At 62.3% G+C, this 222257-nt stretch carries 193 protein-coding genes and 5 pseudogenes; 88 read left to right on the top strand and 110 right to left on the bottom strand.

The window, feature by feature from the left end:
• Positions 1–98, top strand: a pseudogene (locus tag SAZ10_RS24425) (IS110 family transposase); the annotation flags it as partial.
• A gap of 264 nt (positions 99–362) precedes the next feature.
• On the opposite strand, the gene folP reads toward SAZ10_RS24425, so the two are convergent.
• The 5 genes from folP to SAZ10_RS24400 form a co-directional block, all read right to left on the bottom strand.
• Positions 363–1202 (bottom strand): dihydropteroate synthase, encoded by an 840-nt coding sequence (gene folP / locus SAZ10_RS24420; protein ID WP_318611993.1) that lies wholly within the window; start codon positions 1200–1202, stop codon positions 363–365.
• 117 nt (positions 1203–1319) lie between these two features.
• Entirely contained in the window at positions 1320–1967 is a 648-nt protein-coding gene (locus tag SAZ10_RS24415) for a glutathione S-transferase (protein WP_318611992.1), read from the bottom strand.
• 358 nt (positions 1968–2325) lie between these two features.
• Positions 2326–4092, bottom strand: a complete 1767-nt coding sequence (locus tag SAZ10_RS24410) for a 2Fe-2S iron-sulfur cluster-binding protein (RefSeq protein WP_318611991.1) — start codon at positions 4090–4092, stop codon at positions 2326–2328.
• A gap of 31 nt (positions 4093–4123) precedes the next feature.
• Positions 4124–5023 carry an aromatic ring-hydroxylating dioxygenase subunit alpha gene (locus SAZ10_RS24405; protein WP_318611990.1) on the bottom strand — a complete coding sequence of 300 codons (900 nt, stop codon included), beginning with the start codon at positions 5021–5023 and terminating at the stop codon, positions 4124–4126.
• 17 nt (positions 5024–5040) lie between these two features.
• The gene (locus SAZ10_RS24400) at positions 5041–5913 is read right to left on the bottom strand and encodes an aromatic ring-hydroxylating dioxygenase subunit alpha (protein ID WP_318611989.1); all 873 of its coding nucleotides are present in this window, start codon (positions 5911–5913) and stop codon (positions 5041–5043) included.
• 213 nt (positions 5914–6126) lie between these two features.
• On the opposite strand from SAZ10_RS24400, the gene SAZ10_RS24395 reads away from it, so the two are divergent.
• The 6 genes from SAZ10_RS24395 to SAZ10_RS24370 all read left to right on the top strand — a co-directional run bounded on the left by SAZ10_RS24395 (position 6127) and on the right by SAZ10_RS24370 (position 13523).
• Complete coding sequence (locus SAZ10_RS24395) at positions 6127–6936, top strand: GntR family transcriptional regulator (protein WP_318611988.1); 810 nt, start codon at positions 6127–6129, stop codon at positions 6934–6936.
• A gap of 26 nt (positions 6937–6962) precedes the next feature.
• The gene (locus SAZ10_RS24390; protein ID WP_318611987.1) at positions 6963–8057 is read left to right on the top strand and encodes a BMP family ABC transporter substrate-binding protein; all 1095 of its coding nucleotides are present in this window, start codon (positions 6963–6965) and stop codon (positions 8055–8057) included.
• A 102-nt stretch (positions 8058–8159) separates the two neighbouring features.
• A complete protein-coding gene (locus tag SAZ10_RS24385; protein WP_318611986.1) occupies positions 8160–9695 on the top strand; it encodes an ABC transporter ATP-binding protein in 1536 nt (511 codons plus the stop codon).
• Positions 9696–9720: 25 nt separating this feature from the next.
• Entirely contained in the window at positions 9721–10746 is a 1026-nt protein-coding gene (locus SAZ10_RS24380) for an ABC transporter permease (RefSeq protein WP_318612004.1), read from the top strand.
• Positions 10746–11666: an ABC transporter permease gene (locus SAZ10_RS24375; RefSeq protein WP_318611985.1), complete on the top strand. Its 921-nt coding sequence runs from the start codon at positions 10746–10748 to the stop codon at positions 11664–11666. The genes SAZ10_RS24380 and SAZ10_RS24375 overlap by 1 nt, the downstream gene beginning before the upstream one ends.
• Before the next feature lie 234 nt (positions 11667–11900).
• Positions 11901–13523 (top strand): ABC-F family ATP-binding cassette domain-containing protein, encoded by a 1623-nt coding sequence (locus SAZ10_RS24370; protein ID WP_318611984.1) that lies wholly within the window; start codon positions 11901–11903, stop codon positions 13521–13523.
• Between the two features lie 6 nt (positions 13524–13529).
• On the opposite strand, the gene SAZ10_RS24365 is transcribed toward SAZ10_RS24370, so the two are convergent.
• Positions 13530–15350: a DEAD/DEAH box helicase gene (locus SAZ10_RS24365; protein WP_318611983.1), complete on the bottom strand. Its 1821-nt coding sequence runs from the start codon at positions 15348–15350 to the stop codon at positions 13530–13532.
• A gap of 70 nt (positions 15351–15420) precedes the next feature.
• Positions 15421–16194: a helix-turn-helix transcriptional regulator gene (locus SAZ10_RS24360; protein ID WP_318612003.1), complete on the bottom strand. Its 774-nt coding sequence runs from the start codon at positions 16192–16194 to the stop codon at positions 15421–15423.
• Between the two features lie 113 nt (positions 16195–16307).
• Between SAZ10_RS24360 and SAZ10_RS24355 the strand changes: the two genes are divergently transcribed.
• The 5 genes from SAZ10_RS24355 (at position 16308) to SAZ10_RS24335 (ending at position 23152) form a co-directional block, all read left to right on the top strand.
• On the top strand, positions 16308–18437 hold the full coding sequence (locus SAZ10_RS24355; protein ID WP_318611982.1) for a hydantoinase/oxoprolinase family protein: 2130 nt from the start codon (positions 16308–16310) through the stop codon (positions 18435–18437).
• Positions 18438–18450: 13 nt separating this feature from the next.
• Entirely contained in the window at positions 18451–20655 is a 2205-nt protein-coding gene (locus tag SAZ10_RS24350) for a hydantoinase B/oxoprolinase family protein (protein ID WP_318611981.1), read from the top strand.
• Entirely contained in the window at positions 20652–21161 is a 510-nt protein-coding gene (locus SAZ10_RS24345; protein WP_318611980.1) for an acetone carboxylase subunit gamma, read from the top strand. Before SAZ10_RS24350 ends, SAZ10_RS24345 begins: the two co-directional genes overlap by 4 nt.
• 176 nt (positions 21162–21337) lie before the next feature.
• Complete coding sequence (locus tag SAZ10_RS24340; RefSeq protein ID WP_318611979.1) at positions 21338–22165, top strand: SDR family NAD(P)-dependent oxidoreductase; 828 nt, start codon at positions 21338–21340, stop codon at positions 22163–22165.
• Between the two features lie 48 nt (positions 22166–22213).
• Positions 22214–23152, top strand: coding sequence for a choline ABC transporter substrate-binding protein (locus SAZ10_RS24335; protein WP_318611978.1), 939 nt, complete (start codon positions 22214–22216; stop codon positions 23150–23152).
• 99 nt (positions 23153–23251) lie between these two features.
• On the opposite strand, the gene SAZ10_RS24330 is transcribed toward SAZ10_RS24335, so the two are convergent.
• Positions 23252–23449 carry a hypothetical protein gene (locus SAZ10_RS24330; RefSeq protein ID WP_318611977.1) on the bottom strand — a complete coding sequence of 66 codons (198 nt, stop codon included), beginning with the start codon at positions 23447–23449 and terminating at the stop codon, positions 23252–23254.
• A 136-nt stretch (positions 23450–23585) separates the two neighbouring features.
• Here SAZ10_RS24330 and SAZ10_RS24325 point away from each other — a divergent pair, with 136 nt between their 5' ends.
• On the top strand, positions 23586–24038 hold the full coding sequence (locus SAZ10_RS24325) for a hypothetical protein (RefSeq protein WP_318611976.1): 453 nt from the start codon (positions 23586–23588) through the stop codon (positions 24036–24038).
• 168 nt (positions 24039–24206) lie between these two features.
• Here the strand turns inward: SAZ10_RS24325 and SAZ10_RS24320 are convergent, their stop codons facing one another.
• Together SAZ10_RS24320 and SAZ10_RS24315 are read right to left on the bottom strand one after the other, a co-directional pair.
• Positions 24207–25643: a hypothetical protein gene (locus SAZ10_RS24320; RefSeq protein WP_318612002.1), complete on the bottom strand. Its 1437-nt coding sequence runs from the start codon at positions 25641–25643 to the stop codon at positions 24207–24209.
• Between the two features lie 528 nt (positions 25644–26171).
• The gene (locus SAZ10_RS24315) at positions 26172–28886 is read right to left on the bottom strand and encodes an ABC transporter transmembrane domain-containing protein (protein ID WP_318611975.1); all 2715 of its coding nucleotides are present in this window, start codon (positions 28884–28886) and stop codon (positions 26172–26174) included.
• 413 nt (positions 28887–29299) lie between these two features.
• Here SAZ10_RS24315 and SAZ10_RS24310 point away from each other — a divergent pair, with 413 nt between their 5' ends.
• Positions 29300–30655, top strand: a complete 1356-nt coding sequence (locus tag SAZ10_RS24310) for a PQQ-dependent sugar dehydrogenase (RefSeq protein ID WP_318611974.1) — start codon at positions 29300–29302, stop codon at positions 30653–30655.
• A 44-nt stretch (positions 30656–30699) separates the two neighbouring features.
• Positions 30700–31176, top strand: a complete 477-nt coding sequence (gene trxC / locus SAZ10_RS24305) for a thioredoxin TrxC (protein ID WP_318611973.1) — start codon at positions 30700–30702, stop codon at positions 31174–31176.
• Between the two features lie 79 nt (positions 31177–31255).
• Here the strand turns inward: trxC (SAZ10_RS24305) and SAZ10_RS24300 are convergent, their stop codons facing one another.
• Positions 31256–31699 carry a hypothetical protein gene (locus SAZ10_RS24300; protein ID WP_318611972.1) on the bottom strand — a complete coding sequence of 148 codons (444 nt, stop codon included), beginning with the start codon at positions 31697–31699 and terminating at the stop codon, positions 31256–31258.
• Between the two features lie 370 nt (positions 31700–32069).
• Positions 32070–33839, bottom strand: coding sequence for an MFS transporter (locus SAZ10_RS24295; protein ID WP_318611971.1), 1770 nt, complete (start codon positions 33837–33839; stop codon positions 32070–32072).
• Between the two features lie 412 nt (positions 33840–34251).
• Between SAZ10_RS24295 and SAZ10_RS24290 the strand changes: the two genes are divergently transcribed.
• From SAZ10_RS24290 to SAZ10_RS24270, 5 genes are all read left to right on the top strand, one after another.
• On the top strand, positions 34252–35304 hold the full coding sequence (locus SAZ10_RS24290) for a sugar ABC transporter substrate-binding protein (RefSeq protein ID WP_318611970.1): 1053 nt from the start codon (positions 34252–34254) through the stop codon (positions 35302–35304).
• 89 nt (positions 35305–35393) lie between these two features.
• The gene (locus SAZ10_RS24285; protein ID WP_318611969.1) at positions 35394–36398 is read left to right on the top strand and encodes an ABC transporter permease; all 1005 of its coding nucleotides are present in this window, start codon (positions 35394–35396) and stop codon (positions 36396–36398) included.
• On the top strand, positions 36395–37351 hold the full coding sequence (locus tag SAZ10_RS24280) for an ABC transporter permease (protein WP_318611968.1): 957 nt from the start codon (positions 36395–36397) through the stop codon (positions 37349–37351). Before SAZ10_RS24285 ends, SAZ10_RS24280 begins: the two co-directional genes overlap by 4 nt.
• A gap of 2 nt (positions 37352–37353) precedes the next feature.
• Positions 37354–38880, top strand: coding sequence for a sugar ABC transporter ATP-binding protein (locus SAZ10_RS24275; RefSeq protein WP_318611967.1), 1527 nt, complete (start codon positions 37354–37356; stop codon positions 38878–38880).
• Positions 38881–38914: 34 nt separating this feature from the next.
• Complete coding sequence (locus SAZ10_RS24270) at positions 38915–39934, top strand: GntR family transcriptional regulator (protein WP_318611966.1); 1020 nt, start codon at positions 38915–38917, stop codon at positions 39932–39934.
• A gap of 75 nt (positions 39935–40009) precedes the next feature.
• Here SAZ10_RS24270 and SAZ10_RS24265 read toward each other — a convergent pair whose 3' ends face one another.
• On the bottom strand, positions 40010–40153 hold the full coding sequence (locus tag SAZ10_RS24265) for a hypothetical protein (RefSeq protein WP_318611965.1): 144 nt from the start codon (positions 40151–40153) through the stop codon (positions 40010–40012).
• 720 nt (positions 40154–40873) lie between these two features.
• Here SAZ10_RS24265 and SAZ10_RS24260 point away from each other — a divergent pair.
• From SAZ10_RS24260 to SAZ10_RS24250, 3 genes are read left to right on the top strand one after another with little or no spacing between them, the layout of a single operon-like run.
• Entirely contained in the window at positions 40874–42070 is a 1197-nt protein-coding gene (locus SAZ10_RS24260; RefSeq protein ID WP_318611964.1) for an ABC-three component system protein, read from the top strand.
• Positions 42067–42555 (top strand): three component ABC system middle component, encoded by a 489-nt coding sequence (locus tag SAZ10_RS24255; protein WP_318611963.1) that lies wholly within the window; start codon positions 42067–42069, stop codon positions 42553–42555. Before SAZ10_RS24260 ends, SAZ10_RS24255 begins: the two co-directional genes overlap by 4 nt.
• The gene (locus SAZ10_RS24250; RefSeq protein WP_318611962.1) at positions 42552–44498 is read left to right on the top strand and encodes a DUF3732 domain-containing protein; all 1947 of its coding nucleotides are present in this window, start codon (positions 42552–42554) and stop codon (positions 44496–44498) included. The genes SAZ10_RS24255 and SAZ10_RS24250 overlap by 4 nt, the downstream gene beginning before the upstream one ends.
• Positions 44499–44634: 136 nt before the next feature.
• Here the strand turns inward: SAZ10_RS24250 and SAZ10_RS24245 are convergent, their stop codons facing one another.
• From SAZ10_RS24245 to SAZ10_RS24210, 8 genes are all read right to left on the bottom strand, one after another.
• Positions 44635–46590: a hypothetical protein gene (locus tag SAZ10_RS24245; RefSeq protein WP_318611961.1), complete on the bottom strand. Its 1956-nt coding sequence runs from the start codon at positions 46588–46590 to the stop codon at positions 44635–44637.
• A 240-nt stretch (positions 46591–46830) separates the two neighbouring features.
• Positions 46831–47760: a hypothetical protein gene (locus SAZ10_RS24240; RefSeq protein WP_318611960.1), complete on the bottom strand. Its 930-nt coding sequence runs from the start codon at positions 47758–47760 to the stop codon at positions 46831–46833.
• Positions 47757–48620 carry an ion channel gene (locus SAZ10_RS24235; protein WP_318611959.1) on the bottom strand — a complete coding sequence of 288 codons (864 nt, stop codon included), beginning with the start codon at positions 48618–48620 and terminating at the stop codon, positions 47757–47759. Before SAZ10_RS24235 ends, SAZ10_RS24240 begins: the two co-directional genes overlap by 4 nt.
• A gap of 418 nt (positions 48621–49038) precedes the next feature.
• Entirely contained in the window at positions 49039–50706 is a 1668-nt protein-coding gene (locus SAZ10_RS24230) for an ABC transporter ATP-binding protein (RefSeq protein WP_318611958.1), read from the bottom strand.
• 8 nt (positions 50707–50714) lie between these two features.
• The gene (locus SAZ10_RS24225) at positions 50715–51857 is read right to left on the bottom strand and encodes an ABC transporter permease (protein ID WP_412535290.1); all 1143 of its coding nucleotides are present in this window, start codon (positions 51855–51857) and stop codon (positions 50715–50717) included.
• Positions 51854–52864 (bottom strand): ABC transporter permease, encoded by a 1011-nt coding sequence (locus SAZ10_RS24220; RefSeq protein WP_318611957.1) that lies wholly within the window; start codon positions 52862–52864, stop codon positions 51854–51856. The genes SAZ10_RS24225 and SAZ10_RS24220 overlap by 4 nt, the downstream gene beginning before the upstream one ends.
• 376 nt (positions 52865–53240) lie before the next feature.
• Entirely contained in the window at positions 53241–55331 is a 2091-nt protein-coding gene (locus SAZ10_RS24215; RefSeq protein ID WP_318611956.1) for an ABC transporter substrate-binding protein, read from the bottom strand.
• Between the two features lie 111 nt (positions 55332–55442).
• Positions 55443–56912 (bottom strand): alpha-glucosidase/alpha-galactosidase, encoded by a 1470-nt coding sequence (locus SAZ10_RS24210; RefSeq protein WP_318611955.1) that lies wholly within the window; start codon positions 56910–56912, stop codon positions 55443–55445.
• Between the two features lie 236 nt (positions 56913–57148).
• Here SAZ10_RS24210 and SAZ10_RS24205 point away from each other — a divergent pair, with 236 nt between their 5' ends.
• A complete protein-coding gene (locus SAZ10_RS24205) occupies positions 57149–58009 on the top strand; it encodes an AraC family transcriptional regulator (RefSeq protein WP_318611954.1) in 861 nt (286 codons plus the stop codon).
• A 297-nt stretch (positions 58010–58306) separates the two neighbouring features.
• Here SAZ10_RS24205 and lpdA read toward each other — a convergent pair whose 3' ends face one another.
• From lpdA to SAZ10_RS24175, 6 genes are all read right to left on the bottom strand, one after another.
• Complete coding sequence (lpdA, locus tag SAZ10_RS24200) at positions 58307–59704, bottom strand: dihydrolipoyl dehydrogenase (RefSeq protein ID WP_318611953.1); 1398 nt, start codon at positions 59702–59704, stop codon at positions 58307–58309.
• A 4-nt stretch (positions 59705–59708) separates the two neighbouring features.
• Positions 59709–61019 (bottom strand): dihydrolipoamide acetyltransferase family protein, encoded by a 1311-nt coding sequence (locus tag SAZ10_RS24195; protein WP_318611952.1) that lies wholly within the window; start codon positions 61017–61019, stop codon positions 59709–59711.
• A gap of 1 nt (position 61020) precedes the next feature.
• Positions 61021–62034: an alpha-ketoacid dehydrogenase subunit beta gene (locus SAZ10_RS24190; protein ID WP_318611951.1), complete on the bottom strand. Its 1014-nt coding sequence runs from the start codon at positions 62032–62034 to the stop codon at positions 61021–61023.
• Between the two features lie 3 nt (positions 62035–62037).
• A complete protein-coding gene (locus SAZ10_RS24185; protein ID WP_318611950.1) occupies positions 62038–63270 on the bottom strand; it encodes a 3-methyl-2-oxobutanoate dehydrogenase (2-methylpropanoyl-transferring) subunit alpha in 1233 nt (410 codons plus the stop codon).
• Positions 63271–63732: 462 nt separating this feature from the next.
• Positions 63733–65934, bottom strand: coding sequence for a glycoside hydrolase family 3 N-terminal domain-containing protein (locus tag SAZ10_RS24180; protein ID WP_318611949.1), 2202 nt, complete (start codon positions 65932–65934; stop codon positions 63733–63735).
• 47 nt (positions 65935–65981) lie between these two features.
• Positions 65982–66560: a TetR/AcrR family transcriptional regulator gene (locus SAZ10_RS24175; protein WP_318611948.1), complete on the bottom strand. Its 579-nt coding sequence runs from the start codon at positions 66558–66560 to the stop codon at positions 65982–65984.
• Between the two features lie 201 nt (positions 66561–66761).
• On the opposite strand from SAZ10_RS24175, the gene SAZ10_RS24170 reads away from it, so the two are divergent.
• From SAZ10_RS24170 to SAZ10_RS24160, 3 genes are read left to right on the top strand one after another with little or no spacing between them, the layout of a single operon-like run.
• Entirely contained in the window at positions 66762–67259 is a 498-nt protein-coding gene (locus SAZ10_RS24170; protein WP_318611947.1) for a (2Fe-2S)-binding protein, read from the top strand.
• The gene (locus SAZ10_RS24165; RefSeq protein ID WP_318611946.1) at positions 67256–68326 is read left to right on the top strand and encodes a xanthine dehydrogenase family protein subunit M; all 1071 of its coding nucleotides are present in this window, start codon (positions 67256–67258) and stop codon (positions 68324–68326) included. Before SAZ10_RS24170 ends, SAZ10_RS24165 begins: the two co-directional genes overlap by 4 nt.
• Positions 68316–70592, top strand: coding sequence for a xanthine dehydrogenase family protein molybdopterin-binding subunit (locus SAZ10_RS24160; RefSeq protein WP_318611945.1), 2277 nt, complete (start codon positions 68316–68318; stop codon positions 70590–70592). The genes SAZ10_RS24165 and SAZ10_RS24160 overlap by 11 nt, the downstream gene beginning before the upstream one ends.
• Before the next feature lie 361 nt (positions 70593–70953).
• Here SAZ10_RS24160 and SAZ10_RS24155 read toward each other — a convergent pair whose 3' ends face one another.
• A complete protein-coding gene (locus SAZ10_RS24155) occupies positions 70954–72522 on the bottom strand; it encodes an NAD(P)/FAD-dependent oxidoreductase (protein WP_318611944.1) in 1569 nt (522 codons plus the stop codon).
• 507 nt (positions 72523–73029) lie between these two features.
• Here SAZ10_RS24155 and SAZ10_RS24150 point away from each other — a divergent pair.
• Positions 73030–73257 (top strand): hypothetical protein, encoded by a 228-nt coding sequence (locus SAZ10_RS24150; RefSeq protein ID WP_318611943.1) that lies wholly within the window; start codon positions 73030–73032, stop codon positions 73255–73257.
• Complete coding sequence (locus SAZ10_RS24145; protein ID WP_318611942.1) at positions 73254–73445, top strand: hypothetical protein; 192 nt, start codon at positions 73254–73256, stop codon at positions 73443–73445. The genes SAZ10_RS24150 and SAZ10_RS24145 overlap by 4 nt, the downstream gene beginning before the upstream one ends.
• Positions 73446–73866: 421 nt before the next feature.
• Here SAZ10_RS24145 and SAZ10_RS24140 read toward each other — a convergent pair whose 3' ends face one another.
• Both SAZ10_RS24140 and SAZ10_RS24135 read right to left on the bottom strand, forming a co-directional pair.
• Entirely contained in the window at positions 73867–74739 is an 873-nt protein-coding gene (locus SAZ10_RS24140; RefSeq protein WP_318612000.1) for a murein L,D-transpeptidase catalytic domain family protein, read from the bottom strand.
• Between the two features lie 567 nt (positions 74740–75306).
• Positions 75307–76272, bottom strand: coding sequence for a hypothetical protein (locus SAZ10_RS24135; protein WP_318611941.1), 966 nt, complete (start codon positions 76270–76272; stop codon positions 75307–75309).
• Between the two features lie 1160 nt (positions 76273–77432).
• Between SAZ10_RS24135 and SAZ10_RS24130 the strand changes: the two genes are divergently transcribed.
• Positions 77433–78617 carry a hypothetical protein gene (locus tag SAZ10_RS24130; protein WP_318611940.1) on the top strand — a complete coding sequence of 395 codons (1185 nt, stop codon included), beginning with the start codon at positions 77433–77435 and terminating at the stop codon, positions 78615–78617.
• Positions 78618–78849: 232 nt separating this feature from the next.
• Here SAZ10_RS24130 and SAZ10_RS24125 read toward each other — a convergent pair.
• A pseudogene (locus SAZ10_RS24125) lies at positions 78850–79185 on the bottom strand (FAD-dependent oxidoreductase); the annotation flags it as partial.
• Between the two features lie 500 nt (positions 79186–79685).
• Here SAZ10_RS24125 and SAZ10_RS24120 point away from each other — a divergent pair.
• Positions 79686–80513, top strand: a complete 828-nt coding sequence (locus SAZ10_RS24120; RefSeq protein ID WP_318611939.1) for an IclR family transcriptional regulator — start codon at positions 79686–79688, stop codon at positions 80511–80513.
• A 12-nt stretch (positions 80514–80525) separates the two neighbouring features.
• On the opposite strand, the gene SAZ10_RS24115 is transcribed toward SAZ10_RS24120, so the two are convergent.
• The 6 genes from SAZ10_RS24115 to SAZ10_RS24090 form a co-directional block, all read right to left on the bottom strand.
• A complete protein-coding gene (locus SAZ10_RS24115) occupies positions 80526–81485 on the bottom strand; it encodes an ABC transporter permease (RefSeq protein WP_318611938.1) in 960 nt (319 codons plus the stop codon).
• Entirely contained in the window at positions 81485–82459 is a 975-nt protein-coding gene (locus SAZ10_RS24110; protein WP_318611937.1) for an ABC transporter permease, read from the bottom strand. Before SAZ10_RS24110 ends, SAZ10_RS24115 begins: the two co-directional genes overlap by 1 nt.
• 8 nt (positions 82460–82467) lie before the next feature.
• Positions 82468–83214: an ATP-binding cassette domain-containing protein gene (locus SAZ10_RS24105; protein ID WP_318611936.1), complete on the bottom strand. Its 747-nt coding sequence runs from the start codon at positions 83212–83214 to the stop codon at positions 82468–82470.
• Positions 83207–83944 carry an ATP-binding cassette domain-containing protein gene (locus tag SAZ10_RS24100; RefSeq protein WP_318611935.1) on the bottom strand — a complete coding sequence of 246 codons (738 nt, stop codon included), beginning with the start codon at positions 83942–83944 and terminating at the stop codon, positions 83207–83209. Before SAZ10_RS24100 ends, SAZ10_RS24105 begins: the two co-directional genes overlap by 8 nt.
• 127 nt (positions 83945–84071) lie before the next feature.
• On the bottom strand, positions 84072–85280 hold the full coding sequence (locus tag SAZ10_RS24095; protein WP_318611934.1) for a substrate-binding domain-containing protein: 1209 nt from the start codon (positions 85278–85280) through the stop codon (positions 84072–84074).
• A 369-nt stretch (positions 85281–85649) separates the two neighbouring features.
• Complete coding sequence (locus SAZ10_RS24090; RefSeq protein WP_318611933.1) at positions 85650–87632, bottom strand: FAD-dependent oxidoreductase; 1983 nt, start codon at positions 87630–87632, stop codon at positions 85650–85652.
• 110 nt (positions 87633–87742) lie between these two features.
• Here SAZ10_RS24090 and SAZ10_RS24085 point away from each other — a divergent pair, with 110 nt between their 5' ends.
• The 5 genes from SAZ10_RS24085 (at position 87743) to SAZ10_RS24065 (ending at position 94576) form a co-directional block, all read left to right on the top strand.
• Positions 87743–88165, top strand: coding sequence for a GFA family protein (locus tag SAZ10_RS24085; protein ID WP_318611932.1), 423 nt, complete (start codon positions 87743–87745; stop codon positions 88163–88165).
• A 12-nt stretch (positions 88166–88177) separates the two neighbouring features.
• A complete protein-coding gene (locus SAZ10_RS24080) occupies positions 88178–89074 on the top strand; it encodes a LysR substrate-binding domain-containing protein (protein WP_318611931.1) in 897 nt (298 codons plus the stop codon).
• Between the two features lie 88 nt (positions 89075–89162).
• On the top strand, positions 89163–90713 hold the full coding sequence (locus SAZ10_RS24075) for a trimethylamine methyltransferase family protein (RefSeq protein ID WP_318611930.1): 1551 nt from the start codon (positions 89163–89165) through the stop codon (positions 90711–90713).
• A gap of 95 nt (positions 90714–90808) precedes the next feature.
• Positions 90809–92863, top strand: a complete 2055-nt coding sequence (locus tag SAZ10_RS24070) for an NADH:flavin oxidoreductase (protein ID WP_318611929.1) — start codon at positions 90809–90811, stop codon at positions 92861–92863.
• Between the two features lie 63 nt (positions 92864–92926).
• Entirely contained in the window at positions 92927–94576 is a 1650-nt protein-coding gene (locus tag SAZ10_RS24065) for an ABC transporter substrate-binding protein (RefSeq protein ID WP_318611928.1), read from the top strand.
• Between the two features lie 226 nt (positions 94577–94802).
• On the opposite strand, the gene SAZ10_RS24060 is transcribed toward SAZ10_RS24065, so the two are convergent.
• The 9 genes from SAZ10_RS24060 to SAZ10_RS24020 all read right to left on the bottom strand — a co-directional run bounded on the left by SAZ10_RS24060 (position 94803) and on the right by SAZ10_RS24020 (position 104768).
• Complete coding sequence (locus SAZ10_RS24060; RefSeq protein ID WP_318611927.1) at positions 94803–96611, bottom strand: ABC transporter ATP-binding protein; 1809 nt, start codon at positions 96609–96611, stop codon at positions 94803–94805.
• A 258-nt stretch (positions 96612–96869) separates the two neighbouring features.
• A complete protein-coding gene (locus tag SAZ10_RS24055; protein ID WP_318611926.1) occupies positions 96870–97814 on the bottom strand; it encodes an acetamidase/formamidase family protein in 945 nt (314 codons plus the stop codon).
• Positions 97804–99399, bottom strand: a complete 1596-nt coding sequence (locus SAZ10_RS24050) for an ABC transporter substrate-binding protein (RefSeq protein WP_318611999.1) — start codon at positions 99397–99399, stop codon at positions 97804–97806. Before SAZ10_RS24050 ends, SAZ10_RS24055 begins: the two co-directional genes overlap by 11 nt.
• Before the next feature lie 87 nt (positions 99400–99486).
• Positions 99487–100407 carry an ABC transporter permease gene (locus tag SAZ10_RS24045; RefSeq protein WP_318611925.1) on the bottom strand — a complete coding sequence of 307 codons (921 nt, stop codon included), beginning with the start codon at positions 100405–100407 and terminating at the stop codon, positions 99487–99489.
• Positions 100404–101312: an ABC transporter permease gene (locus SAZ10_RS24040; RefSeq protein WP_318611924.1), complete on the bottom strand. Its 909-nt coding sequence runs from the start codon at positions 101310–101312 to the stop codon at positions 100404–100406. The genes SAZ10_RS24045 and SAZ10_RS24040 overlap by 4 nt, the downstream gene beginning before the upstream one ends.
• On the bottom strand, positions 101290–101889 hold the full coding sequence (locus tag SAZ10_RS24035; protein WP_318611923.1) for an ANTAR domain-containing response regulator: 600 nt from the start codon (positions 101887–101889) through the stop codon (positions 101290–101292). The genes SAZ10_RS24040 and SAZ10_RS24035 overlap by 23 nt, the downstream gene beginning before the upstream one ends.
• Positions 101886–103019 carry a transporter substrate-binding protein gene (locus tag SAZ10_RS24030; RefSeq protein ID WP_318611922.1) on the bottom strand — a complete coding sequence of 378 codons (1134 nt, stop codon included), beginning with the start codon at positions 103017–103019 and terminating at the stop codon, positions 101886–101888. The genes SAZ10_RS24035 and SAZ10_RS24030 overlap by 4 nt, the downstream gene beginning before the upstream one ends.
• A gap of 676 nt (positions 103020–103695) precedes the next feature.
• Complete coding sequence (locus SAZ10_RS24025; protein WP_412535289.1) at positions 103696–103908, bottom strand: hypothetical protein; 213 nt, start codon at positions 103906–103908, stop codon at positions 103696–103698.
• A gap of 92 nt (positions 103909–104000) precedes the next feature.
• Complete coding sequence (locus tag SAZ10_RS24020; RefSeq protein ID WP_318611921.1) at positions 104001–104768, bottom strand: thioredoxin family protein; 768 nt, start codon at positions 104766–104768, stop codon at positions 104001–104003.
• Positions 104769–104865: 97 nt separating this feature from the next.
• Between SAZ10_RS24020 and SAZ10_RS24015 the strand changes: the two genes are divergently transcribed.
• Positions 104866–106086: a helix-turn-helix domain-containing protein gene (locus tag SAZ10_RS24015; RefSeq protein ID WP_318611920.1), complete on the top strand. Its 1221-nt coding sequence runs from the start codon at positions 104866–104868 to the stop codon at positions 106084–106086.
• Between the two features lie 105 nt (positions 106087–106191).
• Entirely contained in the window at positions 106192–106824 is a 633-nt protein-coding gene (locus SAZ10_RS24010) for a DUF5074 domain-containing protein (RefSeq protein ID WP_318611919.1), read from the top strand.
• A 16-nt stretch (positions 106825–106840) separates the two neighbouring features.
• Here the strand turns inward: SAZ10_RS24010 and SAZ10_RS24005 are convergent, their stop codons facing one another.
• The 3 genes from SAZ10_RS24005 to SAZ10_RS23995 all read right to left on the bottom strand — a co-directional run bounded on the left by SAZ10_RS24005 (position 106841) and on the right by SAZ10_RS23995 (position 111332).
• Positions 106841–107665, bottom strand: a complete 825-nt coding sequence (locus SAZ10_RS24005; RefSeq protein WP_318611918.1) for a universal stress protein — start codon at positions 107663–107665, stop codon at positions 106841–106843.
• Positions 107666–107751: 86 nt separating this feature from the next.
• Positions 107752–108921: an acetate/propionate family kinase gene (locus SAZ10_RS24000; protein ID WP_318611917.1), complete on the bottom strand. Its 1170-nt coding sequence runs from the start codon at positions 108919–108921 to the stop codon at positions 107752–107754.
• Entirely contained in the window at positions 108921–111332 is a 2412-nt protein-coding gene (locus SAZ10_RS23995) for a phosphoketolase family protein (protein ID WP_318611916.1), read from the bottom strand. The genes SAZ10_RS24000 and SAZ10_RS23995 overlap by 1 nt, the downstream gene beginning before the upstream one ends.
• A 347-nt stretch (positions 111333–111679) precedes the next feature.
• On the opposite strand from SAZ10_RS23995, the gene hemN reads away from it, so the two are divergent.
• Complete coding sequence (gene hemN, locus SAZ10_RS23990) at positions 111680–113032, top strand: oxygen-independent coproporphyrinogen III oxidase (RefSeq protein WP_318611915.1); 1353 nt, start codon at positions 111680–111682, stop codon at positions 113030–113032.
• Here hemN and ccoS read toward each other — a convergent pair.
• The 8 genes from ccoS to ccoN all read right to left on the bottom strand — a co-directional run bounded on the left by ccoS (position 113029) and on the right by ccoN (position 121137).
• Complete coding sequence (gene ccoS / locus SAZ10_RS23985; RefSeq protein WP_318611914.1) at positions 113029–113232, bottom strand: cbb3-type cytochrome oxidase assembly protein CcoS; 204 nt, start codon at positions 113230–113232, stop codon at positions 113029–113031. The two genes, hemN and ccoS, sit on opposite strands and share 4 nt — an antisense overlap.
• Positions 113229–115499 (bottom strand): cation-translocating P-type ATPase, encoded by a 2271-nt coding sequence (locus SAZ10_RS23980; protein WP_318611913.1) that lies wholly within the window; start codon positions 115497–115499, stop codon positions 113229–113231. Before SAZ10_RS23980 ends, ccoS begins: the two co-directional genes overlap by 4 nt.
• The gene (locus SAZ10_RS23975; RefSeq protein WP_318611912.1) at positions 115496–115993 is read right to left on the bottom strand and encodes a FixH family protein; all 498 of its coding nucleotides are present in this window, start codon (positions 115991–115993) and stop codon (positions 115496–115498) included. Before SAZ10_RS23975 ends, SAZ10_RS23980 begins: the two co-directional genes overlap by 4 nt.
• Positions 115990–117567, bottom strand: coding sequence for a cytochrome c oxidase accessory protein CcoG (ccoG, locus tag SAZ10_RS23970; protein WP_318611911.1), 1578 nt, complete (start codon positions 117565–117567; stop codon positions 115990–115992). The genes SAZ10_RS23975 and ccoG overlap by 4 nt, the downstream gene beginning before the upstream one ends.
• Positions 117568–117752: 185 nt before the next feature.
• Positions 117753–118616: a cytochrome-c oxidase, cbb3-type subunit III gene (gene ccoP / locus SAZ10_RS23965; protein WP_318611910.1), complete on the bottom strand. Its 864-nt coding sequence runs from the start codon at positions 118614–118616 to the stop codon at positions 117753–117755.
• A 1-nt stretch (position 118617) separates the two neighbouring features.
• Positions 118618–118770: a cbb3-type cytochrome c oxidase subunit 3 gene (locus SAZ10_RS23960; RefSeq protein WP_318611909.1), complete on the bottom strand. Its 153-nt coding sequence runs from the start codon at positions 118768–118770 to the stop codon at positions 118618–118620.
• Between the two features lie 9 nt (positions 118771–118779).
• Positions 118780–119511: a cytochrome-c oxidase, cbb3-type subunit II gene (ccoO, locus tag SAZ10_RS23955; RefSeq protein ID WP_318611908.1), complete on the bottom strand. Its 732-nt coding sequence runs from the start codon at positions 119509–119511 to the stop codon at positions 118780–118782.
• Positions 119512–119520: 9 nt separating this feature from the next.
• Entirely contained in the window at positions 119521–121137 is a 1617-nt protein-coding gene (gene ccoN, locus SAZ10_RS23950) for a cytochrome-c oxidase, cbb3-type subunit I (RefSeq protein ID WP_318611907.1), read from the bottom strand.
• Positions 121138–121370: 233 nt separating this feature from the next.
• Here ccoN and SAZ10_RS23945 point away from each other — a divergent pair, with 233 nt between their 5' ends.
• On the top strand, positions 121371–121802 hold the full coding sequence (locus tag SAZ10_RS23945) for a hemerythrin domain-containing protein (RefSeq protein WP_318611906.1): 432 nt from the start codon (positions 121371–121373) through the stop codon (positions 121800–121802).
• A 20-nt stretch (positions 121803–121822) separates the two neighbouring features.
• Here SAZ10_RS23945 and SAZ10_RS23940 read toward each other — a convergent pair whose 3' ends face one another.
• On the bottom strand, positions 121823–122551 hold the full coding sequence (locus SAZ10_RS23940) for a Crp/Fnr family transcriptional regulator (RefSeq protein WP_318611905.1): 729 nt from the start codon (positions 122549–122551) through the stop codon (positions 121823–121825).
• 145 nt (positions 122552–122696) lie between these two features.
• Here SAZ10_RS23940 and mgtA point away from each other — a divergent pair, with 145 nt between their 5' ends.
• Together mgtA and SAZ10_RS23930 are read left to right on the top strand one after the other, a co-directional pair.
• Positions 122697–125405, top strand: coding sequence for a magnesium-translocating P-type ATPase (gene mgtA, locus SAZ10_RS23935; protein ID WP_318611904.1), 2709 nt, complete (start codon positions 122697–122699; stop codon positions 125403–125405).
• Positions 125402–126418 (top strand): ABC transporter ATP-binding protein, encoded by a 1017-nt coding sequence (locus SAZ10_RS23930; RefSeq protein WP_318611903.1) that lies wholly within the window; start codon positions 125402–125404, stop codon positions 126416–126418. The genes mgtA and SAZ10_RS23930 overlap by 4 nt, the downstream gene beginning before the upstream one ends.
• A gap of 56 nt (positions 126419–126474) precedes the next feature.
• On the opposite strand, the gene SAZ10_RS23925 is transcribed toward SAZ10_RS23930, so the two are convergent.
• The 4 genes from SAZ10_RS23925 to SAZ10_RS23910 form a co-directional block, all read right to left on the bottom strand.
• Positions 126475–127128 carry a helix-turn-helix domain-containing protein gene (locus tag SAZ10_RS23925; RefSeq protein ID WP_318611902.1) on the bottom strand — a complete coding sequence of 218 codons (654 nt, stop codon included), beginning with the start codon at positions 127126–127128 and terminating at the stop codon, positions 126475–126477.
• Positions 127129–127210: 82 nt separating this feature from the next.
• Positions 127211–127576 (bottom strand): hypothetical protein, encoded by a 366-nt coding sequence (locus SAZ10_RS23920; RefSeq protein ID WP_318611901.1) that lies wholly within the window; start codon positions 127574–127576, stop codon positions 127211–127213.
• 113 nt (positions 127577–127689) lie between these two features.
• A complete protein-coding gene (fixJ, locus tag SAZ10_RS23915) occupies positions 127690–128307 on the bottom strand; it encodes a response regulator FixJ (RefSeq protein WP_412535288.1) in 618 nt (205 codons plus the stop codon).
• Entirely contained in the window at positions 128294–129799 is a 1506-nt protein-coding gene (locus tag SAZ10_RS23910; protein WP_318611900.1) for a PAS domain S-box protein, read from the bottom strand. The genes fixJ and SAZ10_RS23910 overlap by 14 nt, the downstream gene beginning before the upstream one ends.
• 244 nt (positions 129800–130043) lie before the next feature.
• Between SAZ10_RS23910 and SAZ10_RS23905 the strand changes: the two genes are divergently transcribed.
• Positions 130044–131027 carry a zinc-dependent alcohol dehydrogenase family protein gene (locus tag SAZ10_RS23905; protein WP_318611899.1) on the top strand — a complete coding sequence of 328 codons (984 nt, stop codon included), beginning with the start codon at positions 130044–130046 and terminating at the stop codon, positions 131025–131027.
• 102 nt (positions 131028–131129) lie between these two features.
• Here SAZ10_RS23905 and SAZ10_RS23900 read toward each other — a convergent pair whose 3' ends face one another.
• Genes SAZ10_RS23900 through SAZ10_RS23890 form a run of 3 tightly spaced genes read right to left on the bottom strand, consistent with a single transcriptional unit; the run spans position 131130 to position 132432 of the window.
• The gene (locus SAZ10_RS23900; protein ID WP_318611898.1) at positions 131130–131720 is read right to left on the bottom strand and encodes an NAD(P)H-dependent oxidoreductase; all 591 of its coding nucleotides are present in this window, start codon (positions 131718–131720) and stop codon (positions 131130–131132) included.
• A 34-nt stretch (positions 131721–131754) separates the two neighbouring features.
• The gene (locus SAZ10_RS23895) at positions 131755–131994 is read right to left on the bottom strand and encodes a hypothetical protein (RefSeq protein ID WP_318611897.1); all 240 of its coding nucleotides are present in this window, start codon (positions 131992–131994) and stop codon (positions 131755–131757) included.
• Between the two features lie 51 nt (positions 131995–132045).
• Positions 132046–132432, bottom strand: coding sequence for a hypothetical protein (locus SAZ10_RS23890; RefSeq protein ID WP_318611896.1), 387 nt, complete (start codon positions 132430–132432; stop codon positions 132046–132048).
• 327 nt (positions 132433–132759) lie between these two features.
• Here SAZ10_RS23890 and SAZ10_RS23885 point away from each other — a divergent pair, with 327 nt between their 5' ends.
• On the top strand, positions 132760–133242 hold the full coding sequence (locus SAZ10_RS23885; RefSeq protein WP_318611895.1) for a hypothetical protein: 483 nt from the start codon (positions 132760–132762) through the stop codon (positions 133240–133242).
• Between the two features lie 118 nt (positions 133243–133360).
• Here the strand turns inward: SAZ10_RS23885 and SAZ10_RS23880 are convergent, their stop codons facing one another.
• Genes SAZ10_RS23880 through SAZ10_RS23870 form a run of 3 tightly spaced genes read right to left on the bottom strand, consistent with a single transcriptional unit; the run spans position 133361 to position 135505 of the window.
• Positions 133361–134614, bottom strand: coding sequence for an MgtC/SapB family protein (locus SAZ10_RS23880; RefSeq protein WP_318611894.1), 1254 nt, complete (start codon positions 134612–134614; stop codon positions 133361–133363).
• 14 nt (positions 134615–134628) lie between these two features.
• Complete coding sequence (gene trxC, locus SAZ10_RS23875) at positions 134629–135075, bottom strand: thioredoxin TrxC (protein ID WP_318611893.1); 447 nt, start codon at positions 135073–135075, stop codon at positions 134629–134631.
• 43 nt (positions 135076–135118) lie between these two features.
• Positions 135119–135505, bottom strand: coding sequence for a DUF302 domain-containing protein (locus SAZ10_RS23870; RefSeq protein ID WP_318611997.1), 387 nt, complete (start codon positions 135503–135505; stop codon positions 135119–135121).
• Between the two features lie 421 nt (positions 135506–135926).
• Between SAZ10_RS23870 and SAZ10_RS23865 the strand changes: the two genes are divergently transcribed.
• A complete protein-coding gene (locus SAZ10_RS23865) occupies positions 135927–138608 on the top strand; it encodes a bifunctional acetate--CoA ligase family protein/GNAT family N-acetyltransferase (protein WP_318611892.1) in 2682 nt (893 codons plus the stop codon).
• Positions 138609–138737: 129 nt separating this feature from the next.
• Here the strand turns inward: SAZ10_RS23865 and SAZ10_RS23860 are convergent, their stop codons facing one another.
• Positions 138738–139190 (bottom strand): pyridoxamine 5'-phosphate oxidase family protein, encoded by a 453-nt coding sequence (locus tag SAZ10_RS23860; RefSeq protein ID WP_318611891.1) that lies wholly within the window; start codon positions 139188–139190, stop codon positions 138738–138740.
• Between the two features lie 351 nt (positions 139191–139541).
• Between SAZ10_RS23860 and SAZ10_RS23855 the strand changes: the two genes are divergently transcribed.
• Positions 139542–139709: a hypothetical protein gene (locus SAZ10_RS23855; protein ID WP_318611890.1), complete on the top strand. Its 168-nt coding sequence runs from the start codon at positions 139542–139544 to the stop codon at positions 139707–139709.
• A gap of 51 nt (positions 139710–139760) precedes the next feature.
• Here the strand turns inward: SAZ10_RS23855 and SAZ10_RS23850 are convergent, their stop codons facing one another.
• The 3 genes from SAZ10_RS23850 to SAZ10_RS23840 all read right to left on the bottom strand — a co-directional run bounded on the left by SAZ10_RS23850 (position 139761) and on the right by SAZ10_RS23840 (position 141546).
• Positions 139761–140450, bottom strand: a complete 690-nt coding sequence (locus SAZ10_RS23850) for a phosphoribosyltransferase (protein ID WP_318611889.1) — start codon at positions 140448–140450, stop codon at positions 139761–139763.
• A 3-nt stretch (positions 140451–140453) separates the two neighbouring features.
• The gene (locus SAZ10_RS23845; RefSeq protein ID WP_318611888.1) at positions 140454–140882 is read right to left on the bottom strand and encodes a DUF2267 domain-containing protein; all 429 of its coding nucleotides are present in this window, start codon (positions 140880–140882) and stop codon (positions 140454–140456) included.
• Positions 140883–141021: 139 nt separating this feature from the next.
• Positions 141022–141546 (bottom strand): Hsp20/alpha crystallin family protein, encoded by a 525-nt coding sequence (locus SAZ10_RS23840; protein ID WP_318611887.1) that lies wholly within the window; start codon positions 141544–141546, stop codon positions 141022–141024.
• A 385-nt stretch (positions 141547–141931) separates the two neighbouring features.
• Here SAZ10_RS23840 and SAZ10_RS23835 point away from each other — a divergent pair, with 385 nt between their 5' ends.
• The 3 genes from SAZ10_RS23835 to SAZ10_RS23825 all read left to right on the top strand — a co-directional run bounded on the left by SAZ10_RS23835 (position 141932) and on the right by SAZ10_RS23825 (position 143583).
• Complete coding sequence (locus SAZ10_RS23835; protein ID WP_318611996.1) at positions 141932–142204, top strand: cytochrome c; 273 nt, start codon at positions 141932–141934, stop codon at positions 142202–142204.
• Complete coding sequence (locus SAZ10_RS23830; protein ID WP_318611886.1) at positions 142201–143034, top strand: universal stress protein; 834 nt, start codon at positions 142201–142203, stop codon at positions 143032–143034. Before SAZ10_RS23835 ends, SAZ10_RS23830 begins: the two co-directional genes overlap by 4 nt.
• Before the next feature lie 306 nt (positions 143035–143340).
• On the top strand, positions 143341–143583 hold the full coding sequence (locus SAZ10_RS23825; protein ID WP_318611885.1) for a hypothetical protein: 243 nt from the start codon (positions 143341–143343) through the stop codon (positions 143581–143583).
• Between the two features lie 361 nt (positions 143584–143944).
• On the opposite strand, the gene SAZ10_RS23820 is transcribed toward SAZ10_RS23825, so the two are convergent.
• Complete coding sequence (locus SAZ10_RS23820) at positions 143945–144508, bottom strand: cytochrome b/b6 domain-containing protein (protein WP_318611884.1); 564 nt, start codon at positions 144506–144508, stop codon at positions 143945–143947.
• A complete protein-coding gene (locus tag SAZ10_RS23815; protein ID WP_318611883.1) occupies positions 144505–144789 on the bottom strand; it encodes a PepSY domain-containing protein in 285 nt (94 codons plus the stop codon). The genes SAZ10_RS23820 and SAZ10_RS23815 overlap by 4 nt, the downstream gene beginning before the upstream one ends.
• Positions 144790–144922: 133 nt before the next feature.
• Here SAZ10_RS23815 and SAZ10_RS23810 point away from each other — a divergent pair, with 133 nt between their 5' ends.
• From SAZ10_RS23810 to SAZ10_RS23800, 3 genes are read left to right on the top strand one after another with little or no spacing between them, the layout of a single operon-like run.
• Complete coding sequence (locus SAZ10_RS23810) at positions 144923–145255, top strand: PepSY domain-containing protein (RefSeq protein ID WP_318611882.1); 333 nt, start codon at positions 144923–144925, stop codon at positions 145253–145255.
• 2 nt (positions 145256–145257) lie between these two features.
• Positions 145258–145917 (top strand): response regulator transcription factor, encoded by a 660-nt coding sequence (locus SAZ10_RS23805; protein WP_318611881.1) that lies wholly within the window; start codon positions 145258–145260, stop codon positions 145915–145917.
• On the top strand, positions 145914–147320 hold the full coding sequence (locus tag SAZ10_RS23800; RefSeq protein ID WP_318611880.1) for a HAMP domain-containing sensor histidine kinase: 1407 nt from the start codon (positions 145914–145916) through the stop codon (positions 147318–147320). The genes SAZ10_RS23805 and SAZ10_RS23800 overlap by 4 nt, the downstream gene beginning before the upstream one ends.
• A gap of 71 nt (positions 147321–147391) precedes the next feature.
• Here SAZ10_RS23800 and SAZ10_RS23795 read toward each other — a convergent pair whose 3' ends face one another.
• The 4 genes from SAZ10_RS23795 to SAZ10_RS23780 all read right to left on the bottom strand — a co-directional run bounded on the left by SAZ10_RS23795 (position 147392) and on the right by SAZ10_RS23780 (position 151582).
• Positions 147392–147808 carry an EF-hand domain-containing protein gene (locus tag SAZ10_RS23795; protein ID WP_318611879.1) on the bottom strand — a complete coding sequence of 139 codons (417 nt, stop codon included), beginning with the start codon at positions 147806–147808 and terminating at the stop codon, positions 147392–147394.
• 153 nt (positions 147809–147961) lie between these two features.
• Entirely contained in the window at positions 147962–148369 is a 408-nt protein-coding gene (locus SAZ10_RS23790) for a translational machinery protein (RefSeq protein ID WP_318611878.1), read from the bottom strand.
• 2 nt (positions 148370–148371) lie between these two features.
• A complete protein-coding gene (locus SAZ10_RS23785; protein ID WP_318611877.1) occupies positions 148372–148884 on the bottom strand; it encodes a pyridoxamine 5'-phosphate oxidase family protein in 513 nt (170 codons plus the stop codon).
• 214 nt (positions 148885–149098) lie between these two features.
• On the bottom strand, positions 149099–151582 hold the full coding sequence (locus tag SAZ10_RS23780; RefSeq protein WP_318611876.1) for a DEAD/DEAH box helicase: 2484 nt from the start codon (positions 151580–151582) through the stop codon (positions 149099–149101).
• A 222-nt stretch (positions 151583–151804) separates the two neighbouring features.
• Between SAZ10_RS23780 and SAZ10_RS23775 the strand changes: the two genes are divergently transcribed.
• The 7 genes from SAZ10_RS23775 (at position 151805) to SAZ10_RS23745 (ending at position 160306) form a co-directional block, all read left to right on the top strand.
• Positions 151805–152506, top strand: a complete 702-nt coding sequence (locus SAZ10_RS23775; RefSeq protein ID WP_318611875.1) for a hypothetical protein — start codon at positions 151805–151807, stop codon at positions 152504–152506.
• An 84-nt stretch (positions 152507–152590) separates the two neighbouring features.
• Positions 152591–154384: a DNA helicase RecQ gene (gene recQ, locus SAZ10_RS23770; RefSeq protein ID WP_318611874.1), complete on the top strand. Its 1794-nt coding sequence runs from the start codon at positions 152591–152593 to the stop codon at positions 154382–154384.
• 70 nt (positions 154385–154454) lie between these two features.
• Positions 154455–155546 carry a LacI family DNA-binding transcriptional regulator gene (locus SAZ10_RS23765; protein ID WP_318611873.1) on the top strand — a complete coding sequence of 364 codons (1092 nt, stop codon included), beginning with the start codon at positions 154455–154457 and terminating at the stop codon, positions 155544–155546.
• 51 nt (positions 155547–155597) lie between these two features.
• Entirely contained in the window at positions 155598–156473 is an 876-nt protein-coding gene (locus tag SAZ10_RS23760) for a sugar ABC transporter permease (protein WP_318611872.1), read from the top strand.
• The gene (locus SAZ10_RS23755) at positions 156463–157308 is read left to right on the top strand and encodes a carbohydrate ABC transporter permease (protein ID WP_318611871.1); all 846 of its coding nucleotides are present in this window, start codon (positions 156463–156465) and stop codon (positions 157306–157308) included. Before SAZ10_RS23760 ends, SAZ10_RS23755 begins: the two co-directional genes overlap by 11 nt.
• A 29-nt stretch (positions 157309–157337) precedes the next feature.
• Entirely contained in the window at positions 157338–158633 is a 1296-nt protein-coding gene (locus SAZ10_RS23750; protein WP_318611870.1) for an ABC transporter substrate-binding protein, read from the top strand.
• Positions 158634–158863: 230 nt separating this feature from the next.
• Positions 158864–160306, top strand: coding sequence for an FAD-dependent oxidoreductase (locus SAZ10_RS23745; protein ID WP_318611869.1), 1443 nt, complete (start codon positions 158864–158866; stop codon positions 160304–160306).
• Positions 160307–160631: 325 nt separating this feature from the next.
• Here SAZ10_RS23745 and SAZ10_RS23740 read toward each other — a convergent pair whose 3' ends face one another.
• Positions 160632–160946, bottom strand: coding sequence for a hypothetical protein (locus SAZ10_RS23740; RefSeq protein WP_318611868.1), 315 nt, complete (start codon positions 160944–160946; stop codon positions 160632–160634).
• 387 nt (positions 160947–161333) lie between these two features.
• Here SAZ10_RS23740 and SAZ10_RS23735 point away from each other — a divergent pair, with 387 nt between their 5' ends.
• Complete coding sequence (locus tag SAZ10_RS23735; protein WP_318611867.1) at positions 161334–161900, top strand: hypothetical protein; 567 nt, start codon at positions 161334–161336, stop codon at positions 161898–161900.
• A 59-nt stretch (positions 161901–161959) separates the two neighbouring features.
• Here SAZ10_RS23735 and panC read toward each other — a convergent pair whose 3' ends face one another.
• The 7 genes from panC to SAZ10_RS23700 all read right to left on the bottom strand — a co-directional run bounded on the left by panC (position 161960) and on the right by SAZ10_RS23700 (position 168760).
• A complete protein-coding gene (gene panC / locus SAZ10_RS23730; protein WP_318611866.1) occupies positions 161960–162811 on the bottom strand; it encodes a pantoate--beta-alanine ligase in 852 nt (283 codons plus the stop codon).
• Entirely contained in the window at positions 162808–163668 is an 861-nt protein-coding gene (gene panB / locus SAZ10_RS23725) for a 3-methyl-2-oxobutanoate hydroxymethyltransferase (RefSeq protein WP_318611865.1), read from the bottom strand. Before panB ends, panC begins: the two co-directional genes overlap by 4 nt.
• A gap of 114 nt (positions 163669–163782) precedes the next feature.
• Positions 163783–165375 (bottom strand): DHA2 family efflux MFS transporter permease subunit, encoded by a 1593-nt coding sequence (locus tag SAZ10_RS23720; RefSeq protein WP_318611864.1) that lies wholly within the window; start codon positions 165373–165375, stop codon positions 163783–163785.
• Positions 165372–166580: an HlyD family secretion protein gene (locus SAZ10_RS23715; protein WP_318611863.1), complete on the bottom strand. Its 1209-nt coding sequence runs from the start codon at positions 166578–166580 to the stop codon at positions 165372–165374. Before SAZ10_RS23715 ends, SAZ10_RS23720 begins: the two co-directional genes overlap by 4 nt.
• Before the next feature lie 131 nt (positions 166581–166711).
• Positions 166712–167230, bottom strand: a complete 519-nt coding sequence (locus SAZ10_RS23710; RefSeq protein ID WP_318611862.1) for an L-lactate permease — start codon at positions 167228–167230, stop codon at positions 166712–166714.
• Positions 167231–167392: 162 nt separating this feature from the next.
• Complete coding sequence (locus tag SAZ10_RS23705) at positions 167393–167917, bottom strand: hypothetical protein (protein WP_318611861.1); 525 nt, start codon at positions 167915–167917, stop codon at positions 167393–167395.
• A gap of 12 nt (positions 167918–167929) precedes the next feature.
• Positions 167930–168760 carry a class I SAM-dependent methyltransferase gene (locus tag SAZ10_RS23700; RefSeq protein WP_318611860.1) on the bottom strand — a complete coding sequence of 277 codons (831 nt, stop codon included), beginning with the start codon at positions 168758–168760 and terminating at the stop codon, positions 167930–167932.
• A 97-nt stretch (positions 168761–168857) separates the two neighbouring features.
• On the opposite strand from SAZ10_RS23700, the gene SAZ10_RS23695 reads away from it, so the two are divergent.
• The 4 genes from SAZ10_RS23695 to SAZ10_RS23680 all read left to right on the top strand — a co-directional run bounded on the left by SAZ10_RS23695 (position 168858) and on the right by SAZ10_RS23680 (position 171646).
• On the top strand, positions 168858–169769 hold the full coding sequence (locus tag SAZ10_RS23695) for a LysR family transcriptional regulator (protein ID WP_318611859.1): 912 nt from the start codon (positions 168858–168860) through the stop codon (positions 169767–169769).
• A 105-nt stretch (positions 169770–169874) separates the two neighbouring features.
• Positions 169875–170213: an antibiotic biosynthesis monooxygenase family protein gene (locus SAZ10_RS23690; RefSeq protein ID WP_318611858.1), complete on the top strand. Its 339-nt coding sequence runs from the start codon at positions 169875–169877 to the stop codon at positions 170211–170213.
• 8 nt (positions 170214–170221) lie between these two features.
• Positions 170222–171091: a sigma-70 family RNA polymerase sigma factor gene (locus SAZ10_RS23685; protein WP_318611857.1), complete on the top strand. Its 870-nt coding sequence runs from the start codon at positions 170222–170224 to the stop codon at positions 171089–171091.
• Between the two features lie 93 nt (positions 171092–171184).
• Complete coding sequence (locus tag SAZ10_RS23680; RefSeq protein ID WP_318611995.1) at positions 171185–171646, top strand: carboxymuconolactone decarboxylase family protein; 462 nt, start codon at positions 171185–171187, stop codon at positions 171644–171646.
• A 51-nt stretch (positions 171647–171697) separates the two neighbouring features.
• Here the strand turns inward: SAZ10_RS23680 and SAZ10_RS23675 are convergent.
• The 3 genes and pseudogenes from SAZ10_RS23675 to SAZ10_RS23665 form a co-directional block, all read right to left on the bottom strand.
• Positions 171698–171856, bottom strand: a pseudogene (locus SAZ10_RS23675) (aldo/keto reductase); the annotation flags it as partial.
• A gap of 7 nt (positions 171857–171863) precedes the next feature.
• On the bottom strand, positions 171864–173000 hold the full coding sequence (locus SAZ10_RS23670) for a hypothetical protein (RefSeq protein ID WP_318611856.1): 1137 nt from the start codon (positions 172998–173000) through the stop codon (positions 171864–171866).
• Positions 173001–173140: 140 nt separating this feature from the next.
• Positions 173141–174151 (bottom strand): TetR/AcrR family transcriptional regulator, encoded by a 1011-nt coding sequence (locus tag SAZ10_RS23665; RefSeq protein WP_318611855.1) that lies wholly within the window; start codon positions 174149–174151, stop codon positions 173141–173143.
• Between the two features lie 178 nt (positions 174152–174329).
• On the opposite strand from SAZ10_RS23665, the gene SAZ10_RS23660 reads away from it, so the two are divergent.
• The 10 genes from SAZ10_RS23660 to SAZ10_RS23615 all read left to right on the top strand — a co-directional run bounded on the left by SAZ10_RS23660 (position 174330) and on the right by SAZ10_RS23615 (position 183909).
• A complete protein-coding gene (locus SAZ10_RS23660; RefSeq protein WP_318611854.1) occupies positions 174330–175562 on the top strand; it encodes an ABC transporter substrate-binding protein in 1233 nt (410 codons plus the stop codon).
• A 73-nt stretch (positions 175563–175635) separates the two neighbouring features.
• On the top strand, positions 175636–176580 hold the full coding sequence (locus SAZ10_RS23655) for a branched-chain amino acid ABC transporter permease (RefSeq protein WP_318611853.1): 945 nt from the start codon (positions 175636–175638) through the stop codon (positions 176578–176580).
• Entirely contained in the window at positions 176577–177503 is a 927-nt protein-coding gene (locus SAZ10_RS23650; protein ID WP_318611852.1) for a branched-chain amino acid ABC transporter permease, read from the top strand. The genes SAZ10_RS23655 and SAZ10_RS23650 overlap by 4 nt, the downstream gene beginning before the upstream one ends.
• On the top strand, positions 177500–178297 hold the full coding sequence (locus SAZ10_RS23645) for an ABC transporter ATP-binding protein (RefSeq protein ID WP_318611851.1): 798 nt from the start codon (positions 177500–177502) through the stop codon (positions 178295–178297). Before SAZ10_RS23650 ends, SAZ10_RS23645 begins: the two co-directional genes overlap by 4 nt.
• Positions 178294–179019, top strand: a complete 726-nt coding sequence (locus tag SAZ10_RS23640; RefSeq protein ID WP_318611850.1) for an ABC transporter ATP-binding protein — start codon at positions 178294–178296, stop codon at positions 179017–179019. Before SAZ10_RS23645 ends, SAZ10_RS23640 begins: the two co-directional genes overlap by 4 nt.
• Positions 179012–179431, top strand: coding sequence for a PaaI family thioesterase (locus tag SAZ10_RS23635; RefSeq protein ID WP_318611849.1), 420 nt, complete (start codon positions 179012–179014; stop codon positions 179429–179431). The genes SAZ10_RS23640 and SAZ10_RS23635 overlap by 8 nt, the downstream gene beginning before the upstream one ends.
• A 15-nt stretch (positions 179432–179446) precedes the next feature.
• Positions 179447–180067 carry a VOC family protein gene (locus tag SAZ10_RS23630; protein ID WP_318611848.1) on the top strand — a complete coding sequence of 207 codons (621 nt, stop codon included), beginning with the start codon at positions 179447–179449 and terminating at the stop codon, positions 180065–180067.
• 40 nt (positions 180068–180107) lie between these two features.
• A complete protein-coding gene (locus SAZ10_RS23625; protein ID WP_318611847.1) occupies positions 180108–181676 on the top strand; it encodes a class I adenylate-forming enzyme family protein in 1569 nt (522 codons plus the stop codon).
• A 25-nt stretch (positions 181677–181701) separates the two neighbouring features.
• Positions 181702–182715, top strand: a complete 1014-nt coding sequence (locus SAZ10_RS23620; protein ID WP_318611846.1) for an SDR family NAD(P)-dependent oxidoreductase — start codon at positions 181702–181704, stop codon at positions 182713–182715.
• A gap of 99 nt (positions 182716–182814) precedes the next feature.
• A complete protein-coding gene (locus tag SAZ10_RS23615; protein WP_318611845.1) occupies positions 182815–183909 on the top strand; it encodes a GSU2403 family nucleotidyltransferase fold protein in 1095 nt (364 codons plus the stop codon).
• Between the two features lie 317 nt (positions 183910–184226).
• Here SAZ10_RS23615 and SAZ10_RS23610 read toward each other — a convergent pair whose 3' ends face one another.
• Positions 184227–185228, bottom strand: coding sequence for a GlxA family transcriptional regulator (locus SAZ10_RS23610; protein ID WP_318611844.1), 1002 nt, complete (start codon positions 185226–185228; stop codon positions 184227–184229).
• 69 nt (positions 185229–185297) lie between these two features.
• Here SAZ10_RS23610 and SAZ10_RS23605 point away from each other — a divergent pair, with 69 nt between their 5' ends.
• Together SAZ10_RS23605 and SAZ10_RS23600 are read left to right on the top strand one after the other, a co-directional pair.
• Entirely contained in the window at positions 185298–186449 is a 1152-nt protein-coding gene (locus SAZ10_RS23605) for a DJ-1/PfpI family protein (RefSeq protein WP_318611843.1), read from the top strand.
• Positions 186450–186620: 171 nt separating this feature from the next.
• Positions 186621–187076 carry a VOC family protein gene (locus tag SAZ10_RS23600; protein WP_318611842.1) on the top strand — a complete coding sequence of 152 codons (456 nt, stop codon included), beginning with the start codon at positions 186621–186623 and terminating at the stop codon, positions 187074–187076.
• 265 nt (positions 187077–187341) lie between these two features.
• On the opposite strand, the gene SAZ10_RS23595 is transcribed toward SAZ10_RS23600, so the two are convergent.
• Together SAZ10_RS23595 and SAZ10_RS23590 are read right to left on the bottom strand one after the other, a co-directional pair.
• A complete protein-coding gene (locus SAZ10_RS23595; RefSeq protein ID WP_318611841.1) occupies positions 187342–188652 on the bottom strand; it encodes an ATP-binding protein in 1311 nt (436 codons plus the stop codon).
• The gene (locus tag SAZ10_RS23590) at positions 188649–189311 is read right to left on the bottom strand and encodes a response regulator transcription factor (RefSeq protein WP_318611840.1); all 663 of its coding nucleotides are present in this window, start codon (positions 189309–189311) and stop codon (positions 188649–188651) included. The genes SAZ10_RS23595 and SAZ10_RS23590 overlap by 4 nt, the downstream gene beginning before the upstream one ends.
• A gap of 115 nt (positions 189312–189426) precedes the next feature.
• On the opposite strand from SAZ10_RS23590, the gene dsbD reads away from it, so the two are divergent.
• From dsbD to SAZ10_RS23575, 3 genes are read left to right on the top strand one after another with little or no spacing between them, the layout of a single operon-like run.
• On the top strand, positions 189427–191217 hold the full coding sequence (gene dsbD / locus SAZ10_RS23585; RefSeq protein ID WP_318611839.1) for a protein-disulfide reductase DsbD: 1791 nt from the start codon (positions 189427–189429) through the stop codon (positions 191215–191217).
• 23 nt (positions 191218–191240) lie between these two features.
• Positions 191241–191879 carry a DsbA family protein gene (locus SAZ10_RS23580; RefSeq protein ID WP_412535287.1) on the top strand — a complete coding sequence of 213 codons (639 nt, stop codon included), beginning with the start codon at positions 191241–191243 and terminating at the stop codon, positions 191877–191879.
• Complete coding sequence (locus SAZ10_RS23575; protein WP_318611838.1) at positions 191876–192583, top strand: L,D-transpeptidase; 708 nt, start codon at positions 191876–191878, stop codon at positions 192581–192583. Before SAZ10_RS23580 ends, SAZ10_RS23575 begins: the two co-directional genes overlap by 4 nt.
• A 206-nt stretch (positions 192584–192789) precedes the next feature.
• Here SAZ10_RS23575 and aldA read toward each other — a convergent pair whose 3' ends face one another.
• From aldA to SAZ10_RS23545, 6 genes are all read right to left on the bottom strand, one after another.
• The gene (gene aldA / locus SAZ10_RS23570; RefSeq protein WP_318611837.1) at positions 192790–194226 is read right to left on the bottom strand and encodes an aldehyde dehydrogenase; all 1437 of its coding nucleotides are present in this window, start codon (positions 194224–194226) and stop codon (positions 192790–192792) included.
• A gap of 42 nt (positions 194227–194268) precedes the next feature.
• Positions 194269–195054, bottom strand: a complete 786-nt coding sequence (locus SAZ10_RS23565; protein WP_318611836.1) for an ABC transporter permease — start codon at positions 195052–195054, stop codon at positions 194269–194271.
• Positions 195051–195872, bottom strand: a complete 822-nt coding sequence (locus tag SAZ10_RS23560; RefSeq protein WP_318611835.1) for an ABC transporter permease — start codon at positions 195870–195872, stop codon at positions 195051–195053. The genes SAZ10_RS23565 and SAZ10_RS23560 overlap by 4 nt, the downstream gene beginning before the upstream one ends.
• A 10-nt stretch (positions 195873–195882) precedes the next feature.
• The gene (locus SAZ10_RS23555; RefSeq protein ID WP_318611834.1) at positions 195883–196992 is read right to left on the bottom strand and encodes an extracellular solute-binding protein; all 1110 of its coding nucleotides are present in this window, start codon (positions 196990–196992) and stop codon (positions 195883–195885) included.
• 30 nt (positions 196993–197022) lie between these two features.
• Positions 197023–198174, bottom strand: coding sequence for an ABC transporter ATP-binding protein (locus SAZ10_RS23550; protein WP_318611833.1), 1152 nt, complete (start codon positions 198172–198174; stop codon positions 197023–197025).
• A gap of 67 nt (positions 198175–198241) precedes the next feature.
• Complete coding sequence (locus tag SAZ10_RS23545; RefSeq protein WP_318611832.1) at positions 198242–200200, bottom strand: FAD-dependent oxidoreductase; 1959 nt, start codon at positions 200198–200200, stop codon at positions 198242–198244.
• A 134-nt stretch (positions 200201–200334) separates the two neighbouring features.
• Between SAZ10_RS23545 and SAZ10_RS23540 the strand changes: the two genes are divergently transcribed.
• From SAZ10_RS23540 to SAZ10_RS23525, 4 genes are all read left to right on the top strand, one after another.
• Positions 200335–201513 (top strand): NAD(P)/FAD-dependent oxidoreductase, encoded by a 1179-nt coding sequence (locus SAZ10_RS23540; RefSeq protein ID WP_318611831.1) that lies wholly within the window; start codon positions 200335–200337, stop codon positions 201511–201513.
• A gap of 8 nt (positions 201514–201521) precedes the next feature.
• A complete protein-coding gene (locus SAZ10_RS23535; protein ID WP_318611830.1) occupies positions 201522–202205 on the top strand; it encodes a GntR family transcriptional regulator in 684 nt (227 codons plus the stop codon).
• An 86-nt stretch (positions 202206–202291) separates the two neighbouring features.
• A complete protein-coding gene (locus SAZ10_RS23530) occupies positions 202292–203899 on the top strand; it encodes a 5-guanidino-2-oxopentanoate decarboxylase (protein ID WP_318611829.1) in 1608 nt (535 codons plus the stop codon).
• A gap of 149 nt (positions 203900–204048) precedes the next feature.
• A complete protein-coding gene (locus SAZ10_RS23525; RefSeq protein WP_412535291.1) occupies positions 204049–204231 on the top strand; it encodes an SDR family oxidoreductase in 183 nt (60 codons plus the stop codon).
• Here the strand turns inward: SAZ10_RS23525 and SAZ10_RS23520 are convergent.
• The gene (locus tag SAZ10_RS23520) at positions 204228–204473 is read right to left on the bottom strand and encodes a hypothetical protein (protein WP_318612005.1); all 246 of its coding nucleotides are present in this window, start codon (positions 204471–204473) and stop codon (positions 204228–204230) included. The two genes, SAZ10_RS23525 and SAZ10_RS23520, sit on opposite strands and share 4 nt — an antisense overlap.
• On the opposite strand from SAZ10_RS23520, the pseudogene SAZ10_RS23515 reads away from it, so the two are divergent.
• Positions 204442–204576 (top strand): annotated as a pseudogene (locus SAZ10_RS23515) (DUF308 domain-containing protein); the annotation flags it as partial. The gene SAZ10_RS23520 and the pseudogene SAZ10_RS23515 overlap by 32 nt on opposite strands.
• A gap of 96 nt (positions 204577–204672) precedes the next feature.
• Here SAZ10_RS23515 and SAZ10_RS23510 read toward each other — a convergent pair.
• The 3 genes from SAZ10_RS23510 to SAZ10_RS23500 all read right to left on the bottom strand — a co-directional run bounded on the left by SAZ10_RS23510 (position 204673) and on the right by SAZ10_RS23500 (position 209646).
• Complete coding sequence (locus tag SAZ10_RS23510) at positions 204673–205056, bottom strand: hypothetical protein (protein WP_318611827.1); 384 nt, start codon at positions 205054–205056, stop codon at positions 204673–204675.
• Between the two features lie 33 nt (positions 205057–205089).
• Positions 205090–205464: a hypothetical protein gene (locus SAZ10_RS23505; RefSeq protein ID WP_318611826.1), complete on the bottom strand. Its 375-nt coding sequence runs from the start codon at positions 205462–205464 to the stop codon at positions 205090–205092.
• Between the two features lie 123 nt (positions 205465–205587).
• The gene (locus SAZ10_RS23500) at positions 205588–209646 is read right to left on the bottom strand and encodes an autotransporter domain-containing protein (RefSeq protein WP_318611825.1); all 4059 of its coding nucleotides are present in this window, start codon (positions 209644–209646) and stop codon (positions 205588–205590) included.
• Between the two features lie 642 nt (positions 209647–210288).
• Here SAZ10_RS23500 and SAZ10_RS23495 point away from each other — a divergent pair.
• Positions 210289–210538 (top strand): annotated as a pseudogene (locus SAZ10_RS23495) (hypothetical protein); the annotation flags it as partial.
• On the opposite strand, the gene SAZ10_RS23490 reads toward SAZ10_RS23495, so the two are convergent.
• From SAZ10_RS23490 to SAZ10_RS23460, 7 genes are all read right to left on the bottom strand, one after another.
• The gene (locus SAZ10_RS23490; protein WP_318611824.1) at positions 210492–211466 is read right to left on the bottom strand and encodes a helix-turn-helix transcriptional regulator; all 975 of its coding nucleotides are present in this window, start codon (positions 211464–211466) and stop codon (positions 210492–210494) included. The pseudogene SAZ10_RS23495 and the gene SAZ10_RS23490 sit on opposite strands and share 47 nt — an antisense overlap.
• Positions 211467–212111: 645 nt before the next feature.
• The gene (guaA, locus tag SAZ10_RS23485; RefSeq protein ID WP_318611823.1) at positions 212112–213674 is read right to left on the bottom strand and encodes a glutamine-hydrolyzing GMP synthase; all 1563 of its coding nucleotides are present in this window, start codon (positions 213672–213674) and stop codon (positions 212112–212114) included.
• Between the two features lie 120 nt (positions 213675–213794).
• The gene (locus SAZ10_RS23480; RefSeq protein WP_318611822.1) at positions 213795–214253 is read right to left on the bottom strand and encodes a PaaI family thioesterase; all 459 of its coding nucleotides are present in this window, start codon (positions 214251–214253) and stop codon (positions 213795–213797) included.
• An 81-nt stretch (positions 214254–214334) separates the two neighbouring features.
• Positions 214335–215033: a cyclic nucleotide-binding domain-containing protein gene (locus SAZ10_RS23475; protein WP_318611821.1), complete on the bottom strand. Its 699-nt coding sequence runs from the start codon at positions 215031–215033 to the stop codon at positions 214335–214337.
• Between the two features lie 17 nt (positions 215034–215050).
• A complete protein-coding gene (locus SAZ10_RS23470) occupies positions 215051–216340 on the bottom strand; it encodes an RsmB/NOP family class I SAM-dependent RNA methyltransferase (RefSeq protein ID WP_318611820.1) in 1290 nt (429 codons plus the stop codon).
• A 97-nt stretch (positions 216341–216437) separates the two neighbouring features.
• Positions 216438–216722 (bottom strand): type II toxin-antitoxin system Phd/YefM family antitoxin, encoded by a 285-nt coding sequence (locus SAZ10_RS23465; protein WP_318611819.1) that lies wholly within the window; start codon positions 216720–216722, stop codon positions 216438–216440.
• A 47-nt stretch (positions 216723–216769) separates the two neighbouring features.
• Positions 216770–217282: a GNAT family protein gene (locus SAZ10_RS23460; RefSeq protein WP_318611818.1), complete on the bottom strand. Its 513-nt coding sequence runs from the start codon at positions 217280–217282 to the stop codon at positions 216770–216772.
• 185 nt (positions 217283–217467) lie between these two features.
• On the opposite strand from SAZ10_RS23460, the gene SAZ10_RS23455 reads away from it, so the two are divergent.
• Positions 217468–218145, top strand: a complete 678-nt coding sequence (locus SAZ10_RS23455; protein WP_318611817.1) for an MIP family channel protein — start codon at positions 217468–217470, stop codon at positions 218143–218145.
• Between the two features lie 72 nt (positions 218146–218217).
• Here the strand turns inward: SAZ10_RS23455 and katG are convergent, their stop codons facing one another.
• Entirely contained in the window at positions 218218–220410 is a 2193-nt protein-coding gene (gene katG / locus SAZ10_RS23450) for a catalase/peroxidase HPI (RefSeq protein WP_318611816.1), read from the bottom strand.
• A gap of 268 nt (positions 220411–220678) precedes the next feature.
• On the opposite strand from katG, the gene SAZ10_RS23445 reads away from it, so the two are divergent.
• Positions 220679–221614 carry a hydrogen peroxide-inducible genes activator gene (locus SAZ10_RS23445; protein ID WP_318611815.1) on the top strand — a complete coding sequence of 312 codons (936 nt, stop codon included), beginning with the start codon at positions 220679–220681 and terminating at the stop codon, positions 221612–221614.
• Positions 221615–221670: 56 nt separating this feature from the next.
• Positions 221671–221976: a hypothetical protein gene (locus tag SAZ10_RS23440; protein ID WP_318611814.1), complete on the top strand. Its 306-nt coding sequence runs from the start codon at positions 221671–221673 to the stop codon at positions 221974–221976.
• Positions 221977–222257 lie beyond the last annotated feature (281 nt).

The raw sequence follows: 222257 nt of genomic DNA, 5'->3' as shown, positions 1-222257 counted from the left end.
AGAAGATGGTCATCCGCATCGCGCTCGCCCGCAAGCTGCTCGTCATCCTCAATGCAAAAGCACGCGATGCGCGCATCGAGTTCGCTAATGCAACTTGACAGCCCAGATAGTCGCTCATCGCCCTGCCGGGCACTTCTCCCCGTAAACGGGGAGAAGGACGCCGGCCGTTTTAGACGGCGCTTATTCTGCAGCCGGCGACTGGCGAAACCAAAACGGCAGTCGTGCTTCTCCCCGTTTACGGGGAGAAGGTGCCGGCAGGCGGATGAGGGGCAGCGCCAACGATCGAGATCCTGAAATCGTTGGCAATCCTAGCCCCGTGTATGTCCAACTTTTTGCTGTTGGCCTTCGGCTGGGATCACACCCTAACCGCTTGCCCCTTTCTCCCGCTCAAGAATCGCGTCGGCAAAGGCCAGCGCATCCCTGTTCATCGCGACATTGTGCACGCGGAAGATGGCGGCGCCCTTCATTCGGAGAATAACGCTGGTGGCTGATGTGCCGACGTCACGCGCGTGGCGGTCCTCACCGGCAATATGTTTGATGAGCCGCTTGCGCGACGTGCCGACGAGCCACGGAAAACCGAGCCTACGCAATTCGTCGAACCTTGCGATGAGCTGAAGATTCTCCTCGCTGTCCTTGGCAAATCCAAAGCCCGGATCGAGCACGATGCGATCATTCGCGATGCCGGCCTGCCGCGCGATCTCGAGCGATCTTTCCAGAAAGAGAAACTGGTCGGCGATCACGTCAGGCAATTTTTCGCGGTCGCGGCCGGTGTGCATGATGACGAGACCGGCGCCGGTGTCAGCCGCCACCTTTGCGATGTCGGGTTCACGCTGGAGTCCGTGGACGTCATTGACGATGTGCGCGCCAGCCGCCACCGCCAGCCGCGCCGTCTCCGCATGGTAAGTGTCGACTGAAATAATGGCATCGCTTTCAGCCGAAAGCGCTTCGATGAGCGGGAGAACTCGCGACTGTTCCTCCTGCGGCGCAAGCTGCGTGGCGCCCGGCCTCGTGGATTCGCCGCCGACGTCAATGATGGCCGCACCTTCCGCCGACATCTGGCGGGCATGCGCGAGCGCCACGTCGAACTGGCTGAACTCGCCGCCATCCGAAAAGCTGTCCGGCGTGACGTTGAGAATGCCCATCAGCAACGCCCGGCCGCCGAGGTCGATATACCGTCCATGGGCAAGTTGCCAGCGAGTCATATCGAGGGGCTCCGGCTACGGTTATTGCATCAGCCTATCGCTGAAAATCCGTCGGGGCCAATCCCAGAATGGCCCCTGCATCCCAATTCGTTGACGCTGGTGCCGCAGCTGAAGGCTCTACGCGGCGCGTGCCGGACCGGCGGGGAACACGCCCGACATGACGATGAACCGCTTCACGCGCTTGACGCGATCGCACCAGCGCCGGATGGCGGGGTAGTCCTGCCGCGAGATGCCGCCTTCTTCCGAGAGCATGATGTAGGGAAAGCAGGCGATGTCGGCGATCGTTGGATGGGCGGCCGAGCAGATCCAGTCGCGGCCGACCTGCTCGCCGAACCAGAGATGCTCGTCGAGGATGCGGAACAGCCGGTGCGCCCCGGCGCGGGCCGCGTCGATGTCGAAATCGTAGAACATGCCGTCGTGGAGCCGCGCCGCGGAAGCGGTCGCGGTGATGCCGTCGGCGAAGGCGAGCCATTGGCTGATCTCGCCGAGCAGCGCCGGGTTGTCGCGCGGATACCATTTGCCGGACGGGTCGTATTTCGAGGCGAGATAGACCAGGATCGCCTGGGCATCGCGCAGCACCAGTCCGTCATCCTCGATGACAGGCAGTTGCCCGAGCGGGTTGATGCGCAGGAACCACTCCGATTTGTGCTCTCGTCCCGGATAGAAGTCGACCGGCACGGTCTTGTAGTCGAGGCCGAGGATGCTCATCAGCAATCTCAGCTTGTAGCAATTGCCAGACAGTTCGTAGTCGTAGAGCGTGATCATGCCGCGCCTCCTCTGGGGCGCCGCGACGGTGCTGGTTCAGGCGACGTCGGGCTCCACGGCGCACCCCTCATCCGTCTCGGCGCTTCGCGCCGAGCCACCTTCTCCCACAGGGGGAGAAGGGGGAGCGCTGCATATGCGCCTCTGCCAACCTTCCTCCGCCCGCCGAAGCGCGCCTGAGACAAGCGCATGGCGTGGGAGCATCGGGCTTCGCGAAGGCGGGTCTCCGGCATATGAGAATTGCTGCGAGCGAAAATGCCAGGCTCCCCCTTCTCCCCCTGTGGGAGAAGGTGTCGCCGAAGGCGACGGATGAGGGGTGTGCGACGGAGTGCCGCGATGCCGAAAGACATGATCCCCTCCCCTAGATATCGAGAACCAGACGGGCCGATTTGGCACGCGATACGCAGGTCATGATCTTCGTCCCGGCCCTCTTCTCGGCGTCATTCAAATAAACGTCCTGGTGGTCGGGCTCGCCTTCGATCACCGTCGCGAGACAGGTGCCGCAGGCGCCCTGCTCGCATGAGGAGGGCATGTCGATGCCGTTTTCGCGCATCACTTCGAGTATGGTCTTGCCGGCCGGCACCTGCAGCGTGACGCAGGAGCGCGCCAAAGCGATCTCGAAAGTCGAGCTGTCGTCGATCTTGTTGGTGTTCTTGAAATATTCGTAGTGGATCGCTGTTTCCGGCCAGCCTGCCTCGGCGGCGATCCTGCGCGCCGCCTCCAGCATTGGCCCTGGCCCGCAGATATAGACATGCATGTCGGGCTGGCAGTCGGACAGGATTTCGCGCAGCCTGGCGGCTGTGGCGCTCGGGTCGAGACCGAGATGCGGCGTCAGCCTGTCCTCCAGTGCGCTCAGCCGGTCGGCAAAGGCCAGGTGCGCCTTGCTCTGCGCGAAATAGTGCAACTCGTAGTCGAGGCCCGAATGGTGCAGCGCCTGCGCCATGGCCAGCAGCGGCGTGATGCCGATGCCGCCTGCGATGAACAGCGTCTTGATGGCGTCGCGGCGCAGCGGAAAATTGTTGCGGGGCTCCGAAATCGCCAGCACGTCGCCTTCGCGTACGGTTTCGTGCAGGCATTGCGAGCCGCCCTTGGAATCCGGTTCGAGCTTCACGCCGATGGTGAAGCTGTCCGTCTCGCCGGGCCCGTTGGTGATCGAATATTGGCGGATTTCCCCGTTCGGCAGGTGCACGTCGATATGGGCGCCGGGCTGGAAGGTCGGCAGCAGGCCTTTGACCGGCCTGAGCTGGAAGCCTGCAATGCCGTCCGCGGCCTGCCATTTTCTCGCGACTTCGACCCTCAGCGCCGCCTTGCGGCCATGCGTCACGAGCTCCGGCATCTCGGCGAGCTCCGGCGTAACACGCTCGAAGATCGGCTCGATCGGCGCCGGCGCCGGCTCGCTTGCCGCCTCGCGCTCGGCGGCATCGCGCAACGCCGAGAGCCGCTCATTGTGATGACGCAATATAGCGATGCGCTCGGCGCCCTCCCCTTGCCGGTCGAGCACGCCGCGGATCACCGAGCGGCCTGCATCGACGGGCTGCACGAAGAAGACGCAAAGCGTCTGCGCATCGCCGTGATGTGAACGGAGCGCGATCGAAAAATCGCTGGCCGCCTCGAGCACGACGTCCGCTCCGGTCTCGCCGATCCTCCCGTTCGGCTGGAAACGGTAGGTCTTCAGCTTTTCGAGAACGCGATCGGCCGCAGCGTTGACCGGAACGCCGCGCACCACGAGCAGGTCACCTTCAGCAAGCCCGCCAATCTCCGGCACCTCGCCGCGCGGTTCCTCGGCCGACCAGACGAGGCCATAGCGTTCGACTGCAGGAAAGGTGCGGTTGGTGATCGTGCGTGCCGGCGCGTCGGCGGGATGGGCGGGAATATAGGTGCAGCCGGCTGTGCGGTTCGCATACCGCCAGCCGTGATACTGGCATTTCAGCTCGCGGCCGTCATTGATGCCGATCGATAGCCTGACGCCACGATGCAGGCAGCGATTCTCCCAGATGTTCACATAGCCGTCGTCGGCGCGCCAGACGGCGAATTCGCGACCGAGCAGCTGCGCATGGAACACGTGGCGAAAGGGCAGGTCGTAAGCTGCAGCAATGGGGTGCCATCTGTCCTTGGCCTGGTCCAGCATTATTTCCTCTCCTGGTCAGATCGCGCCGCTGTTAAATCGCAGCTGGGATGACCCCGTAGGTCACGCCCTTCTGGCTGAGCCAGCGCCGGTAGGCGATGGCCGATTTGTCGGCGCGGATCGGGGTCTCGGCGCGCGGGTCGAGCGGCAGGCGCTTGGGAAACTGGTTCTCCAGGATCGGCTTGTCCTGGCCGAAGATCGTCTGCTGGAAGCGCTTGATGATCTTGTCCTCGTTCTCCTCGTCGAGGACGCACAGCATCATATGCGCGCGGATATGCTCCTGGTCGACCGGCTGCAGGAAGATCGCGATCACATCCAGCCGCTTCTCGTCGACCGGGCTCGATTTATAGAGCACCGAGCAATAGGGATGCGGGACGCGGTAGATATATTCGACATCGGCGCCGCCGCGCGAAGCGGTGGACGCCATGGGCTGGAAGAACCGGCAGCGTGTCGCGACGATCTCGTCGCGATCGGCAGAGATCTCGACATCGTATTCCTTCACCTCGGTGTGCGGCTCCGCCCCGAGGATGTCGGTGTGAACATAGGGGAAGTGTCCCATGTCGAGGAAATTCTCGATCGCGCGCGGCGCCGAGACGTTCACGCCCAGCGTCGCGGCGTTGAGCCTGCGGCGGTCGTTCTCGCTATATTCGGGGATCGGGAAGATGTCGGCCGGCGGGTTGCCCAGTGAACCCCAGACATAACCGTAAGCGACCTTCGACGGCAGCCTCTCCCGGATCTTCTCCAACTCGACCTTGTGCCCCGCCGGAAGTTCGGGACGTGACCGCCAAACCGTCGCGTCGCCCTTGGAATTCACCGCCAGGCTCAGCCGCTCCTCCAGCAGGACCGTCTCGACGACGGTATCGACCGGCGATTCCGATATGGCAGCAAGCGGGTGCCAGAGATTGAGGATCACGGGATCAGAGCATTTCGTCATGGTGTTGTCCCTTGGGATCAGGCGCGCGCGGGGATGGCGCCATATGTCACGTCCCGGCTGCGCAACCAGCGCCGGTAGTAGACCGAGCTCGCATCCGCGCGGATCGGCGTCTCCGCGGCCGGGTCGAGCGGCAGGCGTTTCGGCAGTTGGTTTTCCAGGATCGGCTTGTCCTGCGCGAAGATCAGCTGCATGAACCAGCGCACCGTCGCCGCGTCGATATTGTCCTTGAGATAACAGAGGAACGGGTGGGCGACGCAGTTTTCCTCGTCCACCGGCTGCACGAAGAGCACGATGACGTCAAGCCGGTGTTTCTGCACGGGGTTGCTCTTATAGAGCGCAACCGTATAGGGCCGGATCACCTTGTAGATGTAGTCGACGATGAAGCCTTGCTTTGCAGTCGGCGATGCCAGCGGCTGGTAGAATTTGCATTCCGTCGCCAGGACTTCGTCCGCTTCCGTGATCTCGACCTTGTAGGGCGCCACCTCCGTGTGCGGCTCCTCGCCCAGCAGGCCGGTATGGACAAACGGGAAATGTCCCATGTCGAGGAAGTTCTCGACGGCCCTGAGCCCCGAAACCTTCACCGCGATCGAGCCGCCTGTCACCAGATGGCGGTCACTTTCCCAAGCCTCGGGAATGTCGATGATGTCGCGCTCGGGCTCACCGAGGCAGGCCCAGACGAAGCCGTATTTCTCGGCGCTCGCGACCGGCGCGCCGGTATCGGTTCGCATCACCTTTACAGGAGCGCCAGATGCCTTCCCGACTGAAATATGCACACCAAAAAGGCAGGTACTAAGCGCCGCCTGCGAATTAAGCATTGCCTCATCGGCGACCACATGCCAATCATTGAGGAGCATGCGGTCGCTGCATTCATGCGCCTTCGCAACTGCCATCGGCTGTCTCGGGTTGCCCGCTCGTTTGTTGCCAAGATTGGATATCAATCCGGGGTTTTTGTCCAGCAATTTTCGATTTTGTTGTTGACAGGATAAAATGATTGCCATCCAGTTTGGGCACTGGAATCCGTTCCGGAGGCGGCTTGTAGGTCCCTTCGGCGCCGATGGAACGGCTCCCCTCGTGCTTTCCTTTGCGGAGTGACGGGTTCGCGCATGAGCAGCCGCTCGCAGGCCATCGCCGATGTGCTCACCCGGGCAATTATCGAGCATCGTCTGGTGCCGGGCTGCAAACTTGGCGAGCGCGAGCTTTCAGAGATCTTCGGCGTCAGCCGCATCGTCGTGCGGCAGGCGCTGATAAGGCTCGCCAATGACGGCCTCGCGCAGATCGAACGCAATCGCGGAGCCTTCGTCGCCAAGCCGAGCCTGCAGGAGGCGCTGGAAATCTACGATGCCTTGACGCTGGTCGAGCAGGGCGTGGCTGCACAACTCAGCGACCGCCTCGGTCCGGCCGGCTGGGCGGAATTGCGCCAGCATGTCGAGCGCCAGCGCCAGGCGGTCGCCGCCGGGAATGATGGGCTAGCCGATCTGCTCGGCCAGGAATTCCACACCCTGCTCGTGCGGCTCAGCCGCAACAAGGTGATGCAGGAAATCCATGCGCAGCTCATCCGCCGCACGACACTGCTGCGCTCCCTGATCACCGCCGACTTCGATTATTGCAACCTGCTCGACGATCATTCCCGTATCATCGACCTCCTGGAAAAAGGGCGGCTGAAGCAGGCGACAGAATTGATCGATACGCATCACCGCGCCGTGGTGCGGGGCTACATCATGGACCGCGCCGTCTTTCCCGAGCTTAGTCCGCGCGAGGCGCTTGCGCCCTATCTCGACATGCAGCCGGAAGCCGATGGCGCCAATGGAAGCGGGAGGAAGAAGGAAGAACTGGCCGATGATGAGAGCCGTGCGACAGAACACGGCCACGGCCATCCACATGAAAGCTCCGGCATTGTGCCGGAGAGGGGCTGAACCAGAAGACCACAGAGGTGAACGACATGCTGAAGACGACAAGACGCGATTTTCTGAAAAACGGTAGCGCACTGGGTGCCGCGCTCGGGACCGGGGGCCTGGCCCGCATCGCCAATGCGCAGGAGGTGCTGAAGGTAGGCGTGGTGTATGTTTCGCCGGTCGCCGAGATCGGCTGGACCAAGCAGCACAGCCTGGGCGCTGCGGCGATCAAGGAAGCGCTCGGCGACAAGGTCGAGCTCACGATCATCGACAACATCTTCATGCCTCAGGATGCCGAGCGCGTTTTCCGCGAGCTTGCCTCCTCCGGCAACAAGCTCATTTTCGGCACCAGCTTCTCGCATGGCACGCCGCTGCAGAAGGTCGCGCCGCGCTTCCCCAATGTCGCCTTCGAGCATTGCTCGGGCATCGTGCATCTACCCAACCTCGGCACGTTCGAAGCGAAATATTACGAGGGCACATTCGTTGCCGGCGCGGCTGGCGGGTATATGTCGAAATCGGGCAAGATCGGTTTCATCGGCGGCTTCCCTATCCCCGATATCGTCGGCCCGGCCAATGCGCTGCTGCTCGGCGCGCAGAGCGTCAATCCGGCGGCGACATGCAACGCCATCTTCCTCAATTCATGGTTCGACCCGGGCAAGGAAAAGGAAGCTGCCAACACGCTGGCCAGCCAGGGCTGTGACGTGATCTGCTCGATGACGGACACTGCGACCGGCGTTCAGGTTGCGGGCGAGAACGGTGCATGGTCGATCGGCTATGCCAGCGACATGTCGAAGTTCGCCTCGGGCAAGCAGCTCACGGCTTTCACGCTCGACTGGACCAGCGACTACGTCAACCCGGCCAAGGCGGTCGCCGCCGGCAACTGGAAACCTGAGGTGCGCTGGGATGGCCTGGCCGCGGGTGTGGTCAAGATGGCCCCTTACAACGACCAGATCCCGGCCGACGTGAAGGTCAAGCTCAAGCAGCTCGAAGCCGATATCGGCAGCGGCAAGGTCCATCCCTATGGCGGCGAGCTGAAGGACCAGGACGGCAACGTCAAAGTGCCTGCAGGCTCGGTGCTTTCGGACGCCGATATCCGTGGCATGAACTGGTTCGTGAAGGGGATGATCGGCAAGCTCGCCTGACCGCAGCTAGGATGGCCGGCAGCCCTCGGCTGAGCGACGATCGCTCACGACGGCTGCCGGCTGCGTTCCATCCCCCTCGCCCAGGCTACGGCAGGACCTTGAATGACCCCACGCCTCGAACTGCACAATATCTCGAAGCGCTATCCCGGCGTCGTCGCCAATGACGACATCTCGCTGTCGATCATGCCCGGCGAGATCCATGCGGTTCTTGGCGAGAACGGCGCCGGCAAGTCGACGCTGATGAAGATCATCTACGGCGCCGCGCAGGCCGATTCCGGCGAGATCTACTGCGACGGCAAGCTGATCGAGGACCACAACCCAGCCGTCTCGCGCGCGCTCGGGATCGAGATGGTCTACCAGCATTTCGCGCTGTTCGAATCCGTCTCCGTGGTGGAGAACATCGCGCTTTCGGTGAGCGGCTTCGACCTTGCGGGATTGGCCCGGCGGATCACGGAGCTCTCACTACGCTACGGCATGCCGATCGACCCGCACCGCAGCGTGCACGACCTCTCGGTCGGAGAGCGCCAGCGGGTCGAGATCGTGCGCTGCCTCCTGCAGGCGCCGAAGCTGCTGATCCTCGACGAGCCTACCTCGGTGCTGACGCCCCAGGCGGTATTGAAGCTTTTCGAGACGCTGCGGCAGCTGGCAAGCGAGGGGTGCAGCATCCTCTATATCAGCCACAAGCTCGAGGAAGTGCAGCAGCTCTGCGACAGCGCGACGGTGCTGCGCAACGGCAGAGTGACGGGTACCGCCGGGCCGAAGGAGACGACGGCGCTGGAACTGGCGCGCATGATGGTCGGCGCGAAGCTTCCCGAGATGCATGTCGATCCGTCGGTCCGAAGCGCCCAACCGGTGCTGCAGGTGCGCGGACTGTCGGCGCCCGCCGCCGACCAATATGGGACCGATCTCCAGGAGATCTCCTTCGACGTCCATGGCGGCGAGATCGTCGGCCTTGCCGGCGTTTCCGGAAACGGCCAAGCCGAGCTCGTCTCCCTGTTGAGCGGCGAACGGCTTCATCACAAAGCAGAAGCGATCCGGATCGACGGACAGCCGGTCGGGCGACTGGATCCGGCATGGCGGCGCCGGCTCGGCATGGCCTTCGTTCCGGAGGAACGGCTTGGCCGCGGCGCGGTGCCGCCGCAGTCGCTCTGGGAAAACACCGTCCTGACGACACATCGTCGTGGACTAGTGCGCAAAGGGCTTGTTGATCGTGCCAAGGCCATGGCGTCAGCGAGCGGCATCATCGACAGGTTCAAGGTCAAGGCCAACGGCCCCCAATCCAGTGCGCAGAGCCTGTCGGGCGGCAACCTCCAGAAATACATAGTCGGGCGCGAGATCGCGCTGGAGCCGAAGCTGCTTCTCGTCTCGCAGCCGACCTGGGGTGTCGACGTGGGTGCGGCTGCCTTCATCAGGCAGACACTGGTTGATCTCAGCCGCGCCGGCGCGGCGGTTCTGATCGTCTCGGAAGAGCTCGACGAGCTGTTCGAAATCTGCGACCGGCTGCTGGTGATCTGCCGCGGCCGGGTTTCCGGACCGCTCGTCAGAAGAGAGACGGATCGCGAAGAGGTGGGGCTCCTCATGACGAGGGCGGGGAACGGCGCAGCGAATGGGCAGGATGAAACTAAGCTTCAGGGTTGAGCAAAGGCCCGAGCCATCCGCGCTGATGCGGATCGCTGCGCCTGTCATCGCAACGGTCCTGACGCTTGTCGTCGGATCGGTACTCTTTGCCGTGCTTGGCTACAATCCGCTGACGACGCTTGCGGCCTTCTTCGTCGCGCCGCTCGATTCCGTGAACGGCTTGTCGGAATGGCTGCTCAAAGCCTCGCCGCTGGTCCTCATCGCCTGCGGGCTGGCCGTCGGCTTCCGCGCCAATGTCTGGAACATCGGCGCCGAGGGGCAGTTCACGATGGGCGCGATCGCCGCTTGCGGCGTCGGCCTCTTCTATCCCAATCCCGACAGCCTCTTGCTGCTGCCGTTGATGTTCCTGGCCGGCGCCGGGGCGGGCATGGCATGGGCGGCGATCCCGGCCTTCCTCAGGGCGCGGATGAACACCAACGAGATCCTCGTCACGCTGATGCTCACCTATGTCGCGACGCTGTTCCTGTCTTGGCTGGTGCACGGGCCGTGGCGCGACCCGCAAGGCTTCAACTATCCGCAGACGGCGCTGCTGCCGCCGACCGCAATGTTCGAGCCGTTCGACTATTCCTATCGCCTCAATCCGTCGATCTTCATCACCGTCATCGCCGTTCTCGGGATGTGGATTTTCACCGACCGCAGCTTTCTCGGCTACAAGATGTCGGTCAGCGGCGCGGCGCCGCTCGCCGCGCGCTATGCCGGCTTTAGGCAATCGGCCGCAGTCTGGACCGGGCTGCTGGCAGGGGGCGCGGCAGCCGGCATCGCGGGCATGGCCGAGCTGGCCGGTCCGCTCGGCCAGCTCTCGCCGCAAGTCTCGCCGGGCTACGGCTTTGCCGCGATCATCGTCGCCTTCATCGGCCGGCTCAACGCGTTCGGCATCGTGCTCGGCGGCTTGCTGATGTCCCTGCTGTTTCTCGGCGGCGAGGCCGTGCAGATGAATCTGGGCCTTCCCGCGGCGCTGACGCGCATCTTCCAAGGCATATTGCTCTTCTTCCTGCTTGCCGCCGATTTCTTCATCTTCTACCGGCTTCGCCGGCTGCCGGAGCATGGCTGATGGAGCTGTTCGTTGCGATCTTTACCGGCACGATCGTCGCGGCGACGCCGCTGATCTTGGCGGCACTGGGCGAGCTCGTTGTCGAGAAAGCCGGTGTGCTCAATCTCGGCATCGAGGGCATGATGCTGATCGGCGCAGCCTTCGCCTTCTGGGCCGTCTTCTCCGGCCTGCCGATGCCGGTTGCGATCCTCATCGGGGCGCTTGCCGGTGCGGCCGCTTCGCTGCTGTTCGGCGTGCTCGCGCTCAGCTTCCTCACCAACCAATACGCTGCGGGCCTGGCGCTGGCGATCTTCGGCTCCGGCGTCTCCGCCTTCATCGGCCGCGGTTTCGGCAGCACGCCGATCGAGGCGCTGAGGCGCGTCCATATCCCGGTGCTCTCGGATGTCCCGGTGCTCGGACCGCTCTTTTTCCGCTATGACCCGCTCGTCTATCTCGCGCTGCTGATGTTCGTGCTGATCACCTTGTTCCTCTATAGGACCAAGGGCGGCCTGATCCTGCGCACTATCGGGGAGTCGCCGGAAACCTCGCATGCGATCGGCTATCCCGTGGTGCGGATCAGATATCTGGCGGTGCTGTTCGGCGGCCTCATGGCAGGCCTTGCCGGCGCCTACCTCTCGGTCGCCTATACGCCGCTCTGGGTCGAGAACATGACCGCGGGCAAGGGCTGGATCTCGCTTGCGCTCGTCGTCTTCGCGACCTGGCGGCCACTGCGTGTGCTCATCGGCGCCTGGCTGTTCGGCGGCATGACGATCCTGCAGCTCCAGGGCCAGGCCCTCGGGCTGGCAGTGCCATCCGAGCTGCTGTCCGCCCTGCCCTATCTCGCGACCATCGTCGTTCTCGTCATCATCTCGCAGAACAGGCAGATGCTCGCGCTGCACTTTCCGGCCTCTCTGGCCAAGCCGTTCCGGCCGCCGAGCTAGCACCCGTGCAGAAATGACGGGAGATGGCCCGCAGCGGACATGAAGGGCCGCTGTGACTTGAAGACCGCAACAGCGCGCAACCTGATGCTCGCATGTGTCGGAACTATCGCCGATGTCTGCTTGACGCTGAACCCGCTTGCGACATAGACCGCCCTTGCTTTGGCGCGTCGGCGATGGTTTAGCGGCGGCAGGTTTCGTTTACGTCGGCGGAACCTCGCAACTCATCGGAAAATCATGATCCGCCTCGAAAATATCAGCAAGCAAAACGGCAAGCAGATCGTCTTCATCGAAGCCTCGGCAGCGCTCCAGCGCGGCGAGAAGGTTGGGCTCGTGGGACCGAACGGTGCGGGCAAGACCACGCTCTTCCGCATGATCACCGGCCAAGAACTGCCGGACGAGGGACAGGTGTCCGTCGATCGCGGCGTCACTATCGGGTATTTCAGCCAGGACGTCGGCGACATGTCCGGCAGGAGCGCCGTGCACGAAGTGATCGACGGCGTCGGACCGGTAAGCGCGCTCGCCGCCGAGATGGCCGAGCTGGAAGCAGCCATGGGCGACCCCGACCGCGGCGACGAAATGGACGATCTGATCGCGCGCTATGGCGACGTGCAGGGCCGTTTCGACGAGCTCGACGGCTACGCGATCGACGGCCGCGCGCGGGAGGTGCTCGCCGGCCTGGGGTTCAGCCAGGAAATGATGGACTACGACGTCGAAAAGCTTTCCGGCGGGTGGAAGATGCGCGTTGCGCTGGCCAGAATCCTGCTGATGCGACCTGATGTCTTGCTGCTCGACGAGCCGAGCAACCATCTCGATATCGAGAGCCTGATCTGGCTCGAGAATTTCCTCGAGGGGTTCGACGGCGCGCTCCTGATGACGTCGCACGATCGTGAGTTCATGAACCGCATCGTCAGCAAGATCGTCGAGATCGATGGCGGGTCGCTAACATCCTATTCCGGCGACTACGAATTCTACCGCCAGCAACGCGCCGTTGCGGAGGCGCATCAGCAGGCGCAGTTCGAGCGCCAACAGGCCATGCTCGCCAAGGAGATTGCATTCATCGAGCGCTTCAAGGCACGTGCATCGCATGCGGCACAGGTCCAGAGCCGGGTCAAGAAACTGGAAAAGATCGACAAGGTCGAGCCACCGAAGCGCCAGCAGACGGTCCGCTTCGAGTTTCAGCCTGCGCCGCGGTCGGGCGAGGACGTGGCAACGTTGAAGAACATCCACAAGAGCTACGGCACTCGAAAGATCTATGAAGGCCTCGACTTCCAGATACGCAGGCGCGAGCGCTGGTGCGTGATGGGTGTGAACGGTGCCGGCAAGTCGACGCTGCTGAAGCTCGTTGCGGGCGAGTCGGAGCCGGACCAGGGATCCGTTGCACGCGGCCCGAGCGTGCGGATGGGCTATTTCGCGCAGCATGCGATGGAACTGCTCGATGGCGATCGCACGGTGCTGCAATCCCTGGAGGATTCATTCCCGCAGGCAGGTCAGGCACCGCTGCGCGCATTGGCCGGATGTTTCGGTTTCTCAGGTGACGAGATCGAGAAGAAGTGCCGCGTGTTGTCAGGTGGGGAGAAGGCGCGGCTGGTGATGGCCAAGATGCTCTTCGATCCACCGAACTTCCTCGTTCTCGACGAGCCCACCAACCATCTGGATATTGCTACGAAGCAGATGTTAATCGAGGCTCTGTCGCGCTTCGAGGGCGCGATGCTTTTTGTCAGCCATGATCGACACTTCCTTGCCGCCCTATCCAACCGCGTGCTGGAACTGACACCGGACGGCCTGCAAACGTATGGCGGCGGCTACACGGAATATGTCGAGAGCACGGGTCGGGAGGCGCCGGGCCTGCGGAGCTGACCGGCGTCAGGCGCGGCCCTTCGGCTTTCTGACCTTGGGCTTGCCTGTTGGGCGCCGCTCCGCCGTTGCGGCCTTGCCTCCGTGCGCCGGCTTGTGAAACGGCTTGCCGTCCCGCTTGAATTTCGGCTTCGCCTGCCGAGGTTTTTCGCGCATCTCGCCAGCCGGCGCGATGACGATCCCCCTTTCCACGCCGCCAGGGCGCTTGATCTGTTGCGCAAAATCCGCAGCACTTTCGGCGGAGATCTCGAAGCGGGTCTCGGTGTCATCGATCCTGATCGAGCCGACGTCGCGCTTCGTCACACCGCCCGCCTTGCAGATCATCGGCAGCAGCCACTTCGGATCGGCGCGCTGCTTGCGGCCGAGCGAAATGGTGAACCAGACGCCGCCTTCCATATCCGGACCACGCGGCTCGCGAGCCGGCGACGGGCCGCGTTCTTCCTCAAACCGCCTCTCGCGCTTCGGCTTCCTGGCTGACATGTCGCCGACCGGCAGCGGAGAAAGGTCCTCCGGCACGGGCCGGGCGGCGAGCTGCTGGCGCAGGAAGGCGGCCGCGATCCGCTCCGGAGCGACCTGGGCAAGCAGTTCGTTGACGAAGGCCGCCTCTGCCTCATCGGGCTCTCCAGCGGAAACCGCGGTGTCCAGGATCTGCCTGCGGTAGCGTGCCTCGATCTCGGCAATCGCCGGCGCCGCACGCACGGTGGCCGTCAGCTTGGCCAGCGCGAGCACACGTTGCGCAGCGCCGCGCCTGTTCTCGGGCACGATGAGCACGCAGATGCCCTTGCGGCCGGCGCGGCCCGTCCGGCCGGAGCGATGAAGCAGCGTCGCGGGGTTGCTCGGCACGTCGGCATGGATCACCAGATCGAGGTTCGGCAGGTCGATGCCGCGCGCGGCGACGTCGGTAGCCACACAGACATGCGACCGGCCGTCGCGCATCGACTGCAGCGCGTTCGACCGCTCGGACTGCGCCATCTCGCCTGAGAGCGAGACGACCGAAAAACCCCGGTTGGCGAGGCGCGCTGTGAGGTGACGAACCGCCTCGCGCGTATGACAGAACACCAATGCGCTGGTGGCGTCAGAATCGAGCAGCGTGTTGATCACGGCGTGCTCGCGCTCGTCGCGCCGCACCAGCATCAGCTGGTACTCGATGTCGGCATGCTGCTCTGTCGATGCGGTCGCTGCGATCCGCACCGCATCCCTCTGGAAAATTTTTGCCAGCTCGGCGATGCCGCGCGGCACCGTCGCCGAGAACAGCAGCGTCCGGCGCTCCGACGGGGCTGCGCTGAGGATGAATTCCAGGTCTTCACGGAAACCGAGGTCCAGCATCTCGTCGGCCTCGTCGAGCACCACGGCGCGTACCGCGCCAAGGTCCAGCGCGCCCTTGGTGATATGGTCGCGCAAGCGCCCCGGCGTACCAACGACAAGATGCGATCCTCGCTCCAGCGCACGGCGCTCCTTGCGCATGTCCATGCCGCCGACGCAGGTCGCAGTCATCATGCCCGTCGCCGCGTAGAGCCAGTCGAGTTCCCGCTGCACCTGCATCGCGAGTTCGCGCGTCGGCGCGATGATGAGGCCGAGTGGCCGGCCGGCTGCGTCGAAATGTTCGGCGCTTCCAAGCAGGGTCGAGGCGATTGCGATGCCGAAGGCGACCGTCTTTCCAGAGCCGGTCTGAGCCGAGACCAGCAGGTCAGCCTCTCGGTGGTCTCCAGTCGCCATCTCCACCTGGACGGGCGTCAGCTGGCTGTAGCCCTTCGCCGCGAGGGCGGCAGCGAGTGCGGGGTGTATCGCAGCCGGCAAGGATGCGCGGGCTGCGTCGTCGGTCATCGTCATGGTCGGGGTCTCTGTGAGCGTGCCGCATAGCATAGCCCTTGCGCGGGGCCAATGACTGCTTATGGCGCAATCACGTCTTGAATTCGAAGAACTGCAGAAACAGTTCCCGCTCGGTGGTGATGTCGAGCTTCTCGTAGATCCGCCGGCGATGGTTCTTGACCGTTCCAACCGCAATTCCGAGGCGTTCGGCAATCGTCGCTGTCGGATGGCCAGCCAGGATCAATTGGACCAGTTGCCGCTCGCGCGCGCTCAGTTCCGGCCAGAGTCCAGCGGGAATGCTGGGCTCCTTGCGCGGCGTCGCACCTGGTCCATCTGGCGCAGATGTCCGCGAAAAATCCGATCCGCGGGCACGGATATCGAGTGCATGCAGGGCGGCGAAGACCGGGTAGCGGTCGTTGAGTTCGTTGATCTCGGCATCCCGGAAAGGCTTCGTCGACCGGTCCAGGAAGATGCCGAGGCACCAGTCTCCGCCGTCCTCCAGCAGGATTCCGACCTCATCGACGATCTCGGACTGCGCCAGGAATCCGGCGATGTACTGTCCGCGCTTCACCTCATCGTCGGCCAGTGCCCGCAGCGGCATGATGCCCAGGCGCCGCTGGCGCCGCCAGGAGGCATAGAACGGGTCGAAGACGTAGTAGTTCTCCAGGTAGCTCCGCACCATTTCGTCGGAGAAGCGCCGGTGCTTCACAAATTCCGGCTTCCTGGTCGCCGAATAGCGCGTCACGGTTACGAGATCGTGGTGGATGTCGGCGCCGATCAGGTCGATGAGACGGTCAACGTGCTCGTCGGTACCTGTCGCGGCGATGGCCCTGGCCATCGGCTCCCATATCTTCCCCGCGCGCATGACGTCTTGTTGGATATTCATTGCCGGCTGTCATTGTGTCTTTAGGCATATGGCGCCCGCGCGCTGCCGGAATCTAGGCTGGTCTCAAACTGGAAAGATCCGGAAAGGCGACCGTGACCCAGCCCATCGTTATCGGCATCGACGCCGGCGGCACCATGACCGACACGATCCTCGTGGATGCCGACGGCCATTTCAAGATCGGCAAGTCGGCGACCACGCCGAGGAACGAGGCAGAAGGCTTCATTGCCTCGGCCGAGGACGCGGCAGATGCCTGGGGCATCTCGCTCGAGGAGCTGTTCTCGGGCGTCAACGTGGTGCTCTATTCGGGCACGGGAATGCTCAACACCCTGCTCTCCCGGACCGGCCGCAAGCTCGGGCTGATCACGACCAGGGGTATGGAGGACATGGTGTTGATGGGCCGCGGCCTGCAGGCCTGGGCGGACTATTCCTACGCCGACCGGCTGCATGCGGTCACCCATCATCATCCCGATCCGCTCGTGCCGCGCCGGCGCACGCATGGCGTCACCGAGCGCATCGACCAGTTCGGCGACATCGTGCTGCCGCTCTACGAGCACGAGGTGCATGCCGCCGCCAAGAAGCTGATCGCCGACAAGGTGGACGCCATCTGCATCATGACGATCTTCTCGCACGTCAATCCCGTGCATGAGAAGCGCATTGCCGAGATCTGCCGCCGGGAGGTCGAAGCGGCGGGCGCGGAGATCGGCATTTACACAAGCCATGAGGTGCGCCCCGTTATCCGCGAGCAGTCACGGCTGAACTCTGTGCTGATCGAGGCCTACGCCACGGCACGGGGCCGTAAGCAGCTTAGGGGTATCGAGGACATCTCGAAGAAATACGGCTTCAGATACGGCGTGCAGACGCTGCTCTCCTTTGGCGGGCTGACCTCGATCAATCATCCGCGCCTGCACGAGACCATGATTTCCGGCCCGATCGGCGGCATTCTGGGCGCGGCCTATGTCGGCCGGCTGATCGGTAACGACTCGCTGATCTGCTCGGACATGGGCGGCACGTCCTTCGATATGGGCGTCATCACGCGTGGCCAGACGCGGATCGAGAACGAGCCCCTGATGGACCGCTTCAAGCTCAACGTGCCGACACTGCATCTCGACACGATTGGCGCCGGCGCGGGCATGATCCTCAAGGTCGACCCGCTGACCAGGAAGGTTTCGCTCGGGCCGGAAAGCGCCGGTTCCGACCCCGGTCCGATCTGCTTCGCCAAGGGCGGCACGGAGCCGACGATCGCCGACTGCGACGCCATCCTCGGCCGGCTCAACCCCGATTATTTCCTTGGCGGCAAGGTCAAGCTGCAGGTCGAAAAGGCGCGCGCCGCCTTCAAGGAGAAATGCGCGGACGTGCTGGGCGTCGGCGTGGAGGAGGCCGCCGAAGGCATGATCGACATGCTGGAGGCGGACGCCAGCAACGCTCTGCGGCGCGTGATTTCCGGCCAGGGCATCCACCCTTCCGAGTTCACGCTACTTTCCTACGGCGGCTCGGGGCCGCTGCATCTCGCCGGCTGCTCGAAAGGCATCGGCTTCAAGGACATCATCACCTTCCAGTTCGCGGCTGCTTTCTCGGCCTTCGGCTGCACGACTGCCGACTTCATGCGCCGGCACTCCGTCTCGACCCAGATCGACATTCCGACACGGGCCGGCGAGACGGCGTTGGCGGAGTTCGGCGAGCGGGTCACCGCCGTATGGGACGATCTCACGAAGGCGGCGGTCGCCGAGATGATCGCCGACGGCCATGCGCGCGAGAAGATCAGGACCGTGCCCTTCCTGATGATGCGCTATACGGGCCAGCTCGAAGACGTCGAGGTGATGGCGCCGCTATCGGCAGTTCAATCGGCCGACGACATGCGCAAGATCATCGCCGAGTTCGAGACTGTCTACGCAAAGGTCAACCACCGGGTTTCCCGCTATGGCGAGGCCGGCTTCTCGATCACCGAACTCGGCCTGATCGCCACCGCGGACAAGGTGAAGCCGGTGCTGGTGAAGCGGCCGCTTGGGAAATCCGATCCCGCCTCCGCGCACAAGGGCCGGCGGGAGGCCTATATCGGCGGCCGCTGGCATAAGGCTGACCTCTTCGAGATGGACCTGCTGCAGCCCGGCCATGAGGTCGTCGGCCCTGCCATCATCGAGCATCCCGCCACCACGCTCGTCGTCCATCCGCAGGATCGCGTGTCGGTCGACGAGTGGACGCTGCTCCACTACGCGCATGCTTGAAAGGTCTGTTGCCATGCTGGACAAACCCTCCACCGCGTTCCGCCTCTGCGAAAGGCTGCTCGAATCCGAGCGGCTGATGGAAGAGACCGGCTGCTATGACGGCATCACCGATCTCAAGCTGCGCAAGCAAGACCCGCTCAAATTCGAGACGCTGCACACCAAGCTGCGCGCCTATTGCGTATCCGCGCGCGAAATGGCGCGACGCATCTCGGCTTCGCCAGGCGTGCGCGAGGTGGGCGAGATGGTTGTGGCGATCTACACGCCGGAAGGCGACGCAATCGCGCTTTCCAACGGCATCATGGTGCATGTCCACACTATGAGCCGCTTCATTAAATGGATGATCCGCAACGGCTACGAGGAAAACCCGCGCATACGCGACGGCGACATCTTCGCCAACAACGACGCCTTCATCGGCACTGTGCAGGTGCCGGACGTGATGGACGTGGTGCCGATCTTCCACAGCGGCAAGCTTGTCGGCTGGGCCGGTGCCGTGTGCCACGAGCTCGAAGCCGGCGGCATCACGCCCGGCGGCGACGTGGCGCTGGCGCAGGAGCGCTTTACCGAAGGGCTGTTCGTCTGCGCCGAGAAGGTCGGCGAGAATGACGAGCTCAGGCGCGACTACGTCATCCGCTGCGAGCGCAATTTGCGCATGCCGATCTACTGGGTGCTCGACGAGAAGGCCAAGGTCGCCTCCTGCATCGACATGCGCGAGAGCGTGAAGGCGCTGATCGACGAGATCGGCCTTGACTACTGGATGCAGGTCTCGAAGGAGTTCATCGAGGAGGGCCGCCGCGCCCAGCTCGCGCGCTCGCGCCAGCTCACCGTGCCCGGCAAGTATCGCGGGCACACCTTCTACGGCCATGTCACGGCCGGCAAGCCCGGCTACCAGCCGCTCGGCGACCCCGACTGGCTCTACAACATCCCGATCGAGATGGAGATCGGGACCGACGGCAAGATCACGATCGACTTCGAGGGCACGCAGCCCTGGGGCTATCATTCCATGAACTGCACGCCGGCCGGTATGGATGGCGGCATGTTCGTGACGCTGACCCAGCACATGAATTTCGAGGGGTTGGTGAATGACGGCGCCTGGATGGCGACCGAGCTGAAACTGCCCGCAGGCACCTGGACCAACCCGGACAACGAGATGGTGGCGACGGCGACGTCCTGGGCGCTGCTCCTGCCTGCCTACGGAGTTTTCCAGCGGCTCTTGTCCCGCGCCTTCATCGCCCGCGGCTTCGTGGAGGAGGCGTTCGTCGGCCAGGTGAACAGTCCGATGATCGAGATGGGCGGCACCAGCCAATACGGCACGCCGTTCGGCATGGCGCATTTCGAGTGCGCCGCGGCGGGCTCGGGAGCGCTTGCCATCAAGGACGGGCTCGACACGGCCTATGTCGGCTGGAACCCGGAATCCGACATGGGCAATATCGAGATCTGGGAACAGAACATGCCGATGGTCTATATCGGCCGTTCGATCGTCCCCAACTCCGGCGGCGCCGGCAAGTATCGCGGCGGCGCTGCGTTCATCTCGACCTGGCTCGTAAACAAGACCGACCATTTGCGCCTGGTCACGTCGGAACATTCCTCGCGGGTTTTCGACAATGCCGGGATGTGCGGTGGTTATCCCGCGCCGACCTGCCAGAAGCACCGTGCCGTGCGCGACAGCAACATCCACGAGCTCGCCCGAAAGGGTGCACCGCTTGCGCATGCGCCCGGCACCAACCCCTATCATTCCGATTTCGAGATGCGCTTCCACGGCGGGCACGAAACAGTCGAGGGCCCCTACATCACCGCGCCCCATAAGGCCGGCGACATCTTCAGCCACTCCTACAACGGCGGCGGCGGCTATGGCGACGTGCTGGAGCGCGACCCGGCGAAAACGGCCTGGGACGTCGAGAACGGGTTCCTCACCAAGGAAGCGGCCGAAGGCGTCTTCGGAATCGTGATCGAAGAAGATGCCGATGGCTTCCCCGTCGCCAATCTCGAAACCACCAAACGGCGCCGCGCCGAGATGCGCGCCGAGCGGCTGGCAAGAGCAAAGCCGGTGTCGGATTGGATGGCTGAGCAGCGCGCCCGGATCGAGAAGGCCGATTTCGCGCCCGAGGTGAAGAAGATGTATGCGAGCGCGATCCGCCTTTCGCCGCGCTTCGCCAAGGACTTCAGCGATTTCTGGGACGTCGATGCGAACACCGTGTTCGCGGCGGAGGCAACGCCATGACCAACTACAGCAAGGAAGTGATCCGGGATCTGGTTTCGGGCCAGCTTCCATGGCCGCAGACGCGGCGCATCATGAGCGCCTACAAGGATGACGACCGCTTCTTCAAATATGTGGCCGTGCTTCAGGAGCGTGTCGGCTGGCAGGATCCGATCCTGTTGCCGATCAGCGATCACCTGTTCATCTGCCAGAGCGGCGACTGCAGGGTGACCAGGTGCGAATGCGGCCACTCCTTCGGCGACTACCGCAGGAACTGGAAGCTGAAGGCAGCTATCATCGTCCGCGACACGGAGGAGGCGCTCAGGGAGGTCTATCCCAACAGCGATCTCCCCGATCCGGAGTGGATGGAGATCCGCGAATTCATCTGCCCGGAATGCGGCACGCTGCACGAGGTCGAGGCCGCAGCTCCGGGCTACCCGATCGTGCACGACTTCGAGCCCGACCTCGAAGGCTTCTATCGCGATTGGCTGAAACGGCCCCTGCCGAAGCCGGGAGCAGGACAATCATAGATGGCATGGCAGACCCCCGCTCCGCCTCGCTTCGCTCGGCACCTCTCCCCCCAAAAGGGGAGAGGAAGGGCGCCTGGCATCGCGGCCGGCGCTTCCTCTCCCCCGGTGACCGGGGGAGAGGTGGTTCGCGAAGCGAACCGGAGTGGGGGTCGACCCCAGATGCAGGAGGCTGACCCATGCCTGATCTCACCGGCCGATCCGCAGTCGTGACTGGAGGCCTCACCGGCCAAGGCCTCGCCATCGCGCATGAGCTGGCGAGGATCGGCGCCAATGTCGCCGTCGGCTCCTATGTGAGCGAGGCCGCCGGACGGCGCGGCGACGCCGCTGCCTATCCCGACCCCGCGGAGATCGTGGCGATCCGCGGCGCCCTGGAAGCGCATGGCGGACAAGTGTTCGCCGGACATCTCGACGTTCGCGACACGGACGCGATCACGCAGTTCCTCGCCGATGCGCAAGCCGCCTGCGGCCCGGCCGACATCCTCGTCAATGCGGCCGGGACCACGGCCGAGCAGCCCGTCGTCGGCCATTCCGACGAGCTCTGGCTCAAGATTATCGACACCAATCTCAACGGGGCCTTTCGCATGATCCGGGAGCTGCTGCCCGGCATGATCGCCCGCAAGTGGGGCCGCATCGTCAATATCGGCTCGACGGCAGCCAGCGTCGGCTGGAAGGACAACCCTGCCTATTGCGCTTCCAAGTCCGGCCTGCTCGGACTGACGCGCTGCGTGGCGCTCGAAGGGGCGCCGCATGGCGTCACCTGCATCATGGTGAGCCCCACCTGGGTCGAGACGGAGCTGATGCGGCGCAATGTCGAGCAAGTCGTCGAGCGCGAAGGCAAGGGCCGCAGTGTGGCCGCTGCGATGGCAGAGATCGCTGAGCAGAACCCTCAACGGCGCATCATCCAGCCGGACGAAGTCGCCGCGCTCGTCGCCTTCTTGTGCGGCGAGCAGGCCAAGGGCATCACGATGGAGAACATTCAGATTACTGGCGGGGCGCTCTGGTAGCGCCCCGCTCGCATTTTGAAGCCAAGAAAGGGGAACGGGAGCAGACCAATGCGCAAAACAATTTTCGTAGCCGCAGCCATCAGCCTCGCCGGCCTTGGTGCCGTCCAGGCCGCGGAGCCCGAAAGCTGCAGGAAGGTACGATTTTCCGATGTCGGCTGGACCGACATCACGGCCACGACCGCGACGGCGTCGCTCATCCTGGAAGCGCTCGGCTATCAGCCCGAGACGCAGATACTGTCCATCCCGGTCACCTATTCCAGCATGAAGAGCAAGGACATCGACGTCTATCTCGGCGACTGGCAACCGAGCATGGAGGCCGACCGCAAGCCCTATCTCGTCGCCAAATCGATCGAGGTGGTCGGCACCAATCTGACCGGTGCCAAATACACCTTTGCCGTGCCGAAATACGTGGCTGACGCCGGCGTCAAGGATTTCGCCGACCTGCAGAAATTCGCCGACAGGTTCGGCAATAAGATCTACGGCATCGAGCCGGGCAATAACGGCAACCGCATGATCCAGGACATGATCGACAAGGGCGATTTCGGCCTGAAGGATTGGGAGCTGGTCGAGTCCTCCGAGCAGGGCATGCTCGCCGAAGTGGACAAGAAGACGCGCAACAACGAATGGATCCTGTTCCTTGGCTGGGCGCCGCATCCGATGAACACGCGCTTCAAGATCGAATACCTCTCGGGCGGTGACGCCTGGTTCGGGCCGAACTACGGCGGTGCCGAAGTGCTGACCAACATCCGCGCAGGCTACGGCAGCGAATGCCCCAACGTGACGAAGTTCGTCAGTAATCTCAGGTTCACGCTCGACATGGAAAACGAAATGATGGGCGCCATCCTCGATCAGGGTCAGGAGCCCAAGGTCGCCGTCGCCGCCTGGCTGAAGGCCCATCCGGAGACGGTCGTGCCATGGCTCGAGGGCGTCACCACTATCGATGGCGCGAACGCCGCCGAGGCCGTGAAGAAAGTGCTGTCGAACTGATCGGCAGGATGCCGGAAGGAGCCGGCCCCGGTCAGTCAGGCCCTGCGCGCTGTCGAGCGGGAACTCGGCTGGCTGCTAAAGACGCCCACTTGACTAAGACTAGTGTCGGGTTTCCAGCTCCTCCCGGGCTGGCGCCGAGTGCGGGGTCAAGGCAAACCAGCCGAGCGTTGTTGACGGGGACGCCTCAGCTGCCTTGATGACAGTGCGCCCCTTGAGCGACGGCGGCCTCAATAGCGTATGCGCGATGGTCAGCACCCCGATGATCAGGGTGACCGTTACGCCGATCTTCGTAAGCACGTTCCGTCTCGCTTCTCGAGCCTTCCCACTCGAAGCCGACTCCGAACGCGTATCCCGAAGACGGCGTTTGCGGTAGAGTAACGTAGTCCGCAGCGGTCACCGCCGATGATCCCTTTCGACGATCGGGAATGCTTCCATGAGCACGTTCATCGTTGTCACCTTTCCAGACGAGGCAAGCGCGCTGCAGGGAATACAAACCCTGAAAGATCTCAACGCCGACCGCAGCCTCGTGTTGTATGGCGCGGGCCTTGTCTCAAAAGGGGAGAAGGGCAGACTGTCGATGCGCGTTGTGTCCGAGGAGGAATTGGGTGTCGTCGCCGCAGGCGCGCTGATCGGCGGGTTGGCAGGCCTGGGTGTGGGATTGCTGGCAGCTGCTGTCATGGCGGCGGGTGGTGCAGTGTTTGGTGCATCAGCGGCACTCACCGACAGGGGCACCGGCAAAGCGATTCTGGGAGAGGTGTCGCGTCACCTGCGCAGGGAGACGGTGGCGCTCGTTGCCGATGTCAATGTCGACGACAGGGCCGTTTTTGAAAGCCGGATGAAGGCGCTCGGCGGAACCGTTCACAACCGAAAGCAACCGCTTGATTGACGGTGCTCTTGGTGGCGTTCAAAGGTCGGGTCGACGGCACGTTTGCGTGCGTGTCGTCGACCTGGGTCAGTCCACCGGCGAGCCGGAACTTGGCGGATGCAGCCATTTCGCGCCGGGCCGGGTTAGTGGCGCTGTATCAAATCGGGTCAGCTAAATGAGACCCTGACGCTACCAGCAAGCGTTGTTTGCCGCCTCTGCAATGGTCAGAAAGGAAATGGTAGCCGGTGCGAAAAACAAGATACCGGCAGCCGTCGCATTGCCTACCATGGCCGGAAGTTCGTCGTTGGCACCGAGCGCGAGAATTTGGCCGTTCAGCCTGACGCTCCTGTCTTGCAGATCTGCAGCATCAAGCGTGTAACGTTCGGATGCCTGTGGCAACGACAGCTTGCGCTCATTTTGACGGTCGTTGTTGATGACCAGCAAGGCAACGCTGCCGGGCGCCCCGCGCTGGCAATGTGCGTAGACATGGAGGCCCTCCTGGATCGGAACCCCAGCATCGAGCACAGTGGTTCCCATCAGTTTTCGCCACAGCAGTGCAGCCCAGTAGTTGGGCTTTGGCACCAGACTGTCCTCGTCGAGCAGTCCATAGTCGCTGGCGGCCAGCGTATTATGCGCAACGACCTGAACGCCGGACTTGGCCAGCCTGCCCAATTGGTCAAGATAACGGAAGCTGTCCAGAAACGTTGCAGCCCAGGGGTTGCCGCCGCAGGCCGCGTCGGCGACCTCCGTCAGCCACATCGGCTTGCCCGGATCATAGGTGTCGCGCAGGCCGCTGTAGAAGGCCAGGGTCTGGCTGGTTCGGCCGAGCCAATCCTCCGAGAGCGCCGCATCGGCGGTGGTCTGCGGCATTCCGGTTGTGGCGCAACGCTTCGAGGCGGCGCCATAGTGATGATACGAAAAAGCATCGACCCCAGGTCCAGAGGCCGCCAGCATGTCTTGCGTCCTGATCACCGGCAGGTTGCCATATGTCATCGACCAGGGTCCCGGCGTCTCTCCGACAGAACCCGGCCCCAGAACCATCATGGCGGGTGCCGCTTGACCGGCAAAGGCTTTGAACAGCTTGAAGTCGCGCCCGTAGTCGGCCGCGTCGTATCCCTTGGGGGCGCCGCCCATCGCGGCCAGCGACGGCTCGTTCATGAACTCCGCCGCCGCAATTTCGCCATCGATCGACTTTGTGTATTCCATCCAACGGCGTGCTTGGTGCGTCGTCCAGGCGCCGCTGGCGTCACGCGTACCCGGACTGTTGGCGAAAGAAGTCACGATTTTTGCATCGACGGCCTTTGCGAAGTCGACGACACCGCGCCATTGCTGCTGGCTCAGCACGCCGTTGAAGCCCGCAGGCGCATTCACAGGGGGCGTTTCGGAATCCGCGAAATAGGTCGTATTCGCCCAGGTTCCGCTGACGCGCACATAGGCCGGTCCGAGTGCCGCAGCCAATTTCCTCAGACGCGGATTGTTCAGGGCAATAGGCGGGCGATACTGGTAGATGGTGGGGTCCATGCCCGACGGCACGTTCGCTGCGAGCGTGGATTTTGCGTTGGCGTCACCTGCATCCGCGGTGCTCTTGTAGGGCTTCCAAAAGGCGCCGCCCGTCACCTCGAGCATCTCGACATTATATGATTGGAAGCGTTCGTCGACGGCGCCGACTCTCGGCATGTTCGTCGGCGCAAGAGAAAGCTCGTCGGACCGGGCCACCGAGCCTGCGGATGCGAACAGGACAGAAGTTATACCGGCGCCCAGCCCGGCCACAATGCCACGGAGACCGTACATTCGGACTGTCCTCGTCTTGCAAGCGCGCGGTGCGGATCCGGACCTACAAAGCCATGGACGCTACCAGTTGGACTGGCTTGATCCGACGGGAGTCGGTACCGCGTTCCGTGTCCTTCCTCACAGGCCATGCCCCTGAAGCGTGGACAGGCCTGGGCCACAAACCGCATCACCAAGCGTGAGGCCGCATTGAGTTCAGATTGTGTTCACTCTCGCCTCGAGTACGTCGATTTTGCCTAGCCACAACTTACGCACAGCCTCGTGGGAAATCTTGCAGGCGCGGGCAAAGCCGTGGATTTTACCGCATTCGGCCCCTGGGCCTGCAAAGCATGGATCTCGCCGTTTACTTCCATCTGGTTGCAGATCTTAGGACAGGAGTTTTTTGAGCATCCCATCCTCTTGGGCGAGCGCGTCATAAGTGCCGTCCTGAACGACACGACCGTGATCGAATACGATAACCCGATCGAAATCGCTGGCGAGAGAAAAATTGCTCAAGACCCATATTATCGCTGGCGCATGGCCATCTTTATGACGGTTCTTCATAATATTTCGAGCGATCTGAATTTGCCTGCGCTCGTCCAGCGCAGTCAAAGGCCGGTTGCAGATCAAATAGTCTGGGTGTTTGAGCAAAGTCCGCGCGACATTGATCTTCTGCCGCTGGGCGCTGGTCAGCCTTTTGCCCCCTGAGCCGACATCGAAATCGAGGCCGATCGACAGAATTGACCGTTGCTGGCCCAGATTCTCGAACAGGCGGATGAGGGTCGCTCGAATTTGCTCGGCCGCATCCACGTGGCCGCGGTTAACTTTGCCGAAAAGAAGATTGTCGAGCAAGGACGCGCGCGCAATGAACCTGTCCGGCTCGTAAGGCTCGATCACCGTCCGCAAGTCGTCCGGCATATCCTTCGCGAAGCGCTTTCTCGCCTTGACGATCTTTGCCTTCAACGCATCCGTCAGCAAACCGAATCTGTGGCGCGGCTCGATATAGGCGAAGCTCAGGCGGATGACATTCGCCCGGTCCTCGTCCGAGGCCGTTTCGATGCCGGAATCCTTCAGCTTCTGCAAGAGCACCTCATAGGCTGGGATATCCTCCGGGCGCATGAAGGCGAGTTGCGAAAAGAACGGATGGTCCGGCGGCAAATCCCGGAAAAGCTCGACAGCGTTCCGGGCTATTGCGAGACCCATGCGGAAAAGATCGGTGGAGAGCTCGTTCTCGATGATCACCTCGCGGAAAAAAGGATGCGCGGCCAGCTGGCGGATCGTCATCGAGGAACGGTCGAGCACGCCGAAGAGGATATTTTCGCCCACCGTTGCCTGCAGGTTGTAAACATCGGGTTGGAAGGGAATGACGAGTCCAGCCAGACCGCTTTCGTCCAGCCGATGCCGCAGGGCCCGCCGGAGCTCCACAATACGCGTGATCAGGCCGGGATACGCTGCTGTATCGATCTGCGAGCGCAACGCCAGATCGATGATATCCTGAGTCATCAGGACGGCGTCCAGAATGGGCCGCACGGCGTGGTAGAGTCCATCAGGCCCCGATATTCCCATGGACCCGTAATCGATCCAGTCGCTGTTCAGGTCGAAATCGGGATTCCTGGCCCGCCTCGCCTCCATGACCTGCCAGCGGCGCTCCGCAGCTTCGGCTCCCTCGTAGCGAACATCGGTCAAAGGCGCGTGCTTGAGGTCGTAAAGCAGATTGTTGCGCAGCGTTCCACTGAAGAAATAGGTGTCCGCGGCCACATAGGCGATGCGCCGCCCGGTCACGGATTCGGGCAGTTCGAGAATATCGTGCCCGTCAATGGCGAGCCGCCCGGAATCGGGCCAGACGAGCCGGCCCAGCAACCCGGCGAAAACTTCGCTGCCGCTGCCCGCCGGACCGATCAGCGCCACCGTTTGCGCAGGCTCGATTTCGATATTGACGTGCTGCAAAAGGGGTGCGCCGCTGTCGTCGAGAACCGTCACGTTGGTAGCGACGAGCGGATGGCGCAAAGGGGGGACCGTCTTGTATTCGACGGCCTGGATTTTCGGGTCGATCAGATTGTCGACGCTGAACTGCTCGACCACCTGCGCATATTTGACCTGCACGTCCTGGCGCGTCTGGTCCCAGTCGATCAGCTCCTTCAATGGCCCCGGAAGATCTTTGTAGGCATTGATAATGGCGACGAGCTGGCCGATATCGAGACGGCCTTGCAGCGCGAGAATGCCGCCGATCATATAGAAGAGAAACGGCGTAACCTGCGCCAGAAAATTGTTGATGAATTTGACGAGAAACTTCCACTCGTAAAGCTTGTAGCGGATGGCGAAAATGCGGCCAAGCCGGTTCGCGATGTCGGCGCGCTCGAAATTGGATGTATCGTTGCCGTGAATGGTGTTGATGCCGTCAACGATCTCGCCCACCCGTCCCGAAAGCTGGCGTGCCGTGAGCTGGCGTTGGCGCCCCAATTCGAGCAGGCGCTTGCGCATTCTGGGAATGATGATCCCCTGCACGGCCACGATGACCGCCGCGATCATGCCAAGCCATAAATTCTGCATGAGAATGAAGATCAGCGCCGTTGCCGCCTGACCGCCCAGAAGGGCCGGCTGCACGAAGGCGTCGCCGGTGAAGCCGCCCAACGGCTCGACTTCGTCCTTGATCATCGTCGCTATTTCCGCCGAGCGCACCCGTTTGAAACAGGACGGAGGGAAACGCAGAACCCGATCGAGCAGCTCGAAGCGGATCTGCCGCAGCATGCGTTCGCCCAGGCGGCCCTTGTAGGTGTTGATATAGAACTTGAAGAGGCCGTTGATGACGACGAGCAGGAGAAACACCATGCTGAGGCCGATCAGCATCTGAACGCGACTGAGCTGCAAACCTCCGAAAAGCACCACCTCGCCCAGATAGGGGAAAGTATAGGCAATGCGCATGAAGGTTTGCGTGGCGTCAGGCGTCTCGAAGCCGTTTCCTTGAATCGGCCCGTTGATGATCTGCTTGGGCAGGTCAAACGACAGGAAATAGGGAATCATCGAGATCGCGACGACCAGAAGAATCCAGGCTTGCTGGAGGCGCGTCGTGGCCCAGATATAGCGAGCGAGGCTCTTTTCCATGAATAAGCGTCTTAGATGACTAGCGGATTCCTGCCGCTCAGACTGGCGCCTCCTTGAGAGAAAACGGGCCTACCCTAAATCCGGGTCCCGAATACGCACCGAAATAATTCGCTGCCGTCGGCCTTACCGCTACAAGCGGTCTCCGCACGGTCCGCCTGACTGGAGCGCCGCGCACGGCCTCCTCGTCAATACAGCGCTGACGATGCATGCGCACGACCGTCCGGGATTCGGCATCGATGCCGGCGGGCAGCAACTCCGGGCTGGCCGCGCGAAGCAGTGCACCCAACGTAGCTGAAATTTCTTAGGGCGCCTTGCTCGCCAAAGGTTGCGTGGATTGTCAGGGAACTTTCGCTGGCGGCAGCGATTGGGACCGACCGCATTATCGACCAGGATGAATCCTGGAGGAGCAGCTGATGCGCGCTTCCACATCATTGATCAGCCTTGTTCCTCTGGCACTGGTTTCGATGGCGTCGGCCCATGCCGAGGAAGTGCGCACCGGCGCCAATGCTTTCGGAACTTGGGAGGGCGACGCGCCCGGTGTGAGCCGCCACATCAGACCCGCCGATCTGCCAGCGCCGACTCTGACTGAGAACGACCCGGAAGCTCCGGATTTTGAAAACGCGCCAAAGGTCGTCGAGGCGCCGCAAGGCAAGCTGCCCGATGTGCCGCCTGGCTTTGCAGTGCAGGTGTTCGCTACCGGGCTGGACAAACCTCGCGTTATCCGGATCGCTCCGAACGGAGACATCTTCCTGGCTGAAAGCGGAAGTGGACGTGTGCTGGTCTTCGCGGCGGATTCGGCTGGAAACCTGCCGACATCGCCCGGAGTGTTCGCAGAGGGCCTGGAGAAGCCCTTCGGGATCGCGTTCTATCCGCCCGCCGAACCGCGATACGTCTATGTGGCGGCGGCCAACCAGGTCGTTCGCTTCCCGTATAAAGCTGGCGACCGCAAGGCGAGCGGGCCCGCCGAGGTCATCATCCCGGATATCCCTACAAAGCGGCACTGGACCCGCGATCTGGCAGCCTCGCCGGACGGCCAACGCCTGTTCGTTTCGATCGGCTCGTCTTCAAACGTCGCCGCGGGGATGCCGCAGAAGTCGCCAGAGGAGATCAAGGCTTTCGAGAAAACTCACGGAGTAGGCGCGGCTTGGGGTGATGAAGAGGGCCGGGCTGTGGTGCGCGTGTTCGACCCCGAAGGGGAGACGGTCCGCAATTTTGCGACCGGCCTGCGCAATTGCTCGGGCATGGCTATCCAGCCTGGCACCAACACACTCTGGTGCACAGGCAATGAACGCGATCATCTTGGCCCCAACCTGGTGCCCGATTTCCTGACTTCGGTGCAGGAGCACGGGTTCTACGGATGGCCCTGGTACTACACCGGCGGCCACGAGGACCCGGCCCACGCCGGCGGGCGTCCCGATCTGAAGGACAAGGTGATTGTGCCCGATGTGCTGATCCAGGCGCATTCATCCACGCTGCAACTTGTCTTCTACGACAAGGACGCGTTCCCCGCCGAGTACCGCGGCGACGCATTCGCGACCTTGCACGGGTCATGGAACAGGGAAGAAAGAACCGGCTACAAGGTCATCCGCGCGCGCCTGAAAGACGGGAAGCCGACCGGCGTATATGAAGACTTCATGACCGGGTTCGTGCTGGACAAGGAAAGGGTCTGGGGTCGGCCGGCGGGCATCGCGGTCACGCACCATGGCGCTCTGCTGGTGAGTGACGACGTCAACGGCACCATTTTCCGTGTGTCACGGCATGAACGTTAAGTTTGGAGAAAGCTCGGAGGGAACTCGAACGGGAGGACAGGCAGATGGCAGAGGGCAATCGACTTGTCATTGTATGTCCGACATGCATGACGCTAAATCGCGCGCCAGCTGCGAGGCTGGCAGACCCGGCGCGTTGCGGAAAATGCGGGCAGTCACTTTTCCAAGGACAACCGCTCGAACTCAACGCGACGAATTTTGAACAACATGCCAAGCAGAGTGACATTCCGCTTCTGATCGAATTTTGGGCCGGATGGTGCGGGGCATGCCGCCAGATGGAGCCCGTTTTTGCCGCCGCCGCCGCGAAGACCGAGCCACAAGCGCGTCTGGGCAGGGTCGACACGGACGCCGAGCCATCATTGGCCGCGCGCTTTGGCGTACAAAGCATACCCAGCTTCATTCTTGTCGAGAAAGGGCACACGATCGCATGGACCGCAGGCGCAAGGCCCGAAAGTTCGCTTCTTCAATGGATTGAAGATGCAATCGCATTGCATGACCGGCATTTCCCAGGCCATTCGATCTGAGCAGGATCTTAAGGTGACGTTCCGCGCCGATGTGCGCATTGCAGGGTGCTGGTCCACCCTCTCTGCCCGCGCGGACGGGCTAGAATTCGGTGCGTTCTTCAGGATGTTCGTGGAAATAGACAACCATAAGCATCGACATGCTTATGCCGGCGATCGTCCCCGAGATCAGCCCGTAAAGAGCGCCTGAGGTAACTCCGAAAAGCTGCCCTATGTCATGACCCGCCAAACCACCAACAACCGATGAAAAGGTCACACCCAGCCAAACGGCAAGAGGAATAGATTTGCCGCGCGGCTTCACGAAGGCGGCAGGATAGGCTTTTCCGAGGAAGTGTCGAACCAACCAGATTATCAACACAGCAAAAAACGCGGCGAGGATCGAAAGAACCCGTCTCTCAGCTATTCTACCATCAAGAGCCTGGCCGAAAGTCGCACCGAAGATGGCGCCTGCCAGCAGGGCTATGAAGATGAATGTCGAGGCGAAGCCGCCGGTTCTTGGTGTCCCAGTACCTCCTGCCATTGCCATTTCGTGCTCCTTTCGCGGTCTAGCATCGCAGACCTCTACAAAATCGAATGAAGCTGGCGTCTTTTCAGGATTTCTGACGTATCGACTGGGCTGGCCGTCGAGCTTCCACCAAGCTTTTTGAGGCGATAAAAGGGGTGGGGTTCGTTCCTCGTTCTCACCGCGGTCGTTATCAACGCAACACAGCAATCGTCGTTCCCAGATCGATGCCGACAGGCCTTCTGACACTTCGCCTTCAGGAAAAGACGAGCCAAACGCACGCGGACCCAACCATGCTCTTTCAGCTGTCGGTCAACCCAGGTTTATGGCGTCAGCGCCGGATCGGGGACGACCGAGGCTGACCCGGAATTATCGGCCGCTCCTCCGCTTCCGCCTAGTCCGAGGTTGGGTCCTCGTCAGGATCGAGATCTGTGCCGGATACTGTTCTTCCAATATCGGGCTTGGGGCGAGCCCCTGCGTGTGACTTCGGCTTTCGTGTGATCGACTTCGAGCTTGCATTTTTCTGGCCTCGGCTGCGCCGGACGTGGGATCTCGCGGCTATGAAGTGAGTGATCTGCGGCCCATCACCTTTCTGGAACCGGCGCACCGCTGCCTCCTGTGCCTGGTCTGCCTTCGTTACGCGCTCGTGAAGCCGCAGATGATCCGCCCAGGAATCCGAGAGAAAGGTTTCGATGAAACGGCTGTTGTCCCCGGGGTCCTCGAACACTTGCCAGCCATAGGCTCCGTCGCGGTAACGCTCGCGCCCGGCTAGTTCGATAGCCTCGAGGAAAGCCTCGCGATTCCTGGGATCGATCCGATAGGCGATGGTCACCAGAACCGGCCCGCGCGCCGGGTTGATGTCGCTCGCCATCGCCGGTGACGGCCAACTCATGGCAGGCGTCAGGTCGATGCCCCTCGCGGTTTGCAGCCGCCATCGCCTCAGCAACGGGACCGAGAGGCCGCCGCCGACCGCCGCCACCAACAGCGCCGGCGCGATACCGATGCGCGATGCCCCTTCGCCCCAAATGGCGCTCCCCAAGCTGAGGGCGCCCGCCATTACCGTGATATAGACCGCCAATCCACGCCCTCGCACCCATTCGGGAAGCGCGGTCTGGGCCGAAACGTTCAAGCTGGATACTGTGGTGATCCAGGTGGAGCCGGCGACCACGCTCGCCGCGATGGCGAGCACCGGTTCATGTGCGACCCCGAACAGGGCTGTCGCAACCGCGCTGCCCAGCGCGCCGGCATTGCCGAGCCCATCGGCCCCGAGCCATTCCTTGAGCCGAGGCAGCAAAGCGGCGGTGGCCACGGCCGAGATCCCGATCACACCCAACAGCGATCCGTAAAGGGACGGCCCTCCCCCAACCTGCTGGCGCGCAACGAGTGGCAGCAACGCCCAATAGGCGCTGGCGAACACGAAGAAGCCGGCAGCGCGGATCAGCGTTGCCATCAGGTGGGGGTTGTAGCGCGCATGGCGCAGGCCGGTGATCATCGCGCTGGCGAAGTGTTCGGGCGGAAGCCGTGAACTCGCCCGTGCCGGCTCGGGCCACCAGGCAAGCGCGCCAATGACGCCGAGATTGCTGACGGCGTTCAGCAAAAACGGAGCCGGAACGCCCAGAGTACCCAGAAGCGCGCCGCCTAGCGCAGGCCCTACCGCACGGCTGACGTTCACGCTCACGCTGTTGGCGGCAACGGCCATCGGAAGGTCTGGCTTCGGAACGAGAAGTGAAACGACAGCCTCCCAGGCCGGAGCGGTGACAGCCTCCCCGGCCGCCACCAAGAAGGCAAAGACAAGCAGATTCCAGGAGGTGACCAGATGAAACCAGATGACGACAGCAAACACCGAGGCGGCAAGCGTGATCAGCATCTCGCCTGCGATGAGGAACTTACGCTTGTCGACGATGTCGACGAGAGCGCCTCCCGCGATCGCGAGTAGAAACACAGGCAAAGTCGCCGCGACCTGAACCAGCGAGACCATCAAAGGCGCAGTGGTGAGGCTCGTCATCAGCCAGCCGCACGCTGCCGAATACATCCAGCTACCGATATTCGCGACGAGCGTCGCGAGCCATATCACCGTGAACGGCTTGTGTCGGAACGGTGCCCAAAATGAGAGAGACTGCGTAGCTGCCCTACCCCCGGGTCGTCTTCGCTCACCTGCTGGCATGGCGGATTCTCCGCAGCGACAGGCCGATGCGCCCGTACTGACTGCGTCCCTCGATCTTAATAGAGGCGCGACACGGTCTCGTCTTCAATGCCGCCGTGCGGTTGCGTCGAGGACGACAGAATACCTCTTGCGATCGGCCATTGACGGTATTCGGAACAGCGCAAGCTGAGCAAGGCGTTCACAGCATTCTGAACGGGACGATATCGCAGAACGGGAGTCACAGGTTGAGAGAACAGACTGGCCGCAACTACTTGGCCGCCGTCAATCGCCCCAATTGCCTAAGCCTAGGCAAGTATCCCTAGATACTAAGCACGAACGTATATTGCATGCGATATGCATTTCTTCTAGAAATTGGCATGCGACGGAACGACCGGGTTTCAGGCTCGCGACGGTTCGCACCAGGGAGGAACCAATGAAACTGTTCTGCGATTCAATTCGCGGCCTCGCCGCGTCGTCGATATTTGCCGGCCTAACGGCAGCACTGGCCTTCGCCGGGCCTGCACAGGCATCCGATAACAAGATTGCGCTGATCCCGGGCGGACCTCATCCGTATTTCGCGCCTTGGGAGCAAGCCGCCGCCGATGCGAAAAAGGACTTCGGCATTGCCGCCGTCGACTTCAAGGTACCGACCGAATGGAAGCTGAACCTGCAGACGGAGCTGATCGAAAGCCTTAGCGCGCAGGGCTACACCGCCTTCCGCATATTCCCCGGCGATGCCGTGGGCATCAATTCGACGGTCACCGAGTTGAAGGATTCCGGTGTGCCGTCCGCCGCGCTCGCCGGCTGCGCGCAGGACCCCACGGATGTCGCCTTCTGTCTCGGCACGGACGTCTATAACTCCGCCTATCTCGGCACCAAAGAACTGATCAAGGCGATGGGTGGCAAAGGGGCGATTGTCCACCTCGCCGGCCTGCTCGTCGATCCCAACACGACCTTGCGCGTCAAGGCTGTTGAAAAGGCTGTCGCCGAGACCAATGGCGCTGTGACCCTGCTGCAGACCGTCGCCGATACCGACGCCCAGGAGGCGGCGGACCAGAAGATCAACGCGCTGCTCGCCGCCCAGAAAGACCAGATCGGCGGCATGATCGCCACCGGCTACATTCCCTCGGTGGTGGCATCGAAGTCGCTGCGCACGCTCGGTGACAAGCGCATCAAGTTCGTCGGGATCGACGACGATCCGATCGTGCTCGAAGCCATCAAGGACGGCTTCGTCGCTGGCACCATGGCGCAGAACCCGTACGGACAGGCCTATATCGGTGCCTACGCGCTCGACCTTCTGGCGGGAGGCGGATGCACCGTGAAGGACGACGCGCCGTGGATCCAGACGCCGCAGACCAAGCGTTTCATCGATTCCGGCACGATGGTGATCAACGCGGAGAACCTTGCCTCCTACAAGGACGACCTGAAGAAGATCACTACAGAGATCCAGGGCTCCTTCAAGGACAAGTACCTGACTTGCAAGTAATTGCGCCGAAGCGAGCGGGCGCGCCCGCTCGCTTGCGAACCGACAGGCTGGAGCCGGCGCCGCGCCGGTTTCCAGTTGGTTGAGCTCATATGACCGACCGGACCGTCAGCACCACATCCCCCCGACGCCTGCTGCTGCCCGGCGCCTCGACGCAGGTCGGGCTGCTGGCGATCGTCGGTTTCCTATGGGTCGTCTTCACGGCCCTGGCGCCGGGTTTCACATCGCCGATGAACCTCTTCTCGGTCGGTCGCTCGCTGGCGATCGATATCGTCATCGGCTTTGCGCAGATGGTGGTGCTCGCCACCGGCGGGATGAACCTCGCCGTCGGGTCCATCGGTGTCTGCGCGGTCATGTCGACCGGATACCTGCTGCAGGACGTCGGCCTGCCGATCCCGATCGGCCTTGCCGGCGGCCTGGTACTGGGTGGCGTGCTCGGGGCCTTGAACGGCATCGCCATCGTCAGGACAGGCGTGAACGCCTTCATCATCACGCTGGCAAGTGCCAGCCTCTTCCTCGGCGCCATGCTGATCCTGACCAAGGCGGTGCCCTACAACGCTCTGCCGCCGGAGCTCGGCACGTTCGGCCGGCTGCGCATCGGGGGATACATCTCCCCCCTCCTCGTCATCGCGGCGGCGATCGGCGCCGCGCTCTACGTGCTCTATCGCCACACCGCGCTAGGCCGGCAAATCCTGGCCGCGGGCGCCAATCCGCGGGCTGCGGCCATGTCGGGCGTCCCTGTCGGCCGAGTCATCATCTTCAGCCATGTGCTTTCGGGCGTTCTTGCCGCTACTGCCGGCCTGATGCTCGTCGCCCGGCTCGGCGCGGCCATGCCGGCGGTAGGCGGCGAGGAGTGGCTGCTGCCCTCCTTCATCGGCCCGGTGCTGGGCGGCACGCTGCTGTCAGGTGGTTCGGTGGCGGTGCTCGGGACCATGTTCGGCGCGGCGCTCGTCACCACCATCCGCAGCGGATTGCTGGTCCTCCAGGTCGGCAATTTCTGGCTTCAGCTCTTCCTCGGCGTGATCCTCCTGCTCGCCGTCATGGCCGACCGCTACCGCAGTGTCTATGCCGAACGTCGCTCGTTGGGGCGCAGATGAACGCGATCCTGCGCCGCTTTCTCATGGTCGAATGGTCTGGCCTGCTCGGTGCGATCGTGCTTGGCGTCGTCGTGCTGTCATGGCTGTCGCCGGCCTTCCTCACCGAGTTCAACATCTATGTGATGCTGCGCAGCTTCTGCGTCGCGCTGCTTGTCGGCTTCGCGCAGATGGTGACGCTCGCGGTCGGGCAGATGAACATTGCAGTGGGTGCTCTGGGCGGCCTCGTCGCCATCACCGTCGGCGGCTTGATGGAAACCTTCGGCCTGCCGATCGCAGTCGCCGTGCCGGTCGCTGTGGGTATCGGCGCGCTCGGTGGTTTGCTGAACGGCGTGCTCACCGCCCGCACCGGCATCAACGGCTTCATCATCACGCTGGCGACGGCCTCGGCCTTTACGGGCATCAATCTCGGGATCACTCAGTCGATCCCCTATTACAAGCTTCCGCCGGCTTTCGTTGCTTTTGGCTCTGAGCGCATCTTCGGCTTCCCTTTCCTGCTGATCGCGCCGGTGATCGTAGCAGCCCTGCTGGCGCTCTTTCTGGCGAGGACCATCCCCGGCCGCCATCTTCTGGCGGTCGGCGGCAATCCTCAGGCGGCCGAGCTTTCAGGGATCTCGCGCGATCGGACGATCATGCTCGCCCATGTGCTGTCCGGCACGCTCGCCGGTGGCGCGGCGGTTCTGGCCGTCGCGCAGCTCGGCTCGGCCCAACCTTCGATCGGCACGGACTGGCTGCTCATCTCCTTTGCCGCCCCGATCATCGGCGGAGCAGCACTCACGGGGGGCAACGTATCGGTGTTCGGCACCTCGCTCGCCGTCATTCTGATCGCGCTGATCGAGAACGGAATGGTGCTCGCCAATGTCGATCCCTACTGGGTGCAGTTCCTGTTGGGCGCGCTCATATTGGCGGCCGTCTGGCTCAATCGCTGGCGCGCCGTCAGGACCGGTGGGGGCTGACCATGAGCCTCACCATCGAATCCGTCAGCAAGGCATTCCCGGGCGTCCAGGCGCTCGACCATGTCTCGCTGGAGCTGAGGCCCGGCGAGATCCATGCGCTGATGGGCGAGAACGGCGCCGGCAAATCGACGCTCATCAAGATCATCACCGGCCTCTATCCGGCCGATAGCGGCCGTATGCTGATCGACGGCAAGGAGGTCGCCTTCCAATCTTCGCGCGACGCCATCGCGGCCGGCATCAGCGCCGTGCACCAGGAACGCAACCTGATCCCACGTTTCTCGGTCGGCGAAAACATCCTGCTGGAGCGGCTGCCAGCCAGGCGCGGGCTGCTCGACCGCAGCGCCATCCATCGCGAAGCCCGTCGCTATCTCGACCTGCTCGACGGCAGCATCGACACACGCGCCGAAGTCCGTACCCTGTCGGTAGCGCAGATGCAGATCGTCGAGATCGCAAAGGCCCTTTCGCTGGAAGCGAAGTATCTGCTCATGGACGAGCCGACGGCATCGATCACCGAGCACGAGGCGAACACGCTGTTCGGCCTGCTCAAGCGGCTCCGCGACAACGGCGCAGCTATCGTCTTCGTCAGCCACAAGCTCGAGGAGATCTTCGCGATCGCCGATCGGGTCACCGTGCTTCGCGATGGAAAGAACGCCGGCGCAGGCGAGCCGATGAGCACGATGACCCGTCAGCGGCTGATCTCGCTCATGGTTGGCCGCGAGGAGCGGATTCTCGAGCGGCCGGCGCGCGAGCACGGAAACACGGAAGTGGTGCTCGAGGCACGCAGTCTCTCCACGTCGCTCGGCCACAAACACATCTCCTTCGCCCTGCATCGCGGCGAAATCCTTGGCCTCTATGGGCTGGTGGGTGCCGGGCGCAGCGAGCTTGCCCGCGCCATCGTGGGCGACGCGAAGGTGACCGGCGGCGAACTTCGGCTGAAGGACAAGCCGGTCGTCATACGCGACATGCACGAGGCGCTGAACCGCTATCGCATCGGCTACATCAGCGAGGACCGCAAGCAGGAAGGCCTCATACTGGCGCACTCCATTCGACAGAACATCGCAGTGACTATCTGGCACCGGCTGGCCGGTGCGCTGGGGCTGATCGCTCCAGCCGAGGAGGTGCGCGCCGTAAGGCCGTATGTCGAGCGGCTCGAAATCCGCACGCCCTCGATCGAGCAGATCGTGGGCAATCTCTCCGGAGGCAATCAGCAGAAGGTGAGTGTGGCGAAGTGGCTCGCTGCCAATGTCGAAATCCTGATCATCGACGAGCCGACGGTCGGCATCGACATCAAGACAAAAGCCTACCTCCATGAGCTGATCCACGAAATCGCGGCAGCCGGCACCTCGGTGCTGCTGATCTCCAGCGACATGCCCGAGATGGTGGCTCTCGCCGACCGCATCCTCGTGATGCACGGCATGCGCCTCGTAGGGGAGGTTCCCAACGACCATCGCTACGAAAGCGTGAGCAAGGCAATCATGAACGCGATCCATGCGGTCGAGGAAGACCAACCGGCGGCCGCGGCAGGTTAGGCGCGACTGACATGCCGTCGGCGACCTGACCCCGATGAAGATGCTGGAATCGAGCAGAAATAAACGGCTGAACGAACCAGGCGCCTTGCCGCTTTACGAGGCGATCTACAGCGTGCTGCGCGATCACATCGTCGATGCGGTCTTCCCGCCCGGGCTCGTGCTCGGCGAGACGGGCGTCGCCCGTGCCTTCAGCGCCAGTCGGGTGCCCGCCGCCGCCGCGCTGAAACGCCTGCATCGCGAGGGGCTGGTCAGGGCTTTCCAGGGCCGTGGCTACGTGATCGGAGGACATGCCGTCAAGCCTGTCCGGCTGGAGCTCTTCCGCGCCGGTCTCAGGCTTCCAGCCGGCCTTGCTCAAGAGTTTAGGTCGCGCAAGCGCCACGAGCTCATCTATCCGAAGGTCGAGCACGACGTCGCCGCCTGCCTCTCCTATGGCCGCTTTCTCCTGAACGAGAGCGCGCTTGCCGAGCACCACGGAGTAAGCCGCACCGTTGCCCATGAGGTACTGACGAAGCTCGAACGGACCGGCCTGGTCAGCCGCGACTCCAACCAGCGCTGGTATGCCGGCCCGCTCACGGAAGAGCTTCTGCGCGAGCATTTCGAGATGCGCTGGCTGCTGGAGCCGATTGCGCTCAGCCAGGTTGCACCTGAGATCGACAAAGCCGAGCTCGACGCAAAGTCCCGGCGAGCCGAGGAAGCGCGTGACGGCAAGCGTCTGCCAACGACCCTTGAGAGCCTCGAGCACGACCTCCACGTCGACCTCGTGTTGCGTTGCCCCAACCAGCAGCTCCGCGAGACGATCCGGCGCAGCCAGCTGCCAATCATCGCGACGCACTCCACCTTCGAGCAGCACCAGTCACGCGAGGAGATCTCGACCATGATCGCCGAGCACCTGGAAATCTTCCACTGTCTCAGCTCCGGACGGCACAAGAAGGCAATCGCAGCACTTGAGGGCCACCTGCGCCGTTCGCTCGGATCGAATATCGTCCTGCTGCAGCGCCTGCGAACTCCGCCGCCGGATTTCCTGCCGCCTTATCTCGTCCCGGTGCAGGCTTAGTCTGGCTAGTCCAGCGCTTGACGAACGTCTTCAGATTGCGAGCGCAATCAGGCGTTCTGAGCTATCGCGGACATGTCACGCCGCGATGTCGAAGGCTGCCTTGACGAGCCGCTGCGTATAGGCGGTCCGCGGATTGGAGAGGACTTCCGAGACCGGGCCCTCTTCGACAATCCTGCCGTGCTCCATCACCATCACGCGATGGCAGAGCGCCCGCACCACCTTCAGGCGCCTACGCGTTCATCCGCCACGGCATCGGCAGCTCGCCGATCGAGCAGCTGAAGTGCGTTCAAATCCCTGTGCTCCCTGACGTCCCGTGCTCGGGCCGCTCTTCTTCCGCTACGACCCGCTCGTTTACCTCGCGCCACTGATGTTCGTGCTGATCAACTACTTCCTCTATCGGACCAACGCCGCCTGATACTACGCACCATCGAGGAATCGCCGGAAACCTCGCATGCGATCGGCTATCCTGTTCGGGGGCCTAATGGCAGGCGTTGCGGGCGCCTATCTCTCGATCGCCTTTACGCAGTGGGGGCCGAGAATATGAACGCCAGCAACGGCTGGTTATCGCTGGGCTCGTCGTCTTCGCGACGTGGTGGCCGCTATGTGTACTTATCGGTGCCTGGCCGTTCGGTGTCATGTCGGTCCAGCAGCTCTAGGCCAAGGCGCTCGGGCTGGGCAGTGCCGTCCTATCTTCTAGCTATGCTACCCTACCCCGCGACGATCGTCGTTCTCGTCACCATCTCGCAGAAGAGGCAGACGCTTGGCGCAGCACTTTCCGGTATCGCTTGCCCCAAGCCGGCCTGCCGGCACGTTGAGTGGGGAATGTCACGGCTCGAATATTGATTCTCAAAGACTTCGATATATGAATATCGTGCTGTATGACTCTTTGGGGGGAGCCGTTGCTTATCGCATCCTATTTTTCAATGCCTCGCATATGGCATGCCTGAGTCCGGCTCACCCTTCTCGGCTGCAGAGCAGGGGCTCGGTTACATTTTCCAACCCAGATTTGCTCTGCTACGGGTCTTAGAACTTCCCGAGGACTGCGTCGTTTATATTGAACGAAACGACGACGTCGAGTTCGTGGCTGGAGACGGTGGAATCTCGCTCGCCTCCCTCAAACACAAAGCGCCCGGCGACCGTCTTTCCGATTTGTCGACCGACTTCTGGAAGTCCGTGCGCATCTGGTTGACTCACTACAAGGCCACAGGCAGAGCCACATCTAAGGCACAATTCTTGCTGTTCACCACTGCAGCCATTTCTACGGGCTCTTTTCTAGAGCAGTTCGCCGGCACAGACGCCGATGGTGGCGCAAGGGCGAAAGATGCTTCGGCCGCATTGGCAATGACTGAGTCGAGAGAGATTGCCAAGGTGAAGAGCGACCTTGCGGACCTGAGTGCCGAAGAGGCGATCGACTTCTATGCTCGCATTACGATATTCCCAAACACGCCGCGGATAGGCGACATTCCTGGCCTTATCAACCGCCGCCTAGTAACCGTGAGGCGCGAGTCACGACAGGATCTTTTCGAAAGACTTGAGGGATGGTGGCTCGACCTAGTTATCCAGCTATTAACCGGCGAGCGTAAGGAGCCGATCAAGGTTCAAGAGGTGACTGACAAGCTGGCGGTCCTCGCCGACGACTACAAGGTCGACAATCTACCGATCACATTCGGTGACCGGCTCCCGGAAGGCGGTGTCGACGCCTACAACGATCCGCGTCGCTTCGTGGAGCAGTTGCGTGTGCTGAACTTGTCGGCCGAGCGAATCCGGTTCGCCATCATCGACTACTACCGGGCGTTCGAGCAACGCTCCAGCTGGGCACGTGCCAACCTTCTGGTGTCGGATGAAATTGAGAAATATGAGGACAAGCTGGTGGATGAGTGGTCCCGCTACCGGGAATTCGTCTGTGAGAACATCACGGACGAAAGCAAGGAGGACGCATGCATCCAGGCTGGCAGAGAGCTCTACAAGTGGGCGGAGCAATCGACCGGCCAATTGAGAATCCGCGAACGTGTTGCCGAACCCTACATCGTTCGCGGCACATTCCACATCCTCGCCAACGGCACCCCGACGCCTAGGGTTCATTGGCATCCTCGCTTCCTGCAGCGCTTGGCTGAGATCCTCGAGGTTGCGGCATGAGGCAGTGGGTCGACCGCCCGATAGAGATACGGAACCTCTTCAACCCGGCCTTCTGCGGGCTTGTCCTCTTCCGCGCGTTGGCGGGGTTTCACTCCCGCGACGCAAAGGGGATGCCGTTCTCGCTTTCGCTCCTAGTTCTGCCGCTGTGCTTACAGCAAAGCTCGAGGGAAATTCTGCAACGCGGAAACAGAAGCTACTTCCTGAAGGTGGTGGCCGATCATCCAGAGCTGCTGGTGGGCTTCTGCAAGCGCTGCACGGATGTTCTACCATTCACCTTCGAAGCTCTAGGGCTGCTGATGCACCTCGATACACTCGTGGTAAGCCCAGACGGGCGATTGCTTCCTGGGCGGGCGGGGGTTCGCAAGACCATCAGCGGCAGCGACGAATCAAAGGCGTGCCAACGGGTGGCGGCCTTTCTGGGTAAGGAGTTCGCGCAGATCGCAGACAGAGGCACAATCTACACGACGTTGGGCATCCGGCCATGAAGATCAAATCGGTCCACATCTACAGCAATGACGGCCGTCGCCGCGACGTGGCATTCCACGATGGGCTGAATATTATCACCGGCCGCTCTTCAACCGGAAAGTCGGCGCTATCCGACATCATCGAGTACTGCATGGGTCGTTCGACCTTCAATGTTCCAGAAGGCGTCATCCTCGACCGCGTGATCTGGTTCGCGGTGATCTACCGTTTCGATGGCGAAGAAGTGCTCGTAGCGAAGCCCGCACCGGCCCCGGGTGCCCAGAGCTTGAGCATGGCGATGGTGCGACGCGGAGCAGTGGTCGAGGCGCCTGCCTTCTCGGAGCTTAGTATTAACGATAGCGATGAGGGCGTTGTTGCGCTTCTCACCCAATTACTTGGCATTCCGGAGAACACCACTGATGTCCCAATCGACAGCAGCCGGGTGAGCTTCGACGCCAATGTGAAGCATACCTTCTACTACCTGTTCCAGAAACAAGGGCTCGTCACGAACAAGGACCAGTTATTCTATCGTCAGAACGAGACCGGGCAGCCCCAAGCAATCAAGGATACATTGCCTATCCTGCTAGGCGTCTCTGGAAAGGACAAGTTCACTCTTGAATCGCAGCTGCGTTACGTCCAACGAGAGCTCCGTCTCAATGCCAAGCTGCTCCAGCAAGCTAGAGAGGGGATCGACAACTCCGAGGAACGGGCCATCGGGCTTCTTTCGGAGGCGCGTGCGGTGGAGATTTCGCTCGGCGACAGCGATGTGCCAGTCATTGCGCTTCTTCGCAGGGCATTGGACTGGAGACCAACACCGGTGCCGGAGGACGATGGATCGCGAGTTTCGCGTATCGAGGACGAATTGCTCGAACTCAGAGAACGGCGTCGTGAGATTCAACGCCTTATTGAAGGTGCTCAGCAATTCGCCAAACGCGCAGAAGGCTTTGAGACGGAGGCAAGCGCGCAGCGCGAACGCCTGAACTCGATAAAGGCGCTGCCATTCGATGAGGCCACGGGCGAGTGGCAATGGCCTTTCGCCCAGGCCAACCTTGGGATGGATGGGACGATCGCGCAAGCGCTTCTAGGTGAGTTGGAGGCCCTCGACACCGAGCTGACGGCGGTCACCGGCGAACGGCCGGCATTGGCTGCCTACTTGACTGATCAGCAGAAGGTCTTGACCGACATCGGGGACCAGATACGGAGCAAGGAAGTCGAACTGTCCTCAGCCATTGCCGCCAGCGAGGTGGCCACGCAGTTGGGCAACAGGAACAACGCAGCATCACGCGTCGTGGGACGTATCAGTCTGTTCCTGGAGAATCTGGTGCCGAACACCGAGCTACTAAGGCTTCAGGCCGAAGAGCGACGACTGAAGGCCCGGGTTGCAGATCTCGAAGAACGGTTAGGCACTGACGATTCAGATACGCGCCTCGTCTCTACGCTGAGCAACATCGCGATGCATATGTCGGGCTATATCCATGACCTTGGTGGCGAATTCGCCGAGTATCCCGCTCGGCTCGATCTTCACAATCTGACCGTCGTCATCGATCGACCCGGGCGGCCAGTTTATATGAATCGAACCGGCGGCGGCGAGAACCATTTGGCCTATCACTTGGCTGCGTTGCTTGCCCTTCATCGATTCGCGGCGACGTACCATCATCCCATTCCACGATTCATCCTGATCGACCAGCCGACCCAGGTCTACTTTCCCTCCGAGAGTGCCTATGCTGCCGCCGGTGGCTCCATCGAGCAAACAGAAAGCCAGGAGGACGCGGATCTCGAAGCAGTCCGGCGGCTATTCGAGACGCTGCGGCGCTTCACTACTGAGGATGCCCCGGGTTTCCAGCTCATCGTGACGGAGCACGCCAATCTGAGAGAGGACTGGTTTCAGGCGGCGCTGGTCGAGGAGCCGTGGACGAAGCCGCCTGCATTGGTGCCCGAGGAATGGCCTGACATACCGCTTGCCTAGAACGCGCGAATTGTGCGTCGGAGCGGTTATTCAGCAAGGAGTGAAAGCACCGGTTTTCAGAGATTTAAGGCAGCCGAAGCCTAGGCGCTTTGTCCGCGAACACCTGCTCCGGCGCCGGCTCGCGGCCTTCAATTGACTAGACCCGGGCAATCCGCTCATCAAGCCACTGCAGGGCCCGCCGATGCATTGCAATGTCGCTCGGCTCGAGCTGCCTAGCGTGTGCATCGGGTCGATCGTTCACAATCTCTGCATTTCGGTTAAAGAGGCTTTTGTCGCCGAAAACACGTTCGAAGAGAATCCAATGTTTGTTGATGATTGCGACCAGTTCAAGCCAGTATAACTTTTCAGCAATCAGATCCAGATTGAACGGCTCGAGCTCAGCGCGCCGCTTCTCATTGACTGCGGCGAGTAATGTCGCTTTGGCAGTTGCGCCGTCCTTCGAAGAGAGGGCGGAAACACGAAGGAAGTTGATCACAATGGACCGTAGAGAGCGCTCCATCATGTTTCTTCGATAAGATATTGCCGCAAGCTCCTCAGCCCACTCACTGATAAGAGACCGCGCTTCGCCCCCCCGCTGAGCGGGCGATTCGTCGATTACTGGCTGCTCTTCCGCGATCATCATGAGCGCCATACGCATCATAGTGCCCGAGATTGCGCCATTGGCGGCGGCGATGCCGTAGCGTGTCAACGTTCGTCGCAGGTTGGGTGCTAGAGCACGTCCATCCTCCAGGAGGGACAGAGCGGGCCCCCTGAGCTCCGGATAAACCCGGAACAAATGCTGGAGTGCTACCTTTGCCAGGGCGGCGCCTTCGTCCCTGCCGAAGTCTTCCAACATCGTTGAGACTGTGCCAACTGACAGCGTGATTGGCCGCGCAGCGATCTCGATCTTTCCGTGCAACGAGGAACACGTCTTGCGGATCCAGAAGGGCATGTCCGAGCAGAAAGATGAGATTGCCTCTAAGGCATCCTCCTCGAACCGCAGCCCAGCCATCGCTCCAATGTTCTTGATCATCGCATTCGCTGCGCCACGAGGAAGAGGACTCAGGTACTCTTCCGGAATAAAGGCGAGTGCGGCATTCTCGACGCCATCGATGGATTCAACTGAAAACCAGCGGCTTGAGACCCCACTGACCAGCAACGATACTTTTCGCTCCGTACGGGCGGCCGCGTGGTATGCCGCGCGGACATTACGCCAGAACTCCACAAATCCGTGGCGCCATTGCAGGGCACTCCCGTTGCTAGGAGTGATGTAGTCGATCTCATCAAACGCCAAAATGACGGGGATATCGAACTGCTCCAGCACCGCCTGGAAACGGTTAGTCGCCTCCGCTGTTGTGCCCGCAAAAGGCGTGGCATTCACCTCGGCGTAGCTTTGTCCACTCTCCCGAAGGCCGCGTAGGGACTGCTCAATCGAATAGAGCAGCCCCGCAGCATCCAGATTAAAAACATCATCGCGCTGGCAGTCGATAAACAGCGTGGCAGCGTCGTAGCCGTTCTTTATCTCCGCGAGCACTCTATGAAGTATAGACGTCTTACCGATCTTACGGATGCCGAAACAAGAGCGGATGTGCCCGAGTTGCAGCTTCCGGGCCAGTTCTTGGGCTTCCGTACGCCGACCAAAAAATTGTGCGTCGCTAGCCACCGGTCCGGTGACGTCGAACGGGTCGTGCGTGAAGAACTCATAGGAGAGAAGCCGCTCCAGTTCTTGGCCGCGCGGCAAAATGCCGGTGGACGTGTAAATTGGAATGATGCCGAGCCCGTTTTCGCGTCCCCAGCGCTTCAGCTTGGCATTTCCGCGTCCATCTTGGTGGATGATTACACATAGCGTTGACTCAAGTCTTCCGTCCGACTCATTGATAATGCGACGGGCAAATCGGACCGATCTAGCCTGCTGATCGGCATAGGTATTCCCCAAGATCAAGATCTCCCGCTCGATTCCGAGGATATTTTGAACGCGTTTCGATCCGCGCCCAAAGAGAACAAAGTATTCGCCTGTTTCGAACTGGCGTATGGCCTCATAGGTAATGACAAAGAGCTGCGACAGCGCAGATCCGGTCTCAGCTGACATTTTCTCTAGTTCATATTTTGCCAAGTCAGTCCCCCCAAGCTCAGACCCAAGCGTGCTAACGTAGACGAGGGATGGGGAAAAAAACAAGAACCAGCGGTACCTCTTCGAAGTCGCATACGTGAGCGGATATTTGCGCGGACTAGCCATTGAAGGTCACTGAGTGAACGGTAGAGAAGAGTCGGATCACGACCTTCTCTCAACGGTTAGACTAACCCGACGTTCGGGCTTAAGCCGAAGCCGCAAATCCCACTTCTAAAGATATTGTCAGCCGACGAGCACCTGGCAACGGCACTCCGTCAATGCCGTGAGTTTATCGCGTAGCGCGGGCGCCCGCCTCGCGCTTAAGTTCGCATAGACGCGGGGATCGCGGACCCAGCCATTCAGCGCAGCCAGCGCCGGGTCATCGAACGTCCCGCCTAAAAGAAAACGCGCCGCGAGCATTCGCTTTTCCAGATCGCGCAGTATTATGTAGGAAGGAGCGCCGACGGGTGGCGCTGGCGCCGCGAGCACCTCTTCGGCCGACACGATACGCAAGTTTGCAGGGAAATGATCCCTGGGCAAACCTGCGAGCGCGGCGCGCACCTTCTGCCGGACGACGCCGATGGTGCCCGTGTGGTCACCGCGGTAGAGAGACTTCAGAAAGCGCAACTGCCGCAGGTCCGCGACGCCACGGGCGTCGAGCATTCCCTCTTCGTATAGGGCTTCCAGGATCCGATCATACGCAAACACGTACTTTCCACGTCCAGCAAGCCAGAGGACGCCGAAATTACGGACGGTCACATAGAGGACGTCGGCGGCCCAGAGCTCGAAGAGAGACCCAGCCGGAACGGTTGCAATCAGCGACGCGAGCCGCGCATTGTCCTTTAGTTCTGGCTCGTATCCATCCTTCGGGCAGAAGGTGGCGAGCAAAGCAGCGAGGCGTCCGTCCCGATCCGCTGAGATAGACGCCTCCAGTCGCAAGTGCTGGATGAACAGCGCTCCCCGGCCAGCCAGATTCTCAAGCTTGCGAAAAGTGTAGGATGCGACCGACAGACCGTCGGCCTTGAGCGCGGCCGCACGGGCACGTAGCACCTCAAGGTCGTCGTCGACAATCAGGAAGTCACGATCACTGAGTCCATCCGTGTCCCCACGCGCGCATGACCCGAAGGCGGCCTCAGAGGCCGCATGGAGAGCGGTCTCCTTCGCCGACATCATCGTAGGAACCTCTTCACCAGCACAGAGGTGAAGATTGAGAGCCAACCTATCGCTGCCAATGCCTCAAAGACGGTCAGCAGCTTTGCAAACGCTCCATCGGGCACGACCGATGAGAAGCCCAAAACCGTGAGGACCGAGAATGAATAGTAAATGCTGTCTACGAGCGAAGTGTGGACCGGGCGTTCCCCATTGACCAACAGGTCACCACCGATAACAAGGTGGTTGACGACCGAGATGGCCAGAAAGCCTATGATCGTCACGACAGATAGACGGACCGGCTTGTAGCCATAGCCCGCAAGCAAATCGTAGATCAGGCTCTTGAGCCGGCCCCACTCACCTGGAAGCCGGTCTACGTGCTTTTTCCTGATGTCCCAGCTAAGCTGGTAGCGCTTCCAGCGTCGAAATTCGATATCCGCGTCTGCATAGAACGCGTCTTGTCGCTCGTTGGCGTAGTTGGACAGTAACGCTTGATAAACCGAGACGCCTACGTTGGCGGCGTCAACTCGGTAGCGCCGATCAAGCCGGATGGTCCGAGGATCGAGATAGCACTGCTCGAATTTGGCCTTCCACATGTTGCAGTTGATGAAGTTGCACTTGTGGAACTCGACTTCTCGAAACCGGCTGGCGATAAAAATACAATCTTCGAAGGTGCACTGGGTGAACGTGAGTTGGACTAGTTCCATGTTCGATATTGAGCAGTTCCTGAATATTACTCCCTTGATCTGTTTGCGTGGCTCGTACCAACTGTCGCCACGAAATAGGACATTGGAAACCTCGTCACCAGGCGACATCGGGGGCATCTGTGCCCCCTTCTCATGGAGAGTCGGCGTTCCATCCAGCTTGAAGAAGTTCGTAAGCATCGAGCGCAGAAAGCCTCAACTCAGGAGCGCTGTCTAGGGGTAGGACTTCGCGCTGTACTAGAAGATTCATCGCCGATGGACGTAGCGCAAGTCTTGCGAAAAGCAGCTATCCGGCTCGCCTGGAACCTACCGCTCCGCTCTCGGCCCCCTTTGTGACATTCGGAGACCAGTATGGGGAGGACAGCATCTGTGGCGCGACCAAGTCGTTGCGTCAGCCACACGCGGCAGCAGTTCGCCCGTCTGCTCACAATTCGCCTTGAGGTAACCGCTTCCCAGGGAGGATCCAAGGCCGCGGCTGGCCGCGCGTTGATCCTCCCCGTTTACGGGGAAGGGGGACCACGCGAAGCGTTGTGGAGAGGGCGATTCCACCTATCCTCAACTACCACGAGGCGGCATAATCCGGTCGTAACCCCACCGCTCACGCAGCTATATCAAACGCTGCCTTGACGAGCCGCTGCGTATAGGCGGTCCGCGGATTGGAGAGGACTTCCGAGACCGGGCCCTCTTCGACAATCCTGCCGTGCTCCATCACCATCACGCGATGGCAGAGCGCCCGCACCACCTTCAGGTCGTGGGAAATGAAGAGGTAGCTCAGCCCGCGCTCGTCCTGCAGCTTGCGCAGGAGATCGATGATTTGCGCCTGGACCGACAGGTCGAGCGCGGAGGTGGGTTCGTCGAGCAGAATGAATTCCGGCTCGAGCGCGATCGCTCTTGCGATTGCGATGCGCTGGCGCTGCCCGCCGGAGAACTCGTGAGGAAAGCGCGACAGGATATTTGTGGGGAGGCCGGCGTCGATCAGGGCCTGGCGTACGCGATCGACGCGTTCCCGTGCGGTCGCGCCGATATTGTTGACGATCAGGCCCTCTTCGATGATCTGGCGGACCGACATGCGCGGGTTCAGCGAGGCGAAGGGGTCCTGGAACACGACCTGCATGCGCGAGCGCAGCGGTTGCATAGCCTTGCGGTCCTTGCCATGAATTGCTTCGCCGTTGAAGAAAATCTCGCCACCCTGATTGTCGATGAGCCTGAGCAGCGCCTGGCCGAAGGTGGTCTTTCCGGAGCCGCTCTCGCCGACAAGGCCAAGCGTCTCATGCCGCTTGACGTTGAGATCGAGATTGTCGACGGCCGTCAGCTCGAAATAGTCCGGATTGAAGAAGCCGCCGCGCTTGAGGGTGTAGGCCACCTTCACCTTACGGCCCTCGACCATGATCGGGCTGTTGTCGGCAATGGGCTTCGCAGAGCCCTTCGGCTCCGAAGCGAGGAGGCGCCTGGTGTAGGGGTGCTGCGGGTTGGCGAACAGCGCCTCCGTCGCGTTGTGCTCCTGCACCACCCCGTCCTGCATCACATAGACGTATTCGGAGAACTGGCGAACGATCGTCAGGTCATGGGTGATCAGGATCACCGCCATGCCGTATTTGTCCTTCAGGTCCTTGATGAGGTTGAGGATCTGCGCCTGCACGGTGACATCGAGCGCGGTGGTCGGCTCGTCGGCGATCAGGATGTCCGGCCGATTGGCGAGTGCCATCGCGATCATCACGCGCTGGCGCTGGCCGCCCGAAAGCTGATGCGGATATTGCCGGAGCCGTGCCGCCGGCTCGGGAATCTGCACTTCCTCGAGGAGCTGCCGCGCGCGTTCCGTCGCCGCGCGGCGAGAGATGCGGCTGTGCAGATGCAGCGCCTCGCAAATCTGCTGGCCGATCGTATAGACCGGGTTGAGCGACGACATCGGCTCCTGGAAGATCATGGACACCTTGGCTCCGCGCAGATTGCGCATTGCCCCCTCGCTCATCGAGACGATCTCCTTGCCGTCGAGCTTGATGCTGGTGCCGGGCTTGATCGTGGCCCGCCTCGACAGGAGCCGCATCACGGTGCGCGCGGTGACGGATTTGCCTGAGCCGCTCTCGCCCACCAGCGCAATGGTCTCGCCCTTGTGGAGCTGGAAAGAAACGTCGCGCACAGCGTTCACGATCCCGCCCTCGACCTTGAAGTCGACCGCGATGTTGCGCGCGTCGAGGATGAGCTTGCGACCGTGCTTGCCGAGATCGTGCCGCTCGGGCGGAGCGAAGCCGTTGGTGCGGTCGAGCATCGCTTCCCTCAATACGGATCGACGGCGTCGCGCAGGCCGTCGCCAAGCGCATTGAATGCGAAGACGGTCACGAGCACGAAAACCACTGGCGACAGGATCCAGGGGTAGGAGCCGATCACCGAGAAGTTCGACGTGTCCTGCAGCATCAGGCCCCATGAGATGAGGGGCGGCTTCACGGCAAAGCCCAGGAATCCTAGAAAGCTTTCCAGCAGCACCACCGTCGGGATGGCGAGCGTGACGGCGACGATTACGTGGCTCAGCACATTTGGCAGGATGTGGCGCAGGATGATGCGACGGTCGCTCGCCCCGACGGCCATCGCAGCCCGGACATAGTCGACACGCGCAAGCGCCAGCGTCTTGCCGCGCACCTCGCGCGAAAGCTGTGCCCAGCCCAGCGCGGCGAGCACGATGACCACGAAGGCAAGGAACACGTTCGACGACGTGGTCGCGGGTATGAGCGAAGCGAGCGCCAGGTAGAGCGGCAGCTGCGGAAACGCCAGCACCAGTTCCACGAAGCGCTGCAGCCATGTGTCCGTTCGTCCGCCGAGATAGCCTGAGGTGATGCCGACCAGCGTGCCGACCATTGTCGTGATGGTGACCACGACGAGGGCGATGGCCAGCGAGATGCGCGAGCCGACGATGCCGCGCGAGAGGATGTCGCGGCCGAACTTGTCGGTGCCGAGGAAGTGGACCGGCTTGCCCTCGAGCGAGCCGAAGAAGCGCAAGCCGGTGGGTATGAGCCCGAACAGCCGGTAGGGCTTGCCCTCAGCAAAGAAGCCGAGCCGGATCGGATTGTTCAGGTCTGGCCCGGTGATCGGCTGGAACGTGACCGGATCAAATTCGCCGGTCTCCCCGATCGGATAAGCATAGGGGATGAGCGAGAAGCTGCCGTCGGGCGCGAAGAAGCTGACGTGGTCCGGCGGTGCAAAGGCAAGTCCCGCCTCCTTCGGGTCAAGGGGCGCAAAAAAATCGGCGAACACCGCCACGATCACCAGCAACGCCACCAGTACGAGCCCGACCATGCCGCTGATCGAGCGGCGGAAACGGCGCCAGACCAGGCGCGAATAGCTCTCCTCGCCATGGCCCAAGCGGGTGACCTTTGGCGCTTCCGGCGCGGTCTGCTCGGTTGGGATGGGAAGGGTCTCGCTCATCGGCTCGCCCCTCCGAGCCGGATGCGCGGGTCAAGCAGCGCAAGCAGCACGTCGGCGATGATATTGCCTATGATGAGAGTGGCGGCCAGCACCAGCATGAAGGTGGCAGTAACATAGACATCCCCGCGGTTCATCGAACCGACGATGGCCGGGCCGACCGTGGCGAGCGAGAAGACGATAGCCACCTCGATCTCGCCGGTCAGCATATAGGGCAGCACCACACCCTGGTAGGCGACCAGCGGGTGCAGCGCATTGGGCACCGCATGCTTCAGCACGACCGCGCCCGCCGACAGGCCCTTCGCCCGTGCCGTCTCGACATACTGGGCGTTCAGCGTGTCGAGGAGGTTCGCGCGCATGACGCGCATGTTGTAGGCGAGCCCGCCGAAGGTGGCGATCGCCACGACCGGCCAGACATGTTTGACGAGATCTACGAACTTGTCCCACGACCACGGCGCACCGCCGTAGCGCGGCGAGAAGAAGGCGCCGAGCTCCTGCACGTTCAGCCTGAAGGCGAGGATGTAGAGGATGATCAACGCCAGCAGAAATCGCGGGATCGTCATGCCCAAGAAGGATACGAACGAAAGCGCCGTATCCACCCAGCTATACTGACGCGTGGCGGCTATGATGCCGAGCGAAATTCCGAAGACCGATGCCAGTATGTGGCAGGTGAGCGCCAGCAGGATCGTGCGCGGCAGGCGCTCGGCGACGACGTCGGCGACAGGCTTGTTGTAATAAAAGCTGTGCCCGAAATCGCCACGTGTCAGAATGCCGGTGATCCAGCGGAAATATTGCACCGGGATAGGCGCATCGAAGCCCTGCTGCTTGCGCCAGGCCTCTGCCTGGGCCTCGGCCACCTCAATATTGGCTCCGCCCTGGTTGATGAGCTGGGATTTGATGTAGTCGCCATAATCGCCCGGCGGCGCCTGGATGATCGCGAACGTCACCACGCTCAGCACGAATAGAATTGGCACCGCCGAGAGAATGCGTGTGATCAGGAAGCGCAGCATGTTTTCTCCTCGCCCGTGATTTGCGGCTGAGTCGAATTATGCTGCCCGGCAGGTCGGCTTCCCTGCGCACCTCCCTCAAGAGGAAGGGCAATTGCATATAGAAATTCTGACAGCGGCGCCGCGCGTCGCACCCCCACCCCTAACCCCTCCCCACAAGGGGGAGGGGGACTTTGCGTCATTGCCGTCTCGCGCCAAGCCTCCGAGGTTGTGGTTAAAGGCGCAACGCTGGTGACCCCCTCCCCCTTGTGGGGAGGGATACAGGGTGGGGGTGAGATGCCGGCCGCACCCGATGCAGATTTCATACGCTATAGCCCTGTCTCAAAGGGGAGATCGGCTGTCGCGAGGGAGCCGAAGCCCCCTCGCCCCTATCATACTTTTACTTCATCGGACCTTTGTCGCCAGGCTTGCCAGGCAAGGTCTCGGCGAAGAGCTCGTAATCCTTCTGCTTGTCCTTCGGCACATAGACCCGCTCCCGGATGATCGAGTCCTCGGCCCAGTTGAACAGGAAGATCGGAGTGCCGAGAGGGATGTTGGCGAAACGCTTGTTTACGATGAGGGCGCCAGGATACTGCGTCAGGCCGATCCCCCACAGGTTCTCGGTGTAGAGCTTCTGGTACTTCTTCATCAGCTCCTTGCGCTCGTTGCTGTCCCTGCTCGCGGTGAAGGCATTGACGGTCTTCACCATGTCTTCCTCGAAGGGAAGCAGGTCGAGCGTGCCGTCGGTGCCTGCGCGGCGTGTCCAGGTCGATTGCGGACCAATAGGCGCCAGCCGCTCGGTGAACTTGAGCGCAGTCGCAAGTTCCTCCGAGTTACGCCATACGGCCCAATCGAACTTGCCACCCTGCAGGAGAGCCTGATCCGTGTTGGAATTCTGCACGTCCAGCACCACGCGCAGGCCGATACGCTCCATCATGGCAATGATGCCCTCGGCAAGGCTCTTGTCCGTCTGGTAATCGCCATTGATCAGGAGGACGATCTGCACATCCTGGCCACCCACGCCGGGCGTGTCGGCGGGAAAGTTGACGATGCCGTTGCCGTCCGTGTCTTTAAGGCCGGCTTTCTCCAACTCGGCCTTCGCCGTCTCCACCGAGTATGGATAATACACTGTGGAAGCCTTGTCGTAGTAAGCCGAGCCCGCGTAGAGCCCGCCCGGATAGATCGCCGTGAACGGCCCCTTCACCAAGGCCTCGCCCAGCCGCTGACGGTCGAGCGCGTAAGTAATTGCCTTGCGGAAGTCGAGGTTGCGGTTGAGCTGCCGTATCGCCTCGGCGCGCTTATCCGGGCTACCCCAGCCATTGGCCGAAAGGTTCGGATAGAGCGTGTAGCCGATCGTGCGCGCGCCGAAGGCAAGCCTCGCCGGCGCATTCGGGTCGGCCGCTTTCTTCAACGACTCGACATAGTTTTCCGGCTGCTCGAGGTTGGAAAAGTCGCCTGTGCCGGCGACGGCCTGCACGTCCCGGTCGGCCCAGGTCGACAGCTTGTAGTGAACCTCATTGAGATAAGGGAGCTGGTTACCCTTGTCGTCGACCTTCCAATAATAGGGATTGCGGCGCAGCACGATGATGTCGTCGGGCCGGTATTCGACCGGCACCCAGGCGCCCATAACCGGCCAGTTCATATATTCCGGCGGGAACGCGTTCTTGAACTGGTCGTACGTCATATCTTTGTTGTACTTGGGATGCTTGGGCTTCAGCATATGCGCCGGCCCCGGGCAGAAGGTCCCATATGCCATCTGGTAAAGGAACTGCTCTGGGAAGGCGTCCTTGAAGGTCCAGCGGATCGTGTACTTGTCGAGCGCCTCGAGCTTCGTGTCCTTGCCGCCGAACGTGTCAGGCGTGGCGCCGTTGAGAGGCGAGACATTCGGATCGACCACGGCGTCGTCCCAATAGAACATCACGTCCTCGGACGTGAACGGCACGCCGTCCGACCACTTCGCACCCTCGACCAAGTGCATTATGAGCTGGTGGCCATCCTTGGACCACTCCCAGCTCTTGGCAAGGTTCGGCATCGGCTTGAGCTCGTCGGCCTTGACCTCGAAAAGCGGGCCGAGGCGGGTCAGGCACTCCATCATTCCGATGTCGATGCCGCCCCAGCCCTGGCTCTGGCCGGCAATGTAGTTCCAACCTTCCGGCCGCCCGCCGATCACATGGCGCATGACATCGCCATAGACGCCGACGCCATCGGGCATATTCCCCGACTTGAAGACCAGAGGCTCCTTGGGCAAACGCTCTGACAGGGGCGGCAGCTTGCCCGCCTTGACGAACTTCTCGGTCACCCAGTCGGGCTCCTGATATTGCGGCAGCGCCCGGTATTCCATGATATCTGAAATGCCCACGAAGACAGGCTGACTCTGCGCCGGAAACTTCGGCGGATCCGGCGGCGTGGTCGGCTCCTGCGCAAAGGCTTGTGCAGCAAGCGCCGAAATGCCGACAAGCAGAGCAGCGGCTCTGAGGCCGTGACTGGTCATCTTTCCGTTCTCCCTTTCGTTCGGCCACCCCCATCAGAGGTGACGCTCCTCCTCTATTGCCATGCGTCGCATGGGATCGATGGCGTAAGCATGCGCCCTCCCGGCGCCAGCTTAGCCGGCCAAACGCTTCTTTGCCTCCTTTTCCGCGCGCAGTTCTTCGATTGAGCGCACCTCGCGGCGTGCCACGCCTTTCCAGTCGCGTGTCTTGACCTTGGGATCGGCTAGCCTTTCCTTCGCGCCTGCGACCGCATGTGCATATTGCGGCAGCCATTCAGCCTGGGCGACGATCATCTCGTCGACCATCTGCCAGACTTCCTCAGGCGTGCAGACCGCGCCGACCAGTGGGTCATGCAGGACCGCGAGCTTCAGGAGATCCAGATCGCCTGCGATCGCGGCGTGGACTGACATGCGCTGGACATTGATCGAAGAAATACAGGTCGCCGCGCAGGCTTCCGGCAGCGTGATGCCCGCCACCATGTTGATGCCGAAGCGATCGACGAAGCCCGGCGACTCGATGATCGCGTCCTCAGGCAGGTTGGTGATGACGCCCTTGTTCTTGACATTGAAGTGGCCGCGATAGACGCGGCCGGTCTCGAGCGCCTCGAGGATATGGCTCGCATGCTCGCTGGAACGGCGAGCCGGATCGATTGGCTTACCGGCATCCGCCAGGAACTGAGGGAACTCGGTCTCGAACCAGTTCCGCGTCTCGGTCGAGTAGCGCAGGTACCCGCCAGTCTCGCCGTGGATCCAGTCCGACATGTCGATCCATCTGGTAATCTCGTCCGGCCGCTTGCGATACCAGGGAAGGTATTCGGACAGATGCCCGTTGCTTTCGGTCGAGTAGACGCCAAAGCGCTTGAGGACGTCGATGCGGAGCTTCTCCTGCTTCGAATAGACCGGGTGGGCCTCGAAAGCCGCGACCAGCTCGTCCTTGCCGATCTTGCGCCCCTTTACGCGAACATCGATGAACCATGTCTGGTGGTTGATGCCGGAGCAGACATAGTCGAGCTCGCCAGGCCCCGCGTCAAGGATTTCGGCGATCTGCTCCGCCCCGTGTTGTACGCCGTGGCAGAGGCCGACGGTGTCGACCCTACCGTATTCGATCGCCGCCCAGGTGTTCATGGCCATCGGATTGGCGTAGTTCAGGAACTTCGCGCCAGTCTCCGCGACCTCGCGAATATCCCTGCAGAAATCGAGGATGACCGGAATGTTGCGCTGTCCATAAAGGATGCCGCCTGCGCAGATCGTATCGCCGACGCACTGGTCGACGCCGTATTTCAGCGGGATGCGGATGTCGTCGGCGTAGGCGCCCAAGCCTCCGACACGCACGCAGCTGATCACGTATCGGGCGCCTTCCAGGGCCTTGCGGCGGTCCGTCGTGGCGGTCACCCTGGTCGGCAGCCCGTTCGCCTCGACGATCCGATCGAGGATCGTCTTGATCATGCCGAGATTGTGTTCGCTCGTATCCGTCAGCGCGAATTCCGTTTCAGCGAATTCAGGCACGCAGAGAATGTCGGTAAAGAGCTTCTTGGTGAAGCCGACACTGCCGGCGCCAATGATCGCGATTTTGAAGCTGCCCATACGCTCCTCTCGATGAATACCTGCCGACTTCCAGCGTTCGGGTAAAATCAGGTCACGTGCCGGCTGAGCTGCTCGGCATGGCGCTTGATCCAATCTCCCGGTCCATGGCCCTAATCTTCGGCCTCTTGCTACCTTGCGGAGGGGCATTATGCGTGGAATGTTCCGCCCGACTAGAGAGGTATTATGCTTTGACGGGTAATTCTGTGCTCAAGCGGTTGATCGCAGGCGGCCAAGTGATGAAGACCGTCTCGCTGCCCCGCGGGCGGCAGCGACTGCACACCATGCCGACCAGCACCGGCCATGAGATCCGCACCGACCCCAGCTACGACTGGGACGGGCGCAAGCGCGGGCAGACGCCCTTCACGGTGCTCCAGCACACCATCTCGGGCGCCGGCAATCTGCGCTACGAGAACCGCACCTTTCGGCTGCAAGAGGGCGACACCATGCTGGTGCTGGTGCCGCACAATCATCGCTATTGGGTCGAGCCGGGCGGACGATGGGAATTCTTCTGGATCTCGATGAATGGCGAGGAGGCGCTACGCATCCATCGAGCGATCCTGGCGGTCGCCGGGCCTGTTCTGAGGCTACAGCCGCACACGATCGAGCACCTCGCCGATTGCAGCCTGCGCCTGATGGCAGGCGGCGCCGAAACGCCCGGCCGCGCCTCGGCCATCGCCTATGAAGCGGCGATGGCGCTCTATGACGACGTGTTCGGCTCGCATCCGGTGCTCAGCCAGGAATATCGGACGATGCAGCACGTGATCGATCACATCGTGGGCAATCTGGAGCGTCCATTGCCGGTCGAAGAACTGGCCAAGGTCGCCGGCCTCAGCCGCGCGCATTTCTCGCGGATGTTCGCGGCCAGCGAAGGCATGTCGCCGGCCGCATTCGTTCTACAGAAGCGGCTACAGCGCGCCGTCAGCCTGCTCACCAGAGCCGTCGGCCTGCCGGTCAAGGAAGTTGCGATCATGTCGGGCTTCGAGGACCCGAACTATTTCGCCAAGGTTTTCCGCCGCGTTTTCGGTGCGAGCCCGACCGAGTTTCGCACGACGGGCATGTACGCGAGTGTGGACAGGGGGCAGCAGGGGGAGAGGTAAGATGGCATCTCCCGGCAGTGCAAGATATTGACCGTCGGCGCCGCCCCTCATCGCCCTGCCGGGCACTTCTCCCCGTAGAACGGGGAGAAGGACGCCGGCCGCATTGAAGGCGCTCATTCTGCAACGTCGGCTATTGGCGAAATCAAAATGGCAGTCGTGCCTCTCCCCGTTTACGGGGAGAGGATGGCGGCAGCCAGGTGAGGGGCAGCGCCAACGGTCAACCTTACAGCCCTTGGATATCCCCTCCCCGGCCGCCGATCTCCAACTTCTGCGATTTGCGTTGCCACGCCCAGTCCCTCATATATGCACCGCATGCCCCAGCGCCCGCATGGCAGCCTCGTGGAAAGCCTCGCTCTGCGTCGGGTGTGCGTGGATCGTGCCGGCGATGTCCTCCAGCCGGGCGCCCATCTCGATGGCAAGCGAGAATGCGGCCGAGAATTCGGATACCCCCTGCCCTACCGCCTGGATGCCGAGCACGAGGTGATTGTCGGCGCGCGCCGTGACGCGGATGAACCCCTCTTCGGCGAGCATGGTCATTGCCCGGCCATTGGCCTGGAAGGGAAACAGCGCCGTCAGCACCTCACGGCCGAGAGCCCGCGCTTGCTCCGGCGACAGTCCGGCAGAGACGACTTCCGGATCGGTGAAGCAGACGGCCGGGATCGAGCGCTTGTCCCAGCTGCGCTGATGGCCGGCCACGATCTCGGCAACCATTTCCCCTTGCGCCATCGCGCGATGGGCGAGCATCGGCTCACCGGTCACGTCGCCGATCGCAAAGACGCCGCGCATCGAGGTCCGGCACTGCTCGTCGATGCGGATGAATTTGCCGGACATGTCGAGCACCAGTTCCTCGATACCCCAGCCTTCGGTAAGCGGCTTGCGACCGACCGTCACCAGCACCTTGTCCGCCGGCAGGGCCACCTCCTTGCCATCGGCGGTCTCGACGCGAACCACCTCCATCTTCGGGCCGAGCCCGACAGCTTTTGCTCCGGTCAGCACCTCGACGCCGAGCCCTGCGAGGCGCTTGGCGACCGGGCGCGTCAGCTCGGCATCGTAGAGCGGCAGAATGCGCGGCAATGCCTCGACGACCGTCACCTTGGCGCCAAGCTTGGCGAAAGCGGTACCAAGCTCAAGGCCGATATAGCCCGCGCCGATCACCACCAGTCTTCCCGGCACATCTTGCAGCGCCAGCGCATCGGTGGACGAGATCACCGGTCCGCCGAAGGGCAGCGACGGCAGCTCGACAGGGGCCGAGCCCGTGGCAATCACGACCGTCTCGGCCCGGATGACCTGCAGGCCGGTTTCAGTCGCGACCTCGATCGTCTTGCCGTCGCGAAATGTTGCCCAACCATAGACCGTCTTCACGCCAGCCTTCTTGAACAGGCTCGTTACGCCATTGGTCAGTCGTCCGACGATGTTGTCTTTCCAGGCGACAGTGCGCTTCAGGTCGATCTTCGGGTCGGCAAGAGAGATCCCGAGCGGCGTCTTGCCGGCCGACATGCGAACCACTTTGCCGAATTCGTCCGCAGCATGGATCAGCGCCTTGGATGGGATGCAGCCGACCGTCAGGCAGGTGCCGCCCGGCCTGTCTCTCTCGACGATCACGGTGTCGATGCCGAGCTGACCGGCGCGAATGGCGCAGACATAGCCCCCGGGGCCGGCGCCGACCACGAGCAGCTTGCAGGAAATCTCTTTCATCCGCTCAGCCCTCGACGAAGATCAGCGCCGGCGTCTCGAGCAGGGCCTTTATGCGCTGGATGAAGACCGCTGCGTCCCAGCCGTCGATCACACGATGATCGAAGCTCGATGAAAGATTCATCATCTTGCGCGGGATGAACTGCGTGCCGTCCCAGACCGGCCGCACCATCATCTTGTTCACGCCGATGATCGCGACCTCGGGATGGTTGATGACCGGCGTCGTCGCGACCCCGCCCATTGCGCCGAGCGAGGTGATGGTGATGGTCGAACCGGATAGCTCCTCCCGTTTCGCCGTGCCGTCCCTTGCGGCTTCGCTGAGCCGCGCGACCTCGGCGGCGCAGTCCCAGATGTCGCGGGCCTCGGCATGGTGCACGACCGTCACCAGCAGGCCCGACTGCGTCTGCGTCGCGATCCCGATATGCACGCCTCCATGACGATGGATGACCCCTGCCTCGTCGTCATAGATCGCATTCAGGGCCGGCTGCTCGGAAATCGCCCTGACCATTGCCCGCATCAGGAATGGCAGCAGAGTGAGCTTCGGCCGGCCGGCTGCCTTTTCCTTGTTGAGCGCGGCCCTAAGATCCTCGAGCGCCGTGACATCCACCTCCTCGACATAGGTAATGTGCGGGATGCGCGATTTCGCCAGCGCCATCTTCTCCGCGATTTTGCGGCGCAACCCAACGACCTTGACGTCCTCGACGGCGGTGTTGGGCGCGAGGCCAGTGGGCCTGGCAACCTGCCGGCCGCGGGCGAGGAAGGCGTCGATATCGTCATGCGTGATGCGCCCGGCGGGACCCGTGCCCGGGACCTGGCGCAGATCGACGCCGGCTTCCTTCGCGCGGAGCCGCACCGCGGGCGCCGCCAGCGGCCGCTCGCCGGCATCGCGTGCCGGCCCGGAGACGGGCAGGCGCGGCACAGGCCTCTCGAGAGGTGCCGGTTCAGGCTCAACTTCAACCAGGGAAGCGGTCTTCCCGGCGGATTCGGCTCGCAAGTCGGGGACATTTTGCCTGGACATTTCACCCTTGGCGGGCTTGGCCTCGGCAGGTGCCTCCTTCACGGCAGTATTGCCTTCACCAGCCACCTTCAGCCGCACGATCGGCGAGCCAACCGCAACTGTCTCGCCGATTTCGGCGCCGAGCCACAGCACCTCGCCGTCAGTCGGCGACGGGATTTCGACCGTCGCCTTATCGGTCATCACTGCGGCAAGGACGGCATCCTCGCGCACAAGGTCGCCGACCTTCACGTGCCATTCGACAAGCTCGGCCTCGGCGACGCCTTCGCCGACATCCGGAAGCTTGATGACGTGCTCCCCCATCTCAACCCTCCATTATCTCGGCCAATGCCCTTCCGACGCGCGCCGGCCCTGGAAAATACTCCCACTCCTGCGCATGCGGGTAAGGTGTATCCCAGCCGGTCACCCGGGTCACCGGCGCTTCCAGATGGTAGAAGCAATGCTCCTGGACGAGCGCCGCGAGCTCGGCGCCGAATCCGGACGACAGCGTCGCCTCGTGCACGACCACGCAACGGCCCGTCTTCTTCACCGAGGCCACGATCGTCTCGAGGTCGAGCGGCAGCAGCGTCCTGAGGTCGATGATCTCCGCATCGATGCCTTTATCCTCCGCCGCTGCCTGCGCGACGTAGACCATGGTTCCGTAGGCGAGCACTGTCACCGCGGCACCGGGCCTGCGGACCACCGCCTTACCGAGGGGGATCGAAAAGTGGCCGTCCTCGACCTCGCCTAATTCATGCTTGGACCAGGGCGTCACCGGCTGGTCGGCGTGGCCGTCGAAAGGTCCGTTATAGAGCCGCTTCGGCTCCAGGAAGATGACCGGATCGGGATCCTCGATCGCCGCGATCAGCAGGCCCTTGGCGTCGTGCGGATTGGACGGAACTACGGTCTTCAGACCGGAAACGTGCGTGAACAGGGCTTCCGGGCTCTGGCTATGGGTCTGGCCTCCGAAAATGCCTCCGCCTGTCGGCATCCGGATTACGATCGGACAGGTGAAATCGCCGGCCGAGCGGTATCTGATGCGCGCTGCTTCCGAAACGATCTGGTCATAGGCCGGGTAGACATAGTCGGCGAACTGCACCTCCACGCAAGGGCGCAGCCCGTAGGCGGCCATGCCGATCGCCGCGCCGACGATGCCGGATTCGGAAATCGGAGCATCGAAGCAGCGGCTCTTGCCGTATTTCGCCTGCAAGCCCTGTGTGCAGCGGAAAACGCCGCCGAAGAAGCCGACATCCTCGCCGAACACGACGACCCGCTCGTCACGCCCCATCATCACGTCCATGGCGTCGCGGATCGCCTCTATCATGGTCTTGCGCGGCATGGGTCAGACTCCTGCCTGCTGGCGCTGGCGCCGAAGATGCGGCGGCATCTCGGCGTAAACGCCCTCGAACATGTCGCGCGCCGACGGCTTGCCACCGGCATGCAGCGTGCCATGGCTTTCGGCTTCTTTCTGCGCGGCGATGACCGCGTCGAGGATCTCGGCCTCGGCCTGCTTGTGCCGTTCCTCCGACCAGACGCCGCGCACGATCAAGTGGTTTTTCAGCCTTATTACCGGGTCGCCGAGCGGCCAGGCATCGGATTCGGCCTTGGGCCTGTAGGCGGAAGGATCGTCTGAAGTTGAATGCGCGCCGACGCGATAGGTCACGTGCTCGATCAGTGTCGGGCCGAGATTGCGGCGCGCGCGCTCCACCGCCCATTTCGCAACAGCATGCACGGCAAGATAGTCGTTGCCGTCGACCCGCAGCGATGGAATGCCGAAGCCTAGCCCACGCGCCGCGAAAGTGCCCGCACCACCGCGTGCAATGCCTTGAAATGTCGAGATCGCCCACTGGTTGTTGACGACGTTCAGAACAACGGGCGCCTTGTAGGTAGAGGCGAAGACGAGCGCCGCATGAAAGTCGGATTCGGCCGTCGAGCCGTCACCGATCCAGCCGACCGCAATGCGCGTGTCGTTGCAGATCGCCGACGCCATGGCCCAGCCGACCGCCTGGATATATTGCGTCGCCAGATTGCCGGAGATCGAGAAGAAGCCGTGCTCCTTCGAGGAATACATGATCGGCAGTTGGCGGCCCTTCAGCGGGTCTGCCTCGTTGGAATAGATCTGGTTCATCATCGTGACCATGGGATAGCCGCCGGCGATCAGCAGGCCGGCTTGCCGATAGGTCGGAAAATTCATGTCGCCGGGCGCCAGCGCCTTGCGGAATGCGCAGCTCACCGCCTCTTCGCCGAGATGCTGCATGTAGAAGGAGGTCTTGCCCTGGCGCTGCGCCATCAGCATGCGCGCGTCGAAAGTCCTCAGCGTCATCATGTGACGCAGCCCTTCGAGCAGCTCCTCGTCCGAAAGCAGGCCGGCCCACGGCCCGACCGCGTCGCCCTCGCGGTTCAGCACGCGAATGATGGAGAAGGCGAGGTCGCGAATCTCGCGTGGATCCACATCGACTTCCGGCCGCGGCACGGAGCCGGCCTTGGCGATCGGCACGTTCGAGAAATCAGGCTTGTCTCCCGGCCGTACCGCCGGCTCCGGCACGTAGAGACTCAACCGCTGATCGTCCAACATGATCCGCCTCCCTGTTGTGCGCCGGATGCCCATGGCTTCTAAGAGCCAAGTTCCAGCATTCGAAAAAGCTGCCGATGTCGACAGTATCCTAGCAGTCAATTTGGTCGCGAGACAAAGCATCGCGATGTGTGGGGGTGGCCGGAGTTGGGGCTTACCGCAGAAAAGTCGGCGGGACAGCGCCCCCCTCTGTCCTGCCGGACATCTCCCCCACAAGGGGGGAGATTGGCCTTCACAATTGGTTTCGCCAATCGCCGATGTTGCAGGTTGGCGAAATCAAAGCGGCCGTCCGATCTCCCCCCTTGTGGGGGAGATGTCCGGCAGGACAGAGGGGGGCAACGTTGGGCGCTCAGGTTCTGCGAGCTCCGATGCGCGGCGTTAGGCGTATTGCCCACAACGCAGTTCGACGTTGCCGCGCAATGCGACTAAGCTGCTGCTCGCCGAAGCTCTTGCAGAGCCGCCCACTCACTCGATGGTCAGTTCTGCCGGAATGCCGTCTTTCGAGCTCCCGGCGATCCAGACCTTCAGCTTGCCGGGCTCGACGACGTCCTGCATATCGATGTTCCAGAACGCCAGCTCGTCGCGTCCGAGAGCGAATTCGACTGCCTTGGTCTCACCCGGCTGAAGCGCGACCCGTCGAAAACCCTTGAGCTCGCGGACCGGACGGGCAACGCTGGTGCCGCGCTGGCTGATATAAAGCTGGACGACCTCCTGGCCCGGACGAAGGCCGCTGTTGGTCACTTCTGCGGAGATCTTCACCTCAGCCTTGCCCATATCCAATTCAGCTGCGGAGTAGGAAAGAGCTTCGAGCTTCACGGGTCCATAGGAGAATGTCGTGTAGGAGAGCCCGAAGCCGAACGGGAAGAGCGGTGAATTGGCCTGGTCGATGTAGCGCGACGTGTATTTCGAGGCCGAGCCGATCGAATTGGGATCGAACTCGCCGGGCAGCGGCCGTCCGGTGGAGAGGTGATTGTAATAGACTGGCAGCTGCCCGACCGAGCGCGGGAAGCTCGCCGTCAGTTTCCCGCTGGGGTTGCTGTCACCGTAGAGGGTGCGCACGAGCGCTGGCCCCGCCTCCACGCCCGGGAACCAAGCCTCCAGCACCGCTGCGGCCCGCTCGACTGCTCGGGTCAAAACCAGCGGTCGGCCGCTGAAAAGCAGAAGCACCACCGGCTTGCCCACGGCCGCCACCGCCTCCAGGAGCTGCTCCTGGTTGCCGGGCAGGTCGAGTTCGGTCCGCGAGGCCGCTTCGCCCGTCATGGTCGGCGCATCTTCGCCAAGGGCCAGGATCACGACATCGGCGCTGCGAGCTGCCTCAATGGCTTCCGCAAATCCGCCGTCGGCCCCTCCTGATATTTCAGTTCCTTTTGCGTAGGTGACGTCAGCGCCAAGTTCTTTCGCCAGCACGCTACGCAAGGTCACCACGTCGGCTTCCTCGCCTTTGGCGCTCCAGCCGCCAAGCATGTTTCCGGCGCTGTCGGCCAGCGGGCCGATCAAGGCGACGCGGGCGCCGCGTTTGAGCGGGAGAATGCCGTCGTTCTTCAACAGCACGAACGACTTCTCCGCGGCTTCGCGCGCCGATTGCCGGTGGTCGGGCGTCAGCATCTTTTCGGGCGCAATCCTCGCATAGGGATCCTCGAACAGGCCCATCGCGAACTTGACGCGCACGACGCGCCGCACAGCTTCATCCACTATGGAGACCGGCACCTTGCCGGCTGTGATCTCATCGGCCAAAGCCGTGCGATAAAGATCACTTTGCATGTCCATATCGACGCCGGCCACGATCGATCGACGTGCGGCGTCCGCGCCGTCGATCGCCGTGCCGTGGGCGACCGTCTCGGCGATCGCCGTCCAGTCGCTGACCACGAAACCCCTGAACTGCCATTCCTTGCGCAGGATCTGGCCGAGCGTGAACGGGTTGGCCGATGCCGGAACGCCGTTCAGCGCATTGAAGGCGCTCATCACCGTCGCCGCGCCTTGCTCCACGCCTGCCTGGAACGGCGGCAGGTAGACATCGCGGAGCAGGCGCTCTGGTATCTCGGTCGTGTTGTAGTCGCGCCCGCCTTCAGCTGCGCCGTAGCCGACATAGTGTTTCAGGCAGGCAAGCAATGAGGTCGGGTCGCTCAGCGATTCGCCCTGATAACCGCGCACATAGGCGCGAGCCATAGCCGATCCGAGATAGGGGTCCTCGCCGGCTCCTTCGCTGATGCGGCCCCAGCGTGGATCGCGGGCGATGTCGACCATGGGAGAGAAAGTCCATCTTACGCCGTCCGCGCTGGCTTCCATCGCCGCAATCCGCGCCGCCCTTTCGACAAGCTCGGTATCCCAGGTCGACGACAGGGCAAGCGGAATTGGAAACGTGGTGCGGTAACCGTGGATGACGTCGAGCCCGAAGATCAGCGGGATTTGCAGCCTCGATCGCTCGACAGCGATCTTCTGATAGCGATTGGCCTGCTCGCCTGTCACATTTAGAAAGGAGCCAATCTCTCCGGCTGCGACCATTTCCTTGTAGTCACGGCGGCCGGTATCCGGGCCTGTCTGCATATTGCCGGAGTATTGGCTGAGTTGGCCGAGCTTCTCTTCCAGCGTCATCTGCTTCAAAAGCCGCTCGACCCTGGCCTCGATCGCCGGATCGTCGGACCAGCCGCCCGCCCATACGGCCGGCATGAACAAAAGCCAGGCAAGGAGAACGATCGGGACCCGAGCAAACCGCATCAGCGTGTGCACAGACCGTCGACGAAAATGTCGACCAGGCGTAGAGCGCTTTTCTGCCAATCAGGCTGCTCGTGAATGTAGCACATGCCGATCAGCGCCCGCAGCAGCTCCTCGGGCGTAATATCGGCGCGGATGTCGCCGGCCGCAATCGCGCGGGCAAGCAGCAGGCCGACGGCCTTCGTCAGCCGATCAAAAGAATAGGCGTAGAGTTCCGACGTGCCGTGAGCGGCAAGCGCCAGCGCCGCCAACATTCCTCGCTTCGTCGCAATCAGCCGGACATTGGCATGGAGCCAGCGGCGCAACGCTTCGACGGGCCCGGCTTCGCCCGCCAATTGCTCCGCAAGATCGCTGAGCTGATCCACCTCGTGACGATAGACGGCCTCGAACAGCGCCTCACGAGTGGGGAAATGACGATAGAGCGTCCCGATGCCGACACCAGCTTGCCTGGCCACCGCTTCCAGACTGGCGTCCGGGCCGCCTGCAGCAAAGACAGCGGCGGCCGCCTCGAGAAGGCGCTCCCGGTTGCGCACCGCATCGGAGCGCGGCCGCCGCTCTGTTTTTTCTGAATGATCTCCCATCGGATTTAGATCAGCCAATCCCTTTCAGCCACAAAAACGGAGGCCGCCTCCGTTACCACTTGAAAAACGGAGGATACCTCCGTATAGTTATCTCTGCCATCCCACCGCTGCGGATGCCTTTGATCAAAGCGATCGGCCTGCCTGGACCCGATCCCGCCGCAGCTCCAATTTCTACATCAGCAACACTGATCGGAGTCTCCCATGAACTTCTCCATCAGCCTTATCGTAAACGGTGAACGACGAAACGTCGAACTCGATGATCCACGGGTGACGCTGCTCGACCTGTTGCGCGAGCGGCTTCACCTGACGGGAACCAAGAAGGGCTGCGATCGCGGCCAATGCGGCGCCTGCACGGTGCTGGTCAACGGCCGCCGCATCAACTCCTGCCTGGCGCTCGCGCTCAGCCATGACGGCGCCGAAATCCTGACGATCGAAGGTCTCGCCAAGGGCGGTGAGCTTCATCCGGTGCAGGCTGCCTTCATCGAGCATGACGGCTTCCAATGCGGGTTCTGCACGCCCGGTCAAATCATGAGCGCGATCGGCCTGATCCAGGAGGGACAGGCTGGTGACGACTCGGAACGCGTTCGCGAAGGCATGAGCGGAAATCTCTGCCGATGCAGCGCCTATCGCGGGATCACCGAGGCCGTGCTCGACGCACAGACCCGGCTCGCCAAGGCACACCGGAGGGATGCGGCATGAAGACGTTCGACTATGTCAGGCCGGCCACTATCTCCGAGGCGATCGCGGCGGCGGCCGTGCCGGGCTCTGCTTATCTGGCGGCGGGCACCAACCTTCTCGACCTGATGAAGGGCGGGATCACCCGTCCCGACCGCCTGGTCGACGTCACGCGGCTTCCTGGCCTCGACCGGATCGAGCGCCTGCCCGATGGCGGCGTCCGCATCGGCGCCCTCGTCCGCAACGCCGATCTTGCAAATGACGCCAATTTCGCCCGGTCCTATCCAGCCGTCGCAGAGGCGCTCCTGTCCGGCGCGTCGGCGCAATTGCGCAATGCGGCGACCGTAGGCGGAAACCTGCTGCAGCGGACGAGATGCGGCTACTTCTATGACCCGGCCAGCGCTTGCAACAAACGCGCACCGGGTTCCGGCTGCGATGCCCGCGATGGCGAGAACCGACTGCATGCCGTGCTCGGCTGGAGTGAGTCGTGCATTGCCACTCACCCGTCGGACTTCTGCGTGCCCCTGGTCGCGCTCGACGCCGTTGTCGAGATCGAAGGCAGGTCCGGAAGGCGCGAGATCGCGCTCGAGGATCTCCATCGTTTGCCCGGTAGCACGCCCGAGTTGGAGACCAGACTCGCGCCAGGCGATCTCATCGCCGCTGTTCGCCTGCCAGCAGAGGCCGCTTTTGCCGGCCATGCACGCTATTTGAAGCTGCGCGAACGGACCTCCTACGCCTTCGCGGTCGTGTCGGCCGCCGCTGCGCTCGACATCGAAGGCGGCAGGATACGGCAGGCCCGGATGGCTCTCGGCGGCGTAGCGCCCAAGCCCTGGCGGGCTCGTGCGGCCGAAGAGGTGCTGGCTGACTCGGCGCCGGATGAGACGGCATTTCGCCGTGCCGCCGAGGCCGCGCTCGCTGACGCGAGGCCCAGCGGCGACAACGCCTTCAAGATCGAGCTTGCGAAACGTATCGTCGCGCGGACGCTGACACTTGCCGCGGCAGGAACGCCCGAGCGGCTCCCTGCCCTCCCGGCTTCTCCCTTCTCTTCCATTCCCGTCACTTCCATTCCTGGGGCGCACCATGACGCTTGAAATCACCCCAATCCATGCCTCTCCCCACATCCGACATGGCTCGAATGCCGGTCAGCCACTCACGCGCCGTGACGGCATCCTCAAGGTCACCGGCGCCGCACGCTACGCCGCAGACAACAACCCTGCCGGGATGCTCTACGCCGTTCTGGCCGTCAGCAGCATCGCACGGGGCCGAGTCACATACCTCGACCTCGATGCCGCGAAGGCGCATCCGGGCGTAGTGGAGGTGATGACCCGCGCGAACAGGCCGCCGCTCGCCCTGGATCCCGACGCGAAGACGACGCCCTTCAGTTTCCGCTTCGAAGCGCTGCAGAACGATCTGGTGCGTTATGCCAATCAGCCGATCGCGGTCGTGATCGGCTCCACGCTCGAGGCTGCGACAGAAGGTGCTGCGCTGCTTGCGCCGCGCTATGAAGCCGAGCCCGCCCGAACCGGACTCGACAGCACCGAGAGCTTCGTTCCGGCGGCCGTCAGGCTGATCAGCCCGCCCGAGGAACGCGTCGGCGACGTGGAAAAGGGTCTTGCCGCAGCAATCACGCAGGTCGATGCAACCTACGAGACGCCGGCCCAATATCACAACGCCATGGAGCCCCACGCGATCGTGGCCACATGGGAAGGCGACGCGCTGTCGATCGACATGCCGACCCAGGGGCTTGCCCTTTCGCAAGCCCGCATTGCCGAAATCTTCGGCCTTGCGATCGAAAATGTTCACATCCGCAGCCCTTTCCTCGGAGGAGGCTTCGGCTCCAAGGGGGTCATGTCCGGACCGATGGTGCTCGGCATCCTGGCGGCGCGCCTGGTCGGCAAGCCCGTGAAGCTCGTGCTTCGCCGCGACCAGATGTACGGCCCAGTCGGACATCGACCGCCAACGCGCCAGAGGCTGCGCCTCGGTATGGATGGCGAAGGCCGGCTGACGGCGCTCCACCATCACGCCAAGACGGTGACAAGCACGTTCGACGACTTCGTGGAGCCTGCCGCAGAGGCTTCGCATGTGCTCTATGCGAGCCCAGCAATCGCGACCACGCATGAAGCTTCGCGGATCGACATAGGCACGCCGCTCTTCATGCGCGCTCCGGGCGAGGCTTCCGGATCAGCTGCGCTCGAGGGCGCGATCGACGAGGCGGCGTGGGCTTGCCGCATGGACCCGCTCGAATTTCGCCTCAGGAACTATGCCGAGGTCGAGCCGATCTCCGGCAAGCCGTTCTCTTCGAAAGCGCTGCGCGAATGCTATGCCGAAGGCGCCAGGCATTTCGGCTGGTCCGCGCGGCCGCTCGAGCCACGGCAGATGCGCGACGATGCTGGTTTCCTGGTGGGGTGGGGCGTCGGCACGGCGACATTCCCGGCCCTTGTGTTCCAGGCAAAGGCGCGGGCAGTGCTCAAGCGCGACGGGACGGGCCTGGTCGAGACAAGCGCGGCGGATATGGGCCAGGGCGCCTGGACCGCGCTTGCGCAGCTTGCGGCCGACAGCCTCGGGCTAGATATCGACGAGGTCGAGTTCAGGGCGGGCAGTTCCGACCTTCCCGATGCCGGCATCGCTGGCGGCTCGGCGCATACCGCGACGGCCGGCACGGCAATCCACGCTGCCGGTGGCGACGTCATCTCGCGGCTCGCTGAGCTGGCGACGCGCGATGAGCGCTCTCCCCTGTTCGGCGCCGGCAATGCCGGCGTGCTTGCCCGCGGCGGCCGACTTTTCCGCCGCGATGACGAAAGCCGCAGCGAGAGCTATGCCGACATCCTCGCTCGCGCCGGGCTCGCCGATATCGAAGGCCGCGGCGAAGGCGCCAGAGACCCGAACGCGGCGGAAGCGTATGCCATGCACTCGCATGGCGCCGTCTTCGCCGAGGTCAAGGTCGATCCCGACCTCGGCCAGGTCCGGGTGACGCGCCTTGTCGGTGCATTCGCGGCCGGGCGCGTCATCAATCCACGGCTCGTCCGCAGCCAGTATTACGGCGGCATGATCTGGGGCGTGTCCTTCGCCCTCCACGAACGCGCCATCGTCGACCACCGCTCCGGTCGTGTCCTCAACGCCGATCTCGCCGAGTACCATATTCCGGTGAATGCCGACGTGCCGTCGGTGGAAGCTCTGCTGATCGAGGAAGACGACCCCTATGTGAACCCGCTCGGCATCAAGGGTGTCGGCGAAATCGGTATCACCGGAACTGTCGGAGCCGTCGCCAACGCGGTCTGGCACGCGACCGGAGTGCGGGTTCGCAGCATTCCGATCAGGATCGAGGATCTCGCGATGGGTGCGGAGTTCGCGGGGTAGGTTCGGGCGCAGGCGCGCAAGGGGTTCGCCCAACCGCTGGTGCGATGAATGTGCTTGACCAGATGGGGCGCGTCGCAGCGATCGAGGCAACCTATAAGCATGCGGGCATGCTCCGGCAACGTCGCGCCCTTCGAGTACCCCTCATCCGTCTCGGCGCTGCGCGCCGAGCCACCTTCTCCCACAAGGGGAGAAGGAGGAGCAAGGCATTTGCGTCTCCGCCAGTCTCCGACGTCAGCGATTTGCGGCGAGCTGAATGCCGAACTCCCCCTTCTCCCCCTGTGGGAGAAGGTGTCGCCGAAGGCGACGGATGAGGGGTACTCGAAGGGCGCAACGTTGCAGAAGGCAGCTCGTGCTCGCCCCACTACCCGGCACGGCGCGTGAACGTCAACACGCCGTCATCAATCGAGCCGAAGCGCAGCGACAGCACGTCTTTGGCGTAGTTCTGGTACAGTTTCCAAGGCCGCCTTGAGCCCTGCTTCGGCAGCATGTCCTTGGCGCGCTGCATGTAGCCGGATGAGAGCGGCAGCGTCGCCTCCGGAATGATCGACGGATCATTGCGTGGAGTGCAGAACGCGTAGCCGTCGCGATCCATCTTGTTGAGAATCCGGCAGAGATATTCGGCAACGAGGTCGGCCTTGAGCGTCCACGATGCATTGGCGTAGCCGAAGGTCAATGCGAGATTCGGCACATCCGACAGCATGACGCCCCTATAGATCATGGTCGCGCCCGGGTTGACGTTTCTGCCGTCCACCAGAAGCTCGATCCCTCCCATCAGCCTCATCACAAGTCCCGTCGCGCAGACGATGATGTCGGCGGGGAGTTCCTCCCCGGAACGCAGCTTCAGGCCTGTTTCGCTGAAGGTCTCGATCTCGTCGGTGACGACCGAAGCCTTGCCTTCGCGAATCGCCTTGAAGAGATCGCCGTCGGGCACGAGGCAGAGCCGCTGATCCCAGGGATTGTAGCGCGGCGTGAAATGCTTCTCGACGTCGAACCCGGGGCCAAGCTCCTCCTCGGCAAGCTCGATGATGTACTCCTTCGCAGCTTCCGGCTTCCTACGTGCCGCATTGTAGAAATACATCTGCAGGAAGATGTTCTTCCAGCGCGCGAGCGCGTACGCCAGTCTCTCGGGCAGCCTCGAATAGAGCCAACTGGCGACGGAGTCTTTTGCCGGCCGCGCCACGATGTAGGTCGGCGAGCGCTGCAGCATCGTGACATGGGCGGCCTTATCCGTCAGCGCCGGCACCATCGTGACCGCGGTCGCGCCGCTGCCGATCACGACCACGCGCTTGCCGGCGTAATCGAGACCGTCCGGCCATTTCTGCGGATGCACGATTTCGCCGGCGAAGCGGTCCATGCCCGGCCAGCCCGGCATGTAGCCCGCGTCGTAATCGTAGTAGCCGCTGCATAGCTGGAGGAAACTGCAGGTGAAGGCCAGCGCCTTCCCGTCCGGGCCTGAAACCTCGAGTTGCCAGCGCGCTTCGCTCGACGACCACGACGCCCGCATTACCTTGTGCCGATAGCGAATCTTGCGATCGATGCCGTATTCCCGAGCGGTATCGCGGAGGTATTCGAGGATCGATGCGCCGTCGGCGAACGAACTCTCGCCGTGCCAAGGTCGAAACCGGTAGCCGAGCGTGTACATGTCGGAATCGGAACGGATACCCGGGTAGCGGAACAGGTCCCATGTGCCGCCGATCGCGCCGCGCGCTTCCAGGATGGCGAAGGATTTGCGGGGGCAGTCTCGCTGCAAATGGTAGCCGACGCCGATACCGGACAGGCCCGCGCCTACGACGATGACATCGAAATCGGTCTGATCGGCCTCAGGCTCGGCCACTGCCAGGTCCGGTCCCGTTCCGGCGAAGCCTGAAGCAAGCGCGCCAGACAATTCCAACGCGGGTGAGAAGACTCGCTCTCGTGCCTGCTCAGGCATTCCATGATCTCCCTTCGGGTCTATGAGTCACCGCAAAAGGATCTGCTTGCTTCGTCCTACCTCGCCTTGCCACCAGCAACAAAGGCTTGGCGACACACTACATGAGGCAGCCGAAAATCGGAAAGATCATGGCGATGGCATGGGTGCGCCAATAGACATTTTGGACTCGGCGCAACTGAAAGCTAGACCCGGAACTCATCAACTCATAACAAGAACAGCCTCGGGGGCACTCACGAAATCGGGCGAAATCCTGCTAATGGAGGCCGAAATGGTGTCTGCTGGCATGGCGGCAGGGTTCGAGATACATTAGCTGCTGGTCTCGCCCTGAGGGCGAGCACCTCCATGCATGGTCCGGCGCTTTTACCGCTTCGCTTGAACGGTCGTGAGGTCGACGGTGAGCGCGGGTCTATGGATGCTTCCAGATGGACAGCCACCCTACGAGCCCGAACGGCGGAAGTACTGAGCGTACCCTCCTCCAAGGCAGGCCAGGTAGTCATAAATGACGAGATGATGGAGGCCGTTTGGGCCCACATCGCCGTCACCGACGACAGTCTGGTCCGGTGCACCATCGAGATCAGGAAGGCGCTCGCGGACGAAGGGCACGAGATCGTCCGCACTCTGGACAAGCGCGGGCATGTGCTGGAGGTTGAAACAATCCAAGATCCTGAGAAAGCCACCGCCATTCGATCGGTGCTGCTTCACTGGGAAAGCTCGGGCTCTCGGCCGGCCTTGTGATCCTGTTTGCAGCAGCGGCTGCCTATCTCCTTCGGTTGACGAAATCCCAAGCCGAACCGCCGGCCATCACCGTGCCGCCGTTCGAGAAAATCAACGGCGACGAGAAATGGGCGCGCTTCGCGATTGCCTTGACCGACGACATCGTCACGGACGTTGCGGGCTTCCGCGACTTCCCGGTGATCGCATGATCGGCGAGGAATTGAACGGCAAGTACGTGCCGGAAGGCAGATTGTAGGTCGACTGCGACCGCATCCGAATGACGACCTAGTGTGTCCTGATTTCGAAGGTCGCCTCATTTTGATATCTGGCTCGGAGTGAACCTCGAAATCAAAACGACACTAGGCCTCAACAAGTTGCTAGTGTCCCTGTGATTTCTGATATTCGCTCTGAGCCCTATATCCAAATCGTGGGAATCTCAAAATCGGGACACAGAATAGCTCGTCAATACAGAGACGGACGCTCATGTCTGGTGCCAAAGCTTTGATCGGCAAGAGAAACCCTATCAAGAAAGGCTAAGAGCAGCCGTAGGCGGGACGCAAACGAGCACAAAGACGTCCTCGCTATTGCTTCTGAGCCTTCTTTTGGATCATCGAAGCAACCTAATCCAAATTAGGTTGTTGAAGCGATCAGCAGCGATCCCGACGCCAGTGCGTTCACGATCTGAGCTACATATTGATGCTCGACTGCCGGGCAACCGTGGCTTCGACCGAGGTAACCATGATCGCGAATCCATCGCTCCGAGACATACTTGGCGCCATGAACGACAATTGCCCTGCTGCGCGCGTTCGAATTCGAGTCCTCCACCCCATCGAGCCGCAGTGAATAGCCGTTCTCGCCATAGTAGGTCTCGCTGCACAGATAAATACCGAGAGATGATGCGTTGGACCCAGAACGATTTGAAAAGACTGTGGCGAGGCCATCATTGGCGGATCCTTCCGATCCCCGTCCATGCGCGCAATAATACCTATCTACACCACGTTCGAGCGTATCAAAGACGAACAGCCGCTTCTCCCTAGAGTTCAGGCTAAAGTCCAGTACAGCCCAATAACGGGGACGACTGCTTGGCTTATACAGGTCACGGTATCGTACCATTTCCTCAACCGGTGCTGGTCTTACTCCATGCTCCACCGCCAATCGTGTGAGAATATCGGCATCATCAGCGAGATCGGTGTTCCAACATTCTTCTTCTCTTCCGCTGACCGAAGTGGGCAGTGATCCCGCCCGCTCTGCTTCAATTGCATACATTATCTGATTGTCTCGTACGGGGGATATTTGTCCCGCTTCATGAGCAAACATCGCCTTGGCAAGTATCAACATCTCCCCGGTATCATTCAGGTGCACGACCGTGTCTCTGTCCAGCTGATTGCCTGACCAGTTGCGCCAAGCTTGGATATAGACTTGAGTTGCTCCTTCATTTCCGCCTGAGTACCGGTTTGCGAGCTGATATACGGTAAAATTGCCGGCGGCTGAGAAACCGTACACCTCCGCCAAAAGATGGTACCAAGCGCCAATCCCGTGTTCCGGTGTTCTATAGATAGTGGTGCGATTTCCGCCACTATCCGGCGGAGTAACGTCTACGAATCCTGGCCTAGTACGTTGCCACGCGGATATATTAAGAGCACCTGGATTGTTTGTACGTATTGCCCGGTTGACATTTAAGTCTGTTGGCGACGCACTGAACCACCCAGAGGGCTCCAAGCTATCGAAGAGTACCTTATATGACTTATTCGCTACTCCGTGATACACGCGTCCGGAGACAATCTCCACGGAGTCCTGTTCGGACCCGTAGTGAGCCGAGCGCTTTCGACCAGTATCTATTCGATTCCCACGCGGCGCCATTTTTCTCTCCTTTGGAGCAAGTGGACAACACCCTCACGCATCTTGGCCGTTGATAAGACGAGGTCACCGCTGTTTAGTGTATCGTTACCCACCACGAAATGCACATCTAACGCGATTTCGCAGTAATGCCTGCCACTGTGCAAGCCTGCAAGCTAAATAGGCGCTGGCCGGGTGTTGTAGCGGAACAGGCGCGGTCCACTTATAAGCGTTTTAGTAGTTAATCTCCCGAATAAGTTGACCGGTTGAGACCTCCCAAAGCCGTATAGTTCGGCCACCAATCATTGCCAAGACATTTCCATCGGGCGAGAATTGTGAACTACGCGTCCATCTAGACACGCCCGAAAAGATCCTGGTCTGCATTGCGCTGTCTTCCTCAATAGAAAATATTGAGCCATTTCCATTCATTGAATAGCCTGTTCCTGCTGTCCGCCCATCAGGTGATAGCGTCGCGGCCAAGGCACTTCCGGTCTCATCGGCTATCCTAGGCGGCTCAACAAACCGCATCCGCTTTCCATCAGATGACGACAGGATCGCGCCGCGATACCATCCGATATACATTACCACGTGGACGACAAAGAGTGCCTTGTCGTCGGTCAGAAAGCCTGCCGGTGCCCCATATATGAATGCTTTTCGGGCCCCAGTCTTGGCGTCAAAGAAGTGTCCCGTAGACCCAAGGGCGGCCGCGATAAGGCTGCCATCATGCGAGACGACGAGCGCCCCGACAGTAGCATTCATGGCCCCTTTATTGGCCCACAGCATGGCCCCTGACGACAGATCCCATACGCTAAGACGCCCAGTGGATGAGAGCGCAGCTATACGGGCGTTGCCGTCGAAATAAGCTATTCGGACAATGGAACCGTCGCCTTGTTTGAAGGAGTATTCAAGACTACCGGTTCGGGCGTCCCAGATCGATATCTCGCCGTTCTGGCTACCAACGGCGATATGATCTCCATTGTCAGTCAATTGCACTGCACTTGGCCCATCAGGCACGTCTATTCCAAGCGACGTACTAAGTCCAGCACTCCGCCATACAAGCACCCGTTTTGTACTGCGATCGGCCGCGGCAATCACCTCGTTGTTTGCAATTGACAAGTCCTGCACGAAGGCTATCGCGCTCCCGGCAGCCACTAAACACAAAAGTACGCTGGTCATAACCAGGGAGAAAAGTCCCTTCATCGAGGCCACTCATTCGCGACTGATTGAACCGACTGCAACGACACGCTCCTTGTGAGCAGATGCAAGATGCGGTCGTCGCTACACAGATCGACGGCTTTCACCAATAGAAGTGGCCATATCGGTCTATCTGCCCAAGGCGGTACCGGATTGGCACTTGCAGCGCGAACTGCCCACAGCAGCCCGTCCTGCTGGTCACAATCCGTTGGCGCCTGACTACGACTCCAACGGCTCCCACAGTGGCCCAGAGCGGACTTACCCGCACCAGATGCATCTATCTCTTTCGGCAAGTCGCCCACAACCCAAGGCCACCCTCATTATAGTAACCGGTGAAGGACTCTATTGGTGATGTTGCTGTGGCCAGCCCGCCGGCAATAGCTTGACCAGCTGAGACCACCAGCTTTGTAGCGCGTTTCGGATCAGATCCCTTCTGAGGACGTTCCGCGAACAGCGCACCAGGCGTAACAAGTGCGCAAAGGCCGATGTCTTCAGTCGTGCCAATAACGTCCCCACCAAACACAACACATACCCCCTCCAGTTTGCTGTAAGGCGACATAAGCTGCCTGCATTCGGAATCTCCGGCGCCGGTGTCAATATTGCATGGTGCGCCAATCTGCAGCATAATTAGATTCCGCGCGAGAATGCTCACGCAAAATAGTCGGCTGAACAAAATTACTCAAGTCGCCAAGTTAGATAGTGCATTAGTTCGTTAGTCTTATCAGCGGGATACCCATAATCGATCTTCTTATCTACGCTACAAGCTCGGATCGCGCTCTGTTCGCCCTTGTATCTCGATGATAATGGGTCTCAAGGTGCGGCGCGGAAGTCGGACATTTTAAGCTAGACCCGATCGACAAATGTCGGCACCTCTATCGAAACGTTCGTCTCGGCAGGGTGCGAATGAACAGCCTCTGTAGGTCAATCAACATCGGACACGGTCAGTTTTCCTGTTGCCTTTCCTAGATATATTTTCTATCGGTGGAAAAGCTGCATTGCGACTTCTAGGAGATTCACGCAATCGATCGAGGGTTTGAGATCGGGTGCGGTTGGGGTTGTGATCTTTCTCCCCCCTCATTCGTAACACTTTCTTGGCGAAGTACTTTGAAAGCACTGAAGGCATGCAGGACGTTTAATGCTGAGCGGATAGATACTGGAGGGGAGTGATGGGACTTGGAATAGTCTTCTCGCTGGGACTTGCGACTATGCTGACGGTGGCAGGCTGTCAGGCAGTTGATCTCACCGCGCTCAATCCGGAATTTATGCCTAGGAACGCCGGACGTAAGTGCACACCGGCACCGAACAACACGGAACTTGCAGCCATTCAGCTGTCTGCTTTTGGCGGTCCAGATTTAGCGACATCGCTCAATTTCGCGGATTTTTCGGAGTCGTTCCAACTGCAGGCAGTCGAAGCTCGGATAGCACGCGCCCGCGCAGCTTTGCCCGGGAGCTTGCGAAATGATCCGGTGGTCGACGCGCTTCTGAATAATAGTTTGGTGGCTATAGAGCGGTCGCTGACGCGAACGGTAAGACAAAGGCAACTGTCGCCAATGTTGCTCAGTGGCCATCACGCCTCTCATCAAACCGTGACGCTCGATACACAATCGTTTAGATTGTTCGCAGAAAAGATCCAGCAGTTCATGGCTACGCCGGTATCGATTTCCGATCAGAGCCAAATGGTAGCGGCAGTGGGATTGGGCGAAGCGGATGAAATGCCGCGGTTTGAAACGGCATTTCGCGAGTACTACGAGGCGTATTTTGACGGGGGTTTTCGAGATCGCCTAGGTGGAAAGTTCCCTAAGCCGGGCTTTTCGACCAGGATCGGCAACGAACAGTTGGCCTCTACGGTGGCCGTATTTGTTGAATTGGTCCTTGACTACGCTCTCTATACGCCGGTCTGGCGGGACAAAATGAGTGGCAACTACTACCCTGGGGCGTCAAACGAGCCGCCGACGGTGTTGGCTGCCGGCGTCATAAAGGCACCCGAGCCACTCGTGGCGCCAGGGTATTGCGGCATTAGCAAGCTTAAGGCTGCTGTTGTAGGCTATGTGTCGCAACTCGTCGGGCATGGCGCCACGCTGAGTGGATCACTATTCGCGGGCACGTTTGGAGGTTGGAGTGTAGGCTTGGGCATCGTCGGGAATATCTCCGTTGGAGATAACCAAACGCTCCAGGCGATGGTGCAAGCTGTTCTGGAGCAGTCGTTCGCGAGGGTCGGCGAACAGACTGCATACCAAATGCTATACTTCATAAATGATTCAGACGCTAACCTAGCACCTAGCGGGAGCTTGCCGCGCCTTGGGATCGCACGGCTGGTGGAGTCGTACTTAGTTTCTGCACGCGTAAACTAGCCCGTTGTCAGCGTGAACAGCGTCGACGCTGCACCCTTGATTTGGGGCGTCAGGGAGACTCGGCTTCGAACGTCCTGAGTCGGTGGATAGCAACGGCTTCACGCGCTTGAATGGCGCGCCCGGCCAGGATTATCCGATCATCGCGAGGGCATTACTTCGAGACTCCTAGGAGTCGCAGTTCGGCCCCGGGTTTCGCGGGCGCCAATTGGTATACTGCCGCTTAAAGCTGCATTACCTTGTGGCAATAGCGAATCTTGCGATCGATGCCATATTCCCGAGCGGTATCGCGGAGGTATTCGAGGATCGATGCGCCGTCAGCAAACGAACTCTCGCCGTGCCAGGGTCGAAACCGATAGCCGAGCGTGTACATGTCGGAATCGGACCGGATGCCCGGGTAGCGGAACAAGTCCCACGTGCCGCCGATCGCGCCGCGCGCTTCCAGGATGACGAAGGATTTGCGGGGACAGTCTCGCTGCAGATGGTAGGCGACGCCGATACCGGACAGGCCGGCGCCTACCACGATGACATCGAAGTCGGTCTGATCGGTCCCAGGCTCGAACGCTGCCATGTTCGGTCCCGTGCCGGGGGCACCTGAGGCACGCGCCCCAGACAATTCGAACGCGGGTGAGAAGGTTCGCTCCCTTGTCTGCTCAGGCATTCCACAATCCCCCTTTGTCGGGGTTTACGAGTCGCCGCAAAAGGATCTGCTTGCTTCGTCCTACCTCGCCTTGCCACCAGCAACAAAGGCTTGGCGACACACTACATGAGGCAGCCGAAAATCGGAAAGATCATGGCGATGGCATGCAAGCCGATAAGCCTTGGAAGGCCCATGTCGCAGCTTCGACCTTTTTCCAAATATGAAAAAGTTGTTTGACATAAGATACAGCGTTATCGATGCTGTGAATAGTGAAACGGCCTCTCGGCCGAGCATAATGCCGAACCGAAGGTCAGCGCAGCAAAATGAGGTACAGATCTCTCGGATAAGCTGCAGAACAAAGAGCTATAGCAGATGAATGATTTCACTCGAATTCAATCCGCTGCGCGCGGTCGGAGCGGGACAGGCTGAACATGGCGAAGCGTCAAACAGTGCCGGATCGGATCGATGAAATCGTCACCTATCGAGCGCCCGCGCTCGAGAAAGGTTTGGATGTTCTGGAGCTTCTGGCCGGCCAGCAGGGCGGACTTATTCTTTCGCAGATCGCGCACAGCCTCGATCGCTCGGTTCAGGAAGTCTATCGCGTTGTCGTCTCACTCGAGCGGCGCGGCTACGTGACGAGGCGGCCGCCATCGGACGAGTTCTTCCTGTCCATGAAGCTTTTCGACCTTGCTTGCAACTATCCGCCTACCCGCATCCTGCTCGATGCAGCCCAACCGGTGCTGCAGATGCTTGCCACGCGCATAAACGAGTCCGTCATCCTCTCGGTGCTCGACGGGCTCAGGGTCAGGGTGGTTGCCGTCGCCGATAACCCGGCGCCAATCGGCTTCCGTGTGCGCCTTGGTACTCAAAGCCGACTGCTGACCACCGCTTCCGGCCGGACGTTGCTTGCTTTCCAAAACGAACGCCAGCGTGCGAGCATGCTCGAAACTCTGGTACAGGAGCATCGAACCGAGGGTAGCGATCCCGCGCCGCTGCTGAAGCGTATCAAGCGCATCGCCGAGCGCGGTTATGAGGTCGTGGCCGACGAGACCCTTCGGGGCATTACCGACGTAAGTTTCCCCATCCTGGACAGAAACGGCATAGCGCAGGCGGCGCTCACCATGCCTTTCGTGCTCTGGGTCACCAATCAGGTCCGTCTCGCCGACGCTTCGCAGCACCTCTACGAGGCAGCCAGTTCACTGAACGAGCAGATCGGCGGCCGGCTTCCGGTCACCGATTTCAGCTTGGACGAACAGTGAGCATCCGATGCTCTAGATCAACGTTCGCACATGCGGGTCGCGTCCATAGAAGGAGACCAGTGCGACGATGACCGCACCGAGCACGGCCTGGACCACCGATGGCTGCAGACCGAGCCCTATCAGCAGCGTGTTGATTTCCGTGAGCACCAGCGCTCCGGCGACGGTGCCGATATAGGACCCACGACCGCCAACAAGAGCGGTGCCGCCGATCACGACAGCGGCGATCGTCTGGAAAAGATAGGGTTGCCCCACCTCGCCATAGGCCGAGCCGGTGAAGCCGAGCAGCAAAATGCCAGTCACTGCCGCGAATGCTGCACTGATGGCAAAGGTGACAATCCACATCGCTACCGGATTGATGAGGGCCAATGGCGCGGCTCGCGGATTGCTGCCAAGCGCGAAGAGTCGCCGACCGTAAGGCATGCGGGCCATAACGACAACCAGAACTGCCGCGAGTGCCACGAAGCAGGGAACGAGCCATGGAACCGGCAGTATGCCTGACGATCCGCCGATGGACACGAACTCGGATAGCTTGGGCGGTGCGGAGCCGGACGGAAAGCCGCCGGTCCACAAAAGTACACTGCCCTGCACGATCGTGCCGACGCCGAGGGTGACGATGAGCGGATGGAGCTTCAGCGTGGAGGAGATCATTCCATTTAGGGCGCCGACCAAGCAGGCAAGCCCGATCACGATCACGCATACCAGTCCGAAATTCATGCCCTGCCCGTAAAGCTGCGCCGTCACCACGTTGGCAAAGCCGATCAGGAACGGTATCGACAGATCGATTCCGCCGATGATGACGACCAGCGTCTGTCCGATCGATGCGATAGCCAGCAATGATGCCAGCACCAGCATTGCTCGAACCGAGAATTCCGAACTGTAGCCGGGGATAAGGATGGTCCCGGCCGAATGCAGCCCTACGGCCACGGCGAGCGAACCGACGACGCGCCATTGGTCACCCGTCAAGCGCAGCATCAGCCGAACTCCTTGGCGCGGCCGAGCAGCCGCTCGTGCAGCGCGGTCAACACGATGGCCAGAACGAGAACCGCCCCATATGCGATCTGCAGCACGAAGGTGGACAGATTGAAGTAGGTCAAGGCGCTCTGCAGGAGGAAAATGTCGATCGCCCCGATTGCCGCGCCGAGCAGGCCGCCCCGCCCGCCTGCAAGACTGACGCCGCCCAGGGCCACCGCCGAGATGGCGATCAGCGTGTAGGTGGGGCCGATCGAGGGGTCGGCGGATCCGATCAGCGCAGTCATCATGAGCGCCGCCAGACCGGCAAAGGCGCCGGTGATTACATAGGAAAGGAAGCGGACAAGGGTAACCGGTATTCCGGCCGTATAAGCCGCTCGGTCGTCACTTCCCACGGCCATCAGGTGATCGTAGTAGGGCAACCGGCGAAGGCCGGTCCAGACCAGGCAGACGGCAGCAAGCGGCAGGATCGAGAGCGGTCCGGCCAAGGCCCGCAACCAAGGCGGAACCGTGCCCGTGGGGGCAGGCAAGATCGTCAGGGTGGTCCCAATCAGGATCAGATAGGTGCCTAGCGTGGCGACGATCGGCTGGATGCGCAGCACCGTCGCGAGGACGCCGTTCACTGCGCCCACCAGCATGCCGAGAACGACCGCGACCGGCACGATGATCCAAGGCGTCTGGATACCGAGATGCCGGACAAGCACGAGCACCACCACTGCATTGACGAATCCCATCAGCGGGCCGACCGAGATGTCGATCCCGCCGCGCCCCCCGAGGATGGCGGGGGTCGAGGCGAGTGCCGCACCGATCAGCGGTGCCGCAAGCCCGATCAGGGTTCCCCAGGCTGCGGGCGAGAAACGGGCCGGGTTGATGAAAATATTTACGGCCAGCAACAGCACGAACAGGACAGGTCCGAAGCCGACCTGCTGCCACAATGCTCGCGCCAAGACGGCACCGCCTTTGCGTTCGGATTCCATGGCCACATTCATTGCCGTCGTCCAAACATGACGGAGATGATGTGCTCCGGCGAACGATCATCTCCAGCAACGGTCGAGGCGACCTGCTGCTCTCGAAAAACCAGTATGCGGCTGCACAGCAAAAGCACTTCCTCGATTTCGGTGGACAGGATAATGAGCCCGACCCCTTCGGCAGCCAGTTCCCTGAACACGGCATAAAGTGTCTGACGCGTCGCGATGTCGACGCCGCGCGTAGGGTCGTTGAGCAGCAGGACGTCGGGCCTGTGTGCCAGCGCCCGGGCGAGCAAGACCTTTTGCTGGTTCCCGCCCGACAGGGTGATGATGGCGTTGCCGGGCTGCTGCGCCACGATCGACAGGCGCTTGCGGTAGTATTCGTAGCGGCGGCGCCGATCGCGCTTGCTGATCAACCCGAAACGACGGTCGAGATCGACTGTTGCCATCGCGAAGTTGTCGAGGATCGACATGGTTGGAAAGATGCCGGTGGCGCGTCGATCGCGCGGCAGATAGGCGACCCCGCCGGAGATTGCCTTGCGCAGGCTCGTGATGGGATGTTCGGCATCTCCGCGTACAGCCACCACGCTCCCGCGCGCAGGAGCACGCAGGCCGGCCAGCATCTCGATGAACTGCTCCTGGCCATGGCCGTCGAGACCCGCCAGGCCGACGATCTCGCCCGCTCGGATATCGAGGTCGAAAGGTTCTGCATCTGTTTTCAAAGCGACGCCTCGCGCCGACAGTCGGACGCCTGCGTCAGCCATGGCGAAGCTCCCGAGCCGTGTCAGGAGCCATCAGAGCGAGCAATTCATCCGGCTTCAGCTGCTCTCGCCGAAGTGTGCGGACGACATGACCGCTGCGCAGCACCGTAACCTGATCCGACAATGAGAGCACCTCGTCCATCCGGTGCGTGATGAAGATGACCAGCCGCCCTTCAGAGGCACAGCTTCGCATAAGCGCGAATACAGCCTCGCGGTCGGCGAAATCCAGGGCCGCCGTGACCTCGTCAAGTATCAGCACACGCGGGTCGCGCAGCAACGCCCGGGCCAGTACGACGAGCTGCTGCGCTGCGAGCGGGAGGTCGGCAGCCAGAACATCGAGCGGTACGGCCGTAACGGAAAAACGGCTCAGCACATGCGCAGCCGTCTGCCTTCTCTGGCTTCTCGGTACGCGTCGCTGGATCAGACCGTCATAGCCAAGCAGGATGTTGTCCACCACCGTCCGGTCTGGTGCGATCAAGACCTCCTGAAACACTGTGGCGAAACCCGCAGCTCTGAAACCGCGTGGATCGCGCGCGACGACCTCGCGGCCATCCAGCCGAATGCTGCCGCGGTCCGGCAGAACGATACCGCTCAGCAACTTGACCAGCGTGCTCTTTCCCGAACCGTTCTCGCCAAGGATAGTATGGATCGTGCCCGGCTGGAACGAGATCGTCGCGCCTTCAAGGGCGACCGTCTCGCCGTAGCGCTTGGAGAGATCGACGACGTCCAGCATTGACACCCCGCGGCAGGACCGCTCTCCACGAGCCTCAATCGACTCGCAGCGTCACGTCATTGCCATATCTCATGAAAACGACAAACCCGACCGGCATCTGCCGGTCGGGTGATCCGAGCCGCGCCTGCTATTTGGCGGCGCAAGGATCCGGCGTCTGGCTGTAGTCGAACAGCGCGACCGGCGCGGGCTTTACGAAATAGGCGTCCATCATGGAGTCGGGCAACGGGTCCTGCGGCGCCACCGGGAACACGGATACTGAATCCTTGGTCATGCAGGAGGCATACCATTTGTCGAGCTCGGCCTGCTTCACCTCAGGCACTGGCACCATGATGATGTTCAGCTTCGGCTGCTGCCCCTCCAGGACACGCACGCCGACTCGGAAGAGCGTCTGCGCGGTCCAGGACGGCATCAACGCGCCGCCCGTGAACTTGAACTTGTCCGGATTTTCCCTCCAATAGCCTAGCGCGTCGCCGGAGATGCTGCCCGAAACCAGTGGAACCGGCCGGCCCGCCTGCTCGAAAGCCTCGTCGACGATGCGTGCCTCGCTGCCCGACGTCCAGACCGCGTCGATCGGCTGCGGATTGGTTGCGAGCACCTGCAGGACCACTGTCTTGGTGACGTTCGGGGACCAGTTTCCGTTGACGTCGCGGACGACCTTGATACCCGGAGCCTCGGCGAAGGCCTTGTCGGCGCCGGCGCGCTGCTGGGCCACCAGCGGGCTCCCGGCGATGCCCTCGACACGAAGCACATTGCCCTTGCCGCCGAGCCCGTCAACAATACCCTTGGCGAGGTCGTAACCGAACTTCACATAGTTGGAGTCGACGTTGACGGCATAGGGGCTGGTGACGGCGCCCGCACCGGTTACGAACGGAATGCCCGCCTTGTGCGCTGCCTCGATCACTTCGTTCAATGCCGTCGACGATCCGGCAAAGGAAGTGATGATGCTGCATTTCTTGTCGATGAAGGCGCGGATCTGGGCAATCTGCTGGCTGGTGTCGCCATTCGAATCCGACATCTCGAAGCCGGAGACCCAGCCCTTCTCCTGATAAAGCCCGACGAGACGCTTCAACTCATTGGTCACGGACACCCGCCAGGGATTGCCCTGATACGATTCCGAATGACACCATTTCCAAGGCTTCGGCGGCATCGCGAAATTGTCGAAGGCGGTCGGTTGGATCGTGTCTTCGACGCCGACGTAAAGTGCCTTGATTTCCGGCGGCAGCGTATTGAAAGCCGCCGGCGTTTCAGCCGCGCTCGCGCTCCCTGCTGCTGTCAGGAACCCGCCAGCCAATACCAGCGCGGCCGCTCTCGCGACCAACTCCACCTTCCTCCTCATCCCATTTGTCTCCTCTGGCCGGGAAAAGAATTCTGCCCACAAGGACAGCTCCACCTCGGGTATTCCCTTTTTTTGTATTTGAGAAACCCTGTTCATATGAGATAGATTGAGCTTCCGAGTGTCAACTGGAATCTTGCCCGGCAAGCGGTGCATTCGGACACCGTCAGCTTGCCTTCGGGACCTCTCTTTTTGGTGCGCTGAGCCTCATTGGCTCCAAGGCTCGGCGTGCTGTATGGGCAGCTGACGCTCGACGGCCCCGAGATGCCCGACGCCGATGTCGTTTGGCGCCAATTTGCCAGTCGGTCGCCAGGCTTGCGCAACGGCCTCGCAATCTCGCGGCCCGTGCGGATGAAGCCCGGCGCTCGACAGCTAGATGGCGAGCGCCACCTTGCGCCCGTCGTGGATGGCAAATGCCGCCTGGCGCGCGGCGGTGCAATCGCCGATCGCCGTGAAAGGTATCCCTCGTCTGTCGAGTTCGAGGGAAAGACCATCCTCCGCGACGTTGGTCCCAGCAAAGACGAGCGCATCGGCCTCGACATGCCGCTCGCTTCCGTCGAGAAGCGAAGCAACCCGGGCCAGCTTGCCGTCCCAATGAGTAATTGCGCTTTCAGTGATGAAGCGAACGCCTAGGCGGGCCAGCGCGCGGCGCAAGGGGCCGTCGGCGGCCATGCGCTGAAGCTCCTTCCCAACGAGAGGATCGGGCGTGACAAGCGTCACGTCATGACCATCTTCCGCGAGCCTCCAGGCCGTGCCACATCCTTTCCAGTTGCCGCCGTCGTCGAGCACCACGACCCGGTTCCCCGGCCTTGCTTCGCGTCCCATCACTGCTTCGGCCGACAGCACTGCACCGCCTCCCGGAATATCGTCGAATTCAGGCAGCGCTCTCTGGAACGCGCCTTCCGGCGGCAGGGAACCTGTTGCGAGGATGACGTGATCGGCGCCTTCGCGCTCCACATCATCAGCCTCGACGAACTGCCCGTAACGGACCTCCACCTGAAGCTGGCCGAGCTGGCGTTCATACCAGCCGATCAGGTCGAGGATCTGGGCGCGGCGCGGCTGCAGCCCGGCGAGACGGAACTGCCCGCCGAGACGGTCCGATGCCTCGGCGAGAACCACGCGGTGCCCGCGCTCGGCCGCCACGCGCGCCGCTTCGAGACCTGCGGGCCCGCCACCCACGACCAGCACGCGTTTCGGCCTTTCGGCAGGCGAGAAGCGATCGCCGCCCCATTCCCATTCCCGGCCGGCGGAAGGGTTGATGACACAGCTTATCCAATAGTCCCGTGAGCGCCGGCCCCAGCACATCTGATTGCATGACAGGCATCCGCGAATTTCCTGGGGTCGGCCGGCGGCTGCCTTGGCGGCCAGATGCGGGTCGGCAATCTGTCCGCGAACGATTGAAACCAGATCGGCCCTGCCTTCGCTAAGCACGCTCTCGGCATTCTCCGGCGTCCGGATATGGCTTTCGGCGGTGACCAGCGCATGCCGCACAGTTGATTTGAGCACAGTCGCTAGATCGGCGCCAAGCTTCTCCGAATAGAGAAAGGTGGGCATGATCGCATAGAAGTCGAAATAGCTGCCCGACCCACAAGTCACGTAGTCCGCCAGGGCATCGCGGTCGTGCAGTTCGACGATCTCCGCAAGCGCTTCACGTTTCAACGCAACGTTCGCCTCCGGCTCATCACTGACCGCAAGACCCACGATGAAGCCATCGCCGCATTCCCTGCGGATGCGTGTCATGATATCGCGACTGAGCCGAGTACGGTTCTCGAGGCTTCCGCCCCAGCGGTCGTCACGCCTGTTCGACCAGGGTGTCCAGAACTGGTCCAGCATCGAGTGGTAGGCTGCCCATACCTCCACGCCGTCAAAACCGGCTTCACGGCAACGGCGCGCCGCCTGGACGAAGCCGTCGATCGTTTCCTCGATTTCGGCCTCGGTCATACGGTGTGAGCCGTCGGAATCGTGATAGCTCGGCCGGCCGGACGGCGACCAGCCGGCGTGGAACGAGTTGTCCGCATCGGCGTGCTGTCCGACGTGGTACAATTGCTGGATCGCGACGGCGCCGTTGCTGCGGATCGCATCCGTTACCTTGCGGAAATGCGGGATGACGCCGTCGTCGGAATGGCGGAAGTTGCCTCGCGTCAGAACCGCGGCCTGGTGGACCGGCATCGGCTCCACCACGATCATCCCCGCCCCGCCGATGGCGCGCTCCGCATAATAGGCGACATGCCGTTCGGTCGGCAGCCCTTCGACGGCCATGTTCGCGGTATGCGCTCCGAAGACGATCCTGTTGCGGAGCGTCTTGCCTCGCAGCGCCACCGGCGTGAACAGACGCTTGAATATCCGCTCGGCCATTGCCTCCTCCCTCGGAGTAACCGTGTCGATGCGTCCGCATTTGACTGACAGGCCGGGCGCTGGTCAACTCGTACCGGTTTTTGACTGATCGCTATCCTGGGGAGGATGAAATGGTTGCAGGCGGATGTCTGTGCGGGGCCGTCCGCTACCGGACGGACGCCGAGCCGATCATCACGCGGCTGTGCTGGTGCCGGCTCTGCCAATACATCGCGGCCGGGAACGCTGCGGTCAGCGTCTGTTTTCCGTCGGCCGGAATGTCGATCACTGGTACGACCTCAGATTTCCAGAGCACAGCAGACAGCGGCAACAGGATGCACCGGCGCTTCTGCCCCACATGTGGAACGCATCTGTTCAGCGAGGCCGAAGTACGGCCGCATCTGATCTTTGTGCGCGCCGGAACGCTGGACGACCCGGAGGTCGCCAGGCCAGCGGCGACGATCTGGACAGCCAGTGCGCCGTCATGGGCCTGCGTGAATGAAAGCCTGCCGAGTTTCGAGGGGCAGCCGCCTCCGCCTGCCTCGCACCCTGCATGAGCGTGAAATCATATGGTCCGCAGGTACTATGATCTCCCGTCGCTCAACGCACTCGCAGCCTTCGAGGCCGCCGCCCGTCATCTCTCCCTGACCAGAGCCGCCGAGGAGCTCAACGTCACACCAGGCGCGATATCCAAGCAGGTAAGATTGCTCGAAGAGGAGCTCGGCCATGCACTGTTTGTCCGACGCCATCGCGCGCTCGATCTGACCAGGGAGGGCGAGACGATTGCGGCGGCTCTGCGCGAGGCATTCGAACGCGTCTCCGGCACGTTTCGCCAGATCAGAACATCCGGGGGCCAGTCGAGCGTCACCATTGGAAGCACCATGGCGCTCGCCCAGCTCTGGCTGATGCCACGTCTGGGTTCTTTCTGGAACAGCCACCAGAACATCATCATCGATCACGTGATATCGGACCATGCGCGCGGCCTCGACCGCCCAGACATTGATCTCCGCTTCCGATACGGAGACGGCGAATGGCCGGACGAGGTGTCGGCAAAGCTCTATGATGACCGCATATTTGCGGTAGCGAGCCCTGCGTTTGCCCGGGAGCACACCGTGCAGTCGCTGGACGAGCTAGCGAAGCTGCAGCTTCTCTCTGTCGAGGGAATCGATTGGACCTGGACGACCTGGGCGGATTTCCTGCGCGAGCTCGGAGCGCCGCCGCGGCGGTTGAACGTGCGTCGCTTCAACAGCTACGTCGTCGCATTGCAGGCCGCCCGCAGCGGTCAGGGAGTCGCGCTCGGTTGGGCCAGTCTGGTGCAGCCACTGATCGAGTCCGGCGACTTGCAGCAGCTGACCGACGCGGAAATCACCGCGCCTCAATCCTATTTCATCACATGGAGCGCGAAAAGGCCGCTCAGTCGCCAGGCGGAGATCTTCAAGGAGTGGCTTCTGGCGCTCGACGATTGAGTTCTACTCAACCGAGAGACGTCGCTTATTCGCTTGAACCGGATGAAGCTACGGCGTTCCTTTGGCGATCGTTTGCCGGAGCATCAGCATGGAAGTCGAGCAAGCCATCGGTCAGGTCACTCCCAACCGGCGCGGCGGTGGACGCATCGGGCGCAAGGCCCTGCGCAGCACGCCAATGGCGTCTTTTCCCACTCTGGTGCGCAAGATTCCCGTCTACCAGATGGTCCCCGACGAGGCGGTGGAACTGATCCATCAGGAGTCGCTCGGCATCCTCGAAGAGGTGGGATGCGAGTTCCGCGACGACGAAGCCATCGAGATCTGGAAGGCTGCCGGAGCCGACGTGTCGGGAACGAGAGTACTGATCGACCGCAACCTGCTGATGGAACTCGTTTCGAAGGTCCCCTCCGAGTTCACGCTTTTCGCGCGAAACCCGGAACGCACCGTCCGGGTGGGGGGAGCCAATTCCGTCTTTGTTCCCATGTATGGCGCGCCCTATGTGCGCGATCTCGACAATAACAGGCGGTACGGGACGCTCGCCGACCTCCACAACTTCCATAAGCTCGCCTACATGGCCCCGGCGCTGCACTCCTCCAGCTCGATCATTTGCGAGCCGATGGATATTCCCGTGCCGAAGCGGCATCTCCACATCATTCATTCGGCGCTGAAGCATTCCGACAAGCCGTTCATGGGCATCGTCACGTCCAGCGATCGCGCCGAAGACACGATGGAGATGGCAGGCATCGTCTTCGGCAGGGATTTCGTCAGGGATAATCCCGTCCTTGTCTCCATCACCAACTGCAATTCGCCGCTGGTATGGGATGCCACAATGCTGGACGCGATGAAGGTCTATGCGCGCAACAACCAGCCGCTGATCCTGGCGCCCTTCGCGCTCTGCGGAGCATCGACTTCGGCGTCGGCGGTGGGGGCGGTGGCGCAGGTCAATGCGGAAGCTCTGGCGGGGGTTGCGTTCACCCAGCTCGTTCGTCCGGGTTCGCCCCAGATCTACGGGCAGTTCATGGTCACGGTCGACATGAAGACCGGAGCTCCCATGGGCGGCACGCCGGAAGCCGCGCAGATGATGTATGTGATGGGCGCACTTGCGCGTAAGTACCGGCTTCCATGGCGCACGTCGGGTTTCCACGTCGGATCGAAGCTGAACGACGCCCAGGCGGGTTACGAGGCGAACATGCTGATGCATGCCGCCATCCTGTCGGGCGCCAACTATATCTGGCACGTGGCCGGATGGCTCGAGGCCGGCCTGACCTGCGGCTACTCGAAATTCGTCACCGACTGCGAACAGCTCGTCGGATGGTACAAATATGCGGGCGGGCTGTCCTTCGACGACTTCAAAGACGCAATGGCGGCCATTCGCGAGGTCGGGCCGGCCGGCCATTTCCTCGGTACCCAGCACACGCTCGAACATTTTGAATCGGCCTTCTTCATGCCGAGCCTGATGGACTTCAATTCCTTCGAACAGTGGAGCGCCGACGGCGCAAAGGACCACGACACGCGCGGTCGCGAGAAGGCGCGAGCGATGCTTTTGGACTACGAGGAACCGAAGCTGGACGAAGGCATCGCCGATGGCCTGCAAGACTTCATCGCGCGGCGCGAGGAGCAACTGCCGAACAGCATCACCTAAATGCCACGACAAAATGTAATCGACAAAGCGCTTCGGGACGCGATGCCACTCAGAACTCAGAAATGGCCGACTCCTGACAGAGAAGGCATCGGCTCATGAACATTTCGCTTCGCAACGACCCGCTCCTCCAGCCCTACCAGCTCAAGCACCTGACGCTGAAGAACCGCGTCATGTCGACCAGTCATGAGCCGGCCTATTCGGAGGACGGCATGCCGAAGGAGCGCTACCGGCTCTACCATGCCGAGAAGGCCAAAGGCGGGATGGCGCTCACCATGACGGCCGGCTCGGCGCTCGTCGCACGCGACAGCCCGGCCGCCTTCGGCAATCTCCAGGCGTATCGTGACGAGATCGTGCCGTGGCTGAGGGAGCTCGCCGACGCCAGCCACGAATATGACTGCAAGGTGATGATCCAGCTCACGCATCTCGGCCGCCGCACCGGCTGGAACAGGGCCGACTGGCTGCCGGTGCTGGCGGCCTCGCCGGTGCGCGAACCCGCGCATCGCTCCTTTCCAAAGGAAGCCGAGGACTGGGACATCGAGCGCATCGTCGCCGATTATGCGAGCGCGGCTGAGCGGATGCAGGCGGCCGGCCTCGACGGCATCGAGTTCGAAGCCTACGGCCATTTGATGGATGGCTTCTGGTCGCCGGCCACCAACCGGCGCGAGGACGAATATGGCGGCTCGCTCGACAACCGGCTGCGCTTTTCGTTCCGCGTGCTCGATGCGGTGCGCGCGGCCGTCGGCCCGGATTTCATCGTCGGCATTCGCATGGTCGCCGATGAGGATCTCGAACAAGGCATCGGCAAGGAGGAAGGTGTCGAAATCGCCAAACGGCTTGCCGGCTCGGGCAAGGTTGATTTCCTCAACATCATCCGTGGCACGATCGAGACCGACGCGGCGCTCACCAAGGTGATCCCGATCACCGGCATGCGCTCCGCCCCCCATCTCGACTTCGCGGGCGAGGTGCGGGCGGCGACGAAGTTCCCCGTCTTTCATGCCGCGCGCATCTCCGATGTCGCCACCGCCAGACATGCGATAGCGACAGGCAAGCTCGACATGGTCGGGCTGACGAGGCCGCATATCGCCGACCCCTACATCATCGCCAAAGTGATGGCAGGCGAGGAGCACCGTATACGCCCCTGCGTCGGCGCCACCTATTGCCTCGACCGGATCTATGAGGGTGGCGAGGCGCTCTGCATCCACAACGCCGCGACGGGCCGCGAGGCCACCATCCCGCATGTGATTTCGCGCAGCGACGGTCCGCTGAAGAAGGTCGTGGTGGTCGGCGCGGGTGCAGCCGGGCTGGAGGCCGCGCGTGTCGCCGCCGAGCGCGGCCATTCCGTCACCGTGCTCGAAGCGGCTCCGCAGGCCGGCGGACAGGTGCGGCTCGCCGCACAGAATCCGCGCCGCAAGGAGCTGATCGGTATCGTCGACTGGCGGCTGTCGGAGCTCGAAAGGCTTGGCGTCGAGATGCGGTACGACGTCTGGGCCGAGACGGACGATGTCATTTCGCTCGGGCCGGAGGTCGTGGTGATCGCGACCGGCGGCCTGCCGCAGAATCCGCCGCTCGAAGCCGGCGGCGACCTTGTGACCTCGAGCTGGGACATCATCTCGGGCGCCGTCAAGCCGGCCGAGAATGTGCTGCTCTACGACGACAATGGCGGCCATCAGGGCATGACCGCTGCCGAGCTGATCGCCAATGCCGGCGCAAAGCTGGAGCTTGTCTCGCCGGAGCGCTTCTTCGCACCGGAAATGGGCGGCATGAACCACGTTCCCTATATGCGCGCCTTCCATGAGAAGGGCGTGCGGATCACCATCAACACACGGCTCAAATCGGTGCGCCGCGACGGCAACCAGCTCGTCGCCACGCTAGGCTCGGATTTCGCGAGCGGCTGGAGCGAGGAGCGCCGGGTCGACCAGGTGGTGGCCGAGCATGGGACGCTACCACTCGACGAGCTCTATTTCGCGCTGAAGCCCCTGTCGAAGAACGGCGGCGCGGTCGACTACGAACGCCTCGTCGAAGGCGGCGAGATCTTTCCAACGATCCGGTCGGAGGCCGCCTTCACACTATTCCGCATCGGCGACGCGGTTGCCGCCCGCAACATCCACGCCGCCGTCTATGACGGGATCAGGTTCGGCCTGAGGCTATGAAGTTGGTCGCCGAAGAAAACAAAAAAGGCGGCCATCGTCGGGAACATGAAAGGGAGAAGAGAAATGCGCTTTTATAGAAACAACGGCAATCGTGTGCCGGAGGCCATCGAGCATATGGCCAGGGATGCTCGTGAAGGCAGGATAGATCGGCGCGAGTTTCTGGCGCTGGCAAGCGCGTTCGGAGCGTCGACGGCGTTTGCCTATGGCATGCTCGGCCTGGCCGCGCCGAAGCCAGCGCTCGCGGAGGAGCCGAAGAAGGGCGGCACGCTGCGCGTAGCAATGCCGGTCAAGGCTCAGAAGGATCCGCGCACCTACGACTGGGTCGAACTTGCGAATATTTCACGCAGCTGGCTCGAGCCGCTCGTCCGTTACACGCATCAGTTCACATTCGAACCGGTGCTGCTGGAAAGCTGGGAGGTGAGTGACGACGCCACCCAATATGTGTTGCATCTGCGCAAGGGTGTAACCTGGAACAATGGCGATGCCTTCAATGCCGACGATGTCGTCCACAATCTGAATCGCTGGTGCGAGAAGGCAGTCCCCGGGAATTCCATGGCAGCGCGCGTCGGCGCACTAATTGATGACAAAACCGGCAAGGCCAAGGACGGAGCGATTACCAAGGTCGACGACCATACGGTCAAGCTGACGCTCAACGCACCGGACATATCCCTTATTGCCAACTTCACCGATTACCCTGCACTCGTGGTTCATCGCAACTTCGATGCCGACGGTGCCGACCCCATAGCCAAACCGATCGGCACCGGCGCATTCGAGCTGGTGTCCTATGCCGTCGGCGGGAAGGCCGTCGTGAAGCGGCGGGAGAATGGCAAATGGTGGGGAGGTGAAGCGCCTCTCGATGGGGTCGAGTTCATCGACTACGGCACTGACTTCTCCGCGACCGTGAGCGCGTTCGATTCGGGGGAGATCGACATGAATCTCGAAACGCCGGCCGATTTCATCGACGTTCTGGACAAGATGGACCTGGTGAAATCGGAGGTCGACACCGCGACGACTCTGGTCGCGCGCACCAATGTCACGCACAAGCCTTATGGCGACCAAAGGGTGCGCAACGCGCTGCAGATGGCCGTCGACAACAACGCCGTGCTGCAGTTGGGGTATAGTGGTCGCGGGACGGTCGGAGAAAACCATCACGTGAGCCCCATCCATCCCGAATACTACCCGTTGCCGAAGAAGACCCGCGATGTTGCGGGGGCCAAGAAACTGATGGCCGAAGCCGGCCAAGCAGATTTCGAGCACGAACTGATCACGGTCGACGACGAGTGGCAGAAGAACACGGGCGACGCAGTCGCCGCCCAGCTTCGCGACGCCGGCATCAAGGTGAAGCGCACCGTATTGCCGGGCGCAACTTTCTGGAACGACTGGACGAAATTCCCCTACTCCATGACCATCTGGTACATGCGTCCTCTTGGCGTCCAGGTGCTCGCATTGGGCTATCGCACGGGTGAGGCCTGGAATGAGACGGGCTACTCGAACCCCGAGTTCGATGCCAAGCTGAAACAGGCCCTCTCGATCGTCGATGTGGCGAAGCGGCGCGAAGTCATGAAGGACGTCGAGCAGATCCTGCAGGATTCAGGCGTCATCATTCAGCCGTTCTGGCAGAAGCTGTATAGCCACATGAACCAGAAGGTGAAGAATTATAGCGTGCACCAAACCTTCGAGATGGACTTGCAGGGAGTCTGGCTGGAATCCTGAGCCTTTTTCCGATAGGCTGGCAAGCAAGGCATGGATCGTCCATGAGCGCGGCAGGGCGCTCCAACGCGTTCTGCAAATCACCAGACGCCGGCGCTGCCCCTCACCCTTACCCTCTCCCCGTAAGGACGGGGAGAGGGGGGCGGCAACGTCTCAGAACCCCCTCTCCCCGTTTTTCACGGGGAGAGGGTAAGGGTGAGGGGCGGCGCCAACCTAAAGGCAGAAGGCTCTAACGCTCAACCGCGACGAGATGCCCGTCGCCGACGTCGCTTAGCGCGAATTTGGAGGGCGGATCTCCAACCTTCCGCACCGGGCTCGGTATCTCGCGGTCGAGACGGGCGAAGCGTGCGCGGCGCCGGGCCGGGTCCGGCACCGGCACGGCGTCGATCAGGCGTTTCGTGTAGGGGTGGCGCGGATTGGAGAAGACCTGGTCACGCGTGCCCATCTCGACGATCTGGCCGAGATACATGACAGCGACACGGTCGGAGATGTTCTCGACCACGGCCATGTCGTGTGAGATGAAGAGGTAGGCAACGCCGAACTCACGCTGCAGCACCCTCAGGAGCTCGAGCACCCGCGCCCGCACAGATACGTCGAGCGCGGATACGCTTTCGTCGGCGATGATGAGCTTCGGCCTCAGCGCCAGGGCACGAGCGATGCAGATGCGTTGACGCTGGCCGCCCGAGAACTCGTGGGGATAACGCCCCATCTGGTCAGCGGAAAGGCCAACGCGCTCGAACAGCTCGGCGACGCGTTCGCTACGCTCGCGCTTCGATCCGATGCCATGAACAAGCAAGGGCTCGGCGACGAGGTCGCCGACGCGCATGCGCGGATCGAGCGAGGCGTATGGGTCCTGGAAGACCATCTGAATGTCGCGACGAACCGCCCTGCGTTCCTCGCGCCCAAGCCCAGCAAGATTGCGCCCGCCTACCAGGATATCGCCGCTGTAGGGCAGCAGCCCGGCGATCGCCTTGGCCGTAGTGGACTTGCCGCAGCCGGACTCGCCGACCAGCGAAAGTGTCTCGTTCGGCGCAATCGAAAAGCTGACGCCTTCGACGGCGTGCACGCGCCTGTCCACCCTGCCGAGGAAGCCGCCGTGGATATCGAAGCGCACATGCAGGTCGCGCACGACGGCGACATGGGTCGATGTCTCCGCTTCGGTAGCAGCCCTCGATCCCTGCCGCCCAGCGCCGCTACCGATGCGGGGCACGGCAGCAAGAAGCTCGCGCGTGTATTCGGCTTGCGGCGAAACGAAGATGTCGGCGGCCCTCCCCTCCTCGACCATGCGGCCGTTGCGCATGACGATGACCCGGTCGGCCATCTCCGCCACAACGCCCATGTCATGGGTGATCAGGATGACGGCAGTGCCCTGCTCGCGCTGCAGGTCGCGTAAGAGCTCCAGCACTTCCCCCTGCACGGTGACGTCGAGCGCCGTCGTGGGTTCGTCGGCGATCAGCACGTCAGGCTTTAAGGCGAGCGCCATGGCGATCATCACGCGCTGGCGCATGCCGCCGGAAAGTTCATGCGGGTATTGCTCCATCCGGCTTGCCGCATCCGGGATCCGCACCGCCTTCAGCGCCTCGATCGCCCTTTTGCGCGCCTCGGCGCGGCCGAGGCTCGTATGCGCCTCGATCGCCTCGATCACCTGGCGGCCGATCGAAAGCACCGGATTGAGCGATGTCATCGGCTCCTGGAAGATCATGGCGACACGGTCGCCGCGAATGCTCTGCATTTCGCTTTCGCCGAGCGCCGCGAGATCGACATCGCCAAGGCGGATCGAACCCGCCGAGATCCGCGCGGCAGGCTGCGGCAGCAGCCCCATGATCGCCAGCGAGGTCATGGATTTGCCGGAGCCAGACTCGCCGGCGATGCATAGTGTTTCGCCGCGCGCGAGAGAGAAGGAAAGGTCTGAGACGACCGGCCGCTCGCCTTCTTCGCCGCGGACGGTGACGGTGAGGTTGGAGACGGTGAGGATCGGCGCGTCAGTCGTGGCGAGAGTTGGGGCGCTGTTTAGCGCATTTGTTGAGGCCGCGTTCATGGCAACCGCCCCTGATGGCGGCCGCTGGAGTACGTCGCGCCCCCCTCTGTCCTGCCGGACATCTCCCCCACAAGGGGGGAGATTGCGCCTTCATTTATGATTTCGCCAATCTTCGACGTTGGCGATTGGCGAACCCAAAGCGGCCGTCCAATCTCCCCCCTTGTGGGGGAGATGTCCGGCAGGACAGAGGGGGGCGCCATAGGGCGCCGTCGTGTCAGGCGTCCCAAAGAGATCAACCCTCGAAAATACCCAAAGCCGTCATTCGAACACGCAGCGCGGAAAATAGAACGACACCACCCAGTTCGGCATGTCGACGATCTCGCTGATCCTGAGATCGCCGCAGACCGAGACGAGCATATAGGCTTCGACCGGGTCCATCTGGTAGCGGGCGGCGAGCAGGTCGATCATCTGCGACACCGCGCTCTTGGCCCCTTCCATCAAGTCCGGTCCGATGCCGGTCGTCACCTCGTAGCCTTTCGCGTCCAGGTGGCGCGACACCGGGCCCGGTGTCGTGAAGCGCGGGGTTTTAAGCCGCGCATCCTTGACGAGGTCGAGGGTGAGCACGACGTCCATCGGGCTCTCGATCGCCGTTCCGCAGACCTCGCCGTCGCCCTGGGCCGCATGCGTGTCGCCGACGGAGAACAGCGCGCCGGCCACCTCCACCGGCAAATAGAGCACCGTACCGGCTGACAGATCGCGGATGTCGAGGTTGCCGCCGACGCGCCGCGGCGGCACCACCGAATGGAGACCCGGTTCGGCCAACGCATTGCCGATCGTGCCGGCGAACGGCTTCAGCGGCACGCGGGCATTCCTGCCGTATAGGGCCGGCTCCATCGATGTGGCGTCGTATTTCCAGATGTTCAGGGCCGGCTCCTTGAAGCTGTCGGAGAGCAGGCCGAATCCTGGAATGTTTGCCGTCCAGCCGAAACCGGACGGCTTGAACGCCTCGATCGTTATCTTCAGCGCATCGCCGGGCTCTGCGCCTTCGACGAAGATGGGCCCGGTTACCGGGTTAACCTTGCCGAAGTCGAGCCGGGCGACGTCCGCAAGCGTGCTCTCCGTGCCGAGCTGGCCGCCAGACGCATCGATACATTGAAATTCGATGGTCGAGCCGGGCGCCACCCGCTCGGCTGGGGCAAGGCTATTGTCCCAGCCGAAGTGATGGTGGCGTCCGTGGATCGAGTAGTCGCACTTACTGCACATCGGTCACGTACACATTGTCGTAATTGATCGGGATGTGGACCGGGTCGACATAGAGGTTGTCGGCGCCGCCCATGCGCGCGGACTTCAGCGTGTAGCGGTTCTCGTTGAAGACAGGCGCCCAGGGCGCGTCCTCCATGATCTTGTCGAAGATCGCGCTCCACGCCTTGTTACGATCCTCGGTCTTGGCCGGATCGGTCATGGCGTTGGCTTCAGCAGCCTTCGTTTCCAGGTCCTTGTTGCAGTACCAGGCCCAGTTCCAGCCGCCCGGCACCGCGCTGGCGCACGCAAGGATCGGGCCGTAGAAGTTCGACGCATCCGGGAAGTCGGCAATCCACGCCATGCCGCCCGACCAGACCATCGGCGCGCCATCCTTCTGCCCGCCGGCCGCGATTACGCTTGCCTGGTCGAGCGCCTTGAGGCTGGCCTTGATGCCGATTGCCGCGAGGTCCTGCTGGATCGCCTGCGCGATGCGCGGATTGGGATCGGTGTTCATGGCGTAGAGCTCGGTCTCGAAGCCGTTGGCGAAGCCGGCTTCGGCGAGCAGCGCCTTGGCCTTCTCCACGTCATAGGCATAGCCCTTGAAGTCCTTGTCGTAGCCCGGCATCGACGGCGGCAGCGGCTGATTGGCCGGCTCCGCTCGCTTGTTGATCAGTTGCACGATGCGATCCTTGTTGATCGCCATGTTCACTGCTTGCCTGACCTTCACATTGTCGAAGGGCGGCATCTGCGTGTTCATGGTGACGTAGCCTGTATGCAGCTGGCCGCCGACGACAACGCGGGCCTTCTGCTCAGGATCGTTCATCACCTCCTGGAACTTCGCCGGCGGGATGCCGTCGCCCGGAATGTCGATCTCGCCCTTCTGGAGGCGCAGCAGAGCGACGATCGGCTCCTGGCCGATCTCGAAGGTTATCTTGTCGAGATGCGGAATCCCCTTACGCCAATAATCGGGGTTGCGCTCGAAGACGATATGCTGGCCGAGCGTCCAGTCGGTCATCTTGAAGGCGCCGGTGCCAACGGGATGCTTGCCGAAGTCGGCGCCGTACTTCTCCACCTCCTCCTTGGGCACGACATGCGCGAAGTTGAGCGCGAGCACATGCAGGAAGGTCGCGTCGGCTTGCGTGAGCTCGAACTTGATGGTCTGCGGGTCGACGACCGTCACACCCGAGAGGCTCTCGGCCTTGCCGGCGGCCATGTCCTCGTATCCCTTGATCGAACTGAAGAAGCCGGCGCCCGGGCTCTGGGTTTTCGGATTGGTGACGCGGTCGAGCGAGTATTTCACGTCATCGGCCGTCATCTCGCGGCCGTTGTGGAATTTCACCCCCGAACGGAGGTGGAAGGTGAAGTTCTTGCCATCTGGCGAGATCTCGAAGCTCTCGGCGAGCTCGGGCCGCAGCTTGGTCGTGCCCGGCTCATAGTCCATCAGCCCGTCAAACAGGCTCTTGATCATGGACCAGTTCTGCCAGTCGTAGCCGATCGCCGGATCGAGGGTCGCGACGTCATCCTTGTAGGTGATGGTGATCGCCCCGCCCTGCTTGGCATTCGGGTCGATCGTGTCGTCGGCCGCGGCCGGCATCATCGAGAGCATCAGCGCCAGTGCCGACGCGGCAACGGTGGAGGCTAGAAGTCGTTTCACTGCGGGTTCCCTTTCTCTGAAGTTATTGTCCGGTCTGGTTCATCTGAGCTTGATGCGGGGGTCGATGAAGGGGGCGACGATGTCGGCGACGAGGTTACCTATGACGATCGCGCAGGCCGAGACCAGCGTGACGCCCATGATGATCGGAATGTCGACGCGCTGGATCGCCTGCCAGGTGAGCTGGCCGATGCCCGGCCAGCCGAACACGCTCTCGACCACCACGATGCCGCCCATGAAGATGCCGACGTCGATGCCGATCATGGCGATCACCGGCAGGATTGCGTTGGGGAGCGCATGGCTGAAAAGGATGGCGCGGCGGGCAAGCCCTTTGGCACGCGCGGTGCGGATATAGTCCTGGCGCAGCACGTCGATCATCGACGATCGCATCATGCGCGAATACCAGCCGGCCCCCAGCACACCGAGCGTGAGGGACGGCAGCACGAGGTGGCGCCATGTGCCATAGCCGCCGATCGGCAGCCAGCCGAGCTTCACGGAAAACAGATAGAGAAGCAGAAGACCGACGACGAATTGCGGTGCCGACACGCCGACAAAGGAGCTCACCATTAGCGTCTGATCGACCGCCGTGCCGCGCTTGACGGCGGCGACAATCCCCATCGTGAGGCCGATCGCCACCTCGCAGAAGATGGCGCCGACCATCAGGAGAAGGCTCGCCGGCAGCCGCGAGGCGATGAGCTCCGTAACCTGCGAGCGCTGGATATAGGAGCGGCCGAGATCGCCGCTGAGGAGATTGATGAGGTACCGCCAGTACTGGATGACGAAGGGCTGATCGAGTCCGAGCTGACGCCGGATGTTCTCGACGGTTTCGGGCGTGGCGCTGCGGCCGGCGATCTGCCGCACGGGATCGGCCGGCAGCAGATAGAGCAGCGCAAAGGTGATCAGCGACACGCCGAACAGGATGAGCAGCGACTGGATCACCCGGCGGCCGAGATAGGCGATCATGCCCGCCCCCGCTGCGTCGGGTCGAGGATGTCGCGGAGCGCGTCGCCGACCAGGTTGAAGGCAAGCGCCAGCGCAAGGATCGCAGCGCCCGGGAAGAAGACGAGCCAGGGCGCCGCCTGGAAATAGGTCTGGTTCTCGAAGATGATGTTGCCCCAAGATGGCGTTGGCGGCTGCACGCCGATGCCGAGATAGCTCAGCGTCGCTTCGAGAAGCACGGTGGTCGAAATGCCGAGCGTGCCCCACACTATGATGAGCGGCAGAAGATGCGGCAAGATGTGGCGCAGGAGGATGCGCGGCGTGCCCGCACCGATCGTCCGCTCCGCCGCGATGAACTCGCGCTCGGCGAGCGAGCTCGTCTCGGTGTAGACGACGCGCGCGGTCTGCACCCAGTTCACCAGCGCGATCACCAGGGCAACGATCCAGAGGCTCGGCCTGAAAACGGCCGCCAGGCAGATGGCAAGCAGCAGCGCAGGAAAGGCCATCATCAGGTCTGTGAAGCGCATCAGCGTGCTGCCGATCCAGCCGCGGAAATAGCCGGCCGTGACACCGACCAGCGATCCGATGAGGAGCGCTACGCCATTGGCGACGATGCCGATGATGAGCGAGGTTCGCGCCCCGAACAGAATGCGGGTCAGCAGGTCTCGGCCGAGCAGATCGGTGCCCAACCAGAAGCTGCCGTTCGGCGGCAGCGGCGCGCCCTCGAGCGTCAATCCATCGAAAAGCTGCTCGTTCGGGTCGTAGGCCGTGAGCCACGGCGCCAGGATGGCGCCTGCGACCGTCACGGCTATGATCAACAAACCCGTTACGGCCAGAGGCCGCTTCATCAGCCGCCGCAGGATGCCGGCCTGTGGCTTGACAGGAATTTCCGGCGAGACGGGCAAGTCAGGCGCGATGGGACTGGTCACCGCCATCCTCCTCCCTCATCGCCACGATGCGCCGTGCGGCCTCTTCGAGACTGACCTGCCAGCTCATCGCAAAAGAGCGCAGTTGCGCATAGGCGCGTTCGTCATCGACGCCCCGCGCCGACAGCGCAGCGACTGCCCGCACGATCGTCTGGCGCTCGGCCACGCGCTCGCGCAGCGACTCGATCTCGTCGGCAAGGCGCCGGCGAGCCTCGAAGTTTTGCCGGGCGATCAGCAGCGCGCTGTAGACGCCGGCATTGCCGACAGGCTTCAGCAGCTGCGCATCGGCATGGGTGAGCGCCCATTCGATCCGTCCCGGTGCTTCCGAGCCGATCAGGGCGATCATCGGCATAGGCGCCCTACCGGGCGCCCACGGAAACTGCTGATCGAAACCGAGATCCGCGTCGAAGAAGACAAAATCCGCCGCAAGCACCTCGGCCGGCAATTCCGGCCAGCAGTCGGTCGCGGCGAGGCCGATTGCCGAGAGCTGCCGGATGATGCTGCTGACGGTCCCGTGAGGCCGGTGCAGGACGAACGCCTTGGCGCCGCCGAGATTGGGGATACGCGCGGTCCGGCTCATGAAACGACCCTCAGGCGGGCCCGGCCGAATGTCTCGGCGCGGTCGTAGCGCGACAGATAGGGATCGGGAGCAACGTCCTTCGTCAAGCTCACCGTCCTGAATCCCGTTCCATCGATCTGCCCGATCTCGACGGGGAGCGTGGCGTGCTGGGTCCGCGGGTCGATCCTTATGTCGCCGAACGGGGTTTGAAATGTCGCGCCCGAAAATGCGTTCGGCAGGTCCGTCCAGCGAGCATCGGGATTGCGCGCCAGGATCTCGGCCAACACGCGGACCGACGCATAGGCGGCGGCCTCGAGCGAAGAGCCAGGCGTGGTGCTGTCCCGAGCTACGTCAGAGGCACGGCGCCCGGCCGGCAAGTGATCGTGGAAATAGGGCCCGACCGACAGGTGCCCGTTGCCGGCCTCGCCGATCGCCGGCAGCTCGCATTCGGTCAGGTTACAGGACAGGATCGGGCAGCGCTCCGGCCGAAAATGCGGATCGCGCCGCCCGAGCTCGGCATAGGCTGCGATGAAGGAATGGGATGACGGGCCGATCAGATTGCTGAGGACAAAATCCGGCCTGCTCGCCTCTATCTCCGCCACCAGACGCGACACATCGGTCTCGCCGAGCGGAAGGTAACGCTCGCCCAGAACCTGCCCTCCAGCATCGGCGAGCAAATCGCGGGCCACGCGATTGGTCTCCCAGCCCCAGATGTAGTTGGATCCCAGGAGGAAACCGTTGGCGCCGAAGCGCGGAACGACATAGGCGAGCAGCGGCACCAGGTGCTGGTTGGGACAGGCATGCATGTAGACGACATGCTCGTTCGCCTCGAAACCCTCATAGGGACATGCATACCACAAGGTGCCGCCGGCCTTCTCCAGGACTGGGATCACCTCCTTACGGCTCCATGAGGTGACGCAGCCGACCACGTGTCGGGCCGTGCTGTGCCTGAGAATGTCCTCACAGCCTGGGGCGTAGCGATCGATATTGCCTTCCGGATCACGCTCGACCGGAACAAGCTCGATCTTGCTTGCGGGATCGGCATTGATCTCGGCAATGGCGCGAATTGCGCCGGAACGGCAGGTCTCGGACACCAGATCATACCCGCCCGAGCGGGAATAGAGGATACCGACCTCGATACGCCGTTTCAAAACACGCCACCCCAAAATGACAAAGCCCCGCAGCCGCCGCCGAAGCGGGGCATGCGAGGCGTTTTTGCCGTCCGGCGCACAATGCCGGTATTTTGTTGCCAACCTAGCCTGCGGCCAAAGCCAGTCAAGCGGGAAAATCTCGCCTGTTCGTAGTGTGGCAAAGCTCACAGCGAGCGCGGGCTCCGGGGAATATCCTTCAATCCATACAAATAAAAATGGAGGAGAAGATGCTCACGGCCTTGATATTGGTATGCTCGCTTGCCAGCACACCCGATCTGCAGGGGTGCACGTCGGATAATGCGAGGGCGGTGATCCGCGTACCCGCCGAATTCGCAAGTCCAGTCGCTTGCTTCATACATGGACAGGCTTACCTCGCCCAAACCTCGATTGGGCAGCAGCTCGACGCTGGTGACCAGGTCAAGATTGTTTGCAAGCCCAACGTGACGATCGCAGCGGCGTCGCACCGCTAGCGACAGCTGGTCTTGGCCACGTGAGGCGGGGGGAATTGCATTGGGTGCGGCGCCGGTGCCCCCCCTCTCCCTTGTGGGGGGGATTCAGGGTGGGGGTGCCTCGCGATTAACCTGCAAGGCTAGCTGAAGCACGGCACCTCCGGCTTGGATGGGGCGCGTCGCACCCCCACCCTCTCCCCACGCGGGAGTCACCAGCGCCGCGCCTTTCATGTTCTCCGTGAGGGTTTTTGCCACGAGACCAGCTTCAGCCAGGGCGCCAGGTGGAAAGCGCTCATCAGCAGATACATCGGCACCATTCCGCTGAGCGGCGACGCATCCTGAGCGGTCATGCAGGGCATCTCGGCGCCACCCGAAGCCGCTGTCAGAAGCGCCATCGTCGCAAAGGTCGGCGCCGCGGCGAGGCCGAGCCAGTCGGCCACCCTTCGTGTTCCTGCAGTGACACTAGCCGTTCTGGCGAATCCGCCGTCGGCGGGCGGTGTCCCATCGGGGCCGTTCGACTGAAGCGACATCATCAGCCCTGACTATACTGGTCGTGGTGGCGCCACCAGGCGCCTGTCTCGTTGCGTCCTTTGGGGGCGCGGTCGAGCCACTGGTACATCCCCCAGAGGCCGTCCAGCCCACGCGCATAGGTAGAGTAGGTGTGATAGACGATGCCGTCATCGAGCACGAACGCGCTCATGCCCGGTCTCTCGCGTATGAAGGTGGCCACATCGGTTCCGGCCATTGCCGCGAAGGGTGCAGCTCCCGAATTGGCACCTCCCGCCGGCTCGCCCCACGCCGACTCGCGGCGATAGTTGTATTCAGCACCTCCCTCTCGCTGCTGCTGCTCGGTTAGACCGACGCTGAAATCGTAATTGAAGTCGCTGCCGAAGGAGGACGCCCAGGGAAACGTCCAGCCCATGCGCTGTTTGAACGATTGCAGTTTTGCGAGCGGCGCCCGTGACACCGCGGTGAACGCAACGTCATGGTTCTCCAGGTGGACGACGACGCCGTTGAAGCCATCCGCTATCGCCGAGCAAGACGGACAGCCCGCCTTGTAGTCGGGCCCGAACATGAAATGATAGACGAGTAGCTGCGAACGTCCCCGGAAGAGATCCGCAAGCGAGGCGCTGCCTTCATCGGTCTCGAAGCGGTATTCCTTGTCGATCCGGACCCAGGGCAGTTCCTGCCGCTGTCGCGCCAATTCGTCGCTGCGCCGCGTCAGCTCTTTCTCCGCCTCGAGCAGATCGAGCCGCGCCGCCAGCCACTCTTTACGTGTCCCGGTGCTGTGTTCCGTCATGGTCTTGCTCCCTTTGCGCTGCCGCGTATTGCTTGTTCACGTGGACAGATAGGCCAGGAGATCACGGGGTGAGAGTTACAACTGTGTCGGGATTCCGATGGACTCCATAATTACGGCCGCGGCGCGGGCGCTCGCCGCAGGCGATCCGCTCGGCGCGCTAAAGCGGGTCGCCCTGCGCGACGATGCCCCTGCCCTTGCACTCAGAGGCATCGCGATGGCCCAGCTCGGCGATTTCGTTCGCGCGAAGGCTCTTCTGAAGAGCGCGGCGCGCGCCTTCGGCCCGAAGGAGGCGGTGGCGCGCGCACGATGCGTCGTCGCCGAGGCTGAAATCGCGCTCGTCTCGCGCGATCTTACCTGGCCGCAAAAGGCGCTCGAGGCAGCGCGGACCACGCTCGAAGCGCGCGGCGACAAATTGAACGCTGCGCATGCGAAAAACCTCGAGATCCGGCGCCTTCTCCTGGTCGGCCGGCTCGATGAAGCCGAGCGCAAGCTTGACGGGCTCGACCCCCTGCCGCTTCCGCCTTCGCTCATGGCTGCCCATGAGCTGGCGGCCGCCGGGATCGCAATCCGGCGCGTGGACACGAAGGCGGCACGCGCCGCGCTCGCACGGGCGAAGGACGCCGCGCGCGCGGCAGGGATCCGAGCGCTGGCGGCGGAGGTCGAAAGCGCATTGCTTGCAATGAACACGCCGGCGGCCCGACTTATCGCGCGGGGTGAGGAGCGCCCCCTCCTGCTCGATGAAGTCGAAGCCCTGTTCACGTCGGGCGCGCTGGTCGTGGACGCATGCCGCAACGTCGTGCGGGAGGGCGGCACGGTGATTTCGCTCGCGACGCGCCCGGTCTTGTTCGCGCTGGCACGCGCGCTTGGCGAGGCCTGGCCAAAAGACGTGCCACGAAGCACTCTCCTTGCGCGGGCCTTCCGGGCCAAGCACGCCGATGAATCGCATCGCGCACGCCTCAGGGTGGAAGCCGGACGGCTTCGCGCCGAGCTTGGAACCCTGGCAGAGGTGCGTGCAACGGAGCGCGGCTTCGCCCTCAAGCCGCGCCACGCGCGCGACGTCGTCGTCCTGGCGCCTCCTGTCGAAGAGCAGCATGCGGCGGTGCTCGCGCTACTGGCGGACGGCGAGTCCTGGTCGAGCTCGGCACTCGCGATCGCGCTTGGCGCGAGCTCGCGCACCGTGCAGCGGGCACTCGATACGCTTGCTGCGGCCGGCAAGGTGCAGTCTTTCGGCCGCGGGCCATCGCGTCGTTGGATGACCCCGCCCGTACCGGGATTCCCGACAGCATTGTTACTCCCCGGGCCGCTGCCGAGCGACTAGAAAGGCGCTCACGGGTGTCGTGGGACGATCCGCCCTGGACTTCTCTGCTGCGGGATTGATCGCGAACGCCGGGACACTTCCGCGCAAACCGTTTAGGATGAAAGCATGAAACGAGCTCAAGCCGAAATCCTCCGTGAATATGGACCCTTCCCCGGTGTCGACCAGGTGGGTGGTGTCACGTTTGACGGTCAGAACGTCTGGTTTGCATCCGGAGACAGGCTGAACGCCTTCGACCCTGAGAGCGGGAAGATGGCGCAGTCGATCGATGTTGCCGCGCATGCCGGGACGGCCTTCGACGGACAGCATCTCTATCAGATCGCTGAGGACAGCATCCGGAAGATCGACCCGAACACCGGCAGCGTGCTCGCCACGATCCCGGCGCCCGGCGGAGGCGGCGACTCCGGCCTCGCCTGGGCCGAGGGGGCGCTCTGGGTGGGCCAGTATAGGGATCGGAAAATCTACCAGATCGATCCCGAAACAGGCGTCATTCTTCGCACCATCGAGTCGAACCGCTTCGTCACCGGCGTCAGTTGGGTCGACGGCGAACTCTGGCATGCGACCTGGGAAGGGGACGAGAGCGATTTGAGGCGCGTCGATCCGAAAACCGGAAAGGTCCTCGAACGGCTCGAGATGCCGCCCGGCGTGCATGTGTCAGGGCTCGAATCCGACGGCGGCGATCGGTTTTTTTGTGGGGGCGGAAACATCGGAACGGTACGAGCCGTCCGCCGGCCGAGGTGAGGTTCGAGGACCAGAGTTAGTTCGAGATCAGCCGGTGCAGCCCCGTTTCCTGCAGGAGCGAGCGCGTCACCCCGCCGAAAGCCCATTGGCGCAGACGGCTATGCCCGTAGCCGCCGGACACGATCAGGTTGGCGCCCAGATCAGCTGCAACCGTGGTCATCGCATCCACCGCTTGCGAGACGTCGACGTCGATAACCTCGGAACGTGCCTTCACCCCATGCTTGGCGAGAAAGTGAACGACTTCAGCCACGCTCTCACGCGCCTCCTTTGGCTCGGCCTCCTCAACGGTAACCACCAGAACATCCTTGGCCCGAGTGAGGAAAGGCAAGGCGTCAACCATCGCGCGGCGCGCCTCCCGCGCGTCCTTCCACGCGACCACGATGCTCTCGAACCGGACCGGCTCTGGCTTTTCCGAGGCCACCAAGATAGGCCGCCCGGCCGAAAGGATCAGCGACCCGGCGTCGATGGTGCGTTGATAGTCGTTTGCAATTCCCGGCGCCGGCGCGCCGGTCACGATCAGGTCGGCAGCGCGCGAATGAAGTGCGAGTAGGCGGGTGGGATCGCCTACAAAGCCGCGCCAGGAGGCGCCGGCAGCGCCCTTAGTCAGCGCCTCGAACTCCTGCTCCAGGGATTTGAGGCGCTGCTCGATGTCGTCGACACTTCGCCGTATGAGTTCGGAAGCGATCATGCCGCCCTCGGCCGACACGACGAAATAAGGCTCGGCTGCGGCGAAGCCGATGAGATCCGCCTCGAACCGGTCAGCGAGCGCCCGAGCTAGGTTCAAGCGCGGCGCGGGGGCCGAATCGATATCCAGCTGCACCATTATCGTGTTCGAGGTCATTGCTTTCGCTCCATGGTGACGCGGGAGCATATCACCGCAATTTCCGCGTGTGAGCCTTGATGTGCATCAAATCGATCCCACCGCGCCTATTGTCGGCTCACAGCGAGACTACATCGGGCGACGACAAGCTCCTCGTCGGTTGGGATCACGAGCACTGTAACAGCACTGTCGGGCGCGCTGATCAATTCGGCATGAGCCTGGTTGGCGGCGGCGTCGATCCGGACGCCCAGCCATTCGAGCTTCGCGCAGATCGCCGAGCGGATGGGCGCGGAGTTTTCGCCTATGCCGGCGGTGAAGACCAGGCAATCGAGCCCGTCGAGCGTGTTGGCGAGCGCCGCTGTCTCGCGCGCGGCCCGGAACACGAACAGCTCGAGCGCCTCGATTGCCCGCGGATCATCGCTGGCGGCCAGCGTCCGCATGTCGGCCGAGATGCCGGAGACGCCAAGCAGGCCGGATTCCTCATAGAGCAGGTGTTCGAGGTTATCCGGCGAAATGCCCTTCTCCTGAAGCAGATAAAGCAGCACGCCCGGGTCGATCGAGCCGCAGCGCGTGCCCATCACCAGCCCGTCCAGCGCTGAGAAGCCCATCGTGGTGTCAACGCTTTTCCCGTCGCGCATGGCGCACAGGCTGGCGCCGTTGCCGAGATGGGCGACCACAGTGCGGCCTGCAGCAAGTCGTGGCGAGATCTCACGCAGCCGTCCTGCGATATATTCATAGGACAGCCCATGGAAGCCATAACGGCGAACACCTTCCGCCTCGTATTTCCGCGGCAGCGCGACGCGGGCGACCGTCCTGGAAATCGTCTGGTGAAAGGCGGTATCGAAGCAGCCCACCTGCAGCAGCTCGGGCCTGAGCGCGGCGAGCGCGCGGATCGGCGCAAGGCTTCGCGGCTGGTGCAATGGGGCAAGCGGGGTGAGCTTTTCGATTGCCTCGATCACGTCAGGCGTCAGCCGGACCGGGCGGATGAAGTCGCGGCCGCCGTGGACGATGCGATGGCCGGCGGCGATCAGGCTTCCGCCGCCGATATGACCCTCTATCAGATCCAGCAGGCCGCCGAAGTGTGCCCCCTCGTCGGCGGCCAGCTTTCGATCGTGCAGCAGCGCGCCATTCGCCGCCTTGGCCGTGAGGCGCGGCGCATCGCCCAGGTCCAGCACTCCGCGCAGGATCAGGCCTGGACGCCCGGATGCATCGACCTCATAGAGGCCGAACTTGACGCTGGATGAGCCGGCGTTGAGGGCAATGACGGCTCCCGGCATCAGTCACCGGCCTCTGCGGCGGTCTTGTAAGGCCAGCTCCATTTCTGGATCTCCGGCATGTCCTCGCCATGCTCGCGAACATACATGGTGTGTTCTGTAAGCTTCTTATCGAGCGCGGCGGCAAGCTCGTCCACCCTTCCGGCAAGCCTTTTCACGCGGCTGATCGCATTCAGCACCAGGTGATAGCGATCGAGCATGTTCAGCACCACCATGTCGAACGGCGTGGTGGTCGTGCCCTCCTCACGGAAGCCGTGCACATGCATGTTTCCGTGGTTGGCCCGCTTATAGGTCAGGCGATGGATGAGATAGGGATAGCCGTGATAGGCGAAGATCACCGGCTTGTTCGTCGTAAATAGCGTGTCGAAGGCTTCTTCAGTGAAGCCGTGCGGATGTTCCTCATTGGACTGCAGCGTCATCAGGTCGACGACGTTGACGACGCGGATCTTCAGGTCGGGCAGCGACGAACGCAGTATGTCCACGGCCGCGAGCGTCTCCAGGGTCGGCACATCACCGGCGCAGGCCATGACAAGGTCCGGTTCCTCATCCTTGGTGGCGGTTCCGGCCCATTCCCAGATTCCTGCCCCGGCCTTGCAGTGCGCCTCTGCCTCAGCAGCACTCAGCCATTGCGGCGCCGGCTGCTTGCCGGCGGTGATGACGTTGACGCGATTGTAGGTCTGCAGGCAATGATCCGTCACCCACAGCAAAGTGTTGGCGTCGGGCGGAAAATAGAGGCGGATCGTATCGGCCTTCTTGTTGGCGACGAGATCGGCAAAGCCGGGATCCTGATGACTGAAGCCGTTGTGGTCCTGCCGCCAGACATGCGAGGTCAGGAGATAGTTGAGCGAGGCGATCGGCTTGCGCCAGGGCAGCTCGCGCGAGGTCTTGATCCACTTGGCATGCTGGTTGAACATGGAATCGACGATATGGATGAAGGCCTCGTAGCATGAGAACAGGCCGTGTCGCCCGGTGAGCAGGTATCCTTCGAGCCAGCCCTGGCAAAGATGCTCGGAAAGCACCTCCATGACGCGGCCGTTCTGCGCGAGATGCACGTCATAGGGTTCGATCCGCTCCATCCAGACCCGGTCGGTCGCCTCGAATACCGCATCTAGACGATTGGACGCGGTCTCGTCCGGCCCCATCACGCGGAAATTCCTGGTTTCAGCGTTGAGGCGCATGACGTCGCGGAGATAGCCGCCCATGACACGAGTCGCCTCGGCCGTCACGCCGCCCGGCTCCGGAATTTCGAGCGCGTATTCCTTCCGATCGGGCAACACCAGTTCGCGCTTCAGAAGGCCGCCATTGGCGTAAGGCGTGGCGCCCATGCGCTTGGTGCCGGACGGGGCCAGCGCCTTCAGCTCGGGTTTCAGCCGCCCCTCGGCATCGAACAGGTCATTCGGCCTGTAACTCTGCATCCATTCTTCGAGAATGCGGCGGTGCGCCTCGTCCCCACGCGCATTCGAGACCAGCACCTGGTGCGCGCGCCAGAAGCCCTCGACCTTCAGCCCGTCCACTTCCTTCGGCCCCGTCCAGCCTTTGGGGCTGCGCAAAACGATCATCGGCCAGCGTTGCGGCTCGCCCGACGAGAGCGGCGCGCGCGCCTGCTCCTGGATTGCATGGATACGATCGAGAACCGTGTCCATCGTCGCGGCCATTGCCTGGTGCATTCGGTGCGGTTCGCTGCCCTCGACGAACAAGGGCTCGTAGCCATAGCCGGTGAACAGGTCCCGCAAATCCTCGTCCTTCATCCTTCCGAGGATCGTCGGATTGGCGATCTTGTAGCCGTTGAGGTGCAGGATCGGCAGAACGGCACCGTCGCGCGCCGGATTGAGGAATTTGTTGGAATGCCAGGCTGCCGCCAGCGGGCCGGTCTCGGCCTCGCCGTCGCCCACCACACAGGCCACCAGCAGATCCGGATTGTCGAACACCGCGCCGAAGGCATGGGCAAGCGCATAGCCGAGCTCGCCGCCTTCGTGGATCGAGCCGGGCGTCTCGGGAGCCGCGTGGCTCGGCACTCCTCCCGGGAATGAGAATTGGCGGAACAGTCTGCGCAAGCCGTCGACGTTCTGCCCGACCTTCGGATAAATTTCGCTATAGGTGCCCTCGAGGTAGGTATTGGCGACCATCGCCGGCCCGCCATGGCCGGGGCCGCAGATGTAGAGCACGTCGAGGTCACGCGCACGGATGACCCGGTTGAGGTGCGCATAAATGAAGTTCAGCCCGGGCGTCGTGCCCCAATGCCCGAGCAGCCGCGGCTTGACGTGCTCGGCCTTGAGCGGCTCCGTGAGGAGCGGATTGTCGAGAAGGTATATCTGCCCGACGGAGACGTAATTCGCCGCGCGCCAGTAGCGGTCGATAAGCTCGACCTCCGTGGAGTCGAGTGGATTGCCCGTAGCAATCTTGGCATTGTTCATTGGAAGCTCCTTGGGCCGTTGTGCGAACATTTGGAGCAGCGGCACTGATAGGAAATAGATTTTCACCACTGCGGCGCATGAAATCCGAGCAGTCAATATCTATTGCGGGTCGGGCAAGCATTGATCGCTGTCAATGAAAGGTCGATCACGGCGCTGCAGAGAACAAGACCAAGCCCCTCTGGCAGGCCGCCTCACGCCACGCGCGGCGGAGCTCGGCTCGACGAGCGCGACGGGTCCAAAACTCTGGAAAGGAATGAGAAAACCGCGCGGTGATTTGGCCTAGGTCAAAGAGCCGAGACCTGGCCGCAGCTAGTACCCCTGGCAGTGCCGCATCAGGGGATATTCCATTGCAACGCTCAATTCTCGCCAAATACGGTGAAGCGCGCCTGCCCCGCTACACCAGCTATCCGACTGCACCGCAGTTCTCAGCCGCCGTTGGCCCCGAAACCTATGAAGGCTGGCTGAGGGACCTCCCGCCGGCTCAGCCCGTATCGCTCTACCTCCACATCCCGTTCTGCCGGTCGATGTGCTGGTATTGCGGCTGCCACACCACGATCACGCGCCAGGACGAGCCTATCCTCGACTATCTCGACGCGCTGCGCCGCGAAATCGGGATGGTTGCCGCCGCGACATCACAGAAGCTGCCCGTCAGCGATGTGCATTTCGGCGGAGGCACGCCCACCATCATTCAGCCGGCGGAATTCGAGGCGCTCACGGACCTGTTGCGCCACAGCTTCCGCTTCACCGACAATGCCGTGGTCGCAGTCGAGATAGACCCGCGCACACTGACGGCGGAAATGGCGGCCACCTTGGGGTCGGCCGGCGTCGGTCGGGCGAGCCTTGGCGTCCAGAGTTTCGACCCGATCGTCCAGCAGGCCATCAACAGGATCCAGAGCACGGAACAGACCGCCGAAGCCGTCGAGAAGCTTCGTCGCCACCGCGTCAACCGCATCAATTTCGATCTGATCTACGGTTTGCCGCATCAGACGGTGCGCTCCTGCGTCGACACTGCGGCGGCTGCGATCACCATGCGACCGGACCGTCTGGCCGTATTCGGCTACGCCCACGTCCCCGCCTTCAAAAAGCATCAGCGCATGATCGACGACAATGCGCTGCCGGACAGCGCGGCGCGAAACGAACAGGCGGCGGCGATCGCCGAAACGCTGATAGCCGCCGGCTACCGGCAGATCGGTCTCGATCATTTCGCCTTGCCCGACGACGAGCTGGCCCTTGCGCAAGAAGGCGGGACTCTGAGGCGGAACTTTCAGGGCTACACCACCGACACCTGCGAGACGCTGATCGGCTTCGGCGCTTCGGCCATCGGCAAGGTCGGCGGCGGCTATGTGCAAAACGAGGTTGCGCCCGGCTCATATGCGCGCCGCATCGGCGCCGGCTGCCTCGCCACATCCAAGGGCTACCAGCTCACGGCTGAGGACAAAGTGCGCGCCGCAATCATCGAACGGCTGATGTGCGATTTCGAGGCGGACATCCCGGCAATCTGCTCGGCGCACGGCTTCGATCCCGCGCAGATGCTGGATGACAACGTCCGGCTGGAGGAGCTGCGGAAGGACGGCGTGCTCGACATCGCGGAGGGGTTCGTCCGCGTTCGGCAGGATCAGCGCTTCGTCATCCGGGCCGTCGCTGCGGCATTCGACGCCTATCTCGGCCAGTCGGGCCGTACGCATAGCAAGGCGGCTTAGCGGGTTGCGCATTCAGGTTGGCGCTGCCCCTCACTGCCCTGCCAGGGCTCATCTGGAAGGTGAGGGTCATCGAAGAGGACGCGCTCGGCCGCGCCGTCCAGGTCCTCGTACTGTCCGCTGCGCAATGCCCAAAGGAATGCGCCGAGCCCGAGGCCTCCTAGGAAAAGCGCGACCGGAATGAGGAAGACCAGATTGGTCATGAGGCGACCGCCGGCAGCGGGAACGATGCATCGGCGCGCCGGTCTGTCTCGACCTTCTTCCCGCGCGAACTGAGAAGGCGCATCGCGTTGCCGATCACGATCAGTGAGGATGTGGACATTGCGATTGCCGCGATCAGCGGCGTGACATGGCCAAGAATGGCGATGGGGACCGCAATCGCGTTGTAGCCGACAGCCAGTACCAGGTTTTCACGGATCAACCGGCCTGAACGGCGCGACACCTCCAGGGCGATCGGCACCGCGGAAAGGCTGTCGTGCAGGAAGACGAAATCCGCAGCATTGCGGCCGATATCCGCCGCCGTCGCAGGCGCTATCGAGACATGGGCGGCGATAAGTGCCGGAGCATCGTTCAGCCCGTCGCCGACCATGAGCACCTTGCGTCCCCTGCTCGAAAGCTCGGCGAGCCTCTCGACCTTGCTGCCTGGCGGCACTTGAGCATAGGCCAGATCGACCGACAGCGCCTCGGCCACCGACGCCACCGCAGCCGATGCATCGCCCGAAATGATCTCGACCGTCAGTCCCGCCGCCTTGAGTTGCGCAACGGCCGATGCGGCATCGGGACGCAAACGATCCTCGAACTCGAACGTCGCCAGCAGAACCCCGTTGAGTGACAACACCGTCGATCCTACCAGAGCTTCCTTGGCAACCGCAGCAAACGCCCAATCGGGGCGGCCGAGGCGGTAGACGTCCCCCGCACGGATCGCCTCCAGCCCCCGCCCAGGGATCTCAGCAATCGACTCGAATGGAACGGTATCAACCGTTCGTCCGGCCGACAGAATGGCGCGGGAAAGAGGATGGCGCGAATGGGCGGCGATCGCGGCGGCGGTAGCCAGCGCGGATGGCGCGATCTCTGCAAGATTGGTGACGCGGGGAGTCCCGATCGTCAGCGTCCCGGTCTTGTCGAAGACGACCGTATCGATTTCGGCGAGGCGTTCCATGGCCGATCCGTCCTTGACCATGATGCCTTTCTCGAAGAGCCGCCGCGCCGCGACGACCTGCACGATCGGAACCGCCAGGCCGAGGGCGCAGGGGCAAGTGATGATGAGGACGGCGATTGCGATCGTGAGGGCCCGATGCCAGTCGCCGGAAATGGTCAACCAGGCGAGGAAGGTGCAGAATGCCGTCAGATGCACGACCGGAGAGTAGAGGGCCGACGCGCGGTCGGCGATGCGCCGGTATCGGGCGCGACCGCCTTCGGCCGATTCCATCAGCCGTACTATTTCGGCCAGAAAGGAATCCTTGGACGCGGCCGTGGCCTCGATCATGAGCGGCTGCAGCAGATTGAGCGTGCCGGCCTGGACCGCCTCTCCAGGAGCAGCGGGTCGAGGCGTGCTCTCGCCGGTGACGATCGCGCAGTCCAGTTCGGATGTTCCGCTTCTCACGATGCCGTCCACCGGAATCCGTTCGCCGGCGGAAACGATGATTTCCATGCCAGGCTGCAGCTCGGCTACCGGCAGATAGTCGCGCGAACCGTCGGCTTGAACGACCATCGCGCCCCGCGGCGCAAGCCGCGCAAGGCCGGTGACTGCTGCCCGCGCGCGGTCGCGCATGACGTGATCGAGGGTGCGGCCGATCAAAAGGAAGAAGAGCAACGAAACGGCGGCGTCGAAATAGGCATGCTCGCCATGGGTGATGGTCTCGTAGAGACTCATGCCGTAGGCGAGCGAGATGCCGAGCGCGATCGGCACGTCCATGTTCATGCGGCCGTTGCTGAGGGCCTCCCAAGCCGAACGGAAGTAGATCCGTCCTGCGAAGGCAAAGGCGGGTACTGCGATCAGCGCCGACACCCAATGGAACAGGTCGCGCGTTGCTCCCTCGGCTCCCGACCACACCGAAACGGACAAGAGCATGATGTTTGCGGCTGCGAAGCCGGAAATTGCGAGTGCACGGATGAGCTCCGTGAGCGTGCTGTCCTTGCCCGCAGAAGTGTCGTCGAACAGGTGCGCCGCATATCCCAGTCGGCCGAGCGTCGCCACAACCGGCGGCTGGCTTTCCTCCCGCCAGCACACGGAGACGCGCTTTGTCGACAGGTTGACGCGGGCGCTTTCAACGCCGTCCAGTTTCGCGAGCGCCGACTCGATCGTGCGGATGCAGGCGCCGCAATGGACCCCTGGCACCGAGAGATCCGTCTGCCGCAAGCCGTTGCCCAGCGATCGGCTCGACAGCTTCACCTCTTCCTCGGAAAGCCGAGCGCCGGCTGTCCGCTCCCGCTCCACGGCAAGTTCGGCGCTTACACCGCAGCAGGTCATCGGGCGACTCCATCGGCAACGACGACACGGTGAACCTCACGGTAGGGCGGCGCGCCCTCGGCACTCGCGTCCGTCTCCACAATCCAGATGCCGTCCCGTACCTCCCGCCTGATCGCAAAACCTCCGCCGGCAGACGGGTTGAGCGCGAAGACCTGATCCTCTGCCTCGTAGGCAGGCCGGCGCAGCTTGACCGTCATGCCGCGCACGGCGATCGGAGCCCCGGAAGCATCGGTCAGTCGATAACGGATTTCGCCGCCCGCGATGACAAGGCTGCTTTTCCAGCCGAGCGCAGCCTGCGCCCTGCCCTCGGCGGCACGCTCGTTGAACTCCTGGCTCGCGACATAGGCGTTCTCGACGACGAGGCCCGTCCAGCTCGTGCGCGCGAACACTGCGAGCGAAACGTTGACGGCAATGACGGTTCCAAAGAAGGCGAGCATCAGGCCGAGCATGTGCCGACCGGTAAACTCGACAGGCTTCCTGGCATGCGGCCTCATTTCTCGTGCTCCTTGCGCAACCTGTTCTCCGGTGCGTTGAACGTGGCTTCGTATTCGGCGGCCTCGTAGCTCGCCTTGTCCTGAACGACGAACTTGAACGTCTCATGCTCGTCGCCAATGGCATCCGCCGGAAGACGCACGAAGACTTGCAGCTTCTTCAGCCGATCCGGTTCGACGCGCACGTCGAAGGAGCGGCCCTCCGGCTGGTCGATGCCAACCGCGCTCATATTGGCCCCGCGCAGCCCCTGAAGGGTCACGATGATCGTGCGGGGCTCGGGGATCATGTTGAGGATCTTGACCGTGTAGCCGTTGCGGATCGAGCCGTCAGACAGTGTAACGAATTGCGGGTTGCGGTCGTGAAGAACGTTCAGCTCGAGCCTCTCGCGCGTAAGCAGGGCATAGAGGAGGACCGCGCCGACCAAGGTCCAGGCACCGAGATAGATGTAGGTGCGCAACCTGAAGATATGGCCGATGTGGAAATGCGTGACCTTGCCGGACAGCCTGCCGTCCTCGCCCCGTACAAGCGTCGGATCGACCGCATATGCGCCGCCTGCGGTCGCGAGCGCCATGTTGGCGTTGTAGTCGCTTAGTGTGGCGTAGGAGATCAGGCCACGCTCCTTGCCGAGCTTGTCCATCACCGCGTCGCAGGCATCGATGCAGAGCGCGCAGGTGATGCACTCGAACTGCTGGCCGTCGCGGATGTCGATACCCATCGGGCAGACCGCGACGCAGGCGTTGCAATCGACGCAGTCGCCGACGCTCTGGCCGGCGGCCAATGCCTTCTTGGCGTGGCGAGAGCGCGGCTCGCCGCGCCAGTCATTGTAGGTGACTGTCAGCGAGTTCTCGTCGAGCATCGCTCCCTGGATGCGCGGCCATGGGCACATGTAGGTGCAGACCTGCTCGCGCAGCAGGCCGCCGAAAACGTAGGTCGTCGCCGTCAGGACGGCGACCGTCGAGTAGGCGACCGGCGCCGCACGGCCTTCGAAGAGATCCACGAACAGTGTCGGCGCATCCGCGAAGTAGAAGATCCAGGCGCCCCCGGTCGCAACCGCGATCAGCAGCCAGATGCAATGCTTGGCCGCTCGCTTCAGCAGCTTGTCGAGCGTCCATGGAGCGGCATCGAGCTTTATGCGCGCGTTGCGGTCGCCCTCCACCCAGCGCTCGATGACGAGGAACAGATCGACCCACACGGTCTGAGGACAGGTGTAGCCGCACCAGGCGCGCCCGACAGTCGAAGTGACCAGGAACAGGCCGATGCCGGCCATCATCAGAAGTCCGGCGACAAAGAAGAATTCCTGCGGCCAGATTTCGATGAAGAACAGGTAGAAACGCCGATGCGCGAGATCGATGAGCACCGCCTGGTCAGGCGCATAGGGGCCGCGGTCCCATCTGAGCCACGGCGTGACGTAATAGATGCCGAGGGTGATGGCCATCACCAGCCATTTGAACCGCCGGAAATTGCCGGACGCGCGCTTAGGGAAGATCTTCTTGCGCGGCGCATAGAGCGGCTGCCGAAGCCTGGCGGAATTAACCGGCTCGGCTTCCAGCCTTTCAACTTCGGTGCGGCTCAACATGCAAGCTCCGATTCTACGCTCGACCCGGGAATCGCGGCCGATGATGCCCGCGAAATGTGCCCGTCCCGCCCCGCGCATGCCCGAGCGACGACTCGTTCGCCTTGATGCAGATCAACCAGAAGGCCCGGCTTTTGAGCCGGGCCTCCGCGCCGGGAGGGGGGGCCGGGAATAGCTGCCCCCGCGAGCTATTCCCCTCCGCCCAGCGAATGGACGAAAACGGCGAGCTCCTTGACAGTGGTATCGCCGAGCCGTGCACCCCAGGCCGGCATGATGCCGTGCTTCGGCGCACGGACCTGTGCTGCAATTGCCGCTTCGCCCTTGCCATAGAGCCATATGGCATCGGTCAGGTTCGGGGCGCCGAGCTCGCGATTGCCCTTGGCGTCATTGCCGTGACAGCTCGCGCAGTTTTCCGCAAAGACCGTGGCCCCCGCTGCGGCCAAGCCCTTGTCGTTTGCCGGACCTGACAGGCTGGCCACAAAGGCGCTGACCTGAGCGATCTGATCGGCATCGAGAATGTCGCCGAACGCCGGCATTTCCGAAACGCGTGTTTCGTCGTCCGCGGCAAAGCGGATGCCGTGCGCAATCGTCAGATAGATTGCGTCCAGCGAACCTCCCCACAGCCAGTCGTCGTCGTTGAGATTGGGATAGCCGCTCCCGCCGGCCGCACCCGAGCCGTGACATGGAATACAGTTCACCTTGAAAGCGGCAGCACCGGCCGCCGTCGCAAACTCCCGCAGTTGATCGTCGGCTGCGATCTCGTCGACAGTCTTGGCCCGGATCGCCTCCACATAGACCGCCTGCGCGGCGCTGGCGGCCGCCAGCTCGCCCTTGATCTCCGCGCGGCTGGAATAGCCGAGGAGGCCGGGCGTGGCCGAGCGAAGAAGCGGCCAGGCGGGATAGGCGATCGTATAGGCGAGCGCCCACACGATCGTGCCGTAGAAGGTCCAGACCCACCAGCGCGGCAGCGGGTTGTTGAGCTCCTTGATGCCGTCCCACTCGTGACCGGTGGTGGAAACGCCGGAAAGCTCGTCAATTTGCTTGTCGCTCATGTCAGTCGTCCTTGAGAGGGATCCGGGCGGCTTCGTCGGCGCCCTTCCGGCCGCCGGGCCGGAACACGAAGGCGATTGCACCGACGAAGAACAGGGTCATGAAGAGCAAGCCCCAGCTGTCGGCGAAGTGGCGCATGGCCGTGTAGGTCTCCATCGCCCCTCCTCAGCGGTAGCCGGCTGCATCGTCATAGGTGGAGAAATCGACCAGCGTGCCGAGCATCTGCAGGTAGGCGACCAGCGCATCCATCTCGGTCACTGCCTGCGGGTTGCCGTCGAAATCGCCAACCTTTGCCTTAGGGTAGCGCGCTTGCAGTCCGCTCGTATCGGCATTGGGATCGGCTTGCGCCATCAGATCGGCCTCGGCGTTGGCGACCATCTCCTTCGTGTAAGGCACGCCGACATCGATATTGGCGACGAGCTGAGTGGAGAAGTTCTTCACGTCGAGCGCGTTGTCCTTCAGAAATCCGTAGCGGGGCATGATGGACTCGGGCACGACCGAACGCGGGTCCGTAAGGTGCTGGACATGCCACTCGTTGGAGTAGCGGTCGCCGACTCTGGCGAGATCAGGACCGGTCCGCTTCGACCCCCACTGGAAGGGGTGATCGTACATGGATTCGGCCGCGAGGCTGTAATGGCCATACCGCTCGACCTCGTCCCGGAACGGGCGGATCATCTGGCTATGGCAGACATAGCAACCTTCGCGGATGTAGATGTTGCGGCCGGCAAGCTCGAGCGGCGAGTAGGGCCGCATGCCTTCCACCTTCTCAATGGTGTTCTGCAGGTAGAACAACGGTGCGATTTCGACGATGCCGCCGATCGTCACGACCAGCAGGGAGCCCACGAACAACAGCGTGGCGTTCTTTTCGAGGATCGAGTGCTTATCGAGAAGTGACATCGGCGACTCCTATTCGGCAGCCTGAGGTGCGGAAACGCCACCAGGCACCGAGTCGGTCTCCTGCTGGCGGCCGAGGATCGTCATGCCGACGTTCCAGGCCATGATCAGCGCGCCGGCGAGGTAGAGCCCACCGCCGAGGGCACGCAGCACATAGTAGGGATGCATGGCGGCGACGCTCTCGGCGAAGGAGTAGACGAGGAAGCCCTGCTCGTCGTATTCGCGCCACATCAGCCCCTGCTGAATACCGGCAACCCACATGACGGCCGCATAGATGACGATGCCGAGGGTCGCGAGCCAGAAGTGCCAGGTGACCAGCCGTAGCGAGTAGAGCCGCTCCCGATTCCAGAGTTGCGGGACCATGTAGTAGATCGCGCCGAAGCTGATCATGCCGACCCAGCCAAGCGCGCCGGAATGCACGTGGCCGATCGTCCAGTCGGTGTAGTGGCTGAGCGAATTGACCGCCTTGATCGACATCATCGGGCCTTCGAAGGTCGACATTCCGTAGAAGGCGATGGCGATCACCATCATGCGGATGATGGGATCGGTGCGGATTTTGTCCCAGGCGCCCGAGAGCGTCATCAGGCCGTTGATCATGCCGCCCCAGGAAGGCATCCACAGCATGATCGAGAACACCATGCCGAGCGTCTGCGCCCAATCGGGCAGCGCCGTGTAGTGGAGATGGTGGGGACCAGCCCAGATATAGAGGAAGATCAGCGCCCAGAAATGGATGATCGACAGGCGGTATGAATAGACCGGCCGATTGGCCTGCTTCGGCACGAAATAATACATCATGCCGAGGAAGCCGGCGGTCAGGAAAAAGCCGACCGCATTATGGCCGTACCACCACTGTGTCAGCGCGTCCTGCACGCCGGAGAACAGCGAATAGCTCTTCGAGCCGAGGAAAGAGACGGGCACGGCGAGATTGTTCACCACGTGCAGCATCGCGATGGTGACGATGAAGGCGAGATAGAACCAGTTCGCGACGTAGATGTGCGGCTCTTTGCGCTTCAGGATCGTGCCGAGGAACACGACGAGATAGGCGACCCAGACCACGGTGAGCCAGAGGTCCACATACCATTCCGGCTCGGCATATTCACGGCTCTGGGTGATGCCGAGCAGATAGCCTGAGGCGGCCATGACAATGAAAAGCTGGTAGCCCCAGAACACGAACCAGGCGAGGTTGCCGCCGAACAGCCTCGCGCGCGTCGTCCGCTGCACCACGTAGAAGGAGGTCGCCATCAGCGCGTTGCCGCCGAAGGCGAAGATGACCGCCGAGGTGTGCAGCGGCCGCATGCGCCCGAAATTGAACCAGGGCTCGATGTTGAGATTCGGATAGGCGAGTTGCAGGGCGATGACCACGCCGACCAGAAGCCCTACCACCGCCCAGAACACCGTCGCGATCGAGCCGTAGCGGATCGGCCCGTCCATATAGGCCGAATTGCCGCCGGCAATCTGCTTTTCCGGCCCGAAGCTCGTGGCCCGCAAAAGCAGGACTGTGCCGCACACCAGCACGAAGAACAGGACCCACATGTGGGCCCGGAATGGCTCGTCCGCGGCAAATGCCGCGCCGAGCAGTGCAAAAAATGCCGCCAGTCCGACAAGGACGATTTCGGCTCCGTATTTCATCGATGATCCCCAACCGTGCTTAGAGCGGGCGCCGCTTTTCCGCGGTGCGCGCGCAGCAATTCCCGGTTGGCGCCGACCGCGCCTTGATCCAGGTCAAGGCCGAAAATTTCCCGCGTCGACACTGTCAGCTGAAACGGAACGACCTGGAGAGATCGTTGTCTGCGAAAGACGTCTCAGGGACTTCGCTATTGGATGGCTGCGCCACCCCTCACGAGGAGCCAGATGGCCAACAGATGGAAACCCTGCCCGCGGCAGTCATGAAACGCGCCCACTTCGAAAAGCTTCGTCTTTGCGAAGGGCTCGAGGAGATCGCGGACTCGCTTCCCGACCATGTCGACCGGCTCAAATGCCTCGGGATCGCCAATCTGTTGGTCCCCCTCCTGCGCAACGTTCACAGGTATGAGGAGGATATGATCTTTCCAGCCTATGAGACGGCGGTCGGCCGGGGGAACGAAGGATCGACAATACCGAGACTGCTGGTGGAGCACGTCGAGGACGAGTGCTTCGCAAACGAAGTTACCGAGGTCCTGTTGGCGATCGGCCACGGAGAACCGATCACGAATGCCGATGCGATAGGCTTCATGTTACGCGGCATGTTCGAAACGCTGCGCAGGCACATCGCTTTCGAACGCGAACACGTGCTGCCGCTGATCAGTGCGGCTTAAGTCGAACAATGGGCGCCGCTCTACTGGCCGGCACGGCGTTCCAATCGCGCAATGTCGTGGATCACCACGTGGCGATTGTTCTCGATGCGGATTAAGCCTTGGGTGCGCAGCTTCGTAAGCTGGCGGCTTACCGTCTCAATCGTCAGGCCCAGAAAATCGGCGATATCCGAACGGGTCAGCGGCAGATCGAACGCCTTCGAGCGCGTATCCGAGCCGCCCGTCGGGTCGATGTTGCGGGCAATGAGCAATAGGAAGCTCGCGACCTTCTCGGCAGCCGTCTTGCGACCGAGCGTCACCAGCCAGTCCCGCGCCTCGTCCAGTTGTTTCAGCGTCTGATTGAGCAGGCGGCGCTCCAACTCGGGCGATTCCTTCATCATCCGCTCGACGGTCGCCTTCGGAAAGGAGCACAGGGAGACCGTCGTCACGGCTTCAGCGTTCATGGCGCTTTCGGCCTTGAAGGGTCTGCCCAGGAAATCCGGTGCAAACTGCAGCCCGACGATCTGCTGACGTCCATCCTTCAGCGTCTTGGTGAGCTTCACCACGCCCGACAGCACGTTCGAATAGCGTTCGACCAGCTCCGCCTCCCCGATCAATTCCGCCCCGGTCGGTACCTCGCGCCTCGAGGATGTCTTGGATAGCGCTATCAGCTGCTGCGGATCGAGCGCCCCGCAGAGGCCGCGATGCCGTGCCTCACATGCATGGCAGAGCGCAGGAATATCGGAATTATGAACATCTCGCCGCTGAAGCATCGTGAGAAACCACCCTTCAGCGCAGACCCTAGCATCGTGTGCACGGGCACGGCTTGCGGCAAATTGGCCGCGAACCCGGCTCAACGATCTAAGTTGTTGATGTCCGTCAAGGAAACGAACGGCCGCTCCCGCTATGCAAGCACGCATGATCGAGGATTCAGCCTCCACGGCGTGGCACGGTCCGAGCGGGCCCTATTGGTCGCAGCCGGTCGAGGCGGTGCTGCAGTTTTGCGGCTCGAAGCCCAATGGCCTGACGTCGGCCGACGCGCGCGACAGGCTTTCGCGGCACGGACCAAACACGCTCACCAACGATCGGCACGAACAGGCGATGGTGGTTCTGCTGAGGCAATTCCGCAGTCCGCTGGTGATGATCCTGATCTTCGCGGCGATCGTTTCCGGTGTGGTTGGCGAGGGCCGCGAAGCAGTCATCATCGGAGCGATCATCCTGGCAAGCTGCGGGCTCGGCTTCACTCAGGAGTATGGCGCATCCCGCGCGGTCGAGGCGCTGAAAAAACAGCTCTCCCGCAAGTCACTCGTGCTGCGGGACGGCGTGGGAGCGAACATCTCCGTCGAGGAAATCGTTCCGGGCGATGTGCTGAAGCTCTCCGCAGGCGACCTTGTCCCGGCTGACGGAATTCTGCTTGAGGCACGCGATCTCAACGTCAGCGAATCCATCCTTACCGGCGAGTCTTTTCCCGCAGTGAAGGCGCCCGGCATATGTCCGGCGAACACCACGATCGGCCTAAGAACAAATTGCGTCTTCGCCGGCACTTCGGTGCGTAGCGGCACTGGTGCCGCGCTTGTCGTATCGACCGGCGGCAATACGGAATTCGCCCACATCGCCCATGCGATCGAGCGGAGAGTTCCAGAAACCGGATTTGCCAAAGGCATACGCCGCTTCGGTTATCTGATGACCGAGGTGATGATGGTGATCGTCATCATCGTCTTCGCGGCGAACCTGCTGCTGCACCGCCCACTTGTCGAATCCTTGTTGTTTTCGCTGGCTCTTGCCGTAGGCCTCACCCCCGAGCTTCTGCCGGCCATCATCAGCGTCACGCTGGCTCGCGGCGCTGCCGCAATGGCGAAAAGCGGCGTCATCGTGCGACGTCTCGAGGCGATCGAGAACCTCGGCAGCATGGATATCCTCTGCACCGACAAGACAGGCACACTGACCGAAGGAGCGATCAGGCTGGATCGTTCCGTTGATATTGAGGGACAGCCATCAGACGACATTCTCCGGTGGGCGCGTTTCAACGCAATGCTGCAGACCGGGATTAGAAACCCGCTGGACGACGCAATCATCGCGGCGGCATCTGCGGGCGAGCGACCGGTGGCGGTCCCTTCCAAGGTGGAAGAGCTTCCCTATGACTTCGTCCGCAAGCGGCTCTCAGTCGTCGTGCGCGAAAACTCGGTGACCGATCTGATGATCTGCAAGGGCGCCGTCCGCGAGGTGCTGTCGGTCTCGACGGAGGTGCTCATGGACGGCCGCGCTGAAGCTCTGAGCGACCGTCACAGGCGTGAAATCGACGCCCGGGTGATGCAGTGGAGCGAGCAAGGCTTTCGCACGCTGGCGCTCGCCGTCCGCTGCTTCGGCCCAAAGCCGAGATATGAGCGCGCCGACGAGGCAGGGCTGCAACTCGCCGGCTTCCTGCTGTTTTTGGATCCACCCAAGAAGGATATCGCGCGAACGCTCAAGGCGCTCGCGGAGCGTGGCGTGCGGGTGAAGATGATTACGGGCGACAACCGTTACGTCGCGCGTCACCTGGCGGAAACCGTCGGCCTTGCAAACCGGAGCATGATGACGGGGGAAGAACTCTCCAGCCTGACCAGGAATGCACTGTTCGGCCGCGTCCAGACGGTCGATCTTTTCGTTGAGATCGACCCCAATCAGAAGGAACGCATCGTCGAGGCTCTGCGCCGGCGCGGCCACGTTGTCGGTTATCTCGGCGACGGCATCAACGATGCGCCGGCCCTGCACGACGCCGATGTCGGCATTTCGGTCGACGGCGCAGTGGATGTGGCACGCGAGGCAGCGGACATGGTCCTGCTGCAGCGAGACCTCGGCGTGCTCATGCGTGGTATCGACGACGGCCGCAAGACCTTCGCCAACACGATGAAATACATCTCCATAACCACCAGCGCCAATTTCGGGAACATGATCAGCATGGCGTTTGCCTCGCCGCTCCTGCCGTTCCTGCCGATGCTTGCGCCGCAGATTCTGCTCAACAACCTGCTTTCCAGCTTCCCAGGATTGGCGATCGCCACCGACAATGTCGACGAGGAGGAAGTACATGCGCCGCGCGTCTGGGATATCGGCTTCGTGCGCCGCTTCATGGTTCGCTTCGGCCTGATCAGCTCGTTCTTCGACGCCGCGACCTTTGCCTTCCTGCTCATTGTCGCGCGGGCCGGCGCCGCAACATTCCAAACCGGCTGGTTCGTGGAATCGCTCCTGACGCAGCTTGCGATCCTGTTGATTATCCGCACACGCAGGCCCGCATGGCGAAGCCAGCCCAGTCGACTGATCGCCTGGCTTACGGTTGCGGTCGCTGTCCTTGCGGTCGCGATTCCGTATCTGCCTGGCTCCTCCTGGATCGGCTTCGTTCCGCTGCCCTGGCCGATTCTGGCGGGCATTGTCGGCATAACGTTCGCATATGCCGTTGTTTCGGAATGGACCAAGCGCCGCTTCTTCGGGCACGACCGGACTCGTTCGGAACGGCAACGTCGCGCGAAGACAGAGCGAGCAACCGACCGTGCCGCGATCGAGGATCACCGTTCTACGGCCTATCGGCGCCGACCTCTATCTCCATCCGGGATCGGCTCGGCAACCGAGACCACCGGAGCGCGCCGAAGGTGAGCGGATTTCTCGCAAGAATAACACATCGTTTTGTGCCCTATGCCGCAGCAGCCGACGTGATGCGCCCGAACCAGAAGTTCCGCAGCTTCGTCTGGCGCGCGAGCGGGATGCATCAGGTCTATGTCAGCGCGATCGCGATTTCCGTCGCGCTGGCCAATTTTGTGCCGATCGACCTGCAGAGGCGGGTCGTCGATATCGCGATCACCGACAGGGATGTCCGGGCGCTCCTTGTGCTCGGCGGGCTCTATCTCGCGGCAATACTGGTGTATTCAGGGCTGAAATATGCGCTGATCATCTATCAGGGCTGGGTCGGAGAGAGCGTGGTGAAGGCGGCACGCGACCAGCTCGCGCTCGTCGCAACCGAACGATCCGCGCTGGAACACGCGAGGATCGGGCAGACCGCCAGCATCATCGGCAGCGAGATCGACGATGTCGGCGTATTCGTCGGTACCAGCATATCCGGATGTGTCGTGGACGTGACGATGATGGTCTCCGTCGCCTTGTACATGATCTACATGCAGCCGATTATCGCGCTGGTCAGCGGGATATCGCTGCTGCCGCAGGTCCTGCTCGCCCTCTACATGCAGAGGCCCCTGAACACACTGGTGGAGAGGCAGGTCGCGCTGGTGCGAAAGCTCGGCAACCAGGCGGTCAATTCCTTCGGCAGCCACTCGACGAAACGCCGGACAACCTTCCGCACCATCCGCACGATTTTCAGCAACCGTATCGAACTTTACTTGTTGAAATTCGGGCTGAAGACGCTGCTCAACATAGCCAGCGCCGTGGGGTCACTCCTCGTCCTGATTATCGGTGGATATCTGGTAATCCGCGGGCAGACGACGATCGGCGCTGTCGTCGCCTTCATTTCGGGCTTCCAGCGTTTGTCCGACCCTTTGGGCGACCTTCTCGAGTTCTACCGCAATTATTCGCAGACGAAGGTGCAGTTTCGGATGATTGTCCAATGGGTGGACGGCACGGTCCCGGCCGGACACTCCACGAATGCGCGGGCTTGATCGTCGGGTTGGACCACGCAGGAAGAATAGTTCGTCCGACCAGGCAGATCCTCCGCCTACTCGTTCATATCTCTCAGCGCACGCCAATTGGAGATCACAACACTGCGGTTGCCGGACAGCTGGATGATCCGCTGCTGCCTCAGCTTGGAAAAGACGCGTGATACCGTCTCGATCGTCAGCCCCAGATAATCGGCAATATCGCTGCGGGACATCGGCAGCTCAAACTGGTCGAGGCTACCTTGCCGCTCCGCCATATCCAGAAGAAATGCCGCAACCCGTTCCGTGGCATTCTGGCGCCCAAGCACCAGGAGGTGCTCCTGGGCACGCACCAGGCCTTGCAGCGCCAGCGGCAGGATCTTGTGCGCCGTCTCGGTGCCCGATGAAAGGCGTGCCGTGCGAATACCGGTAGCGCCGACAGCCTCCGCAAAAAAATGATGCGTGCCGCCGGCTTCGAACCCGAAAACCTCGCCGCTCATGTGGAAAGCAGAAATCTGCCTGCGGCCATCGGCAAGCAGCCGGTAGATCCGCACGCAACCGAAGCCCACCTGGTACAGGTTCTGTGCCTCCTCGCCTTGCGCATAAATCTCGGAGCCTGCCGAGTAGAACGAAATCGGCTGCGCCGAGATCGGAAACAGACCCTGCAAGGCGTCTGGTCCGCCTTCGGTTCTTGTCGATACCGTCGAAAATCCCTTGATCGTGTGGATGGTCATGATCCGCTCCCGGTGAATGCTGTGGAGAGATCAATCGCGCAAATCGCAATCGCGAAAAATTCGGTTAGGTCCGTACGGGAAACTACGTAGCCTGCCGCAGAGCGCCGGCTGCCAAACTGTTCGCGACCGCATCGACGAGGGACGACCCGAGCAACGGCTTCATGACCGCCGTATGCGCAAATTCCGGAGGTATCTCTCGAAGCGTGTCGATCAGGAGAATGGCCGGTCGGCCCAGGCTGCCAAGCCGCTCCCATCCTCCGCTGCGAACATCGATCGCATTCTCGTCGACGACGATACAGTCGACGGCCGACACCTGCGGACAGTCGGAGAGAGCCGGCAGCTGTGAGGTAACCGACAAACCAAAGCCTTCCGACTCCAATGCGAAGATGATCGAGCGCCGCAGGTCGTCGTCCGGTACCACGACCAAAATGGTGTGATGTGGACTCACAAGTGATCTTTCTCTGGCAACGGACGGTCACCCGACCATCCTTGCGGCATCCTAGGCAGGCCGGAAGCGGGACGCATTGCGGTAAATCAAAGCGCGCTTCGAGCTTGACGGAATCACTTGAGATCGAAGTGGGCGGCGAGGGCCATGCGGACGAGTTCGGGAAGGCTCCTTGCTTCCATCTTGGCCATCACATTCGCTCGATGGACCTCGACCGTGCGTGGGCTGATGTCGAGATCGTACGCGATCGTCTTGTTCGGCAGGCCAGCAACGACGCCGGACAATACTTCGCGCTCCCGATCGCTCAAAAGTCCGAGCCGGGCTCTTATTGCGGACACGTCCTGCTCGGCGTTGTCTTTGGACAGTTCCTCGGCTGCGCGCTTGATAGCATCGATGAGCACCTCATCCTCAAACGGCTTTTCGATGAAATCGAGCGCGCCCGCCTTCATGGCTTCGACGGCCATCGGAACGTCGCCGTGGCCCGTGATGACAATGGAAGGGATTCTCGTCGGCAAATTACGCAACTTCTGAAGAAGCTCGACTCCGCTCATGTCCGGCATTCTGAGGTCAGTCACCAGGCAGCCGTTCTTGATCGACGGCGCCGTTGCCGCGAAGGCGGTGGCGGAGTCGTGCAGGCGGACGGTAAAGCCTGCCACCGTCAGCAGAAATGCCAGGGATTTCCTGACTGGCTCCTCGTCATCGACGATGTGGACGATGTAGTCACCGATCTCCATGCGGCTCGTCATCCTTGTAGGCCGGCAAGGTGAAGCGGAAGGTGGCTCCGCCTTGCGCGTTTCGGCAGACCTCTATCATACCGCCATGCGCTTCGACGATACGCTTGGAAATCGATAGCCCAATCCCCATGCCGCTCGCCTTGGTGGTGACGAATGGCCGGAAGAGCTGAGAGGCGATTTCTTCCGGAATTCCCGGACCGGTATCCGAGACCTCGACCATCACCTTGTTTGGCCCGGATGGCGTCGTGCGTATTGTAAGCAGGCGCGTTTCGCTGTCGCGCATCGCCTCCATGGCATTGCGCATCAGGTTGATCAAAACCTGCTGGATCTGTACCCTGTCGGCCAAGACGAGCTCCGCGCCCGGCGCGAAGGCGAAAACCGATCGGACGCCTAGCTCTCTCGAGCCAACCAGCGCCAGAGCGCCGGCCTCCTCTACGAGCTTGCGAATATCCTCCGGCGCCCTCTCGGTGTCGCCGCGCATCACGAACTCCCGCAGATGGCGAATGATCTGGCCAGCCCGAAGCGATTGCCTGGATATTTCCTCCAACGCTTCGCGCAACCTCGTCGAGAGCGCATCCGGCATGTCGCGCAATACGCGCGCGCTGCCCTGCGCGTAGTTTGCAATGGCAGAGAGTGGCTGGTTCAACTCATGGGCAAGCGTCGACGCCATTTCGCCGAGTTCGTTCAGGCGAGCAAGTCGGGCGAGTTCGCCCTGAATCTCTTGCAGGCGCGCCGCGGTCTCTTCTCTTTCCGTCAAATCCCGAACGAACCCGGTGAAATATGTCTGGTCGCCGGACTTCATCTCACCGACGGCAAGCTTCATCGGGAAGGTGGAGCCGTCCTTGCGCCGTCCGACCACCACGCGATCGATCCCGATGATGCGTCTCTCGCCCGTCTCGATATATCTGTTGATGTAGGCGTCATGGGCGCTTTGATAGGGCTCCGGCATAAGAATTTTGACATTCTGGCCGATGGCTTCATTCTCCTCATAGCCAAACTGGCGGATGGCAGACGCGTTGAAGGACATGATCTTGCCGGCCTTGTCGATGACGATCGTCGCATCTGGCACGGTGTCGAGGATGGAGCTCAGATGAGCCTCTCGTTCGTCGAGAATTCGCTTCGTCTGACTGATCGATCGCCAGGCCCGGTGCAGCAGTTCTCCCGCCGCGACAATGGCAAGCCCGACGAGGATGACTATGACTAGTTCTACGGCACCACGAGCGTCGCCGATCTGAAAGGCACGGATGCTGAGCATGGCCAGCAGCGTCAGAACAAGCGATGTGAGTCCCGGGCCCATGCCACCGGCAATCGAGGCAAGGAGGATTGCCGGAACGAAGAGCGCGAAGAGCACACGGTCCCCGAGTACTCCCTGAAGCGAAAGGCGGAGCACAAAAGCGGCCGCGACCGCCCCGACAGCAACCGCGTATCCGATTACTCTTTGACGTGGGCTGGAAGAGACGGAATACAGTACGCGGCTGAAATGATCGGTCATGGCTCGCCGGCACATTGTTCCTTGGGACGAACGGTCGCCTCCCCGGTGGCGGCCCATCCCCAGTCGGCCATCCTAATGGCGGAATTGGCGCAAATCCACCCGAGCCTGATTGATCCGAGTCAACGCGCCAGCGCTCGAGTTGCCCGATGGTTCAGATCATCGAGCGGATTGCCCACGCTCAATCGTGAGGTGAAGATTCGATCTCACCCCGGCGATGCCCAAACGGCCGTGCATTGGAGTTGTCATGAGGGCGATGATCCTGGAGAAAGTCGGGCAGCCGCTGCGACCGATCGAACGGCCTGACCCGGAACCCGGCCACGGCGAAATTCGCTTGAAGATCGAGGCATGCGCCGTCTGCCGGACCGACCTGCACGTGATCGACGGCGATTTGCCTGATCCGAAACTGCCGGTAATTCCCGGTCATGAGATCGTCGGTATCGTGGAATCGGTCGGCAAAGGGGTCGATTCAACCAGGCTTGGCCGACGAGTCGGCGTCCCCTGGCTCGGACACACTTGCGGCGCGTGCTCCTACTGCAAACAGGGCATGGAAAACCTCTGCGACCGGCCGCAATTTACCGGCTATACGCGCGACGGCGGCTTTGCCAGCCACGCGATAGCGGATGCGGCTTACGCCTTCGATCTAGACGCTGACGTCGATCCGGCATCGCAGGCGCCGCTGCTCTGCGCCGGACTGATCGGCTGGCGATCGCTGAAGAAGGCCTGCGACGGAAAAAGGCTCGGCCTCTACGGCTTCGGCGCCGCCGCCCACATCATCGCCCAGGTCGCCATTTGGCAAGGCCGGCAGATCTTTGCCTTCACGCGCCACGGCGATACCGACGCGCAGGCCTTTGCGCGCTCGCTCGGCGCGACATGGGCAGGCGGCTCCGACGAGAACCCGGCCGATCCTCTCGACGCTGCGATCATCTTCGCCCCTGTCGGAGACTTGGTTCCGGCCGCGCTGCACGCGGTTCGCAAGGGCGGCAGGGTGGTTTGCGGCGGCATCCACATGAGCGACATTCCGAGCATGCCCTACCGGCTGCTGTGGGAGGAGCGCGAGCTCGTGTCGGTTGCCAACCTGACCCGCCGCGATGCCGAGGAGTTCTTTCCGATAGCCGCGCGCGCAGGCGTGCGCACCCATACCAGGCCCTACCCACTGGAATCAGCCAACCAGGCGCTCGATGACCTGCGCTCGGGAAAGCTGAGCGGCGCGGCGGTGCTGATCCCGTAAAGAGGGTTCGGATGGAGTGGCGCGCGTCGCACGCCGCTTTAACCACTTTGTCTGCGCATCGGATTTGTCCGAAAACCGCCAAGCCTTTTTCGGTCCGACGCCCTACCCTGCCCGCTCGCCGAGCCTACGCATCTGCTCGAGCCACTTGCCGTGCTTCTTGTCGCCGCCCGAACCGACCATGCCGAACAGAGTCTCGTGCACGGGCTTGATGCCGACAAAATTCAGGATGTTGCGGCGCATGCCGGCGATGCCGTGGCCCAGGAACCAGAAGCGATAGAAGAGCCCCGGCATGCCCATGGTAACGACGACACGAGCCGAGCGGCCGGCAAGAAGGGTCTTGGGAAATCCTCCGCCTTTCTCAGGGTAGGCGAAGGCGACTCCCGGTCGCATCACCTGCTCGAGAAAGGCCTTCAGCAGGGCCGGCATCGTGCCCAGCCAAAGCGGAAAGACGAATACCAGGTGCTCTGCCCAGACGACAGCCTCTGCCGCCGACTTCAGGCTTTCGGGAACCGCGCCATGTTCGAAATCCTCCGCCCTGCGGAGAACAGGGAAGTCGATAGCGGCGATATCGATCAGGCGCAGGATGTGCCCGCCTCGCTCGACACCCTCGGCATAGGACTTGGCGAGCGCCCGGCAGAGACGCTGCGGCCCCGGATCCGGGTGGCCGATGACGAGCAGAATACGGCGAGGCATCTTCTATTGCTCTGCTCTAACCTGGTTCGAGGCGCTACGAGTCACGAGGGACCAACCCTCCCGCCCTCGAGGTACCGGTCGCATCGGTTCCGCAGTTATGCATCAACAGGTCGGAAGGCTTTTCCTTGACATCCAGATAGCTGCCGTCTTCGCCCTCATAGGGCCAGCAAATGCGTGAGCCCCAAGGATGCTCGATGATGTGAGTGGCCAGCTCCAGATTGACATGAATTGTCAGATCCTTGGATTTGTGATGGCACTTGACCCAGTTGGTCATGGCAAGCTCCGAACTTTCTTGCGCAGCGGCAACGGGAAGCCGCGCTTAGCGTCAGGGCTTCTCCACTCTCGCGACTTGATAGGTGTGCATCGCGCCGTTGCTCTTGATCGAGACGTATTCCCCGGTCACGAAACGCTCCTCGCCGAGGCGGAAGCCGACCTCGTCGTCGCGGTCGCCTGCCACATAGTCGAAATACCACTGGCCGCCGGGCTTGCGCCGTAAACGTCCGACACGTGCGTCGCCGGCGTCAGTGAAATGCCGTACACGACAAAATTCCTGATGCGTTTTCCACTCACGGCCATCGAGATGGCCGTTCTGATCCAGCGGCACGAGAAGGTCATAGCCTTCGTGGCGCCCGCCTTCCGGACGGCCTTTCTCGCGCGCGAGCAGCAATCTCACATTGCGAAAATTCGCGGTCAGGTCCTTCGCGTCGATCATGACTGATCTCCTTGTGAGCCGACAATAGCCGGGCTGGCCGTCGGCTCCCTTGATCGACGTCAAAGCGCATCGCGGGCCAAGCCCAGATTGCCTGCTGCCGGAGTCCCGCGGAACATGGCCGCTCGCCAGTGGAACTGGGCCATCTCAGATTGACGATTCATAACTAACTTTCTGACCTTTGAAGTTCGCTCCTGCGCGTCGTACATTACAGATTTTTAATCACAACATTCATATTGCGTTCATCCGCCATCACATAACTTCTACTCATTCAAAATAACAAACGTTACTTTTGACTGTTCTGAACTATGCCTGAACCAGGAGAGTCTCGTGAAAATATTAAGCGCAGTTATTCTTTCCGGTGCCGCCGCGATTTTGGCCACAAGCGCTTTTGCCCAAGCCCCTGCCGCAGCGCAAGCGCCCGCCGCCGCGGTCGAAAAGACGGGGAAGCACGAGCATCATGCCTGGCATCATAAAGGCCCGGGCTTTGCGAGGCTCGATGCGAACAAGGACGGCGCGGTCGACCTCGCTGAATTTACCAACATGGATCGTCTGAAGAAGGCGGACGCAAACGGAGACGGGATCCTCAGCCAGGATGAGATCACCGCAATGATCGAGAAGGCCATCCTCGAACGCAAGGTGGAGCGTGCGACACGCCGGCTCGATATAAACGGAGATGGCACGGTCACGCTGGCGGAAATCGAAAAGCAGAAGGCGAAACGATTTGCGGTCATGGATCGCAACGACGATGGCAAGATCGAGAAGTCCGAACTTCGTCCCTGGAAGCGTCGCATGGAGCACAAGGCCGACTGAGGCAGCGCGTAGATCGGACATATTGTAAGAGCGGGCGACTGCGCCCGCTCTCGTCTCAATTTAGAGCGGCGTGAGTTCATGTTGGGTCGCCCACGCCGATTGCTTCGAATCGATCTGATTAGAAGCGAGGCAGGAACAGGAACGCCGTGACGGCGAAGCCGGTGGCACATGCGGTTGCAGCGAGTAGCGGAATCCAGAAGCGCGCCGGGGCGATTGCCACCGCCATCGCCAGCCGCACCAGCGAGTTCACTGCGATCGCGGCGAGCACAGCCTCGCCGACCGCTGCTGCGCTCGCAGACGTTCCAACCAGGCGCAGAGTACTGAGCACGGCCACGTCAACATCGAGCGCGCCGGAAATCGCGGAGGTCGTCACGAGCCCGCCCTCGCCGACATGGCTTGCCAGGGCCGCGTTAACAGTCGACACGCTGCCGAACAGGAGAGCGAACGCAAGCAAGGGTCCCAGTTCGAACGGGCTGCGTGCTGCCTGGTCGACAACAGGGCCATCGCTGATCCTGACCAACAGCAGCATCCCGCTTAGGCCGAAGCCGAGTGCGGCCGCCAGGGCCGTCAGGCCGATCGTGCCCAGGACTTGAGGCTGCACGATCGCAGCAATCACACATACGCGCGTGATCGAGACCATTGCTGCGAGCGAAGCCGCGCCTGCTTTGGGCATTGCGTCGCCGTCGGTCTTGGCGGCACGGCCGAGAGTAAGAGTGACAGCTGTCGAGGAAATCACTGCGCCGGCCAACGCGCTGACCACGAGGCCCCGGGTCGTTCCGAGGACACGCACCGCAACATAGCCGAGAAAGGAAATGGCGGCGGTCAGAACCGTGAAGAACCAGACCTCCCAGGGGTTGAGTCCGCCCCAGGGGTCGATTGTCCGGTTTGGCAGCAGCGGCAGCACGATCGCCGTCATAACCGCCAGGATCAGCGCGGATCGAAGCTCCAGCCATGTCAGCCTTCTAAGCAGCCCATGAAGAATTTCCCGGCTGGCGAGCACTCCGGCCAATCCGGCACCGGCGGCGGCAGCCGCTCGGTGGTCGCCGGCCACAGCAAGCGCGCCGAGCGCGAAGACCGCAAGCCCGGCGATGACGCCGGTGACGCTGAAGTCCTCATCATGCTCGGCCTCACGCCATTTGAACGATGCAAAGACAGCCGCGAATCCGATGAAGCCAGCGATGAGCACCGATGCCGAGCCGAGCGCATTGGCCAGGGCTGCCGCGATACCGCCGAGCAGTCCCGAAATACCGTAGGTGCGGATGCCGGCCGTACGGCTGCGGTCCGGCGCGTCGCGCTCGCGCCAGCCGCGCTCCAACCCCACGAGGAGGCCGATCGCCAAAGCAAGTCCGAGCCTCGGAATCAGTTCTTCCATCGGCAGAATGTCTTTTAAGCAGAGGCCGAAGGCAATTGGTTGCGGACCCAGTCGATGATCTGGGTGGCGCTCTTCGCCCCTGAACTGCGCGCGATCTCCCGACCTCCTTGAAACAGGATCATCGTCGGAATGCCTCGTATGCCGAGCCTTGACGCGACTTCAGGCTGACTATCCGAATTGAGCTTGATGAGCTGCAAATTGGGTTCGAGCGCGCGGGCGGCAGCTTCATAAGCAGGTGCCATCATTCGACACGGACCACACCACGGCGCCCATATGTCGACGAGCACAGGTAAGGTGCTGCGGCTGATATGTCGATCGAACGTCTTCGCGTCGACGTCCTCAGGGCGACCAGCAAACAGTTTGCTGCCGCAGGCGCCGCATTTTGCGGTTTCAGCCGAGCGCGACGGGGGCAGCCGATTCACGGCCGCGCACTTGCCACAAACAACCAGGTTCCCATTCATCGACTCAGCACCCGCTGTCGGGGCTCTCCTTTTGACCTCGTGGTCACAGATTTCTGACCATGTCCTCAAGCAGGCTGCGGACTTCGCCGGCGACATGCGCAAGGTCTGGATTCTCGATAGCGGCCATTGACGCAACAGGATCCACCGCAGCGACCTCGACTTTGCCGGGGTCCGTCTCCTGTACGATCACGTTGCACGGCAGCATGGTGCCGATCTTGTCCTCGGCCTGCAAGGCACGCCACGCGAAGTGCGGATTGCAGGCACCGAGGATGGTGTAGGGCTTGAACTCGACACCGACCTTATTCTTCATCGTGGCACGCACATCGATCGCCGATACGACGCCGAACCCTTTTGCCGCAAGCGCTTGGGTGACGTGGGACACCGCATCGTCGAACTTCATGTCGAGCGTTCTGCTGAAATAGTAGGTCACAAGTTCCTCGCCATTATCCGAAGGACGTTGACTTGAGTTACGTAAGCCCGCATCTGCCAAAAATATTCGCTGCCCCGGACGATCGCCTTGATTCAAAGCAATCACGCTTCAGGCCTCGTTTCGCGCCTCGGCTCCGGACGGGATAATCGTTCCCGAGCCCACTATTGCGTCGCGGGAAGGCGAACTTCGCTCAATAATCCAGGACATGCGCGAGGTCCGGATTTTGACAATGGCCATCGAAACGATGGAATCGGCCCCGGCGAGCCCAATTTTCGCTGCTGACATAGTCGGCCATCCAGCCCTACTTAATTGTCCAAAGCGGAGCCTCGTCTCGGGTCGTGGCACGCACTACCGCTTTGATCCAGAGCAACGACGGTTCGGGCTTCGTTTTGGACCATGCAGAAAGACAGGAGATCGAGCATTGACGATCCGAAACCTTGAGCACGTCGTCCATCCGAAATCAGTCGCTGTAATAGGCGGATCGGTACGAACGGGATCCGTCGGCCACGTGGTCGCGAGAAACATCGTCGAAGCCGGATTCGAAGGCGAGATTTGGCCTGTAAATCCCAAATACGGCGAAGTGGCGGGACGTCGTTGCTATCGCAATGTCAGTGATTTGCCCGGCGTACCCGATCTCGGGGTAATTGTAACGCCACCCCGCACTGTTCCCAAGATCATCCACGAGCTCGGCGAAAAGGGCACCCGCGCTGCTGTCGTCATCACCGCCGGGCTGACCCGCGAGAACGGATTGAGGCAGGCGATGCTCGACGCCGCCAAGCCAAACCTTTTCCGTATCGTCGGTCCGAACACGGTGGGGCTGATGATCCCATCGGCGAAGCTCAACGCAAGCTTCGCCCATGTCGCGGCAAAGCCGGGAAACATCGCGCTTCTCTCGCAGTCCGGAGCCATCACGACGGGCCTGATAGACTGGGCGGCCGACAACGACATCGGTTTTTCACACATCGTCTCGCTGGGCGACATGGCCGACGTGGACGTCGGGGACTGGCTCGACATGCTTGCGGGAGATTCCAGGGCTCGCGCAATCGTGATGTATCTCGAGACGATACCCAACGCGCGCAAGTTCATGTCGGCCGCGCGTGCGGCTTCCCGCATAAAGCCCGTGATCGCCATCAAATCGGGGCGGCATGCAGCGGCTGCCAAAGCAGCGGCAACCCATACCGGCGCGCTTTCGGGTGCGGACAAGGTCGCCGACGCGGCCCTGCGGCGAGCCGGCATCCTGCGTGTCGACGGCCTCAGCGAGCTGTTCCACGCGGTCGAAGCGACGGCCCGTTTCGCGCCGCTCCAGCGAAGCCGCGTAGCCATCGTGACCAATGGCGGTGGCGCCGGCGTATTGGCGGTCGACCAGCTGATCGAGGGCAAAGGCGAACTGGCGGAGCTCTCGCCGGAGACGCTCGCCAGGCTGGGCAAGTTGCTGCCGCCGACATGGTCGCACGGCAATCCTGTCGACATCATCGGCGATGCACCCCCGGATCGATATCGCGTAGGCGTCGAGGCAGTGGCCGCGGAAGCTGGTGTCGATGCGCTCCTGGTGCTGAACTGCCCGACGGCGCTTGCCTCGTCGAGCGACGCAGCGAAGGCAGTCGCCGGGCTCGCCGACCACGGACGCATCAATGGCAAGCCGATCCTCACCTGCTGGCTCGGCGAGCGAACCGCGCGAGACGGGCGCCGCATCCTTCGCGAGGCAGGTGTTGCGAGCTATGAGACACCGGCCGACGCTGCCACCGCGCTGTCATATCTCAGCAATTGGTCACGGGCGCAGAAGGCGCTGATGCGGGTGCCGTCGAGCCGCAGCGAAGATATCGCCGGCAATTACGAAGCGGCTCGCCTGGTGTTCCGGCAAGCGGCAAAGGAGGGGCGCCACGTGCTGACCGAGCCGGAAGCGAAAGCAGCCCTCTCCGCATATGGCATCCCCATCGCAGAGACTGTGATCGCCAAAACGCCACAAGGCGCCGGCAGCGCAGCAAAGCGATTGCTCGCACGCTCGGAAGCCGTCGTCGTGAAGCTTCTGTCGACGTCGATCACGCACAAGTCCGATGTCGGCGGCGTGGCGCTGAACATCGCCACTCCCGAGGCTGCAGTGGAGGCTGCAGCCGCTATCGCGGAGCGGGTGGGGAAACAAGCGCCAAACGCAACGATCGACGGCTTTGCCGTCCAGCCGATGGTGGTTCGCAAAGACGCGCAGGAGCTCATCCTGGGCATGACCCGCGATCCCATTTTCGGCCCAGTGATCCTGTTCGGCGCAGGCGGCGTCGCGGTCGAGCTCCTGGACGACACTCAAGTCGCGTTGCCCCCCCTCGACGATGTTCTGGCGGAAGATCTCATCGCAGGCACGCGTGTGGGGCGGCTCTTAGCCGGTTTTCGCGACCACAGACCTGCAGATCGAACGGCGATCGCGAAAGCACTCAACAGCCTGTCGCAGATGACTGTCGATTTCCCCTGCGTCGTCTCGGCCGACGTCAATCCTCTGCTTGCCAACGCCGACGGCGTGATCGCACTCGATGCTCGAATAGAGATCGATCCGAAGGCCGTCGAAGAGCTCGGTCCCAATCCCGCGCTTGCCATCCGGCCCTACCCGTCGGCGTGGGCAGCCGATTTTTCGTCGGGCAGCTCGCGCTATCATATCCGTCCGATCAAACCGGCCGACATCGACCTCTATCCCGATTTCTTTGCGAAGGTCTCGCCCGATGACATCCGGCTGCGCTTCCTGGCATCGCGCAAGAGTTTTGACGAGGCTATGCTGAAGCGCCTCACGCAACTCGATTACGATCGCGACATCGCCTTCGTAGTGCTGGAGTCGGAGAGCGGGTCGCTGGCCGGAGTCGGCCGGCTGTCATGCGATCCCGACCGTTCGAAGGGCGAGTACGCATTGCTCGTGCGGACCGATCAGCAGGGTCATGGACTTGGCTGGAGGCTGCTCAAGCAGATCGTCGACTATGCCAAGGCGGAAGGAATAGGGTCGATCGAAGGATTTGTGCTCAGCGAGAACGAGAAGATGCTTCAGATGTGCAGAGAATTCGGATTTTCCGTAATGCATCACCCGGAACAGCCGGGCCTCTCGATCGTCACCCTCGAACTCGGCTGAGCGAGCCCTGGACGGGCGTGCGTTCGCCACGGCGCTCTTTTCTATCGGTCACCCATCGCATTTGCCCCAACAGCAGCTGCGCGCTTTTCGCTGACGCGGTCGTTCGGTTCCGTCCGAAGCGCTGCTCGTCTACCGCCCTTCCTTCGCCTCGCGCCCCGAAACTCGATCGATAAGGATCCGGTAAAAGATATGCTCGGAGTGGTTCGACAAAGGCGGCGTCACAGGCTTCAGCGCGCCGGGCTCCCACCAGTTGGCATGCTTGCTGAGCAACGCCCAGCATCGGTCACGCTCGACCTTGTGACCAACGCTGTCCGGCAATTCTTCGTATCGGCCTTCGATGACCACGCTCTTCCATTCCCTCCCGCGCTCCTTCTCCTCGACCAATAGCGAGACTATTGCATTGGCCCGCATCCATTCAATCTTCCTGCCGGGCATGGAGAATGCGTAAAGGGCGTGATCCCAGTAGGCATAGTAGATCGGGACGACATAGGGACGTTCCTCTTTCGCACAGGCAAGATATGCGATGCGGTGATCAGACAGCACCTGGGTGCATTCGGCCGGACTGAGAACACGTATCCACATAGCTCCATTCCTTCATGCAGCGATGCAGCGAAGTACGGTGCCTCCACAAGCGGAGGCCGGCGTTGATCCGCATCAATCTGCTGGTCAATCGATGTAGAAGCGATTTCAATCGCGACAACATTCGACAGCGTCGGCTCAAAGAAAGGGCGGCGGCTGATCGGAGAGGGGTAGGACCTGCCGCCGCCGGTCTGTCGGGGCGGGGGACGGGGCCCTGACGGACGAGAATTGACATATGATGCTCCGGCAGAATGCGGATGGCGTTGATCCATATCAACCCAAGGTGACTAGACTCCCTGCCCTGCCCTGACCTATCGTTTGTTAAAGATCGGGGATGGCCTTCGAGGGAGCGCCATGGTGGACCGCCACAACAAGTTCGTCCACGCCGAGAACATGAAGGATTTCCAGCGAAGGCTGGAAACCGAGGCAGATCCGGACAAGCGCCGACTGTTGGAGCAGCTCTTAGCCGAGGAGGCAGCCAACAAGCTGCCTCACCCGAAGCCTAACGATCCAGACGAATAGTCCGGCGCTTCTGTAAAGTCTGCAAGGTCGGCATACTGCTCCTTGCAAGCGTCATATGATCATTGAGCTGTCGGCATCGCCGCGTTTCGATGGCTGAAACGGTTCCTGCGCAGCCTCTTGCAGCACGCCGGCCACCTCTTCATCCGTCAACTGAGGGAAGCGCAGATAGTGATAACCGAGCGCCCTGAAACGTGCCGGCTGGCTGATGCAGGCGACCCGATCCACTTCCTGGGCGAGTTCCGCCAGCGTGTCTCGCGGAGCCACGGGAAGAGCAACGACGATTTGTCGAGGTGAGCGACGCTTCAGCGCGCGAATTGCAACCTTCATTGTCGTTCCGGTCGCGGCACCGTCATCGACAAGAATCGCGGTTTTCCCGGCGATGGACAGTGGGTGCCGCGAGCCGCGATAGGCGACCCGGCGTCGATCCAGTTCCGGCCGCTCGCGCTTGATCATCTCCGCCAGTTCGGTATCGCTGAGGGAATAGGCCTCGATGACCTCGCGATTGAGGACGACATCCGGCGGATCGCCGTCGACGATTGCGGCAGCCGCAAGCTCCGGATTACCCGGCGCCCCCACCTTCCGTACGATGAGGACGTCAAGCGGAGCGTGCAGCGTCCTTGCCACCTCAGTGCCCACCGGAACCCCGCCGCGGGGAAGCGCGAGGACCACCGGCTGGCCCAGGCGGAGCCTTGCCAGCTCTTCCGCCAATACCCTGCCAGCGTGCCGCCTGTCTTCGAACATCGGTCAATGCGCCGGCCACAGTTCGCGTAGCGACTTCTTCATCGAATTCCTGACCTCGACGATCTCACCATGCGAGATGTGCCGGTCGAGCAGCTTGAAGACCGCATTGATAGCCGTGTCGAAGTCTATATTGGTCTCGAACCCGAAGCTCTTCTCAACGCGGATGACGAAATCCCGCTTCTTGCGCTCCGTCGCCGGCGAGAGAGATGGATCCCACCCCTCGAAGTAGATGCCACGGATGAGGAGCGGAAGCTGGGCCGACAGATCGGCCGCCTCTTCCGGCGAGAGCCAGTCCCGCAAAGCCGTAAGGACGGCCTTGAGAAGGTGGTATGCGCGATGCACATTCCAGTCGAGATCCTCGGCCAGCTCGTTCACCCATTGCTGCGCTTGCTGAGCCGCGTAGGAGAAACTCGAGATTGAGGTCTGGGTCATGATCGTCATTCCTCGTTCGGTCGAGGCCAGTTTCAGAAAGCATCCGTCACGCGCACCACGCCTGCCTGATGGCGCCGGAGATCCGGACGGTGTCGGCTCGCCGTTCACATCGCGCGCCGACACTCCCATGACGTAGCCGTCAGGCGGCCTTCACCGAGATCTTCTTCTCGGCCTTTTGTGCTTCGGCGGTCTTGGGGAGCTTGACGGTAAGCACGCCCTTGGCGAAACTTGCCTCGATCTTGTCGATGTCGATGCCTTGCGGCAAAGTGAAAGAGCGCTGGAAGGCGCCGTAACGGCGCTCGGACAAGTAATAGTCCTTCTGCTTGTCTTCCTTCTCTTCCTTCTTCTCGCCCTTGATCGTCATCGTATGGTTGGCGACCTTGATCTCGACATTGTTCTCGTCGATGCCGGGCAGCTCGGCAGAGATCTCGTATTCCTTCTCCTTTTCGACCAGATCCATCGCGGGGGCGACAGTCCAGTCATCCCGGAACCTCGGTGTCTCGAAGCGGAAGACGGAACGGCCCGATGGCAGGCGCCAATCAAATGGGTGCAACTCGTCGAACAGCCGGTCGATTTCACGCCGCAGGCTGTCGAAGGGCGCCCATTCCGCGGTCTTCGGAGTGGTCTTCTCGGTCTTCACGGGCATTCTGGTGGCTTCGGTCATGATTCAACTCCATCGAAAGACGTTCTGGTGCAGGCCGTGCAGGATTTCGGTGTTTCGCGAGCGACGAAGCTGGAAATCTGCAATCCGCCTGCTGGGTGCGATGTCATCAGGCCACCCTGCAGCTCGCTCACAGAACGGCAGTTCGACCCTGGCATCATTGATGCGGATCAAAGTGCGACCTAAAGAAATCAACTGGCCGGCATGCATCAGTCGAACCGATCCTCGGCATGACTGGAATTCGCGAACTCTCCGCGAAGTTGATCGAGATCAACACGAACGGAGATCTTCAAGCTAGACTTCATGCATGCTTACAGCCCTCACCCGATTTGAATCGTGCAAGCGAGCGGGAGCCTTCGCGTGCGCGGCCTTGCTCTCTTTGGCCGCGATGCCAGGGCGGGCGGACTCCGTCGTTGCGCGGGGCAGAACGCTGGTCGAAGCAAATTGCGCGCGCTGTCATGCCGTCGGCTCGAACGACAAGAGCCCTCACCCGGATGCGCCGGCGTTCAGAACTCTGTCCAGCCGATATCCGGTCGAGGATCTGGCAGAATCGCTGGCGGAGGGTATTTCGACAGGTCACCCGGATATGCCTGAATTCGTCGCGTCCCCCGATCAGATCGACGCCATCATCGCCTATCTCAGGAGCTTGCAACCCCGATGAAAAGCGCTTTTCGGGACAATGCCGATCGGACGACCAGCGGACCGCGCTGCATGCTTGTCGGGCTTTCGTCGCAGTCAACGTTCCGGGAAACGGCGGCGCTGCGATATGCGACCAGGCTTGCCGCCGACAACCGGTCAGTGCTGTCGCTCTGCGTGTTCCCTTCCGCTTTCGACTCGCGGGCTGCCGGCGCCCGTGCCGAGGAAGAGGGACAGCCGCTCGCATCCGTAACCTTGCATGGTGCGGGCAAATTCATAGCGCATTCAGGCGTGGAACTGATCTGCGAGCACACCGCTTCCGAACCGAGCACCCGGTTCGCACAGCTCGCAAGGGTTCACGACGTGTCCGTTCTCGATGCGGCGGAGGCAGGCGAGGCGGGCCGCGAAGCTATCGAAGATGCGCTCTTCGATAGCGGCCGGCCCGTTCTCGTCATCCCGAAACATGGCGGCAGGCCAGAGCCGCGGCGCATAGCCGTTGCCTGGGACGGCAGCGCTCGCGCGGCGCGGGCTGTCGGTGACGCACTGATGTTTCTGCGTTCAGCCGAAATGGTAGTTGCCGTAACGGTCACCGGAGAGAAGGACCTCTCCAGAATGGCGCCGGGCGCCGATCTCGCGTCCTATCTCTCCATGCACGAAATCGACTGCAAGCTCGCGACCCTGGCGGCAAGGCAGGCAGATGTGGCGGAACGCATGCGCCTGTTCGTCGCCGAAGAAGACATCGACATGATCGTGATGGGGGCATTCGTGCACTCGCGCTTTCGGGAGGCAATCTTGGGCGGCGTCACGCGGTCGCTGCTCGACCATGGGCCAGTGCCTCTGTTCATGTCGCATTAGCCTTGGACTAGAGCCTAACCGACTGAAGCTGTCGGCGGCGGTGAGTGGCGTGGAAGTCGGCCTGCGCTCCAAATGGGGGTTGCCAGGTGAGGTCGAGGTCGCTTATCACCTTGTCGGCTGGCCCTCGCAGAAGCGACGCTTAAGTTCAGCGCCGACCGTCGCCGCTACAATCCAGAAACAAAAATCAACAAATCGGAAAAATTCGGGAAAAGCCGCGCGGCCATAAATGCTACGCGGTCGCCGGATGGCAGGCGCCGCCCCGCACCGGGGATGCCGATGCATCGTGCTCTCGACTGTGGGATTGCAATGCCGACGACTGCTTGGATCGCAGCCGGCAGCGCGCCGTCCCTCGCCAAGGTCACGGTCACCCGGCCTGAGCGTTGCAGCCGGCTCAGCCGGCAGGTCGACGACGCCATCAAGGCAAAACCCGCGGACAAGCAGGTCGCCGCGGTGAGCGTGCTTCAGAAGAAAGGAGTCCGGCTGTGTGAGCAATACAAGCGGGCACAAGAATCCGGACCCTCGCGAAAGCTCTCAAGCTGCTCGGAGTGAAGCCGATCGACATCGATTGAACCAGCTCCATGGCCTGCGGAAACTCAGCATGACAGGAAATCGTCTATGAAAAAGTCGTTCCTCACTGCTCTGGGCCTCGCCCTCGGGCTTGCCTTCATGGCACCACTTCTCGCGACCACTAACGCGAATGCCCAAACCACACCGGCCACACCGCACACCCAAACGCAGCGTAGCGGGCAACATTCCGGTTCGGCCGCTCAGCACAGGCATGTCAAGAAGAAGAGGCACACCTCCTCCTCCGCCGCCCCCAGCACGACCAAGAAGACGACGCCCTGACAAAGGCGGCGGGGGCGCCACCGCCGCAGTCTAGCTGGCCGGTGCTCGCCGGCCAGTTCTTCGATCAATCCCGCCGCTTCACTCCGGTGAACATGGAGCGTACCAGATTCTCGCGGTGTTCGATGCTGGCCAGCACGACGCCGCCGACGTGAAGCGCGATGAGGCCGAGCGTCACATAGACCATGCTCTTGTGCAGTTCCTCGACCCATTCAACGCCCCAGTAGGCATCGGTCGTCATCATGTAGCCGGTTCCAGCGATGGTCGCGTTCGCCGCGAGCAATGCCAGGATCATCGCGCCGCCGGCCGGGTTGTGGCCAAGATGGCGCGGTGCACGGAAGGCCAGGGCATCCCTGAGGTAGCGGAGCGTCGCCATGGGGCCGCGGATGAAGCTTGCGAAGCGGGCGTATTTCGGGCCGGCTATGCCCCACAGGATGCGGAATGCAACAAGGCCGCCGACGATATAGCCCGCGACGATATGAGCGCCCTTCCACTCGTCGCCCGTGAAGAAGGCGAAAGCGAAAGATCCGACCAGCGACCAGTGGAAGAGCCGCACCAGCGGGTCCCAGACCTGGACCATGGCCGGCCGCGATATGCGGCCGACATCGATCACATTGGTTTCGGCGCTCATCCCTCTTCGTCCTCGCCGCCGACCACCTCGCCGGTCACGGGATTGACGAGCTTCTCAACCTTGGCGCCGTCCTTGGTGACGGCATAAACCTCATAGCAGCCGCCCTCGACCTTGACCTGTCGCACCTTTGTCCCATCTGCGCCGAACTTCGCCTTGATCGCATCCTTGCTCATCCACTGGCTCTCGGCCGCATTGCCGCACTTGTGCTTGTCCTCGGCAGAGGCACTGCCGATACCTGCAACAACGGCCAACAATGCGAGGGTGGAAATCAATGTGCGCATTCCGCTTCCTTTCTTTCGTCGAAATTATCGCTTGGTTGCGATGGCAGCGTTTTCGACGACGCGCGGTGACGGAGCGCTGAGCACGGTCGTCAGCGATTTGTCATTTCAACGATGCGAACGGATGCCGATGGGCGTGGCGACGAAGGTTGGAAGCATGTGCTGCGGAATTGCGCTGGTGCTTGCCACCGCCGCTTTCTGCTTTGCAGAGGATCAGCACCAGGACCGACACAGGAGTGCCGAGCGAGCGAGGCGGGGCGCCGAATCGGGCGAGTTCCTGCCGCTTGCTGAAATCGTCGCTGGGGTGCGCGAGCGATATCCGGGCGAGATTGTCGAAACCGAGCTCGAGTCGGAAGGCAGCCGGCCCTACTACGAATTCCACATCCTGCTGGAGGGCGGCCACCTGATCGAAGTCAAAGTCGACGCCCGCAATGGCCGCTACATGGCACTGAAGGCCGACGACGATTGATCATGCGCATTCTGCTGGTGGAAGACGATCCCCGCATACGAGCCGACCTTACGGCAGCGCTCGAGGCCCATCATTATGTGGTCGATTGCGTGCGAGACGGCGAGCAAGCGTGGTTCAAGGGCGACACGGAAGACTACGCCGCCGTCGTCCTGGATCTCGGCCTGCCGCAGATGGACGGGATGTCGGTACTCAAACGCTGGCGGGCGAGCGGCCGCGATTTTCCCGTGCTTGTACTGACCGCGCGCGGCACCTGGAGCGAGCGTGTCGAGGGGATCGACGCCGGTGCCGACGACTATCTGCCGAAACCATTCGCCATGGAAGAGCTGCTCGCGCGGCTGCGGGCAATTCTGCGCCGGCGCAGCGGCCTTGCAAATCCGCTCATTCGCACAGGAAACATTACGCTCGATACGCGCCTGATGCGCGTCTCCAGGAATGGCGTCCCGCTCGCCCTCTCCCCTCAGGAGTACCGACTGATTTCATACCTTATGCACCAGCGCGGTCGAATCGTCCCGCAACAGGAACTCGCCGAGCAACTTCAGGGCGAACTCTACGATCGCGAATCGAATGCGGTCGAAGTTCTGGTCGGCCGCGTCCGCCGCAAGCTGGGGGCCGACGTCATCGAGACCCACCGCGGCTTCGGCTATTCGATCTGCGAGCCATGAAGCTGCTGCAATCGATCCGGCTGCGGCTGCTGCTCTTTTCGCTGATCGGAACAGCAGTGGCAGTGGCAATCGCCGGAGCCGGCATCGTCACCCTGTTCGGACGGCATGTGGAACGCCGTATCGAGCAGGAGCTCGATACCTATATCGATACGCTTTCCGGCAATCTGCGCGTCGGCGCTGACGGCCGCTTGACCATCGCGCGCGAGCCCGCCGACGCCAGGTTCATGAGGCCGTTTGGCGGGCTCTACTGGCAGGTGCTGGACGAGAGCAACGGTGCCCTGCTCAGATCCGTCTCGCTGTGGGATGCGCAGCTTGCCTTGCCTGACGATGCGCTGCAGACAGGCGAGACCCACACCCACCGCTCCAAAGCACCGGACAAGCGCAACGTCATCCTGCACGAGCGGCTGATCCTGCTGGAGACGCCTTCAGGCGAACGTCCCGTCAGGATCAGCGTCGCGGTGAACGAGGCCGAGACAGAGGCTCTGGAGGCCGGGTTCGGGCGCGATCTCCTGCCCGGCCTTGCCCTGCTTGCCGGGGTCTTGCTCGTCGCCGGCTGGTTGCAAGTGGGGGCAGGACTGAAACCCCTTGCCAGAATCCGCTCCGCCATAGCAGCCGTGCGCGAGGGGCGTGCCGAGCGCCTGTCTCTCGCGGCACCGGCCGAGATTGCGCCGCTGGTGGCCGAGGTGAACAGTCTGCTCGAGGCGCAACAAAGTGCGCTGAGCCAGGCCAGGCACCATGCCGCCGACATCGCTCACGGCCTGAAGACGCCGCTCACTGCACTTGCCGGCGATGTGGTCAGGCTGAGGGCCGCACACCAGAACGACGTGGCCGACGATATCGAAGCCGTTGCCCGCCAGATGCAACGTATCGTCGACAGGGAGCTTGCGCGCTCGCGTCGCCGTTATTCCTCGACGACGCTGCGCACACCCGTTCGCCAGACTGTTGAAGCCATAGCGCGAACGCTGGCGCGCACGCCCGCCGGCGAGGCGATCGGCTGGGAAATCGAAATCGATGCAGCACTCGCAGCTGCCGTCGACTCCGACGATCTCAACGACGTCCTCGGCAATCTGATGGAGAATGCGGCGCGCGCGGCACGCGGCCGTGTGCGCATAGGCGCGCTTCTCGAGGACAAGAATATTCAATTCACCGTTGCCGACGACGGTCCGGCAGTCGATCCGGCGGCCATTTCCCGGCTCATCGCGCGCGGCGCGCGACTTGACGAAAGCGGCGGCGGCGCCGGGCTTGGCCTGGCCATCGTCGCCGAAATCCTTGCAGCGCACGACGCGGTACCAAGTTTTGCGCAATCGGATATAGGCGGTCTGGAAGTCTCCTTTCAGCTACGGGGCGCGACCGGCCAGAGGCAGATCATCCAGCAATCGGCAGGACGCGGTCTCCCTCCGTAATAGCCTCGACGCGCTGGTCACAACGCCGGCGCTACCATCCGATCGATGGGGCGTGGCTGGATTTCATGCAGCTACTCCTGCAGGAAGGCGTTCAACTCGTCCAACGTGATCCTGCCGTCGTGGTTCGTGTCGATCAGATCGAAAATGCGCTTTTGGATCGCAGAGATCTCGTCGAAAGAGATGGATCCGTCACCATTCGTATCGGCGATGGCGAAGAGGATCTTCAGCATGTGCTGGGATGGCATATGCGTCCGCATTCTGCCCATTCGGCCGGGAGGCATCATCCCGCCGCCCATCATCCCGCGACCCATCATCTCCATCCCCTGTTGAGGCAGCTGCTGATCCATCTCCTCTTGAGCAGGTGACTGGTCCCCCTGCGGCGCAGGTGACTGGATGCTTCCCCCCTGCGCGAGCACACTGGTTGGGCCCAGACCCAAGATTGCGGCCAGCACTGCGGCGACACGCGCCAAGCTTCCGATCGATGTCATGAATGGCTCCTTTGGGAACAGCTGTGGGCTGCCAGGCCGCGGCTGCAAGGCGGAGCATCGGCGGCGCCACATCCGCTCCTGGTCAGATGATACGTGCGATGCTCGCGGCCTTTCTCAATGAGTCTTCTCCAAGATGTGAAGCCGACGTCTCCGCTAGCGCGGGTGGACACCTTCTCCGCCAAGCATTCGGTCCGCGCCTTTGAAGAAGGCGCGCGCGTGAGCGACAATCTCGCCATCCGTAGGATGGTCGACGGGCTCGATGCCGATGATGCGGGTGGCGAGTCGCGGCTCCTGAGTGCGAACAAAGCTGGCCAGCTCGTCGCGCGCAGAGCTTGGTCCGGTGATCAACCATTCCGCTGCAGGCTCGAGTGCCGCGACGATCTCGCGATAGAAGGATTGGTCGGGTGTGGCGCGTTTTCCCTCGATCGTTCCCGCCTTGTTGTGGGTCTGATGGTGAGGCAGCTCCGTCGAGATCGTCGCCAGGTCGTAGCCATCGCGACTGAGGTAAAAGACCTTGGCCTCGCAGTGATCGAGCCAGATAGCTGCGTGCTGGATTTGCATCGTCATGCTCCCACTGCAAGCAAGTCCGGATGGTGCAGACTTCCACGGCTCGCCGTGATATCGTCGGCATTGACCGCAACGAGATCCGTGTGGCCGAAGCCTCGGCTATAATCCAGGATCGAGACCAGCGACGGCCGCACCCGGAACAGCTTGAGGGCGCTGGCGTCGGGCGGCTGCATCTCGGACAGCTGCGGAAAGCGCTTCAACATCAGCTCCCCGACTGCCGCCTCCTCATGCGCAGTCATCACCTCGCTCGCCTCGCCCGCCATCGAGAGGCCCTGAATCTCTGCCCAACTTTTGTAAGGGGCCGTCATGGTAATCGAGACGCGCCGGTCATGCGCGAGGTTCTTCGCTTTCTGCGCATCCGCAGCGCAGCCGAAATAGATCAGCAGCCCGTCATGGGCGAAGGAAACGACCGTAGCTTGCGGGGCGCCATCCGGACGCACCGTCGCGATGGTCATGTCCGTGCACCGAGAGAGGATTTCGACGATTCGTGCCTGAAAAGACTGTCTCATGGGTTAGCCCTCAATGCTCCACGAGACATGCACTGCCTTGAGCCGGCTTGCTTTGCGCCAGATCAAACGAATCTGCAGTTGCCACGGTTCGGCCGGCATGGAGAGCGACGAGTGAAAACGCTCTGGCTGCCCTCCGCCTACTGGCTGTGCACCGGGTGGAGCCCGGCGACCCGCCCCCTCAGCAGGTCGACAAGCATCGCTGCACAAAACATCACTAGACCTTGCCGCGAAGGCTGTCGGCGAGTGCAGAAAGCACATTGGCAAGTTGTCGAGCAGTTTCCGGCGGCGGCAGCGGCATTTTCAGGCTTTTCCTACCGGTAGATCGATCGCGCTCGATCCATGGATGCGCAGGCGCGTTGGGATCGTTGGCGGCCGCCAAGGCGGCAACAAACTGTAGACCGACCTCAGCCAAGGCTTGCCACGGGTCGGAACCCGTATCGCGCGGCAATAGCCCGGTTCCCTCAGTTTCAGCGATGGCTGTGTCGCCAGCGCCAAGGCTTGCATCCGCATCTACGTCTTCCACGGACCCGGCGTCATCGGCAGAGACGATGTTCTTCGCTTCCTCGGCCGGCGTGACGGCCTCGCCCTCACCCATGTTCCCGGTGACGTTTTCCACGTCCTTCATGAAGCGGTTGAGGCGCGATCCACCGAGCGAAATCTCGCCGCTGGCGCCGTCGAGAATTCCGGCCGACAAGGAGCGCTTGAATGCCAGTACCGAAAGCATGCCCTCTTCGATCGTGCCTTTTGCCACGAAATTGATGACCCGCACCGGCTGCGCCTGCCCCATGCGATGAATGCGCGCGATGCGCTGCTCGAGAATTGCCGGGTTCCACGGAAGATCCATGTTCACCAGCGTCGACGCATGCTGCAGATTGAGGCCTGTGCTGCCGGCATCGGTGGACAGGAACACGCGGCAGGCAGGGTCGTCACGGAACCGCTCGACCAGCGCCGGCCGCCTCTCAGATGGCACGCCGCCGTGGAAGCTGACATATCCCAACCCGCGCGCTTCGAGGCGCCGAATGATGATCTCGTGGGTTCGCGTCCATTGTGAAAACACCACTGCCTTGGCCTCAGGCTCGGCGAACAAATCGTCGAAAAGTGCCGCCAACTCGTCGGCCTTCACACCGTGGTCGGTTTCCTGGTCCAGCAGATAGGTGCTGTTGCACGACATCCGCATATTCTGCAGTGCGCTGGTGAGCCGTCGCTGATCCTTGTCCGAAAGAAACTTGGTCTTGCGCCAGCGCTGGACGATCCTCGCCACCACATCGGCGTTTTCCTGGTGGTAGAGCATCTGCATCTCGGTCATCGGCACCAGCAGGTTCTGGTCGGTCCGGCTTGGCAATTGCCGCAACACCTCGGATTTGTGCCGACGGATCATGATCGGCTCCAATGTCTGGCCGATCTTGTCCAAGCGGGTGTAGCCGGTGACGCGTCCGGCTTCATCCTTGACCTGGTGCTCGTGCAACAGCTTCCAGGTCGGTCCCAGCCGGTGCTGATCGACAAACTGCACGATGGAGATCAGTTCTTCCAGCTTGTTTTCCAGAGGCGTCCCGCTAAGCACGATCGCGTAAGAACTGTCGATGCGCTTCAGGGCACGCGCCGCAATGGTATTCCAGTTCTTGACCCGTTGCGCTTCATCGACAATCACCAATTCGGGCGCCCAGGCGGCGATCAGGTCGAGATCCGCCCAGAGCTTCTCGTAGTTCGTGATCTTGAAGAAGTCGTCCAGGGCGTAGTCCTTCTGCCGCTGCGCCCTGCCGCCGTTGATGACGCGTGCGGCATTCTCTCCGTGTCGTCCCGCGAAACGCGCAATCTCGCTTTGCCACTGGTATTTGAGCGAGGCAGGACAAACCACCAGCACTTTGGAGACACCGAAATGCCGCGCCAGTATTTCTGTCGCGGCGATGGCCTGTATGGTCTTGCCCAATCCCATATCGTCGCCGATCAGCGCCCGGCCGGCGCGCACCGCGAACAGCGCGCCCTCGGCCTGATAGGGATAGAGCGGCACCTTCAGAAGCCCCAGCAGCGCAGGGTCGGCAGGACCGCGTGGGAACAGTTCCTCAAGCTTCGCGGCTCGCCGTTCCGCGTCCCGCTTGCTTGCGATGAAATCGAGAGCATCATCGTAGGCCCGCAACTCATGGCCGGAGCCTGCCGCCAGGCTCATGAATTGCTCCAGCGCGCCAAAGCGCTCCTCCGGCAGCACGCCGTTGCGTTTGGCGTCGAACAGGCCGTCGGCGGCCGCCTTCATTGCCGGCGGACAATCCGATCCAGCCCGAAAGTGCACGCGGCGCTTGCCGTCGGTGCGCAAATAGAGCTCGGAAAACGCCGGCTGGTAGCCCCTCGCGAACGCGGTCTTCGCGCCGCGCTTCTTCTCCAGACGGCCAAGCGTGAACTCGATGTGCTTGCAAGTGCCGAGCTCGCTCGTGGAGTAGTCGGGGCAAGAACAAAAATTGCCACCGGGCCCGCGACCCCGAATCACCACGCGGTAGCTGGATTTCGATAGGGGATTGCTGACCCGGAACTCGGAGAAGAACGGCTCGCTGCCCAGATTCTCGATCCCGAACGCCTGCTCGCGGCCGAACTGGCGCCGAAGACCGCGCTGCCAATCCGCCGGCGACAGGTCTGTGGGCGCCTGGGTGCGTGAGAGCTTAGGTTCCGAGTTCGGCTTGATTGCAGGTTTTCGGCGGCTGGCTTTCATCTATGTACCGGTCCATTCGCAAAAATCTGCCGCCAGACATAACCCTAAAACCAGTCACCACAAGCGAGATCTAACAACGGCCTTCGTCTGGTCTGTGTCAGGGCATCGGATCCCTCATGCTCCCGAGGCTGCTGGTGCTTGTCGATCAATTCGGGTATCGATGTACATCGGCACCGTCCCCGTCGAGGACTAGTCTCATCGTTGGTCAAATGAGGCGTAGCCATGGCTTCCGACAACCGCAGCAAGCTTCACGACCGGGTCATAAAGGTGGCTGAGGAGGCGCTGGCGGAAAACGGTTATGTGGCACCCGTTGACGTGTTGACCGGCGTTCGCTGGCTGCCGCCGAGCATGCTGAGGGCCTGGCGGCAAGGACGCGTTCCGTGCCTGGAGCAAGTCATGAATGTCAAACCCTCGCGCATACTAGAGGCGCTGGAGATGCTTCGCGCCTGGGCGAACCAAAGGGGGCTACAGCCCAGCGTGGCCGTCTATGTCGCTCGCACGCCGGAGCGGCCTCACTTGCGCTTCGGCAAGAGCGGCAACGCCGACCTCGAAAAAGACTATTGCACCCATTTCATATCGCCTGCGCTCAGCGAAAAAAAACGTGCGGCACTCATCGAGAAGGCAAGCCATCCGCCCGAACTCGTGGTCGTGTCGCCGCTCAAGCACGACTGGAAGTGTCATCGCTGCGGCAAGACCGGGGACCTGCTGATGATGGAGGAAGGCGGACCTGCCTGCCTGAGCTGTGTCGGTCTCGACGACCTCGAGTACTTGCCACGAGGGGACGCCAATCTGACGCGCAAGGCGAAAGCAAAGAGCACACGGCACGCCGTCGTCGTGCGGTTCAGCCGCGCGCGCAAGCGGTACGAGCGCCAGGGTCTCCTGGTCGAGGCGCAAGCTCTCAAAGAGGCGCAAGAGGACGGCTGACGTGCGGGCAGGCCTGTCCGATGCTGCGCCCGCAGAAGAAATTCGCTATTCAACAAGGCCAACTTTCCAAGTTCGATTCTTTCCGTGCCGGCCGATCCGCTCTCCATCCTCAGGAATGTTTATGGTTATGACAGCTTTCGCGGTCGGCAACGCGAGGTCATCGAGCATGTGATCGCGGGGAACCATGCCTTCGTCCTGATGCCGACGGGCGGAGGCAAGTCGCTCTGCTACCAGATCCCGGCACTGGTCCGTCCGGGCATCGGCCTGGTCGTCTCGCCCCTCATTGCGCTGATGGAAGACCAGGTGGCGGGACTCAAACAGGCCGGCGTGAAGGCGGCAGCACTCAATTCCCGGCTCTGGGGCACTGAAAAGGATCTTCTCTGGCGCGATGTCGGACGCGGTGAGTTGGACCTCCTCTACATGGCCCCGGAAACGCTTTTGAAGCCCGACACCCTCGACCGGCTGAAATCCGCGCGCCTCTCCCTCATCGCCATCGATGAGGCCCATTGCCTTTCGCAGTGGGGCCATGATTTCCGGCCCGAATACCGTGCCCTCGATTGCCTTGCGGATATCTTCCCCGAGCTGCCGCGCATTGCCCTCACCGCCACGGCCGACACGCCGACGCGGGCCGAGATCGTCGATCATCTCAGGATCGGCGGTCAAAACAGCTTCGTCGCCGGGTTCGACCGACCCAATATCCGCTATGGCGCTGCCGGTAAGGCAGGTACGACGCAGCAGATGCTGCGCTTCCTCGAGCCCCGGAGGGGCGAGAGCGGCATCGTCTATTGTCTCTCCAAGCGAAAGACGGAGGAGGTCGCCGCTACCCTCAACAACCACGGCTTCACCGCGCTCTCCTATCATGCGGGCATGGAGATGAAGGCGCGGGAGGAAAACCAGCGCCGCTTCCAGCTCGAGCAGGGCCTGATCATGGTGGCCACGATCGCCTTCGGCATGGGCATCGACAAGCCCGACGTGCGCTTTGTCGTGCATGTGGATATGCCGGCCAGCATCGAAGCCTACTATCAGGAGACCGGCCGCGCCGGTCGCGACGGCCTGCCGGCCGAAGCGCTCATGATCTACGGCGCCGAGGACATTGCGCTGCGCCGCCGCTTCATCGAGGAGTCAGAGGCGCCCGACGCGCGCAAGCGGATGGAGCACCGCAAGCTCGACGCGCTGCTCGGTTTTGCGGAATCCTGCCAGTGCCGCCGGCAGGTGCTGCTGCGCTATTTCGGCGACGACTGTCAGCCTTGCGGCAATTGCGACGTCTGCCTCGACCCGCCGGAGACGTTCGACGGCTCCATTGCCGTCCAGAAGCTTCTCTCCTGCATCTACCGCACCGGCGAGCGTTTCGGCCAGGCGCACGTCATCTCTGTGCTCCTAGGCGAGAGCGACGAGCGCATCCGGCAGCTCGGCCATGACAAGCTCTCCACTTTCGACATCGGCAAGGAGCACAACCGAAACGCGTGGCGCTCGATTGTCCGCCAGCTCGTCGCGCTTGGACTGATCGAGGTCGATGTGGCGGGCCACGGGGGCATGTCCATCTCCGACAAAGGCCGGGAGTTCCTGCGTGAGAAGCCCGCCTTGAACTTGCGCATCCCGAAGAGGGCGAAGTCGGAACGGAGGTCCGCTGGTCGCGAGGCAAGAGGCGCTTTACCCTCCGCCGACCAGGCTCTTTTCGAGAAGCTGCGCGCCAGGCGCCTGGAACTGGCGAGGATGCAGGGCGTGCCGCCCTACGTGATTTTCCACGACAGGACGCTTGCCGAAATGGCCGCACGCTGTCCGCGTTCCCCGGCAGAACTTGCTGGCATCACAGGCGTCGGCGAGGCCAAGCTCGCGCGCTATGGGAAGGCGTTCCTCGAGGTCATCAACGGGCACTAGCAGGACGCCCTTGCCATTCGAAATTGTTCGGGTTAAACGTTTAGCAGTTAAACGTTTAACAGGGCGATCGATGGCGCCTCGGCGGCCGACAATCAGGGATGTTGCTACGCTCGCGGGCGTATCGATCGCGACCGTTTCGAACGTTTTCAGCGGCTCCAAACCGGTCAATGCCGAGCTCCGCGAGCGCGTCGAGCGCGCCGCGCGCGAGCTCTCGTACCAGGTCGACCGTGCCGCCTCGCAGCTTCGTTCCGGCCAGGCCAAGGTGGTCGGCATGCTGGTTCCGGATCTCGACGACGCATTCTTCACCTCGCTCGTGTCGAGGCTCGAGGTGATGGCGGGCAAGGACGGCTACGACGTGATCGTTGCAAGCTCGCGCGACGATGTGGAGGTGGAAAAGTCGCGGCTGGCCGCGCTTCTGGGCTGGCGACCGTCCGGTCTGGTTGCCGTTCCCTGCTCGGACACGGTGCCTCAGCTGCTCGCCGATGAGGCGCATCGCCTTCCCATGGTGCTGGCCGACCGCGTTGAAAGGGAGGGTTCGTTTGTCGATACGGTGGCGATCGACAATTTCGAGGCAGGTGAGATCGCCGCGCGCCACCTCGTGGCGCTCGGGCATCGCGACGTGGTCATCGCTGCCTCGCACCTGTCCTTCGCCCCGATCAGAGAGCGCGTGCGGGGAGCCGAAACCTTCATGCTGAGCTCGATCGGAGTGCCGCCGGTCGTCGTCGAACTGGGCTCGAACGGCGAGCGCGGAGCCGAGATTTTCCAGCAATGGCTGGCGCGGCACTCCAGGCCGACTGCGGTTCTGGCGCTCACCAACGTGACGACGCTCGGCGTGCTTTCCGCGCTGGCCGCGACACGCATCGACGTGCCTGAACAGGTCTCTATCATCGGTTTTGACGACTATGCCTGGATGAGCGCACGCAAGACTGCGCTGACGGCCATAAGGCAGCCTCTCGACGAGATGGCACGTGTGGTCTGGGATCGGCTCAGGGCCCGCATGTCCGGCGACCAGTCGCCACCGCATCAGATCGAACTCAACATCTCGCTGCAGGTAAGGGATTCGGTACGCAGCCTGGCGGGCCTGGAGAACCAGCCAGCTGCGGTCGTGCCCTCTCCATCGCAGGACGATTTGCCCGAGGCGGGACAGAAGGCGGTCCACTGACCGCAACCCGAATACGCAGAGATCGCGCAGGAAGGGTTCAGGGAGGACCGTTTGCGTACCAGAAGTGCCGTCCATCTGATGCCGCTGCTTGCTCCGGTTCACGTGCTGATCCTGAGCGTCATCGTCCTCCCCTCGATCTACGTCATCTGGCTCAGCCTCACACAGTCTACCTTCGGACAGGCGCCGACCTTCGTCGGACTGGAAAATTACGTCCATGTGCTGACCGACCCCGCCTTCCATTCGGCGCTGTGGAATACGGTCGTGCTCGTCGTCGTGGCGGTGCACGTCGAGCTCGCGCTGGCACTGCTGCTGGCGCTGCTCTTTGCGAGCGGCCTGCCGTTCCGCCGCCTGCTGCTGGTCGCGGTGATGGCGCCCTATGCGGTCAGCGAGGTGACAGCCGTCGTCATGTGGCGCTTCCTGTTCGATCCTGACGCGGGCCCCATTACGCTGATGCTGCAAGCGCTGGGCCTGCCGATCCTCGACTGGTCATTCGAGCCCAGCCACGCAATGATCCTGATCGCGCTGCTGACGATCTGGATGCACCTGCCCTTCACCTTCATCATCCTCTATGCGGCACGGCTGGCGATTCCCAACGAACTCTACGAGGCGGCACGCATCGACGGAGCGACGCCACTACAGGCCTTCCGCCGCGTGACACTGCCCCTGCTCGGCCCCGCGATCGCGGTGGCGCTGCTCTTCCGCTACATATTCGCATTTCGCATGTTCTCGGAGGTGTGGCTGCTGACGAATGGCGGGCCGGCCCGCATGACCGAGGTCGTGGCCGTCTACCTTTACCAGGAAGCCTTCAGCTACAACGCGTTCGGCACCGCCGCCGCGACGGCCTGGATCATGGTGATCGTCGCGCTGCTGCTCGCCGCCGGCTACGTATTCATTCTCCGCAAACAGGTGAGCGCCAATGCGCACTAGACGTTCCGCCAGACGTCTCGCCGTCGGGGCGGGTAAGACCGTTGCCGTCGCGGCGTTGCTCATCTGGTCTCTGTTTCCGATCGCCTTCATCGCAATGTCGTCGCTGAAGCCGGGACAAGAGATCTTCGCGGTTCCGCCGCACTACATCTTCACGCCGACCTTCGAGCACTACGTCGCGTTGTGGACCCGCTGGTCCGCCTTCTTCGACGGATTGGCAAACAGCACGATCATCACGGCGGGCGCCACGGCGCTGGCTGTGATCACCAGCACCTGTGCGGGCTATGTGTACTCGCGCAATTCCAGCCGCTTTCTAGACGCGAGCGTTCTGTTCCTCATCGTCGTCAGGCTCATTCCGCCGATCGTGGTCACGCTGCCGCTGTTCCCGCTGATCAACATGCTGAACCTCAACGACACACATGTCGTGCTGATGGTGCTCTACGCGACCTTCTTCGTGTCGCTCGGCACCATCCTGATGCGCACCTTCATCGACCAGATTCCACGAGAGCTCGACGAGGCGGCTGAGATCGACGGTGCCAGCCGGCTGACGACCCTGCGCAAGGTGGTGGTCCCGCTGGCCGCGCCCGGCATCCTCGCGGTCGCCATCTTCGTCGTCGTCTTCGCGTGGAACGAGTTCCTTTTCGCCTTCATCTTCACCGCCACGAGGGCGAAGACTGCCCCGCTGGTGATCTCGGAGATGATCGGTTCCATCGATGGCGTGGACTGGGGCATTCTCTTCGCCGCCTCGTCCGTGCAGCTCGCCCCCATCCTCATCTTCGTCAGCCTCATGAACCGCTATCTCGTCGCCGGACTGACGGCCGGCGCCACCAAGGGATAATCAATCACCGTCTGCAAGGGAGGGTACCCATGAAAGACAAGCTCACATTTGAACTCACGCGGCGAAGTTTCCTCGGCACGGCCATCGCCGGGGCTGCCGCCCTGGCCGCCAGTCCGGCCCTCGCTGCCGCCAAAACCCTCAACGTGCTCAGCCACAAGGTGCATCAGACGGTGCTGGGCAGCGGCGACGGCGACTTGCTGAAGGACTGGAAGGGCGCCAACGACGCCGATGTCTCCTTCACGACATTCGATTCCAATCCGCTCCAGGACAGGCTCTTCCGCGAGGCGGGGCTGACGGAGACTGACTACGGCGTCGGCTATATCGTCGACAACCGGCCGACCTCCGAGATCGCATCGCTTTTCGACCCGCTAAAGGACTACCTCGACAGGAATGCGATCGAGGATTTCGGTGACATCGCGCCGGGCCTCGTCGAGGGCATGACGGTCGACGGCAAGCTGATCGGCATTCCGGTGCGCCACGCCACCCAGGGCCTGTTCTATAACGAGGCGCTGCTGGAGGAGGCGGGAATCTCCGCTCCGCCGACCACCCTGGAGGAGTTGGTCGAGCAGGCCAAGAAACTCACCTTCACCTCGAAGTCGGGCACACCCGTGACCGGCATGATCCTGGCGAGCGATCTGGCCGTGTTTCCGGTGATGTTCGCGCGCGCCTTCGGCGGCGACTTCATCACCCGAGACTTCAAGCTCGTTCCCGATCCGGCCGCGCTGGAGCAGGGTGTCGAGGTTCTGCGCGGCATGTTCGAAGCCGGCGCGCTCCCGCGCAGCTACGCCACCACCAAGAACGACGATCAGGTGACCTGGATTCAGCAGGGCCGCGCTGCCTTCACCGTCCTGCCTTTCGCCCGCTCCGCGCAGCTCAACAATCCCGAGCAGAGCAAGTTCCCTGGCAAGATTAAGGGGATCGAGTTTCCCGGATCGTCGAGCATTGCCGGCAGCAAGCCGATGTCCTCGGTGGTGGAGGCATGGGGCATGGTCATCCCACGCAACGCCAAGGACAAGAATCTGGCGTGGTCGTTCATCAAGGAGGTCTCGAGCAAGCGCGTCACGCTCGGCATGGCCCTCAATGGGAATGGTTCGGTACGGGTCTCCAGCTATGCCGACCCGGCGCTGATCGAAAAGAACCCGCTGGCCAAGGTCGAGGCGAAGGTGCTCGCCAATGCGCGCGCTGCCTTCCCGCCCTTCCCGGAGGCTGCACGCGCCCAGGCGACCATGCTCGAAGAAGTGCAGCTTGCCGTGCTCGGTCGCAAGCCGGTCAAGGATGCGGTCGCCTCCATCATCGAGCGGGTCAAGCCAATGATGCCGGCCTGAAGCCGGCGGTCGATGATACGGCATGAAGCCACAGTCAATCCATCGTCCGGACCATGCCGGTCCGGGCGGTGCCACCAGAGCAGGATGAATTGCAGTCATTCACCCTGCTCTAGCCCTTCAATACTGCAGCATGATCTTGTCCGAAAAGTCTGCAACTTTTCGGGATCATGCTCGAAGCAAGGATAGGTCCGTGGCCAACAACCGCCGTGGACACAAACGAGGAACGATAAATGTCCAGAACCGCAATCCGCCATATCGAAGAACCGGCGCGAAGCATCCCGGTGGCCGCCGAATACGATGTCCTGGTCGTGGGCGGCGGCCCCTCCGGCCTGACGGCAGCGCTGGCCGCTTCGGAAGACGGCCTGCGCGTCGGCCTGATCGAAAGTCGCAGCTTCGTCGGCGGCAACATGACCATCGGCCTGCCGGTGCTCGGGTTCCTCGGCCAGAAGGGCAACCAGATCATCGACGGGCTGCCTCAGAAGTTCATCGATCGGCTGCGCAAGGAGCGTGACGGTGCCAGCGAGCACCGGCCGTGCCCACTTCACATGGGCATCACGCTGGTCGAGCCCGAGGCCGTGAAGACCGTTGCGCTCGAAATGCTGACGGAAGCCGGCGTCGACGTCCTCTTCTACACTTTCTTCGCCGGCGTCGTGATGGACGGCGACACGATCCGCGGCGTCATCACCGAGAGCAAGAGCGGCCGCACGGCTACCCTGGCCAAGGTGGTGATCGACTGCACCGGCGACGCCGACGTTGCTTACAGCGCGGGCGTTCCCTGCGAGAAAGGCAATGCCGATGGCGGCATGCAGCCGCCCACGCTGATGTTCTGCCTCGGCGGGGTCGATACCGACAAGTTGCGCATGAGCATCGCCAACGCCCCGCCCCAGGCGCGCACTTACCTGACCGACTTCATCCCGGCCGAATATTTCGGCCAGAACCACCAGTTCATCGTCGTCGGCCTGCGCGAGTTGATGGCAAAAGCCAAGCAGGAGCGCGGCCTCCAGATCCCGAACGAGCGTACGATCATCATCACAGGCCTGAAGAAGGGCGAGGTCTGGATCAACATGACCCGCGTGAAGGGCACCGACGGCACCGACGCCCGAAGCCTGACCAAAGGCGAGATCGAGGGCCGCGCACAGATCGACGACATCGTCACTTATCTCATCAACTACGTGCCGGGCTTCGAAAACGCCTACTTCACCAAGACGGCGCCGTTCCTCGGCATCCGCGAAACCAGGCGCATCATCGGCCGCTATGTCATGACGCAAGAGGATGTGCTCGCCTGCCGGCACTTCGAGGATGCGATCGCCGTTGCGAGCTATCCGATCGACATCCACCGGCCGGCCGATGACGGCTGCACGCTGATCTGGTGCGGCGACTGTTACGACATCCCCTATCGCTCGCTGGTTCCGAACAAGATCTCCAACCTGCTTGTCGCGGGCAGGAGCATCTCCGCCACCCACGAGGCCATGGGCGCGATCCGCGTGATGGCAACCTGCATGGCGATGGGCGAGGCAGCCGGACGGGCCGCCAAGATCTCGGTGCGGGGCAACCGTGCGCCAGCCGACATCGACACTCATGAACTGCGGCGGCAGCAGCTCGAGCGGGGCGTCTACCTGCGCAATCCGGACGGCGGCAGGGCGACTGTGGATGATCTTATGCCAGCAGCCTGAGTTCGGGTACACATTGTGAAAAGCGATTGGCTGCCGTCGATGGGGCGAGCATCGGCGGGGCCTTTCGGGGCTGGGCATCAAAGGGGGCCACGGGAGCCGCCGGAAATGGCGTCAGTCTTGAAGGCGTTCACGATTTAGAAGGTGTCGCAGCCCCGCTGTTATTGCCTCTAATGGCTTAACGGACTGCATCCGACACCCCATAGACGCACAGCGGGGGGACCGTAGTTCAACTATTACGAGACCGGGGAAGACAGAGAAACTCTAAGACGTTCACGGAATAGAAGGTATCCCCCTCCCCTGACGTATCTCACCTTTCCATTGCCTCCTAATACCCCAATGGATTGCACCAGACTCCCCGATAGAAGCATAGCGGCGGAATGATGTTAGACTGGTCGCCGCCGGATCTCGTCTCCGGATTGTCGTCGAAGCGTCTTACGTTTCGTGCATGCCGTCCGGAGTGGTTCGCATGCATCTCGCCGACATGCTGTCCGGAGAGGTTCGCATGCATCTCCCCGGTATGCATTCCGGAGTGGTTCCCACGCGTCTGCAGCTCGTGCTCTCCGTGCGAATGTCGTGCGAGAGCCGAGGGTGTGGAGATGAGAAGTGCGGCAAGCGCTGCATTGACGATGATCAGGCGCATTTTGCTTCTCCTAAATCCAGCAGGGCGACTGACGCCCCCGACAAGCTGTCCGTCTGGTTCCGTCGTGTCGCGATGGGAGGCCCGTCGCCGGCAGATCCCGGGCAATATGCAATAGGTAGCTCGCGCGGCTCTGAGAACTATCAAATATAAGCGATGTTTCGTAACAATTCCGCGAATAGTCAAACGCCACGCACGAAAACTTGATAAGTTTAGTACTGCATCTCTCAAAATTTTGATATAAATAAGAGATATTCGAATCCAGCTAAAAGGTGAGGAATCGCCCGGACCGCGGGCGTGCAACAAACGTTAGAGTTGCAGCTCGCCAAGCGAAGTCAGTCACCGACAACTGCCTCTCGTCAGAATCAACATCGAGGAGTGACTGAGATGTTGCGCAAAGCTCTTATCGCACTTGTGGCCTCCATCGCCTTTGGTAGCGGTGCCAGCCCGGGCATCGCGGCAATGCACGGTGGCGGCTTCGGTGGTGGTGGCCCTGGGATGCACGGCGGCGGCTTCGGCGGTGTCCCGTGGGTCCACGGCGGCGGCTTCCATAGCGGAGGTCCCTTTATGCACGGCGGCTTCCACGGCGAAGGCCCTTGGATGCACGACAGCTTCCACGGCGGAGGCCCTTGGATGCACGACGGCTTCCACGGCAGCTTTCACGGACCGGTCCACGGCGCATTTTTCCGCCCCGGCTTTCGGGGTCACTTCCATGATCACGGCTTCCATGATCACGGCTTCCATGGCCACGGCTTCCATAATGACGGCAACTTCGGGGACAGCTTCTTTTTCCTCGGCTTCGCCCCCTACGCGTTCCCTTACTACTATCCTTCCTACTACCCAGACTATTACCCCGACTACTCCTACTACTACGCGCCCTACGGTTCCTGCTGGCAGTCCCGTCAGGTGGCGACCCACCATGGCTGGCGTTGGAGAAGGGTCTGGGTATGTAGCTAGGAACTGGAGTGAAGTCGTAGCAGGCCAAATCGGGTGCGGACGAAACTGCCCGGGAACCCTTATCCAACCGGCACCTTGATGTTGTCGATCAGCCGCGTCTCGCCGAGCCAGGCGGCGGCCAGCAGGCGGGCAGGCCTGTCCAGCCTAGACATGCGGCTCAGATCCTCATCGCCGCGCAGCTCGAGATACTCGACTTGGGCGTAGCCGGCCGAAACAATCTCCGAGCGCGCCTTGGCGAGCGTCTCGTCAACAGGCGCTCCACCCGCGATGCGTGCAGCCGCGTCGAACAGGACTGAGGCAAGCTTCGGCGCGACCTGCCGCTCGGCGGGCGAGAGGCGGACGTTCCGCGAGGAGAGGGCCAGACCGTCGGGCTCGCGCACAGTAGGACAACCGATGACGCTGATCGGAATATCCAGGTCACGCGCCATGCGGCGCACCACGTGCAGCTGCTGGAAGTCCTTCTCGCCGAAGAAGGCGAGGTCAGCCGCGGTCTGCAGAAACAGCTTGGCAACCACTGTCGCCACTCCCTCGAAATGACCGGGGCGGTAAGCCCCGCATAGGCCCTCGCTGACGCCGCTCACCGTAACCGTGGTGGCGAAACCGTCCGGGTACATCTCCCCGATGTTCGGCGCGTAGAGGAGATGCGCCCCGAGCGGCGCGAGCTTTGCCGCGTCGGCTTCTTCCGTGCGTGGGTAAGCGGCAAGATCGGCAGCGCTGTTGAACTGCTTCGGATTGACGAACAGCGTGACGATCACACGCCCCGCCTGCTCCAGCGCGGCGCGCACCAGGCTGAGGTGCCCCTCGTGCAGGGCGCCCATTGTCGGCACCACGGCTATCTTCGCACCCTCGCGGCGCCAATCTGCGACGGTCGCCCGAAGCTCGCCGACGCTCCTGATGATCGGTACGCTCACGGCGCTTCTCCGGCATTGGCGCCGCCGCGATCGACGGCCCCGCGCGTTTCGGCAAAGACGTGCTCGGCGCCCGGGAAGCGCCGGTCGCGAACCTCCTGCGCATAGGCCGCAATGGCGGCCTCTGCCAGATCGCCGAGTTCGGCGTAACGTTTGACGAACTTCGGCTTGAACGATGTGAAGAGCCCGAGCATGTCATCGATCACCAGGATCTGGCCGTCGCAGGCAGGCGACGCACCGATGCCGATGCTCGGGATGGCGACGTCAGCCGTAATCCGCCGCGCGAGCTGAGCCGGCACTTTCTCCAGCACGACAGAGAAGGCGCCCGCCTCCGCGACCGCCGCTGCATCGCGCCTGATCCTGTCGGCGTCCTTTCCCCGCCCCTGCACGGGATAGCCGCCGAAGGTATTCACCGCCTGCGGCGTGAGGCCGATATGCGCCATGACCGGGATGCCGCGAAGGGCAAGGAAGCGAATCGTGGCGGCCATGGTCTGGCCGCCCTCAAGCTTCACGGCGGCGCAACCCGTCTCGGCCATCAGGCGCGCGGCATTGCGAAAGGCCTGCTCCGGATCCTCCTCGTACGAGCCGAACGGCATGTCGACAACCATCAGTGCCCGCTCGAGCCCGCGTCGCACCGCCTTGCCGTGCATGACCATCATGTCGAGAGTAACGCCAAGGGTGGAGGGCAGGCCGTGCAGCACCATGCCGACGCTGTCGCCGACCAGGACGATGTCGCAATGCCTGTCGACGAGCTTCGCCTGCGGCGTGGTATAGGCGGTAAGGCATACCAGCGGCGTGCCGCCCTTGCGGGCGACCACATCCGGCGGAGTAATCGTCCTTGTGTCACCAGTTGCGCTCAATGGCGCTTCCTTCCCTTGCGGTATCCGCCAACCCAGGCGGCGTTTGGCACAATTTTGTGCAGGTGCGAAGAGGCAAAAAGGCCGCATCGCCGCACGCCGTCTACAAGTAGCCGCTCAGTGCATCGGCGACCGCGGGCCGGCGCCCCCCGAGCGCATCAGAAAGACAAACGGGACGAGCGCCGCGAAGACCACGGCAAGCAGCAGAAAGTTGTCAAGGAAGGAGAGGACCAGTGCCTGCCGGGCGATCATGTTGGCGATTTCAGCCTGCGCCAGTTGCAGGGCATGAGGTCCGCTCGAACCCGCCGCCATGAAATGCTGCTGCAATCCGGCGATCATCTGCCGGTAGGCGGGATTGCCCGGTGTCACATGAGCGACAAGCGTCGTCTGATGCGCTTGCTGGCTGCGCTGCAGCATTGTCGTCAGAAAGGAAATCCCGACACTTCCTCCGATGTTGCGCGATACGTTGATGAGGGCGGAAGCACTATTGCTCTTCTCCGGCGGGAGATCGACATAGGCCAGGGTCGATATCGGAATGAAGAGGAAGCCTAGTCCAATCGACTGGATGAGCCGAGCGTCGGCAATCGACCAGTAATCGACGTCGAGATCGAAACTCGACATGCGATAAAGCGCCCAGGCTGCGACCACGAGGCCGAAGCCGATCATCAGACGCGCGTCAACCATGCCGCTCAGCCGTCCGACAAGCGGCATGATGAGAATGAGCGCGAAGCCACCCGGCGAGATGACGAGGCCGGCTTCCATCGCGGTGTAGCCTAAAAGCTCCTGCGTGAACTGCGGCAGAAGTGCCGTGCTGCCAAGCAGTACGAAGCCCAGCATGAACATGAGGGTGTTCGCCACCGCGAAGTTGCGATTGCCAAGCAGCCTGAGGTCTACGATCGGGTGGCCGATCCGCAGCTCCCAGACGACGAAGGAGACGAGACCGGCGACGGAAAACAGGGCCATGAAAGAGATGAGGTGCGAAGCGAACCAGTCGTCCTGCTGCCCTCGGTCGAGAACCACCTGAAGGCATCCGAAACCGAGTGCGAGCAGTGCAAAGCCGATATAGTCGACCCTCACGCCTCCGTTTCGCATCCGCAACCTCTCCGCGACGAGGTGCGGCGGATCTTCGATCAGCCGCCCGACAAGCAAGGACAGGGCAATGCTGATCGGCACGTTGATCAGGAACACCCAGCGCCAGTCGATATTGTCCGTGATCCAGCCGCCTATCGTCGGCCCGACGGCCGGTGCGACGACAACCGCCATGCCGTAGAACGCAAAGGCCATCCCGCGCTGCGCCGGCGGAAAGCTGTCGGCGAGAATAGCCTGGGAGACAGGCTGAAGCCCTCCGCCGATCAACCCCTGCAGGGCTCTGGAAGCCACGAGCATCGCAAGCGTCGGCGCGATGCCGCACAGGAGCGAACTCGCGCCGAAGCCGGCGATGCAGCCGATATAATAGCGCTTGCGGCCGAGCACGGTTGCCAGCCAGCCACTGATCGGCAACACGATGGCATTGGTGGCGAGATAAGAGGTGAGAATCCAAGTCGCCTCATCCGGGCTCGCCCCAAGCTCACCGGCGATGTGCTGCAAGGCGACATTGGCAATCGAGAGGTCGAGAACCTCCATGAAGGCAGCAAGCGCGACGATCGGCGCGAGGGTAAGCGACGCCGCGCGGGCGGCTGGTGAGCTGCCGGCGGTCGCGGACATGCTCATGGCTGCGCCTTCGTGTGGTCAATGCGGGGAGGATCAGCGACATACACGGTCGGCTCGACCGACAGTCCCCGCCCGAAAACCATCGTTGGATCGAGAGGGTCGTCGATGATGATCTTCACAGGCACGCGCTGCACGACCTTCACAAAGTTGCCGGTGGCGTTCTCCGGCGGCAGGAGGGAGAAGGAAGCACCGCTGCCGCGCTGGATGCTGTCGACATGGCCGTGGAACACCTTTCCGGGGTAGGCATCCACCCTTATGTCGACCCTCTGACCCGACCGCATGCGGGCGAGTTGCGTCTCCTTGAAGTTCGCCACCACCCAGGGGTGGCTCATCACAAATGAGGTAAGCGTCTGGCCGACTGTCACGACGTCGCCGGGATTGACCGACCGGTTTGTGATCCATCCATCGCTCGGGGCGTGGATCTTCGTATAGGATAGATTGATCTCAGCCGTATGCAGGTTCGCCTCGGCGGAGGCGGCGTTGGCTATGGTCGCGTCGAGCAGAGCCTGCTTTTCGGCAACCTGCTCGGAAGCCGTCTCGGCCGTAGCGAGTTGAGCTCTGGCTTGAAGGAGTTGCGCTTGGGCGACTTCGACAGCCTGTTGATCGGCTCTAAGGTTCGCCTCTGCGCTCTTCAGCGCCTCTGTTGCCTGATCGAGTTGTTCCTGCGTGGCGAAGGTGGCCGCGGCAAGCTTGCCATAGCGAGAAACTTCGACCTGCTGGTAGTCGGCCTGCGCTTGGTCTGCGCCAATCTTGCTTTGAGCCTGCTTGATAGTGGCATTGCTCAGGGCAATCGCCGCGTTTGCCTGATCAAGCTGGGCTGCCGTCGTCTTCCGGGTGAGCTCCAGGTCGCGGCGCGCGACCTCTTCATTCGCCTTGGCCGCGTTCAGCGCGCCTTGGGCTTGGCTGACGGCGGCTTGATAGTCGCGGGGATCGATCTCGATCAGGAGATCGCCAGAGGCGACCTTCTGGTTGTCATCGATGTGGATCGCGCTGACGGTCCCTGCAACACGTGGCGCGATCTGGACCACATTGGCCGCTACGAAGGCATCGTCCGTCGTCTCCTCGTTCCAGGTGAGGAGCCAGTAGGCTGTGCCCGCTGCGAGGATGCCAACCACCACTACGCCGGCCAAGACACGCTTTATCGGGCGGCCTGATGCCGGCTTGGCCTTGACGTCGACCTGCAGCTCGCTTGTGCTGTCGTTCACGACCGTTCTTCTTCCGCGGATGCAATCTACAGGAGCAAATCGCCCACCAGGGGGGAAATCTTCATGATTTCAAAGATATGTGATCCCTCAGCGCGAGTCGCCATGCCGCGTCGGCTGCGCGCCGAAACGGCTCACAGGCTGGCGAGCGCGCCGTAGGATACCGGCGCGTTGTTGGCGATTGCGGCAACCCGGATTGCATCGAGGTCCGGAATTCCAAGCGCGATCAGGATAGGCGCGACGAACGCCCATGGGAAACCGAAGCCGACAAGACCTTCCAGGAGCGCACCGAAGGCCCAGGCAAAGAGGATGGTCTGTACCCTGATATTCTGCGTTGCCTGGGCGATCGGCCATCGTCGCAGCTTTTCGAATGCGCCGGTGACAACCAGCGTATTGAAAAGCATCACGCCCCAGAATGTGATCCAGTTGACATTCCAGATACCCGTCGCTGATCCGTAGAGATAGGCGAGCGTGCCGTCGCCAAGCGGCATGCCCCAGACCCAAACTGCAAGCGCAAACGAGCCGATGAGGGTCGCAACCCAGGCCGACCAACGAAGCACGGCAAGCATGAAAAGCAACGCCGCAACCGGGACCAGGGCCACCAGCCAGGTGAAGAACATATTCCCGGTGGGATTGAGAATTTGGCTGAACATGCTTGCCACGTCGGCAGATCAATCCAGCCCTGAAGATTAGCAGATATTATGTGCGACGTTATCACGATCCGGTGCGCGAAGACTTTTCGCCGTCCCGTTGAGCGATCAGGTGTGGTTCAGACCGCCGCAGCAGCAAAAGACGTGATCGTGGTAGACGCTGATCTAATCGGCGACCGCATCGCTTGCGAGAGTGCGAGCCGCCTGAAGCTGAGGACGCGACAGCAAGTAGAAGGCGGCCACGTGCGTGATCATCAGTATGGGCACGTAGATGATCGGGATCGCATAGGTGGCGCCCAACTCTCCTGCCAGGTCGGGAAGGCCGACCTGGATACCGTGATAATAGTCAACCGTGATGTCGATTGTTCCTACCAGATTGAAGGCAACGACAAACGGCCAGAATAACGAACGCATCCTTACCGTCAGAAGCGCCGCCATCGCCAGCAGACTGGTTGCGAAGTCTCCATAGGCGGCGAAAGTAGCGAAACCGGCCGGCAGATTGAGGCCAACCACGCCCGGGACGATGAAGACCAGTCCGAAGAAGCGGAAGCTGTGGAGGGTGGCGATGGCGCGTTGCGCCTTGAGCGGGTCCATCGCCTTGAGCCTGGGCCAGAAATATGCCGCGAAGCAAAGCAGCCACGGGACGTAGCCTAGCACGAGATGCAGCTGGAAGACGCTTGCCGGTGACATTTTGGGCTCCTGTCAGCTGTCGACCGATATGGCCTCGAACACGGCGGTCAGAATGCCGAGCCGACCCTCCACCAGATTTCGCCGCAAATTCGCGGCAAGCTCGGCGAAGTCCTGCCCCATCACCACGCCGAGATTAGGCGAAGGCGGCGGGCCAGACGCGCGCAGCTGGGCAATCCAGGCCTTGGCGGCCTCGGTGTCGTCTTGCCATGCAAGGGTGCGGAAACCGGCGGGCTCGACCGCTTCGCGCGTCGCGACGGCTGTCAGGAGAAAGCTCGTTGCAGGCGTTCTCGCCCACGGGACGGGATAGTGCGGCTCACCGCCGTTCAATACAACATCGAAGGTCGCAAACTTGCCGCCCGACTTCAGCACGCGTCGGATCTCGCGATAGAGCCGCGCCCGGTCGGAAATGTTCATGGCCACATGCTGAAGCAACACGACGTCGAAATGGCCATCCTCGAATGGAAGCTCCAGCGCGCTGGCGATTTCAAACGAGACCTGCCCGCCCTGTCCCGTTCGACCGGTCAGATAGCGCGCCGCATCCACGAATGGCTCGCTCAGATCGACGCCAGCAACACGGCAGCCATAAGTCGCAGCCAGAAAGCGCGCCGGCCCGCCGACCCCCGATCCGACATCCAGAACCGACATGTCTGCGATGATGCCAGCCAGCTTGGCAAGCTCGGCGGTGGCGGAGAGCCCGCGGGTGTGAAACTGGTCGAGGGTACTCAGTTGCCGGGGAGTGAGCCGCTGATCCTCGGGTCCGAGGGCGGTGAGCACGGCCTTTAGCCGCTCGGTCAGGCCGGTCGCTCGATAGTGGTCGCGTACGCCATCAAATGCGTCGGACATTTCAAGGGTCCTCCAAGGCTTCAAGCAAATGCCGATTTGCAGGCAAGATGTACGACTGCTTCCGGCAAAGGACTATTAGCGATAATATCGACGGGCTATGAAGCAAAACTTCACAGTCAGGCTGGGCGCACTCGACGGCGTGGAGGCGTTCCTGAGCGTTGCTCAGCACCGAAGTTTTCGCAAGGCGGCGGCGGAACTCGGGGTCACTCCATCGGCGATCAGTCAGGCGGTTCGGGCACTCGAGGCGCGCGTCGGAGCAGCGCTGTTCATGCGCACGACGCGCAGTGTCGGCCTGACCGAAGCGGGCAAACGATTTCTTTCCCGCGCAAAGCCCGCCTTCGAGGAGCTCGTCGCAGCCAGCGAGGTCGCGCGTGAACTCGGACAGCGGCCGACGGGGCTGCTGCGCCTCTCCGTCCCGCCTGCGGTGGTGCCGATCCTGCTGGAGCCGTTGATCGCATCCTTCTGCCAAGCCTATCCCGAGATAGAGGTAGAGATCATCGCAAGCGGGCAGCTGGCCGACCTCCCGGCCGAAGGGTTTGATGCCGGCATCCGGCTCGGCGAGATCATCGCCGCCGACATGATCACGGTACGACTGGCCCCGCCGTTCCCGCTGGTGGTCGTTGGCAGCCCTGATTATTTGCGCGGACGGACAAAGCCGGAGCGCATCGATGATCTGCGTGGGCACGCCTGCCTGCGTTTGCGCCGGTCGAACGGTTCGATCGCGCCATGGCGCTTTGTCGAGGGCAACAGGGCGGTCGAGGCAATCGTGTCGGGACCGCTGATCGCACACGACTATCCCACCCTCCTCGGCGCCGCGATCCGCGGTGTCGGTTTTGCACAGGTGCCCGGTCCGATCGCCGAAGGGCCCATTGCCGATGGCCGATTGCAGGCGCTGCTGAACCCGTTTGCCGTCACATCGCCAGGAGTTTTTCTCTACTACCCCGGCAGGCGTCAGGTCTTGGCCAAACTGCGCGCCTTCATCGATCACGTCAAACGGCATGCCAAGTGAGTCTTCGCGCATCGGACAATTGCACGGAAAAACAACGCCGGATGTCACAATCGGCGCGCCTGCCTTGTCTTGTCCTCCAGATGCGGCTCAGAAAGGAGACATCGGATGACCGGCAAGAACAACCCCACGATCGACACCCAAAGCGGCGTGGCCACACTCATTAACGTTTTCGAGGTCGAACCAGCAAAACAGGCCGAGCTCGCCAGACTCTTGTCGGAGGCAACCGATGAGCTGTTCCGGCATCAGCCGGGCTTCGTGTCCGTCAGCATTCACAGCAGCTTGGATGGCACCCGCGTCGTGAACTACGCACAATGGAAGTCCAAGGAAGATATAGATCGCGTCCTGAAGAATCCCGAAGCGCAGTCGCGCGCGAGGCAAGCCGCAACGATTGCCAAAAATGTTTCACCCGCAATCTACAGAGTAGACTCCGTGCACGCCGGATAACCGTCGCAATGTCGAAGGACGACGCCGCAACCACCTTCAGCCCGCTGCGCCCACGGCTCACTCGCATCGCCTATCGGATGCTCGGATCGGTCGCGGATGCCGAGGATGTCGTTCAGGAAGCGTTTCTGCGTTGGCTCGGCGCCGACCGCGCCGTGGTGCGCGAACCAGAGGCGTGGTTGCGGCGCGTCGTGATGCGGCTCAGCCTCAACCATCTCACCTCCGCACGGCGTCGGCGCGAAACCTATATCGGTCCATGGCTGCCCGAGCCTGTTATCGAACCGGTGGACGACGAAGTCGACGACTTTACGCTTCCGCTCATGCTGGCGCTTGAACGCTTGTCCCCGTTGGAGCGGGCTGCCTTTCTTCTGCATGACGTGTTCGGCCTGAGTTTCGATGAGGTCGCCGACACGATTGCCCGTGAGCCTGCGGCCTGTCGCCAGCTCGCCAGCCGCGCAAGGGCGCATGTGCGCTCTACCCGCTCGCGCTTCACGGTCCCCAGGGAGCGCGGGCTCGAAATCGCTGCCGCATTCTTCGCCGCCTCCCGCAAGGGCGACATGGACAAATTGCGATCTCTCCTGGCAGCGGACGTGAGCGCCTACGCAGATGGCGGCGGCAAGACGAGAGCGACGCCTGAGCCGGTCATTGGCCTGGAGGCCGTCACGCAGCTCCATCGAGCGCTTGCCTTGCTGTTCGAGGGCGCGATGTCCAAGCTTCTCCGCTATGGCTTCATCAACGGGCTGCCGGGCTTCGTCACGATCGAACTCGGCGGCATGTTGCAGACCACCGCACTCGAAATCAGCAATGACAAGATCGCTGCGATCTACGTTATGCAGAATCCCGACAAGCTCCAGCATATAGGGAGAAGACCTCTGCACTGACGTTTTGCCAGCCCATGCCGAAGAGCTGCATCCGATGTCACATCGGGCAGTGCCACTTCGTCCTGCCTTCGTAAGCACCGAAAGGAGATGAAGATGGCACAGAGACTGAACCCCTTCACCGTCAGCTCAACAGCAATGCAGCCCTGGATCGAGCTTGGGAAAACAATTCAAACCAATGGTCTGGAGCCCTTGCTGAGAGAACTCGTCATGACCCGGGCGGCACAGATCAATGGATGCATCTTCTGCATACACCATCACCTGGCCGATGCGCGCAAATACGGCGAGGCCGAAGACCGGCTGCACCTGCTCAGCGCGTGGCGCGAGTCCACGCTTTATTCCGAGCGCGAGCGAGCCGCTCTCGCCTGGACTGAAGCCCTGACGCTGGTCTCCGAAACCCATGCGCCCGATGATGCCTATGATACGCTGCGCCGGCACTTTTCCGAGGAAGAGCAGGTGAATCTCACCTTGCTGATTGCGCAAACCAATGCCTGGAACCGGATCAATATCGGCTTTCGCAGGTCCCATCCGGCCGAGCAGAAGAAGGCGGCCGCCTGACGGGGGCCGCGTGGCGCCGGCCTGCCGCCGCCGGCACGACGACGAGCGCAGCTACGCCCCGGCAATCGCTATGGCGTCGAGTTCCGCGATGGCGTCTTCTGGCAGGGCCAGCGACGCAGCGGCAATGTTCTCGCGCAGATGAGCAATGGATGAGGTGCCGGGGATCAGCAGGATGTTCGGCGCTCGCTGCAGCAGCCAAGCCAAGGTCACAATGAAGTCACTCTTCCGCTAGTGCCAACCCGAGTTTTATCAACCGCTCCATGAACTTCCATTTGTTTCCGTGTCGTGCGCAAATCGAGGCCAGGCGCCGGTCGAACTCGCCTTGGCTTCCTTCTTCCGCCGCCAATAGCTGTAGATCGGAAAGCAGACTTGCCGCCTTGTCATAGCCGGGCGCGTTGCGGCGTTCGATCTCCTCTTCGATTTCGCGCCAAATACCCGCGCCGCGCTGCTTGAGCACCTTGAGCCGGACGCGGCGAGCTTTTTCGGCTTCTTCCAGCTGGCGACGCCGTTCTGCCTCCTGGCGCTCGGCCTCCGCGCGTTCGCGCGCCTCCCGGATCTCCTGCGCCCGCATCCGCAATTCGCTCACAGTGCGACGCGGCGCAGAAGGCACAGGACGCTCATTGCGCAGCCTGCTCTTGAGCTCGGCGCCGACGTGGCTGTCGCCTTGAAGAAGGCGTACCAGCAGCTCGGTTTTTTCCTCCTCGGGAATAGCAGCCAGAGCTTCGCGCAGATCATGCTTCGATATCTCTGCATCGCTTGCGCCCGACTCGGCAGCCGCCTCCACGAGGTTCCGATCCATAACGAAGAACTCCGCAAAAGCCTCGAGCGGCCCAGTCAACGGACCGATGCCCGGCAACGGCTCGAGTTCGCCGTCGGAAACCAGTTCGTACTGCACTGCCGCCAACCATAAGAGGTAGAAAAGCCTGAGATCGCCGGACAGCACATCCGCGCGCAGCTGCGCCAGCGTGGCGAGCCAGCCGGAACCATCGTCCCATGCATCGAAAGGCTCCTCTTCGTCGTGGTTGATATCGAGGATCAGGCTGTCGCCCGAGGTCCATATTTTTACCCAGTCGACTTCGCGAAGAAAGGGATCGAGGTCGGCACGCTTCAAAAAGCGCTCCGGCACCCGCATCATCAGGCGCCGCGTGCCCCAATTCGCAAGATAGAGATGCAGGTCGAACCATTGCTCCATGAGATTGCGCGGATTGCCCCGGAAATCGCCCCAGTCGTAATGGTTGGTGAAGCTTGTCGCAGTGATCCGCGCACGCGACGAAATCGACCGCAACGCTTCCTGCGCAGCCCTGTCGAGCGGCCGGTCGATCGCCTGAAATTCGTAATATTGATATTCACTCATGCTCGAAAACGATCCTTCAAGGGTCGGACTCGGTAGACGGCCTCATGTTCGCCGGCGGAGGAAACGCTCTCGATCACGTGCGGACAGAGCGTGCCCTGCTCCATCCCCGTCACGATTGATGCAGCCGCACCCGCGATACGCTACTTTCGAATGGCCTGCACGATCAGGTCGCCGATTTCACGACGAAAGAGGTCAACACCGAACTGGCCGACCGCGAATTGCCGTAGTGGCCAGATATCACAGGCGGCATCGATCAGGTTCGCCACGACTTCCGGTTCGACCTGACGGAACTCGCCGCCGTCTATTCCTTCTTTCACCACATTGGCGATCTGCAGGATCAGCTTCCTGTACTCGGCCAGAACGCGCGTGCGGGCTTGCGGCGAAAGCGAGCGAAGCTCCCGGTTAAGCACACCGATCCGGTGCCGGAACCGGTCCCCCTTGTCGATCGTGGCACTGATGGTCGCGCGGATCTTCTCGGTTGCGGTCGTGTAGCTGGCTGTCGCTGCATCGACATCGGTGCGGACCGTTGCCATCGTCCAGCTGTAGACCAGCTCCAGCATCTCATCCTTGCTGCCGACATACTGGTACATCGTCGGGACATGCATGCCCGCCGCATCGGCAATCTCGCGCATCGTAGCGTTGGCGAAACCTTTTCGGGCGATCACATCGGCGGCGGCCGCCGCAATGTGCTCGCGGCGTTTGTCGCCTTGCGACGGCTCTGGCAAAGGGGTGCCCTCCGCTTGCCCGGAAGCAATCCCTTCGCCTCCGTTTTGCCGATCTGCGGCGTTCGTGGGATTGGCATTCTCCGTCACAGCATAATCGATCTGCACGCTCGCCACGGCGAACCCATGCTCGTTCGTGACCGTCACGCGCCAGTGCATGCGTCGTGCTTCGGCATGCAATGCGACCGCCTCGCCGCTCAACTCCCTGCAGGGCCCGTGCGAGAACAGGCTGACATGACAATCCCGCTCCTCGATGCCTTGTCCGGAGCGCAAGCCGCTTGTGGCGCCGGCCGAGGCGAGCTTTCCCGCGAACTCAACGATAAGTCCGATCGTTACCGGCTTGCCCGTAGAAGAGTGGCTGAACCGTCCAGTTACGCGTTCTGGTTTGGCGCTGACGATGGCCAGTGCCCTTGCACCCTCATAGGTCATCTTCTTTCGCTCACATCGCTCTCCGACGCCGTTTTCAAGAGCATAGATGTCAAAGATTCGCAAAAAATTGGCATCTCGTTCGCTTGACGGCGACAGCTACGTAAGCTTGATTACTGAACGATCAGTACTGTTGTCGACTGGCGTTTTTGGGGCGAACACGATGAGTGGAGATCGGAAAATGGGCGTGACACGTTGGGCGGCGGTGTCCGCCCTTGCTTTGGCTGCAGCAGTCGGCGCAATGGGCGCGCAGGCACAGGCGTCAGATCTAACGATCGGCGCCCTGCTGGAATCGACCGGACCTCTGTCTGAACTGGGGCCGACTGCCGAAAAGGCGATCACCATAGCCGTAAAGGTGGCGGGACAAGCTGCCAAGGATGCAGGATTGTCGTCCAATGTGACGCTGGCTGCCGCGGATTCTCAGGGCGATCCGCAGGCGGCGTTGTCCGCGGCGCGCACCCTGGTCGACAAGGGCGCCTCGTGCATCGTCGGACCGACGACCACCCCCGAAGCGATCGCCGTCCTCAACGGCATCACCATGCAGCGAAAGATCACGCTGTGGCCCAACGCCACCAGCACGCGGCTGCGCACCGTCAATGACGATCACACGATCTACCGCACCGTGCCGGCTGACGACCTGCAGGCGAAAGCCCTAGTCGTCGCGATCGAAAAGCATATCGGCAAGGGCAAAACCGTGGCGCTGGCCTATCGCAACGAGCCGTATGGCGAGGCGATGGCCAAGAGCTTCACCCAGAACTGGGAGGCAGAAGGCGGCAAGGTGACCGGCAACATCGCGTTTGATCCGCAGCAGGCCGCGTTCGATTCCGAAGCGGGACAGCTCGTCGATGGAAATCCCGATGCCTTCGTCGTGATCGACTATCCGGAGACCTATGCGAAATTCGGTGCCGCACTGGCGCGCACCGGCAAATTCGATTCCAAGAAGCTGTTCGTTCCCGACGCGATGTCATTCGCCAACGTGCCGGAGAACATCCCCGCCGAATCGATCGAAGGCGCCTATGGCGTTGCGGCCGGTTCGCCGCAGGGAACCGGCGCGATGAATTTGTTCAACAAGCTCTGGGATGAAGCCGGCGGGGTCGCCAACAGCTCGCTCACTGCGAATACCTTCGATGCGGGCATCCTCTGCTTCCTGGCTTCCGTGCAGGCGAAATCCACCGAACCAGGCGCGATCAGGGACAAGGTCCGGTCGGTCACGCAGGAAGGCGCTCCGCAGTTCACCATCGAGAACCTGAAGGATGCTGTGGCCGCCGCCGCTTCGGGCAAGCCTATCGACTATGTCGGCGTCTCCGGCGCGTTCCGGTTCCAGGACAACGGTGACCCGTCTTCGAGCCTTTATGACGTGTTCCAGTATCAAGGCGGCAAGCGAGTGACTATCGAGCAGGTCGACGTGAAGTAGCAACGACGTGACAAGCTCTTCGGCAAGCGGCGCTGCGGCAGAGGCCGGGGCGCCGCGGCACTTCGTGTCCAGAATGTCTGCGCCAAATCTGCTGTTCGCCGGTCTCGTCCTGGTGTTCTCAGTTCTCGCCGTTGCTTTCGGGATTGTCCCAGCGACGCAGGCGACGCTGAACGGGTTTGCCGCCGGGGCCTATCTCGGGCTCGGGGCGCTCGGGCTCACCGTCGTGCTGGGCGTTCTGAAGCTCGTCAACTTCGCGCAAGGCGACCTGCTTGTCGCGGGCGTCTATTTCACGATCCTGTTCGGCTGGCTCGGACTTCCTCTGCCGCTCGCCATGCTCGTTGCCATGCTGGCGACAGGGGTGCTTGCCCTCATCACCGAAAAGCTCGTTTGGAAGCCTTTGCGGCGCGCCGGCGCGAGCCATATCCAACTGTTTCTTTCGGCGATCGGCCTTGCCCTCGTGCTGCGCTTCTCGATCCAATTCGTGGCCGGCAGCCAGGTTCGCACGCTGGGTGCCAATATCGTCTCCTCGGTCACGCTCGGACCGTTGCGCTTCGGTACCTTGCAGGCCGCTGCCCTCGCCACGGGTCTGCTCGCCATGGTGCTCGTCGGACTGGGATTGCGCTTCACCAATATCGGCAAGGAAATGCGCGCCTTCGCGGACAATCGCGCGCTGGCGGAAGTCTCCGGCATCGATACCGCCCGCATCATCGATTACACCTGGTTCGCTTCCGGCTTCCTGGCCGCGCTGGCCGGCATTCTCTACGCAACCTCGATCGGCAGCTTCAACCCGAACTTCGGCGTAACGCTGCTGCTCAGTCTCTTCGCCGCGACCATGCTCGGCGGTATCGGCAACGCCTATGGCGCGCTCATCGGCGGTCTGGTGATCGGCCTTTCGCAGGAGTGGTCGACGCTGCTGTTCAACGCGCGCTGGAAACCGGCGGTCGGATTCGTCCTGCTCATTCTGATCCTGCTGCTCATGCCCCAAGGCATTTTTGGGAAGGCGTTGCGGCGATCATGAGCATCGATTTCTGGATCAATGTCGCGGTGCTCGCGGGAATCTACGGGATTTTCGCCCTGGGCCTGCAGCTTAACGCCGGCTTTACCGGCCTTTTGAATTTCGGCCAGGCCGGCTTCATGGCGATCGGCGCCTACACGGTCGGGCTGCTCGTAGTCAATTTCGGATGGTCGCTCTGGCTCGCCTTGATCGCGGGCATCGTCCTAGCCGTCGTCGCCGCTGTGGCGGTCGGCATCTCGTCCTTGCGATTGCGCGCCGACCATTTCGCGATCGCCACGATCGCCTTTGGCGAAATCGTCCGGTACGTCCTGCAGAACGCACAGTTCTCGGGCGGCAACCAGGGCGTCCTGGGCTTCGACCAGGAATGGCGCGTCTTCACCGACTGGCTGCTCGGGAAACTGGCTATCATTGGCCTCGATCGCTACACGCAGCTGCCATTGTTCATCGTCGTGTGGATCGTATTCGCCGTCATGCTCATCGCGATCTCGGCGCTACAGCGGACCCCTTGGGGGCGCGTGCTCCGCGGCATCAGGGAGGACGAGGACGCGACCGCTGCGCTGGGCAAAGACATCTTCGCCTACAAGCTGCAGTCGCTGGCATTGTCTGCGGCTCTGGCAGCCATCGCCGGCTTCTTCGTCGCGCTCAATGTCAGCTATCTCTATCCGAGCGTTTTCGATCCGACATTCACCTTCTTCGGCTATGCCATCATCGTTCTCGGTGGCTATGCGAGCTACGCCGGGGTGGCTATCGGGAGCCTGATCTTCTGGGCGCTGCTCGAAGGCACTCGCCTGATGGACACGGCTCTATCCGCCGGTCAGCAGGCATCGTTGCGCTTCGTCATCGTCGGCCTGTTCCTTATCCTGCTGAGCCGCTGGCGTCCGCAAGGGATACTGGGCAACCACGAAGAGATGCGGGTGCGCTCTTGAACGCGACGACCGACATCATTCTCGACGTGCGTGATGCCGCGAAGTCTTTCGACGGGTTGCGTGCCGTCGCCGGGGCGACTTTCCGGGTCGTGCGCGGATCGATCACCGCCCTGATCGGGCCCAACGGCGCCGGCAAGACGACGATGTTCGATCTGTTGAGCGGCTTCGCGCGACCGGATGCGGGCAGCATCATCCTTTCGGGGCACGACATCACGGGAAAGGCGCCGCACCGGATTGCCCGTTTCGGCCTTGTCCGCACATTTCAGCTGACGCGCGTGCTCGCCGGCATGTCCGTCATCGACAACATGCTGCTGGCCGCAGCCGATCAGCCGGGCGAGAAGCTGACCTCTCTCCTGGCAGGACCAGCACGTGCGCGGGCTGCGGAAGCAGCCGCGCGGGAACGTGCCTTCGACTTGCTGGAAACATTCGGCCTCAAGGCCAAGCTGACGGACTATGCGGGCGCGCTTTCAGGCGGGCAACGCAAGCTTCTCGAGATCGCCAGAGCCTTGATGACGAACCCTTCGATCGTGCTGCTCGATGAGCCGATGGCGGGCGTCAATCCAACGCTTGGGCGAAGCATCCTCGACCACATCGAAGCCTTGCGGAAGGAACATGGCACGACGTTCCTGTTCGTCGAACACGACATGGACGTGGTGATGACGCGCTCCGACCATGTAATCGTCATGGCGCAGGGACAGGTGATAGCCGACGGAACGCCCGCCGATATTCGCAGCGATGCGAAAGTGATTGCGGCCTATCTCGGCGGCGGCCCCGTGGAGAGCACGGCGCCATGACCTCCGGCGCTCTCGTCACCTCCGGCCTCATCGCCGGCTATATCCCCAATGTCGACATTCTCAACGGCGTGTCGGTCATTGTGCGTGACAAGGAGGTCGTCACCGTCGTCGGCCCGAACGGTGCGGGAAAATCCACTTTGCTGAAGACGCTGGTCGGGCTGGTGGCGCCCAAAGCTGGGCAGATCACTCTCGAAGGCGCCGATATCACCGGGCTGCGCCCAAACGTCATCGTGAAATCAGGCCTCGGCTACGTGCCGCAGCGCGAGAATGTCTTTCAGACCTTGCCCGTCGAGGAGAACCTGGAAATAGGCTTGCGGCCGCGCCGCGAGCTTCCCCTGAAGCAGCGTCTTGCCGCCATGTATCAGCTGTTCCCGCGCCTTGCCGAACGCCGGCGCCAGGCGGCAGGCAGCCTTTCGGGCGGAGAACGACAGATGCTTGCGATGGCACGCGCGCTCATGCCGGAGCCGAAAGTCCTGCTTCTCGACGAACCGACCGCGGGGCTGGCGCCACGCTTCGTCGACCTGATGTTCGAGCAGGTGGCCGCCATCAACAGGTCCGGGGTCACCATCCTGATGGTCGAGCAGAATGCGACGCGGGCACTTGCCATGTCGCATCGCGGCTATGTGCTCGATCTGGGACGCAATGCCTATGAAGGCGAAGGGCCGGCATTGGCGCGCGATCCGAAAGTGGCTGAACTTTACTTGGGAGGGGTGCATGGGTGACGCGACGGTGGTGGATTTCGCCACGCTCGACAGGATGGTCCGCAATGCGCCTTTCCATGCCTGGCTCGGCGTAAGCTTGAAATCCGTTTCGGACGAAGGCGTCGAAATCGCGCTGCCCTGGCGGGAGGAGTTCGTCTCGGATCCGAATGTGCGCTACACCCATGGCGGCATTCTCGCCGCCCTGATCGATCTCGCAGGCGACTACGCGGTGGCGGCGCGGCTTGGCCGCGGGGTGCCGACGATCGACATGCGCGTCGACTATCACCGCACCGCCCTGCCCGGTCCGCTGGTCGCCAAAGCGAGGGTGATCAAGATGGGCGGCACGCTTGCCACGGCGGAGGCCGAAATCCACGACGAGAATGGCAAGCTGGTTGCGAGCGGGCGTGGCGTCTACCTCACGCTGGCGCGGTAGAGAAAGGGATTTGGCATGAGCGTAGAACTCGATCATCTGCTTTGGGCGGCTCCCGATCTGGACGCGGGATCAAAGATCCTCGGTCAATTGCTGGGGGTGGCGCCTGCACGCGGCGGATCGCATCCCGGTTTCGGCACCCGCAACAGCCTGGTGTCGCTGGGAGGAACCTATCTCGAAGTGATATCGCCCGATCCGGAGCAATCGCTCGAAGGCAACCGTGGCGGGACGATCGCCGCCCTGCCCTATCCGCAGATGATCACCTTCGCTGTCCGCACAAACGACATCGCGGCCTATGAAGCTGCCGCCGGAGGCGCCGGGATCGCAACGCATGGCCCGGTGGAAATGGGCCGCACCAGGCCCGACGGCGTCCGCCTCGACTGGGCGTGCCTCTACATTACCGACGGGACATTCGGGGAATTCATTCCCTTCGCCATCGATTGGAAAGGATCTCCGCATCCCTCGCAATCCGCGCCGGGCGGCTGCACCCTGAAATCCTTCGAGGTGCTGCACCCGATGGCCGATCAGCTAAGCGATATTTATCGGCAGATGGGCATCGACGTCGCCGTTCGGCTGGCGCCGCGCCCCGGCTTCCACGCCGTGCTCGGCACGCCGCGCGGCGACGTCGTGCTTTCCTGAAACGAGTTGCGCCAGACCTTCGATTACGGAGTTTGCCACCATGCCGATCACGCAAGACGATCCGCGATGGAACAATGTCGGTTATTGGAACCACGATGCGGCTGTTAGCTACCCCGATCGCATCGCCATTATCGACCTGTCGCGGAGCGAGCCGCGGGAGGTGCGCTACCGTGAGCTGGAAGAGCGGCTCGATCGGGTGGCACGCCTGCTCGTCGACAGCGGCCTCGAACCCGGGGACCGCATCGCCATGTCGGTCAGCAACCGTTTCGAGTTCGTGGAGATCTTTTTCGGCGCGATGCGCGCGGGAATCGTCCCCGTGCCGCTCAACACGAAGCTCGGCGCCGATACGCTGGACTACGTCATGCGCGATGCCGAATGCGTGGGCGCAATCGTGGAGGAATCCGCGAACCCGCATGTCGCCGGCCTTGCCGATGCGCTTGAGCTGAAGACCAGGCTGGTTCTGGAGCCAGGGCGCGCCGGCTGGCGTCATTACGAAGAGGCGCTGATCGCGACGGAACCGTCCTTCACGCCCAAGCGCCTTGCCGATGATCATCCATCTTTCCAGCCTTATACCTCCGGCTCGACCGGCCGGCCGAAAGGTGTGGTTCTGACACATTCCGGCCAGTGCTGGTGGATCGGGTGCCTGAAGAAATACTGGCCGGGTGACGAGCACAACAGGGCGCTCGCGGCCGTACCCCTCTATCATAAGAACGCCATGGCGGGCGCAATCAAGCCGATGTTGTCATGGGGCGGATCAGTGGTGCTGCTGCCGAATTTCGAGCCCCGCCGATTCCTGACCGTCCTGTCCGAGTACCGCTGCACCCATGCGGGGGCGGTTCCGGCCGTCTTCACCCTGCTCCTACAGGAGCGCGACCTGATCGAATCGCTCGATTTCTCGGCGCTGAAATCATTGAAGATCGGCTCGGCGCCGACACCGAAGGAGCTTCTCGATGCTGTCGAAGCGGCTTTCGGGGTTGCGGCATCGGAAAGCTATGGCCTGACCGAAGGCGGGCCTGTGATGATCGGCGTTCCGACCGACGGTCGTGTCGTGCCGCACGGAAGCTGCGGCGTCGTGTGGCCCGAGGGCGAGGTCAAGCTGGTCGATGCGAATGGCGACGAGCATCCTTCCTATGGCGAGCTATGGGTGCGCAATCCGGGCGTCACGCCGGGCTATTGGAAGCTGCCGAAGGTCAATGCCGAGCGTATTAAGGATGGGTGGCTGAGCACCGGAGACGTTTTCTCCAAGGACGATCAAGGCTTCTTCTATTTCCGCGGCCGCACCGACGACATGTTCAATTCGGGCGGGGAGAATGTCTATCCGCTCGAGATCGAGAACATGCTGCTGCGCAATCCCGCGGTGGCCGAGGCCTCCGTCGTGCCCGTTCCGCACCGCATCAAGGGCGAGGTTCCGGTCGCGATGGTGGTCAAGGCCAAGGGCCGCGACATCACCGAAGAGGAGCTGCGTCAGTTCACGCTATCGATCGGTCCGGCTTACGCGCATCCGAGGCGCATCGTCTTCGTCGAGGAAATGCCGCTGAACGGTCCGGGCAAGATCGACCGCAAAATCGTGCAGCGGCTCATGATCGAGCGCTTTGGCACGCTCGGCTAACACAAGCAGATTTAGGAGATCCGGCATGCGTGCTGTCGTCACACACGAGCATGGTGGGCTGGAGCAGCTCACCTACGACGGGAACTATCGCGACCCTGAAGCCGGCGCCGGCGACGTGGTATTGCGCGTGCGGGCATGCACGCTGAACTATCACGACGTGTTCACCCGCAAAGGCATGCCCGGCATCAGGATTCCGATGCCGATCATCCTCGGTATCGACGTCGCCGGCGACATCGTGGCGGTCGGCGAAGGGGTGGAGGATTTTCGGGTCGGCCAGCGCGTCCTGGTCGATCCAATTGAGCGCGTCAATGGCGGCCTGCTCGGCGAGACGTTCGACGGCGGTCTGGCGGAACTCGTCCGGGTGCCAGCCCATATGCTGATACCGCTGCCGGACGAGGTCGGCTATGCCGAAGCCGCCGCGTTGCCGGTCGCCTATGGCACCGCGTACCGCATGATGCTGACGCGGGGAAAGATCCAGCCCGGCGAGAAGGTTCTGATCCTCGGCGCGTCCGGCGGCGTCGGGACCTGCTGCGTACAGCTGGCGAAGCAGGCAGGCGCAACCGTGATTGCCTGCGCTTCGAGCGACGACAAGCTGGAGCGCTTGAAACAGCTCGGCGCCGACATCGGCATCAACTACGCAACAGGCGACTGGGTCGCCGAATGCCGCCAACGCTTCGGCCGGGCGCGCGTATCGCACAAGGATGAAGGCGGCATCGATGTCGTCGTCAACTTCACCGGCGGCGACACCTGGGTGCCGTCGCTTAGGGTGATGAAGCGGGATGGTCGCCTTCTTACCTGCGGCGCGACAGCAGGCTACGACCCGCACGAAGATTTGCGCATCATCTGGACTTTCGAGCTCAACATTGTCGGTTCGAATGGCTGGTCGCGCGACGACGTCACGGCGCTTCTCGAACTCGTCAGGACAAAGAAGCTCGAACCGGCACTTCATCCGCAGCGCTACGCTTTGGAAGACGCCGCAGAAGCCATGAGGCTGCTCGACGAACGAAAGGTCTACGGCAAGGTCGTCATCGAGCCGTGATGGAGGGCGTCGAGTGCCGCGCCTGAGGTCGCACTTGCTGAGCACACTGAGCGCCAGTTATAAGAAGTTTGCAATTTTCTTATAACGGAGGCCTTGCCAATGAAAATGCTCGACCTCGTGTACCGGACGATGTTCGCCGAACTGGTGCAGCGGAGCCTCGATGCATCGTTTGAAATGGACTTCTCGACAGCCGGAAATTTCGTCCGCGTTCCCGTGAAGAGCAGAGATTACTGGTATTTCGAGGAGACGCAGCCAACGAAGACACGAAAATATGTCGGCCCAGCCCATGATCCCGAGATCGCCAAGAGGGTAGCCGCCTTCCAGGAAATCAAGGACGACCTCCGTGCTCGGCGAAAACTCGTGTCGACGCTGACACGCCAGGCCGGGCTGATGGCGCCCGACCGCTTTGCGGGTGATATCGTCGAAGCCATGGGGAACGCAGGGATCTTCCGTCTTCGAGGCGTCCTCGTTGGCACAGTGGCTTTCCAGACCTACGCCGGGCATCTGGGCGTGAGGCTTCCTGGTGCATCTCTTCAGACTGGCGACGTCGACTTCGCCCAGCACTATTCGGTTTCATCCTTCGTAGAGGACAGCTTGCCTCCCGTGCTCGACATTCTTGCAAGCGTGGACCCAACCTTTCGAGAGATACCGCATCTCTCCGATCCCAAACAGGTGACCCAGTTCGAGAATGCATCGAGATACAAGGTCGAGTTCCTGACGCTGAACAGAGGTTCCGACGACCATGCCGACCGTGCCAGTCCCATGCCTGCCTTGGGCGGGGCATCGGCACAGCCTTTGCGGTTTCTTGACTTCCTGATCCATGAACCCGTCAGGACGGTGATGCTTCATCGCTCGGGAGTGCCGGTCACCGTGCCGTCACCGGAGAGGTATGCGGTTCACAAGCTGATAGTTGCTTCTCGCAGACAATCTTATGCGAACGGGATCGCAAAACGTGAAAAGGATGTCCATCAGGCTGGGCTCCTGTTCGAGGCGCTCAAGGTCACCCGCCGCCAGACAGATCTTGCCGAGGTTTTCGCAGAAGCGTGGAATAGAGGGCCGTCTTGGAAGGAGGCGATCAAGAAAGGGCTCGCGCTGATGCAGGACAAGCAACGCGAGACAGCGGTGACAACGCTGCGAGAGGCACTTTCATCAATCGGCGAGGAACTCGAGGGGCTAGAAAAGGACGCACCGTAGCAAAATCCTAGATGAAACCCAGACTTTCCAGTTCGTCTCAGGCGTCGCTTCATTGGATAGGCCTGCATGCCGCCGCCTGGCAGCATCACCAAGCCGCCTCTCGAAGCAGCGTTTCAGGCTCACGCCTGGGCCGGCTGAGAGCTCCGTGCCGCTTGCCGGGTTGAGTGCCGGAGGACTGATTGCTGTCGGCCAGGGCCTGTCTCATCGCGTCCGTTGAGAGTGAGCATGGGCTCAATCGAAATGAGGAACCCAGCGCTCGGCATCCATGGAGCGACCGCGGTAGTGCTGCTTTTTGTCAGCGGGATTTTGATATCGGGCTAAACCAGTTCGGCGTGCATGTCGCGGAATAGCCGCGGCGAGACGCCGAACCGGCGCTCGAACGCCTCGGTAAGGCGTGTCGCCGGAAACAGTCCCACCTGCGCGGCGACGGATTTCAGCGACGATCCGCGCGACAGCAGCATGCGGGCGGCATCCAGCCGCGCCATCTCGACGAAGCGGGCCGGCGTCTCGCCGGTCGCCGCAACGAATTTGCGATGGAAGGTGCGCTCGGTCAGGCCGGCGCGGGCGGCCAGCACGGGCACCTCCAGCGCTCCATCGAGATTGCCATGGATCCACCCGATCAGATCGGCAAAGGGGCTGTCGGCCTTGGCTTGCGCCTGCAGCACCGGACTGAACTGCGATTGGTAGCCAGGGCGGCGCGCATAGAGCACCAGCCGCTTGGCGACCTCGCTGGCGATCGCGGCGCCGAGGTCTTCGGCGATCATCGCCAGCGCCATGTCGATGCCGGTCGTCACTCCGGCCGAGGTCCAGAGCCGCCCGTCCACGACATAGAGCGAATCGGGATCGACCTCCACCCCAGGAAAGGCCGCGGCCAGCGGCGCACAGGCCTCCCAATGGGTGGCGACGCGACGGCCGTCGAGGAGGCCGAGAGCCGCAAGGATGAAGGCCCCGGTGCAGACCGAGCCCAACCTCCCGGCCCGGCTCGCGAGTTGCGGAAGCGCCTCGCGCATCGCCCGGTCGGCCATCGCCTGCAGCAGCGGCTCCCGCTCAGCGCCGGCAATCAGCAGCGTATCGATCGCCTCGGCGGCAAGTTCGTCGATGCAGCGCGTCTCGACGGCGACCCCGCTGCTGCTGGCCACCGGTCCGCCGCACGCCGAAACCAGATCGACCGAATAGAAACGCGGTTGGCCGCCCGCCCCAAACGCGCGGTTGGCGCTGCTGAAGGCGGAACCCGGCCCGGACACATCCAGAATCTCAAAGCCCGGATAGACAGCGAAGACCACGCGATGCATTGGCAGAAAATGCCATATCTTTGACATTTCCGCCAGACTCCCGCCCCGGTAGCTTGAGACTGAATGGGTGAGGCCTCCGTTCGGAAAAACCAGATCATGTTGATGCGATATTTCATTTGGGACGGGCTGGCGCTGCTCGTACTTTCGCTGGCGGGCTTCGGCGCCTGGCTGGTTAGCCTGCCTCCGACGTCGGTCACTGCAAAGGCACCGCGGGTCGAGCAACACGAAATGGACGCTATGCTGGCTTCGTTGAAACCGCCGAAGCGGGAGCAACCGCTCATTGCGGTCGTGGGCATCAACGACGCCACCGAGACCACCGACTATCTCGTGCCCACCGGGATTCTACGCCGTGCCGATGTCGCGGATGTCGTGACGCTGGCGACCGGGCCAGGTCCGGTGAAGCTCTTCCCAGCGCTCACCGTCGAGCCTGACGCCACCATCGCGGAATTCGACGCGCGCAACCCGCAGGGCGCCGACTATGTCGTCGTTCCAGCCATGAGCCGCGACGATGACCCGGTGGTTCTCGACTGGCTCAAAAGGCAGGCCGGAAAGGGGGCCATCGTCATAGGCGTCTGCGCCGGCGCCAAGGTCGTCGCCGCGGCGGGCCTGCTGGATGGCAAGCGTGCGACCACCCATTGGTACTACGTGAAGGAGCTGCTCGCCTGGCACCCGTCGATCATCTATGTCGCGAACCGGCGGATCGTGGCCGATCGCGGTGTCGTCACGACCACGGGCATCACAGCATCGATGCCGATGATGCTGACCTTGATCGAGGCCATCGCCGGACGCCAGAAAACCGAAGAAGTCGCCCGCGATCTCGGCATGTCGTCGTGGGATGTCCGGCATGACAGCAACGCCTTCAAGCTGACGCGTCCGTTCGCGACGACGGTACTCGCCAACACCCTCGCCTTCTGGAACCGGGAGCAGGTCGGCATCGAACTGCGGCCCGGCATGGACGAAGTGTCCCTTGCTTTCGTGGCCGACGCGTGGTCGCGCACCTACAGGTCGAGGGCCGTGACGTTCGCGGCCTCGCCGGGAGCGATCGAGACCCGGGACCATATCCCCATCATTCCTGAAGAGATGGCAGCCGATTGGTCGGCAGCGAGGCGCACCTACAGCTTCTCCGATCAGAGGCCGGCGGATGCTCTTGATCTGGCGCTTGTTGCAATCGCCGCGCGCTACGGCTCCCGCACGACGAACATCGTCTCCATGCAACTCGAATATCCGCGGTCCGGCCAGCTCCGATGACGAGTTCGAACTGCGAAATCTTGTGGCGAAGAAAACGAGGTCTTGTGGTCGTGAGGCGCGCCAGTTGTTCGTCCTCTGGATGCAAGGCACAAGAATGCTCGCTTTCCACGGTCGCAAGCGGCTCCGCCACCGTCCAGCAGCTACAACATCACCAGGGACACAACCGAAATCATGACTAAAAGCAAATTGCTACGAATGGACAATGTCGGCATCGTGGTGGAATCTCTCGATGATGCCATCTCTTTTTTCACCGAGCTTGGGCTGACGCTTGAGGGTCGAGCGATGGTTGAAGGAGAATGGGCCGGACGCGTCACCGGACTGGGTAATCAGCGCGTCGAGATCGCCATGATGATCACTCCCGACGGCCACAGCCGCCTCGAGCTCTCGCGTTTTCTCACCCCGTCTGTAGTGGCCGATCACCGGAACGCGCCGGTGAACGCCCTCGGCTACCTGCGTGCTATGTTTGCAGTGAGCGACATCGACGAAACACTCACCAGGCTCGGCAAGCACGGTGCGCAGCTCGTCGGCGAAGTGGTTCAGTACGAGGACTCGTATCGGCTCTGCTACATCCGCGGCCCCGAAGGACTTCTCGTCGGACTGGCAGAAGCACTCGGTAGTAATCGGTAACGGTTAGGAGAGAACCCCCGCCCGCGTCAGTGGGTGAGGTTTGTGCGCCTGGGAAGGGAGGATCGCGTTGCATCCTGTGGCAGCTTCGGCTGGTGCAAAATGGCTCGATGTAAACAGATGCTCGCAGGGATCGGTCGCCGGACTCGAACAAGCAATCAAAATCATGGATCGGCCGAGTTCCACAACGCTCTGAACGAGACACCGCGGAGCCCGGCGCGTCGTACCTGCTCGACAAATCGATTCGTGACATAGACGCCGACGCCGGCTACTGCTTCCAACGCACAACTGCCCGCAGCCCCGATGCATCTGCGCGGGAGCAAAATGCCAGCGTCGCGCCCAGCCTGCCTGACGCCATTTCGGCAATCGTGAGGCCGAGCCCGGAGCCGGACAGGCTCTTGTGGCGACCGCGGTAGAAACGCTTTGTGATAAGGGGCAATTCTTCGTCGGGTAAGCCGGGACCGTCGTCCTCCACGACGATGCCGTAGCCACCCGGCAAAATGCTCCAGGAAACGCAGCTGCGCGCGTGTTCGACCGCGTTCTCGTGCAGGTTTCTCAAAACGAGATGTAGGGTATCGACATCTCCGGGCAGCAACAGCCCTTCGAGCTCCGGGGCGATCTCGACCTCGATGCCGGCCGGCGTCACACAGGCGGCGATCACGTCGCGCAGGACCCCGCTTGTATCGACCTTGCTGGGCTGGACACGCTCCGGCATGGCTTCCAGTTTCGCCAAGGCGAGGAGTTGGCGGGTCAGCCGGGTCGTGCGGTCCACGGACACCACGATCTGCTGCAAGGCAGCATTCCGGGTTGGGCCATTCGGAGCCGTGAGAGCGACCTGCGCCTGGGTCTTGAGCCCCGCGAGTGGCGTGCGCAATTCATGCGCGGCAAAGGCGGTGATGTCGCGTTCGTGTCGCCGCGCGGCCTCCACCTTTTCGAACAGGCCGTTCAGCGCAGCGAGCAGCGGCCTGATCTCAGTGGGCGTGTTCCTGCTGTCGATCGGCTGCATGTCCTCGCCGTCGCGAGCGGCGATCTCACGCGCGGCGGCGTTGAGCGGGCCGAGACCGCGACCAAGGCTCAGCCATAGCAGAATGCCGAGGAGGGGGACGATCAGGACAGCCGGCCAGATCAGGCCGGCCACCAGATCGCGCACAAGCCGGTCGCGCAGGCCGATCCTGTCACCGACCGCCACGCGCACACCTTTATGCGCATCCACGATGGTATAGACGCGCCAAATCTCTCCCTTCACCTCATGGTCGGCGAATCCCTCGCCCTCTTCTGCCAGGCTTTCGAGCGGCGCGCCGCTCGAACGCGCCAGCAGGCGGCCGTCAAACGACCAGATCTGGCAGGAGAGCTGGCGGGCATAGCCGGCCTCCTCGAATTCGGGCGCCGCAGCAGCAGTTGCCATGTTGCCGCTCGAGACGAGCGAATGCACCATCCTCGCGGCCTCCTGGAGCCGCGTGTCGAGTACATGCTCCAGTTCGGAGCGGCTGCCGACATAGATCCAGGCCGTTGCGCTCAGCCAAATGACCCCGGTGGCGAGGAGCAGCAGAGCGAAGAGCCGGCGGCGAAGCGACGTCACGTCGACGTCCTCAGGCGATAGCCAAGGCCCCGTATGGTTTCGATCGCCGTCCGTCCGAGCTTGGCTCGCAGGTTATGAATGTGGACTTCGACCGCATTGCTCTCGATCTCCTCCTGCCATCCATAGAGCCGGTCTTCGAGGTCGGAGCGCGAGCGGATGACGCCGGGCCGTTCCATAAGGGCCGAGAGCACTGCGAATTCCCGCCTGGAAAGGGAAACCGTTTCGCCTGACGCCGTTACGGTCAGTCCTGCCGGGTCGAGTGCTATCCCGGCGGCACGCAGCACCGGAGCGGCGCGCCCTTCGTTGCGCCGGGCAACGGCGCGCAATCGGGCGGCCAGCTCATCGAGGTCGAAGGGCTTGCCGAGATAGTCGTCGGCGCCCGTGTCCAGGCCGCGCACACGATCCGGCGTGTCGTCGAGCGCGGTCAACAAGATCACTGGCGTCGTGTCTCCCCGATCACGCATGTCCCTCAGAACGTCGAGCCCCGAGCCGTCCGGCAGCATGATGTCGAGGACGACGGCATCGAACCTTGCGGTCGCCAGCGCCACGTGGGCGTCGGCGCATGCGGCAACGCTATCGACAACCGAGCCGTCGAAGCCCAAGCCCACCTTCAGCCCGTTCGAAAGGATGGGATCATCCTCGACGACAAGAATCCGCACGGTCGTTCCTCAAGCTTTGTGATCTGCTCCAGCTGTTAGGTGCACCTTAAGGCTGACTTAAGGTGCGGCACCATTTTCCGCCTCGCGGCAAATCAATCGAAGCGCAAAGGCGGTCATGCTTCATCTCGTCAGGCTCGTAGCCCTTCTCCTGGCAGGATTTCCAATCCTCCTTCATTCGGCGAGTGCCGGCGCACAGATGCAATCGGCAGCGGATAGCGTGTTTTCGCTCCGCGCGCTGCGGGAGAGCGATGGCACCCTGCAACTCATTTGGACCGCGGCCCCCGGCAACTACCTCTACCGAGACAGCCTGAAGGCGACACAGGACGGTAAGGCCGTCGCGATCGGCACACCGGTCGGTGAGGACAAGGATGACCCGAATTTCGGACGCGTCGAAATCTACCACGGCAGCGTGACCGGGCGTATCGGCGGCGCGCTGGGCTCTGGAACGCTGGAGGTCGGCTACCAGGGCTGCGCTGAAGAGGGCATCTGCTATCCACCCATTCGCAAGACGGTCGATCTCGCCACTATGTCGGTTAACGCAGCGGCGCGCGGTCTGGGCAGCGAAGAAGAGCAATCCACCAGCACGCCTGCGGTCGAGGTCCGAGCGACAGCGTCCGATGACGCCGCCGGCGCGAGCTCAGCGGCTTTCCTATCCGGCAACATGCTCGCAATGGCGACCGCCTTCCTCGGCTTTGGCCTGCTGTTGTCGTTGACGCCCTGCGTCTTTCCGATGATCCCGATCCTGTCGGCTATGCTGGCGGGCGCCGGAGAACGGCTGTCGATGACGCGCGGCTTGGCCCTCTCGACAAGTTACGTTCTTGCGATGGCCGGGGCTTACGGTCTCGTCGGGCTTGCCGCCGGCTGGTCGGGCGCGAACCTCCAGACCCTGCTGCAGACCCCCCTGGCGCTTTCGCTCGCGGCCGCGGTCTTCATAGTGCTTGCGCTCTCGATGTTCGATCTCTTCGAGCTGTCACTGCCGCCGGCCTTGGCGGCACGGCTGACCGGCAAGCGCCGGAGCGGATCGTTGGGAGGAGCCGCCCTCCTCGGCTTCGGATCGGCGCTGATCGTCGGTCCCTGCGTGACGCCGCCGCTCGCCGCGGCGATGCTCTATGCCGTGCAGACCGGGGAAGCGGCGCGGGGAGCGGCGGCGCTGTTCTTCCTCGGCCTCGGCATGGGTTTGCCGCTGATCGCCGTCGGGACTTTCGGCGCACGCATCCTGCCGCGGTCCGGGCCATGGATGGTCGCCGTCCGCAAGGCGTTCGGTGCGGTGTTCCTGGGCGTCGCGGCGACGCTCGTCGCGCGCCTGCTGCCTGCTCCCGCTGCCCTCGCCCTTTGGGGGGCGCTGGCGATCGGCAGCGGCGTCTTCCTCGGCGCTTTCGACCGGCTCGCCCCGGCCAGCGGTTGGCAAAATAGGCTTGCCAAGGCCACAGGACTGGTCGCGGCGGTGTACGGCGCGATCCTCCTTGTGGGCGCTGCCAGCGGCGCGGACGATCCCGTGCGTCCCTTGGCCCTCCTCAACGCGAGCCAGGAGGCGCGCGCGCCGGCCGCAGATGTGCGGCGGGTGTCCTCTCTCACCGATTTCGAAGCCGCACTCGCGGCCGCGACGGCTTCGGGACGGCCGGCGATGATCTCCTTCACAGCGGACTGGTGCACGGTCTGCAGATCCAACGAAACCATCATGAACAAGCCGGCGATCCGCGATCGACTGCGCGCGTTGCCGATCATCGCCGCCGACGTCACCACGCAAAACGAACCGGCCCGAGAACTCATGGCCCGCTTTTCAGTCGTCGGTCCCCCCACGCTGTTCCTCCTCGACGCCCGCGGCCGCGAGATCCATGGCTCGCGAATCGTCGGTCCGGTCACGGAGGAAGAGATGACGCGGCGGCTCGAAAGCGCCGGCCTATGAACCACACCCTCAAAGGAGACCCTATGCATCGCAGATTTTTTCTCACCCTGGCCGGCACTGTTACAGCCTCGGCCTTTATCGGCATGGCCGCTTCCACCCGCGCGCAAGGCGTCGATGTCACGGCGATCCTGCATGACCCTGAGGCGCCGGAAACCGGCAATCCGAAGGGCGACGTCACCATTGTCGTTTTCACTGACTACAATTGCCCATTCTGTAAAAAGTCGACTCCCGATCTGGACCGTATCGTTAGGGACGACGGAAGGGTCCGTCTGGTCTACAAGGATTGGCCGATCCTGACGGAAGCCTCCGTTTACGGCGCCCAGCTCGCGCTCGCCGCCAAGTATCAGGGCAAGTACGACCTCGTTCACCACACATTGATGGCGATTCCGGGCCGGCAGATACCGAAGCAGAAGATGCTCGAGGCAGTAAAACGGGCCGGCATCGATACGGCCCGGCTGCAAGCCGATCTCCAGGCCAATGATGATAAGATCATGGCCCTGCTTCGGCGGAATATGGCACAGGCGGAGTCGCTCGGCCTGCAAGGCACGCCGACCTATCTCATTGGCCCTTTCCGCACCTCGACGCTCGACTATGCAGGCTTTAAGGAAGCGCTCGCGGAAGCACGCCGCCGTCAAGCTGCAGGCGACCGGGTCGCCGAATGACGTTCTCGATGCGTTTTCGTCAGACAGTCCGGCTGGCAGCCACCGCTCTCCTATTATCCGGCGTGGCAGCCTGCGTTTCGGCCGAGACGCCACGGATCGATTTAGCTTCCCATGCACCCAATGAGCAGAACCGCTACGCCGCCCTGACCGACGAACCATTTCCCGTTCCGGCTGTCTCGTTGAGCACGCTGAAGCCGCAATACCGACGTCAGTCGGTCGAGGATCCTACCGGCCAGCCGCCGGGCACGATCGTGGTCGACCCGGCAAACCGCTATCTCTACCTCGTGCAGGAGGGTGGAAAGGCGCTGCGTTACGGGGTCGGCGTCGGCCGTGAAGGCATGGAATGGTCGGGCACTGCCAATGTCGGCTACAAGCGCCAATGGCCGCGCTGGACGCCGACCCGCGACATGATCGCGCGCGAACCGGAAAAGTATCAAACGTGGGCAAACGGCATGGAAGCCGGCGAAAACAACCCGCTGGGCGCCCGCGCACTCTACCTGTTCGAAAACGGCAAGGACACGCTCTATCGAATCCACGGCACCAATCAGCCGTGGTCGATCGGGCGATCCATCTCGTCGGGCTGCATCCGCATGATGAACCAGGATATCATCGATCTTTATCGGCGGGTTCCAAACGGCGCCAAGGTCGTCGTGCTACCCGCGAAAGGCAAGGCGCCGGCAGACCGGACGCAAAGCACGATATGAAGGGAGATCGAACCGGAGAGGTGCGCAAGTGACGATCGATCTTGCGCCGGAAGCAGGACGGCTAAAGCCAGCCAGTTCGCATCGCAGAGGCCGGCCTTGCACATCTCATCAAGTAAAGGATCATGTCAAGGCGGATAGGGCGCTAGGAATCTGGAAGAGGTCGCTGACGAGCTCCTGCAGCATCTCGACAGCCGACGGCCCCGCGATCAGTTCGAGCTCAGGTAGACGGTCTTCTTGCGCATATAGGTCTCGAAACCATAGCGCCCGTCATCACCGCCGATGCCGCTCAGGCGGTACCCCGTGTGATAGGCGTTGACCGCCTCAGGGCCAACCCGATTGACATAGACCTCGCCGAACTCGAGCTCGTTCACCGCGCGCATCACCTTCCGGTAGTCGTGGGTGAAGAGATAGGCCGAGAGTCCGTAGTCGGAATCATTGGCCTGTTGCAGGGCGTCATCGAAATCAGTGAAGGAGATCACGCTGGCCACAGGGCCGAACACCTCCTGGCGGACGATGTCCATCGAGGGGTGCAGGTTTGTGAGTACCGTCGGCTGGAACCAATGCCCGCGATCGAAGGGGCCACCCGACATGCGCCCTCCCCCCGTGAGCACCCGTGCCCCCTGCTCGACGGCGCGCGCCACCATGGCCTCCACCTTTTCGACTTCCACACGGCTTACTTTCGGGCCCACATCCGGATCGCTCCGGGGATCGCCGATGCCCAAGGACTGGACACGGGCCAGGAACTTTTCCATGAAGGGCTGAAAGACCGCCTCCTGCACATATGTTCGTTCGTTGGAGGTGCAGACCTGGCCGCAGTTGCGGAAGCGCGCGAATACGGCCCGTTCGGCGGCATAATCGAGGTCGGCATCCTCACAAACGATGAGCGGAGCCTTTCCTCCCAGTTCCAGCGATACCTGTATGATGTTGTCGGCGGCGCGCCGCATGACCTCGCGGCCGGCGCGAACGCTGCCCGTGAGGGTGACCAGGTTGGTCTTCTTGCTGCCGACCAGCGCTTCGCCAAGCTCGGTTCCGGTCCCCGTCACCACATTGAGCACGCCGCGCGGAAGGCCGACTTCCTCGAAAAGAGCAGCGAGCCTGAGCGCCGAAAGCGGCGTCACTTCATGGGGCTTCACCACGATCGTATTGCCCGCGATTAGCGCCGGGGCGACTTTGCGCGCGGTGAGCGACAGAGGGTAGTTCCAGGGAATGAGGCCGACGACCACGCCATAGGGAACACGCAGGATGAGGATGTGCTCGCCGGAATTCTCGGAGGCGAGGGTGTCACCTTCGATGCGGCGGGCCCATTGCGCGTGGTAATCGAGGTGCAGGGCCGTTCCCATCACCTCGCCGCGCGCCTGGGTAAGAGGCTTCCCTTGCTCCGACATGATGGTCTCGGCGAAGCTGTCGACGCGCTCGCGCAGAAGTCCGGCTACCTCCTGAAGATACGCAGCGCGCGCGACGGCCGGTGTGCGTGCCCAGGCTTTGGCTGCAGCCGAAGCCGCATCGAGCGCCCGCTCGGCCTCCGCCCGGCCGCCGGCTGGAACCTCCGCGAAAATTTCGCCGCTGGCGGGATTCTCCACCGGAATTCCCCGGCCAGCCGCGGCCGAAATCCATTCCCCGCCGATAAAATGCCCGATCTTCATTTCCAGACCTATTTGCCGATGCAGCCACATGGAAGATTCATGTCATGCATCGCGACCTCGTATGAGACGCATTGCGAGCAGCAGCAGGATGCTGAAGAGGATGAGAATTGTGGCTACTGCTGCGATTGTCGGGCTGATATTCTCGCGGATGCCGTCCCACATTCGCCGGGGAAGAGTGAAGATGCCTCGGCTGGTGATGAAGAGCGTCACCACGAGCTCGTCCCAGGAAGTGATGAAGGCGAAGACTGCGCCGGCGAAAACGCCGGAGCGAATGTTCGGAAGGACAATCTGGAGCTGGGTGCGCGCCCACCCCGCCCCAAGGTTGCGCGCCGCCATGGCGATGCTCGGATCAAGCCGTGAAAGTGCCGCCGAGACCGTGATGAACACATAGGGCACGCCGAGGATGGCGTGTGCCAGAATTGTGCCTGCCCAGCTGTCGAATAGCCCGAGCAGGACCCAGCTGCGGTAAAGTGCGAGCGCGGAGACCACCGGCGGGACGATAAGAGGCAGCAGCGCCAAGACACGCGTTGTCATGGCCAGCGTGCCGCCGAGCCGCAACGCACCTATCGCCGCCGCAGTGCCGACCGCGGTTGCCAGCACGGTCGAGCAGAGGCCGATGATGACGCTCTGGCCCATGGAGCGATACCAGGCCGGATCCTGGAAGAGCTGCTGATAGTGACGCAGCGACAGTCCTTCCGTCGGAAACGACAGGAAGCTCGTTGGCGTCAATGACACCGGAACGACCACGAAAATCGGCGCCATGAGGAAGAGCAGCGCGCTCCAGGCCACGATGTAGAACGGCAGCGAATAGCGGAACCGCATCGTCATACGGTGAAGATCCGGCGCAGGTCGACTGCACGGGCCGCGAGCGCGATAGTGAGGAGGACCAGAAGCATCAGCAGTGTGGCCAGCACGGAGCCAACGCCCCAGCGGGAGATGAGCAGAATCTGTGTGCTGATATATTCGCCGATCATCACGACCCGTCCGCCACCGAGAATGATCGGGGTGACATAGAAGCCGAGCGCCAGAACGAGCACGAGAACCGTGCCCGCAAACACGCCCGGCAGGGTGAGAGGAAAGTAGACCTTCAGGAAAGTCAGCACCGGGCCGGCGCCAAGGCCGCGCGATGCCATGATGAGCCGCTCATCGATGCCTGCCATGCCGGCAAGAATCGTGAGCATCGCATAGGGCACCAGATAGTGCGTCATGCCGATCACGACGCCGAGCTCGTTATGCATCATCGCCAGGCGCTCAAAGCCCATGGACTGCATCACCCCGTTCACAGGACCGTTGTCCCCCAGGATCATCAGCCATGCGAAAGTACGGATGAGAACGGAGGTCCAGAGCGGCACCAGGATGAAAAGCATCATCATGCGCCGCATGCCGGGAGAAGCGGCGATATAGACATAGGCTAGAATGTAGCCGATCACGACGCTCAGGATCGTCGTGATCCCGCAGATGCGGAGCGTGGTGAGCGCCACCTTGGCCACCGCGGAGGATTGAAGGACCTGCGCGTAGTTGCCGAGCCCGAGCTGGGGCTCGGTCACGCTGATCAACAGGACGCCGAAAAGCGGCACGAGGTAGACCAGCCCCAAGAGCACGAACATGGGTGCCACGAGCGCCATGAGCCGGGGCTGGTCGTTCATCGGGAAACCCTCAACCGGCGATCATGTCGGTGTAGGCAGCCAGCGCCTGGTCGTAGTTCTCCGACCACCACTGGGCATCCATCAGGGTCTGCAGCTTCCAGTTTTCCGGATGGGCAGGATTGATGCGCTGCAGCTCCGGAGGCGTCTTCTCGCTCGCCGCGACCGTGACGGGGCCGGCACCGAGCTCGGCCAAGAGGCCAAGCTGCTTGTCCACCTCCTGCATGGAAGCGATGAACGGCCATACGAGGTCGCCGGCCGGATTGTCCTTCGGCACGCTCCAGGCATCGCCGTAAGCGATGGCCTCGTTCCAATGGAAGGTGATGCGCCCGTCGGTTTCGTTCTCCAGCATATGGGCGCGGCTGTTCCAGATGCAGGCCATGGTGACATCGCCGCTGCGCAGCAGCTGCTGGCTTTCGGCGCCGGAGTCCCAGAACACCACGTGCTCCTTGATCTGCTTGATCTTGTCGAGTGCCCGCTGCAGGTCGATCGGATAGATCTGGTCCTTGGCAACGCCATCCGCGAGCAACGCGGCGTCGAGCGCACCCGTGAGCCACTTATAAAGCGACCGTTTACCCGGGAAACGCTCCAGATCCCAGAAATCGGCCCAGGTCTGCGGAGCTCCGTCCGGGAACTTCGATTTGTCGTAAGCGATCACGTAAGACATGACGTAAGCGGCCACGCCGTGCTCGAACGACGTGCCGGGGATCGTGTCGCGGCTGACGATCGAGTAGTCGATCGGGCGCAGATAACCTTCGCGGCCGAGCTTGATGGAGGAGAAATTATCGACGTCCATTACGTCCCAGATGACGTTCTTGGCATCGACCATGGCCTTGATGCGGCCTTCGAGCGGGCTCGAGTCGAAATGGACGGGAATGCCGGTCTTCTCGGTATAGGGAACGCCGAAAATCTTTTCGTGCACCTTGCTCGAGTCGCCGCCCCAGTTGGAAACGACGATCTCCTTGGCCTGCGCCGTCGCCTTCCCTCCGCCCAGGCCGAGAAGCGTCGGCGCCACCCCCGCCGCCGCGCAGAGCCGCAGGAAATCGCGCCGGGTCTGCTCGTTGCTGAGCATCTTGCCGGCAATGTCCAGTTGCTGGCCTCTCAGGGCCTGAAATCTCCTCATGCGCATTCCACTCCTCCCTTATGTGACAAGTCAGTCGTTGATGACCCGCCAGACCGCGCTGGCGCGGCATTTCGCCCAGACCTGATCGCCAGCGCCTGGTATTCTGGTCTGCTCGGAAGTACGGCAGCGGGCGATGACCGGCCCAGCTTCCGTATCGAGATGCACCCGGTAGTCTGCGCCCACGAATGTCACGTCGCGGACGTGGCCCTCGAGCGCGATTTCGCCAGCTTCCCGGTCGGGTGGATCGTATTCGATGGAGATGTGCTCGGGCCGGACGCTGAGGCAGGCCTCGCCGGGCTCGGTCGTCGCTCCGCCGACCGGAAAACGTCCGCCGGCGAGCTCGATCACGCTCCTCCCCCCGTCAGAGGCCACGACTGGAGCACCCAGGACATTGCTCTCGCCGAGAAAGTTGGCCACGAAGCGCGTCTGCGGCCGCGAATAGATCGCCGCCGGCTCGCCGATCTGGACAATCCGTCCCTCGCGCATCACCACCACGCGGTCCGACATTGACATCGCCTCCTCCTGGTCGTGCGTCACGCAGACGAAGGTCGTGCCCAGCCGGCGGTGGAGCGCCTTGAGCTCATCCTGCAGGCTGGCTCTCAGCTGCCGGTCGAGAGCGCCAAGCGGCTCGTCCAGCAGCAGGACCTTGGGATCGAAGACGATCGCACGCGCCAGCGCCACGCGCTGCTGCTGCCCACCTGAAAGCGCCTTGGGCATGCGCCCGGCGAAAGGCTCCATATGGACGAGCTTCAACGCCGAGAGAACCTTTTCGCGCACGACATGCTTCGGCTGCCGCCGCACCCGGAGCGGAAAGGCGACGTTGTCGAACACCGAAAGGTGCGGGAACAGGGCGTAGCCCTGGAACACCATGCCGAAATTGCGCTTCTCGGGCGGCAGCGGGGCGACATTCGCGCCTTCGAACAGCATCTCGCCCTCCGTGGGGGCGACGAACCCTGCCAGCATCATGAGCAGCGTCGTCTTGCCGGAACCGGAGGGGCCCAGCATGGTCAGCAGTTCGCCTTCGCGGATGTCGAGACAGATGTCGTTCACCGCGACCGCGCTACCATAGCGCTTCACGATGTTGCGGACGCTGAGGAGGACCGGAGGATCGGCGCTCCGGCTGCCGGCCCGATCATTCGCGGGAGCGTCGATCGATTTCTCCCCTGGGAAATCTTCTCGCATTTCAGCCCTGGCCGCCTTCACCCAACAAGTCCTCCGAACCGGCAGCGGTCGTTCCCGCCCCGCGCCGCTATATGGCGGCTGCAACGCGCAATCCGTCGTAGATCGCCTCTTCCGCCGTGCGCGGAGCAAGACTGTCGCCGATGACGTGAACCTCGCCGGGGTAATCCTCGAGCGAGTCCGCCAGTTCACTGACGGACCGGTGGCCGGTGCAAAGGACGACCGCGTCGACCTCGTCGAGGATGATCGGGTCATCGTTCACCGTATCCTGCAGGTAGACCGTCGCGTCGTCGTAGCCATAGAGCCGCGCATAAGGGATGATCCTCACGCCCAGCCGGCGAAGCTCGGCATTCGATTGATCGCGCACGTAGAGCGGGATCGTCTGGCCGGGCATCGTTCCGTTCACCGCCAACTGGACGCGATTGCCGTTGCGGGCGAAGTGGACGGCCATGCCGATGCCGATCCAGTCGCAGCGCCAATCGGCAACGACGATCGAACCGGCGACATTCGCCTTTCCGGCCAGGACGTCCCAGGCGTCGACGATCCTCAGTGCGCCACCAGCCTCCAGGGGCGGATGGTACGGGCGCGCCCCGGTGGCCACGACGATCGCGTCCGGCGCAAATTCCTCGATGACGGACCTGTCGACGGGCGTATTCCGCATGACGCGGACCTGCGCTATCGCGAGTTCGCGTTCCAGGTTGGTCACCAGCCCGCCGAACTCCATTCGGTCTGGCAGAAGCTGCGCGAGCAGCGCCTGTCCGCCGAGGCGGCCGCTCGCTTCGAACAAGGTTACGTTGTGCCCGCGCTCCGCGGCCACGACCGCAGCCTTCATGCCCGCCGGACCGCCGCCCACGACCATCACGCGCTTCCGCTCCCGAGCACGCGGGATGTTCCCATAGATCAGTTCCCGTCCGGTGACGGGATGCTGGATGCACGAGATCGGCGCGCCCTTGTGGAAATGCCCGATGCACGCCTGGTTGCAGGCGATGCATGCGCGGATATCCTCGAGCCGCCGCTCGATCACCTTCTTGGGCATCTGCGGATCGCAGATCAGCGCGCGCGTCATACCGCAGACGTCCGCCCGACCGGAGGAGATGATCGCGTTGGCGTCCTGGGGCTGATTGATGCGACCGGTGACGAAGACCGGGATTGAAACTCGCGCCTTCACCGTTGCCGAGAACGGCGCCAGGTAGCCGTTGGGGATGCTCATGGGCGGCACGATGTGCACCGCACCGCCGCTCGATGCGGATGTGCCCGCCACCACGTGAATGTAGTCGATGTCCTTTTCCAGCGCGCAGATCGCCTCCAGGGCCTCATCGCCGGTGATGCCCTGCTGGTCGAACTCCCCGCCCGAAATCCGCAATCCGACGACGAAATCCTCGCTCGTCTTCGCACGCACATCAGCCAGAACCTCGCGCGTGAAGCGAAGCCTGTTCTCCAGGCTTCCACCGTAGATGTCCGTCCGGACATTGACGCGGGGGCTCAGGAACTGGGCTGGGAGATAGCCATGACTTGCGACGATCTCGACCCCGTCGAGCCCCGCCTCATACAAGCGCCGTGCAGCGTCGCCATAGCAGGAAACGATCTCGCGGATGAGAGGTGCGCTGAGGGGACGCGGCATCACGTGATATCGCTCGTTGGGCACCTCCGAGGGGGCATAGGCCACCGCCAGCAGGCCGCCCTGCGCTTCCGTGATCTCCCTGCCGGGATGAAAAAGCTGCCCGAATATCGTGGTGCCGTAGGCGTGCACCGCCTCCGCCAGTCGGCGGTAGCCGGGGATGCACTCGTCGCTCGATGCCATCAGGATATGGTTGGTGTATCTGGCGGTTTCATGAACGCCGGCCACCTGGACGATGATCAGCCCGGCACCGCCGCGGGCGCGTGCTTCCTGATAGGCGATGAGGGCGTCGTTCACCAGGGCGGCGGTCGGAAGCGTCGTGTCATGGCCGGTCGACATGATCCGGTTCTTCAGCCGCGCACCCCTGATGGCGAGGGGCGACAGCAACGCTCCGCAATTGGTGACTTCCATGCTCCCTCCTCCCGACTTTCCACCCGGAAAGCCTCGAAGCAATGATTGCTTACAAAATTGTCGACAGAAATGTCAACGAACTTGTCGGCAGAATTTTCCTTGTGTAGATGTCCCTCCACAGCAGGGTGGTTTTCATGGAATGGGATGCAGGCGGCCACGAGAAGGTCGATGCCGTTGTGATCGGCGCAGGCGCGGTCGGCCTGGCCGTCGCGCGCGCCCTGGCCCTCGCCGGCCGGGAGGTCATCGTCCTGGAAGCGGAACGTATGATCGGTTCCGGCACGAGCTCGCGCAATTCCGAGGTGATCCACGCCGGGCTGTACTACGCTCCAAATTCCATGAAGGCGCAGCTCTGCGTGAAGGGGAAAGCCGCGCTCTATGCCTATTGCCGTGAACGCGGCATATGGCACTCGCAGTTGGGAAAGCTAATCGTCGCCTGCTCGCAGGGCGACGTCTCGAAGCTGCGGCACCTAACGGAGAACGCCGCCCGGAATGGCGTCGTCGATCTGGTGATCCTCTCGCGGAAGGAAGCGCTCTCGATCGAGCCGGAACTCGACTGCTCCGCCGCCGTCCTGTCCCCCTCGACGGGGATTGTCGACGTGCATGAGCTCATGTTGAGCTATCTGGGCGATCTCGAAAACAGCGGCGGCATGCTCGTCCTTCGTGCTGCTGTGGCCGCCGGGCGGGTCACGGAGCGCGGCATTTCTCTTCTGGTTGACCAGCACGGAGGCTCCGTCCTTTGCTGCAGGACAGTGGTGAACTGCGCAGGATTGTCAGCGCAAAGGGTAGCCTCCGCGATCGAGGGTTTTCCCGCAGAAGCCATTCCGGCCCGGTATCTGGCCAAGGGAAACTACTTCAAGCTCACCTGCCGCTCGCCTTTCAAGCATCTGGTTTACCCGCTCCCCTCGGATGGCGGCATGGGCATCCACCTCACGCTCGATCATGCAGGCCGCGCCCGCTTCGGACCGGATGTCCAGTGGGTGGATGAGATCGACTATCGCGTCAGCGAGGAGCGCCTCCCGCTGTTCGATCGCGCGATCCGCCGCTATTGGCCGGCCTTGCCGGAGAGCGCGCTCGCGCCGGACTATTGCGGAATCAGGCCAAAGCTCCATATGGCCGGCACCGCGCCCGCCGATTTCATGATCCAGGACGGGCGAGACCATGGCGCACCTGGCCTGATCAATCTTTACGGTATCGAGTCGCCCGGCATTACGGCTTCGCTGGCGATCGGTGATCTGGTGTGCCGCTTGGCTTGCGAAGGAGATCGTGTCGCAGCGCCTGCAGAGCTAATATCCCTCTCCGAGGCGCAGGGATGAGGACCAACATGACACAACAGGCAGCCCAGAGATTGGAAACCGAAGTCGTCGAGACAATTCGCGAGGCGATCATTTTCGGCCGCCTGCGCCCGCGCGAGAGGCTGGTCGAGGAGGAACTGAGCGAACGGTTCAACACGAGCCGGCACGTGATCCGCGCGGCCATGGTGACCCTGGAGCAGATCGGCCTCGTGACCCGCCGTCCCAATCGCGGCGTAGTCGTGCGGGACTTCTCTGTCGAGGAAGTGGAAGAACTTTATGAGATGCGCGCGATCCTGCAGGCGGAGGCGGCGCGGCGGATTCCCATGCCGGCCCCGCGATCGCTCATCGAAGAGCTGGAGCGGATCCATTCGGAATACTCCGACTGCGTCGATCGCATGGACCTGAAACAGACTGCGGCGCTCAACAACGTGTTCCATGAAACCCTCTTCGCCGCCTGCAACAACCGCTTCCTGGCGGAAGCCATCGCAACCTTCTGGGCCCGGACGACGGCGATCCGCTGCTACGCGATCGGCGATCCGATCCTGCTGCAACAGTCCCGGAACGAGCATCGCGCGATGATCGACGCGCTCGTCCGCGGTGATCGCGAGAGCCTCGTCAGCCATTGCGTCAGCCACATCTATCCCTCGCTCGAAGCCTATAAGCGCGCCCATGGGGGCTGGAGCCTGGTCTCAGCTTCCGCCGGTGAGATGTAGCAGAACCAGAACGGCATATTCATTCTATAGCGGCATCTGATACCGAAGAACTGCGGGGCGTCGCCCCCGCGCACAAGTGAGGGGGAATGGAGACCTTTGGCACCTACCTGGTGAAATTGCTGCGTGCCTATGACGTCGACACAGTGTTCGGCATACCCGGCGTGCACACGATCGAGCTCTATCGCGGCCTGCCCGGAAGCGGTATCCGGCATGTCACGCCCCGGCACGAGCAGGGCGCGGGCTTCATGGCGGACGGCTACGCGCGTGCCAGCGGCAAGCCGGGTGTATGCTTCATCATCACCGGCCCTGGCCTCACAAATGTGGCAACGGCAGTCGCACAGGCCTATGCAGATTCGGTTCCGATGCTGGTGATTTCCGGTGTCAACGCGCTGGGAGACATGGGTTCAGGGGAAGGCTTTCTTCACGAGCTGCCCGACCAGCGTCAGCTGATGAAGCAGATCACCGCCTTCAGCCACACGATCCTGAAGATTGAGGAGCTCGAATGGGTGATGGCCCGCGCCTTTGCGGTGTTTTCCGCCGCAAGGCCGAGGCCGGTGCACATCGAGATCCCCATCGACCTGATGGCGAAGGATGCGAGCGGCCTCCCAGCCCCCAGGCGAGCACCGCCGCCTCTCAAACCGGCACCACACGCCGCTGCGGTCCGCCAGATCGCAGGCCTGGCAGGGGAATGCAGCAGCCCGCTCATCATCGCGGGCGGCGGCGCCGCCGAGGCGGCAATTCCGCTGCGTGCGCTCGCCGAGGCACTCGACGCGCCGGTCATGATGACGGTCAATGGCCGCGGCCTTCTGCCGGCCGGACACCCTCTCGCCGTACCCTGCACGCCCAGCCTGAGCGGATGTGCGGAGCTCGTCGCCTGCTCGGACCTGGTCATCGCCGTGGGCACCGAGCTTGGGCCCACAGATTTCGATCCCTACGGGACGGGACGGCCGACAATCAACGGCCGACTTGTACGCATAGATATTGATGCCGAGCAGGCCATGCGCGGCAACCGGGCAGACATGACGCTGATATCCGATTCTGCCGTGGCACTTTCGGCATTAAGTGAAGCAGTAGCTCCGGCAGGCAGCCGCAACGGGGCGCAACGGGCAGCGCAGGCGCGCGACACGGTGCGGCGCGGCCTCGACCGAATGATGGCAGCTGGCCTGCGCCTCCTCGAAAGTGTCCTCGAAGCCCTGCCGGATGCGATCATCGTCGGCGATTCAACCCAGCCCGCCTACGCCGGATGCCTGTCCTATGCCGCTCCGCGTCCCCGCTTGTGGTTCTGCTCATCCACCGGCTATGGAACGCTTGGCTACGCGCTTCCGGCCGCAATCGGCGCCGCCATCGGCGTTCCCGATCGCCCGGTGATCTGTGTTATCGGGGATGGCGGGATCCAGTTCACCTTAGCGGAACTCGGTTCCGCGGTGGATGCCGAAACTCCGCTCGTCGTCCTGCTATGGAACAATTGCGGATATGGCGAGATCAAGACACATATGCGGGCCCAAGGCGTCGAACCGCTGGGGGTTGATATCCAGACGCCCGACTTCAAGCTGATCGCTCACGCATATGATTGGGAATATTTGCGACTTGATCCCGCACAACCGCTCGCTCTGCTGCTGCGCAATGCGACCCAAGCTCGGCAGCGAATTGTCATCGAGGTGAACGAAAGCGAGTTCCTGGCGGCAAGCGGATGATTGGCGGTCGCATTCCGCTGACGTCGTTCATGATGTGGTGCGATCGCGAGCGATCTGGTCTAGCCCGGGAACATGCAGAACTCGGTATCCGGTCGAAATCGGGATGGCGAGCTGGCTAGCGATAGGGATGTAGATATCGATGTTGGTTTCTGGAGCACGAACCGGGACCAGAAGGGCATGCCGGGCTGAGAGATCCAAATGCTGCGGTGCCTCTCGGCGGCTTCGGTGAACTGGACGAACTGGCGAATGCCGCCTTCCTGGCCAGCCCGCTCGCGGCCTACATCACAGGCACCAACCTGCGGGGCGATGGCGGCATGTCCACCGTGCTTTAAAAGTTGGTGGACCGAGACAGCGCGTCCCAGGCAGCGATTTCAGCGCGCATCCCGTCGAGTTTCTGATCAGCCAGACCGAGCGCATCATCGCCCAGGAACAGGCGCACCGACGGGTTCTCGGCTTCGACCAACGCGAGCAGCGCCTGCGCAGCCTTGGCCGGATCGCCTGGTTGATTGCCACTCTTGGCCTGCCGCGCCGCGCGGAAGATGGCCGGCGGTCCTGAGCCGGTCGGCATCGCCAACATCGCCCCCTATGCCGCCTTCGGCGCCTTCTACCTCCTCGTCTCGGCCGTCTGGCTGACGGTGAGCGACGCTCGTAAGGCCGCGCCGCGCCCCACAAACTGAGCAGGCCATGAGGTTTCTAACGACGTCTCAAAAGCGGTAGCGGCTTTGGCTAAAAAGCCATCCTCTCGCAGCGTCCAAAGGGCATCGTCTCGACGTTCACTGACCACCCACTGGCCGTTTTCCAGAAGGCGTGCCATCCGGGTTCATGCCGTAGCGGCGGTAAAGGGCTTGCTCATCGCGGGCCAGTTGGGCGTCCATGCGCGCGTCGGCACTTCTCGCCAACGCGTTTCGCGCGGCAAGTGCAACCGGCGCTTTGACAAAGCTCGATATGCCGGTCGGATCGGCAGATGCCGCGAGGCTTGTCGCGCCTTGGGCGGCGCCCAACGCCGCGGCCTCGGCGTTAAGCTGCTTTTCCAACGTTCTCGTCTCGTTGGAAAAGTTCGACCCCTGAAAACTTGATTGTGAACTCTGGCACGCGGCGAGCCCAAAGGCGGCAAGTGATGCGAACGCAATCTGCAAAATGTAACTGGTCGAATGCATGTTGTTGATCGTAACCTCACGTTGCAGGCGAGCCTAATAACAGGCGACTTGGTAGTTGCCCTGGTTTCGTATTGCCATGCCATTCACCGGTCCCATCGCACGAGCCGCCAACGCCCCGCCCGGCCCGGCGAGGCTGACGCCAGCCATCGCAGCACGCGATGCCATACTCGCCGCCTGAACGCCTCGCGCATGGGCCTGAAGCTGATCGATGCATGATTGCGCGGAAGCGTAGCTCTTGGCGCGCTCCTTTTCTTCCTGCGTTGCGCCGGAACGATTGGCCGCCAATTCGGCTGCTGCCTGCCGACTGGCCATGTCGGCCCGCAGCGCACTCATTCGGGCGTCGCCGCTGTTGCAACCAGCAACGAGCAGACAAAGCAAACCAGAGAAAAGCCATTTTGCAGTGATCATTGAAGAACCCGTCTTCCCGATGTTGCTTAGAACATCCAACCAGATTGGCTGTCGTCGACGCTTGGATTTCTGAACGGTCCGAGGTCGACGGTTCGCCGACCTCGGTTGACAATTCGTCTGTTCTCAGAACTTCACATTGAAGTTCGCGTTGACGGACTGGTCGGCCATGCCGGATCCGAACTGCCCGCCATAGGTGACGCCGAGGGTGGCGTTGGGCATGATGGCATAGTCGAGCCCGGCTTCGATCACAGCCGCATTGCGCGCGATCGGGACACCACCGATGGAGAACGTATCGCCGCCTCCGGCGAAGCTCATGGTGGAAAGCGGCGTCACATCGCCGAAGGCATGACGCCAGCCGACCACGCCCTTGGCGGTCAGCGTCGAGCCGCCGACTTCGAAGCTGGTCGAGGCGCGAAGGCCGAGCGTCGTGAAGGTCGCATCGGTGTTGGACGACGGGCTGGTGAGCGCAGCCGCACCACCCCGTTCGGTGAAGCCGTAGGTGTGCAGGTTCACATAGGCGAGGTCGGCGAAGGGTTCGAAACGGGCGGCGTCGACATTGAAGCCGTAGGCCAACTCGCCGAAGACCTGGGCGGTGGCCGCGTTGTAGTCACTCTTCAGGCTGTCGTCGAATCCGGGGAAGATCACGTTCCGCGAGGTCGAGATGTCGTGCCAAGTGTAGGCAGCGCCCGTGCGGAAGGCTAGATCGCCCCAGGCTGTGCCGCCATAAAGGCCGACATGGTAGTTGTCGCTCGAGCCGGCGGAACGGCGATCCTTCACGTCGAACTTCGTCCGGCTGTAGCCGGTCACGGCACCGAAGCGCCAGGTGTCGAAAGCCGGAGCATCGGCGCCGACGAAGAAGCCGCCGGTCGAGCGGTTGAGGCGAGCGGCGTTGCCGTCGCCATTCGTGTGACCCCATGAGCCGAAGCCCTGCGCCCAGATCGCGAAGCGATCGGTGTTCGCCTTCACCGTCACCGGCCTGCCGTCGACATAGGTTGTGACGGTTCCCGAGGCTCCGACGCCGTCGAAGGCTGCGCGGATACGGTCGTTCACCGCATTGCGGACGAAGCGGCTGTCCTCGATAAGCGCGGTCTTGGCAGATGAATGGGTCTCGCCCGAGAGCTGGTCAAAGGCATACTGCGCCTGATCGGCCGACAGGCTCAGCACCGCGTCATAGACCGGATTGCCGAAGCCGAGGCTTTCCACGCCGCCGCCGGTGGCGATCTGGTTCGCCGTCACGCCGACGTTCTGGAAGCTGGTGCTGTTCCGGCTCATCGTCAGCCAGACGCTATCGGACTCGTAGCTGAGCGATGGGTCGAGGAAGGCGAGATTCGAGGTCACGCCGTCGAAGGTGCCGGTTATGCCGCCGCCACCGTTGGCGGTGAGGATATTGTACTTTGTCTGGGACGCATAGTTGCCCATGCCCGCCAGCACCTTGACCGTGCCACCGCCGATAGTCGCGTTACCGGATGCGATAATGCGATCGCCTTTCCCCGCCGCATTGACCTCGACCTCGTAGATCGAGCCTTGATCGAAGGTGATGTTGCCGACGTTCAGCGTGCCGATCGAGTTACCCGGCGCAATCATGCCTTTCACGAGGGTGTCACCGATCGTACCGACGCCCTCAAGACGGGCGCCGAGCACAGTAACCGTGCCTCCCAGCACGCCGTTTACGACCAGCGTGCCTTTCTCGACGTTGGTCTCGCCGGTGAATCCCCCGCTGTCACCTGAAAGGATCAGCTTACCGCTCCCCCCCTTGGTGAACCATCCCGACCCGGTCAGTGAACCTGCAAAGCTGGTGTCGATGTTCTGATGCAGCGAAAGCGTCGCCGTACCGATCGCCACCGAGCCCCCGGTACCGGATAGCGATGACATGATAAGACTATAGTCGTTGAGGTCGAGTGTGCCTCCGTTCACCGTAAAGGCAGTGTCACTCACGAACGCCCTTTCCTGACCGGCCCTCAATATTCCGCCATCGACGATTGTGCCGCCCGTATAGCGGTTGATGCCGGTGAGCGTCAGATCGCCGTCCAGCAGGTGCACCGCGCCTGTGCCTGAAATGGCTCCGTCGAACGTCGTCGCATCCGATCGGTTAAAGGCCAGCACGCCGTCGTTGACGACGTCGCCGACGATCGACCCTGACGCGCCGCCGCTACCGATCTGCAGCGTCCCCTGGCGGATTTCCGTGCCACCCCAATAGGTATTGTCTCCATCGAGGATGAGCGTTCCAAGGTCGGTTTTGGTCAGACGCCCCCCGCCGTCCAAATGGTTGGAGATGGTCGCGACGTAATTCGCGCCGGCCGCGGTTCCGTCACCGACGCGAATGATCGCCTCACCCGCGGCGAGTGTGAGCAAATCACCGTACAGCTTATAACCGCTGGTTGCGAACTGCATGCCGGTGGTCTCAATCTGTCCGGTACCCGTATAGACTTCGACATTGCCGGCGCTGCCGCCAAACACTACGAAGCCGGGCCGCGGATTCATCGCACCATTCTTCATCCCCTGGGCATCGGTGAAAGCGCGCCCGCCTGTCCGCCATTGGCCGTCACCTCCATCGATCTTGCCGTTATCCCAATGCGCCGGATCGTCCCCGTCCCAAAACAAAACCGGGCCATAACCTGCGTCGGCCGCCACAAGATTGACTTGTCCCGCCATGGCGGTCTGTACGTTCAGATTGTGGCTGTCATAGCCAGACGGTACGGTTCCAATCTCCAGGCCATTATTCGTGAGAGTGCCGCCATAGTCGAACAGCCGATAGACCCCCGGACCAAAGCCACCGGCATCCTCGACATCGAGCCGACCATCGAGCGTCAAATTTCCAGCGACGTTGAAGAGCGCCTGGGTCGAACTCGTGCCAAGCCGAACTGAAACTCGCGAGTCCGCGCCTAATGCAAGAGATTGCATCGTCAACTGCTGGCCTTCGGAGCCAAACAGCGTGCCGCCATCGACAGTGACGGCACCGACCCGGCCAGTGCCACCGAACACGCCATCGCCTACCGACACGCGCATGTTCCTGTAGTCGCCGTCGACAAACGCGCTACCGCTGTCCACATACAGCGAACCGCCATATGCGGAATTGTTGCCTTCGAACGTCAGCGAGCTTGTCCCCTTTTTCGAGATCGATGAGTTCGCCGAGCCAACGAGCGTGCCCTCGAATGTCGCGGCGACATTTCGACCACCGGTTTCCAGATTGTAGTCGCCAAGGTCGAGGATGCCGGTGCCGGAAATGCCGCCGACCCGCTGATGAGCGCGTATCCTGAGTGTCGCGGCGCCGGACTCGAGTGAATAGAGTGATTGACCGGAGAACGTGTAGCCAACCCCACCAGTCAAGGTCCCTTCAACAACGTGCGTATCTCCCGAATAGGTGCTGGCGCCTGTCAGAACGAGCTCCCCGGCGCCAATCTTGGTAAGGCTGGAGCCGGCCGCATTCCCGGCAATGCCTCCGCGTTGGACTGCAGAACCCGTCTCTACCGACAGGGTACTACCGGCGGTCCTCAGCATCACATCGTTGCCGATGCTGATGCCGTCGGCATAGCCAAGAGTAGCGTCTAGGTTGACAGCGTTGGTCCCCAGCGCGTGATCGTTCTCGACCAGGACTTCGCCGGCAGAGATATTTGTACCTCCGCGATACGTGTTATTTCCTGCAATCCGGATGACGTTACCGGCGGCTGAAAGGGAGAGTAGCCCATCCCCGCTGATCACGCCGGCGTGCCTCGCACCAAAGCCGGATGACAGCGAGGCCCCGAGGTTGATATTTATGTTATTGGTGAACGTGCCCGGGGCGCCAAGTGACAGAGCGGCGCCGCTGGCGAGTTCGACCGCCCCGGTTCCTAAGGCAGATGTATTGCCCGCAAAGAGCGTACCGCGCGAAACCGTGGTTCCCCCTGTATAGGTGTTCACGCCATCAAGTATCAGTAGGCCATAGCCTGTCTTGGTCACGTGAAAGTCGCCGCTGACGATCCCGCTCTGAGTGGCGGTTCCTGCTGCGAGGTTCAGTTCGGTGTCGGACGTCATGGCGACGGGTGCCGTCGCGGTTTGGCCGTCGGTATAGATGATCGTTTCCGCTCCCGCAGGTGCGGCCAGCGCCATCGCGATAAGGGAGACACCGGTCCACAGCAGCGCTTTTGTCTGGCGCTTACAGGCAAGGGGGATATGTTGGGAACGTTTTGGAACGCGCTGTCGCATACAGACTCCAGAAGTATTCGTCGCGGCAAAGCTTCGCCGGCGACGGGACACCGAAGCGTCCGAAGGATGAACAACAAGTCGGGTTAGTTGGCGTCTGCTCCCCGTTGGATGCTATGACTCGCAAGCCCCCCAGCGCCCATTTCCGTGCTGCTGTTGAGCGCTTCGCGAACCAAGACTAACCGGGTTGAGCCATAACGATGCCTGGTAGGAACCGAGTGGCAATTAGTTACAATTGTTCTGCTAATTCTGCCTTGGCCTCGATCGCGCGGTTCACGGCTAGCCCCGATTGGCCAAAATCATGGGTGGCTATCGCGAGCGCTGCCGTCTTCGCGAACGCCCTGGCCACTCGCAAAGACTTAGCGGAACTCCCGCGTCGTCCATTGCGTAAGATTTCGAATAGTCGCGATAGATCCCTGTTCACGCTAATATACCCCGTTGCATCTGTGTAGCGCTTCCTGTGATTCCGCGCCGGCTACGTAGAACGATAGAGGAAGGTGCACATGATTATCTTGGGAGATACCGAACCACTTTTTGATGGACGGCGAACAAACAGCCCGAGTGCCATCGTCGCTGGAGTACGGCCGAGCAACCCAGCCTTCGTGCATGTGACCTACGAGGCGGACCTGCCAACGAATCGAATAGTTGACCGACAGCGGCTTGTGCTTCGTCGCGAACGACGCCAAATCCTTGTTGCGAGATAGCGGCTTGGAGCCTTGCTCGACGCTGTCGCGCTGCCCGCAGTCGAACGCATGGCTCACGCCTTCGTTAGAACTTTGGAGCGCGACTATGTCTCGCCGAAACCGTCGTCGCGCACTTGCCGCTCTGGTTCGAGCATTACAATGCTCTCAATATTCTGATGACGACCGCCGAATCTGCGAAGGGGTCGCATTGAATCGCCTGCGAAACGCTCGGCTGAACGTAGACAGATCGGAAAAGCCAACGTCATAGGCAATTGCGGTGATCATATTGGAATCTGCATCACGCTCTTTGAGAAGGCGGAAGGCGAGATCAAGTCTGGAATCGCGTACGAATTCGGTGAAGGTGGTCCCTTCCCTCTCGAATAGTCGTTGAATATAGCGCGGCGTAACACCTTGGCGATGTGCGATGGTGTCGATGTTGAGACCAGGATCGGAAAGATTCTGGAGAATATCTTGCCGCATGAGCCGGCGCCGCGCGGCCGCTTTGCTGTGTTCATTTCGCGCGGCCCCTCCACGCACGAAGCCATCAAGAACAAGGGCGGTGAGATCATAGACATGGCGGGCCGCCATATCTCCCGCCTTGGCCGAAACCGGTGGGTGGCGGCGAAGCGTCTCGACATAGTTCGCCAAGAGCGGCATGCCATCGGCTGCCGACGGAATTAAGTAACTCGCCTCCAATTCAAGGCGTGGAGCGAGATCCGCAATTATATGGCGATCGAGCGTGACGGTGTTGACGGTCGTGGGTTTGTTGTAGAAGAATTCATGGCAGGTTCCTTCATTCAATAACATGACATCGCCAGCGGCGACCCTGAAAGGGGCCTTTCCGTCGACCGAGATCTCATGATCCTGATTGTGGATCAGAAGGAGGTAATGTTCCCGGCCATCCCGGAGCAATTCGCGAGTCCGGGCACCGCTAATCGGCGCATAGAACCCGCGGCCCACCGTTAAACCACTAGGTAGAGACATTGCCTCAATGTCGATGCGGACATTATCGGGGTCCGAGGGAGCAAGCTCCCGCCCTCCGACGTGACGAGCCAGGAAATCATGTACGAAGGAGAGCCGCTCCCTACGCGAAACGTCTTCCGTAGACAGTCGCCGCAATGGGAATGGGACGGAGCTCAACCAGCCTTTCCTTTCGAGTTATCCATTCAACGACAACCGATCTTTTCGAGAATCAGCACGTCATAGAATTCGTTTCAGAACCGTTCTGGTGGAAGTTTACACGAGCTCCCAGCTCACTGTCTTGATGCCCGACGAACAACTATTTTGCGACCCGCGAACATCCTCTGCGCAATGCCCTTTTCTAAACGGCAGACTCCACAGTTCGTTGCAACACTTCGCGCGTGGAACATACGGTAGGGGGTTTAGATTCAAAGCGGCAAGAAAATCATGTCGAAAGGTCTAGACAACGATTTACGGTGCCATGGTGATGGCGGGGCTTTTGGTGATCCCCGCAAGTTCAGATTTGTCGCCGATGCCTTCTTGGCGCGGATGCGAATCGTCCAGTGAGTTCGGTAGAGGTGACGGCCCAGTACCTGCTAAGCCTCATCGCGGGCGAGATCCTGTCACCTTAACCGGGAAAGACGGGCGCGACGGTGGCCACCGAGCCGTCCGATGATCAGCATCGGGCGAGGTCCGTTAGACAGTCCACCGCCCGCGATCTGTGCCCACCGATAGATGCGGATCGCCATCGGCAGGAATGTCTTTATCTTTCAGTGAATCACGTCGTCCTGTGGCGCATTTTGGCATAACCTCGGATGGGCGAAATCATTCCCACTCGATCGTCCCCGGCGGCTTCGACGTGACGTCGTAGACGACGCGGTTGATGCCCTTCACCTCGTTGATGATGCGGGTGGCGGCGGCGCCGAGGAAAGCCATGTCGAAATGGAAGAAATCGGCAGTCATGCCGTCGACCGAGGTGACGGCGCGTAGCGCACAGACAGAGTCGTAGGTGCGGCCGTCGCCCATGACGCCCACAGTCTGCACCGGAAGCAGCACGGCGAATGCCTGCCAGATCGCATCGTAGAGGCCGGCCTTGCGGATTTCGTCGAGATAGATCGCGTCGGCCTGGCGCAATATGTCGAGCTTGTCGCGCGAGATCGCGCCGGGAACGCGGATGGCAAGCCCTGGTCCCGGGAACGGGTGGCGGCCGATGAAGTGCTCCGGCAGGCCAAGCTCGCGGCCGAGTGAGCGCACCTCGTCCTTGAACAATTCGCGCAGCGGCTCGACGAGCTTCATGTTCATGCGCTCTGGCAGCCCGCCGACATTGTGATGCGACTTGATGGTGACCGAGGGGCCGCCGGTGAAGGAAACGCTCTCGATCACATCGGGATAGAGGGTGCCCTGCGCCAGGAAATCCGCGCCACCGACCTTCTTCGCTTCCTCCTCGAACACATCGATGAAGAGCTTGCCGATGGTCTTGCGCTTGACCTCGGGGTCGGAGAGACCTTCGAGGGCGCCGATGAAGCGATCCGATGCGTCCACATGAACGAGCGGGATGTTGTAGTGGCCGCGGAACATCTCGACGACTTCCGCCGCCTCGTTCTTCCGCATGAGGCCGTGGTCGACGAGGATGCAGGTAAGGCGTTCGCCGATCGCCTCGTGGATCAGCACTGCGGCAACCGAGGAATCGACGCCCCCGGAGAGGCCGCAGATCACGCGGCCGTCTCCAACCTGGGCGCGGATTGCGGCGATCGCCTGGTCCTTGTAGGCGGCCATCGTCCAGTCGCCGGTAAGCCCGGCGATGTTGCGCACGAAGTTCCTGAGCAGCTTGGCACCATCCGGCGTGTGCACGACCTCAGGGTGGAACTGGACGCCGTAGAATTTCCTCCCTTCGTCGGCGATCGCCGCGAAAGGCGCGCCGGCTGAAGTGCCGATGACTCGGAAGCCCGGCGGTATGGCCGTGATCTTGTCGCCGTGGCTCATCCAAACCTGGTGGCGCGTGCCTTTCGCCCAAATGCCGTCGAACAACGCGCTGTCGTCCTCGATGTCGAGGAAGGCACGGCCGAATTCGCGGTGATGCCCGACCTCGACCTTGCCGCCGAGCTGCGCGCTCATGGTCTGTTCGCCATAGCAGATGCCCAGCACAGGAACGCCGGCAGAAAATACAGTGTCCGGCGCGCGCGGGCTGCCGATGTCGACGGTGGAATGCGGGCTGCCCGAGAGGATCACCGCCTTCGGCTCGATGCGCCTGAAGGCTTCCTCGGCCTTCTGGAACGGCACAATCTCGGAATAGACGCCGGCCTCGCGCACGCGCCTGGCGATCAGCTGCGTCACCTGGCTGCCGAAATCGATGATGAGGACGGTATCGGGATGTGCGGGGTTCTTCATGGCGGGCCTTTAGAGAAAAAGGTGAGTCGGCGCAATGGGTTGAACCGGGCTTCGGCAGACGGCCTCATAAATCGCTGCAATGGATCAACGTGCAGATATTCGGTCGAGTGGTCGACGCGTTCAGCCCGCGATTCCCTCGCGGCCCGTGATCGTCATCATCGTGCCCGTCATGGTGGCGATGAGCTTGGCTTCGCCATTGGTGCCGAAGGCATAGGCCTGGCCGTCGGCGACGATGATGGTGCGACCGGGCTTGGTAACGGAACCGCGGAACAGGAAGCGCTCGCCCTTGCCGGGCGCGAGCAGGTTGACCTTGAACTCGATGGTGAGCACCGAGGCGTTTTCCGGCATCAGCGAGAATGCGGCATAGCCGCAGGCCGAATCCAATGCGGTCGAGATCACGCCTGCATGCAGGAAGCCGTGCTGCTGGGTGAGCGCCGCCGAGTACGGCATTTCGATCTCGACGATGCCCGGCGTTACAAGCGTGAGCTCTGCACCGATCGTCGCCATGGCGGCCTGCCGTGCAAAGGACGCACGCACGCGGTCTTCGTAGTCGGCGTCGGGTACTGGCTTGGCATCCATGGCGTCACTCGCATTTGAACTTTGTCAGCTTATCACAGGGCAGGCATGGGGAAGGCAAGCCGATAGAGTTGGTCGGGCAGGTCAAACCGGGCTCGTATCCAGCTGGTGGCTGGCCTCGTTCATGCGCTCCAGCTTGCCGACGAGGTTCCGGTTGAAGCTGAACTCCAAGGCTTGCCGGATCCCGGGATTTTTCTGCGTTAGCGCCTTCAGCGGCGCAGGATCATAGACGCAGCAACGTACCTCATTGGCCACGCGCACCGTCGCCGAGGCCGGCCGGCCTGTCAGAAAGCTCATCTCGCCTAGGAAATCGCCCGGGCCGCACACACCGACGATCTTGCCGCCTTTCTCGACGCTAGCGGCACCGCGCGCAATGAACACGAGCTGAGGCGCCAACTGGCCTTCCTCCATAAGCACATGCCCGGGCTCGCAAGTCTGCCAGCGCGCCATCTTCAGCATGCGGGCGCGCAGGTTGCCCTCAAGCGTCGGCATAACGGTTTCGATGAAAAGCGCCTCGTCTTCATTCATCGATTTACGCCGTCCCGCCACGGCCATGATCGCCAGCTGGACCGCATTCACTGACGCGAAGATGAACTCCCACATCGCGCTGATGCCGTCCGACACCAGGTAGCCGTAGTAGAAGACTCCGACTATTCCGCTCGCCATTGCGAAAATGCGCAGCCAGCGCATGCTGCTCATCGATACGGACAGGATCACGAGAATGTAGTTGAGGTGGCCGACCGCGTTGATCGGGTTGGTCAGCTGCTCGATGAAATGCTCCATGAAGTCCCCTCATGGGATCAGGCAGTTCGCTGCAATGCCGCGAAGAAAAAACCATCCGTGTGGCTACGGAAAGGCGACAGTATGAGGCCAGCACCGCGATCTATCCGCGCGACAGCCGATTTTCCGGGAAAATGCGCTTCGAACAGGCTCTCGTGATCGACCGGAGCGAAAGCCGCGTCCTGCTTCAAGAGCGTGGCGATCTGCTCCTGGTTCTCCTCTCGAAACAGGGAGCAGGTGATGTAGACGAGCCGACCGCCCGGCTTCACGTAGCGGCTGGCGTCGGCCAGGATCGTGCGCTGCTCTCCGATGCGTGTCTCGAGCTGCTTCGGCGTCAGCCGCCATTTCGCGTCGGGACGGCGGCGCCACGTGCCCGAACCCGTGCAAGGCGCGTCGATCAGGACGATGTCCATCTGACCGACATGGCTTTCGAGCTCGACCGGCTTCGACAGCACCTGGATGTTGCGGTTCTCGGCGCGGCGGATGCGCTCGAAGATGGGCGCCAGCCGCGCCTTTTCCGAGTCGAAGGCGTAGATCTGGCCGCGGTTCTGCATCGCAGCCGACAAAGCGAGCGTCTTGCCGCCGGCGCCGGCGCAAAAGTCGAGCACCTGCATGCCGGGTTTCACGCCTGCAAGCTCGGCTACCGTTTGCGAGCCCTCGTCCTGAACCTCGAACCAGCCCTTCTGGAACGATGGCTCGGCCTGTACATTCGGGTGCCGGCCAGCGCCTTCGATCGGCGCGATGCGGATGCCATGCGGTGCAAGCGCTGTCGGCACGGCGCCTGTGTCACTGAGTTCCGCAACAACCTTGTCGCGCGTCGCCTTCAATCTGTTGGCACGCAGGTCGAGCGGCGGACGTCCGGCAAGTGCCTTCGCCTCAGGCACCCAGTCGTCGCCAAAACTCGCCTGCAGAAGCGGCGCGGCCCAGTCGGGGCAATCGGCAGCGACTGCATCCGGAGCCGTTGTCATGCCCCTTTCCTCGATCGAACGCCGCTCGGCCTCGGACAAAGGCTCAGGCGCGAAGCGGTCGCCCTCCAGGCTGCTATTCAGCGATTCTGCCGTCTGGCCCCACTCGAGAAGCAGTGCGCCGAAGGCAACGGCGCGCGGCGTATCTGCATCGAACAGCCAGCCGGCCGAGCGCCTCCTACGCAACGCGTCGTAGACGATATTGCCAATGGCGGCGCGGTCCCCTGCCCCGGCAAACCGGTGCGAGAGGCCCCAATCCTTCAGCGCGTCGGCCGCGGGACGGTGACGCCGTTCGATGTCGTCCAGAACTTCGATGGCTGCTGCCAGCCTTCCGCCAAGTCGCATATCGGTGATCCCGTCGTCGGCTGCCCGTTTGATGCCTTGCTATATCCGCTTGCAAGAGCGGGCAATACAGGCGGCGATCCAGGAGATACACAGTGGCCTATTTGTCGAAAACGATATCGCGTATCCCTATTTGAGGGCGCTCGTCGAAGTCAAAAATGTCTTCCATCCCTTCCCGCAGCTTCGGGAAATCGAGGAGGTGCTCTACGAATGTATTCTTGGAACGCGCATCAAGTTTCGACAGCCGCTTATAGTCCTGGGCCGAAAGGACGACGACGGCATCAACACCACGCTTGGTGATACGCTGTGGCTCACCCCGTTGCGCTGCTTCCACCACCGCAGAAAACTTGTTCTTCGCGTCCTCAAGAGTCCAAACCTTGCCCATTGCTGGCTCCGATCTGACTCGAGTGTAGAGCTAGCGAGATCGGCTATTCAAGGTTCGCTCGCCGTCAACCCTTTCCGCGCCTCCCAGTCCGGCCTCAACATCGATAGGATCAGCTCGTCGCGATGCCTTCCGAGGAAGAGCACGTTGCCACGGGCGATCCCCTCGGCCACGAAACCCACTGCTTCATAGGTCCGCCGCGCCCGCAGGTTCTCGGGGAAACAGCCGATCCATAAGCGATGGACATTCGTTTCGGCGAAGGCGGTATCGACGACGGCGCGCATCATGGCCTTGCCGTAGCCAATGCCGGGCCGCGCGACGGCGACGCGCTTCACCAGCGTCACTCCATTTGAGGAGGCCCAATTGCGTAGAAGAGCGAAGCCGACCGGCTCGCCGTCGGCCTCGGCAACGAAATAGGCATGTTGCGGGTCGGCGAGCGCCGCGGCGTGCTGAGCCATCTCCCAGCGCCCGACCAACTCGCCATAGCCCTCCAATCTTTCGGTCCGCATCAGGAAGGGAATGTCGGCCGAAGTACCGCGCCGGAGAGCCAGATGCCCGGTCATTCGCGGCTGCTCATCTCATGGGAAGATGACTTCATAAGAAGGATCCAAGAGTCGAGGCAGGATATACAAGGCGATGCTCATTAAGCAATGCGCTGCTTCTAAAGTTTCCGTTACGGGAATACGCTTTGCAGCGATTCGCCACCAGCAATGGCGCGTCATTTACTTTGGTAGGTCTGGAGAGGGACATGAAGACTTATCTGGCTGAAATTCTGGGCACGTTCTTGTTGGTGTTCATTGGTACTGCGTCGGTCGTCACCGGAGGGTTCGGCACGGCATTGCCGATCGGGCAGGAAGGCATCGGTCTCGCGTTCGGCATTGGGGTGATTGCGGCGGCATATGCAGTGGGCCCGATCTCCGGGGCACATCTCAACCCCGCAGTTACGCTCGGCGTTTTCCTTGCCGGCAGATTGCCGGCAAAGGACGTGATCCCATACTGGATCGCGCAGATTATCGGCGGCATTCTCGCCTCGCTCGCGCTGTGGATCATGGTGTCGGGCCAGGCCGGGGGCCACACGACCGGCTTCGCAGCGAATGGGTGGGATCCGAATGCCTACAGCGCCTGGTCGGCATTCATCACCGAAATCATCGCGACTTTCGTGTTCGTAACCGTGATCCTTGGCGTGACCAGCGCCAGTCACACCACCGTGCTCGCAGGCCTGGTCATCGGCCTCACCCTTGCCGCGATCCATTTCGCGGTCATTCCGGTGACGGGCACCTCCGTCAACCCGGCGCGGTCGATCGGTCCAGCGCTCTTCACCGGCACGGCAGCGATCGCGCAGCTATGGCTGTTCATCGTCGCCCCACTGATCGGCGGGGCGATTGCCGGCGTGGTCGCGAAGAGCCGCGTCTTCGAGAAGGACTGATATCCCAAACGCAACAAGGCGCGGCTTTCGCCGCGCCTTGCATTTCCGATCCAGAGCAAAAAGCTCCATTGCTCAGGCGAGATCGAACCGGTCGGCATTCATGACCTTGGTCCACGCCGCCACGAAGTCGTTCACGAACTTCGCTTGAGAATCGGCGCAGGCATAGACCTCCGCGAACGCACGCAGCTGCGAGTGCGAACCGAAGATCAGGTCGACGCGGGTGCCGGTCCACCGCAGCTGCTTCGTCTTGCGGTCGCGGCCTTCGTAGACACCCTCCACCTCGGGCGACGGCTGCCACTCGGTTTTCATGGTGAGCAGGTTGACGAAGAAGTCGTTGGTCAGCTGCTCCGGCCTGTCCGTGAAGACACCGTGCGTGGAATGGCCCGCATTGGCACCGAGCACACGCAAGCCGCCAAGCAGGACAGTCATTTCCGGCCCGGTCAGCCTTAAGAGCTGCGCCCTGTCCACCAGCGCCTCTTCGGGCGCCATGAACTGCAGCTTGCTGGCGCTGATGTAGTTGCGGAAAGCGTCGGCACGCGGCTCGAGCGGGGCGAAGGACTGGATATCCGTCTGCTCCTGGGAGGCGTCCGTCCGGCCCGGCGTGAAGGGCACCTCCACCTCGGTCCCTGCATCCTTGGCGGCCTTCTCGACCGCCGCGGAGCCGCCGAGCACGATCAGGTCGGCCAGCGACACCTTCTTGTCGCCCGTTTGCGCGGCGTTGAACTCCTTCTGGATCGCTTCAAGCTTCGAAAGCACCTTCGCGAGCTGGGCCGGCTGGTTCACCTCCCAGTCTTTCTGGGGGGCCAGGCGAATGCGGGCGCCATTCGCTCCGCCGCGCTTGTCTGAGCCGCGGAACGTCGAGGCGGAAGCCCAGGCCGTCGAGACGAGCTCGGCAACAGACAGGCCGGACGCCAGGATCTTGGCCTTGAGGTCGGCGATGTCCTGGTCGCTGACCAGTTCGTGGTCGAGCGCCGGAACCGGGTCCTGCCAGATCAGCTCTTCCTGCGGAACGAGCGGGCCGAGATAGCGCACCCGCGGACCCATGTCGCGGTGGGTAAGCTTGAACCAGGCGCGGGCAAACGCGTCCGCGAACTCATCGGGATGCTCATAGAAGCGCCGCGAGATCTTCTCGTAGATCGGGTCGAACCGTAGCGACAGGTCGGTCGTCAGCATGGTCGGAACATGCTTCTTCGACGGGTCGTGCGCGTCCGGGATCGTTGGCTGCGCATTCTTCGCCTTCCACTGATAGGCGCCGGCCGGGCTCTTGGTCAGCTCCCATTCGTGCTCGAACAGGTTCTTGAAGAAGAGATTGCTCCATTTCGTCGGCGTCTGGGTCCAGGTGACTTCCGGACCACCGGTGATGGTGTCGCCCCCAAAGCCGGTGCCGTGTCTGCTCTTCCAGCCGAGGCCCTGATCCTCGATTGCGGCGGCTTCCGGCTCGGGACCAACGAAGGAGGGATCGCCCGCGCCGTGGGTCTTGCCGAAGCTGTGGCCGCCCGCGATCAGCGCGACGGTCTCCTCGTCATTCATGGCCATGCGGAAGAAGGTCTCGCGGATGTCCTTGGCCGCCGCCACAGGATCCGGGTTGCCGTTCGGACCTTCGGGGTTGACGTAGATGAGGCCCATCTGCACGGCGCCAAGCGGCTCGGCAAGCTGGCGTTCGCCGCTGTAGCGCTCGTCGCCCAGCCATGTTCCCTCGGGACCCCAGAAGAGTTCCTCGGGCTCCCAGACATCGGCTCGGCCGCCCGCGAAACCAAACGTCTTGAAGCCCATCGACTCCAGCGCGACGTTGCCGGCGAGGATCAGCAGGTCGGCCCATGAAATCTTGCGGCCGTATTTCTGCTTCACCGGCCACAGCAGCCGGCGGGCCTTGTCGAGGTTGGCATTGTCCGGCCAGCTGTTGAGCGGCGCAAAACGCTGCTGTCCGGCGCCGGCGCCGCCGCGGCCGTCGGTAATGCGATAGGTGCCCGCGCTATGCCACGCCATGCGGATAATCAGACCGCCATAGTGGCCGAAATCGGCCGGCCACCAGTCCTGCGACTCCGTCATCACCGCGTGCAGGTCCTTGATCACGGCGTTCAGGTCGAGGCTCTTGAACTCCTCGGCATAATCGAACTTCTCGCCCATCGGATCGGACAAATTGGAGTTTCGATGGAGAACCTGGACGTCCAGCTGATTCGGCCACCAGTCGCGATTCCTGCGCCCACCTGAGCCTCCGCTGAACGGGCATTTGCCGGCGCCGTTTTCGTCAGTTTTTGCATCCATGTTTCGCTCCGATCGTGTTCTGTTCGAGTGGTCGTATATGGAACTATCGTGAATCCCGGAACTCACGGTGACCGGATTTCGCTTCCGGGAACCGGCGCCTCCGCCGAAGTTCTCGCACTTGGTTTTGTCGCGGCTTCGCCTCCTTGCACCATGTTGGCTATGCCGAGATGACCGGCCGGCATCGGCGCCGGCTGGCAGGCCGTCAGTCTAGGCCGGGGACGCAATAAACACAAATTGCGTTTCCTGCTCGCTGCGATAACTTCCTCTTATGATCCGTCTCACACTCCGGCAGCTCCTCTATTTCGAAGCGCTTTCACGCACGTTGCATTTTGGCCGGGCGGCCGAGCATGCCGGTGTGAGCCAGCCGGCCCTTTCCGCCCAGATCGCAGAGATGGAGTCGAAGCTCGATTGCAGGCTGTTCGAACGCGGGGCGAAAGGCGTTCGCCTGACCGAAGACGCGATCGCCCTTCAGCCGCGGATCGAAAACATTCTGAATGCGGTGCGCGAGCTCGAAACGGTTGCCCTGTCGGGCCGCCTCGCCACGGAACGTCGGTTTCGGCTGGGCATCATCCCGACCGTCGCGCCCTACATCCTGCCTCGCATTCTCGCGGATCTGAAAACGCGCTATCCCGCCCTCGTCGTGGAGCTGCGCGAAGCCGTCACGGCCACTCTGGTGGAAGAGGCGAATGCCGGCCGGATCGACGCATTCATCGCGGCACTGCCTCTCGATTATCCCGGGCTCCAGATCCAAGAGCTTTTCACCGACCGCTTCTTCCTTGCCGTCCCGGCCAATGACGACACCATTGTCGCGCCGGTTCCACCGGAGAGCCCGGCATTGGAGCGGCTGATGCTCCTCGAGGAGGGGCACTGCCTGCGCGATCAGGCGCTTGCCATCTGCGGGAACGTCAGGCCGTTGGCGATGGCCAGCTACGGAGCGACCAGCCTTACGACGCTCATGCAGATGGTGGCGCATGGCCTTGGCGTGACGCTTGTCCCGGAGATTGCGCTCTCCGCTGCCGGCGCGACGGGTGAGGTCAGGATCGTGCCCTTCTCCAAACCCGGGCCGCAACGCAGGCTCTGCCTTGCCTGGCGCAGGACAAGCCAGCGCAATCAGGAATGCGCCGAACTCGCAGGCATCATCAGGGAGATCCATGCGCAAAACCATGCGCAAGGGCAGCCCAGACGCCCGGCAGAGCCTCGATGACGAACTTTCATGGTTAGTGGTTGGTTAATATCTATCCGGCGATAAAGATGCGGTTCATGAAAGAAGGTGCCGCAATGCTCTCTGATCTCGTCGACCTCTGCAGAAAAGCGGCTGCGTCCATACAGTCGATCGTCGCGAAAGAGGTCTCCGCCGAGCAAGGGCGGGGCACACAATCAGGCCGGCAGGCAAATATCCACGGCAGCCAACGCGCGCGAACGTCCGCGCGGCGCTGGGCACTCGAAACAAGCGAATATCGTTCGGATTTTGCGGGCGAGGCGCCGGACGCGCTTGTGAACGCCTATCGCGAGGCGACCGAGGGCGACGGGGGCGAACACCTGAGCAGGCGCTCTTTCGTGATCTGAATTGCTCTCTCCGGCAACGCAGGGCCCTTCGATCACCCCTCATCCGACTCGGCGCTTCGCGCCGAGCCACCTTCTCCCACAGGGGGAGAAGGGGGAGCACTACATTTGCGCCTCTGCCAATCTCCAGCGTCGGCGATTTGCAGCAACCGAAAACGCCAAGCTCCCCCTTCTCCCCTTGTGGGAGAAGCGCAACCATTAGCGGGCGAGATGCTGTTGGGGTGCTTTTCTTATCCATGGAGTGCCGCGCTCGACGACGGCATTGGCGAAGATCAGTAGCTTTC

Origin of the sequence: Mesorhizobium sp. BAC0120 (assembly GCF_033542235.1) — a bacterium.
Lineage (GTDB): Bacteria > Pseudomonadota > Alphaproteobacteria > Rhizobiales > Rhizobiaceae > JAWRCU01.
The sequence above is the reverse complement of the archived record's forward strand: the minus strand, read 5'-3'. Positions and strand labels throughout refer to the sequence as shown.

Coding starts and splice junctions, on each gene's coding strand:
- folP (WP_318611993.1), bottom strand. CDS start 1,202: ATGACTCGCTGGCAACTTGCCCATGGACGGTATATCGACCTCGGCGGC.
- SAZ10_RS24415 (WP_318611992.1), bottom strand. CDS start 1,967: ATGATCACGCTCTACGACTACGAACTGTCTGGCAATTGCTACAAGCTG.
- SAZ10_RS24410 (WP_318611991.1), bottom strand. CDS start 4,092: ATGCTGGACCAGGCCAAGGACAGATGGCACCCCATTGCTGCAGCTTAC.
- SAZ10_RS24405 (WP_318611990.1), bottom strand. CDS start 5,023: ATGACGAAATGCTCTGATCCCGTGATCCTCAATCTCTGGCACCCGCTT.
- SAZ10_RS24400 (WP_318611989.1), bottom strand. CDS start 5,913: ATGGCAGTTGCGAAGGCGCATGAATGCAGCGACCGCATGCTCCTCAAT.
- SAZ10_RS24395 (WP_318611988.1), top strand. CDS start 6,127: ATGAGCAGCCGCTCGCAGGCCATCGCCGATGTGCTCACCCGGGCAATT.
- SAZ10_RS24390 (WP_318611987.1), top strand. CDS start 6,963: ATGCTGAAGACGACAAGACGCGATTTTCTGAAAAACGGTAGCGCACTG.
- SAZ10_RS24385 (WP_318611986.1), top strand. CDS start 8,160: ATGACCCCACGCCTCGAACTGCACAATATCTCGAAGCGCTATCCCGGC.
- SAZ10_RS24380 (WP_318612004.1), top strand. CDS start 9,721: ATGCGGATCGCTGCGCCTGTCATCGCAACGGTCCTGACGCTTGTCGTC.
- SAZ10_RS24375 (WP_318611985.1), top strand. CDS start 10,746: ATGGAGCTGTTCGTTGCGATCTTTACCGGCACGATCGTCGCGGCGACG.
- SAZ10_RS24370 (WP_318611984.1), top strand. CDS start 11,901: ATGATCCGCCTCGAAAATATCAGCAAGCAAAACGGCAAGCAGATCGTC.
- SAZ10_RS24365 (WP_318611983.1), bottom strand. CDS start 15,350: ATGACGATGACCGACGACGCAGCCCGCGCATCCTTGCCGGCTGCGATA.
- SAZ10_RS24360 (WP_318612003.1), bottom strand. CDS start 16,194: ATGCGCGCGGGGAAGATATGGGAGCCGATGGCCAGGGCCATCGCCGCG.
- SAZ10_RS24350 (WP_318611981.1), top strand. CDS start 18,451: ATGCTGGACAAACCCTCCACCGCGTTCCGCCTCTGCGAAAGGCTGCTC.
- SAZ10_RS24345 (WP_318611980.1), top strand. CDS start 20,652: ATGACCAACTACAGCAAGGAAGTGATCCGGGATCTGGTTTCGGGCCAG.
- SAZ10_RS24340 (WP_318611979.1), top strand. CDS start 21,338: ATGCCTGATCTCACCGGCCGATCCGCAGTCGTGACTGGAGGCCTCACC.
- SAZ10_RS24335 (WP_318611978.1), top strand. CDS start 22,214: ATGCGCAAAACAATTTTCGTAGCCGCAGCCATCAGCCTCGCCGGCCTT.
- SAZ10_RS24325 (WP_318611976.1), top strand. CDS start 23,586: ATGAGCACGTTCATCGTTGTCACCTTTCCAGACGAGGCAAGCGCGCTG.
- SAZ10_RS24320 (WP_318612002.1), bottom strand. CDS start 25,643: ATGCTCGAGGTGACGGGCGGCGCCTTTTGGAAGCCCTACAAGAGCACC.
- SAZ10_RS24315 (WP_318611975.1), bottom strand. CDS start 28,886: ATGGAAAAGAGCCTCGCTCGCTATATCTGGGCCACGACGCGCCTCCAG.
- SAZ10_RS24310 (WP_318611974.1), top strand. CDS start 29,300: ATGCGCGCTTCCACATCATTGATCAGCCTTGTTCCTCTGGCACTGGTT.
- trxC (WP_318611973.1), top strand. CDS start 30,700: ATGGCAGAGGGCAATCGACTTGTCATTGTATGTCCGACATGCATGACG.
- SAZ10_RS24300 (WP_318611972.1), bottom strand. CDS start 31,699: ATGGCAATGGCAGGAGGTACTGGGACACCAAGAACCGGCGGCTTCGCC.
- SAZ10_RS24295 (WP_318611971.1), bottom strand. CDS start 33,839: ATGCCAGCAGGTGAGCGAAGACGACCCGGGGGTAGGGCAGCTACGCAG.
- SAZ10_RS24290 (WP_318611970.1), top strand. CDS start 34,252: ATGAAACTGTTCTGCGATTCAATTCGCGGCCTCGCCGCGTCGTCGATA.
- SAZ10_RS24285 (WP_318611969.1), top strand. CDS start 35,394: ATGACCGACCGGACCGTCAGCACCACATCCCCCCGACGCCTGCTGCTG.
- SAZ10_RS24280 (WP_318611968.1), top strand. CDS start 36,395: ATGAACGCGATCCTGCGCCGCTTTCTCATGGTCGAATGGTCTGGCCTG.
- SAZ10_RS24275 (WP_318611967.1), top strand. CDS start 37,354: ATGAGCCTCACCATCGAATCCGTCAGCAAGGCATTCCCGGGCGTCCAG.
- SAZ10_RS24270 (WP_318611966.1), top strand. CDS start 38,915: ATGAAGATGCTGGAATCGAGCAGAAATAAACGGCTGAACGAACCAGGC.
- SAZ10_RS24260 (WP_318611964.1), top strand. CDS start 40,874: ATGCCTGAGTCCGGCTCACCCTTCTCGGCTGCAGAGCAGGGGCTCGGT.
- SAZ10_RS24255 (WP_318611963.1), top strand. CDS start 42,067: ATGAGGCAGTGGGTCGACCGCCCGATAGAGATACGGAACCTCTTCAAC.
- SAZ10_RS24250 (WP_318611962.1), top strand. CDS start 42,552: ATGAAGATCAAATCGGTCCACATCTACAGCAATGACGGCCGTCGCCGC.
- SAZ10_RS24240 (WP_318611960.1), bottom strand. CDS start 47,760: ATGATGTCGGCGAAGGAGACCGCTCTCCATGCGGCCTCTGAGGCCGCC.
- SAZ10_RS24235 (WP_318611959.1), bottom strand. CDS start 48,620: ATGCTTACGAACTTCTTCAAGCTGGATGGAACGCCGACTCTCCATGAG.
- SAZ10_RS24230 (WP_318611958.1), bottom strand. CDS start 50,706: ATGCTCGACCGCACCAACGGCTTCGCTCCGCCCGAGCGGCACGATCTC.
- SAZ10_RS24225 (WP_412535290.1), bottom strand. CDS start 51,857: ATGAGCGAGACCCTTCCCATCCCAACCGAGCAGACCGCGCCGGAAGCG.
- SAZ10_RS24220 (WP_318611957.1), bottom strand. CDS start 52,864: ATGCTGCGCTTCCTGATCACACGCATTCTCTCGGCGGTGCCAATTCTA.
- SAZ10_RS24215 (WP_318611956.1), bottom strand. CDS start 55,331: ATGACCAGTCACGGCCTCAGAGCCGCTGCTCTGCTTGTCGGCATTTCG.
- SAZ10_RS24210 (WP_318611955.1), bottom strand. CDS start 56,912: ATGGGCAGCTTCAAAATCGCGATCATTGGCGCCGGCAGTGTCGGCTTC.
- SAZ10_RS24205 (WP_318611954.1), top strand. CDS start 57,149: ATGAAGACCGTCTCGCTGCCCCGCGGGCGGCAGCGACTGCACACCATG.
- lpdA (WP_318611953.1), bottom strand. CDS start 59,704: ATGAAAGAGATTTCCTGCAAGCTGCTCGTGGTCGGCGCCGGCCCCGGG.
- SAZ10_RS24195 (WP_318611952.1), bottom strand. CDS start 61,019: ATGGGGGAGCACGTCATCAAGCTTCCGGATGTCGGCGAAGGCGTCGCC.
- SAZ10_RS24190 (WP_318611951.1), bottom strand. CDS start 62,034: ATGCCGCGCAAGACCATGATAGAGGCGATCCGCGACGCCATGGACGTG.
- SAZ10_RS24185 (WP_318611950.1), bottom strand. CDS start 63,270: ATGTTGGACGATCAGCGGTTGAGTCTCTACGTGCCGGAGCCGGCGGTA.
- SAZ10_RS24180 (WP_318611949.1), bottom strand. CDS start 65,934: ATGCCGGCCGTATGGGCGGGCGGCTGGTCCGACGATCCGGCGATCGAG.
- SAZ10_RS24175 (WP_318611948.1), bottom strand. CDS start 66,560: ATGGGAGATCATTCAGAAAAAACAGAGCGGCGGCCGCGCTCCGATGCG.
- SAZ10_RS24170 (WP_318611947.1), top strand. CDS start 66,762: ATGAACTTCTCCATCAGCCTTATCGTAAACGGTGAACGACGAAACGTC.
- SAZ10_RS24165 (WP_318611946.1), top strand. CDS start 67,256: ATGAAGACGTTCGACTATGTCAGGCCGGCCACTATCTCCGAGGCGATC.
- SAZ10_RS24160 (WP_318611945.1), top strand. CDS start 68,316: ATGACGCTTGAAATCACCCCAATCCATGCCTCTCCCCACATCCGACAT.
- SAZ10_RS24155 (WP_318611944.1), bottom strand. CDS start 72,522: ATGCCTGAGCAGGCACGAGAGCGAGTCTTCTCACCCGCGTTGGAATTG.
- SAZ10_RS24150 (WP_318611943.1), top strand. CDS start 73,030: ATGATGGAGGCCGTTTGGGCCCACATCGCCGTCACCGACGACAGTCTG.
- SAZ10_RS24135 (WP_318611941.1), bottom strand. CDS start 76,272: ATGAAGGGACTTTTCTCCCTGGTTATGACCAGCGTACTTTTGTGTTTA.
- SAZ10_RS24130 (WP_318611940.1), top strand. CDS start 77,433: ATGGGACTTGGAATAGTCTTCTCGCTGGGACTTGCGACTATGCTGACG.
- SAZ10_RS24120 (WP_318611939.1), top strand. CDS start 79,686: ATGGCGAAGCGTCAAACAGTGCCGGATCGGATCGATGAAATCGTCACC.
- SAZ10_RS24115 (WP_318611938.1), bottom strand. CDS start 81,485: ATGCTGCGCTTGACGGGTGACCAATGGCGCGTCGTCGGTTCGCTCGCC.
- SAZ10_RS24110 (WP_318611937.1), bottom strand. CDS start 82,459: ATGGAATCCGAACGCAAAGGCGGTGCCGTCTTGGCGCGAGCATTGTGG.
- SAZ10_RS24105 (WP_318611936.1), bottom strand. CDS start 83,214: ATGGCTGACGCAGGCGTCCGACTGTCGGCGCGAGGCGTCGCTTTGAAA.
- SAZ10_RS24100 (WP_318611935.1), bottom strand. CDS start 83,944: ATGCTGGACGTCGTCGATCTCTCCAAGCGCTACGGCGAGACGGTCGCC.
- SAZ10_RS24095 (WP_318611934.1), bottom strand. CDS start 85,280: ATGAGGAGGAAGGTGGAGTTGGTCGCGAGAGCGGCCGCGCTGGTATTG.
- SAZ10_RS24090 (WP_318611933.1), bottom strand. CDS start 87,632: ATGGCCGAGCGGATATTCAAGCGTCTGTTCACGCCGGTGGCGCTGCGA.
- SAZ10_RS24085 (WP_318611932.1), top strand. CDS start 87,743: ATGGTTGCAGGCGGATGTCTGTGCGGGGCCGTCCGCTACCGGACGGAC.
- SAZ10_RS24080 (WP_318611931.1), top strand. CDS start 88,178: ATGGTCCGCAGGTACTATGATCTCCCGTCGCTCAACGCACTCGCAGCC.
- SAZ10_RS24075 (WP_318611930.1), top strand. CDS start 89,163: ATGGAAGTCGAGCAAGCCATCGGTCAGGTCACTCCCAACCGGCGCGGC.
- SAZ10_RS24070 (WP_318611929.1), top strand. CDS start 90,809: ATGAACATTTCGCTTCGCAACGACCCGCTCCTCCAGCCCTACCAGCTC.
- SAZ10_RS24065 (WP_318611928.1), top strand. CDS start 92,927: ATGCGCTTTTATAGAAACAACGGCAATCGTGTGCCGGAGGCCATCGAG.
- SAZ10_RS24060 (WP_318611927.1), bottom strand. CDS start 96,611: ATGAACGCGGCCTCAACAAATGCGCTAAACAGCGCCCCAACTCTCGCC.
- SAZ10_RS24055 (WP_318611926.1), bottom strand. CDS start 97,814: ATGTGCAGTAAGTGCGACTACTCGATCCACGGACGCCACCATCACTTC.
- SAZ10_RS24050 (WP_318611999.1), bottom strand. CDS start 99,399: ATGCTCTCGATGATGCCGGCCGCGGCCGACGACACGATCGACCCGAAT.
- SAZ10_RS24045 (WP_318611925.1), bottom strand. CDS start 100,407: ATGATCGCCTATCTCGGCCGCCGGGTGATCCAGTCGCTGCTCATCCTG.
- SAZ10_RS24035 (WP_318611923.1), bottom strand. CDS start 101,889: ATGAGCCGGACCGCGCGTATCCCCAATCTCGGCGGCGCCAAGGCGTTC.
- SAZ10_RS24020 (WP_318611921.1), bottom strand. CDS start 104,768: ATGACGGAACACAGCACCGGGACACGTAAAGAGTGGCTGGCGGCGCGG.
- SAZ10_RS24015 (WP_318611920.1), top strand. CDS start 104,866: ATGGACTCCATAATTACGGCCGCGGCGCGGGCGCTCGCCGCAGGCGAT.
- SAZ10_RS24010 (WP_318611919.1), top strand. CDS start 106,192: ATGAAACGAGCTCAAGCCGAAATCCTCCGTGAATATGGACCCTTCCCC.
- SAZ10_RS24005 (WP_318611918.1), bottom strand. CDS start 107,665: ATGACCTCGAACACGATAATGGTGCAGCTGGATATCGATTCGGCCCCC.
- SAZ10_RS24000 (WP_318611917.1), bottom strand. CDS start 108,921: ATGCCGGGAGCCGTCATTGCCCTCAACGCCGGCTCATCCAGCGTCAAG.
- SAZ10_RS23995 (WP_318611916.1), bottom strand. CDS start 111,332: ATGAACAATGCCAAGATTGCTACGGGCAATCCACTCGACTCCACGGAG.
- ccoS (WP_318611914.1), bottom strand. CDS start 113,232: ATGACCAATCTGGTCTTCCTCATTCCGGTCGCGCTTTTCCTAGGAGGC.
- SAZ10_RS23980 (WP_318611913.1), bottom strand. CDS start 115,499: ATGACCTGCTGCGGTGTAAGCGCCGAACTTGCCGTGGAGCGGGAGCGG.
- SAZ10_RS23975 (WP_318611912.1), bottom strand. CDS start 115,993: ATGAGGCCGCATGCCAGGAAGCCTGTCGAGTTTACCGGTCGGCACATG.
- ccoG (WP_318611911.1), bottom strand. CDS start 117,567: ATGTTGAGCCGCACCGAAGTTGAAAGGCTGGAAGCCGAGCCGGTTAAT.
- ccoP (WP_318611910.1), bottom strand. CDS start 118,616: ATGAGCGACAAGCAAATTGACGAGCTTTCCGGCGTTTCCACCACCGGT.
- SAZ10_RS23960 (WP_318611909.1), bottom strand. CDS start 118,770: ATGGAGACCTACACGGCCATGCGCCACTTCGCCGACAGCTGGGGCTTG.
- ccoO (WP_318611908.1), bottom strand. CDS start 119,511: ATGTCACTTCTCGATAAGCACTCGATCCTCGAAAAGAACGCCACGCTG.
- ccoN (WP_318611907.1), bottom strand. CDS start 121,137: ATGAAATACGGAGCCGAAATCGTCCTTGTCGGACTGGCGGCATTTTTT.
- SAZ10_RS23945 (WP_318611906.1), top strand. CDS start 121,371: ATGGAAACCCTGCCCGCGGCAGTCATGAAACGCGCCCACTTCGAAAAG.
- SAZ10_RS23940 (WP_318611905.1), bottom strand. CDS start 122,551: ATGCTTCAGCGGCGAGATGTTCATAATTCCGATATTCCTGCGCTCTGC.
- mgtA (WP_318611904.1), top strand. CDS start 122,697: ATGATCGAGGATTCAGCCTCCACGGCGTGGCACGGTCCGAGCGGGCCC.
- SAZ10_RS23925 (WP_318611902.1), bottom strand. CDS start 127,128: ATGACCATCCACACGATCAAGGGATTTTCGACGGTATCGACAAGAACC.
- fixJ (WP_412535288.1), bottom strand. CDS start 128,307: ATGGAGATCGGTGACTACATCGTCCACATCGTCGATGACGAGGAGCCA.
- SAZ10_RS23910 (WP_318611900.1), bottom strand. CDS start 129,799: ATGACCGATCATTTCAGCCGCGTACTGTATTCCGTCTCTTCCAGCCCA.
- SAZ10_RS23905 (WP_318611899.1), top strand. CDS start 130,044: ATGAGGGCGATGATCCTGGAGAAAGTCGGGCAGCCGCTGCGACCGATC.
- SAZ10_RS23900 (WP_318611898.1), bottom strand. CDS start 131,720: ATGCCTCGCCGTATTCTGCTCGTCATCGGCCACCCGGATCCGGGGCCG.
- SAZ10_RS23895 (WP_318611897.1), bottom strand. CDS start 131,994: ATGACCAACTGGGTCAAGTGCCATCACAAATCCAAGGATCTGACAATT.
- SAZ10_RS23890 (WP_318611896.1), bottom strand. CDS start 132,432: ATGATCGACGCGAAGGACCTGACCGCGAATTTTCGCAATGTGAGATTG.
- SAZ10_RS23880 (WP_318611894.1), bottom strand. CDS start 134,614: ATGGAAGAACTGATTCCGAGGCTCGGACTTGCTTTGGCGATCGGCCTC.
- trxC (WP_318611893.1), bottom strand. CDS start 135,075: ATGAATGGGAACCTGGTTGTTTGTGGCAAGTGCGCGGCCGTGAATCGG.
- SAZ10_RS23860 (WP_318611891.1), bottom strand. CDS start 139,190: ATGTGGATACGTGTTCTCAGTCCGGCCGAATGCACCCAGGTGCTGTCT.
- SAZ10_RS23855 (WP_318611890.1), top strand. CDS start 139,542: ATGGTGGACCGCCACAACAAGTTCGTCCACGCCGAGAACATGAAGGAT.
- SAZ10_RS23850 (WP_318611889.1), bottom strand. CDS start 140,450: ATGTTCGAAGACAGGCGGCACGCTGGCAGGGTATTGGCGGAAGAGCTG.
- SAZ10_RS23845 (WP_318611888.1), bottom strand. CDS start 140,882: ATGACCCAGACCTCAATCTCGAGTTTCTCCTACGCGGCTCAGCAAGCG.
- SAZ10_RS23840 (WP_318611887.1), bottom strand. CDS start 141,546: ATGACCGAAGCCACCAGAATGCCCGTGAAGACCGAGAAGACCACTCCG.
- SAZ10_RS23835 (WP_318611996.1), top strand. CDS start 141,932: ATGCCAGGGCGGGCGGACTCCGTCGTTGCGCGGGGCAGAACGCTGGTC.
- SAZ10_RS23830 (WP_318611886.1), top strand. CDS start 142,201: ATGAAAAGCGCTTTTCGGGACAATGCCGATCGGACGACCAGCGGACCG.
- SAZ10_RS23825 (WP_318611885.1), top strand. CDS start 143,341: ATGCCGACGACTGCTTGGATCGCAGCCGGCAGCGCGCCGTCCCTCGCC.
- SAZ10_RS23820 (WP_318611884.1), bottom strand. CDS start 144,508: ATGAGCGCCGAAACCAATGTGATCGATGTCGGCCGCATATCGCGGCCG.
- SAZ10_RS23815 (WP_318611883.1), bottom strand. CDS start 144,789: ATGCGCACATTGATTTCCACCCTCGCATTGTTGGCCGTTGTTGCAGGT.
- SAZ10_RS23805 (WP_318611881.1), top strand. CDS start 145,258: ATGCGCATTCTGCTGGTGGAAGACGATCCCCGCATACGAGCCGACCTT.
- SAZ10_RS23800 (WP_318611880.1), top strand. CDS start 145,914: ATGAAGCTGCTGCAATCGATCCGGCTGCGGCTGCTGCTCTTTTCGCTG.
- SAZ10_RS23795 (WP_318611879.1), bottom strand. CDS start 147,808: ATGACATCGATCGGAAGCTTGGCGCGTGTCGCCGCAGTGCTGGCCGCA.
- SAZ10_RS23790 (WP_318611878.1), bottom strand. CDS start 148,369: ATGCAAATCCAGCACGCAGCTATCTGGCTCGATCACTGCGAGGCCAAG.
- SAZ10_RS23785 (WP_318611877.1), bottom strand. CDS start 148,884: ATGAGACAGTCTTTTCAGGCACGAATCGTCGAAATCCTCTCTCGGTGC.
- SAZ10_RS23780 (WP_318611876.1), bottom strand. CDS start 151,582: ATGAAAGCCAGCCGCCGAAAACCTGCAATCAAGCCGAACTCGGAACCT.
- SAZ10_RS23775 (WP_318611875.1), top strand. CDS start 151,805: ATGGCTTCCGACAACCGCAGCAAGCTTCACGACCGGGTCATAAAGGTG.
- SAZ10_RS23765 (WP_318611873.1), top strand. CDS start 154,455: ATGGCGCCTCGGCGGCCGACAATCAGGGATGTTGCTACGCTCGCGGGC.
- SAZ10_RS23755 (WP_318611871.1), top strand. CDS start 156,463: ATGCGCACTAGACGTTCCGCCAGACGTCTCGCCGTCGGGGCGGGTAAG.
- SAZ10_RS23750 (WP_318611870.1), top strand. CDS start 157,338: ATGAAAGACAAGCTCACATTTGAACTCACGCGGCGAAGTTTCCTCGGC.
- SAZ10_RS23745 (WP_318611869.1), top strand. CDS start 158,864: ATGTCCAGAACCGCAATCCGCCATATCGAAGAACCGGCGCGAAGCATC.
- SAZ10_RS23740 (WP_318611868.1), bottom strand. CDS start 160,946: ATGCGCCTGATCATCGTCAATGCAGCGCTTGCCGCACTTCTCATCTCC.
- SAZ10_RS23720 (WP_318611864.1), bottom strand. CDS start 165,375: ATGAGCATGTCCGCGACCGCCGGCAGCTCACCAGCCGCCCGCGCGGCG.
- SAZ10_RS23710 (WP_318611862.1), bottom strand. CDS start 167,230: ATGTTCAGCCAAATTCTCAATCCCACCGGGAATATGTTCTTCACCTGG.
- SAZ10_RS23705 (WP_318611861.1), bottom strand. CDS start 167,917: ATGTCACCGGCAAGCGTCTTCCAGCTGCATCTCGTGCTAGGCTACGTC.
- SAZ10_RS23700 (WP_318611860.1), bottom strand. CDS start 168,760: ATGTCCGACGCATTTGATGGCGTACGCGACCACTATCGAGCGACCGGC.
- SAZ10_RS23695 (WP_318611859.1), top strand. CDS start 168,858: ATGAAGCAAAACTTCACAGTCAGGCTGGGCGCACTCGACGGCGTGGAG.
- SAZ10_RS23690 (WP_318611858.1), top strand. CDS start 169,875: ATGACCGGCAAGAACAACCCCACGATCGACACCCAAAGCGGCGTGGCC.
- SAZ10_RS23685 (WP_318611857.1), top strand. CDS start 170,222: ATGTCGAAGGACGACGCCGCAACCACCTTCAGCCCGCTGCGCCCACGG.
- SAZ10_RS23680 (WP_318611995.1), top strand. CDS start 171,185: ATGGCACAGAGACTGAACCCCTTCACCGTCAGCTCAACAGCAATGCAG.
- SAZ10_RS23670 (WP_318611856.1), bottom strand. CDS start 173,000: ATGAGTGAATATCAATATTACGAATTTCAGGCGATCGACCGGCCGCTC.
- SAZ10_RS23665 (WP_318611855.1), bottom strand. CDS start 174,151: ATGACCTATGAGGGTGCAAGGGCACTGGCCATCGTCAGCGCCAAACCA.
- SAZ10_RS23660 (WP_318611854.1), top strand. CDS start 174,330: ATGGGCGTGACACGTTGGGCGGCGGTGTCCGCCCTTGCTTTGGCTGCA.
- SAZ10_RS23655 (WP_318611853.1), top strand. CDS start 175,636: ATGTCTGCGCCAAATCTGCTGTTCGCCGGTCTCGTCCTGGTGTTCTCA.
- SAZ10_RS23650 (WP_318611852.1), top strand. CDS start 176,577: ATGAGCATCGATTTCTGGATCAATGTCGCGGTGCTCGCGGGAATCTAC.
- SAZ10_RS23640 (WP_318611850.1), top strand. CDS start 178,294: ATGACCTCCGGCGCTCTCGTCACCTCCGGCCTCATCGCCGGCTATATC.
- SAZ10_RS23635 (WP_318611849.1), top strand. CDS start 179,012: ATGGGTGACGCGACGGTGGTGGATTTCGCCACGCTCGACAGGATGGTC.
- SAZ10_RS23630 (WP_318611848.1), top strand. CDS start 179,447: ATGAGCGTAGAACTCGATCATCTGCTTTGGGCGGCTCCCGATCTGGAC.
- SAZ10_RS23625 (WP_318611847.1), top strand. CDS start 180,108: ATGCCGATCACGCAAGACGATCCGCGATGGAACAATGTCGGTTATTGG.
- SAZ10_RS23620 (WP_318611846.1), top strand. CDS start 181,702: ATGCGTGCTGTCGTCACACACGAGCATGGTGGGCTGGAGCAGCTCACC.
- SAZ10_RS23615 (WP_318611845.1), top strand. CDS start 182,815: ATGAAAATGCTCGACCTCGTGTACCGGACGATGTTCGCCGAACTGGTG.
- SAZ10_RS23610 (WP_318611844.1), bottom strand. CDS start 185,228: ATGTCAAAGATATGGCATTTTCTGCCAATGCATCGCGTGGTCTTCGCT.
- SAZ10_RS23605 (WP_318611843.1), top strand. CDS start 185,298: ATGTTGATGCGATATTTCATTTGGGACGGGCTGGCGCTGCTCGTACTT.
- SAZ10_RS23600 (WP_318611842.1), top strand. CDS start 186,621: ATGACTAAAAGCAAATTGCTACGAATGGACAATGTCGGCATCGTGGTG.
- dsbD (WP_318611839.1), top strand. CDS start 189,427: ATGCTTCATCTCGTCAGGCTCGTAGCCCTTCTCCTGGCAGGATTTCCA.
- SAZ10_RS23580 (WP_412535287.1), top strand. CDS start 191,241: ATGCATCGCAGATTTTTTCTCACCCTGGCCGGCACTGTTACAGCCTCG.
- SAZ10_RS23575 (WP_318611838.1), top strand. CDS start 191,876: ATGACGTTCTCGATGCGTTTTCGTCAGACAGTCCGGCTGGCAGCCACC.
- aldA (WP_318611837.1), bottom strand. CDS start 194,226: ATGAAGATCGGGCATTTTATCGGCGGGGAATGGATTTCGGCCGCGGCT.
- SAZ10_RS23565 (WP_318611836.1), bottom strand. CDS start 195,054: ATGACGATGCGGTTCCGCTATTCGCTGCCGTTCTACATCGTGGCCTGG.
- SAZ10_RS23560 (WP_318611835.1), bottom strand. CDS start 195,872: ATGAACGACCAGCCCCGGCTCATGGCGCTCGTGGCACCCATGTTCGTG.
- SAZ10_RS23555 (WP_318611834.1), bottom strand. CDS start 196,992: ATGAGGAGATTTCAGGCCCTGAGAGGCCAGCAACTGGACATTGCCGGC.
- SAZ10_RS23550 (WP_318611833.1), bottom strand. CDS start 198,174: ATGCGAGAAGATTTCCCAGGGGAGAAATCGATCGACGCTCCCGCGAAT.
- SAZ10_RS23545 (WP_318611832.1), bottom strand. CDS start 200,200: ATGGAAGTCACCAATTGCGGAGCGTTGCTGTCGCCCCTCGCCATCAGG.
- SAZ10_RS23540 (WP_318611831.1), top strand. CDS start 200,335: ATGGAATGGGATGCAGGCGGCCACGAGAAGGTCGATGCCGTTGTGATC.
- SAZ10_RS23535 (WP_318611830.1), top strand. CDS start 201,522: ATGACACAACAGGCAGCCCAGAGATTGGAAACCGAAGTCGTCGAGACA.
- SAZ10_RS23530 (WP_318611829.1), top strand. CDS start 202,292: ATGGAGACCTTTGGCACCTACCTGGTGAAATTGCTGCGTGCCTATGAC.
- SAZ10_RS23510 (WP_318611827.1), bottom strand. CDS start 205,056: ATGCATTCGACCAGTTACATTTTGCAGATTGCGTTCGCATCACTTGCC.
- SAZ10_RS23505 (WP_318611826.1), bottom strand. CDS start 205,464: ATGATCACTGCAAAATGGCTTTTCTCTGGTTTGCTTTGTCTGCTCGTT.
- SAZ10_RS23500 (WP_318611825.1), bottom strand. CDS start 209,646: ATGCGACAGCGCGTTCCAAAACGTTCCCAACATATCCCCCTTGCCTGT.
- guaA (WP_318611823.1), bottom strand. CDS start 213,674: ATGAAGAACCCCGCACATCCCGATACCGTCCTCATCATCGATTTCGGC.
- SAZ10_RS23480 (WP_318611822.1), bottom strand. CDS start 214,253: ATGGATGCCAAGCCAGTACCCGACGCCGACTACGAAGACCGCGTGCGT.
- SAZ10_RS23475 (WP_318611821.1), bottom strand. CDS start 215,033: ATGGAGCATTTCATCGAGCAGCTGACCAACCCGATCAACGCGGTCGGC.
- SAZ10_RS23470 (WP_318611820.1), bottom strand. CDS start 216,340: ATGCGACTTGGCGGAAGGCTGGCAGCAGCCATCGAAGTTCTGGACGAC.
- SAZ10_RS23465 (WP_318611819.1), bottom strand. CDS start 216,722: ATGGGCAAGGTTTGGACTCTTGAGGACGCGAAGAACAAGTTTTCTGCG.
- SAZ10_RS23460 (WP_318611818.1), bottom strand. CDS start 217,282: ATGACCGGGCATCTGGCTCTCCGGCGCGGTACTTCGGCCGACATTCCC.
- SAZ10_RS23455 (WP_318611817.1), top strand. CDS start 217,468: ATGAAGACTTATCTGGCTGAAATTCTGGGCACGTTCTTGTTGGTGTTC.
- katG (WP_318611816.1), bottom strand. CDS start 220,410: ATGGATGCAAAAACTGACGAAAACGGCGCCGGCAAATGCCCGTTCAGC.
- SAZ10_RS23445 (WP_318611815.1), top strand. CDS start 220,679: ATGATCCGTCTCACACTCCGGCAGCTCCTCTATTTCGAAGCGCTTTCA.
- SAZ10_RS23440 (WP_318611814.1), top strand. CDS start 221,671: ATGAAAGAAGGTGCCGCAATGCTCTCTGATCTCGTCGACCTCTGCAGA.